Source organism: Rhizobium sp. BK312, assembly GCF_014193605.1.
Lineage (GTDB): Bacteria > Pseudomonadota > Alphaproteobacteria > Rhizobiales > Rhizobiaceae > Rhizobium.
Map to the genome: position 1 here is coordinate 57,672 of NZ_JACHZP010000011.1, position 172,177 is coordinate 229,848.

A 172,177-nucleotide genomic window follows, 5' to 3' on the forward strand; every position below is an offset into this window, starting at 1 on the left:
GTTCCGGCGGGATCTCCTTCGAAAGGATGCCGACGAGGTCTGACAATTTGACGCCGCGCAGTTTCTCCCGCCAGGCCTCATCCGCCTCCCACATGATGCGAGCAACTGCGCAAGGGCTGCTTTCGCAATAATCCTTCGGCCGGCACGGATTGTTGGCCCTGATATTGCTGCAGACGAACGTACGCTGCCGGCCTTCCACAGCTTCAACAATTTCGAGGAAAGTGATATCCGTCGAAGGCTTTGCCAGTCGGTAGCCGCCGGACGGACCAAGAGACGTGTCGACAAGTCCCGCGTGGGACAGGCCCTGCAGGGCCTTGGAAAGGTATTCCTTCGGGAGCCCATGAAATTCGGCAAGCGCTTTGGTCGAGAGATAGCGACCGTCGGGCAGAGCGGCAAGAATAGCACAGCAGTGGAGTGCCCATTCGACTTGGCTTTTCAAAATCATGAATTCACTTCCAAGGCCTCGGCACATGCTATCAAGGATAACAAATATCCTTATCTCGTCCCCGTGTAAACAAAAGGTGAAGCTCTTGACCACCTAATCCCAATGCCGAGCCTCAGCAGGATGAATAGCTCTACTGGTTTCGCTCCGAGGCAACATAGCCTGCGCGATTCTTGCTGGACGACCGATTGCATTGAAAGGAGCAACTCGACGAGAGTCAGAATGACCGCCTTGAAAGGATTGGAACCCTCGACCCTGTTATAATAAACGTGCTAGACTTCAAATTCCTCAATAGTATACAAAGGCTTGGCCTCGATAGAACGACTGGTTTTTGAGGTCGGGCGCTGACGGTCAGCTTCTAGGCTGAAGTCATCCGTAGCAGACGTTTCGTAAGCTGTCTTAGGAGACCACTCGTGCGCCGTGGTTTCGAGTGCGCCTATACGTCATCTTCGCCGGGACAGCGTTTCCCTCGAGAGCTAGATAGAACCCCTACCTCATCCTGCTTGAGTCAGATTAGCTTTAAGAGTTCGGTCCCATGATGCCGCTGAACGCAGCCGACGCAAGGTGAAACGTTTGACAAATCTCAAGCACTTCCTTCGGGAAGAAGTGAAGGGAACTTCCAATACCTATCCTCTTTTCACGGTCAAGCAACTCAAGTGTCGCCGCGGAGCCGTGAACGTAATGCCCGCGAACGAGATCGCCCATTGGGCCACCAACTTTTATGAACTGATCGGACGCCTCTTTTATTAGGTTGGCCCTAGCCACAAGCCACCTAACAACCAGCTCCGTGCCGTCGGTCGCATCCGGCACGCCAACAATCCCCGCGCGGTGCGCCAAGCAGTTTCGCGCGCGATTATAGCCGGTAAGTCGGACGATCCACTCTGGAGCAACGGAAAACTCCTTAGCAAGAACGGTAAGCTGATCTTCAATTCCCCTCCGCTCAAACTGAGCCGGTGTCACGGGAAAAGTTCGTCCAGGAGCGCACTCGACCGCGTTTCGGTAAACCTCCATCAGGAATATCGAGAATTGTTCAATAAGATCGCGCAGAACTGCTGAAGCGGCCCACGCCTGGAACTCCGCGTGGAGAAGTGTGCTGTCCGCCGTTCGAATGTTCTCAAAGTGGAATTCCGAGTTTTCAATCGTAAGTGTGTAATCGGCATTACTTGGCGCTGCCTTCAAGCAAGCTATATAATGAAACGCCGCTAGTTGAATGGCACTGTGCATTTTGTCCAGCGGTTTCGGTTTCGTTGTCAAGCGTGATTTCCAGTATGCCAGTTATATTTTGATGTGAAAGTTCAGTCTGACATAATCCTATGAATGCGCTCAACATTCCAACGTTCTAGCATTTTCAGTCTTTCAGATAAATGCGCGATTATTCATCTTCTGAGTAGCTTCGAGCAACGCTTTGTTGACCGGCCCAAGATTCTTGAGCCGATGTCGTTCCCAGATGATATCTCCACTTCTGGCGGATAAATGTCTCAAATCCTTAAGTCCCTCCCACAGGCCTTGCCCTGCCCCGCACAAATAATGAAGCTGGTCCACGCTCAGCCACCACGTAGACATCCCAAAACTATATACCGCGCGGTCGCGTGCGATATCCGGCTGCGCGTCGCAGATAGTTACTATGCTCTCCGTCAGGATTTTCAGCTGATAATTCATCGTTGAAATGAGTCTCATAGCGCTTGCGTCATTCGTCGACACGGTGCTGTCGAGTAATCTCGTGAACAATGGCATTATCAGACCACGGTCCTGCAAGGCGCCGTGATCAAACAAACTAATGGCTATTTTCTCGACCTGGCGTCCCTTTAGCTCAAGGACGCTACCATCAACGAAAGTTATCCTACCGTCTTTGCGAAGCTTTGCCTCATGTCTCGCAAGCTGCGCCTGCATTTTAAGGAAACTATCTGTCAGATCATTCAGCAAGGGAAGCGAGGCGCCTCCCCTCGCTGAAGCTGTTAGGACCTTCTTTTTGCACTCGAAAAGGAAAATATGCGTCTCGCTCTCAACGACGATATCAATCTCCAGCCGCTGACTCTTATTCTTGCCATGGTAGGCTGCACCCTCGAACGTCACGTTAGCCGCAATGCTCCTCAGCAAGTTGGCGGTCTGCAACTCCAATGCCCTGCCAAGGCGTGTTTCAAGGCGTGATTTCGATCTCTTGATTTCCTCAAGGGTGGCTGCTTTCTTCGCTTCGTTTTCTCTCATGAGGTCGAACAGCCGCTCTACGAAAGCGCGCGCAAATATTCCTCGCGGCTGAACCACAAATTCACCAGACCTCGCGGCAATGAGCGGGAAGCGCGCATCCGCAGTTTTGAGCGAATCCAATGGGCCTTTATAATCACGATTTATCTTTGCCGCCGGCGCTGCCATCAAGTCGGCAAGGTGCAGTTGACCGGAAAGCACACGATTGACAGAAGCGAGTGCCCATCGAGACGTGTATACAAGCTGGTCCTCGCGGGCGAGGGCAAATATGCTTTCAAATAGCGCCTTCCAGAGCGATGGAGGTGCATGGGGAAAATCGCACCCTGCTTCCTCCAGGGCCCCAACTAGCATCCCGGTTAAAACCTTAGCACTTCTTGGCTGCCATTGAGCAAAGCAAAATAACTCGTCGTAAACTGCGGTTTCGCGCAACACCTTTTCAAGAAACCGTGTAGGAAGTGACATGTTTTCGAAGATGCTATGCGGTTCGACATTTAGGGTTGCTACTAGGTGCCGTGCCAACAGTTCCGCTTTTAATAGCTGTTGTCGCCCATCTTTGCGTCCAGTGAGCATTTTCAGATGTTTGAGCGACAGATTATAGAGAAAGTGAAATGGCGTCCCAGCTTCCGAACGCTGATGGGCGTTGGCCGGGGTCCTCGCGGCGACAAGCGATCCGTCAATAACACGGCCGGTGCCCAGCATTCCAGCCAACAGGAGGTTGGCCGCAACTCGACCGCCCGCGAGTGCAATATGCTTGTCGATTTTGGCGCAGATTCGCTTGTAAGCTCTCGCGCTGAGCCTGGCTCCGTGACCGTCGATTTCGAACTCATAGCCGAGTGACCGAAGGAAACGAAGAGACGCTGCGACCACTCCTTGCCTTGAATTCGACGACAATCGATAAGTCCCTCGCTCTATCAACTTCGATGCATGGGCCAAAGCCTCGGCCCACGCACGGCGCTCGGAGAATGGTGCGATGACTCCAATGTTAGAACACGCGTCTCGAACAATCGACAGCAATTGCCACCGTTCCGGCGGCACCTCCTCAAGGTGGACAGCAATCTCGACAATATTCCATAGGTAATGGAGCGCTTCGGGATGCATCCCTTCACCACTCCAAGACAATGCTCGGCGAACTTCATCGTGAACATAGTGAAAGTCCGTGCTGTCAACCGTCGAATTAGGGGCTTCGGCAATGATTGGAACGCCCAGATATTCTTTCAAGGCAGTTTTGGGAATAAGAAAAGCCATCGTCCAGACCTCGGGACATCCGGATTTCAAACAGGGGTTGAGTTGGCATAGTATAGTGTCATTGAAAGATTTATTTGCGAAGAGGAAAGTCGTGGATGGCTATTCTGGTGGGCTGACTGACAAACTACGGAAGCTTGAATGTCGAAGACCCGAAACAATCACTATGTCCCCCAATGGTATCAGGAAGGCTTCTTCGAGCCGGGGCGCGACACACTCGCGCTTCTCGACCTGTCGCCGGATCGAAGGACACTCGACGACGGCCGGGTGATCGTGGAGCGTTCGCAATTCAAGTCGCCGACATCCCGCGCATTCGTGCAAAGGGACCTTTACTCGACGTTTTTCGGAACAAACGTCAACGACGAGATCGAAAGGCGCCTGTTTGGTAACATCGATACCCGCGGCGCGAAGGCTGTCCGCGCTTTCGTTCAGGCCGACCCGACCGAATGGCAACGCCATTTTCGAACCTTTTTCGAATACCTGGATATTCAGAAGATTAGGACGCCGAAGGGTTTGGACTGGCTGAAATCCTGCTATCCTCGCTTAACGCAGAACGAGCTGATGGCTGAAATGCAGGCCATCCGAATGTTTCACTGCACCATTTGGACGGAGTCAGTCCGCGAGATCGTTTCGGCAGAGGAGTCGGACGTCAAGTTCATTGTTACTGATCATCCTGTGACGATCTTCAATCACGCGATGCCGCCCGAGCACCGAGGTTGTGCCCACCCGGCGGAGCCCTCAATTGCCCTTAAGGGCTCTCAAACTGTCTTTCCTCTGAACCGCGACTTCTGTCTGATCCTCACGAATTTGGAATACGCACAAGATCCGTCTGCGAGGGCCACGGAAAAACGCACGTTTGCACGTGCATACCGCAGCTCCATGGTTCGCACCGACGCGTTCCTCAAGCAACGGCGGCTGTCGCGGGACGACGTGATGAAAATCAACCGTATCCTGAAGGCGCGCGCTCGCCGATATGTCGCCGCCGGGCGTCAGGAATGGCTGTATCCCGAGAAGGAAGCGCCGGGCTCCTGGGCGGATTTCCGGCACGTCCTCATGCCGCCGTCGGAACAGCTTTGGAGCTTTGGCGGGGAAATGTTCGTCAAATACGACAGCGGTCAGGTCCGATACCAGGATGCCTTTGGCCGAACAGAGAAACCCCGCGACTTTCTTCAAAAGAAGGTGCCAGCAAATATTCGCGCCCGTGACGCCTGCGGTTGCGGTTCCGGAATGAAGTTCCGAAATTGCTGCCAAGCCCTTCCACCATCATTGCGCCCGGCCTGGAACGAACGTGGCATTCGCGAACGCAACATCATGCTCCTAAATGGAATTGTGAATGTCTTGAAACTCCACGATGGTCGTGACTGGCTTCGGGTCCGCCGCGAGCTGACCGATGAGCAGATCTCAAAAGTGTATAGCCTTTATGAAGGTCTGTGGCCTCTTGAGACCGACATCTTGTCTCTGCTTCCCAAGCCAGACGGTCGCGCGCGGTGCGTGTACACGGGCAATCTGCATCCGAACGCATTCCTGGAACACGGAGTAGGAGTGCCTCTCTATTTCGGCGAGACTCTCATAGAGCATCCCTTTCTGCATCCGGGGACCGTGAAGCAGGACTTCAACCCCGTCGAAAACCCTCATGCGTTTCGGCAGGAATTCTTGAAGTCCGCGTTCCTGTTTCTTAACGTGATGCCACTGGTGTCGATCGGACTGCTCAGTCTCGTTCCAGATCCATGCTGCTTCGATTTCAATCTCCGCGACGAGGTCCATCAATTGGCTGAAAGGCGCGTCAAAGCCCTTCAACTTACGGCCGAAGACTACGCTGCATTGTCTGAGCACGCGCGCCAAGACACGCGGAGGAGTATCATGTCCATGTCCGAAGATGTCATGATAGCGCAGCTCCGGCGTCAAAATCCTGCCCTGACGGACGATGATTTGGCCGTTGAAATGCGCATGTTGCAGCACATGAAAGAGGCTGACCCGTTAGCCGTTCTCCACACCGGTCCCGAGGTCCAGGGAGAGCGAGGTGGGCAGTTCAGCGCGATGAAACTGTCGCCCAACGTCGAGATGGCAATGTATCTTGCTCAGGCAACAGGGGCTTCGATCGTCACCGACAGTCCTCTGAGATGGCGGGAGCTTGCGACGACGATCGTCAAGGAGCTCATGCTCGCCACGTCCGCCCTACCCGAGTTCGCAAGGGCCTGCGAGCGTTCGACGTTCAGATTTCCAACTGATGTCCAGCAGGTTCTGCGTCTCGGCGACAGCGGTGCAATGTCTGGCTACCCTTCTTTGATGGCTGACACGTTCAAGTACCTCCAGAACAAGGAAAACGGACGGCCGAAGTCCAATGTCGAGGCATCGCTGACAGCAAGATTGGGCCGCCTTCAGCCAGCGCGCGAGCTCTCGCAATCGGGCGCAATCTCGCGGCGAGTTTCCGCAATTATTCCGACAGGCGGCCTCCAGGACAACACGATCAATCGCCTACTCCTGAAATCCAGCTCGGAGCGGCATCTAGCGAACGTCCCAATAGCCTTCTTCATCCATGATGAATAAGGAGCCGGAGGCACTGATTTTTGCATGGGCGAGCGCTCCCCATCTCAACGCTCAGACCCATCGGTATTCTAGGTTGATCACACGTAATGTCCGGGCTGCTGACAATGGCAAGATCAACACCGTGATTTATGATGTGATGGTGGGATGTCATGCCAGACATTAGCCTTATCATCGGCAGTGAGAGCATGGTCAATGCCCACTCATATATCCCGGAGCCGGATTTCACCTGGATGCTGCCGTCATTCATAAGTCTTCACAGCCGTGCAATAACCGCCTCGCTTTTGAGGATGATCTCAGCCGCTGGCTTGAGCCAGGTCGCCCCCGACCATTCTGCCAATGTAGCCGCGATATGCAGACAGGTTACCGCGACGGCAACTGCCAGAACTTTGGAAAGATGCTTTGAAGCACCGTCGAGCGTCGCTTGCGAAGTCGAGCTAACGAAATGGAGAAGTCCGCCAAATATCGTAATGCTTAGGCTTTCAATCGTCGTCACCAAGGCTAGCCCAACCCGCCGAAGTTCGGTACCGGGTTCGCGAACGAGGCTCGTTAAGAACCGTAGAGAGCGGGGAACCGCTTCATCAACGTCAGTTTCTTTCTCGATCTGATCTGCAAGTTCGTCGACGCTTGAGGTAACGTTGTTCAGATTTCCCACGGCTACTTCGAGTTCCGCAGCCTGCGCACTGAACTCCTTCCACTCTGGAAATTGTGCGAGATAGTGACGGATACCGGCGGCATGCGCCTGCAAGACGGATGCCAGCACAGAGTTAAGTTCCTCCGTGGCACCCGACGTCGCATTTTCGAAAGAGATGTTCAGAAGACCCAGCTGAATAATATCGCTGTCGATCGGAAGTTTCTCCTGTACAGCTTCAAGGGTCGCTCTCAGGTACGGCTGGGCATTAGACCCTAATAGATCGTTTATGAGCTTTTCGCCTTGCTGCAACAGGACAGTACGCGCGCTGGCAATACTCCCTTCGATTTTCACCCCCGCATCGTGAGGAGCAACGACAAGACGTCCGTCCTGAACTCGAAACTTGAACGGACCAGTCTTCTCCGGTGGGATGATCTCGTGAAGATGCTCGATGTTAGCCTGAGCTTCAAGGCGCTCAATCCAGTCGTCGGCCGCGCGCGAGAGGTAACTTATGAGGTTGCCTACGGCTTCGGATTTTTTTGCCGCTTCGGCCTGGAATGCTTGGCTAGTGCCACCGATAACTTCCTCATATGTAAAATTGACGAGCTCAATATGACCGTAGTTCGGACGCCTTTTGATCCACTCCAGGTGTTCTCTAAACCCACGAATTTGCGCGTCGGTCTCAAGCGGGCGGAAGTCGAAATAGAGTTTTGTTAAAAGCGAGAGAGCATCTTCGGCTGGAGGGATTTTATTCTCCTGCGCAAGTAGGCTCATACGCGCCATATCGATCATCCGGAGGACCATGTCGCGTTCGCTGATGTTGATCATGCCATGGCTCCAATTGACTCGCTGAAGTCTGGTTAGTTGAGCAAAAAATGACGGCTATCGCTCCACATGTCATGTGACATTACACCCGCAGGACACTTGAAACTTGCAGAATCCCCGGCTGCACTCGTCGTACCGACACCCGGTTATGAGAGTACCCTTACTCATGAGCGACAACCCGCTGCCGCCCGGCAAATCCTTGTGTAACCGTAGGTTCATGCAACTTGCAACCAACAGTCCGGCGCACCTAGGTTTCTCCAGTACCGTTTGCTTTCGCTTCGTTGGCAGCGGGAACGCTAACGCCAAACCGCCTAACTCTTCGCGCGTTGATAGGGGACTCCTGGCCAATAATCATGAGCGCCGCGCGCACTCTCTTTGGAATTTCTTTCATCTGATCCGTCGCATTGCTTATTCGGTCAAACTGAAGCGCGTTAGAGAGCATACGCCGCAATTCAGACCCAGAATGGGCTTTGAGGACTTCTGCATATTCTTTCGCATCTGTCGTTGCGAGAAGGGTCAGCGTACCCTCGCTCCACCCGCTCTTGATCGACAAGAGAGCCCCCGCAACGTCTCGGCTCTCGGGGATTTCCGCAACCCGCGCTTCAAACGCGTCCCGGACGTCGTTGTCTGTTATGCTTTCGGCGAACGGATATTCGTCGAGATCGAAGTAGCTGCGTGGCTCCTTACGCTCAGCCATGTAGTGTTCGATCATGTCCTTGGCTTGCTCAGGGCGGCCTAGTTCCTTGAACAATGACACAGTTCCGCTGAGGTTGACTGGGCTAATATAGCGAACGTTCTTCATGAACGACATATAGATGCCGTCCAGAACATCTTTGTCGTCATTCGAAAACGAGTCGTGGTACGCACTCCACGCGGCCTCAAAAGCACCATCCGCCTTCGTGGCAACAATCTTGTCATGCGCGATCTTCGCGGCTCCTTTGAGCGTATCAGCATCGAAGAAGCCGCGCTCGACACCGACGATTAGCGCTTGATCAAGCTCATCCGTCCAGACGTAGCCGTAGGCTGCCAGGAGTGAATTCCACGCCGCTTCGTCGGCCGGAATGTCATTTCGCCTGCCGCCAGACAAATCCACAGTCATCCTTCTGAGAAACGACAATGGCGGTGCAAGACCTGCCTGATCGCGTGACCACCCGAAGAGAACAACCGATCTGGCCGCGGTCTTAAAGACATCAGCATCAAATTCCGCCAGCAATGGCTCAAGCGCCGCAACCAGTCTTCTGATGCGCTTTATGACACGGATATTTGTGATGCCCAGCGACACACAGCAGTCCGTAACAATTCCGTCGGTCTCAGTTTCACCTGAAATTCCCACTTTTACGGAGTCGTTAGTGCTGGGCTCGAAAACGAGAGAGGTATCAGCGACTTTCTCGAGGTTGCGTTCGAAGTCCTTTCGTGCCTCCTCGCTCAGCTGTTCGTCATTGAGCAATAAGACGATTTTACAGTTCCGCTGTTCTCGCAAAAAGGAAATCAGGCCCAACACGTCGCCAACGTCGAGCTTTTGACCACGCCGCTCCAGATCATCAATGCAGATGATTTGGTCGCGGATGGTCATAAACGAGACCAGGCCGCCAATCTCTCCGCCCGCGAAATTCTTGACGATCGGGATCGACTGAGCAAGCTTCGCAAGTTTACGCCACGAGCCTATGCTCGAGACATAGGCGTCCAATGTTTCCAAATCAGCTCTCTTCAACCCCTGGCTGAAGGCAATGACGTTCTCAAAAACAGCGAGCTTAAGCTCATCGAGGGAGTTTATGCCAAAAAGCGAAACATAAGAGTAGCGCGCTAGCTTTACAGTTCCGCTGTCGTGGGCACTTTCGAGGGCTTTCGACCAAGTATATGTTTTGCCAACACCCCACCTACCCCGTATGCAGAGAACTTCAGGATCTTTGCGATTGAGAAACTGAGCGATCGCCTCCTGGACGAGCGGGACTGACAATGAAACCTCCAGATATTTCCGAGCCAAAGGAGAGTCGTCGGAGGTTAGATGCCCCGCATCAGCTCAACAACCGAGCCCCGCGCCAACCACACGCGACATTGTTGTAGTAATTAGAAGCCGATTGCAATGGGAGCGGGAAACTTGGGTGAGAATCTTTTGCAGATCTGGTGCCTTTCGTACGGTCATTTTGTGACAGCACTATGAGGATCGACGGTAGAGCTTTGTTGGGATGGACAACGTTCTCCAGCCTCATCTTAGAGAAAGGCAATAGGTGCACCGGCACCTGCTAGGGGAACCGACGCAGTATCAGACGGATTAGTCCGCCAGCGTGGTCGGAAATGCCAAGATGGTAACCGACCTCGCCAAATCCACGATTACGGGTCGCGTACAATCCATTGACTCTTTGGAGCTTGTTGCAGTTGCCCAGCAACTCAACGCTACCGTCAAATTTGCCTCCTTTCCTCTATTCGAGGATAAGATTTCTCATTTTTCGTTCTATTAACCATATGAATTAACGCTATTCTTTTGCCATAGTGAATCGAAATCGCCTTTTGCTTCCGTTGCTCAGACGATGTTTTTCTGCAGGCCTTGCTATCGATAGGGATCAAGTATCGATAGTGATGGATTTCGAGGCGCAAAATCGCTTTGTCGGCCGTCCTGGATCGGCGGATTCGCCCGCAAATCCGGGCTTTCGGGTCACTTTTCGTCCAGGTTCGGCGGACTCATTTGCTTGATTGAGCGGAACGACGTTGGCTCGATCCGCCGATTTGAACCCCTTCCCTCCCTCTTCCTGGCATCAGCGGTTGTCGAACTTGACAGGGCCGCGATCAGCCCGTCTCAAAACAGCCAGTTTCTCGGCATTTCGGCCATGGAAGGCCACTGACGGGCGTTTCGCAGCCAAGATGGGTCGTTGCCTATCCTTGATCAGAGAACACTCTGGATGGCGCTCCATTTTGGCCATAAAACACGCTTGCAAAGGAACCTTTACTAACGCATGTATTGTTTGTACAAACACCTGTAAAAAGTGAGCCAAAATCTGATGCCGAAGGTTGCAACCAAAAGCTCGCCTCCCCCGCCACAGCGATTGATTGGCTACGCCCGGGTTTCGACCGAGGATCAGCTCAACGATGCCCAGGTCGATGAGCTGCGCGCCGCCGGCTGCCACCGCATTCATCAAGAGCATGGATCCGGTGCGACGCGGACACGGCCAGTGCTCACCAAACTGCTGAAGGATCTCGCCGCCGGCGATGTGCTAGTTGTCGTGCGCCTCGACCGCCTGGCACGATCGGTCAGCCACCTGCTCGATGTCATCGAAGATCTGGAGAAGCGCGGCATCCACTTCCGCTCGTTGCGCGATCCGATCGATACCTCGACACCGCAGGGGATGTTTTCGTTGCAAGTGCTCGGCGCTGTCGCCCAGCTCGAGCGCGCCCTGATCGCCGAACGAACCAGGTCCGGCATGAAGGCAGCCAAGGCGCGCGGCAAGCTTGCCGGCAATCCCGGGCTTCGGGAGCGCCGGCCGGACGCGATCCGTGCTGCCTCCGCGGCGCGGGAGCGCGCTTACCTCGACGAATTGTTGACGTCCGCGCAGTCATGGCTCCCGACGGTGCGGCAACTGCGCCCCCAGCATAGCTGGGACAATGTGGTGCGCATCCTCAACCGCCGTGGTCATGACTGGACCGTCGAGCGGCTACGCCGCGCGGTGCATCGCATGGTGCGTGAGAAGCTGGCCGAGCCGGAACTGCTGGCTCGTTCGCCGCGCCGCGCGCCTGAGGATCATTTGATGAAGCTTGTCGCCGCGATCACGATCGCCGATCCCAGTCTGTCGCTCCGCGAGATCGCCGCGCAACTCGATCAAATGGGGGAGCGGCCAGCGCGAGGTGGCCGGAAATGGCAACCGTCGTCCGTCAGGGCATTGTTGGACGATGCGCATCGCTTCGGACTCATCCGCCGTTGATGGAGCAAATCGTCTGCGGCTTTTACCTGCCGATTTCAATGGAAGCGCCAAGTTGAGATCCTTCACGATCAAGTCCCCTGGGGGAGACAGCCGACGAGGCTCTATGATAAGGGATGCGAACGCCATCTTGGAAATGAGGTGGAACCTTCGCACGAAGGAAAGCCCCGATCCGAGCCGCGGCGTTCAGCCCGTCGTCAGTTCATCGGCTTATCAGCCGCAAATGCGATACGTTGCTGCGGCACGGGCTATGATTAGCTGGAGTTGAGAATTTGAATCTTGCAATTGCGCGCCCCGCGCACTCGGTCCCGATGCGTACTCCGACACAAGGCGCGGGACTTGCCTATCGCCGGGATATCGATGGTCTACGCGCCCTGGCGATCGTTCCTGTCGTCCTCTATCATGCCGGCATTCCTGGTTTCAGCGGCGGCTTCGTCGGTGTCGACGTGTTTTTCGTCATCTCGGGTTTTCTGATGGCGTCGTTGATATCGGGCGAAATCGCTCGGGATGATTTCAGCCTCATCCGCTTTTACGAGCGGCGCGTTCGCCGGATTTTTCCTGCGCTGTTTGCAGTCCTGATCGCTTCCTTCGTCGCCGCCTGGTTTCTGCTGATGCCGGCCGAGTTCGCTTATTTCGCGCGCAGCCTGAAGGCCGCAGCCCTGTTCACCTCGAACATCCAGTTCGAGAAGGAAAGCGGTTATTTCGACATCGGCGCCCAGATGAAACCGTTGTTGCACACCTGGTCGCTCGCCGTCGAAGAGCAGTTCTACATTCTGTTTCCGCTGCTCCTAATGGTCATCAATCGATTGGCGCGCCGACACACGGCCTTCCTGTTGGCAGGCCTTTTGACCGTCTCCTTTGCGGCGAGCACGTGGATACTGTTTCGATCGCAGGTCGAAGCTTTCTATTTGCTGCAGTTTCGCGCCTGGGAGCTCCTGCTCGGCGCGCTGCTCGCCTTCAAGGCGATCCCGGTACCACGGGAGCGGATGGTGCGGGCGGGGCTAGCGGTCGGCGGGCTCCTTTTGATCGGCGCGGCGGTCTTCGGTTTCAGCGATCAAACGCTGTTTCCCGGTCCGGCAGCCCTGCTGCCTTGCCTGGGTGCCGCGCTGATCATCCATGCGCGCGCTGAGACTGGTCCGGCTAGCCGAATTCTGCGCTCGAAAGCAATGGTGGGTGTCGGGCTGATCTCCTATTCCCTTTATCTGTGGCACTGGCCGATTATCGTCTTCAGCCGGGAGCTATCTGGACGCGAGCTGTCCCTGCTTCAAGGCGGCCTGATCGTTTTGGCCTCGCTTGTCATCGCCGTCCTCTCATGGCGTTTCGTCGAGCGGCCGTTTCGAGGGCATTCCGCTCGTGTGGCACGTTGGCCACTATTTGCCGGCGCTGCGGCGCTCATGGTCACGGCAGTTGGAGCAGGCGATTATGTCGCCCACCATGCCGGTCTCCCGGATCGCTTGCCCGCCGATGTGCAAAAGGTCTACGCCGCCACCTACGATGAAAGCCGCTTCGGCGTGCCGCCATGCTTCGCCGAATCCGTCAAGACGGGACCGTCGGTGGCAGACATCCGCGCCGGCAAGCTCTGTCCGCTCGGCGCCGAAAGTTCGGGCAACCCATCTTTTGTCGTATGGGGAGACTCCCATTCCGGCGCCATGGCGCCGGCCATCGATGCTGCGGCGGGGCAGGCTGGCGTGCAGGGGCTTTACGCCGGGCATTCGTCGTGTCCGCCTCTGCCGGACGTTCAGCTGACGCCGCGCGGCGACACCGAACGGTGCGGCGCCTTCAACGGCGCCGTGCGGGATCTGATCACATCGCAACACATTCCCCTGGTCTTCCTGGTCGCCTACTGGCCCAAATACGTCCATGATGCCGAAATGCCGAACGAGGGACCGTATTTCGATGCGTCGGTGCCCCCGCCGCTGGAGGATCGATCCACCTCGATTATCCAGACGCTTGATACTCTGCTGGCGGATTTGACCAAAGAGGGTACCAAGGTCGTGCTTGTTTCGGATGTGCCGGAGATGGGACACTACATGCCGGAGGCTGTCGCCAAGGCAATGATGCGCGGTACGTCGACGGATGTCGCTCCGCCATTTTATTACATCGAAAAGCGGCAGGCGCTCTCGCGTACGATCTTGAGCCGTCTCGCGGCAAAATATGGGGTCACGATCGTCGATCCTCTTCCGTTTATCTGCAGCAATGGCCGCTGTGATGCGGTCCGAAATGGACTACCGCTGTACAAGGACGCAGACCATCTCACAGCAACCTTCGCGACGACGCTCAGCCCGCTCTACCTTCGGGTGCTTTCCGACGTCCGCAACTCACTGGCTGCAAGTACGGCAACTCACTGATCGTTATCGTCATCCGCGGTGGTCCAAACCGTGCGGATCAGCAGGACGATAAAATAGAACGAAACGAAGAGGATGAATGCCGCAATCCCATAATGGACATTCTCCATCAGCTTGCGATGATGCTTTTCCACCACCTCGCCAAGGTTATAGGCAACGACCACCAGTACGGTGAGCCCCGCCGATAGCAGAAAGGGCCAGCTCTTTTTGAAGAGTGTTGCAAAGCTGCGTAGCATCGGAACGTCCCTGGATGATATGAGCCGGATTTTTGAAGCATCTGTCTTCATGGGTTCATCGATCCTGCGCTGTCTTACGGCTGGGCCGTTCGGTGCTCTTCGCGGGCGGCTGTCCACACCTCGCGGGCGGCATCTGCGTTCATTGCAGCGATTGCAAGCCCGACGAGTAGATCGGGCCAGGCGGAATGCCAGAGGAAGGCTGTCACCAGGCCAGCGGCAATGATGGCGATATTGGCAAGAGCATCATTGCGGGCCGACAGGAACGCGGCGCGTGTCAAGCTGCCGCTATGGTGACGATAGCGGGTGAGCATCACAGCGCAGGAGAGATTGATGGCGAGCGCGCCGAGGCCTGTCAGCGTTAATGACACAGGATCGGGGGCAACCGGCGTCATGAACTTCTGCAAGGCAGTCCAAATGGTGGCGAGGCCCGGCACCAGCAATATGCCGGCAAGCGCCATGCCAATGCGTGCACGATTGCGAGCACTCCAGCCGAGTGCGACGGCAATCAGTAGATTGATCGAAGCGTCCTCTAGGAAGTCAACGCTGTCGGCAAACAGCGAGACCGAGCCGATCGACAGCGCCACCGCAAACTCGATCCCAAAATAGCCGAGGTTCAGGAGAGCCACCTGCCTTACAACCCGCTTCAGACCTTCGCCCATCAACACCGTCATCATCACTCCTTGTCGTCCGCTGGCTTGGAGGTGTTGCTCCGGGTTTCCTCATGGGCCTCGAACACCTGCTTGGCGAAGCTGTCGAGTAGAGTCTCGCAGGCTTTTAGCCGCTCTTGCGCTGCGGCTGCGAGAGGGGCGCCGTAGAAGTCGAGCTTGGTGATTTTATCGAGCCAATCCTGCAGCTTCTTCAGGTCGGCGTCATTCTCCTCAAGCTCGGCATAGGAAAACTTGCTGGCCGCCGTTTCCTTGGCGATCTCCTTTTCGAAGTCACTGCAGCGTTCCAGAAACTCGTGATAGTGCTCATCACGATCCGCTTTGAAGCGGCCCGTGACTTTTTCCTGCTGCCCACCATCCGCCGCGACAGTCTCCAGGATGACAGCTTCACCACCCATCTCCACGATATCGTTTTCGAGCATCTTGAAGCGGCGGAGGTGCTCGTCCGTCTTCGGCAACAGGCAGACCCCGTTCTGGATATAGACGGCGCCCATGCCCTTGATCTTGCGCCAAAGGGCCACCCGCTTTGTCGCGGGATCCGACGGAACCTTGTAGGTCAGCAGCAGCCATGATGAGTCACTCATGGTTTTGCCGTAATGTAACGACCGTTGCATGTCAACCGCTACGCCTATAGGAGTGTGATGCATATCGATCCTGAGCGCAGCCCCTTGTATGGCGTTCAGATGACTTGCGACGAACCACCACCGGACGGAAATCATGAGCCGAAAACTTGCCGTTGTCGTCGGAAATGGGCGTCTCGAGCGCGATGTGTCGGCGATCGTGGATAGCGCTGACTTCGTGATGCGCTTCAATGAACCGAACCTTGTAGAGGGACGGAACGGCACGCGCACCGACATCCTGGCCCTCAGCGTCTCAAGCAAGCAATTCCAGAAACGGCTGGCTGAGCCGTCGTTCCTGGAGAATGCCGCCGTCAAGGCGGCAAAGGAGGTCATGCTTGTCTACCATCCGGCGATTATTCGAAAGTACCACCCAAGACCGAATATCCTGCAAAGACTGAAGGGCAGACGGGCGGATTGGACCGATCGAGCCATCGAGATCATGCATAGCGCCGGCAAGGAAGTTCGCGTCATGCCGCCGCAGTTTTACCTCGACGGCTGCGCCGAACTTCGTATTCCTCAGCAAAAGATGCGCGAGATCTTTCCAAGCACCGGGTTCCTAGGGATTGGCTACGCTCTCAATAGATTTTCCGCGCCGGAATGCGACGTGAAGCTGTGCGGCTTTACCTGGGAAGGATGGAAGCGACATCCATGGCATGAGGAGCGCGCGTGGGTCGAGGATAAGGTCGCGAGTGGCCGGCTGACCATGATCGGCTAAGGGCGCAGGTCCACGGAGAAAGCGTGCCGCCCGATCCTCACACATGCGTGGCGGCCATCCTCCGAGGACACCCAAAATCGATCGCTTCTTCTTAGAGTGACCTGTTGACGCTTCTTGTTCGAACTGCAAGCCAGGCGAGGATGAGATTATTCAAGGTGCATCGTTGCTGTCGTGCTCGCTCTTGAGTGCGCGGTTCATAAGGCGACCGAGCTTTCTATCCCGCACCCTCCCCTTCATCGCCAAAATGCCCTTCCAATCGGCGCTTGCCAGGATCTCTTCCGCCAAACGCTGATACTCGACGTCTGGCTTGAGCCTGAGCTTTGAGGCAATGCGCGTTACTCGCTCAGGGGGTGCCTCGGCGTGCTGTGGTAGTGATTTGCGTTTACGATCGGCGAATTCCCGCTCGAGGTAAGCCGGTGGCGCTCCGAACCATTTCCTTGCCTGCACTACATCAAGCAGTTGAGCTGCGGCCACGAATGTCGCGATACGCCATGGTAGCGAGAGGGTGGCTAGCGAGTTGCAGCGTGCCGTGAAAGCAGGAAGGCGCCCAAAGGGAAGCTTTAGGTCAAGCCAGGCGATAAACGGTTTGCCGTCCGCCTGCGAGGATGACCACAAGGTTTCGATCGCAGTTTCCATCTCGCTCAGTGCAACGCTGCCCTTGCTCCCCTCGATTGCGGCCCGTATTGCGGCCGTCACCATGAGAAGGAAATCCGTTTTGGCCGGCCCTTCGATTTTCATCTGCGCGCCCGTTACCGCAGTGAAGCAGTGTCCGCAAATGAGCTTCGCCCCATCTTCGATGTATTCGAAGCGGAACTGGCCCCGTGTGAAACAGTGGCCACACCAATCTTGCAGCATGCAGCGATGTTTCCGGCAAACCGCCGTCTCGACATAAGCCCATTCACGCCGAAGATAGTGATCCCTGCCTGCAGATACATCCTCGTCAAGACAATCGTGGCAAGTCCCCCAATCCCGACAGTCCTTGACATACCAATCGATCGGCCTCGCCGACCGGCTCAGGATCATTGTTTCGACCTCAGCGATGTTTAATCTCGCGGTGCGCGCCCATAATTTGAGGGCCAGCGGCTCCGGGCGAAAATCCTGCAATTCGAAACTGCCGAAAACCGGCCGCTGATCTTCGTGCCCCAGCCAATGCTCGATCTCCGCCGACGTGCACCCGTAGCGGCAGGCCACTCTTGCTTGCCAGGAAGAGATCAGTTCATCCGTGTAAGGCCGCGGCACGATTGGCAGGAGGGGGATTTGCCTCATCGCGCCGATTGCCGTTGGAGCGAACGTTCCGACTGCCGAACCATAGCCACAAGCGGCAGCACAAGGTCGTCGCGGCTGAAGCTGTCCGCGGTGATAGATTCGCTGCCGTCGCGGATGGCGTCGGTCGCAACGGTCTCCATCAGCCGAAATATGCGCACAGTCACGCCATCCGTGAGCTCAAGAACCCGCCGGCGAACCGCAGGAGAGGTCACTGCCGACGGCCTCCGTAGTGGAAAAATAGACGCCAGGCTCGAAAGAAGCTGGGTAAGGCGCTGATCGTTCGACCAACGCTCAAGATGAAACGCCTCAAACCGCTCGGCAAGCTGCGGGTCGGTCAGCAGGGCCTGCCGGGCAAGATCCGTGCCCGCGCAGATCAGCGGCACCTTTAGGTCGTTGGCCAGAAAGCGGATCACATTGAGAAAAATCCGCTGCTGGCGAAACGTACCGGTCAGCATTGCGTGGATCTCGTCGATAACAAGCATTCGCACGCCCATCCTACGCATCAGGCTACGGCAGACCGCTTTGAGACGGAATGCAGCGTCGCCGTTCGCTCCAGGCGCGCCGAGCGCATTCAAGAGTTCGCCATAGACATCCCGCTCCAAAGGCTCTGCGGGCATCTGCATCGTCACGACCGGCATGAAGGTTACGCCCGTTCCCCTGTCGAACGTCGCGGGGTGATCGCGTAAAAACTTACGGATGATTTTTGTCTTTCCCATGCCGGTGTCGCCGTACAGGAGCAGACAGGGCATGCGATCCCGCGGAGGATAGGAAAGCAGATCCTCGAGCCGTAGCAATGCCAAATTTGCCTGAGCTGTTTCGAGCCAACGATCCGCTCGAATCCAGGCGATCCTCTCACCGTCGCTCAACTCGGCATGACTCCGGTAGGCCGGCAGAAGGTGGGCATACTCGCTCATGACCATTCCTCCACTGCCAATGGCTGCACGTCGATGCAAACATCGTCTTCGTCATCCGGTTCCGGCAAATCGGTAGTCCGATCAGAGGCTGCCAAAGCACGTTCTTTCCGCTCGAGATGGCGGCGCATGGTCCGGGTCTGTTGAACGGCAGTTTCCATTAGCCGCCGTTGCTCAGCGATGGTTTCGAAAATCAGATGCTCGTCGACAGCTGCGGCGCCACGCGCCCTCAAGGCGGCACGGGCCAGGCGATGTTCGCCAAGCGTAATCGGCGGCCGGTCTAGGGCCGCAAAACGCACCGGCCAGATCGACCCGTCTTCCTGCTCTAGGTATACGCAGGAGAGATCGCGCGGATCGTACTTGACCCGCGCCGGACGCAACGATCGCCCAGCCAACGGGCTGAGAACGTCATCCCAATAACGAATTCCGAACAGATGCAGGCCGTCCCTGCGAATGCTGCGTTCCTCATAGGGGAGAAAGTCGAGCAGAAACCGTTCCGGATCATGCGGCAGGCGTAAGGGTTGGGGGCGGGCAGCCTTAGCATCTTCCCATGCCGCTCGCGGCGGAAGCAGCAAAGCGCTGTGAACGTCGGCGTGGTAGCGGCCGACGATCTGAAGGGCCAGCCATTTCTCCAATTCGTCGAGCGTCATCGCGGCATGCTTCTGCGGGTCGTAGGAGCCTCGCTTGGCGATGTCGCTCGAAGTGGAACCTGGCAGTAGATGCACCGAGCCCATCACGGTCCCGATCAGCCGTTCGATATGACCGCCGTAGTGCGGGCGTGCAACGGGCCGGTACATCAATTCGATCCCGTGCTCAGATGCTCCCCGAACAAGGGCTTTGCCGTGGAACTCTGAGCCGTTGTCAAGGTGAATGACGTCGGGCAATCCGAAAACCGGCCATTCGACATCGATGCCCTTCGCTTGCAGCCAAGGTTCTTTTGGCATCACCATGTGCTGGATCACCAGGGCTACCGATGTCGACGATGGGCTTTCCAAGCTGAGGTAAAAGCCGGCGACCATCCTGCTGGCAATATCGATGGCCAAGGTGAGCCAGGGACGCTGAAGCGGCTTTCGGCTAATGGCATCCACGATAAACAAATCCACGAGGGTATGATCGATCTGCACCACCTGTTGAGCGTGGTGAGCATTATACTCGTAAATGACCGCATCGAACTTTTGCCTGGCAGTCTTCACCCCTTCCCTCGCTTGAAGGAGTCTTCTTGGATCCGCTCGATCTATTCGAGCTCGCACAGCTTTCCATGATGGTGGGCGAAGGCCACGCTCATAACAGAGTTGCCGCACCCGATCATGAAGGGCGGTCACCGTTGGCTTCTCACGTTTGCTGTATGTATCAAAAATTGCCATATTGATTGTGGATTCAATCTCAGGATGCAGGAGCGCCCTGCCCTTCGGTGGGCCAGGAATATCCGTAAGCAATGAGCTCGTGACAGGCGAGGCACGATACCGGCTCAGCAGTGTGTAGAAACGTGTCCGGCCTATCCTTAGCTCGCGGCACGCTGCGCCAACTTCCAAAGGCGAGAGACGGGTCAACAATGACAATGGTCGAATGACTTGTTCGCGCAACACGGCCTTCAGCCACGCTGCGTCGTCGACCGTAAGCTTGTCTCGTTTACGGCTCATCGGCAATCACCCTTACTACAATTGGCAAATCAGGCTAGAATCCTCTGATCCTGGCCAAGTTCGCTGAATTAGGATGAGCTACTATTGCTACAAAACAAAGACATGCAGTCCTGTGAATGAAGAAGACCGACACGCTTTGTCGGTATTCCTGGATGTCTGGTATTCCGGCCCTTTAGGCAGATTCCGGCGAGCATCGGCAGAAATCTGCTCTTTGAGAGCCACGATTGCAGACGGCTGCTTTTCGCCCTGAGCGGACGCGGCGGTCGGAAATCCTGACATCGAAATCAGAATTGATAATGCTGTTACAGATTGTGTTCGGTAGGGTAGGGCCCCTCCTAACCATGAACATGTGCCGGATGCACGCAGCCGAACCGCTCCAATCCGACGTGGTGAAGGCTCAAGTCTGAGTACGCCTTGCCTTATTAGGTGAACTGAGAGGTTGCCACCGCTTGACCAAAGCGGCGAGCCTCGAGTTCACTTTCATCCACGAATATGAACATTGCGCCATCACCCCAGGTCGGCATGAGCCGCCAGAGATACGTCTCGGCATTGATTGTCAGCACATGCCGCCAACGCTCGCCGGCGGAAAGGACAGTCTTGGCGTAAGCCAGTTCGCTGTCTGCTTTACCGCTGGAGATCAATTCCACTTCGCCATGCATGTTTCCTTGAATCGGTTCCTCCCATCCACCAAGCTGATCACCGCCGCCCTCCTTCATCTCGAAGCGCTCATCCGCAAGGTCGATATAGGCGTGCTGGCTGAGACGCGGGCTGATCGACCAGCCAGAGACTGGAAAGAGCGGTTCGGACTTGACGTCGGCCTCCCAGGGCTCGGACTTCAGGGAGCCATAATCGCTCACCCCCTTCTGCCAAGCCTCGCGCACGACCTGCGGTGTCGCCCGGCGTTCCAGTCCACCCGCGTCACTCCACAAAAGAGAGATGCCCCCGCTGGGCGATTGCGTTCCATACCAGTCGGCGAAGGGATCATTGGACGCCCACAACATACCGCGATCCGGCAGGGAAGGATCGAAGCCGGCTTCGCGCGCCATGACCGAAAGGTTCACCTGCGCGAGAAAGGCCATGGGCGTCTCGTACGCCAGATGCTCGATGACGAATTCTACGCACGACACCACGTCGTCGGCGCCCGCGCCATTTGTGAGGTTCTTACGGAGCCTCTTCGCAGTGCCGTCGGGATCGGCCAGTGCAGGGCGGGTCGGCCATATGATCCCCGGTGGGAGGTCCGGCTCGCCTCCCACCTTACTTGCGCCCGTGAGGAGTGCTGCGTCGGCCACCGGATCAGCGTGGCGGAGCCAGATCGTCGGACGCGCCGTGTTGACAAGCGCACGCGATAGCGCCGCATCGAGGCCCAAAGTATCGCAGGCGCGCTTGATCGAGAGGAGATCAGCGAATGCGGTCATCTTCCATTCCTTCTATGACGTTCCACAAAATCGCAGGACGAAGAGTTTTGTGGCACCGCAATGTCCGCTGCTGGCGCGTTCCGGTCAACCAGGAGGATTTCACTGATACTGGCAGATAAGAAGCTGTATGATTACAAGGAAATCGATTCCGCTTAATCGAGCCGATAGACACCAATTAAGTCGGGGCAAATCACAGCGCCGGAGACGATCTTGCCGAAACCGAAATCCCTCCCCTCCCCCGCTGATCCGGTGCTGGCCCGCGCCGAAGAACTCGATGCGCTCGACGCTATTCTACCCTTTGCCCGGCGCGATCAACTGGCCTCACTGCTGACCGACGAGGATGTCGCCACCCTCAAGCATCTGGCCAAGCAGGGCATGGGTGACAACACGCTGCGGGCTCTCGCTTCCGATCTCGCCTATCTCGAGGCCTGGTGCGAGTTGGCGACAGGGAGCCCCCTCCCCTGGCCGGCGCCGGAGAGCCTGCTCCTGAAATTCGTCGCCCATCATCTCTGGGATCCGGTCGAACGGGCCGAGGATTCTTCCCACGGCATGCCTGATGACGTCGAGATCGGGTTGCGCGCCAAAGGCCTGCTGCGCGCCGAAGGCCCACACGCGCCCGATACCGTGAGGCGTCGCCTCACCTCATGGTCGATCCTCTCCCGCTGGCGTGGCCTAGCGGGATCCTTTACCGCTCCCTCGCTGAAGGCCGCATTGCGACTGGCAGTCCGCGCCGCACCGCGGCAACGCCGCCGCAAGAGCAGACGAGCGGTCACCGCCGACGTTCTGACAAAGCTGCTGGCCACCTGTAACGGCGAGCGCCTGGTCGATCTTCGCGATCGCGCCTTGCTGCTGACCGCCTTTGCCTCCGGCGGCCGCCGGCGCTCCGAAGTTGCCGGTCTGCGGGTCGAGGATCTGGTCGATGAAGACCAGGTCCATGCCGATCCACGAAACCCCGCCTCCCCCCTCCTGCCGTGTCTCACCGTTCATCTCGGCCGCACGAAGACGACGACGACTGAAGACCAGGCGCATGCCGTTCTGATCGGCCGGCCGGTTGTCGCGTTGAAGCGCTGGATTGAAGAATCAAGGATCGAGAGCGGACCGCTCTTCCGGCGGATCGACCAGTGGGGGAACATCGACCGGCGCGCGCTGACGCCGCAATCGGTCAATCTGATCCTGAAAAGCCGGTGCAAGCTGGCGGGGTTGGACGCAGAGATGTTTTCGGCGCATGGGCTGCGGTCCGGCTATCTGACCGAGGCGGCGAACCGCGGAGTGCCGCTGCAAGAAGCCATGCAGCAATCGCTGCACAAGTCAGTGACGCAGGCGGCGAGCTATTATAACAACGCCGAACTGAAGAACGGGCGGGCGGCGCGGTTGCTTGTATAGCGCCGCGTCCCGATTTCTCGGAAAGGCTGCTTGGATTTTCCTTGCAATTCTGGAGTTCTGCTCCATAAATGCGAGGATGATTAACCGTCGAATATCGTCCGAACTGAACGAACTGCTCCGTCGCTGCTGAGTTCACTCCTCTTTGTCGGATCACCGCGAGCCTTTCGCTCTTGTGGACGGCGGAATGTCGGCTCAACTAGATCCTGGGCCATCCGCGCTGACATCCCTCGCCTTCAAACTAGGTCCTGTTCGCTTCACCGAGATCCATCGGACACGTGGGGCCTACCCGAAGGCTGTATTCTTGGCCGATCAAGACTAGCGCAAGAGAGCAACTTTCCCATTCCCACGCCTTGTGGAACATTAGCTGCATGAGTAGTCCTGCTCTTGGCTACTCGGCACCATTGGAGGATGATTGCGATGAAGACGCGGATCGACGCGGTCGTGGAGAGGGCGATCATTGCCGGCAAGATCGTCGGCACTGTCGTAATTGTCGTTAGGGATGGAGAAACCGTCTATAGCCGTGCGGCCGGTTATGCCGATCGGGAAATAGAAAAGCCCATTGAAACCCGAACCATATTCCGGCTGGCGTCGGTGACCAAACCACTCGTAGCAGCGACTGCTCTGGCTCTTATCGATAAAGGTCGGCTAGCCCTTGGCAGCCTCGTGCGAGATTATCTTCCCTATTTCCGGCCCCGACAGCCAGATGGGAAAATAGCCGATATCACCATCAAACACCTGCTCACTCATACAGCAGGCCTCAGTTATGGGGCAGACCCCAAAACCACGCCACCGGAGCGGATGTTCAATAGCGGCCTTTCCGATACAGACCTCGATTTCCAGGAGAACTTCACCCGGCTATCGACCTTCCCGCTGCTGGCAGTGCCGGGCACACTTTGGTCTTACTCGATCGCCATCGATGTTCTTGGAGCGGTCATCGCGCAGATCGAAGGGTGTAGCCTCGATGAAGCGGTGCGTCGTCATGTAACCGGACCGCTCGGGATGAGCGACACGGGTTTCTCAGTCAGTGATCCCCGGCGACTTGCTACACCCTATGCCGATGGCGATCCCAAAGCTGTTAGAATGAGTGACCATCATCTAGTCCCGGACGATGATGGCAACTTGCTGACCTTTGCGCCAACCCGGCTGTTCAACCCAACGGCTTTCCAGTCCGGTGGCGCTGGTATGGTGGGGACGGCACCGGATCTGATCTCCTTTCTTGAAACCATCCGCCAAGGCGGGGCCCCCATCTTGAAGTCTGAGACGGCGAAAGCGGCACTCCTCAACCAGATAGGCGACATTCCACGCCCAGGCGAACCAGGACAGGGATTTTCCTTTTTGGGCGCGGTTATCCAGGACCCGGTTTTGGCAGAGTCTCCGATGTCGAAAGGATCGGTAACATGGGGCGGCGTCTATGGACACAGTTGGTTCATCGATCCTGTGAAAGGTATTTCTGCCGCAATCATGTCCAACACAGCGGTAGAGGGCTGCCTGGGAGCCTATCCGCGAGATATCGCCAACGCGATTTATACTACGTGGCGACAGCCGTGAAAGAGAAAGGTTCGGTATTGCGAGAACACAATAACGCCGTTAGCTGGTGAATTCTCATGTCGCCTGCTGTTCTAAAACGAGCAGCACCTCTTCTATACCTCCATCTGGAGTAGTTCGGCCAGCCTGCTCGTAGTGGCTCTGAGCACGATTGATAAAGGCCCACCTAAGTCAATTTGTCATCCATACAACTAGCCTCAGAATGCACGATTTAGTAAAAACCTTCGTTTTCAATGACTTAGAGTGGTGGTCAGCTGACCACAACAACGACGCCCGTCGCATTCAATCAGCTGCCGTTTGCCCCCGCGGCAAAGCCCTCGAAGTCGGTCAAATTACCCACCGGCCTCGAAAAACGTTTAATTTCAATGGATTATGCTGGTGGTCAGCTGACCACTAGAGGCTCCCTTCAGCATCTAAAGGATGTCACAGTTTCTGCGATTAGGGAATCAGCTGAAGCAAGGTTCGTGATTTCATAACCACGGGACGGAGCAGCACCCTGGGGAAGCGACTCATCCAATAGAGTTGCGTGTGCGTGTGGCAGCGTTTGCAGAAGAAGGTTATCGCCATCATGAAGCGGCCCGGCGTTCTCAGGCGTCGGCCCAACATGGCCATGCTCCAAACGGGACAAGTTGGTGGCAACGCGCCAAATGGATCGACGCAGCAAAGGCAAGAGCGAATTCGCGCTGGATGAGCTGTGCGTGGAATTGGCCGGGCCTGGTGAGCTGTGCCCGTCGCGCATCGGCCGAGCGATTTCTCCACGGGCTCGGCAATAGAAAAGTCTCAAGGCAAGCGAGCCATTGCGGCCTGAGATCACCTCGGCGGCGCGAGCTACGGATCGCGCGATGCCGGCGCTTCTTCAGCAAAGCTCTGACATGGCTGATTTCTATCGATGAAACCTCAGCCAATACCAAGCTGACTAAGCGCACTGAATAATTACTCGAAGGTCAGCGCTATCGCACCCAGTTACGTCAATGGAGAACCCCGATCCAAATTGCAGCCCGCGCTGCCACGACCTAACCGCACCTTGGATCGGAACTCAGCTCGTCTCCACGGTCTCGCGTGGCCATGTCGTCGTCCTCTTTTGCCGAATGCCGAAATTCATTCGACACGCTGCGGTGAGGTCGAATAATGCGATACGCGTTAGCCAGCCAGCGAATTCACATGTCCGTTAGCCTTTAGCAAGGCCATGATCATTGGCCCAAGCGAGAACTCACCTCGTTCGCTACGTCGAGTAAGATCCCTTAGATATCCGCCGGCAGAGTTGATAAAGTTAGCGCGCTCCAGCATGCATGCGACAGCCGCAGCTGCATTTTCTGGCCCCATCACCTCGCAAGCGTCTTGATACGCCGAAGGGCTTACGGCCAGCATAGAGCGAACAACCACTGCGGCCGACATCAGGTCCCGCCAGCTTCGGATTGCGCCGCCAGGCCCATAATCCGATATCGTTGGGCAGGCTTTCATCACGACACTTAGCGGAAAAGCTTTCATCGCCTCGCTCGGCGGTCGCGTGTTTCCACCGAACTTCGCGCCCTGCTCCTTTTCGGAGCTAGGTTCAAATTCATGTGTGGATTCGGTATTTGAATTCTGTTTGTGCCGCTCAATATGAGCATCATTGCTGCTTAAATTTTCGGAAATTGCTTGCATTTCCAACCGGTTGATTACTTCCTCTCGGAGCATCTCCATTTCTTCCAGGACAGCTCTGACATCCGGTAGTGTCGGCGCGCGCGGAATTCTGCCGACAATTGCCACATAAACATTCTCAACAGCTAGCCAGTCGCCCTCAGCACCCTCTTCGATGGCCACAGTGATGAGCTTTCGAACATCGCGCCGGCAAATCGTTAGATTCTCCTTCGCCCTCCTCAAATTTTCTCTATCAGCGAACACCTGTTGAGCAAGAGCCGCCAGTTCTTCTGAGCGTGCAAGGAGAGGGGATAGGTCGAAGCCAAAGGCATTCTCGATCTGCCCGTCTCCGTCCCTGCGGGCATAGCGCTTTCCGTTGGCACTATCCTTACGGATGATCAGCCCTGCTTCCACTAGCAACGCGAGATGCCTGCGCAAGGTGGCGCCCGACATGGCATGAGCCCGAAGCATAAGCTGGGCGTTCGAGGGAAACACAATCAATTGTGCATCCTGACTCAATTCGTTATCTGGATAAAAACTCAAAAGGGCATCAAGAACCGCGAGACTATTGGACTGAATCCCAAGCAGCTCCATCGCGGCCGACGCGTCCCTAAATACCTTCCATTTATCAACAGTCTTGCCGCGCTTTATCTCGGCCGTCGCCATCTGGCGACGCACAAGCGCAAGCGTCATCGGCCGCCGCCCAAATGGCGTCGTCACACTTCCCGTTCGCATCGTCTTTCACCTTTCAGCAGGCAAAAGAAATCAACTCACCAAAACGGTGCCAAAAACTCTTGACGAGGATTCGAGGAAATGCGATTCTGTTCTTGCTACAGAGACAGAAGGGCTTCCGCGACGGCGACGTTGAGGAGGCTCTTTTCTTTTGCGGGTTATTCTCCGTGTTTGCGTTGAATCTTGGTCCGATAATCTTGGTAGAGCGCCGGCAAACGCTCGAGCACAAAAGCAGCAAAGTCGGGCGTAGCTCTCCTATCGATCGTGATTTCCAGTTTCGACTTGCTTTGCGTCACCTGCGCAAGTCTGTCGCCATCAGGGGTCGACATCACATGAGGCAGGCCACGCGCCGGCCGGGCCGGCTTTAAGTGGGTCATCACGGCCTTAAATCGATCCGCAGACGGCAATGCTTGCACTGCCTCTGAGGTCGCGAATATGATTGCCTCCGAAGGATATTGAGCTTTTTCAACCAGCTCCGCTAGCTGCTGCCAGCTTGGGCGTCCAATGCCTGGCGCGGCGCCAATAGCATCGATAAGCTCTGAGGGGAGGGCGTCGACGAGAAGAAGCATTTTGGACAAATTGCTTTTGTCGATCGACATCGCAGCAATCACGATTTCCCGTGCAAACTGTTTGTTGAGCCGATGTGCAAAGCGCGCCTTCTCGATGAAGGTCAGATCTTGTCGCTCGTTGTTTTCTTGGCCTTGAGCTACAACAAGTTGCTCGTCGGTGAGCTCGCGAACGACTGCTTTCACAGGAAGACCGAGATCCGAAACGGCCCGCAGCCTGCGGTGCCCAAAGGCAACCTGATAGCGGCCCGACTGCTCGGGATGCGGTCTCACCAGAATTGGCACCTGCTGGCCCTGGTCGCGGATAGACGCTAAGAGACCGTCAATGTCGCCTTGCATCCGATCCTGAACGAAAGAGGGCTCAATCGACGAGGCTTCCAGCTCGACCACAGCCTGGCCTTCGGCAAGACGTCTCTCGATCTCCTCGGCACGGCTGAGCCGCTCATTTTGCTCGCGTAATGCGTTACCGATATTCGCAGTCAATTTCGTCGCTGGATCGCGCTCTTTCCTGGCAACTCCGAGGAGCGGCATGGAGCGGTTCTTGGCAGTTCTGCTTTCGATTGTCGCTGGGTCGGCAGTGTTCGTTGACACGCCAAGGATATCTTTTCGGCTCATGTGGGCCTACCCCATGCTTTTCTAATCAGCGTTTCAATCTCCCCGTTGACGGCATTCATTGCCTCTAGAGCTCGATCATAGGTCGACCGGGTAAACTGACTGCGCTCAACTTCAAAAAGGGTCTGGTTCGTCAGACCGGCATCGGAAACCGCCGTGGTTTTAAGCATCGGGAAATTCAGAACATTTTCCCCGAAGATGGAACGAAGATAACCGACCATCTGGTTTTGCGGACCATCGCTCGGCTCGAAGCGCGTTATCAGGTAGCGCATCCAATTAAACTTAAATTCGGCTCCGGCGTTCTCGATTTCCCGCAATAAGTTCGACGTCATTGCCAGGAACTGGTTCATCGACATGACATCGAGCATCTGCGGGTGTACGGTGACCAAGATGGATGTTGCCGCCGTAAGCGCCGACAGCGTGAGATAGCCCAACTGGGGAGGGCAATCGATGACGACGACGTCGTAATTCTCAGCTATATCTTCGATGACTTGACTGATTCGCCCGTAGAAGAGGGTGTCGCCTTCCTTCCGCTTCATCAGAGCGCGCGGGGTGTCATGCTCGAATTCCATTAGCTCAAGGTTCCCGGGTATCAGGTGCAGGTCGGGAATATAGGTCCCTCGAACGACTTGCTCGACCGGTACGCGCTCCTCATCGTATCGAATGGCGCCGTAAAGCGTCTCGTTTGGGCCAACGTCGGTCTCAGGCTGACTGCCGAAAAGGGCGGAAAGACTTGCCTGGGGATCGAGATCGATTGCCAGGACTCGGTATCCACGCATTGCCAGGTACTGGGCCAAATGCGCGGCCGTGGTCGTTTTTCCCGAGCCGCCCTTAAAATTCATCACGGAGATGACCTGCAACTGCTCGCCATCGCGACGATGTGGCAGGTAGCGCCGATTGCCGCGGCCGATTTGATCCATGTGCTTTCGCAGCGCATGAATATCTTCGATGGAAAAAGTTCGCCGTCCTCCGGGGCTAATGCTCACATTCAACTCTGGCATCTCCGAAGCGATCTGCCGCAGATAGGATTCGCCTACTCCTAGCAGTTTCGATGCTTCTGATGGCGCAAAAGTCCGAATGCCCTTCTCGGCGGTCGGGGGAAATACCTTAAGATGATGTGCTTGAAGTTGACTGGAGAGCGCATCGGCGTGGCGCTCCATCAACGCGGTCAGCCCTTCAACAACAGGTGCTATTTTTGCGGCGGTCTTCGCCATCTCAAAACCTATTTTTTGCTAGTGGCGGTATTTTTCGCAGAACCACCAAAGTTCCGCCAGTGCCACTAAGCGTCGATTCTGATCGGTGAGCAAGAGCTTTTTGGTTAACGGCACGTTAACCCGCGTTCGCCGAAATCTAGCAACAGCCTATATTGCTGAAGACTTTCCGAGCATTAGCTCGATTCCCGATTGCTTGACCAGCCGCGACCAACTGCAGATTTGCACATGAAATCGCCCTTCGTCCGTCGCTGGCTGCGCTCCAAGAGACTGAACTTCTCCCCGATTCGGTAGAATCAGTGAATGCAAATCTGCACGTAGCCACGCGCAAAACGAGATGATCTTCCTTCGCCTGACGATTTCACGCGGAGATAAGGATGCAGCTTCTTGCAATCTCGCCCGACCGATATGTCGAGCATCAAGTTCTTCTGAAGCAGATGTATAGGCTACGCGCTGACGTATTTGGCGGGCGGCTCGAATGGGATGTTTCCATCATCGACGGTGGCGAGCGAGATCAGTACGACGACCTCAACCCGACCTACATCCTCGCCGTCTTCGGCGGCAATAAGGTGGTGGGATGCGCACGCCTTCTTCCCGCAGTAGGGCCGACCATGCTGGAACGCACATCTCCGCAGCTCCTGGAGGGTGGTTCGCTCAACGCTACGAGTGCGATGATCGAGAGTTCCCGCTTCTGCGTCGACACGACTTTGCCCGCGGGTAGGGGAGGGGGCCAACTCCACCTTGCAACACTGACGATGTTCGCCGGTATCATCGAATGGTCGATGGCGAATGGCTACGACAAGATCGTTACCGCCACCGATCTGCGCTTTGAGCGTATCCTGAACCGAGCGGGATGGCCGATGGCGCGGTTGGGTGAACCCGTGGCAATTGGCAATACCGTCGCCATCGCCGGCACGCTTCCAGCGGATCAGGAGAGCTTCGAACAGGTTCGCCCTCCGAATTATCGGTCTGCTCTCTCTTATGGTGACAATTATGGTGACAATCACTCGGCGAGGAGCGCAGCGTGACCCAGCTTCGCTCCCACCCAAGACTTGTCCGCAAACTGCAGGACGCACTTGGCGACCAACTGTGCGTCGCGCTCGACGATGCGACAGTCGTCGAGATCATGCTCAACCCTGACGGCCGACTGTTCATTGAACGCCTCGGCCACGGTGTCGCCGAAGCCGGCGTCATGACACCAGCGGCTGCGGAAGTTGTGATCGGCAGCGTCGCCCACGCATTACAGTCGGAGGCAGACGACGAGCGCCCGATCATCTCCGGCGAACTGCCGATCGGTGGCCATCGCTTCGAGGGTCTGCTTCCGCCAGTCGTATCCGGACCCGCCTTCACGATCCGACGCCGCGCCTCGCGTCTCATCCCGCTCAGTGATTACGTGTCCTCGAAGGTGGTGACAGAGGCGCAAGCGTCTGCCATCCGTAGCGCAATTGACGCTCGCATGAACATCGTCATTTGCGGGGGCACTGGCTCCGGAAAAACCACGCTCGCCAACGCTATCATCGCCGAGATCGTCTTGAGCGCACCCGACGATCGCATGGTTATCCTCGAGGATACCGCCGAAATCCAGTGCGCGGCCGAAAACGCAGTCTGCCTGCATACCAGCGATACGATCGACATGGCGCGGTTGCTGAAAAGCACCATGCGACTACGACCTGACCGCATCATCGTCGGCGAGGTCCGCGACGGTGCAGCGCTGACCCTCCTGAAAGCTTGGAACACTGGTCATCCCGGCGGGGTCACCACCATCCACTCCAACACCGCGATGTCGGCGCTGCGCCGGCTGGAACAGCTGACGGCAGAAGCGAGCCAGCAGCCAATGCAGGAGGTGATCGGCGAGGCGGTCGATCTCGTCGTCTCGATCGAGCGGACGGGGAAGGGGAGGCGGGTCCGCGAGGTGATCCACATCGAAGGATACCGAAACAACCACTACCAGACCGAACACTATGCCCAGATCGACGAGGACAGTCATGTCGCGTAAGACCTATTCCATTCTCGCAGCGATCATGTTTGCTGCCGTTTCCCTCAGCTCTTCGGGTGCTGCATTGGCTTCCTCGGGCGGTGGCGGCCTTCCGTGGGAATCGCCACTGCAGCAGATCCAGCAGTCGATCACCGGCCCTGTCGCCGGGTTCATAGCGCTTGCCGCCGTCGCGATCGCCGGCGCCATGCTGATCTTCGGTGGGGAACTCAACGATTTTGCCCGCCGCCTTTGCTATGTCGCCCTGGTCGGCGGCGTTCTCCTCGGCGCCACCCAGATCGTCGCGCTGTTCGGCGCAACCGGCGCCTCAATTGGCGAGCACCATGCTGAGGCAGGTGTTTCTTCGGCTGTTTCTGTGCCCGTAACGACGCTGTCTGTGGCAGGGGAGGGGGGTCGTGACTGAAGCCGGTTCCAACCTCATCCGGTCGCGCGTGCATCGGGCGCTGTCGCGTCCCAATCTGTTGATGGGCGCCGATCGCGAACTTGTTCTGCTGACGGCGCTCGCCGCCGTCATCCTGATCTTCGTCGTCCTGACCTGGTATGCGGCGCTGTTCGGCATTGCGATCTGGTTGGCCGCATTAGCTGCACTTCGCATGATGGCCAAGGCCGATCCGCTGATGAGACGGGTCTATGTCCGGCATATCTCCTACAAGACCTTTTACCGCGCGACGTCGTCGCCGTGGCGCAGGTACTGAGGGAGTACGTATGGTTGCCCTCAAATCCTTCCGCCATTCCGGACCGTCCTTTGCCGATCTCGTTCCCTATGCCGGGTTGGTCGATAACGGCGTCATTCTGCTGAAGGACGGCTCGCTGATGGCCGGCTGGTATTTTGCCGGCCCCGACAGTGAAAGTTCGACCGACGCCGAGCACAACGAGGTGTCGCGACAAATCAATGCCATCCTGTCGCGCCTCGGCTCCGGCTGGATGATCCAGGTTGAGGCTGTCAGGGTGCCGACCGGCGACTATCCAACAGAGGAAGCCAGCCATTTCCCCGATCCGGTCACCCGCGCCATCGATGCGGAACGGAGGGCGCATTTCCAGAAGGAGAGGGGGCATTACGAAAGCCGTCATGCCCTCATCCTGACTTGGCGCCCACCTGAGCCGCGGCGGTCCGGACTGACGCGCTATGTCTATTCCGACGTTGGCAGCCGGTCCGCCACTTATGCCGACAAGGCGCTCGAAACCTTTCTGACCTCGATCCGTGAGGTCGAACAGTATCTCGCCAATGTCGTGTCGATCCAGCGGATGATGACACGCGAAACACCGGAGCGCGGTGGTCATCATGTCGCCCGCTACGACGAGCTCTTTCAGTTCATCCGCTTCTGCATCACCGGGGAGAACCATCCGGTGCGTCTGCCCGAGATCCCCATGTACCTCGACTGGCTCGTGACGGCCGAGCTACAGCACGGTTTGACGCCGCTGATCGAGGACAGGTTCCTCGGCGTGGTGGCGATCGATGGCCTGCCCGCCGAAAGCTGGCCGGGGATACTCAACAGTCTTGACCTGATGCCGCTCACCTATCGCTGGTCCTCCCGCTTCGTCTTCCTTGACGCCGAGGAGGCGCGCGCAAGGCTCGAGCGGACCCGCAAGAAGTGGCAGCAGAAGGTCAGGCCATTCTTCGATCAGCTCTTCCAGACGCAGTCGCGGTCACTCGACCAGGATGCCATGCTCATGGTGGCAGAGACCGAGGACGCGATCGCCGAAGCCTCGTCGCAGCTCGTGGCCTATGGCTACTATACGCCGGTCATCGTTCTCTTTGATGAAGACCAGCAAAGCCTGCAGGAGAAGTGTGAGGCAGTCCGGCGCTTGATCCAGGCCGAAGGTTTTGGTGCTCGCATCGAGACAATCAACGCGACCGATGCCTTTCTTGGCAGCCTGCCGGGCGTGTCCTATGCCAATATCCGTGAGCCGCTGATCAACACGCGCAACCTCGCCGATCTCATCCCCCTCAATTCGGTCTGGTCCGGAAGCCCGATGGCTCCTTGCCCGTATTATCCGCCGGCCTCGCCTCCGCTGATGCAGGTCGCCAGCGGATCAACTCCCTTCCGGCTGAACCTGCATGTCGACGATGTCGGCCACACGCTGATCTTCGGACCGACCGGTTCTGGGAAATCAACGCTGCTCTCATTGATCGCGGCCCAGTTCCGACGCTACGCCGGGGCGCAGATCTTCGCGTTCGACAAGGGTAGCTCGATGCTGCCGCTGACGCTGGGGCTCGGCGGCGATCATTATCAGATTGGTGGCGATGCTCAGGAAGCAGGGCAGGGAAGGACACTCTCTTTTTGCCCGCTGGCCGAGCTCTCGACCGATGGCGATCGTGCTTTCGCCTCCGAGTGGATCGAGATGCTGGTGGCACTGCAGGGCGTGACGATCACTCCGGACTACCGCAATGCCATTTCACGGCAGGTCGGCCTGATGGCCGATTCCCGCGGCCGCTCGCTCTCGGACTTTGTCTCGGGTGTACAAATGCGGGAGATCAAGGACGCCCTGCATCACTACACCGTCGATGGTCCGATGGGGCAGCTGCTCGACGCCGAAGAAGACGGGCTGGCGCTCGGCGCCTTCCAATGCTTCGAGATCGAGGAACTGATGAATATGGGCGAGCGCAACCTTGTGCCCGTTCTGACCTATCTTTTCCGACGCATTGAAAAACGCCTGACCGGTGTACCCAGCCTGATCATTCTCGATGAAGCCTGGCTGATGCTCGGCCACCCGGTCTTCCGCGACAAGATCAGGGAATGGCTGAAGGTGCTGCGCAAGGCTAATTGCGCCGTGGTGCTCGCCACGCAGTCGATCTCGGATGCAGATCGGTCCGGCATCATCGACGTGCTGAAGGAATCCTGTCCGACCAAGATCTGCCTACCGAATGGTGCTGCGCGGGAGCCGGGCACGCGCGAGTTCTACGAGCGCATCGGCTTCAACGAACGGCAGATCGAGATCGTCGCAACCGCGATCCCGAAGCGGGACTATTACGTCGTGTCGCCGGAGGGTCGACGTCTGTTCGACATGGCACTCGGGCCCGTCGCGCTCTCCTTTGTCGGAGCATCCGGAAAGGAAGACCTGAAGCGTATCCGCGCCTTGCATTTTGAACATGGGGCCGCCTGGCCTCTCCATTGGCTCCAGCAAAGGGGGATCGCCCATGCCGACACGCTCTTCCCAACCCAATAGGATATTGCATGCCGCTCTTGGTGCGGCCCTTACGCTCTCGGCCGCTCTCACGCTTCCTGCTCGGGCCGGTGGCGTCACGGGACAAGCGACCGAATGGACCCAGCTTGCCAATAATGCCGAACTGGTCTCACTCGTCGGCAAATCGGCCGAGCAGGTGAATAACCAGATCACCCAGATCTCGCAGCTGGCCGAGCAGATCCAGAATCAGCTCAACATCTACAAGAACATGCTGCAGAACACCGCGCAGCTCCCCGACCATGTCTGGGGCCAGGTTGAAAGCGATCTGAAGACCCTCCAGGACGTCGTCAACCAGGGCCAGGGCGTCGCCTTCTCCATGGGCAATGTCGATGATGTCCTGAAAGCGCGCTTTCAGAGCTTTGCCCAGATGAAGAGCAACCTGCCTGACGGCGCGAGCTTCTCCACGACTTATCAGAGCTGGTCCGACACCAATCGCGACACCATCGCCGGCACGCTGAAGGCTGCCAATCTGACGGCCGAACAATTCTCCAGCGAGGAGAGCACGATGTCGCAGCTCAGGTCGATGTCGGAATCCGCCGATGGCCAGATGAAGGCGCTGCAGGTCGGGCACGAGATTGCCGCGCAGCAGGTCGCGCAGATGCAGAAACTGCGGGGTCTGGTCTCGCAGCAGATGACGATGATGGGCACCTGGTACCAGTCCGAACAGGCGAGACGAGATCTGGCGCAGGCGCGGCGCGAACAGTTCTTCAGCGGGACAGAACGTGACATCAGAGGCGGCCAGACTATGGAGCCTCGCTGGTGAGCCCGCGTCTGATCGCCGTTATCGCGCTCGTCGCGGTCGTTTCAGGAGCCGCTGCAAGCGTTATCACCTGGATCGTCATTCAGCCGCCGGCCGCGCCAGTCTCAGCTTCCGGCGCGGCCGGAACTAGTTCTTCTTCCGATCAAGAACAGCGCCAACATCGCGAACAGTTCTTTGGCGGGAATCCCGACCGCGCCATCCGCGGCGGTCAGGAGATGAAACCGCGATGGTAGCCGCTCCCTCTTTCCGCGCTATCGAGCGGACCTTCATCGCGATTGCGGTCGTCCTGGTGGTGACTTCGCCGGCGCTGGCACAACAGGGTCAGGTCCTGACCACACTGGAAAATTCCGTCGTAACCGCCGCCAAGGGGTGGGAGACGACGGTGATGAACGCCGCTCGCTCGTTGTTCTGGATACTCGCCGGCATCGAGATCGGGATCGCGGCCGTATGGCTGGCGATCAATGCCGCCTCGCTCGACAGCTGGTTCGCCGAACTCGTCAAACGCATCATGTTCATCGGCCTGTTCGCTTTCATCCTCGACAGGGGGCCGGAGTTTGCCAAGGCCGTTGTCGACAGTCTCTACCAGATCGGCGCCGGCGGCGGTTCGGCATCACCCGCCAACATCTTCGATGCCGGCATTCGTGTCGCGACGAAGATGTCGGAACAGGTGAAGTTCGGTCTCTTCGAGGATAACGCGCTCGCGATCGCTGCCGTCTTCGCCATGGTCGTGGTCGTCGTGTCGTTCAGCCTGGTCGCCGCGATCTTCGTGGCCGTCATGGTCGAGATGTATGTCGGCCTGCTCGCCGGTATGATCATGCTTGGGCTCGGCGGTTCCTCTTATACCAAGGACTTTGCGATCAAATACCTGGTCTACGCCTTCTCCGTCGGCATGAAGCTGATGGCGTTGGTGATGATCGCCAAGATCGGCTCGGACATCCTTCTCGGTCTAGCAGAGGCGCCGACCGCGACCTCGGAACAGTTCATCACGACGCTGGCGATTGCCGGCATGTCCGTCGTTGTCTTCGTCATCGCCATGTACGTGCCCCCCATTTTGCAAGGCGTGGTTCAGGGCGCATCGGTCGGCGGCGGCATGGAAGCCATTCGTCATGGCGGACAGGCGGCATCTGCGGCACTCGGTGCTGGTTTCCTAACGTTCGGTGCGGCGAACAGAGGATTCGGCGCCGCGAGCGCCGCAAGGGCAGGGGGTGTGTCTCTGGCTAGTGCTGCGCTGCGCGGCATGCAAGCCGGGATTGGCGGAGCGGCTGGTGCCGTCGGCTCGGCAGCGAAGGAAAAGGCGATCGGTTCGCCCGGCGCCTATGCCGGATCGATGCTCGGCCTTGCCAACGCCAAACTCGATCAACCGTCCGGTCGGCCCGGCACACCACATCCACCACCGCCGATCAACGACGTCAAGTGACGGGAGGCTGACAGAATGGCCGGACAGAATATTCCAGATAATCCCTACATCGCCGCGCGCAACGAATGGAACGAACGCTACGGCTCGTACGTCAAAGCGGCCGCCGGCTGGCGCGTCGTCGGCATTACCGGAATGATCATGGCCGTTATCGGTTTTGGTTACGCGCTCTACCAGAGCACCCAGGTCAAGCTCATCCCTTATATCGTCGAAGTCGATAAGCTAGGCACATCAGCCAATGCCGGCTTCCCGCAGCAGATTGACTATGCAGATCCACGCGTGGTGCGCGCGACACTCGGCAGTTTCGTATCGAACTTCCGGTCCGTCACGCCGGATGCTGTCGTGCAGAAGCAGTACATCGACCGAACCTATGGGCTGCTGCGCACCTCCGATCCCGCAACCGAAAAAGTCAACGCCTGGTTTCGCTCGAACTCGCCCTTCGAGAAGGCGAAGACCACAACGGTGGCGATCGAGGTCAACAACATCGTCGCGCTGTCAAACCAGAGTTACCAGATCGACTGGACGGAGTTCGAGCGGGATCGCCGCGGCAAGGAGACCGCCACGCGGCGCTTCCGCGGCATCGCCACCGTGACACTGACGCCACCCCAGGACGAGGGCGTCATCCGCCTCAATCCCATCGGTCTCTATCTCCGCGACTTCGACTGGACCGCGCAGCTTTGAAAGGCATGGCTCCTAATATGAACATGAGACAATTCAGAATACGGGCCACGCTGATTGCGAGCGCAGCCGTGCTGCTGATTTTCCCGATGATGGCTTTCCTCACATCCCACGCAGTTGCCGCCGACGGCGTCACGGCGAACGAGGCGAAGGGCATGGGCATCTCGACACAATGCCGCGGAAGCCACGGTCTCGTCACGAAAGGCGCGGATGGAAAGGTCATCTTCCTTTACGGCGAAGTGCAGCCGTCCGTCGTCTGCTCACCATTGCAGGTTTGTGACATCGAGCTTCAGGGCGGCGAGGTCGTTCGCGATGTACTGGTCGGCGACACTGTGCGTTGGAAGGTCGAGCCTGCGACATCGGGTGCGGCCGGCGGCCAGGCGATCCATCTCATCGTCAAGCCGTCGGAGCCGGGTCTGGTCACCTCGATGGTGGTGACAACGTCGCGTCGGACCTACCACATCCAGCTGAAATCACATGCCACGCAGTATATGGCGCGCGTCGGGTTCGAATACTCCGAGGACGTCTCGGCAAAACTTGCCGACGTCAACGCGCGGCTGGAAGCCAGCACGATACCAGGCGCCGGCGTGCCCGCCGAGCAATTGAGCTTTGCCTACTCGGTGTCGGGGAGTGCCGGCTGGCGACCGACGCGGGTCTATTCGGATGGGCAAAAAACCTACATCCAGTTTCCGCGATCAATTTCTGGTCAGAATGCCCCGGTTCTCTTCGTCGTCTCTGGCGGACAGAACCGCATCGTCAACTATCGCATGAAGAACAACATAATGGTGGTCGATTACAATATCGATCGTGCTGTCCTCGTCTCTGGCGTCGGCTGGAAACAGCAGAAGGTGACGATCAGCAGAGGAGGGCGGTGATGCTGGACCTCTTCCGTCGCAGAGGAAACTGTCTAGGCCCGATCCGCGGCCTGGTTGCCACAAGTGCCCTCGCTATCTTCGTTTCCGGTTGCCAGTCAATGGAAAGTGGGGCTCTCGTCACGAGCGCAGCACAGCCTGAGGTTTCCGGACCAGCGGCGGGCGCGATCGCCGGCGATATGGTCAGCCGCCTTGCCGAACAAATCGGACAGGGAAAGGCGACCGTGACGCTCAAACAGGATGGTTCTCCGTTCGGACAGGCGCTTGAAGCGGCCCTGAAGGGATGGGGCTATGCCATTGTCACCGACCAGAAGACGGATAATAGCGCAGCCGCCATCCCGCTCGCCTATGTCATCGTGCCTTATGACGGTCAGGTGCTAGCACGGCTCTCGACGAGCAGCGTCGAACTCGGTCGGGCATACAAGGTGACGACATCGGGCGCTACGCCTGCCAGTGCCCTGTCGCTGATGCGGCGCGGGTGAGGAAGAACATTATGGTGCAGTCTCTCAAGCTCGGTGGCACACAAAATAGTAAGGCTACATCGGGCATCAAGCGGGTGAACCGCGTGCCGGTCATCGTCGTGATCGTGCTGTTGGTCGCCTTTCTCGGCATCATCTTCTCTGGGCTCGCCTCGCGCGGCCTTTACTTTGGCAAGAATAGCGGCCCGGACACCAGTTCGGGCAATCCGGCCTCGACCTATGCCGACCAGATCAAGCGGGGCGTCACCGACGGCATCATCGGCGAGCCACAGCCGCAGACGACGTTCCAGCCGACCCCGGTCGAGACGACGCAGGCCGAAGAGAAGGCGGCCAATCCGTTCACGCAGCCCGAACAGAGACAAGAGCAACGGAACGGATCGGAACTGGAGCCGGAAGAAGTTTGGCGCGCGCGTCTGGCCAGAGAGCAACAGGAACAGGTTCTGCGCGAGCAACAACGCCAACGGATGGCCCGAATGCAGGCGCGCGACTCTGCGTATGACGCGCCTCTTGCCATCGATCGCGGCAAGCTGGAAGCGCGGTCGGAAAAAGATGAGAGCGCCGGAGCCCGGACGATGACAGCCGCGGCGAGCGCAAACGCCTCCGATCTCTATGCCGCTGCCTTACGGGCCGGTCTTGGTGGACAGAACGTCGATCCTAACGGACAGAGCTCCAAGGAAAACTTCTTCAACGCCGATCTCAAGGATCTCGGCTACTTGCCAAACCGCGTTGTGCCGCAGCTGTCGCCGTTTGAGCTCAAGCGTGGCTCGGTCATTCCGGCGACACTGATTACGGGCGTCAACTCCGACCTGCCGGGGCGTATCACTGCGCAGGTCAGTCAGAATGTCTATGACAGCGCCACAGGTCATCGCCTGCTGATCCCGCAGGGCACGAAACTGTTCGGCCGTTACGACAGCAAGGTTTCGTTCGGCCAAAGCCGGGTTCTTGTCGTCTGGTCCGATATCATCTTCCCGAACGGCTCGACATTGCAGATCGGCGGCATGGCCGGCACGGATGCGGAAGGCTACGGCGGCTTCAATGACAAGGTGAACAACCACTATCTCAAAACCTTCGGCTCTGCGGTCATGATCGCGCTGATCGGCACGGGCATCGACATGGCGGTGCCCCAGAGCTCAACGCTGGCCACTCAGGATACGGCGTCCGATGCGGCAAGGCGCAACTTTGCCGAAACCTTTGGGCGAGTGGCCGACCGCACGATCCAGCGCAACATGGACGTGCAGCCGACGTTGCAGATCCGGCCCGGCTACAAATTCAATGTCTTGGTAGATCAGGACATTGTTTTTCCCGGCCAATATCGTTGAAGAGTGCAACCAAAATCAAGCGAACATAAGCTCAGAGGACAGGTTGTAGGGGGCATGGCCGCTCCCTTAATCTGTTGATTTCGCGGCACTAGAGACTTGCTTTTTTTGGATCGTCGGTTCTGATCCCTTCAAGTCGTGCGAACGCCTTTTCTCTAAGACAGGTTGGTGGGAGCCGGCGCTCCTGGAGAACTGCCTGCTTGTTCATCCGTCATCCCGCCGTGAGAGCTCACGAGCTAGTTCCAGAAACGCCCTTACACCGGCCGATAGATTCCGACGTCCGGGATAATACAGGCAGAGCCCTGGGTAAGGCGGTGTCCAATCCGCCAGAACGCGAATAACGCGTCCCGCTTCGATGTCCGGAAGGATGTCCTGTTCAAAGATATAACCTATGCCCGTGCCTGCGAGAACCGAGGTCCGCGTGAGGCTCGCCTCATCGAGCGTAATCTGCCCCCGAACATCTATCTGAACTTGCTCACCGTCTTTTTCAAACTGCCATCGAAATAGCGAACCGTCAGGCAGGCGAACGCGAATGCACTGATGATTAAGAAGATCCGGTGGAACGGCGGGCTTATCGTGCTTCTCAAAATATCCGGGAGAGCCGACCACGGCATGGCGTTGGGGCCGTCCGAGCGAAACGGCAATCATGTCGCTGGGAACAAGGCCCGCAACTCTGACGCCGAGATCGAACCCGTCTTTGACGATATCGACCATCCTTCCTTCCGTGACTATATCGACATGCATGTCGGGATAGCGGCGCAGGAATTCGAGCACGAGCGGCGAGATGATGGAACGCGCCGCAAACGCCGCCGCATTGATCCGTATGGTTCCGGATGGGGTTTCACGCTGCTCCCGGACCGTCTCAAGCGCTGTGTGGAGATCCTGTAGCGAGGGTGCGACGTGCTGCATGAAGAGCCGCCCAGCATCCGTCAGCGAAACGCTTCGCGTCGTGCGGTTGAACAGCCGCACCCCTAGCGCAGTCTCGAGCCTGCCGATCGTGTGGCTCAACGCTGTTGTTGAGATGCCGAGCTCGATAGAGGCTGCGCGGAATGTCCCGCGCCGGACAATCGCGATTGCAGCTTCAAGTTCCTTAAGGCTCGCTTGATCCATTATCCCGATATCTTCATCACGACATGCAATTTAATCCCACTTATTCGAGCAATAGTCGAGTGCTAGGTACGCCATGAGCAAAGGAGAATGCTTATGATCCCAACCCTACTCAAACCCATCGCCGACTATGTCGAGGCGAATGTAAAGCTTGACGTGGATGGCATGCTGAAGCCTTTCGTCGTCCTGGACAACGGAGGGCATCACGAAGGCCGTGCCGAACTGCGGACCTTATTTGAAGAGGCGGTGATCCCCGTCAAGGTCATCTTCACGCCGGATACCGTTCGTCATGAGAACGGTCCGGTCGTGGTCGAAGGGCTTGCCCATGGCGACCTCAAAGGCAGTCCGATCCGCTTAACCTATCGTTTCACGCTCGAAAATGACGCCATCAAAGCTTTGGAGATTACAGCATGAGCATCAAAGCAGATCCCACAGAGTTCTCGGGAAAGTGCGTACTCGTCAGCGGCGGCACCAAGGGTGCGGGTCGCGCAACCGTCGATCGCTTTCTGGCAGGCGGCGCCCGAGTCATCACCGCCGCTCGAGGAGCACCAGAAGCCATTGATGGAGTCCAGTTCGTTCAGGCGGACCTGACAACGGCCGAGGGCGGGGAAACCCTTGCCAAGGTGGCGCTTCAACGCTTTGGCGGGATCGATATTCTGGCTCATGTTATCGGTGGATCGTCGACACCGGGAGGCGGCTTTGTTGCGCTGACCGATGATCACTGGCTGGCCGAACTGAGCCTGAACCTACTGGCCGCTGTTCGCCTGGATCGTCTGCTGATCCCGCAAATGATCGAACGTGGCAGCGGCGCGGTGGTGCACGTCACCTCCATCCAGTCAGTCCTTCCTCTGCCAGAGGCCACCACTGCCTACGCCGCCGCTAAGGCCGCACTCAAGACCTACAGCAAGTCCATTTCCAAGGAACTTGGTCCCAAGGGCGTGCGGGTCAATGTCGTTTCCCCCGGCTGGATCATGACCGACTCGTCTGTGGATCTGCTGAAACGCCTGCAAGCAGCCAATGGCGGTACGATCGAGGACGCGCGGCAAGTGGTGCTCGACAGCCTGGGCGGCATCCCGATCGGTCGTCCGGCCGACCCCCATGAGGTCGCCGACCTTATCGCCTATCTCGCCTCGGATCGCGCCGCGGCAATCCACGGCGCCGAGTTCGTCATCGATGGCGGCACCGTTCCCACTGTCTGATGTGGTCGCCCCGACGTCCGTACACGAGCAGTCCGCCGCCACGCGAGGCGGGATTGGCGGTCTGCTGCTTGCGGCGCGACGGGGCCATGACCGAGTCTACGTCAGCGCCGTAGGCACGGGGTTCAAGGAGAAGGATGCCGCGTATCTCAAGGAGACGCTGGATCAGTTAAAGACGCGTACACCGGTCGTTCCGCTGAAGGGCAAGAATTACGTCTTCGCGCAGCCGACGCTGATTGCCGAAATCGAATTCCGTGGTTGGACCGACGACGGCAATCTCCTCCGCGCGTCCTACAAGGGATTGCGCGAGATCCAGGATAATGCCGCAGTCTATGCGCTGGACTGAGTGGCGCCTGCGGAGGTTAAAACAGCAACATTTTTTCCGGCCGCGCTCTTGAATCCGAAATTCTCAAAAACCAAATCGATTGCTGCCAGCCGCTGATAACAGGGCTGGCCTTGCTGGAGGCGCTGCCTTTCGGCGCTTCCGTACCCATGTTGCTTCAAGGAGGATATGGCTATGGCACCATCTTACGACTACGCACCCCTCTACCGCTCGAGCATTGGCTTCGACCGGGTCTTCAATCTTCTTGAAAACGCCCAGCGCGCCCGCTCGATCAGCGACTGGCCGCCCTATGACATCGTCAAGACCGGCGACGACAGCTACCGGATTTCGATCGCGGTCGCAGGCTTTGCCCAGGACGATCTCGACATCACGTTTCAATCCAACCTGCTGACCGTCACGGGCAAGAAGCAGGAAACGTCCGCCGAAGGCTACCTGCATCGCGGCATCGCCGGCCGGCCGTTCGAGCACCGCTTCGAGCTTGCCGACCATGTCAGGGTGAACGGCGCCGACCTGCAGAACGGCCTCCTTTCGATTGATCTCGTTCGTGAGATCCCGGAGGCCTTGAAGCCGCGGAGGATCGATATCCAGACCAACCCTGGTTTTGCACAAAAGGCCGCTCCGGCGCAGATCGAAGCTCAGAAGGCCGCCTGATCGAAACCCAGGAGAACGGGCGCCGTCGTGACGGCGCCCGTCGACATCGCGGGTTGGAAAGGAGAACTCATGAAACCCGATATGTTCAGACAACCTGTTACCATCCTTATCGGCCTTGGCTTTCCGGCCGAGGTCCGCACGGTCATGGATGCCTACCGGCATCTTGCCGACTGGCCAGCCTCAAACCGGAACACCGCGCATTCGATCGCGCTCAAGGCATGCAGTGCTGCGTTGCGCGGCGAGATCGAAGCGGAAACCGCTCGCGGCCTGTTTGCCGCCTTTGCCGAGAAACACGATCTCTTGGCGCCGGAAACCAACGTGATCGCCGCGTCACACCTGCGGCGTGATCGGGATCCGCACGTGCCGTGAGGTGGTCCGATGATGCACGATAGTTTGCAGCAAGCCGCGAGCAATGCTATGGCGGTGGGACCAATGGTCCTGCGCAGGGTATACAGAGCTCCGCAGGCCAATGGATGTGGTGAGAGCGCCGTCCTATTTGGCAGCCCGCGACACGCTCTCGCATCCTGAGGAATTGTCTGGGATGATACGGCGAACCTTCGCTTCCAGAGCAGCGGTTAAATAATGCGATGGCCTTTCCGCGTGGGGGAACGTAGGCCGAGATTCTCCGGCCTTCCGGTATTGTAGTAGACGCTAGTGAGGCACTGGTTGCCGGCGAGGTCCAAAACTTGTCCGAGACCATGAAGGAGTACCGTTTCAGCATTCAGTTGGGCATGCTGGCTCGTAGGTGCAGTGCGGCACCCACCTTTTCGGCCGCTACCCGCAGGCGCTTGTCTCTGGTCCATAGAGCCACTCGCTTGTCAAGAAGGTCCGATGCGAGCAAATGGGCATCCGTGTAGCCAATGCCCGTGCTGAAAATGCCATGGCGATCGATCATCGCCATGACTTCGTCGTGCGTGGCCACGACCGCTACGCGTTGAGCCGACAGAAAAGCTATTACGCTGCCGTGATCGCGACGGCTGCCAAGCGCCAACTCACCAATCACGCACGGGTGGCAAAGTGGCGATCGTCCTCAACAATCCTGCGGAGCTCGGCATCGGCATGGCGGAAATGATCGATCCAGATCGAGGTGTCGGCCAGTATCACTTGGCCGCTGCGCTCCGGCGGCGCGGCGCTGCCTCGGCATCAGGCATGGTTCCTCCGAGCGCGATCAGGCGCTTTCCGGACTCCACACGAACAAGTGTCTAACGCTTGACGGACGAGAACTGCGGTTTCTTTAGTGCCGGTTAAGGACCTAGCCCTTTCGATAAGCGTGTCATCGAGGTTGATAGTCGATCGCATTGATCAGCTCCCTTATTGGCTGCGATTATCAGCACCATTTGGTGATAAAATCTACGCCTGGTTTTCGTTCCCATTGTTGGAAGCAGTCCTGTAACGGAAGTAGATAACACATCAGTTTGTTGAAAAACCGCTGGAGCCGCAATTCGTATCCCTTCACATCAACGGATCCGATTTTGTTGACTGTAGTCGTGGTCTTTAAAAGCGGCGTTTGTTAATTTGTGTCGAGATTTCACCCATCTTTGTATTTCATCGCGAGCCTAGAACTTGCAGCGAGCTCATCGATCGTGCGACGGGCACCGCAGTATCGCTCCGATCATATGCTTCCGCGAAAGAAGTGCCGTTCGCCACCGCCTGTAGGAGAGCAATCACAGCATCTGAACCGCCGTGGCCTGATATCCATCGGCTGACGCGGCATGCGGCTTTGGCATATAGGCCGGATGTTTGGGCGGACTCGACCCAGGCTTCACGTGTCGCGGGCATCGGACCCTCAGGCGACGCGAGGCAACGGTCCTCAGCAGAAGCAGGCTTCAAATAGCGGCCGTCATCGGAGACGAAGACTGCAAGCCCTTCATCGAACCATTGCGGCACCATATGCCGGTAGGCCTTGGTGATGCCGATGCGACGATGCAGCTCGATATGGGATAGTTCATGGGCAGCAATGGTTACGGTGTTGCCCCGCGGCGATAGGAACAGAGCAATGTCCAGCAATGCCATACCTCTGGAGCCGCCCCCGCCGATCCGGCGATAACAGTCGTCATCACCGCAAACGAAGATATCCGGCTTGCCGACCACATCTCGGTAGAAATTGCGAACACGATCTCGCGCGAGGCCGATTGTCTCAACCGCCTCCTGCATCCGAACCGCTGGCATGCCTTGCTCTACAAATATTTGGTCTCCAGAATTGTTGAAGCCCATGCAATTTGGACAGACCTCGGCGGCTAGGGGCGGATACGTTAATGACATGCCGCTCAGCGCGACTATCCCAGATATCAGCACGATCGCTATCATCCTCACAAAGCGCATGCGGTGAGGAGGTCGGAAATTTTTCGCTGGAATCTGTTCCTCTTCTCCGCTGACTCGGGAGGCGGTCTGCCCCTTGTTCCTTTCGCTCACGGGCTCGTTCCCGGTCGCCGTCCCAATGAGATAGAGCCGGATCGTCCGATCGGCAGCCACAGTACAAGGGCGGTAATATGCGTGATGAACAGCAAAGGCACATAAACGATGACGATGCCGTAGGCGGATCCGAGCTCGCCTGGAGGCAAGCTCAACTGGAAACCGTGAGCATAGTCGACAGTGATATCAACGATGCCAACCACGTTGAAAGCAATCACCAACATCCAAAATAACGGACGGAAGCTCACTGCAGCCATGGCGAGCATGGCCAATATGCCGGTTGCAAAGTCGCCATATGCGGCAAATTCAGCAAATCCCTGAGGCAGGTTTGGCCCGACAACGCCGGGAATCAGGAAAACCAGCCCGAAAAAGCGGAAGCTGTGCAAGGCGGCAATGGCGCGATGTGCTTCAGCCCGATCTAACGTTCTCAAGCGCGGCCATCCGTAGGCGGCCATAAGCAGCAGCCACGGCACATAACCAAAAATAAGGTGGAGCTGAAAGATGGTGGTGGCGGTCATGCGGCTTCTCCCTCGTCGCGGATACCGACAGCCTTGGCTTCGAATACGGCGCAGAGGATGCCAAGCCGGCCATCAAGTAGATTGCGCCCGAGATTGACGGCAGCTTTTGCAAAGTCCGGCCCCATGAGGAGCCCGAGATTGAGCGCCGGCGGTGTGGCGGTCGGGCGGAGCTGGCTTGCCCATTCCCTGGCTGCCTCCGTGTCGTCGCGCACGACCAATGTTCGGAATCCCGCCTGTTCAATTATCTTCTGTGTCAGCTGGCTCGGCAGTAGAAAGCTCGTCGAGGATGTGGAGGCCCACGGCAGGGGATAATCGGGTTCGCCGTCGAGCAGGACGACGTCATAGGTCGCAAACCTGCCGCCGACCCTCAGCACACGCCGGATCTCGGCATAAAGCCGATCACGGGCTCCGATGTTCATAGCCACATGTTGCAAGAACACCGCGTCAAATCGGGCATCGTCAAATGGCAGATCGAGGGCGCTTCCTACCTCGAAGTCGACCTGGTCCTGCTGGCCGGTACGCTGGGTCAGATAGCGGGCAGCCTGGATAAAGGGTTCACTAAGGTCGATGCCTTTTACGGAGCAACCGTACGTCGCCGCGAGGAAGCGCGCGGGTCCCCCAACACCAGCCCCAACATCAAGCACGGACATCCCAGCGTTAAGTCCGGCGAGAGCAACAAGTTCCACCGTCGCGGCCATGCCTCGCGTATGAAATTGATCGAGAGTGGCAAGCTCATGGGCATGGAGCGTTTTTTCCTCCGACCCGAAGCTGGAGAGTGCGACTTTCAAACGGTCGGTCAGGCCGGTGGCGCGATAGTGGGCGCGCACGTCTTCGAGTTCGTCGGTCATAGGAGTTTCCTTTTTAGAGAAAGACTGCAAATTCCAGAGCACGCTTTCAGTCGCATCTAGAGTTGTTGTAGGAAATCGATCATTGCGGCACTGACGTCGGTGGCGCGCTCCTGTTGGGTCCAGTGGCCGCAACCGGGCAGTATCAACGGGCGGCGCAGCTTCGGAACAAACTTGGCCTGAAGCGGAATAAATTCACGATTGGCGGCGGCGACGAAATCGCGGTCGCCCGCGACGTAGAGAGCAGGAACTGTCACCTTCGCGCCTTGTGTCATCCCTAAAAGCTCCCAACTTCGATCGATGTTGCGGTACCAGTTCAAGGGGCCACGGAAGCCGCTGCAGGTGAATTCTTCGATGTAGACCTCCAACTCGGCAGACGTGATCCAGTTGGGCAAAGGTGGGTTCTCCGGCAGGGCGGCACCGCTTCGTGGGATCATTCCAGGCCCAAGGTCGGCGCTCGCCGGGCCGGCGGCCTGCAACACCTCCCCAGACATCTGGTAGAAGAGGGAGCGCAGCGTCTGCCGCCTATTCTGCTCCATTCCGATTTCGGCTTGAGGAGTAGCTAGATAGAGTTGGTAGTAAACCGCCTTGTCGTTCTGCGGCATGAGCGTCGTCGGCAAAACCGAGGTGCCGAACCCTCGGGGCCTGAAGGGGGCACTGAGGCCAATGACGGCACGGAACTTATCCGGCCGCATCAATGCAGCCTGCCACGCGATGGTCGCTCCGAAATCATGACCGGCGATGACCGCCTGCTCGACACCCAGGGTATCGATCAGGCCCACCATATCGCCGATATAATCAAGGATGGTGTATTTCCCTCCATCCGGCGGACAGTCGCTGCGACCATAGCCCCGGAGATCCGGCGCAATCGCACGAAACCCCGCCTGGGCCAGCATCGTCAGCTGATGCCGCCACGAATACCAGCATTCCGGAAAGCCATGGAGGAGGATCACGAGGGGTCCCGAACCCTGCTCCACAACATGCACTCGTATGCCATTGGCATCGACTACGTGGTGCGTAACTTCCGGCATCTGCGGATCCACCCAGGATGTCGGCTCATCGTCATGCCTGACGAACCCTGCCGCTACGGCCAGAAGCGGTCTAGCAGCCACGGTACTTGCGAACGCGCCTGACCCCAACAGCACCGCGCGTCTCGATAGGCGGGCTTCGTCGTTGTTGGATTTGGGGCCTCCAGCCTCTCGTCCATTGCGGTTCGCCATCCGTGTCACTCCCTTTCGCAAGGAAACAATATGACCCCTTTCCGAGAGCGACTATTCTCGATAATGTTCATGGGCTATGAAGCAGAACTTCACGGTCCGACAAGGCGCCCTGGATGGTGTCGAGGCATTCCTGAGCGTCGCCGAGCATCGCAATTTCCGTCGTGCTGCCGCTGAGCTGGGGGTGACTCCCTCCGCAGTCAGCCAGGCCATCCGGGCTCTCGAAAACCGGATGGGAGCGCCGCTTTTCATTCGCACCACGCGCAGTGTCGGTCTTACCGAGGCAGGAGAGCGCTTCTTTTCGCGGGCCAAACCGGCTTTCGAAGAGCTCGTTGCGGCCAGTCGGGCAGCTTATGACCTGGGACAGCGACCATCGGGGCTACTCAGATTGGCCGTGCCGCGCGCGGTCGTGCCGATCCTCTTGGAACCTCTCCTTGCCTCATTTTCGGAGGCCTATCCTGAGATCGAGGTTGAGATCGCCGTCAGCGAGGAATTGGTCGATCTCGCTGCGCATGGGTTCGATGCCGGTATTCGCATGGGCCAGTTCATCGCCGCCGACATGGTGGCGGTGCGTATGACGCCGCCTTTCCCGATGGTGGTCGTTGGCAGTCCCTCTTATTTCTCAGGTCGCATTCAGCCGAACCAGCCGGAAGATTTGCGGGAACATGCGTGCATAAGATGGCGGCGGTCGAACGGCGCGCTCGCGCTTTGGTCCTTCACGACAAACAGTGGTGTCTTGGAGTTGGCGGTCACCGGCCCGCTGATTGCAAATGACTTTCCTACCCTGCTTGGGGCAGCGATCCAGGGTATGGGCCTCGCGCAGCTTCCGCGCCCGATTGTCGCTTCTGCGCTGGAGGCGGGAACGCTCAAAAGTGTCCTGGAACCTTTCGCTGCCATTACGCCGGGGGTCTTCCTCTACTTTCCTCACCGTCGGCAGATGCTGCCGAAACTCCGCGCGTTCATCGATCATGTGAAGAGTAGCAATGCTGTTCGTGAGACGGTCGTAATGTCCGCCAATAGCCGCACTCAGCCGGTAGGCGGGATAGGGGAAGGTGCGCCAGCCGGCAGGTCACGAAATGACCGCTAGCTTGTTCGAACGCGCTGGCCGCTCATCTGGCTATAGGTTCCGCCATGGTCGCGACGAAACGCAAAATGGAGTGAAATCTCAACACGATGAATAATCGGCCTTGTCCGGCAAACTGTAAGGCCACCCCTACACATGCTCCATAACAGAACCTCATCCCCATGAAAGGCACACGACTCATCAGATTAGATAAACTCCAGAAAGCGGCGTTGGTTCGATTCTCTTCAAGGCGAGGTGGCTGAACGGACACGGTATCGTCCTCATTATTTTGAAACTCTTGAAAGTTTGCATCATTTTGTATATTTTGATAGCAAAGCCATCATTTCTATTGAGGTGATATCAATGCCGGCGGTCACCATTCGAAATCTTTCTGACGAAACACATCGTGCTCTACGCCTGCGAGCGGCTCATCATGGCCGAAGCACCGAGGCCGAGATCCGCGACATTATTGAGGCCGCTGTTCGTCCCCCTGAACGTGTTAAGCTCGGCTCTTTACTAGCGGCTATCGGTCGCGACGCTGAGCTTTCCGACAGCGACGTTGAAGCCCTGCAGAAAAGTCGCGATAAGACGCCTGCTGAACCGATGACGTTCAAATGATCTTGCTGGACACCAACGTTATATCCGAGCCGTGGAAACCGGTTCCTGATGGGGCAGTGGTCGCTTGGTTGGACGCCCAAGCAATCGAAACGCTGTTCATTTCCGCAATAACGATTGCTGAGCTTCGCTTCGGGATCGCAGCTATGCCCTTGGGGAAACGGCAAACTATCCTCCGCGACCGCCTTGAGGGCGAAGTACTGCCTCACTTTTCCGAGCGCATCCTGCCCTTCAATCTTGCGACTTCGCAGTTTTACTCGGAACTGATGGCACGCGCTCAAGTATCTGGAAAAGCGATCGGCACGGCTGATGGGTATATTGCCGCCACAGCAGCAGCAAATCGTCTGGCAATCGCAACCCGCGACACAAGCCCGTTCGAGGCGGCTGGGTTGCAAGTGATTAATCCCTGGTCCCGATAACGGCGGTGTAGATCTCGGTATCCTAGGTTCGATACCCTTCAAGAGCAACGCTATTCATGGCATGAGAGGGTCACTGAATCTCGGCAAGATGAAAGCCTTCTCTATGCTAATAACACCAGTTGGGCGCTGTTCGCCGTCGATCGTGGAATGAGCGCAAGGGCAATCCGATTGGCCGCCGCGACGAAGACTAGCGCTATCGCCAGCATCGACGAACCGAGGTAGTTTAGAATCAAAGTCGTTCGCACGAAAATGCCGGCTTCGAGAACAAGCCTTCCAGCTGCGCCAATTTCGTATCTCCATTTCGGGGAAAGGAATCTACCCCAAACGGCGGCAGTTGCTGCACAAAACGCAAATCCCAAAAGCACTTGTGCCGGGATCGGTACGGCAAGGTGTGCGGCCAACGCGACGAGTGAAGCGAGTATGCAAAGTTCGAGTGCAAATCTGACGCCGAGTGCTATCGCCTTCATCTTTCATCCCCACCCTGCAGCTCTGGTTCACTCAAGACGCCGGTTCTCGCAAGCCAGTGCGGACCGATCGCCAAGTCCCCGGCGTAACAGTGGTTCGACCGCTAGGCCCATCGCAGCGTTGCACATCGTGCAGATGCCAGGCCCTAGTTCTCCTTGAGAACAAGTGCACTGGTCAGGTCGCCCAGCGGCTTTTCCTTATAGGCAGCAACGGCTGCGTCTCGAACGGTGATGCCGTGCAGCGTCGGCAGCTTGAAACGGCGTGTGATGAAACGCAGGATCGAAGTCGTGTCCATCGGTGTATGATCGACATAACCATGCCGTGCGTAGGGCGACACGATGATGGCGGGAATGCGGGAACCAGGTCCCCAACGATCACCCTTCGGTGGTGCGACATGATCCCAAAGGCCGCCGTTTTCGTCATAGGTGACAACAACTAGCATATGCGGCCATTGCGGGCTCTTCTCCAGGTGTGTGATCACATCGGCAATATGGGCGTCGCCGGCTTCAATGCTGGCATAGCCGGAATGCTCATTGAGGTTGCCCTGAGGTTTGTAGAATGAGACTTGGGGCAGCGTGCCGGCATCGATCACCTTGATTAACTCGGCACCCGCTAAACCACCATCCCTCAGATGTTCGGTCCTGGCAGCGGTGCCGGGAGCGAAGTTGGCATAATAGTTGAATGGCTGGTGATGATACTGAAAATTCGGCGCCGGCTGCTTGTTTCCGTTATCGAGTACATCCTGCCACGCGCCTCCGTACCACGCCCAGGTCACATGCTTGAGGCTAAGCAAGTCGCCAATGGTGGGCTCTGTCTGCGGCGGCAATGTCGTTGGCTTGTTCGGATCGGCAAGCGCCTTGTCGCCATCTGTCGCGGGACCATTGCCGCTTGGCTGGTAAGGTGGCTGCATGGTGTTGACCGCATAGAAATCAGGCGTGAGATTGCCATCGCCGACGAATTTCGGAATACCGTCGATTGCAGACTTCGGTGAGCTGGGTGCGGCCTTCAGCGTCACGCCATCCGCCTCGACGACTGCGATGGAAGGTTTGGCGGCACTGGTGTCGGCATTCGGATAATACGGTGCACAAGCGCAGATCAGCCATTGATGGTTGAAGAACGAGCCGCCGAACGCGCCCATGAAGAAGTTGTCGGCAAGCACGTACTTCTGAGCCACCTTCCACATCGGCGTCTTTGAACCATCCCACAAGCCCATCGGCAATGCACCGGAATCGGCAAACGCCACGAATTTATCGTTGCGGCCGCCATCGATCTGCATCTGGTTCTGATAGTAGCGGTGCCAGAGATCGTGCGTAATCGTATCCAGTCCCAGGTTGAACCCCTTGGAATCGTCGACATGGAATGGCCGATTGGGAAGATGCTCGGTCTGTGCCTGCGTGACGGGCGGAGTGACGCCCTTGGCGGTGAGGCCGTCCCAGATCGGCGGCAACTCTTTCAGAGGCTTGCCGTCTCGGTCGCGCTGAATGCGAGCGGCCGCCGACGCCTTCGAAATCCCGTTTGCGCCCGGGAAATTGCCATAGAGATTGTCGAAACTCCGGTTTTCCGCATAGATCACCACAACTGTATCGATGAGTTTCAGGTCATCGCCGGTCTTCCCGCTCGCGCCGGCGTTTGCGCCGGAACTTCCGGCGACGGCCGAGCCAAAGGCGGCCACTGAAAGGCTTAACGCGCAGATGGCGGTAGCAGTGATCGACTTCATTTTGGATTGTCCTCCGGGGGTTCAGTGGATGCGGCTCCACCTCAATAGGGCAACATATTCCCGCGGCTATCCAAGGCAAGCGCTAATTGAAACGGCTCCCAAACCTCGCTAACGATAATGACTATGATATGTGCCATCGCAGTAAGGGGCAGCGCCATGGCGATGCATTTGAGGCCGCCTACAGGACAATGGCTCGGGATCAGCGCTTTCGTCGCAATGCTGTTGGTGATCACGACCGCCACTATGGGCGAAGCGCTGTCGCGCGCGGAGGTGCAACGACAGACTTCAGCTCTGGCAGCACTTGGTAAAGCCCTCTTCTTCGATCCATCACTGTCGGCCTCCGGTAAGATGGCCTGTTCCTCCTGCCACGAGCCCGAACATGGCTTTGGACCGGCAAATGATCGATCGGTCCAACTCGGCGGCGGCGATCTGCATCAGCCAGGCTTGCGGGCGGTTCCCTCGCTCAAATATCTGCAGGCTGTCCCACCCTTCACCGAACATTTCTTCGAATCCGAGGATGAGGCAGACGAAAGTATCGACAACGGACCGACCGGCGGCCTGACCTGGGACGGTCGGGTCGACCGCGGCGGCGAGCAAGCCAAGATCCCACTATTTTCCGACCGCGAAATGGGCAACAGAACCGAGGCTGACGTCGGCCGCCATGTGCTTGAGGCGGGCTACGGCAAGGCGATTGCAGATATCGTCGGACCAAAGGCCGCCACCGACCCAGCCATTGCCTTTCGCATGGTACTGAAGGCGTTGGAAGTTTTCCAGCAGGACTATCGCACCTTCTATCCATACTCGAGCAAATATGATGCGGTGCTGGCCGGTAAGGCTGAGCTCACGCCACAAGAGGCAAAAGGCCTTGAATTGTTCAATGCGCCTGAAAAGGGAAATTGCGCGTCCTGCCATGTGAGCCAGCGTGGGAATGACGGCACTCCGCCGCAATTCACAGATTATGGTCTGATTGCCATCGGGGTGCCCCGTAACCGCGATATTCCCGCCAACAAGGACCCGACTTTCTACGATCTCGGTCTATGTGGTCCTTTGCGGACTGATTTCATCGGACGTGAGGACTATTGTGGGCTCTTCCGCACGCCGACGCTGCGCAATGTCGCGCTGCGCAAGGCCTTCTTTCACAATGGCAGCATTCATTCCTTACAGGATGCCGTACGCTTTTATGTTGAGCGGGAGACACGCCCGGAGCATTGGTACCCCCGCAAGCCCGATGGGAGCGTGGACAAGTATGATGATCTGCCGGGGACAGCCAAGGCAAACATCAATTTGGATCCGCCCTTCGATCGCAAGCAAGGGGAGGCCCCGGCGCTCACTCCAGCCGAAACCGATGATGTGGTCGCGTTCCTGCGTACGCTCACCGACGGGTACGATCCGCCAAGGTAAGAAGGATGCGCCGTGTGTGGCCGCTGCGTCCTTGCCTCCTAGGTGCCGCTTGCCCTCAGGCCAAGGAGATCGAGAACTGCGTCCGAACCTTTGCCAGAGGCGTTGATCTTGCCGTCGTCACTGATCGCGAGCTCGGCACCATTGGCGAAGCTGAGAGACCAGCCATCATCTGAACTGGTTCGGCGTCTGTGCGTCAGCTCGATTCCGGCGGCAGATACCAATGCAATAACCTTTTCGACATCCATGTTTTTGCTCTCCCCGGTAACTTGCTCCATTCCGCCTCGCGGAAGAGCTTGCTTGCCCTGCGACCATGCCACCGCATCGCGTTAGTATCAATCTTGGCAAAGTGAGCGCTCTATCGATCCACCCAGCGGGAGTCTGCGAGACACCGGAACGGAAAGCTTACACAAGTGACTTGAGCGCGCGGCGATCCATTACTTCGTCTATCGAGCTGCAGATGTAGGCAGCGCCTGCTTGCGTGAGGCAAGATGCGAGCGAACTATAAGCGTGCCCGCCGCCAGTGAACCCAAAACGGGTCAAATTCGTGCGATAATCAACGGCGCTTGATCCTGCGAGATAGATGATCGCATCGGCGATCTCGCTGGGTTCCCTTGAGACCCGAAGCGTGGGTTAATGTCGTTGTTTTCCAATGCCCATGCGGCACACCGGCTCGGCTGTGCATCGGCGTCGCGCAATGACTCCGCCAATCTTGGATATATCAACACCTTGTGGCGCCGAGTTGCCCCTAATCATTGTGCTGATTCAAAGCTCGAGGGGTGCTGCTCTCGATGCGTTGGGGGAATACGATTTTGCAGCGAGAACAAAACCTCGTTTCAGCGGTTAACGCGTCTATACACATGGAATGCATTGAATCATTATATTTTGCGAATATGTTATGTATTAAATAATTTTCATCGACAGACAGAATCAATATATTATACATTAATCAGATTTATTGAGCGAAAATTAAATTTTAACCATATTTTACTATAAATCTCCATCTCGCAAGGAATCTCGCGGAGAGGGGATCATGAGAAAAGCCATACTCGCTACATTGGTAATGTCGCTAATCGCCTCTGCCGCGAGCGCGCAGACGATCGGCGTGTCAATGTCGGATCTGGATAAGTTCCGGACTGCGTTATTGAATGGAATTCTGTCGCACGGAAAGACGATTTCGGGGCTGAAGCTCGTCACGCAAAACGCCAAAAGCGACAACGAACTTCAAAAGAAGCAGGTTCAGCAATTCATCGCCGACAAGGTCGATGCGATTATCCTTGCCGTTTCCGATGGCGATCTTGGTCCGCAAATGACCAAGCTTGCCGCTGACGCGCATATCCCCCTCATCTATATCAACAATGTGCCCTCGAATCTATCGGATTTGCCAGAGAACCAGGTCGTCGTCGCCTCGAATGAAGCGGAATCAGGCACTTTGCAAACAAAGGAAGTCTGCTCGCTTTTGAAGGGTAAGGGGCGTGTCGCCGTTCTGATGGGAGAGCCCTTCCACGCCGCTGCGAGAGCCCGCACGCAGGATATCGATAACGTCATCGTTACGCCCGATTGCAAGGGACTTCAGATCGTCGAACGGCAGGCTGCCTATTGGTCTCGCGATTATGCCGATCAGCAGATGCAGGAATGGCTGTCGGCGGGCGTAAAATTTGACGCTGTCATTGCCAATAATGATGAGATGGCGCTCGGGGCAATCCGTGCGATGAAGCGCAACGGCATGTCGATGAAAGATGTCGTTGTGGCGGGGGTGGATGCGACGGACGATGCTCTGGCGGCCATGGAAGCCGGCGATCTGGATGTCACCATTCTTCAGAGTGCCTCGGGACAAGGCGCTACCGCTGTCGACGCAGCCATCAAACTCATTGATGGCCAGAAGGTGCCACGGGAAAACAACGTGCCTTTCGAACTGGTGACGCCGCAAAACATTGCCCAGTACCTGCCGAAGACCCAGTGAGCTAAGGGGAGCACGATGTTACACTTTTGGAATAGACTTGGCATCCGGGCCCAGATCACTGCAGGCTTCCTGCCATTGATCCTGCTTATGAGCTTGCTGTCGATCAATGCGATTTCCGGCATGGGCGGTCTTTCGTCCATCTTCTCCTCTTATCGCAGCACCGCCGGCCAAAGCCTTGCCATCTCAGATTACAGCAATCAGTTGCATCAGATCCAAATGTCCGCGGAAGCTTTCCGTTCGGATCCGACGCAGGACACGGTCAATCGCTTCCACGATGGCGTCAAAGCGTTTGCCACGGAGGACCAGCGCTTTGCGGGCAACGCCGCTCTGCAGTCCGGGATGATAGCGATCCGCCAGGATGTTGCCTCATACGGCAAGGCCTTCGAGCAGATCGTGGCGCTTCAGGCAAAACGTGAGGCCCTGATTTCCAAGGTTACCGAATTCGGGCCATGGACCAGCATCGCGCTCAACGATGTCATGCGAAGCGCATGGCGCCAGAATGATGTCGCGCTGTTGCATGCAACCGGAGCGACGCTCGAGGCCCTGAACCGCAGCCTTTATTTCTCGGAGCGCTTCATCCATTCAGGCGATCTTGCGGCCTATGATGCCGCGCAGACGGCGCTCAATGACGCCATGGCCCTAAACGACATCGCGGCAAAGGCAGCGAAGGATGAGCTGCAGCACAAGCGCGTTCTCGGCGCGGGCCAGTTGATGCAGAACTATACCAGTCGCCTGGGCGATGTGAGGGATGTGATGCTGGCGACCAACAAGATTCGCGACAGCGAACTTGGTGTTCTAGCACCGAAAATCGCCTCGGGTTTCCGAAATCTGCAGGCGACCGTGATGGATGCTCAAAAGACGCTGGATGGCTCGGTCGATTCGACGATTGCCTCTGCGACCAGTTGGACGCTTGCAATCAGCGCACTTCTGATTGTCATCGGTCTGGTGCTTGCCTTCTTCATCGGGCAACTGATTTCGTCGGCGGTGCGCAAGATGGCGCGGACGATGGAGCACATCGCGCGTGGCGATAACGTAGCGAAGATTGACGGCACCGAACATCGCCACGAGCTCGGCGCCATGGCGCGTTCGCTCAAGGTCTTCCAGGAGACGGGGCGCGCCAAGCTCATTGCGGAGGCCAATGCCGAGCGTGCACGGCTTGCTGCAGAAGAAGAGCGCCTGCGTCAGGAAGCCGAGCGCCTTGCCGATGCGCAGGTCATGGAACACGCCTTCCAGCAGATTTCGCTGGGTCTGGATGCGCTTTCAAAGGGTGACCTCACGACGCGGGTGGGCGAGGTCGACGCCCGCTATATCCCGATCCGGGATCACTTCAACAATTCCGTCTCCAGCCTGGAAGAGGCCGTTGATTCCGTTATTCGCGCGGTTACCACCATCCGGTCGGGTCTTGCGGAAATCTCGACGGCCTCGCAGGATCTTGCGCGTCGCACGGAACAGCAGGCCGCCTCACTTGAAGAGACGGTGGCGGCACTGGGTGACGTCACGCGCGGTGTCAACGGTACCGCCGAAGGCGCAGGTCACGCGCAAAATGCCGTGGCAACGGCACGCGCAAACGCCGAGAGCGGCGGAGCCATTGTTGCTCGGGCGATCGCTGCAATGACGGAAATCCAGAATTCGTCCTCCAAGATTGGCAGCATCATCGGTGTCATCGATGAAATCGCATTCCAGACAAATCTGCTGGCCTTGAATGCCGGCGTCGAGGCCGCACGCGCGGGCGAGGCCGGCAAGGGCTTTGCGGTTGTTGCACAGGAGGTTCGTGAGCTGGCTCAAAGATCGGCGAGCGCGGCCAGGGAAATCAAGGGATTGATCTCCACTTCCTCTGCCCAGGTGAAAGCCGGTGTCGAGCTGGTCGGCGAATCCGGAACGTCGCTCGCGCAAATCGTCGAACAAGTGAGCGCAATGAATTCGACGATTGCGGAAATCGCACTTGCCGCACGCGAGCAAGCGGCGAGTTTGAGAGAGGTTTCAGCGGCCGGTGATCAGATGGACAAGGTTACACAGCAGAATGCCGCCATGGTGGAAGAGACTACGGCAGCCGCTCAAAATTTGACCCAGGAGACCGAAAACTTGGCGAAACTGGTACAGCGCTTCAGGACGCGCAGCGCCCCCGCGTCTGGGCATCGGCTGTACGCGGTGGCGTAAGCTTACCAACGGAGCTTGTCGATATTGGGTTGGGCTATTCTGTATGAGGCCTAACCCAGTCGATATAAAGACAGTCAGCGTTCTCGTCTGCTCTCCTGCAGCGTTGGTTCGAGGAATCCTCGCAATTTCAACCGGTAACGCGATCCTCGACGTGTCGGTGGATGGCTGCCCGGCCGAGACGTCAGTGTTTTCAGCGACGGAGAAATTGGCTTGCAAAACATCGTTGTCAGCGCCACGCCAGTCCGTTACGCATATTCTTGACCGGTTTCATCTATCGATGCGGCTGCGGCACGTTGAACAGACCTGGGAGGGCATCAGACATCTGCAAAATCTGGAAGTCTATCTACAAAACGTCGCAATCCATGTGCCCAGACTTCGACACCTCCTATGGAGTGGATATGTCCGAGAGGCAAGCGAGGCCGTAAAGCTTGCCCAATTGGATCAGCATCCCGGATGCCGCAATGCCCTCGGCAAAATCAGGCGCCTCTACGAGCTGATTGGCAATCTGGGCACTTACCTACTCCAGAATGAAACTTCTATCGTCAACTACTGTCGGCGATACTGGTCCGGCCTGCCGATATCCAGTTCACCGGGGGAAAGTGCCGCCAACAGCCTGGTCAATGCTCGGATGAACAAGAAGCGTCAGATGCGCTGGTCGCCAATTGGCGCTCATCGGGTTCTTCAGGTCCGAGCCGCCGTCGCGGATGGTCGTCTTAAGCAGGCAAAGCTCCGCCTTGTAGCCTAACCCCATCTTTATTCCACTCCCTCGAATTATCAAACTAAATGCCCATTCTCAAATTAAGTGAACGGAATAATGGGCTGATATCATTGAGTCGCGATTCTCGAAATTAAATGGAAAGTGACATCCGAAACGGACGGCAAAATTCCGGATTGGACGAAGTTGAAATCCGAGTTGGACGTATGTAAATTCCGACTTGAACCCACCCTGAAGCCCCGAGGACTTTGATCGCAGCCGCGCAGCTTATCAGGGCGATAGCTCCTTGGCTCGTGCGTTGATCTTCTCGCAGGCATCCCGGACCGGATCGCGCACTGGCACTAGCGGGGAAACGCCGAGCAGGATAAGCGCTTTAAAATGCATCCAGCCGCCCCCAAGCACCGGCGCATAGGATGTCATCACGGTGCGTTCTTCGCCGTAGAGACGCGTGTACTCGGCAAAATTGGCGAAGTTCTCGTGATTGCTACCCTTTAGACAAAAAGTCTCGGCAGCAGCACCCTCGGCAAGGATGATTTCATGGGTATCGAGCATCACGGCATAGTACTCAATCGGCATGCCGTCGGCTGGGATTACAGGTGCGATAGTCGTGCCGTTTACAAGTTCCTTCACGCGGATAAAAACGCCGTCCAGAAACAGCGCATGGCCGGGCGACAGGTACAGATCGGAATGTGGTGTGTGGCCATCCAGCGCGTGACGGGAAACTCGGATCGGGATGACGTCCTTGTGCCAGAGGGCGCCGCTCTTCTTGAAGACTTGGCGACCGATCCATTTGATTGGGCGGGCGCTCCCGTCCGGAAGGGTCACGCAATCATTGATGCGTAGATCTTCTACGGGCTTTTCACCGCGATCGGTGAGGATCGCCGTACCACGCAGAAAGCAGTTCGCACCGCCGCCATAGCCTCCACCGGGAGCACTGCCGTGAGAGTCTCCGTGTCCATCAGCGTCGCCCCGCCCCCAAAGACGCCCCATCGCACTTGCAGGAGAGGTAGAAATTGCCATTGCCAAGGCTGCTAGGCCAGCAAGCCCGGCACCGGCCGCTGCGGCGACACCTAGAAAATGCCTGCGTGCAGCATTACGCGGCCGCTTCGGGTTTTTCCTGGAGGACATGCTCGTCTCCTTTTTCAAAAGGAATAGCTGCAAATGATACGACAGGTTGCTTTTTATTCAACTTCACCGAACAGCGCTGGCTCTCCGTCAAAAGGAGTAGGCATATCGCTCTCGAAGACGAAGCCGGCAGTACGTTCTCATATGGGTGCCTAACCTCTCATTTTTGCCGAGCCGCATCCGCACTCAGCGCCACAGCGGGCAACCTTCCGCCTTCTCTCCTCTGTGATCCTTGGAGAGACAGAACGACATGATTGCTTCCAAGGGATCTGAGGCGTTGCCGCCGCGGTCGACCATCTTTTTGTGGTGTTTTCCAGTGCCTACCGCTATGCAAACACGGCAAGATCGTCCTTCGACGCGAATTATGTTTAGGACCGCCACACGTGAGGCCTGCGCCCTTCATCAGGTCCTTCGAGCGCGGCTATAAAGTGTGGATGGTGATCGAAGCAGAACAGGATCCAACCATTGGATCACCGAAGAGTGCTGTGGAGAGGGCGATTATTGCTGAAATGAAAGGCTTAACGGTTAGTGTCGCCCATCCGATGTCTTTGCCAACATCTCGCTCAGCGTTGCCGCCGAGAGCATGGCTTCGGCCAGAAGTTTCTTGAGCTTCTGGTTTTCTTCCATCAGTGCTCTCACTCTCTTGGAATCGAGACCGGCATTTCCCAAATGGAGGGATTGCCACCGATAGAAGGTCGGCTCGCTGATGCCGTGCTTGTGGCAAACATCCGCCACCGTCACCCCTGCCTGGTGCTCCTTCAGAATGCCGGTAATCTGGTCGTCGTCGAATTTTCTCTTGCCCATCAACGCTTCAGTCCTCACGAAATGCTCTGTGGAAACTGTCGATAAGTGGTCTGACGGCGTAGAACGCCACGCTGCTTTTGCCCGTTTCGATCAATGTCTGTACGGGCATGCCCGCGACCAGTTCGACATCGCTCATTTTCCCCAACCGCTCGTCCGTCACTCGGATCGTCGCGGCAAAGTACGGCTGGCCGCTCTGCGCGTCGGTGAGACGGTCCGCCGATACATACTCGACCCGGCCTTTCAGCAATGGAACGCGCCGCTGATTGTATGGGAGGAGGTGAACCTGCGCTTCAAGCCCCGCTCGGACGAGATTGATGTCTTCCGGTCTGACGTGGGCTGATACGATGAGCCGATCGCTGCGCGGCACAAGATCGACGAGCGGCTCGCCCGCGCCGATCACTCCGCCGGCGGTGTGGATGCGCAGGTTCATGATTGTTCCATCTTCTGGGGCACGGATCTCGGTCCTTGAAAGCTGGTCGTCGATCGCCCACAAGCGCTCGCGCAATTGCATGATCTGGTTTTCCGTATCGCGCATGCCCTGCGCGACTTCGCTCAGCCGGTCGCTCTCAAGCTTTGCGAGATCGGCCTGTGCCCCGCTGATCACTTGGTAGGCGCGGGAAATCTGCGCCTCCACCTGACCCTGCTGCCCTGCAAGGTCTGCTTTTTCCCGCTGGAGGTTGAGAACGGTATTCTTTCGTTCCAATCCCTTGGCGTTGAGGGCCGTAACCTGATCCAGTTCCTGCTGCGAGATTGCCGCCCTGTCGGTAAGTGCTGCCTTCTGCGCGCCAAGTCCTACGATTTCCTGCCGTACCTGGGCGATCTTCTCATTGGTGATGCCAACCTCCGCCTGCATGACCTGACGACGCGCTTCGAAGATTTTCCGTTGTCCAGTCAGAATCGCGCCGACCGAGGGATCTCTGTCCATTGCCGACCTGAAGTCCTGCGGAAAAGCGATATGGTCGGCGCCCGTCTGCTCGGCAAGCAGGCGGGCGCGACTTCCTTCGGCGTCCCAAAGCTGTCCCTGAATACTGTCGCGCTCCGAGCGGGACTTCGTGTCGTCGAGTTCTATCAAGACTTGTCCGGCCGTGACCGCGTCGCCGTTTTTCGCGAGTATGCGTCGCACGATTCCGCCTTCCAGGTGCTGAATGGTCTTACGGCTGGACTCCGGTTCGATGACGCCCGATGCAACAGCTGCGCTTTTCAGCGGCGCCAGAACCGACCAGATTCCCAATCCGACGATGAAGATGGCGATCAACAGGTTCCCCGTCCATATAACGCCCCTAAGCCCCGGCATGGGCGAAGGGGGGGCAGGCCCGCGCTGTTTCGTCCCGAGCACCGGCGCGTAGGCTGCCAGTTGCTTGGGCGTCGCAATCGACCCTTCGGCAAAGCGCTGGCTCGCTCTCGAGGAATTTGAAAATCTCGCCAGCGTTGCGTCCAGTCGAACAAGGGTCATGTCCGCGTCCCTCCTACGTTCCCGTTCGCGATGGCGGTTGAAGATAGGTTTCATAAATCCGCTCGCTGTCGCCGAAGGCAGCCACCGTCCCGTTGCGCATGATGGCGATCTTGTTGGTAACTGGCAGGATTCCCATGCGGTGAGTTATGATAACAATGGTCATGCCCCTGGACTTCATGCGTTCGATTGCCTTGTGCAGCATGCGCTCGCCGTCATAGTCCAGGCTGGAGTTCGGATCATCGAGAACGATGAGGGACGGATTTCCATAGGCGGCCCGTGCCAACCCTAGCTGTTGGCGTTGAGCGCGAAGGAGCAGGCTTCCACCTTCGCCGATATCGGTCTCGTAGCCCCTTGGCAGCCGCATGATCGCCTCGTGCAATCCAACCAGCTTCGCGGCATCGATCGCTTTGGTGGGATCTCCTCCATCCAGCCGGCCGATCACATCCTTGATTGCTCCGCCGAAGAGCTCGATATCCTGCGGCAGATATCCGACATGGTGGGTCCCTCCGCAAAGGCGCAGAGCCGAAATATCTACCCCACCAAGAAGAGCGCACCCGCTTGTTGCTTGTACAACGCCCGCTATGACGCGACCTAGCGTCGATTTTCCCGATCCCGAGGGGCCGATGAGGGCGATGCAATCGCCAGGCGCCAGGCGCAGCGTGATACCGCTTAGTATCTGCCTGTTGGCGAATGGTTGAATATAGCCGACGTTATCGAGAACAAGGCCATTGGGTTCTGGTTGCGGCACCGTTCGGACATCGTGTTCCGATGCAATGACGATCAGCATTCCGTTCAGGCGATTGAACGCATTGCGCGCAAACGTAAACGAGCGCCATGCACCTATTGCGCCCTCGATGGGTGCGAGCCCGCGCCCGAGCAGCAAGCTCGCGACGAAGATGATCCCTGGACTGCTGTTGCTCGCAAGCACCAGCCATGTGGCAGATCCCATCATCAGGATCTGCGCGAGGGTGCGGATCGATTTCGAGAAACCGAGAACGATCTCCGTCCGATGCATCGCGATGTCCTGCGCCCTTCTCGCCCTTTCCGCATCGCGATAGACGAGCAGCGCTGCACCATACTGCATGCCCATTGCCCGAATTACCTCGATGTTTCTTAGGGCGCTCGCAAATCGCAGATAGCCCCTCGAAAGGGCAAGATTGGCACGGGCAAGCGGCTCCTGCGTCGCCAGTTCCGTCAGAAAGGCAAACAGCAGAAGTGCAAGTGCGCTCAGAAGGCCGATGGTTCCAAGCAGCGGATGAACCAGGAAGAGCAGGAGCAGGAATAGCGGCGCCCAGGGAACGTCAAAAAACAGGGAACTTGCCGGTGAATCGAGGAACTGCCGTAAGGTAGCGAGGTCCCTGTAGCACTCCGTGGCGGCTCCGGTATCGGCGCGAGCAGCATATTCGAATGATGCGGTGAGCACCATGGGTCGTAGTCTGTGATCCAGCCAACTGCCGATGCGCGAAAGAGCTGCCCGGCGCACGATGTCCAGCGTGGACCCGACTACGACGGCGATGGCGATAATGATCGTCAGCATCAGTAGCGTGTCAGTGCTTCTGCTCGACAGGACCCTGTCGTAGATCTGCAGGAGATAAACGGAAGGGGCTAGAAGAAAGAGATTGTAGCCGCAGCTATAGAGGAAAACCAACCCGAAGGCACCGGCACAGGCCCGAAGCGCAACAACGAGCTGTGTCTGTGGGCGCGATGGCTTTACAGAAAGCGTTGCCATTATCCGATCTCGCTCCACTGACGCTGAAAAGACGAGGCTGCCGGCTATGCAACCTATGAGGGTCGCCAGCCGAAGCCGGCGACCCTCAGGGCCTATGATTCATGAACCAAGATGGCTGAGATCGATATGGCCGAAGTCGTTCGTGAAATGATCGAGAGCATTGTTCACGGTCGTCGTTGAGGGATCCGTGTGAACTAGCGCTGCCGAGATGTCGCCGCCGCGGGCCATGTTGCCGTTACCGCCGTTGCCGCCGACTCCAGCGAGAATGGTGGCATGCTGATCAGCCATAAGCTGAGTATATTGCGTCGCCGTCGTAGCCGCGCTTACCGCCGCCGTATCGCCACCGCTCACGCTTCCCTGGCTCCCGTTGGAGTGAGAATCTCCCCCGGCACCGCCGGCGCCGCTATTCGTGACTGCCGCCAGGAAGCCATTCTGGGCCTGAGTAAAGCCACCAGGTCCACCGCTGCCGGCAGTCCAATCTGCCATCTGTCCGACATGGTCGCCGTTGTGCAGATCGGTAGATGCTCCTTCGACCGATTGCACGTTGGCTACGTACGCAACGGGGTTGTAGTCAATATTGCCATGGCTGATGCCATCGCCGCCGTTGCCGGCGCTTGCGTCGCCTGCAGTCGGGTCACTGAAGTGAATCGTGTCAGATATTTGTGGAATGGGCATAGGTGTCCCTCCTTCAATTTCGTTTCGTTCGTGTTCGTTCTACGGCGTGGATATCCAGCATCTCGCCGCCAGTAAGTACAACCACAGGTAAATATTACTCGCGATTTAACCCGCGAGCTATCTAGATATTCGGTGACGTTCTTTTGGGCGTATGCTTGGAGGCGTCGGATTGTTATTTCGACTTGAGATCTGGTGATTTGGCGCCCGATGGCGTCGTCGAGACTATGTGTGTGCCTGGTCGAAGCGATGCCGCTCTTCCAAGCAACGGCTCCCTAAGCGAATCGGCTAGATTCCGGGCTTCTGATCAGACTCCGCTGGCAGAGGAGATCCTGTTCGGGGGCAAAAGAACCAGCGTGTTGCGCTACCGGAAAGGGGTTTGGCGAAGCCGGACTTCTATTTCAGAGCCAGCTTTGGTGCCCTCAAACTCGCTCGGCCGGGCACTGCGTCCATGACAGCCAAATGGCTACGGTAGTAGCCGAGAGGATGTAGACGAATTGCAGGCTCTGTTTTTCCTGCATTCAGATGCACAATGCCTGAACAATTCAAGTTGCATAGGCTGCACGCTGGGTGAGGCGTGCGGTTGAGCGTGGAATGGAGACGGCAATGCCGGAAATTCGTCCCTTGTTGGAAGACTTGTCCAAAACAGGCACCGATCAGAACCTCACCTCCAATTCGGCTGCGGGGCATCTGGCTCTGGTACCGACCTGGCTTCCATTGGATGTCGCTTCGGGTCCGAACTATAATTCAGCCGGTAGCGGCGGCGACGGGATAAGCGAAGGCGTGATCGACAGCAACGCACTGGCTGCCTTCATGCCGTCCAATGCTGCTATTGCGGGACCTCATTCGAGTGCCGACGCCTTCCAGGGCAACGATGCGCTGGTCAATCAGTACCCCATAGAAATGGCAGGGATCGGCGGGAATGGCGGAAGCGGCAATGTTGCCATCGGCGGCGGAGGTGACGTCTATCATGCCGGCACCGGTGGCAACGGTCTATTTTTCGGGGGGCTCGTGAGCTCGGATGCTGCGGTGTTTGCCCCCGTGAACGCGGCTGTGGCGGTTGGCCCTGGCGCTGAGGCTCACGCCGATCAATCGAACAACGCCATGTTCCTGCAGGGGGCAACCCAGATGGGCGGCATCGGCGGCTCCGGTGGAGACCATAATGCCGCGATCCATGACTCGGCGGTGAGCCCGGGAACTACAGTTACATTTACCGGTGACAATTATGCGGGGCACGGCGGCAACGGAGTTTTCGTCGGTAGCATGGTCGACGTGAATGTGGCCATCTTCTCCCCGATCAACATCGCAGTGGGTGCCGCTGGCGGCTCGGCCGAGGCCCATCAGACAAACAATGCCGTTTTCGATCAGGGTACGATGCAGATCGCCGGCATCGGCGGCAACGGCGGTGGCTTCAATATGTCGTCGGGGACGATTTTTACCGGCAACCATGAAGCTGGCGGCGGTGGGGTTGGATCGTCAACCGGCAGCATGGTAGACGTCAATCTCGCCTATTTCCATCCCATCAATATCGCAGTTCCTGCCGGTGGGACGGCGGACGCCCAGCAGATCGATCATGTTCTCTACGATCAGCATGCGCTTCAATTGGCCGGCCTCGGGGGCCACGGCGGAGGCGGCAACCTTACGGACGCCCATTCGGCCCTCGTGGACGACATTCTGGGCTTCATGCATAGCTGACAGATGGTCTTCCTGCCGGTATTGCGAAAGCTCAACTTCGTGAAGCCGTCTTGCGCCATAAAAGCCATATGCTGGATTGCTTCATCCGTTTGGCCTTTGCCTTTCGGAGAGACATGGCGCGGAATGCCCGGTCACTACGGTACCGAATATTCCACGGTGACCCTATCCACATTGTCTTAGATTTCGACCGCTGCGTTTGGCTGGTATCCGTCGGTGCCTGTTCAGTGCCGCAGCTGCTTTAAGTTGAGAGCCTGGATTTAAAAAAACTGTTTACTGGCATAATTCTAGCAGCCAATTTTATTGGGTGCATTTGTATCAGATCATATGTTTTTTAGCATGTTTGAAATCTTTGTTGACATGATTTCTATGCGTGAATTCTGTGAAATATGTTGAGATCGCATCTTCTCATCAATAAGAGTTCGATGTGTTCCGCAATGGTTGTCTCTTGCTTTGCTCTTTCAGTCCATAAGAGCTATCGTAATAGATAAGACTATTGATATCGATAGTACCTCTTTTTTGTGTCATGACATGAAACGAGAACGGGAATAATCTGGATCACTGTTGGGCTGCAACTATTCTGGGGAGCAGGCAGGTGTCCAACAGTGCAAAATCCAAGCGTCAAATGCGGCGCAATTTACCAACTATTGTCGTTATTCAGCATTCCACATTGGCACGTACGACTGTGGTGAAGCTTCTTGAGCTTGAATTTGCCGGGTGGAATTTTATCGACATGACCTCGACAGAGAGTCTCGATAGGGCTCTCGGGGCCGAGGTGCGTTTGATTGCACTCGATCTGGCCGGCAGAGGTGTCGAGAGTGCAAGTCTACACAACGATCTCGCGGAAATTGCGGCGCGTTTTCCCGAGGCTCCTATCACGTTGCTCTTAGGTACAGATGATGTCGGCATAGTTCGTCAGGCGCTCAAGATGGGCATCCGGGGCTTCTTTTCGACATCACTTCCCATTGATATCGCCCTTGCCGGCCTTCGTCTCGTTCTGGCGGGAGGAACATTCTGCCCGCAGCTGCTGGGCGTTGTTGCAGATGGATCAGACGAACATGCTCCAGCCAGAAACGAGGCGGAGAAAAGCTTGGATGAAAGGACGCAATATTGGCCGATAGCCGATTTCACTCCTCGGGAGGCGGAGGTTCTCGCGGAGTTGCAATGTGGCTGCTCAAACAAGGTTATCGCAGGAAAGCTCAACTTGTCGGGGCATACGGTGAAGATGCATCTGCAGCACATAATGCGCAAGTTGCGGGTCCAGAACCGGACTGAGGTGGTCGCTCGCCTGGTTCGAAGAGCCGAGGACGGGCACGGCGCCTCCCCGAATTAGGTGATTTCGCAAGTGACCACATGGTCGATGCCGAGCTGCGACGGACCAGGATGATATGTCTGTCAACAGCACCGTCTTGGACGAGCATGGCGGCGAGGATGCCTCTGCGGAAGAATCACTGAACGGATCCCCAGGAAGCACTTCAAGCGCTGCCGTCTAGCGGCACTGCGTTACTGCGTTCAAAATTACGCCCGTTCAGGAAAGAGCGATAAGCGTCTGCGATGCCCTCTTTTAGCCCTATCTTAGGCGACCAGCCGAGCGTGCGGAGTTTGTCGGCGCTCATGAGTTTGCGTATCGTGCCATCCGGTTTGGTTAGATCGTGAGTAATTTTACCTTCGAAACCAACAACCATGGAGACGAGATGCGCCAAGTCGAGGACGGTGATATCTTCGCCGGAGCCGACATTCACATGACTTTCAGCCGAATAGGTCTTCATGAGATGGACGCACGCGTCGGCGCAATCGTCGACATGCAGGAATTCGCGTCGCGGATTGCCAGTGCCCCAGATGCATATTTCTTGCCGCTGATGCATCTTGGCTTCATGCGTTTTGCGTATGAGTGCCGGCATGACATGACTCGACTCGAGGTCAAAATTGTCACCCGGACCATAGAGATTGGTCGGCATGGCCGAGATGAAATCTTTGCGGTGCTGTTTGCGATAAGCTTGGCAGAGCTTCAATCCGGCAATTTTGGCGATCGCATACCATTCGTTCGTTGGTTCAAGCGGTCCCGTCAAAAGCGCCTCCTCAACAATCGGCTGGTCGGCGAATTTTGGATAGATGCAGGACGAGCCCAGAAACATCAGCTTTTCGGCCTGAGTTCTATGAGCCGCATGGATGACGTTCGCTTGGAGGATCATATTGTCGTATAGAAAATCGGCCGGATAGGTAGCGTTCGCGAGAATACCGCCGACCCTCGCGGCGGCCAGGAAGACAGCGTCAGGGCGGCGTTTGCCCATCCAGGCTTCGACCTGTTCCTGCCGTCTCAGATCGACCTCGGCGCGCGTGGCCGTCAAAATCTCGCAGTCCTCAGAAGCGAGACGTCGCACGATCGCAGAGCCCACCATGCCGCGGTGGCCCGCGACATAAACCTTTTTTCCAGCAAGGCTGTAGATCACCTCAGGCATAAGCCAAGCCTTTGTTCACACCTATCGACGGAACATTTCGCGCCATTACTTTCAGGTCCTCGCGAACCATTTCCGCAACCAGCTGATCGAGACTGGTCTCATGTTTCCAGCCAAGCTTTTTATACGCTTTCGTTGGATCGCCAATCAGAAGATCAACTTCAGTGGGGCGGAAGTAAGCTGGATCGACCTCCACCACACAATGACCCGATGTCTTGTCGTATCCCTTTTCCTCAACACCCTCGCCACGCCAAGCAATCGGCATGCCCAGTTTGGCAAAAGCCTTCTCGACAAAGGAGCGAACAGAGTGGGTTTCGCCGGTCGCCAGGACGTAGTCTTCAGGTTCGTCCTGTTGCAACATCAGCCACATGCCGCGGACATATTCTCGCGCATGCCCCCAGTCACGCTTGGCATTCAAATTGCCAAGATAGAGTCGTTCCTGGAGGCCAAGATGGATAGCCGCGGCCGCCCGAGTAATTTTGCGCGTCACGAATGTCTCGCCGCGGATGGGGCTTTCGTGATTGAACAAAATGCCATTCGAGGCATGCATGCCATAGGCCTCGCGATAATTGACCACGATCCAATAGGCATAAAGTTTGGCAGCCGCGTAGGGTGAGCGAGGATAGAACGGTGTCGTCTCGCTCTGGGGAACTTCCTGAACTTTGCCGTAAAGTTCGGAGGTGGACGCCTGATAGAAGCGGGTCTTCTTGGTCAGGCCTAAGAGGCGAACCGCTTCAAGCAGCCGGAGAGTGCCTGTTCCATCCGCATTGGACGTATATTCCGGCGTCTCGAAAGAGACTTGGACATGGCTTTGTGCCGCAAGATTGTAGATCTCGTCAGGCTGGGTTTCCTGAACGATCCGGATCAGATTCGTTGAATCCGTCATGTCTCCGAAATGCAGGATAAAGCGAGGATTCTCGACGTGGGGATCCTCGTAGAGATGCTCGATACGAGTGGTGTTGAAGGAGGATGAGCGCCGCTTGATGCCGTGAACGATATAGCCCTTCTCCAGGAGCATTTCGGCCAAATACGCTCCGTCCTGACCTGTTATTCCGGAAATCAGCGCGACTCTGCCGTTATTTCTCACCGCGTCATCCATAATTTTACTCCCAAATGAAACCCGTCGGCATGACGGCTTCGAGAAGCTGACATCAAACGGAATAGGCGAGCTTCGCCTGTCAACCCAGTCCATCGTCCGGCTTGTCGCCCGACCGCCAGAAACCGGATGGGATTGCGGGCCCTTAAGGCGGGTTTGCGACGGAACCGTTCGGACGGATCGGCTCCATCCTTGCTTGTAAAGCCGGCACTTAAGATTTCTGGTCTATTCATTTTCACCTCGCATATAAAATTATTGGTCACGAAAGATAAATTTTCCAACATATTGAAGTCTATGTTTTGAGAATATAGTATTTCATCAATGATTTTGAAAATAGCTCTGAGTCTGTGAAGTTGTATTGCGCATGCTTCTTCGGGTTAACTTTATTGATGGCAATCGGAATTTCGGAATTTCGTGAGTTTTTCAGATGCTGCAAGCCGAGTTCGACAGCGCGGCGGCTCGTTTTGCCCCATTTCACTATGACTAACGTTTGTTCTGCCAACGCTGCCAGGTGTCTCGTGTCAGTCGAGGCAAGTACGGGAGCGCTGTCGAAGATAACGATTTGGCCGCGCGCGCGGGCCATCTCGATGATGTCAGCGACCGCAGTCAAACCGGCGTGGCGAGGCAAACTGAGAGCGCCGGCTGGGATGAAGTCGATGCCACTTGGGTGGTAGTGGATAACCTCCTGGATTCCAGCCTGTCCGCGCAGGAATTCATTCAATCCATGCTTTAGCCCCGATTTGAAAATCGAGTCGAGGTTTCCGCGTTGGAGATCGCCATCGACAAGCAGCACTGGGCTTCCGCTGGCGGCGAGTTCGATTGCCAGCGATCTGGCGACCAGAGACTTACCTTCTCCACTGTGAGCCGACGTTACAAGAATACTGCTCGGTAACTTTCCACCATTGGATTGTTTGAGCGAAATTACGATGGTGCGCATCGCTTCCTCAAACATCCCGCCTTGAACATGTCCTAAGAGTATGGATTGATTTTTCCGGTCTGTCCTTCTCAGGCGTGGTATGAACCCGGCGGGCAAGATACGCGCCATTCCGGTCAACTGGTCGAAGCTGCGGACAGTCTTATCCAACATCTCAACCACGAAAGCGGCCGTCACCGCGATCGAAATCGAACCTAGCAGGGCACCGATCAGATAGAAAAGCCGTCCGCGTCCCTGTGGCGCGAGCGGCACCGCAGCCGGTGACAGAACCTCTACTTCCGCTCCCGGCAGCATGGCTTGTCCCGCCAAGGTCCGGCGCTGCGCCTCGAGCTCATCTAACGCCGTTTGCTCCCTTTCGGCACTGCGCTGTAACCGCGCCAACTCAGTTTGTGCCAGGGCAGAGCGAGAACGTTGCTCGTAAGCGGCAGCTAACGCGGATCGGACTGCGCCTCCTTCACGATCAAGTGCCGTAAGTTTGGCGCGCATTGACTGGAGATATCGATCGACCGCAAGACCGAGATCCGTGCGGGACTTAAGTATCTTTGCACGCAAGTCGACCACTGCTTCGGCGTTATTGCCGTATGTCTCAAGAAGATGATCGAGATCTTGCTGTTGCGCACGAAGGTCGCGTACCATCGCGCCAATGCTGTCGGGGATGGATATATTCTGCAGAGCAAGCGAGGCGTCGTCGGCCGCTTCGAGAGTGGAAATCGTTGCGGTTAGCTCGGCGCGGTTTTGTTCGATTTTTATCTGCCGGTCGCTCAGCTCCATCAACGACTTGATCTGGTCACCCTGCGTGTCGTCGTTTGAGGTTGCGCTCATCGTTTTCTGATAACTGTCGGCAGCATCACGCGCTGCCTTTGCCCGAACCTGCTGTTCGGCGATTCGCTGTTGAATCCATCCCTCCGCTGCGTCCAGACGGCCACGGATACTCACCTTCCGTTCTTCGAGGTAGATGCTGAGAAGCCGGTTCGGAACCGCGGCTGCCAGTTCGGGATCACTTGAATCGAACCCGATCTCGATAACGCCGCCTTGGCCGTCGCGCCATACCCGGAGCGCTCTGTAGTACGCCGGAATTACGGGCTCCAGGTTGTTTCGTATCGGCAAAGACGTTCCTTCATTGTCGAACAGATCGCGTAGTGTTTCTCTGGCCTTGTCGACAAGTGAGGTTTTCCGCAGTGCCGGATTGAATTCAGGCCGCTCCTCGAGCCGCAGGTCGCGGATAACTCTTTCTGCGGCACTTCTGGAAAGAAGCCGCTCGGTCTCAGATGTAAGGTCCAGCGGATCGTTACGGCCGGGATCCTCCGCGCCGAGCGTTGTCGCCAGAGGCCTGTGAATTATCAGGCGGGATTCGGCATGATAGCTCGGTTTCAGTCCCCAAATCACCGGGATGGCAGGTGCCAATAGCAGTGTGGTGAGAGCCACGATCACGGGGGTCTTTCGGCGGATGAGGCGCAAGCATGACATCAGGTCGAAATCGTCCGATTTGGCCCCTGCCTGGAACTGTGGCTCATAGCGCATCGACGAGAACGAGCCGCTGCGGGCCGGAGGAGGAGTTGAGATTGTCATGGTGCTCCAACCCTTTTTTTGCGTGGCGCGGAGACAGCTTCGTAGAGATTTTCCAGCGATCGCATGTATGCGTTCATACTGAAGTGCTTGAGATAGTGGGCACGGCCTTTGGAGGAGAGGTGGCTCCTGATGTCAGGATCACTGACCAGTTTTGCCAATGCTGCAGCCAAAGCATCCTTGTCTCCGACAGGCACGAAGATGCCAGTTTCGCCATCGGAAATAGCTTCGTCATGGGCCCCAACACGGGTAGTGACGACGGCGAGGCCGTGGGCAAGACCCTCAATCACCGCCATCGCCATGCCCTCGGCATGCGAGGGCAAGACCAGAATATCTGCCCGTGCGCACAAGGCCCGCGCCGCGTTGGCGTCAAGCCAGCCTGGCATTTCCACCAAATCTGAAAGCGCCATGTCTGCGGCCTGGCGTCTGTAGTCTTCTACAGGTCCGTCGCCAGCCAGCACGGCTCGCCACCGGAGCTCCTTCATGATCGGGTCGCTTAGCGCAAGCAGAAGCTCCTTAACACCCTTACGCTCGCTCAATCGACCGAGGAATACGATCAATGGTATCTCGCCGACCCGAACATTGCGCATTCCGGGATCGGAAACGCAATTATGTGCGACGACTATACGGCATTCGTCTACGCCCAGCAGTGTCGTTAATGTCATATGATCACGCTGGCCGAGCACCACGACGTAATCAGCATTTTGAAACATCCGGCGGATGAGCAATTGTTGCCGAGGCGAGCGGGCAGCAAAGTCGCTCGCATAATCGTAGTCGTGCAGGTGCAAGACATGAAAGCACCCAAGAAAACGGGCAGCCTGCGTTAAGATCAGTTTTCGCGAAGTGCTGCCGCGCCCCGCGACATGGATATGGTGAATGCGTGCCGGAGCAACGATCCTATCTTTCACCATCATCAAGACGGCACCCAATAGGTGCAGCGGCGACGTCGCCACGGACCATCGAGCTCCTCTGGTATCGGTAACTAGATGTTTTCCGCCTAACTCCCTTGCCGTACCGGATATATAGCCAACCAGCCTGCCGATACCGCCGCCGTTCTCGCAGCCACCCGGCACATAGTGGCGTACGGTTGCCGCATTCCGCAATGTTGTCATATTTCCGCTCGTGAACGCCTTCGTCAACATGCCCCGACCACCTCCCGATAAACGGCTATGGCCTTAGCTCCGACCTGTTTGGGCGAATTCGGGCCGGTCGCCCATTCGAGTGCATTAGTCCCAAAGCGGCTTCTGAGCTCGCCGTTTTCTGCCAGTACCCTGATGGCTCTCGCAAGCTGTTCGGCATCCCGTGGGGGAACCACCAATCCCAATCTATTGGGCTGAACAGTGGCCCGCAATTCGCCGACGTCTGTGACGATAACGGGTTTGCCGAACGTCGCTGCGATATTGAGGACACCACTTTGGGAGGCTTCCGTGTAGGGAAGAACAACGATATCGGCTTCCAGGAAAAGCTGGGCAACCTCCGCATCTTCAATAAAGCGGTTGTGAATATCATAGCGGATAGCTTCTCCCATGAGTGACTGGAAGGCCCACGCATCGTCGCCACGGCCGGCCACGGTGATGCGTAGATTGGGGAGCGAGTCCTTGAGCATCGCCTCGGCACGGATCAAATGCTCCAAGCCCTTGTAAGCAAAAATCCGGCCAAAGAGCAGGACGCGCACGGTTCCGTCTGCGCGGCGTCGCACCAATTTCTGCTGCCGAGCGAGGTCGGCATAACGAGGAATGGCCGGATGGGACAGAACATGGACGCAATTGGCGGCTTTTTTGTATCGGTCAAGCATCATCTGCTTCAGCCCCTCGCCATGTACGATGACATGTTTTGATTGCCTCACCATACATCCGGATGCCCAGGCGGGTAGCGTTCGGGTATCGGAGTCGCCGGGATGCACATCCACGTCATGCACGGTCGTGACAAGCGGGATGGGTCGCCAGAACGGAGCGGCGAAGTTCAACCAAAGGGTAGAATTGCTTAAGACGTGGATGAGGTCGGGCCGTTCGCGCCGGATAAGACGTGTGAGCTGGTGAAGGAACCATGGATTGGAGAGCGAGCGGTGCCTTGGCCAGTCCATAAGGTGCAGATCGACAGCCGGATCAACCCAGGAGGCAAGGCGCGCATAGCGCCTGCGCGGAACCGCCAGGACGACTTGCGCATGTCCCGCAACGCCGTTGGCGAAGGAGATGGTGTAGTCTTCCAGTTCGGAAACCAGCAACAGCGCTTTCATTTCGCGGGCTCCGACGCGCCGGCGTCTCGATCGAGCCGAGGGAGGTTGTAAGTTGTGCGCAACGCATCGCGCATCCGCCTAAGCAGATTTGGTTCTCCTGCAAAGAAAAGTCCTTCGACAGCAATTTTGAACCGAGTGCGCCAATCAACGCCGCCCAGCTTCGCTGACGCGATCCGGTAAGGATAATGATCAGCCAGATGAAGCCTTTCTGCTACCCCCCGGCTTGCAAGAAAGATGTTTGTCGCCTCAACGACCGCAAGCCAGTGAGCCATTCGCTTCCGCAACATGGCGGCATCATCGATCGGCCGATACCATGTATTGTTGTGAATACGGTAGAACCCAAGAGGACTGGGCAACGCAGCAACGTCCCCTAGGAACGGATAGATGCCCACAAGCCAAGCGTCGGCAGATATGCGGAACTGTTTGGGAATATCCCCTGCAGCATCCCATGCGCTGCGTCGCACAGCGATTGCAGACGTCATCGGGAAGGGCCACCAGCCAGCCGACTGAGTGAGCCGTGGCGACAAATCTCCCGAACACAAGGTTCGAGGGATTGGCTTGAGGACCGGCGAGCCATCGGTGAGCGCTGGCTGAAGTCGGTGATAGACGAGTGATGCCTGAGGATTCGCGTGGAAAGCCGCCGACGTCGCGGACAGCTTGTCCGGCGACCACCAGTCGTCTGCATCCAAAAAACTGAGAATGTCGCCACTGCTTAGTTGTACCGCGGCATTGATCGCGGCGGCCTGCCCCTGATTTTCCTGAAAGAGCACTTTAATGCGGTCGCCGTAGGCGGCCAGAATGGCGCACGATTCGTCGCTTGACCCGTCGTCTACGACGATTATCTCGATGTCCGACGCTTGTTGTGCCAAGACGCTGTCAATCGCACGGCCGACGAAGCGAGCGTAATTATAATTATTGATAAGCACGCTGATGGCCGGTCGCTTCATGGCACCTCTCACGCGGGTCGCTGCGCAACGCGTTGGTGCGGCAGAGTTGCGAACCTTCGCGCGTTTGGCAGCGCGAGATATTGCGGAGAGAATAGATGCGGCCCGGCGTCATTCCCTGCAACCACGCGTTCGGCCGGAGCTGGCGAGATCAGCGCCGCTAATGCTGCAACGAGTGACGTTCTTGTCGTATAACGCAAAGAACGAGGACCAGCACCGTCACGCAAAACCATAAGACTCCCAACCATTCTATACCTCAACTGCGGATTGTCAGTCGCGCCAGAACTATTGCCTTGCTTGACCGGAAGCTGCGGCTCAGCGCCACGCTTTCGTGGTTAGCGCCCATCATCAAGCTACTGATGAATGATCACGGGTAACATCTGCTCTTATTGGCAAGCCGGTCGACCCGGCCATTCACCCTTTGGGGAATAGGTCGACTGAGAGCTCAAACGCACCACCGTCTTTTGATGGAGGGTATAAGCGTTAGAATTACCCCCACCTTCATTTGCGTTAGTTGACTGCGGAGGTGGTCGGATGATTGTTCTTTGGTGATTAGCGCAGCTATGAGACGGAACCCATGTATTTCCAAATTGCCGCGATCAACACTAACCTGGTTGTCCAAGCCAGCTGGGACCGACGATGAGGCCGAATGCGCCCGAAGTTGCGAGTGGGCTGGCCCTCGGTTGGCGAGCCGTAGAATGTTGGGGCGCCGCCATGTCTCTTTTTCTTCAGACCGGTGCGCTTTTTCCGCTTATGTTGGCCGATGGCGCCGGCGACCTCAACGATTCGGCCAAATCCATATTGCGTCTCCTCTGCCTACCCGTATATGCATATACCCTATTGATGCTGATGCGGAACTTTCCGCAATTTCGGATAGCACTAAGGCGAAATCTTTTTGTCCCTCTGATGGTTGCCTTGCCGTTTGTGTCTGTCTTCTGGTCCGTAGGCCCGTCGACGACCTTGCGGCGTGCCATCGCACTCCTGTTTACAATGCTTCTGGCCTATGTGCTGGCGATACGTTTCACTCCGAGGCAGTTGCTTCTACTCGCATTCGCAACGTTTGGAACGTGCATCGTCCTTAGCCTGGCCATCCTTGCAGCGTCACCGCACCTGGCACGCATGCCCGATGGTGCGATACGGGGTATCTTCATTCACAAGAATAATCTCGGTTGGTACGCCAGTATAACGATACTTGCGGCGATCGCCGTACTGATGGACGGTGCTCTAAGCTTGCGGCGAACCGCTTTGGCTCTGTTGATCGCAGGCGTGGTGTGTCTCGTAGGCTCAGGGTCTGTGACCGCGATAATTGTGACGGCATCGTCATGCTGCTTGATCGGCTTCTACTCCATCTTACCACGAATCCGTGGCGTCAGCCGTATCGTCTTTGTTCTTATTTCTGTTCAGATAGCAGCCGGTCTCCTGATTTCGTTGCATGAATTCCTTGTGCCGTTCCTGGAAGCTCTTGGCAAGGATTCTACTTTGACGGGCCGCCTGCCGCTATGGGAGCTGGTTGATGGTCAGATAGGTGATCATCTACTGCTCGGTTTCGGCTATCAGGCATTTTGGACTGAATCGAATCCCGAAGCATGGGTTATCTGGGGAAAGCTCCAATGGATGGCTCCCCACGCTCATAATGGATTCCGCGATACCATGTTGAACTTCGGAATAACCGGAATGGCTTTGTTCGTCCTGATGCTTTTCCACGCGGTGCATCAAGGCGCGGCTCTTCATTGTCACGATCGGAAATATGGTTGGCTGTGGTTAAACGCCTTCACGGTCGCGATTTTGGTGATGAATCTGACCGAGAGCACGTTCTTTCTTCAGAACGACGCCATTTTCGTTCTATTTGCCACGGCGATCATCATGTTCTCGCTATATGCGCCCGTCGTCTCGAGCAATCCGGCTTCAGTGCGTCAGCCATCCGCGGGCTGTATAATAATGGAGTAGCAAATCTTATGAGGTTGCGCTTCGCTCCGATCCTGAGCATTTTGCTTGCGACGCCGCTTCCACCGTCAGATGCGCTGGCATGGTCGAGTGCGGACGCTGACGCACCCGACCGGCTGCAAACGACAATCAGCGAAGCGACTTGTGCGGAAGCTACGCCAGCGACCTTATCGGCCAAGCTGCAGGGGACTTCCCTGAGCGATTTATTGACCAGCGCACCCGCGGCCCGGACCATATTCTACGTTTCTCCAGATGGCAAAGACACTTGGAGCGGCCTCCTTCCCAAAGCAAATTCTCAACGCTCCAATGGTCCTTTTGCGACAATTGAGAGGGCGCGCGATGCCGCGCGCGCGAAGGGGGGCCAAAGCACGATCGCGATGGGCAATGGAGATTACTATCTCACTCAATCGATCGTCTTTGACTCTCGTGATTCCGGCCTGATCATTACTTCGAGATGCAACCAGACGCCGGTCCTGCACGGCGGCCCGCTTGTGGGGCATTGGGTGTTGCAGGCCGACGGTCGTTGGACGGCATCCCTGCAATTATCTCCAGATAAGGCGGTGGGCGACCTTTTCGTAGATGGGGTCCTCCAGACGCAAGCCCGTTTTCCCAATGCTCCCCTTGATGGAGATCCGCGGAAAGGGTGGCTGTTTGCGGCCAAGTGTGGAACAGATAGCAACGGCTGGCAAGGCAATACGCGTTTTTGCTTTCACAGCGGCGACTTACCGGCGTTAGGCGATGCAAAAGGGCTTGTCGCGAACATCGTGGGTGGCTTTCGCCCCGGAAGCCAGTGGGGTAGCGACACGCTCCCAGTGGTCTCAATCGACACCGCAACCCAGACCATTCATACCAAGGGCACCGCTTATTTCTTCACTGAGGAAGGTAGTCGCTATTTTTTAACCGGCGCGGCGGCCTTCCTCGATGCCCCGGGCGAATGGTGGTACGATAGCCATGGCGGAAAGCTTGACTACATTCCTACGGACCGATTTTTACCCAGTTCCAAGGTCGTCGCCGGCCTTCTGCCTACATTCTTCAGGCTGAATGGAGCCGATGGAATGGCTGTGTCAGGCCTTCACTTTCGTGATGGAGCCCCGCAGGGTAGCGGCAAGTTCGAGACCGACACCAGAGGGTTTGGCGCCATACGGCTCGAACATGCCGATCGCGTCAAGCTGCTCGGCAACGTGATCGAAAACGTCGGCGTTGGAATCCACGTGGCCGAAAGCAAGGATGTTCTGATCGCGGGCAATGCGATCGGAAATGTGGCCGGTAACGGGATTTACCTTGGCACGGCCTATGGTACCTTCGGCAAATCCGATCGTGCCAGGATCCTGTCGAACCATATCCATGATATCGGAAGGGTTTATTTTGAAACTGCGGGGATATGGTTCCAGGCGGCAGACGATATCAGGATAGCTCACAACTTGATCGAACACGCCGCGCAGTTCGGTATAGCTGGTGGTTCCCTATGGGGGCCCCAGGACGCTGTGCATGACGCGATCATCGAATATAACGTGATCCGCAACGCCAATCAGCAAACGGCGGATGGTGGGGCCATCAAGATGATGGGCGAGCAGTCCGATCCCCTGAACAGCAGTATCCGCTACAATTTGGTCACCGGCACAGACCAGCTTATGAACAGGGCCGATGGTACATTCTGGCCACCCCGATATGAAAATATCGATGAATGGCCGTCTCCTATCAGTTGGGCCATCTACACCGACGGGAAGGCCAGTGGGGTACGCATCGAGGGCAATACTCTCTCCGACAACGTATCGGCGATTGGCATCAATGGCGGCTGGAGCAACTTGGTGATAGGAAACATCATTCGAGGTGGATCCGGCGCAGCCTTTCGCGTTGACGACGGCACCGGGATAGGATGGCATCCCCCTTGGGCAGATCCAAATCGGATCGAGGACAATATCGTATCCGTCGAAAGTGGCAACGGGCTTGCCGCTTATGTTTATGCGCCCGACCACAAGCCGGGCTCGGTACGATTCGCACGCAATCGCTACAGCGGTAATCTAAACGACAAAAGCTTCCGAATACATCCCAGGATCCTGCCATCCGGGGAGTTTGGCAACCTAGGCGATCTTCAGAAAGCTGGCGTGGACTCCGGCAGCGTCCTGTCGGGTTCGCAATAAAGGCGTTTCCCGGCACGAGCGGCTTTCCGCCGGAGACAGGGGTTCCAGCTGTGTCGATTTAGAAAACTCTACTGCCATTTCATGCGCGTTGCCGGTGAGTGAATCTATTGGCGCGGCTCGACGCGCGATTGTTCAACGACGCCAAGCGACTTTGGTTGTCGACCATCCTCGCGAATGTGGCGACCGAGTCTCTAGCCTTCCCTCAATCCGCATCCGCAACGGGGAGAGAAAGTTCAGTGGCTACACATTCGCGCACAAGTACCTCGTCGCATACGACTTCAAAGCCTATTGGGCCCAAAACTCATCAAGCACTGCTTCGACAAGTTCAATACTTCCGTCGCGTCGCGACCCGTCACCACATATGCCATCAACTTCCAAGGGCCCATCCATCTATCCGCCGTCTTCGTCTGGATTTGATGAATGGTCGATGCAGCTTAGAACTGCTCAGAATTATTTGCGCGAAAGCAACTATCTTGTGCAGCGCCGCGAGCGTCACACCGTTCTTTTGGTGTTGAGGTCATCCAAAAGAGCAAGGCGGTCGACCAAGATGTATGTGCCTTACTTCAAATATCGTAGTTCATGTCAGCGCCGAGTTACAAATAGGCAGTCTTTTTACGTCCAATAGCTGCGATGGTAACTATGGAGACAATCGGTCTGGCGTCATATCCTTGCGTCAGTTCAGGTCGTGAAGGCATAAGCCATGAGAGTGCAAACGTCGGACAGCAGGCAAACTTCAGCTCCCAATTCAATGGGCTCATTTGAATGGACCAATGTCCTCGGTGTTCGCATTTCGGCGGTCAATCTTAAAAGCGCGACCGGACTTATTCAAAAGGCGGTTGCGGAGGGAAAGAAAGAATATGTGTGCGTTCGCGACGCACACGGCCTCGTCCGCTGTCAAAAGGACCCCGAGCTTCGGTCCGTTCATAACCGGGCGTTCCTAGTGACAGCTGACGGCATGCCGTTGGTATGGGCATTGAAGCATGCTGGCCATTCGGAAAGCGGCAGGGTTTACGGACCTGATCTGATGCTATCTGTTTTTGAGGCCGGCAGAGCCAACGGCCTACGCCACTTCTTTTATGGTGCAACTACGAAGACGCTTGAGCAGCTACAGGCGCGACTCCTCCTAAGATTTCCGGATGCGCTGATAGTCGGCTCCTATGCGCCGCCTTTTCGCGAACTGTCTAAGCAAGAGGAAGGCGATATCGTTGACCGGATCAATCGATCGGGCGCCGATATCATCTGGGTGGGGCTCGGCAGCCCCAAGCAGGAACTCTGGATGGCGCGCATGCGCGAGCGCCTGGATGCTTCGATGCTCATCGGCGTCGGAGCTGCCTTCGATTTCCACGCAGGTCTCAAGCGGCAAGCTCCGAGGATAATCCAAAGAAGCGGTTTTGAATGGGCATTCCGCCTTCTATGCGAGCCGCGGCGGCTGTGGCTGCGTTATGCGGTCGTCGTGCCTACCTTCATCTCACTGACTATAGTCCAGAGACTGGGGCTTCGGACGTTTCCGATCGCTGATGAGGTTGGTGGATCGAGCGCGTCGAGACAACGAATGTAGGGGAGTAAAACCATCATGTCCTCATTTGCGTCGCCGGCGTCTGTCCGACCGGTAACAAACCCTGCAAAGGTGGCCGAGTCCCGCAAGCAGAGCCGGCTTGCTACCTCGTCACTTTTGGTCGCTGGCGATGTCGCGAGCTATCTCATAGCTTATTTTCTTCTTCTGCCGTTTTTTCCGAACGGTTCCGAGAATACGGTTCTGGAGCGTGTTTTCGCTTTCGCAGCCTTGGCGGCGATCATTCTCTATGCATCGGACGCTCTCTATCCTGGATATCGGCTTCATGATCACGAGCATCTGCGCCGCCGCACGATAGCTTCCGTGAAGGTGGCTGTCTTTGCGGCGCTCGGGGCGATCCTCCTACCAGAAGGATCGCGATTGCTGATTGGCGCCCTTGGCTTTGTTGGCCTCGGACTGATTGTTCAACCTGTCATGCATTGGGTCGTACGAGGCTTGTGCCGGAGGCTTGGAATCTGGGGAGAACGGGCGGTGATCATCGGGAACAGCAATCGTATACCCGCTCTCATGGCGCATTTCACCGACCATTGGCAGTATGGCATCAGGCCGGAATTCTATTCACCCGACGCTTCGGAAATATCACTCGAGGACGGGCCATCCATTGCCCTGATTGCGGGGGACACGGGCTCCCTTGCTGCCGAGTTGGCGACGATGCGTCGAAAGTTCGCCGAAGTTATTTTGCTGTCCGACACGCCGAGGCTCAAGGTAAGCGGTTTGCGACCTGCGGATATCGGCGGAGAGATCGGCGTTTGCCTCATCACCGGGGGGAATTGGGTCAACTCGGATCTGGTTCGCCGGATCCTCGATCTCGCAATTGCCATCCCGGCAATGATAGTGGCCGCGCCATTCGTAGCGTTTGCAGCGGTCGCAATCTATGCCATCGATCCAGGTCCCGTCTTCTTTCGACATACCAGGGAAGGGCGGTCCGGTATGCCGCTGCGCGTCCTGAAATTGAGGACAATGTACCAAGATGCGGAGCAGCGTCTTGAAGCCTTATTCCGGGACAACCCTGCCATGCGAGCCGAGTGGTCGAGCCACTTCAAGCTCCAGGATGACCCGCGCATCCTTCCGGTTATAGGTCATTTGCTGCGCTCTTGGAGCATCGATGAGCTCCCGCAGTTGGTGAACATCGTTGCGGGTCAGATGGCCATCGTCGGACCCCGCCCGTTTCCGGACTACCACCTTCGGGCCATGGACGGCGACTTTCGAGACAAGCGGCGCTCCGTCATGCCGGGGCTCACAGGCCTTTGGCAAATATCCGAACGAAGCAACGCGGACATCGAGCTGCAGCAGCAACTCGACGAATACTACATCGACAACCAGTCCCCATGGTTGGACTGCCAAATTCTTCTCAGCACAATCCCTGCGGTCTTTAAAGGCAGGGGAGCCTACTGACCATCCTCGCCATCTGCGAGGCAACCATCAACAATGGAGCACACAATGCATGGACAAAGGCGAATTATGGTAACCGGTGGCACCGGCTTCCTGGGGTCATTCTTGTGCGAAAGGCTTCTGCGAGAAGGCAATGACGTCCTTTGCGTGGACAATTACTACACCGGATCACGTGAAAATGTTCTGCATCTTCTTGACGATCCCCGCTTTGAGATTCTTCGCCACGACATCACCTTCCCGCTTTATGTGGAGGTCGACGAGATCTACAATCTCGCCTGCCCAGCATCACCGGTCCACTACCAGTTCGATCCCGTGCAGACCGTGAAGACCAATGTTCACGGGGCCATCAACATGCTCGGCTTGGCCAAGCGCACCAAGGCGAAGATCTTCCAGGCATCCACGAGCGAAGTTTATGGCGATCCGACAGTCCACCCTCAGACTGAGGATTATCGAGGCAGCGTCAATCCCATTGGCCCGCGAGCTTGCTATGATGAAGGTAAGCGGTGCGCCGAAACTCTGTTTTTCGACTATCATCGTCAATATGGCGTGGAAATCCGCGTGGCACGGATCTTCAACACATACGGGCCACGAATGCAGACCAATGACGGCCGAGTCGTCTCCAATTTCATCGTTCAGGCGCTTCGAGGCGAGCCGATCACCATCTTCGGAAACGGCACGCAGACACGGTCGTTCTGTTATGTGGATGATCTGATCGACGGCTTCATCCGTCTAATGGGTGCGCCCACCGGGGTGACGGGTCCAATTAATCTCGGCAACCCTGTAGAATTCCAGGTGCGTGAATTGGCCGAAATGGTGATCGAAATGACGGGATCGAAATCAGGCATCGCCTTCAAGCCTCTGCCAGCGGACGACCCGACACAGCGGAAGCCGGATATCAGCCGCGCAACGAAGGAACTTCGCTGGCAGCCGACGGTGAGCCTGCGTGAAGGGCTCGAGAGAACGATCGCCTATTTCGAGTGGAAGCTTTCGGGAGGGGTGGGGAACATGCTCAGCGCCAATTCCTTGCACCAGGCTTATCCGCATCTGCTGCTTCCGAACGCCGGCCTTCCCGTTTCAGAAGCCATCAGATAAGGACATGGATAGCAACGCAGATCATCAAAAACCAAGGCTCGTTTTCTTTCAGTGGGATCATCATCCCAATGTCAATGGCGCCGGTTACCTGCTGCTGCATATGCAGCAGCAGGTCAAATGCCTTGAGACGCACTTCGATGTCGTCGTCATAAACCACGACGGCGATTACGCAAAGATCTGCGACAGGTACGAACCGGATCTGACGCTGTTTGAAAGCGGCTATCGGTCACATGGTTCGCGGCGGATAAAAATCACCAACACCCGTTCTCATATCGACGTCCCGAAGCTTGGCCTTCATAATGCCGATCCATGGTGCGATCGGCGCACCGGTTTCCTTTCCGATATGGAGCAGTGGGGTATCGATACATATTTCTCGATCGGAACGATGACACCAGAATATATGCCGGAGTTGAGGGAGAACCTATTCGTCTGGCCTAATTTCATCGATCCCGAGATTTACCACGACTATCGCCAGCACAAGATCATACCGGTTACCCTGACGGGCCAGGTCAGTGGCCTGTACCCTTGGCGAGAGAAGGTCTTCCCGTTAATCCGCGACCGTTACCCCTGCCTAGTATCACCGCAACACACATATGAGAGCAAGCTTGCCTCCCAGCAGCTATCGGGAGAGGCCTATGCGCGCGTCCTCAACGCAAGCCTCGTCGCCCCTACATGCGGAACTGTTGCTGGCGAGGTTGTGCGGAAGCACTTTGAGATTCCAGGGGCGAACGCCTGTTTAGTGACGGAACGCACGGCAGCAGTAGAGGCGGCTGGCTTTACCGATATGGAGAACTGTGTCTTCGCCGACCACCGCAACGTTGTGGACCGACTAGACTATCTCCTTGCTCATCCCGACGAAGTACAACGAATTGCTGCAGCCGGTTATAATTTGATCCACTCGCGTCATACGCTGAATGATAGGCCGCAAATATATCAATGGTTCATATTGAACAAAGGCCTGCAATCTGGAGAAAAAATCATTCAGCCCGGACCATTCAGCGATGTTATCAAGGTGGAGCGTACCTCACAGCGAGAGAGCATCCGCATTATCGGGGAAGCGAGTGACCGCGCTCTACTGAAGCAAGGCGATTTTCTTCTTGAACAGGACAGAGTGGAGGAGGCCAAGCAGTGCTATATCCGCTGCCTGGACTACGTTTCTTATCTGCCTGAAGCCAAATTCCTTCTCGCCATATGCGCATTGCGGCAGGGCGAAGCTGATCGCGCCTACGCCCTTCTGGTCAACATGCTCAAGGTAACGATGATTGACTATGGGGCGGCCGACCCGGACCCGGTCGAATGGGCGTATTTCCTCCTTGCCATGATCTGTAGAGGTCACCTTGATCAGGCGCGCAGGCTGCAAGACTTTTATCCGCGCTCATCCCACGACGAACTCAGGCGCGCTCGCATTGTCCTTGATCAACTCGACCGCAAGGATGAAGGTGTTACCTCCAGCCAGCATCGCAGCGATCGAAAAAGCATTCACCAAATCCCTAAACGGAGCGATCCCGAGTGGCTTGCGTGGTTCTCCGATATTCTCGATCGCTGTCAGCAGCCAGATCTTGCAAAGGCTCTTCGTCATGTTGCCTTTGAAGGCAGCGGAGCGGCCGAGACCGTAGCGTCTCTACACTCCAAACGCGACGTTGATTGCCATCTGCGGTTCTACTCAGCCGTGGATGGCCTGTTGATTAAACTGCACCTGAGCGACTTCAGACCGAATGTACCACCCCTCCCGGAGTTTCAGTATCTTCGACAACTTGCTCGCGGCTTGGTCCCTCATTCGCAGAGAAGCGCATTGCGGAGGATCCGAATGGCGTTTTCCAGGCTTTCCCTATGACCGTCGGAAATTACTATGGGTAATATTAAGTAAGAAGCACCTTACAATCACGCGCGTGCATGAGGTCGCCGCAGGCGAGACCTGCGGGGCTGCCCATCCGAGAGACCTCGGCACTCGATCTCGGTCTTGGTCAGTGCGTTTATTTTGCACCACCGAATATGGTTCAAAGCGAGCAATCGCTTATGATGTGAAGGAAGTCTGAGTGGCTGAGGACATCAGAGCTGCGCTCTATTCGCCTCCGACCCTGTAGGCTTGTCCAAGAGATGGTTAAGCTTGAATACGACTTCGGTTCGGTTCGTTGCTTTGAGCTTTTTCATGATGTTGCGAACATGCACTTTAACGGTGCTTTCGCGCAGTTTGAGCTCATAGGCAATGATCTTGTTCGCTTTTCCACGCCGGAGCGCTTCCACGACTTCGGCCTGGCGATCCGTGAATATGTCGGCCAATGGGCGCGTGGTTGAGTTGCTCGACTCCAGTAGGTGATGCATGGCGAATAGGGCGCTTGCAGGCACAAAAAGTCCGCCGGCCACGGACAAAGCGATCAGTTCCATGCACACGCGAATGCTGACCAACGTAGGTATATAACCCTTGGCCCCCAATTCGAATGCCTTCACGATTTGGGTGAAACCGTCACTATCCGCCAATATGATGACCGGTGTCGGATCGAATTCCGACGAAAGACTTTTGATATGCTCCGAAACTGCCGGCTCGTCGATCTTCTTGCCACCGATGTTTAAGAGGATTGCTGCAAGCGGGGGATACTCGTCGCGTTTTTGCTTCCACTCCTCAATCGACCCAAATGCCAGGATAAGCAAATCCGCCTTATGGACGGCCATGCATTGCGCAAGGCATTGCCTATCCAATTCACGGTTGTCGAGTATCACGAGCGAGCGCATTGGCTCTGGCGGCAGGGTAAGTGCCGTCGAACCGTTCTCTATCTTAATGCGAGGAGCTGCGTTTTCCTGCCGAAGGTTCAAATTTTGTATAAGCGCTGAATTCACCGCCTTATCCTCCCTTACCTACTTTTTCTCCGCCACTAAGGCGAAACATTTAGCCCCTCTTTGATCCGTGGGCTCTTTAAATACATTAAATTAGGAATTGAGTAACATAATTTTTAAAGAATTACACTAAGAAATATACAACAACAAAATAGAACTTTCGCGAGAAATAATAAACTAGTTCTATCCATAAATGAAACTTGTTAGACAATACACTTATTACATATGTATTTAATCGTTGATTTGAATTTTAAATTCAATCAGTAAGGTTGTCGCGACAACGCGGACGAAAACTGTGCTCATTGTATCGCGATTGAGCGAGATATATTACAAATGCTATTTGCATCATACATTTTGTGGTTCTCCTTCATAAAAAGATACGTCGTTAGGTGAACCAGCTCAAACGTATTGTTTCTTTACTCGGCTGATAAAAACATTTCTCTTGGAAGGAAGAAATATCGGCCCTGTTGCAAAGAAAGCTTGAGCGCAAATCACGCGATTGCAGGTTTCAGCTGAAAATCAGGGCCTGTTTAGGGGGACAGGATGATCGCATCAAACGTCAACCTGGAAGACGGCGTCGTTATCCATCATCCGGACCTTGTGAACCTTTATGGCTGCACAATCGGCTCAGGAACGCGCATCGGTACCTTCGTTGAGATTCAGAAAAACGTTGTGATCGGAAAAAACTGCAAGATCTCCAGCCATTCCTTCCTCTGCGAGGGGGTGACCCTGGAAGATGGCGTTTTCATAGGCCACGGGGTCATGTTTACAAACGACATTTACCCGCGTGCCGTCAATCCGGATAGCAGCCTCCAGACGGAGGCCGACTGGATGGTCATCCCTACGCTGGTTAAGCGCCACGCGTCGATCGGCAGCAACGCCACCATTCTGCCTGGTGTGATGATCGGAGAAGCTTCGCTGGTCGGGGCCGGAGCGGTTGTGACAAAGGATGTGCCCGCCGGCGGCATCGTCGCTGGCGTCCCGGCCAGAATAATCGGTCGCGTGAATGGCGGGCCAGACGATGATATGCATGCGTTGGAGGGAATGCGATGATCGGCATCGCTGTTGTCGGGTATGGATATTGGGGCCCTAATCTGGTTCGCAACATCTCGGAGGCGGCTGGAGCACGCCTCGTTTCTGTCTGTGATCTCAATAGCGAGCGACTGGCTGCTGTTCGGAGCCGGTATCCGGCAATAAAGACCACCGATAATTTCGAGGAAGTCTTACGCGATTCGACTGTGGATGCCATCGCAATCGCGACGCCTGTTTCAAGCCATTTCAGGCTTGCCATGCAGGCTTTGATGGCAGGAAAGCACGTTTTTGTCGAAAAGCCGATGGCCGCGACGGGGGAGGAAGCCGCGCGGATGGTCGACGAAGCAGCGCGCCGCCGCGTCGTCTTGGCCGTGGACCATACCTTCGTCCACACGGGCGCCGTTCGTAAGATGTGCGAACTCGTCGAAAGCGGCCTGGGAGACATGTATTACTACGACTCTGTTCGGGTCAATCTGGGGCTCTTCCAGCACGATGTCAGCGTCATTTGGGACCTCGCGGTGCATGATCTGTCTATCTTGGACTATGTCCTGAAGGAGAAGCCTGTGGCGGTTTCGGCCACGGGAATGAGCCATGTGCTGGGCGAACCGGAAAACATCGCCTATTTGACGCTTTTCTTCGAAAGTAAGCTCATCGCGCACATCCACGTGAATTGGCTGGCGCCGGTCAAAGTACGCCGCACGCTGATCGGCGGCAGCAATAAGATGATCGTCTATGACGATCTGGAACCAAGTGAAAAGATCAAGGTCTACGACAGGGGCATCACGCTGAACCCCAATTCTCTCGCATACGGCGAGAACGTCCATCAGATGTTGGTGGGCTATCGCAGTGGCGACATGTGGGCGCCCAAGCTTGATATGACCGAGGCATTGAAGCGCGAACTGGAACTGTTCGTCGATTGCATCGAGCAAAGTGCGCGGCCCATCACAGACGGCCTTGCCGGGTTGCGTGTCGTTCGCATCCTGGAAGCCGCGACCCGATCGCTCGCCCAGCGCGGCCGTATCGTTGAGCTCGAAGAGGTGAGGCGCATCGCATGATCCCCTTCCTGAACATCAAAGCACAATATACGTCGATCAAGGACGAGATCGACGCGGCCGTGCTCAGCGTCCTGGCATCGGGCCAGTACGCATTGGGCGAGGAGGTCGCGCGTTTCGAGCAGGAATTCGCGGACTATTGCAACGTCAAGCACGCGATTGCGGTCAACACCGGAACGAGTGCCTTGCATCTTGCCCTTCTTGCTGCGGGCATCGGCCCTGGCGACGAGGTCATTACCGTGCCGTTCACGTTTGTCGCAACCGCATCGGCAATCTGCTACACAGGCGCGCGACCCGTGTTCGTCGATGTTGAGCCGGTGACGCTCACAATGGATCCGGCCAGGATCGAGGCAAAGATTACGCCTCGGACGAAGGCCATTGTTCCTGTCCACCTTTACGGACAGATGGCGGATATGGACGCAATCACGGCGGTTGCTGGCCACTACCGGATACCGATCATCGAAGATGCCTGCCAAGCCCATGGCGCGCGTTACAAAGGCGGCCGTGCCGGCAGCATCGGTGTATCCGGCTGCTTCAGCTTCTATCCCGGCAAAAATCTCGGCGCCTGCGGCGAGGGGGGGATGGTCGTTACCAGCAGCGACGAGCAGGCCAAGACGATACGCATGCTGCGGGACTGGGGTCAGGAACAGCGCTATCACCATCTGCTGAAAGGCTTTAACTACCGCATGGACGCCATTCAAGGCGCAATCCTGCGTGTCAAGCTTCGGTATCTCGAAGCCTGGACCGAAGCGCGTCGTGCTCATGCCCGCCGCTACTCATCGCTGCTTGCCGGATCAGTGGATTTGATAACCCCTGTGGAAGCAACCGACCGGCGTCACGTCTATCATGTCTATGCGATAAGAAGTCGCGATCGCGACGGGCTCCAACGCGCGCTTAGCGCGGAAGGCATCCAATCCGGACTGCACTATCCCATCCCTGTTCACCTGCAGAAGGCCCATGCCGACCTTGGTTACAAAACCAATGATTTCCCAATCTCGGAGGACGCCGCACGGGAGGTTCTCTCGCTGCCGATCTATCCCGAGATGCCCGCGTGGCATCTTGACCAGGTGGTCGCCGCGCTGGAGCATGCCTATGTCAGTTAACCGAGCAGGGAAGACTCGACTCGTACAAGCGGTCCACGGCCGCCATGAAAAGCGGGCAGATCCGGCCTACCAGGCCGGGTTGGTCGAAGAACTCAGGCAATCCTACGGACGTGCCGGCCTGATTGAACTCTACGGTCGCTTCGCGACAGGCGAAGGGGTTGTCGACACCTTGATGCGGAAAGCTATCTGGCAAAGCATCACGCGACGCTGCGGTGAAGCTTTGCACGTCTCAAGCGGCGCCGGTTTCAAACACCCCGAAACTTTCGAAATCGGCAACGGAGTGTTCATTGGAGCTCAGGCCTATATCCAGGGACGCTACGATGGCACATGCGTGATCGGGGACAACGTCTGGATCGGGCCGATGGCCTATTTCGACGCGCGTGATTTGGTGATCGAGGATTGCGTGGGGTGGGGGCCTGGCGCCAAGGTGCTTGGCTCGACCCACACGGCACTGCCTGTGGACGTGCCAATCATTCGCACGGACCTGGAAATCAAACCGGTGCGCATTGGCGCATGGGCCGACATCGGAACGAATGCGACAATTCTTCCCGGCGTATGCATAGGGAAAGGCGCGATCGTTGGAGCGGGAGCAGTCGTTGTCTGTGACGTCGAGCCGTTTTCAGTCGTAGCCGGTGTGCCGGCGAGGTTCATACGTTGGCGCACCGACGCCGATCCGGTGATGGATATTTCGCGTGGGAAAGATCATGAGAGATAAACGGGTGCTCATTACCGGCGGAGCCGGTCTTATCGGTTCGCATATTGCCGATCTCGTTGCATTGGAAAAGCCGCGTGAGATTATCATCCTCGACAATTTCGTGCGCGGTCGCCGCGACAATCTCAGCACGGCAATAAGCCGCGGGCCGCTTAACATTATCGACGGAGATATCCGAGACAGATCGCTGTTGGCGAAAGTCTTCGAAGGCGTGGACATCGTCTTCCATCAGGCGGCCATCCGAATTACGCAATGTGCCGAAGAGCCGCGGCTTGCCTTCGAGGTTCTGGCGGAAGGCACATTCAATGTTCTCGAAGCTGCCGTTAAGGCAGGCGTCTCGAAGGTGGTTGCAGCCTCTTCCGCTTCGGTGCTGGGCCTTGCCGAGAGCTTTCCGACAACTGAAGAGCATCACCCTTACAACAATCGGACGATCTACGGCGCGGCGAAAACCTTCAACGAGGGGCTCCTTCGCAGTTTCGCGGAGATGTATGGGCTGCGCTATGTCGCGCTGCGCTATTTCAACGTCTATGGCCCACGAATGGACGTTTACGGGGCCTATACGGAAGTATTGATCCGCTGGATGGAGCGACTGGCGGCCGGAATGCCGCCCATCATCTACGGCGACGGCAACCAAACCATGGACTTCGTGCATGTCCGCGACATTGCGCGAGCTAACCTGTTGGCCGCGACAAGTGATGTCACGGACGAGGTGTTCAATGTCGCCAGCGGCAAAGAGACAAGCCTCCGGGAACTCGCGAAAATTCTGAGCGACGTCATGGGGGCCGCGCTCGAACCGCAGCACCTCGAGGCGCGGACGGTCAACGGCGTGACCCGTCGTCTTGCCGACACGGGCAAAGCCGAACGTCTTCTGGGGTTCAAGGCAGAGACGCAGATCGAGGAGGGACTTCATGACCTCGTCGCGTGGTGGCGGCTGAATACCGCACTGACAGGAGGTCAAGCTGCATGACACTATCGCTCTCTGCAATTCCAGTCGCCAAGCCCGTTCTCGGAGAAGAAGAGGCTGAGGCTGTTCGCCGCGTTATTCTGTCGGGATGGGTGACGCAGGGACCCGAAGTCGCAGCTTTCGAGCGTGAATTTGCGGCCTTTGTCGGCGCCACATACGCCTGCGCCGTTTCCAACTGCACGACTGCGCTTCATCTGGCCTTGAAGACGGTGGGCGTAGGCGCCGGTGATCAAGTCATTACGGTCAGCCATTCGTTCATCGCAACGGCGAACGCCATTCGATATTGCGATGGCGTGCCTGTTTTCATCGACATCGAGGCGGATGGTTACAACATCGACCCCAGTCAGATCGAAGCAGCAATCACATCCCGTACCAAGGCAATCCTGTGTGTGCATCAGCTCGGCATGCCTTGTGATCTCCGCGCCGTCGTGGAAATCGGGAGGCGCCACTCCATACCGATTATTGAAGATGCTGCCTGCGCGACGGGAAGCGAAATCTTCTGGGATGAGCGTTGGGAGAAGATCGGCAAGCCGCATGGCGATATTGCCTGCTTCTCTTTCCATCCCCGGAAGGTGATCACGACAGGTGATGGCGGCATGTTGACCACTGCCAATCCCGAATATGACCGAAAATTCCGGCTATGGCGCCAGCATGGCATGAGCGTCACCGATGCAGTCCGCCACGGTTCGAAACAGGTGATCTTCGAGAACTACGATGAATTGGGTTACAACTATCGTATGACCGATCTTCAGGCGGCGGTCGGACGGGTGCAGTTGCGGCGGCTGCCGGAACTAATTGCGCAGCGAAGGCGGCTTGCCGAACAGTATTGCGAGCGGCTTTCAACGATCACCAGGCTAACGCTGCCGATCGAGCCTGGCTGGGCTCGCAGTAACTGGCAGAGCTTTTGTGTGAGATTGCCTGATACGGTCGACCAACGGACAGTCATGCAGGCGCTACTCGACAAGGGGATCTCGACCCGGCGCGGTGTGATGAACATTCATCTGGAGGGAGCCTATTCCAGCGCAGGCTTCCATCGTGCCGACAAAAGCTTGGTTCGAAGCGTGTCGGCACAGCGGCAAACGATAATTCTGCCGCTTTTTGTTCAGATGACGGACCTCGACATCATCAGGGTTGTCGAGGAACTGCGCGGATCCTTTGCTGGAGGCGCCACCATAGACGCGATTTACCGCGATCGGAACATCGCTCTTGCGTGATGTAGCATTTGCATGCTGCAGGGCTCGATGCCCATCGTTTGTCACGCGGAATTCGTGATCCACCCCTTGATAAACCCGGGGACTGACTCGAGCGGGAGCAGTTCGACCAACATGCGCAGCGAGTACAGCCCGCTGAGAGCCACGGCGATGAAGCCAATCACCATCGCCGACCACGGCGGCAAGACCAAGAAGGCCGAAAATACCAATCCTGCTGCGGGCAGGAAAAGCAGCGAGTGCCTGCGATTGGCTATGGACCAGCGGAAACCGGTAAGCCGCCGCACGATCACGTAAATCAGGATACCGTGCCAGACATAGAGGCCGAAAAATGCCATGCCGGCTCCTGGCGCGCCGAGCTTTGATACGAAGAGCCAGGCCAGCCCCACATGCACCAGCGTCGCCGCTACCTCCGTCCAGAAAAAAATAGTCTGCGCACCCTTCGCCACGACGATGAAACCCATCGGCCAGGCCACGATCCTGAGCATCATTCCCAGGCATATCCAGCGAAGAAGTTCCACCGCTCCATGAAACTCCGCGGAATAGAACAAACTCATCATGAGCGGCGCCAGTGTCAATGTGGCAAGCAGACCGGGGCCGGCCAACAGTATGCTGATTTCTGTCTGCTCATTGACCAGCCGGTTGCATTCGGCATGGTTGTCTGCGGTCGCAGTCAAGCGCGGATAGAAGTCAGTTCCCATCGCCTGCAAAATGAAGCCTGCGTAGAGACCGCCAAGCCCCCAGGCCGCCTGATATAATCCCGCGGCCACGGCACCCCCTTCCTTGAGCATAATGAGGCGGATGGCATAGGCTGCGCCGAAGGTCAGCAGTCCGCTTGCCATGAAGACGATCCCGAGCCTGAACAACACCTTACTTTCCCGGCTAAACTGGCTCATCGACATCGGAGGCGGGCTTGCGCCTATCTGTCTGCTATACCACCAGGTGGAAAGGGTTGTGACTGCCGCTACGGCCACGACGGAAGGCGCAATGGCGTAAGCACCGAAAAGGTAGATCAGCGGGACACTGATCACGGTGCCGAGAAAACCTGCGAGCACGTTGATACGCGCAAGATTTGCAATGCCCCGCAATCCTTGTATCAACGCAGTCTGCCCAGAAGATACCACGCGGAAGAATACGGCCAGGGAGAGCAGCGCAATGCCGCCGGCGTGCTGATAGTCGCCGAACGTAAAATTCGAGACCGGAAATGCCAGCGCAGCGAGGAAGAGTGCGCCAAACAAGCCGAGCACCATCGATATGCGTCTGAGCACTTTAGCCGACTGTGCGATCCTCGCTGCATCGTCGGTGCCGGCAACCTCGGCGATCTGGCGTACCCCGCTGCCTCCCAATCCCAGGCCCGCTGCCGTTTGCGCAATATCGACGATGGACCCATAGAGGCCGATTAGCCCCACACCCTCCGGTCCGAGTAGAACAGCCAGAGCTTTGTTGCGGATGATGCTAAGGGCAACATTCACGAGCGAGGAGCCGCCCATCAGCATCGTCGACTTGAGGATCTGGGTATAAGTCTGACCGCTGGGTGGGATTGTGCGCAAAGTCGTCAGATATCCCTGGCCATTTGTCTTGTGGGAATGGATCTCCGGCGTCCAATAGAACTCGGCCTTGCCGACTTGTCCTGATAGCTTGAGGTTTTGCCCTTGACCCAGCCCAAGTGGACGACCGCTTCCGCGTTGATCTTGCCTGTGGAGCGCAAGAAGCCAGCCGACAAAGGGCTTGATTGGAACACTTGCTTTTCGCTGATCATTGATTTGACCTATTGGCGAGCGTCTCAGGATCAGAAGAGAAATCAGAGGCGGTCTCAGATGAGGGCTCTGAAATGTGGTGCTGAACAATTCTCACGACATCGCCCGGTATCAACGCGGTTGTCTCCGAGGCTTCGAATTGCTTGATCTGTCCTTCACTCCGCCGGCTTACAGTAAAAGTGAGCGGAAGCTCTTCGCCCCGATTTTTTGCCCCGCCGCGGGTCGCGAGGTCATCGACGAGTAGCCTCTGCGTCATCTCACGCTTCATTTTGAGCTGATCCAGGTTTGCCCGTTCCGACTGCGCTTCGGAAGCGACTTCGCTCCGTCGCGTGTCAGACAATCCCTCAAGGTTCCGCGTTGTCTCGCTGATTGCCTGGCGGCCCCGCATGACGGCGGTGACGAGGTCAAGCTTATCGGAGCGGTAGGTCGTGAGCAATCTCTCCAGGTCCAGTTGACGCGAGGAGAGCGCAAGGCCCTTCTCGACAAGGCCCTTAACGCTGCTCAGTTGGTCCTCGACCGATTTGATGTTGGCATCTGCACCCGCCAGCTTTTCAGTCAGTGTTGCGATCTCGGTGTTCAAAAGATCGCGCAATTCCGTGAGCGCCTTTGACTGCCTGTCCAGCGCATTTGCGCGAGCTTGAAAGATAACCCTTTCCTCGTTGTCGATCCCGGCGACATATTGCTGGTCGACACTTGGCGCCTTGTCGAACGTTATCTCCTTCGCCCCCTCCATCTCTGCTTCTAGTCGCGATAACTTTGCCGCGCTGCGCAGGATAGAGTGATCGATTTCTCGCAATTCGCCTGCGAACCTAATCGACTGCGTTTGCGGTTGACTTTTTTCACGGAACGGGCCGCCGCTCATTGCAAGGGATTGCAGGACGGTAAGTCCTGGACGGAATTTATACTCGCCAGGTGCGGTTACGTCCCCCACGACATAAATTGGGGGGTAGTCGAGAATTTCGATGGTGACTGCGGGTGGCTGAACCAAGCCGATTTTTTCCTGCAGACGCCTCGCAATCTCGCCTGTAACGCTGGCGCTGTCGCGGTTTACGACGGGAAGGGATCCTAGAAAGGGTAAAAGGACGGCACCTTCATCCGAGACTGTATATTCGCCCCCAAGCGCATCCCATCGTTCATATTGGCCTTTCGATTGAATCCATTGGACAACTGTCAGACGCATTCTAGTCTGCGAAACAAAGGGACCGCCATCGGCGTGTGCTGGCGACATTGCTCCGAAGAGAAAGGCGACTACACCGATGACAGATGCAGCTCGAAAGAACAAGTGTGGAGAGTGGTGCGATAGCTTCATGTACATGTCCCGCCTGCGACGCTTCCCAAACGGACGCTGTTCCATACGAGGGGAGCTGCGAACGCCGGACGTTAAGTCCAAGGCCGCAACGCCAGTATGCAGTCTGGGGAAGCCTCGAGGAAGGTGGAGGTCGTTCGCTTTGCCTCATCATTATTGATGAGGTGGGGGAAGGTGCTTAGCCGCTTTCAACCAGGCATAGCGTTCCTGGTGGCGATCAAAACTCTTCCCAGCTGTCGTTGTCCACGGACAATGCGGCAGAGCCCTGCGTCTGGGCCTACGGCCGCATACGTCGGCCAGTCGCGACAGCGAGCGGTGACGCATTATCAGCGAGCTCAAGAGCATCGGCGAACACCTGAACGCCTCACGGACGACAAGGAAACACGCCTAAGGGTCGAAACTTTCGACGGCCGGGAGTTCCGACTGCGGTCCGAGCGGCTCTTCAGCGATTCAAAGGTTATCGGCGAGATCGCCGAGCAATTGCAGCACCAAGCGACGAAGCCAGCCGGCAGCCACGGCTTCCTCAATGACCGACAAAAACGACGGTTCCAAAGTCCGTTGGCTTTCGAGATCGTCGTCGCGTGGATTGTCATTCGGCGGCTGTATCAGCGGCACGTAAATGTCCACCCGCATCCGATAAATGGCGCGTCAGTGCTTCGGTTGCTTGCCGAAGTCCTTGCGCAATTCGTCCTTGGCGCGATTGAGTTTCGCCAGACGAGACTTGGACAACTGCTTGCCGGCGCGATTGATGTAGAAGTTGAGCATCGACATCGCAGACCTCCTTTACGAAGCGGCGCCATCGGTGATGACGCCGTACTCAGATCAATGATGGACGTGATGCTCATTGCGCTTGCGAGTGGCAGCGGCCTTTTTGGCCGAAGCGGAACGCTCTTCTTTGGTTCGCGATGCCGCCGCGGCACCGCCCTTGCGCCCGCCCTTTTCGGAGGAGGCATGGTTTTCGGCATGGCCGCGGCCGGAGCCGGATTTCTTGCCGCCACCGCTTTCCCTGTTGACGGTGGCCCAGGCGCGGCGCTCGGCTTCCTTCTCGGAAACGCCACGGTCTTCGTAGCCTTCCTCGATGTGCTCAGCCTTGCGCTTCTGCTTGTCGGTATAGGTAGATTTGTCACCCTGCGGCATGGAACATCTCCTTAGCTGATGTGAAGCAAGGAAAACTGCGGTTTCGCGGCAAAGTTCCGGGGGTTGTCCACAGGGTGGGCGCAGCCGGTGTCACCGGCCTTGCGTTTTGGCCAGTCCTTGTTTGCGAGCGGAACCAACGCGGCCAGGCGAGGGTTTGCTGGCACATATCCTGACCATGACATCGAAAGGCAATTTCCATGGCACAGACAGTTGGTGGTTTCATCGTTTCTCGCCTTCACTCTTGGGGCGTCAGTCGCATGTTCGGATAAGCTCCCAGTTACCGTCTCCGAACACCACCGAATAAAGTTGCCTTCGCAATCCTGCCGCGCGGTCGCCATCCGGTCGGTGCGTAGATAATCGACGAAGATCGGGCCGTTCCGCTGGTTGTCACCAAGCGGCTGCGCAGGATCCTTTATTTGATCCTAAGGCGTTGTCATAGCGATGTGCTGGTATCTGTCATTTTGTTTCTTGTACGCTGCGGTACTGGTATGGATTCCGACAATCCTGGCCGACGCAATTTATATCCCTGCACTGGCCTCACTGCCGTTTAGTGTGCGGCAATGCTGCAATTCGCCCATGGAACCAAACAATCTGAGAAGCGTTCTAGCAGCTGCGTCGCAGCCTCTTGCGAGCCTTGATAGGAATATATGCCGCATGCGGTTTAAATTTCGAGTGCCGAAAAGTAGCTTTCCCTCCCTCTTTCAGGGGCTGACGTCCCCTGTGCGCCTAGCTGGATTGCATTTCTACCCACGATGGAACGGCTAGACATGAAGGCAACTGCCAACAAGCTGCGCATCTTTGTGGTCGAGGATGAAGCACTCCTGGCAACGTGGATGGAAGACATCCTCGTCGATCTGGGCCATGAGGTGCCTGTCATGGCGACGCGACTGCCCGAAGGGTGCGAGATCGCTCGAACCGCGGAATTCGATTTGGCAATTCTCGACGTCAACCTTAACGGGGAGCCAAGCTATCCGATTGCCGAGCTATTACGCGAGCGCGGCATACCCTTCGTCTTTTCAACGGGCTATGGCGGAAACGAACTAGACCCCGCTTTTAAGAACGTCCCGACCTTGGCCAAGCCCTATGTCATCGACGACGTGGAACGCGTGGTAAGTAGCGTCATGCTTTCCTCGATCGTCGATGTGCCGGAGAAACATTCTAAATAGAAAACCCGGGGAGAAGGAACAGAATCCTGCATCATTAGACAGTTGTTGATCGCCTTGATCTCGTCTTTTGAGAGAGCTTGTGTCCGCGCCGGAGGTGCGCTTGTTTCCTATTTAAGCTGCGCGTGGGACCTCGGTCCAACAGATGATTTCAGAGGCTTAGGACGGCTAGCCGCCGCTGGAACTCGGTAGCCAGGTAGCGGCAGCGTTGGAACGAAGCCGCTTATTTTCACATTGCCATTGGAGGGGATTTATGCAGCAGGCCTTAACGGCGTTATTCCGTCAGACGTCACCGTTTGGCCGGAGCCCGAGCGTTCAAAGGAGCGGGCATGAGCAACTCTAACTCCGAGTTCAGACCTAACGCGATCAGCGCATCCGACTGGCGCCAGATCGTCCAAAGCGCGACCGACACGGCGATCATCACCACCAATCAGGCAGGTTTGGTGACGAGCTGGAACGAGGGCGCCCATCGACTGCTCGGCTGGACCGAGGAAGAAATGCTCGGCCAGACGCTCGATCGCCTGTTCGAAGATGCGAGCCAAATCGGACGCGAATTCGAGGAAGCCCGTACCCACGGCCGCGGTGGCGGCGCAGAGGGGTGGCGGATCAGGAAGGGCGGCGACCGGCTGTGGGCGGTCGGCGAAATGACCCCGATTCGCAATGCGGGCGGAGAGATCACAGGCTTCGTGAAGATCCTGCGCGATCGCACTCGAGCCAAGGTAGCGGAGGAAGAAGCCGCCGAGGAACGCCGCGCGCTCGAGATCCTCAATCGAGCAGGCTCGGCCCTGGCGGCGGAAACCGACCTACACAAGCTGGTACAGGTCGTTACCGATGCCGGGGTCGATCTGTCCGGCGCCGAGTTCGGAGCATTCTTTTACAACGTGCTCAACGAGCAGGGTGAGAGCTATACGCTCTATACCTTGTCCGGAGCGCCAATCGAAGCGTTCTCGAAATTCCCGATGCCGCGCAACACGGAGGTGTTCGGCCCGACCTTCCGCGGGGAGGGCATTGTTCGCTCCGACGACATCACCAAAGACCCGCGCTACGGCAAGAACGCGCCTCGCAAAGGGATGCCCGAGGGCCACCTTCCCGTGCGTAGTTATCTGGCCGTTCCTGTCGTTTCAAGAAACGGGGAAGTTTTGGGTGGGCTGTTTTTCGGCCATGCCACGACGGGGATGTTCGATGAGCGGTCCGAAAGGGGGCTGGCGGGTCTGGCCGCGGAAGCCGCGGTGGCGATCGACAACGTCAGGCTTTCCCAGGCGGCGCAGCGCGAAATCGCTGAGCGCCGTCGCGCCGAAGAAGCTTTGCGGGATTTAAACGCTACTCTGGAACAGCAGATCGCGGAACGGACGGCTCAGCTCAAATTGAACGAAGAAGTGCTGCGGCAATCGCAAAAAATGGAGGCAATCGGCCAGCTCACCGGCGGTATAGCCCATGACTTCAACAACCTGCTGCAGGTGATTATCGGCAATCTGGACACTATCCTGCGCCATGTTGCGGACGATACGCCGCGGCTGAAGCGGGCGGCAAGTCAAGCGCTCACCGGCGCGCGACGCGCTGCGGCCCTCACCCAACGCCTGCTGGCATTCTCGCGGCGCCAGCCCCTCGATCCGAAGCCACTGAACGTGAACGGATTGGTGACTGGTCTCTCCGAAATGGTGCACCGGACACTTGGTGAGACGGTGTCGGTCGAGACTGTACTGGGTGCCGGTCTGTGGCAGGTTGAAGCGGACGCCAACGAACTCGAGGCAACGATCCTCAATCTGGCGGTGAACGCCCGGGACGCCATGCCGGAGGGCGGGCGCCTCACCATCGAGACTGCCAATACTCACATCGACGAGGCGTACGCAGCCAACTATGCCGAGGTGGCCGCTGGCCAGTATGTATGCATCTCCATTTCGGATACTGGCACAGGGATGGACGAAGAGACTCTGGGCCGAGCGTTCGAGCCGTTTTTCACCACCAAGCCAGTAGGCAAGGGCACGGGCCTCGGCCTCAGTCAGGTCTACGGCTTCGTCAAGCAGTCGGCCGGTCATGTGAAAATCTATTCCGAGGTCGAACAGGGGACGACTGTGAAGATCTACCTTCCGCGACTCGTCGCCATCGGCACCACAGACGCCGAGAGCGAGAGCGATCCCGCGATCCTGGATGGCGATGGAGAGGAGACCATCCTCGTCCTTGAAGACGACGACGATGTTAGAACCTATTCCGTCGAAATCCTGCGCGAGCAGGGCTATCGCGTGGTCGAAGCCCATGACGGGCCGTCCGCACTTCGCCTTTTGGAACGGCAGGGACGCGTGGACCTCTTATTTACCGACGTCGTGCTGCCCGGCGGCATGACCGGCGCCCAGGTAGCCGATCAGGCGCGCAAATTAAAGCCTGGTCTGAAGGTCTTGTTCACGACGGGCTACGCCCGCAACGCGATCATCCACCAAGGCCGACTGGACAAAGGCGTGAAGCTGATCACCAAGCCCTTCAGCTCCACCGATCTGGCGGCGAGAATTCGAGACGTACTCGATGATCCGCTTTAAAATTGGTCGGGTTAATTCGCGCTAAAGGTGGTCATGAAAGCGGGTAAGCCCATGTCAGATGCGCTAGAGAGCATGCTGGAGTAGGCGATGAGCGCCGCGATGGCTGGAGATCAGGCGCTCCGCGAAGCGCTCGACGAGCTCGCCGCTGCCATCTACGTCACCGACGCCGACGGAGTGATCACCTACTTCAACCGGGCGTGCATCGACTTCACCGGTCGTCGGCCCGAGGTCGCAAAGGACCGCTGGTGCGTTACCTGGCGCCTTTACACCAATGCCGGCGACTTCCTGCCTCATGACGAATGCCCAATGGCGGTGGCGATCAATACCCAGCGGCCGATCCGCGGCGTGACGGCAGTGGCGGAAAGGCCGGACGGAACGCGTGTGAACTTTCGACCTTATCCGACCCCGATTTTTGACAGAGATGGCAGGTTTGCAGGGGCGGTCAACCTGCTGGAAGATGTCACAAACGAAGTACACGCCAACGATTTCCAGGCTCAGGCGCGACGCTGCCGGCGCCTGGCCAATGGGGTGGCGGATGATTTCGCGGCGGATAGCCTGAACCGCATGGCCGATGAATATGAAGCCAAAGCAGCGGAGCTACTCAGACATAGGCCCTTCGCACCCAGCGGTGATGCCGGCGGACTGCCGCAGGAGGACGCCACAGAACCGGTTGGCGACAGCTGTCGTCGTGGGCGCGGGTAGCGCCCTCGCAGGGCTGATCTAGGCGTATCCGGGCCGCTTTATGGGAGATCGAACTTCCGTTCGATCGCTTTGAAGCCCCGCTGGAAGATAGACATTCACCACTTTGTGCGCCCCGCTGGAACCGAAGCGAGCTCGGGAGGTTTCCCTTTGAAGGAGACCGCCATGACCGAGAAAAAGAAAATCGTTAAGGTGAACGTGATGACAGACAACGGCGAGGAAGTGCCGATGGGCATCATGAACGCCACCCAAGCGACCAAGCTTTCAGATGATCTCGATGTTGTCGTTTCCCACCATGATGGCGAGGCAGATACTGCGGACCGTGAAGAATTGAAACCCGTGGCGAGTCACGACGCGGGAGAGCATGTATTTCCGTCACCGACAACCCACATGGAGGGGGACCGCGCCAAGGAGGCGCAGACTGTCGTCCGCGACGAACTGGACAGCCTCATCGCATCGGCTAATGAAGCCGGCTGGGGCACGCATGAAATTGTTGCGGCGATCCGAGAGGCAGCAAGGCTTCTCGTGATAGCGAATGCCGCCGATCCTGATCCTGCCGAAGATCCGGTTACCAGCGATCTTGCTCGCCATCAGATCGGTCATGGCGAACAGTACGATTAGACGATCGGCACTATTTATCATCGCGATTATCGTGTCCTGACGGGTCGCTTTTCGAGCTGACGGGCGTATCGGCCTCTCGCTCGGTCTCTTCATGCTGATACCCGCTCGTTGCCAATAGCCGGGATGGCGCTTGAGAGCCTGCCTTCCTCCTCCCAGATCCTGTAGGCACGGCTCGCGGCGCTTCTCGTCATTCTTTTCTTCGTTGCCGGCCATTGAAGTTCCTCCTTTCTCCTGAAAATGGTTTGGTTGCTCTCGAGCAGGCCGGTCGTAAGGGCATCTCTTGCGTCAGGTCGTCGAAGGAAAGTATTTTGCTCTTTGCCGCCATGAGCAAATCGAGCTCGGTCGAAGAAGGCCCGAACCGACAAACAGATCCTCGGCCGTCGTGTCATCGAGTCCGCATTTCTTTTGGAAATCCACCAAACAAAAGCGCACGCCTCTTGTCGGCCGGCACCGTTCGAAAGAACGTTCTGTCTCCGTCTTTGAATGACCCTCCTAATTCCGATGCAAGCAACTCGATCGATGAGCTGAACGTTCCTTTGAGAACGAAATATTGTGCACGCGCAAAGATTAGTGCGGCTTGAGAGCTACGGCAGCGGCACCTCTGACTGTGGAGACAATTTGCTAGCGGCTTTATTGATCTACTTGTTCTATGGCCACGTTGCTTAATCGTTCGCGCGTGGTGGAACCGACCAGACTACCCTTGGAATTCGTCGCCACCTTTCGTCCCGGGCGAGGCCGGTCATCATAACGTGCGGAACAAATTGAGCTTTCTCTTGTTCGACTAGTGTAACAGGAGGAAACTTCCCATGAAGAGATCCATCTTCGCCGCCACACTTCTTCTTTCTGCGACGGCAGCCTTGGCCCAGAGCCAGACGCCATCGACGTCCCAGACAACTCCGGCAGTCAATACGGGTCAGAACCCAGGAGCGCCGGTTGCTGGCAAGAACAGCTTTACAGAAGACCAGGCCAAATCCCGCATCGAAGCCGCAGGCTACACCGACGTCACGGCTCTCAAACTGGATGACCAGGGCGTTTGGCGAGCGACTGCCAAAAAGGACGGCAAGGATACAGGCGTATCTCTGGACTTCCAGGGCAACGTCACGATGGCCAAGTAACGAATTGAGAACAAGGAGACGCGATATGCGCACCATTACCGGACTCTATGACAGTTATGACGACGCCAAGGCTGCGGTGAAATCTCTCGAGGATGCAGGCGTGCCATCCGACGACATCAGCATCGTGACAAACAAGGCAAATGGCGTCGACGTCGAAGGGCAGGGCACTTACGCAGCCGAGGGGGCAGGAACAGGTGCCGGCGTCGGCGCTGTTGCCGGTGGGGCCGGCGGTCTTTTGGCCGGCCTTGGCATGATGGCCATCCCCGGCGTCGGCCCCGTTGTCGCGGCGGGCTGGCTCGCGGCCACTGCCGCGGGAGCGGTAGCCGGAGCTGTCGCCGGCGGTGCCGTCGGCGGTATCGTCGGGGCGATGATCAGCGAAGGCGTCCCGGAAGACGAGGCGCATGTCTACGCGGAAGGCATCCGTCGCGGAGGTTCGGTTGTGACCGCAAGGGTCGACGAGGCAAAGCTGCCGCAGGCCCAGGCAATCCTCACCCAGTCGCGGCCCGTCGATATAGCATCCCGTCGGGCGCTCTATGCGGACGAGGGCTGGACACGCTTCGACGAGACGGCCGAACCCTATACGGCTGAGCAGATCGAAGCCGAGCGTCAGCGATATCGCATGAACCGGCTCTGAAAAGCACGGCAGTTCGAAGGCAAAAGGGCGTCCGCGGCAGCGGGCGCCTTTGCACGAATTTCCTGCGCGATAATCATCCATGATCGAAACTGCGACGCCTTGCGCAGGAGCGGTAGGAACTTCTGGTGGGGGAAATGCGCCATGGCGTGAAGAATCTGTTCGCGCTGGCGAGTGCGATCGCATCGATAAGCGCAAGAGCGCCCGGAAGTGTTGATGATATGTACCGGCTATTCAATCTCGACCGACATCGCTGGCGCGTGCCCATGAACTGGCCATGACGGTCAAGCCAGAAGATCATACCGGCGTATCGGAGACGAGACTGGCAGCAATCAGGCTTGTCGGTGCTGCTTGGCATACCGCTTGCGAAGTTGAGATCATAATTGTTGTGCATCTCACTTACGTGACGTGCAAGGTTCGGCTCCGCTTCGTTTTCGTTTCTTCGTTCCCGCCTCAGCCAAATTATAGCCACCCTCCATGCTCGCGAAAAAGTGGCGTCTTCCACGCACCGAAGTAAGAAAGCCAGAGGGTCTGCCTTCTCTTCGAAATAGCAATTTGCGTTTGACCAAGCTTCGGAAGGCAGGCGGTCTGCCCGCATGGTTATTGCACAGCTCAGGAACTCTATATCGTGATCGGGCGTTGTACGTCGTCAATTTACGCGTACGCGAGAGGTGAACGTGGTCGAGAGCAAGAAGGTGACTGTAGTGAGTTCCGGGATTTCCGGGCTGGACGAAATACTCCGCGGAGGTCTGCCCGCATCAAATCTCTATATCGTTCAGGGTGCGCCGGGGTCAGGCAAGACGACCGCAGCGTTGCAATTCCTCCGTGCCGGTGCGGCGAACGGAGAGCGCTGCATTTATGTCAGCCTGTCTCAGACAAGGGCAGAGCTGGAGGCGATCGCCCTGTCCCACGGCTGGACGCTTGAGGGCATCCGGGTGGAAGAGCTCGCGGCTTCAGATTCGATCCAGGGAGCGAGCGACCAGTCGATTTTTCAGACGGCGGAACTCCGTCTGGATGAGACACGGAAGATGATCGAAACCGCGATTGAGGAGCATAAACCCAGCCGATTGGTCTATGACTCACTGCTGGAAATACGGTTGATCACCGGCGATTCACCCCGCTTTCGTCGTGAGCTGATCGCTTTCAAGGCGTTTCTTGCCAAACGCGACATTGTGGCTCTGCTGCTTGACACCCAAACACCAGAGACCGATCGAACAGGCGAAGAGGTCGATGGCATTGCTCACGGCGTCATTCGTCTCGACAAATCGCTTGAGGAATATGGCTCGGTCCGCCGCCGCGTCGAGGTCAGTAAGATGCGCGGTGTGCCTGTCGCCGACGGCTATCACGACATGGCGATCCGCGAAGGCGAGGGCGTAGTCGTGTTCCCGCGGATCATACCGGGCGCCGTGGCGAGAACGGTCGAGCCGCAGTTAATCAAGTCCGGCGTGGATACGCTCGATGAAATGTTCGGTGGCGGGCAGGAATCGGGAACCACCACCCTCGTCATAGGTCAGGCGGGCACCGGTAAATCAACCATGGCCTCGCTCTATGCGACCGCAGCTCTCAAACGAGGTGAAAGTGTGGGCCTGTTTCTGTTCGAGGAACGAATAGAGACTTTCTTCCGGCGCTCGGAAGGATTGGGCATGGATCTGCGCCAATTTCACAAGGATGGTCAGCTGATCATCCGGGATTTCAACCCTAATGAGATCTCGCCGGGTGAGTTCGGCCAGATCGTCCAGCAAGCGGTGAGCAGTGAAAGAGTGAAGGTCGTCGTCATCGATAGCTTCACGGGATATCTGAATTCATTGCCGCATCGTGAGAAGGCGGTCCTCGACATCCAATCGCTCCTGAAATTTCTCGCGCGCGCAGGTGTGCTTACCATGCTCATCGTCGCTCAACACGGTCTGCTCGGACAAGGGATTGGTATTGATGTCGATGTAAGTTTTCTGGGCGACACGGTGCTGCTGCTGCGAATTACCGAGCATGAGGGTAGGCTGCGGCGCAGCATCACTGTCGTGAAGAAACGGCACGGTCCGCATGATCTCGACGTCCGGGAATTGTTCATTCAAAGCTCCGGCGTCACGGTGGTCTCATATAACCCGATTCCGGAGGCCTGATCGCTCGTGGCCGTGAATGACAGCCATCTCGACTGGGTTTTGGTCATCGCGCCCTATCGGCGCGACGCCGAACATTTGGAGACGCTCCTGGCTCAGAACGGTGTAGCGGTGCGGCGGGCGGAGGGCTTGGAACAGTTGATGGCGCTGTTAGCACAAACACCTGGCGTCCTTGTTACCACCCAGGAGGCGCTTGATCCGGAGGTGCAGGAGGCGATTGGTCGCCACCTCGTCGAGCAGCCAGAATGGTCGGAGATGCCTATTCTCATCCTATTGGATCGGATGGTTCCTCCGACCCGCGTCCGGGCTAAGCTGTCAGCCGTTTGGCCCCGCTCACGGCAACTCTACTACCAACGTCCGGTGACAATGCTCGAATTGCTGAGTGGCGTTCAATCGAGCCTGCTTGCGCGCCTGCGCCAGCGCGATGTGCGGGACCACATTGAGCGCGAGAGCGAACTTCGGCGTGAGCTCAATCATCGCGTGAAGAACATTCTCTCCAGCATTTCTTCAATCTTCCAGATGACCCGTCGGCGTGCAGTTTCGCTGGATGAGTTCGCCGATGATTTCGCCGGTCGGCTTGCCGCTCTTGCCAACGTACATTCCGCAGTGTTTCAGGCCAACGGCGATGCAGCCCAGTTCTCCCATATTGTCGAATTAACCTTCAGCCCATATCGGGCGAAAGGCGCGGATCGCATTAGTTTCAAGGGGCCGGAAATCTTGCTGAGTGCCGAAGCCGCAACGACGCTGGCCTTGTGCTTCCATGAGCTTGCGACAAATGCGCTTAAATATGGCGCCCTCTTAAAACCAGAGGGCCGGATCAGTCTGACGTGGTCCGTCTCACAAGATGGTAACCTGGATCTTGAATGGCTTGAGAGAGGAGGTCCGCCAGTGTCGGAACCTAAAAGGAGCGGATATGGAACACGCTACATCCGCTCGGCGTTATACAACCTCTTTGGCACGCCGCCCACCATCCTGTTCCATCCGCAGGGGCTAAGCTGTACTCAGATCGGTCCGCTTGCGCGCGTGTCACCCAAGGACCTTCAGCTCTAGGAGGCTTGTTAGCCATGGCATCTTCGGCGCCTCCGTTGCGCATATTCTGTGTTGAAGACAATCCACTGATCATTTTTCAAATGGAGGCCATGATAGAGGATTTGGGCCATATCTTTGCGGGCTCGGCCATAAGCTTCGCCGATCTTGTTAAAAGACAGGACCTCGGCCGACTCGACGGCGTGCTGGTGGATATCGATCTTGCTGATGGACGCACTGGCCCTGATGCGGCGATCTGGCTTTCCCGGCAGGGGATTCCAAGCATCTTCGTCACAGGTCAGGAGGCGCTCGCAGCGGCGTATTCGCAAGTGGTGCTTGCAATTATGGGCAAGCCGGTGTCCGAGATTGAACTCGCAGAAAAGCTGGAGCTATTCAGGGACACCAACCCCTGTAGCCGAGGACGCTGACAAATCACGTGCGACATAAAGCGTTGCTGGTTTGCCATGGTCTCTGTCGGTCTGAGGCCGAGGCTCATAGCCTTTGCGGCATCCTTGCCGATCACAAAGCTTGTCGGCAGCGCGATCGCCCCGCCGCCGGAGAAAAGTGGTCACTTACGTTCAGGAGCAGCCCCTATCCTCCACCGAGGCCGTCGTGCAAGACCAAATCGTCGTCGGTCGCGCCCTTCCGGAAACAATTGTCGTCACGCCGGTCCCCGACAACCCAACCTACGCCTATGCTGTGGTAAACCACAAACGTGTCATCTTCCAATCGAAGACGCGTAAGGTCGTTCGCATCCCAGAATAGTGCCCACAGGGGCCTCCGAAAGAGCTGTGTCCCTGCGTCAGAGGTTCCGCTCTTGCGATGCCGTCGGAGGCGTATGACAACGTCTCGTTCCCGGACTTCGTCGGACGCGACTACATGCGAAAGGTACGAGGACGTCGGCATTGCCACGGCTTTCAAGGTAGACCTGGAAGGAATGGGAAGGACTGACCCGCTTGGCAACGTGACGGCCATGCAGTGCCGACTGCAGTGGTCGTCCCGGGCGATGGTGCGAACGGCGCTAGTCGGAGCTTGTGTGCTGATCGCGGAACGCCTCGATCTGTTCCGGTTCCTTTTCGTCTAGCTGGGTGATGTCGTTGCGGGCGTCGCCGTGAACGTGGAGAAGTTCGTCAAGCTTGGCGTGGATGGCTTGCGTGTCTCGATGTTCGGCGCGCTGGATAAACAATGTCATGATCCAGGTGATGAGCGTAGCGAGGCCGTGCCATTCCAGCGTCTCGGGACTGAAGAGCAGCCAGGACACGCCGTAAATGGCGACGATCACAAACGCATATGGGCTCGCCGTCCAGGTGCCCAGATCTGTCAACAATGAACGAAATCGCATTAAGCATCTCCGATCTTCGTGAAGATGGAACCCTTGGGACGTGCTTGTGTTCCGATTTTGGAAATCCTGCGAAGTGCAATCGATTTGCTCGGCTAGGAGACGCAAGGTTGCGTGAGAGCTCTTGATCCGCGGAAGGTCGGTCGGCATCACAAATCGGCTATCGCTTGCGAATGAGCGCGATCTGGAGGAGCCGGCGGATGCTCGAGCGAACAACTGCTGTGAAACGGCCCAACATCGAACTGTTAGGCGATCTGGACCTTACTCGATCTCGTTTGTTTCATAGACACTGGGCTCTTAACGAGGGGCGCACTCTTCCGTGTAAATGGGCCGGAGGACCCTAAAGGCGTTGGTATCCCGGAATGAATGATAAGGCTCAGCCTCCCGCGGTGATCCTTACCGCACCGGATTCCAATTCGGCTAGGTGGCTCTTCACCTGCTCGATGTGAAACATGAGCTTGGCGCGCTGGTCTTCCCCCCAAATCTCTATCTTTGCTCTCGCGCCACCGCCGGACCTTGCACTCATAGTACCAATCAAACAACCAATCACGTGCTGTTGCCGCCGGCGCTCGCGCCGGAAAGCCCTTTTATTTTTCCTGGGTGTGGTGGTGTGCTGGCGGAGCTGGGCACCAGATGAAGGCAATTGCGGGGAGCTTGAGCGGACAAGGCCGAACCTAACCGCCGGCGCCGGGCGGCGCGTCGTTCTCTAAGTTCTCGGGGTACTGGACAACCTCACTTTCGTCCATATCGATCGCAACACCACTGGGTTTGCGCAGTAAGACGCCGGGGCCGGACGCAACGTCGCCAGCCTCTAGGAACGTCACCCCGGCCGTTTCGAGGACGGTGCGGACTGCGGCCACATCATTCTGCATACCGGCAGCCTGGCCTTCGCATGCTTCCATGCGTTTCAGCGTCGGAACTGAGATATTCGCAGCGAGAGCGAGTGCTGCTTGCGACATGCCGATGAGCGCTCGAGCCGCCGAAATCTGCCTGCCAGATAGCATTTTATGGTCCTTGAGTCTCAGAAATATCCAAAGGTGTTAAGCAGCGCATCTGGATGCGACTCCAGCGATGGCTATGGCATGCAAAGGGTGTACTCACAACCAGAGAGGCTTACTGGTTGGCGTACCGCTCCTTGAAGCAGGGTGAGATAAACGAGTTCGCACGATGTGCCGCGACGCGAATGGCGCACGGAGCGTGCCACCAATCCCTATCACCACCATCGAGAATCATTTGACGACGCATCGCGCCCGAGAACGTAGCCAATCGCGAAGGCGAGAGCGCCAATCGTAAGGACAATTCCCGTTGCTGTGTGCGGATGCTCAGCAGCGCCCGCAACCACTGCGGTGCTCTCACGGATAATAGCGTCCTTCGCATCCTTTGCGACCATCCGGGCGCCCGTCGGTTGTTCTGCGGGTGTCCCTGTGAAGCCGGCACTGAGTTCGTCGGTCATGATGTTTCTCCTTCTTCTGTGGGAAGGAGAACCCGCGCGCCCCAGGGAAGTTCCCGTGACGTGGCTGGGTGGGACAGGTGTTTTAGCGGCATCTGTAAAAATCGCTCGAAGCGACGACATCCTAGTGGCATGGCTAAGCCACTGCGCTGAAGTTCCTTCAGAACATGCGCGAATTCGATGTGCGCCCGCTAGGGGCTTGGAAACCGTATCGGAAATTCGGAGCGCTACCACCTATTATACCAAGATCAAGAGCGCCAAAGGTTCCAAATCTTAAAATTAACGCCTTGCGGGGGTAGCCCCGCTTGCTTCGAGAAATGCGTGCGTTCGCTTGGGGCTTGGCCGAAGTTGTCTGCATGGCAGTCGGGGGCAAACCAGAATCTGCCGACGCTGGGATCAAAGGTAACGCGTAGCATTACATGGCCTTGGCAGTCCGCCCAAAGGCGGGAAAGCGGAGAAAGCCGGCGGGCAGGGGATTAACGACATTCAGGGCCGCTGGGGGATGGTTTACCAAATCTTCTGTCAGTTTGGCAGCCTTGTCGGCTTGTTTCACAAGTTCTACAGTTCGGTCCCCAAGCATATTAGCGATGTTAGGCGAAAGCTACGGCAAAGGCAGTTTCAGGAAATTTCCCCAATTTGGAATATTGTCTCACACGTAATCAGCGGCGGCGATCGCAATATAGACCACACTGGAAAACGGATAACTCGAAACATTCCCAGCGACCTCCGGCTGAACATAAAAGTTATCTGGTGGATTACACGCGTCAGAAAAGGTGGCGACGGTCCCAGCGGACCCGCACGAAGACGGTTTTCGCGCCCCGATCGGCATAGATGCTGGCCGCTATCATGGAGTCTTGCGACGCGCTACGAACCCGTTGCGCTGACCACGACGCCGCCCCACGGCAACTAGCGGAAAAACTCGGGCCCTAGCGCTCCAACTTTAGGACAGCGATCTGATATGCGCCTTCCTACCGTTATGGCTGCAATTCAGTGGGTAGAGACTTTCTCGTTGGCAAGAAGAATAACGTAGTCTTCTGAAGCGTCGGCCAAAGCTAGAGCAATTTCTTCCACCAAAAATCCTTCCCGCTGTAAATTATCGATCAACTCGGTCATAGCGATTTCGACACGAGCGCGCGTGGCGCGCCGCGGAACTGCGGATGTGACATTATTATTGCTATCTAAACTCATTTTCAGATCCCTATTGAAAGACATGAGCGTCAGGAACATTACGCATATGCTGCAAATTATGCAAGTATAGACCGAATAATTGAAAAATCTATGACAACTACCTGTTGTAATATTTAGCGCTTTAATTTTCCAGTACGAAACTATACTTAGGTATCAATGCGAAACCGGCGCAGGGGGCGGTTCAGGGGCGGCGGCACGATAGCGTTTATTGTACGTTATGGCGCTCGCGGGTTGAAGGAGTCGTATTCGATCCGGCCAAACCGGTGCAGAATAGTCGTTCAGGCAGGAAACTCATGCAGGCCTACTTTCGTCAACGCGGATAACGGTGAAATTCGTTAGCTCGTGACGCGGGGCCGATCTCGGCGATCATGGTCGCATTTCTGCTTCGTGGCCTGGGCTGACTGCCATCTGGAGCCCCATATCGGCACGGCATGAATCGGTCCGGTCAAGCATCAGCTTGTTAAGAGGAAGATTGGAAAGATGGGCCATCAACAAATAGCCGGCGCCGAAATCGGGGGATCAAGGCCCTGCAGATTGAGCCGGAACCCACACGCGAGCCGGCGCTTGATGAGCTGATGACAGCGCGAGGGTGGCGACAATTGCGACCATTGCAATCAGGATGGCGACGATGGGAAGGGCCGTCCCAGGTGGCTTGTTTTCATGGAGGGTCATTGATTGCTCCGGGGGGCCGGCGGTGCGTATGGCACCGCCGGATAACGCTGGTTTAGGCGTCGATGATAAAGACAATTGTTAAAGCCTCCGGATCGACGATGACGATTCGGCCGTCTGCAAGGATGAAGAAGCGATAACCTTCATATTGCGGAACGATCTTCACGATGCGTGGCGGCAGTGTCTCGAGCCGGACCTTCTTCGGGATTTTCACTCCGACGGAGACAGTGAAATCGACGTCCTTCACCGGCGCAACATGGACCTCCTTCACCGCCGTCCGAATTTCGGTCTGCTGTTCGACAGAAATGTTGACGTTAGTCTTGGCGGTCGTCTGGTTGTTGGTGGCCGTATTGTTGACGTTGGTTTCGGACGAGCTCTTGTTTGTCGTCGTCGCGTTCTGATCGGTGGATTGCTTGGTTGCATCGCCGCTCTGCACGTTGGCGCCGCCGCTTGTGCCTTCTGCAGGCTTGGCGTTTTGTATACCGCTCTTCGTGCCTGTGGCGTCCGTCCCGCTGTTGTCCGTCATACCGGATTTGGCGGCGGGCTTCTGTTTATTGGTGGTGTCGGCACCGGCGTCTCGCGCGCCCGGCTTGGTTTCCGTCGATGACTTGCCGGGTTCAGTTCCGCTGGTCGAGCTATTGGTCGATGGCTGTTCGACGTTCTTTTGAGTGTCGGAACCTTTACCGGCCTTTTGCTGCGATGACTGACCCTTGCCCTGTGAGCAGGATCCCGAAGCGTCGGAGGTGCAGTCTACGCCGGTTTTGCCCGAGTTGGTCTGGGAACCGGTGTCCATGCTTTGGGAGTCAGATTGGGCCTGGCCGCCACTTTTCGTATCCTGCTGGGCCATGGCTGACAGTGTTGCCACGGGCGATATGCTGAGCGACAGTGTTGCAAGAAGTATAGTGAGATGGCTGCTCTTCATGATCGATCTCAAAGGTTTCGGCACAGCATGCGGCCCGCATTTCTCATGCGCCGCATGCGTGTCCTTATGGTGGGAAGGAGGGCGGCTGCTGCCGCCGGTCGGTTACTGGATGACCTGGATGACCTTCCGCGAGGAAGGTTCGACGATGACACGCTCGTCGTTGACGATTGCATAGGCATACTTCGGATCGTCGGGAATCGGGGTTACGACGACGGTCTCCGGGAGAGGCTGTCCGACAACCACCTTTTCCTTCACCACGACTCGTTTAGTCGGGGCGGGCGCCTGCTGGACATAAGTTACCACCTTCTGCGGCGGCGGATCGATTGCGGTGCCGATCGCTGCGCCGGCGACGCCACCGACAGCTGCGCCAGCCGGGCCGCCGACAATCGCTCCGGTGACTGCGCCACCGGCCGCACCGTTGACCGTCGAGGATTGGGCAAAGGCAGATGTCGATGCCAGCAGGATACCCGTGGCAATGCCTACAACTTTGATATTCATGTTTTTTCCTCCTTTTCCGCGGTTGGAACCGCTGGAGAATTAACCCTCGGATGGAGCCAGAGTTCCCCGCTAAGACTTCGTGCCCCCGAACAGTCAGACCTTAGTCCTGGTGCGCTTGGTCCCTCCCGTTGATCAAGCCCTTTCGTGTCGTGATGCCTACCTTCGAAGCGCTGATCAGCACTCAGCCGCCCCCTTAAAAGCGGCTTGGCGCTGAGATCGCCCGCTCGTTCACGATGGAGAACGGCACGAAGCTCACGCCGAAGCTCGGACTGACCGGCGGCTATTCTGCCATGGATGGGAGCGGCGTCTTCGCCGCCGTTACCGCCGGGGTCTTGCTGCAGACCCAGGACTTCTGGATGCTCGACACAAGCCTGCTCTTCAACATCGAAGGCGACGAACAGAAGTCCATGGGCGCAAAGTCGCGGCATCCAAGAAGTTTTGAGGAGAACTGTGACTGACGTGGGAGACCGGATGTCGGTCATCAGACCCTCTTGAACGACGTTTTCAATGAGGCGGTAAGTGCCGCGGCGATTCCAGAGAATGCTCCATAAATCATCGTTATGCTTTGAGTGCGATTTATCAGTCACTTAGCTTATCGAGCCATGGATCGTCGGTTCTAATCCGTTCAAGAGCTTACCCAACGGGTAGAGCGATTTTTCCGCCATTCCTCTTCGTATGTGGCAGCCATGCGCTATCTCCGTGACCGCGCGAGCGAGTTCGAGTAGCCGGTCTCCTTTGAGGCGCGGGCCATCAAATGCTGATCTCGGGGGCAGACAACCTGCGCAGGTACGTCGACGGCATCCGGAAACTCCTGCGCAAGCACGAGACGAACTAAAGAGCCCGGATACTGCGGGTGGCTACTGACAAGATCAAGCCTCCATGGTTACTGCGAGGGCGGCGGAGCGACGGTCTTCGCTGCCCGCTTTTTGATGACGCCATAACTTCAGGTTTGGCGTGTCGACAATTTTTTCGCCCTGCTCAGTGCGGGGCAGAATGCTAACTATAGCGCGGCAATCAGGATGAGACGCGGGCGACAATCTGGATGAGATTCTTAGGTCGCGGTCAGGGTCAAGTTATCACGTTGATTGTTGCTGACAAGGTCTTCGTCGTTCTCTGATTGCCGCTCCGCGACAGCTAGCGCTGAGGTTCTGATTGTCGCGAAGGACGCGGGGCGGCCTCGCTGGCGTTTTTCCTCAAGCGCAGTTCTGCGGCGATAGCTTTCGACGTTCATCTCGAAGATCGTGGCATGGTGTACAAGCCGGTCGACTGCTGCGAGTGTCATGGCAGGATCGGGAAAGACCCGGTTCCACTCCCCAAACGGCTGGTTGGCGGTGATCAGGATCGATCGATGCTCGTATCGTGCCGATATCAGTTCGAAGAGCACGCTTGTTTCCGCCTGGTCCTTGGTCACGTAGGCGAGATCATCGAGGATGAGCAGGTCGTACTTGTTGAGTTTGTCGATAGCGGATTCGAGCTGCAGTTCCCGGCGGGCGACCTGGAGCTTCTGCACGAGATCGGTCGTCCGGGTGAACAGGACCCGCCATCCGTTCTCGATCAGGGCCAGGCCGATAGCGGCGGCGAGATGGCTCTTTCCTCCGCCGGGCGGACCGAACATGAGGATGTTAGCTCCCTTGGCAAGCCAACTGTCGCCGGCGGTGATTGCCATGACCTGCGCCTTCGAGATCATGGGAACAGCGTCAAAGGCGAAGCTGTCCAAGGTCTTTCCGGGCGGCAGGTGCGCTTCGGCAAGATGCCGTTTAATCCTGCGATTGGCACGCTCTGCCAGTTCGTGCTCGGCAATGGTCGACAGGAAGCGAGCTGCTGGCCATCCTTCCCGGTCCGCCTGCTCGGCAAATTGCGGCCATAGCGTTTTGATTGTCGGCAGCCGAAGTTCATTGAGCATGATGCCGAGCCGTGCTTCATCGATCACGTGGGTGTTCTTCATGCGGCTTCCCCCGTCCCGATCAAGGCCTCATAACCGTTGAGCGATGCGAGCTGCACATGAACGGTCGGCAGCTTGGCTGGGTCCGGACCGAAGAGCGTTCGCATGGCAGCCAGATTGGGTAAGTCACCAGCATCGAGTGTCCTGGCCAATTCTTCGGCAAGTTCGCGTTCGCAGCCGCGGTCATGCGCCAGTGCCAGAAGCTCAACGGCGATCTTGCAAGCCTGCTTATCGGGAAGATGCTCGCTCAGGGCTTCGAAGGCCTTGCGATATTCCTGACGCGGAAAGAGCTTGTCGCGATAAACGAGGCCGCGGAGCGCCATCGGCTTTTTGCGCAGGGAATGGATGACGTGGTGATAGTTGACGACCTGGTCGTGTCGCCCGTCAGCGTGGCCACGTCCCCGGCGCAACGTCATCAGATGCGTACCACCAACGAAGACATCCAGCCGATCGTCGAACAGGCGGACTCGTAACCTGTGGCTGATCAGGCGGGATGGCACGGTGTAGAAGACCTTGCGCAAGGTGAAGCCGCCCGTCCGGGACACCGTAACGACAATCTCCTCGAAGTCCGTGGTCCGGCGCTCTGGCAGCGCCTGCAGATGGGATCGCTCTGCATCAATGCGCCTGCCATGAGCAGCGTTGCGACGGCTGACGATCTCGTCGACAAAGGCGCGGTAAGAACCGAGGTCGTCGAATTCCTTGGTCCCCCGCATCAGCAGGGCATCATGAACAGCGTTCTTGAGATGGCCATGGGAGCTTTCGATCGAGCCGTTCTCATGCGCGACGCCCTTGTTATTGCGCGTCGGGGTCATCCGATAATGAGAGCAAAGCTGGTCGTGACGGCGTGTGAGATCGACCTTGGCGTCGGCGTCGAGGTTGCGGAATGCCGCCGACAGGCTGTCGCTGCGATGATAAAGCGGCGTACCACCCACGGACCACAGGGCATTTTGAAGCCCCTCGGCCAGCGCGACAAAGCTTTCCCCGCCGAGTATGACATGGGCATGTTCGAAGCCCGACCAGACAAGCCGGAAGTGATAGAACAGGTGATCAAGCGGCTGGCCGGCGATCGTCACATCAAGACCGCTGGCGTCGGTAAAATCCGATAGGCCTAGCCGGCCTGGCTCGTGCGTCTGGCGGAAGATGACCTCCTGCGCTTCACCATGGACCGCACGCCACGAACGGATGCGTCGCTCGAGCGTGCGGCGGATACCTTCAGAAAGCTCTGGATGTCGGCGCAGCATCTCGTTGTAGACGGCGACAGCACGGATGCCGGGTGCCGCCTTCAGCAGCGGGATGACCTCAGTCTCGAATATCGGCTCCAAGGGATCAGGGCGGCGGCGTCCACGCGGCGCTTTACTCTGAGATGGTAGTTGTACCTCCTTATCGAGACGGTACGCCGTGGCTCGGCTGATCGACGCTTTCGCCGCGGCGACCTCGACGGAATGCGTTTGTCGGTACTTCATGAAGAGTCTCATCTGATGATCGGTTACATGGCGACCCGGCACAAACTGGTTCTGCAATCCAGAAAACCGCAAATGTACCGAACCGACCGCGATCTTGAGACGCCGAAAATCTGCGCCACGCCGGGGTATGACTACGATCGGGCTACGCCCTCACTCCGTCACACCCCGGCGCGAGTCTCATCCTGATTGACGCTGAATCTCACCTAGATTGCCGCTACGCGGCTAACATTCCTCGAAGGAATATCGGGAACGCGGCCGGAAACGGAACTCCGACGGCCAACTCACACGAAGCAGTTTAAGCGAACAACCAGCCCGCAAAGCGGCGCGCGGGCTGCAGTTAAAGAGGGATCAGATGATATGGACGGTGCCATCCTTTACATCGGAGGCGAAGATCGACCTCGTGCCGGATCGAGCGAGGGGCAGCCCGCGATGACGACCGCGTCGGATAACGCGCTCATTCGCCTCAAGTCCCTGAGCAAGCACTACGGGACCCACAGTGTTCTTGACGGCATCGACCTCAGGTGCGTTCGGGGGAGGTGCTCGCCATCATCGGGCCAAGCGGTTCGGGCAAGAGCACGCTCCTGCGCTGCATCAACTATCTCGAGCGGCCGGACGGCGGGACGATCTCGATCGGGTCGACGACGATCGATGCGGCGCGCGCCGTTGCGCGTGCCGAACTTTCCGGCCTGCGCCGGCGGGTTGGCATGGTGTTCCAGTCGTTCAATCTCTTCCCGCATATGTCAGTGCTGCGCAATGTCAGCCTTGCCCAGGAGCGTGTCCTCGGCCGCAGCCGCAAGGAGGCTGACGAGCGTTCCATGCAGCTCCTCAAACGTGTCGGGCTGGATGACAAGGCCGGGCAATATCCGGTGCGGTGTTCGGGCGGCCAGCGGCAGCGCATCGCCATTGCCCGCTCGCTGGCGCTTGATCCGGATATCATGCTGTTCGACGAGCCGACCTCGGCGCTCGATCCGGAGCTCGGTCTCGAGGTCCTCGCCGTCATGCGCGAGCTTGCCGCAAGCGGCATGACCATGATCGTCGTTACCCATGAAATGGGCTTTGCCGAGAACGTCTCCGATACGGTCATGATCATGGCCGATGGCCATATCGTCGAGAAGGGGCCGTCCAAGGACGTGATGCGCAATCCGCAGCAGGAGCGGACGAAACGCTTCCTCCGCGCGGTGCACGATCGATAAGCCTGACGGACCTGTTGCCTCTCCTGCGCGGCCTCACCTGGACGGTCGCGCTCACGGCCGGCGCGTTCCTCATTGGCGCCGTGCTCGGCGTACCGCTGCTTGCAGCCCGCCAGAGCCGGCTGCCGCCGTTGCGCCTCCTCGCCATGGTCGTCATCCAGATTGTGCGCGCGATCCCACCGATCCTCTGGCTCCTCATCATCTTCTTCGGCCTCGGCATGGGCGTGATGCCCCATCAGCCCGTTCAACGCCGCACTGGTCGGCCTCGGGCTGATCGCTGCTGCGAACATGGCGGAGATCTACCGTGGCGCGGTCGCATCGATCCATCACGGCCAGTTCGAGGCCTCCGCCGCGCTCGATCTCGGCCGCTGGTCGACCTTGCGCAACATCGTCGCGCCGCAGGCCTTCCGCGTCGCGCTGCCTTCGGCGGCAACCTATCTCATCGGCCTCATGAAGGAGACGGCAGTCGCCTCGACCATCGGCGTGGCGGAGCTTGCCTATCAGGGCAATCAGCTGTCGCAGCTGACCTATCGCGGCCTTGAGGTTTTTGCGCTGGTGGGGCTGTTCTACGTGCTCCTCAGCCTCCCGATCGCATGGCTCTCGCGCGTCGCGGACGCTTATCTCCAGACGAAGGTGGCGCGCTGATGTTTCCGAATAGTAATGTCGTTTTTCGCAGCCACCGGCGCATCAGGAATTCCTAATGCGGATTGAGCTTGGAGTAGCGCCAGCCACCTCCGAGCTTCGGTGACGGGCTCCCGGACTGACGATAGGCCGACATCAGCTTTACGGCGAAGGAAATCGAACGCCAAAAAATGCCCACCTGCCGCATGTCGTGACTTGTCAACAACGCTGGCAATGCGCTCTCGCAGATTAAGTGAATTAACCGCGATGAGCCCAAACGCTGCGTGCCGTCCGATATGCAAGCGGTCTTCACTTGCTTCAGCTTTCATTGTACTCCCGGATTATCGCATGGAGCCCGAGGGGCAAAATTGGCTGCACTGCGGCGAAGGGAGCTGAGTTTGCACGACCAGTCCCTCGCCAAATCAGTTACGTACGGTGAGATGCTGCAAGAGCAAGCACGATTGTTTGCTTCAACGCTTCGGCAGAAAATGGCTTGTTCAACACGGCATATTCGGAAAATTCGGAAGGGAATCCATCGGCTCCATATCCGGTACTAAACAAAAATGGCAGGTTGCGCTCACGCAGAATCCGCGCGATCGGAAAGCTACGCTCCCCGCCTAGATTAACGTCAAGTACAGCAAGATCAATCTGCACCGTCGCCGCGACCCTGCGGGCTTCATTGAGCTCAGCCACCGATGCAACAACTTGGCAACCAAGTTCCAGAAGCATGTCTTCAATCATCATTGCGATCAAGCCCTCGTCCTCTACGACAAGAACCTTGATGCCGCTGAACTCACTCATCCGTGCCCACTCCGATGGTAATTGCCATGCGACAGATCACCCCATCGGGGTGGAAGACCAGGTCGAATTCACCTCGGTGATCCCGCTCAATGGAGCGCTCCATTAACCGGCTGCCAGTTCCGCGGCGTAGAGGAGGCGCGACAGGCGGCCCTCCGCTCTCTCGCCATTCAAGGATCAGCCTCGGCTTCTGGTCGGTTCCTTCTTGCAGCCGCCACGTGATCGAAAGCCTGCCGGCATCCGATGACAGTGCACCGAATTTTATGGCATTGGTGGCGAGTTCATTGAGCGCCATGGTAAGATTGAGCGCCACGCGAGGATCGAGATCGACAGCCGGTCCGCTCGCCTCGATCTGCTGGGCTGCTTTGCCGGCTACCGCGCTCAACACTTCGCCCACGAGCTCATCCAGAAAGGTCCCCTCCCAGCGACGTCTCGTCAGCAAATCGTGAGCGCGCGATAGAGCAAGGAGTCGGGCCTCAAACCGGTGGGAGAAATCCGCCACCCCATCAGCATGCCGCGCCGTCTGGGCCGCCAGTGACTGCAATGTTGCGAGCGTGTTCTTCACACGATGGTTGAGTTCGTCGATCAAGACCTTCTGTCTGTTCTCCGCTTGCTTGCGCTCGGTGATATCCACCAGCATGTTGATCGCACCTATCAGCTTGCCCTCCGCGTCATGAAGAGGTGTAGGGTAGGGGATGAAAGGAATGCGTCTGCCGTCCGGCCGTTCGGCGATTGCCTCAGCGCCGCGAACGGCACGATTTTCCTTCAACGCCACCGCCATAGGGCATTGGTTGTGGGGAAGCAGCGTGCCGTCGGTATTATAAAGACGCCAGGTCACGCACCACATGTCGCCGATCTGGGGCGTACGGCCGGACATCTCCACGGCAGCGTTGTTGAAGAAGGTGATACGACCCGTCGCATCCGTTGTGTAAACCGCCGCCGGCAGCGCCTCCAGCAGATCGCGCAGGTGTTGTTCGCTCTCGCGTATCCGGTCCTCCATCTGCTTGGTGGCAGTAACATCCTGGAGTACCCGCACCCCGTAGCGGAAGCCCCCGCCTGCATCCAGAACGGACGAGCTGTAAACATCCAGGTAGACCGTAGTGCCATCGGGCCTCATTGCCCGTTTGCGTAGGACATAGTTATCGATTTCGCCGGCAGTCTGGCGCGCATACTGTGCGCCATCTTCGTTTCGGTCCTCTTCTTGTGTATAGTCGAAGAAGGTCATGTTGAGCAGCTCCTCGCGGGAGCGTCCCAACATCCGGCAGAGAGTATCGTTGACGCGCAGCAGACGGCCGTCTTTGTCAGCTTCTGCAATCCCGATCGTGGCGGCGTCATAGGTTGCGGCCAGCCGCTCGTCGATTTCGCGGCGGGCAGTCTCGGCCTCACGAAGACCGGTCACGTCCGTGGTAAAACAGCGCGTGCTGATGAACTTCCCGTCCTCAAACCGGCTGTTGGAGGTGATCAGCACCTGCTTGATGGACCCGTCCTTGGCACGCAGACGGGAGGGATACCGGTCGAGCTTTTCACCGCAGGACAGTTTGTGGAGGATGTCGCCGATGACGGATGCGTCCACGTGGAACTCGGCGATATGGCGTCCCACATATTCCTCAGCCGTATAGCCGAGAAGCGCTAGCTCGGCTCTGTTGGCGCGCTGGATGATGCCGTCGCCGCCGACGATATGCAGGCCGATCGCGCTGTTCTCGAAGAAATCCTCAAGATCGGCGGTCTTCTGCTGGATCGCTTCTTCGAGCGCTTTATGGTCGGAGATATCCTGGAAGCAGTTGATCGCGCCCTGAATCCTGCCTTCATGATCCTTCAGGGCTCGGATATTGACGAGCGCCGTGAACCGAGAGCCATCCGGCCGCTCCATAACGACCTCGGCATTGCGGGTCGATGTACCGGCAAAGACGGCGGTTGCCATGGGACAGACGTCATGCGCAAGCGGAGTGCCATCTGGGAGGAAGAGGGCGTGAGATCCGCAGAAGCGGGCACGCTTGTCGCCCACGGTGGGAGTTTGTCCCCACAGCTCCGCTGCCTCGGAGTTATAACGGACGAGCCAGCCGTTCTGGTCGCAGAGATAGACCGCGCCAGGGATCGCATCGAGGACAGTTGGGGCAGCTGCGGTGAGCGCTTCGAACTCGGTCAGCCGTGGCGCGGCGGCAGGAAACTCTTCGATATTGGACATGCAATCTTATCCCCTCGGACCGTGGGCGCGCAAACAGAAGGCTAGCTGCAGCTACATCCAATTCCGCACCATGCGCTTTAAACTCCACAGGGAGCGTAACCACAATAAATGCAACAACCTAAAAATAGTTCCACGCGCCCTGAACAGACGACACGTGCTTAAAGCTATCATTATACCTTGGAGATTGCCGACGGACTACCGCCCTTCCGCCAAGGGGACAAGGTACTCGACGGCTGCCGATAATGTTTTATGTTCTATCGCGTGTGTTGGCAGGAAAGCCGACGAGCAGCGGCTGGCGCTTGCACCGAAGTTGGAGGGATCATGTCGGTTATCGCAAGGAACAATGTCACCGTGCGGGGTGAGGGACGGCGTGCCATGGTCTTTGCTCACGGATTCGGCTGCGACCAGAACATGTGGCGGCATGTCACGCCGGCCTTCGAGCAGGACTACAAGGTCGTCCTCTTCGATCATGTCGGGTGCGGCAAGTCCGACCTCCGCGCGTATGACCATGCCAAGTATTCCAGCCTTGCGGGTTATGCGGCTGATGTCGTCGAGATAGGTCAGGCTCTGGATATCACAGGTGGCGTATTTGTCGCACATTCCGTCAGCGCCATGATCGGCATTCTGGCCACAATCGAAGCACCAGACCTCTTCAGCGAGCTTGTCCTGATCGGTCCATCACCCCGCTATATCAACGACGAAGGATATGATGGAGGCTTCACGCTGGAACAGATCGAGGAATTGCTGGAATTCCTGGACGATAATCACATGGGATGGTCCGCCGCCATGGGTCCGCTTATCATGGGCAACCCTGATCGCCCCGAGCTCAGCGAGGAGCTCGTGAACAGTTTTTGCCGTACTGATCCCGATATTGCCAAGGCGTTCGCGCGCGTCACCTTCTTGTCGGACAATCGGGTGGATCTTCTACGTTGCCAGGCACGTGCGCTTGTGATCCAATGCAAGCAGGATGTCATCGCCCAGCAGTGGGTCGGGGAATATGTCCGGGATCATCTGCCGAAGGGGGAGATGGTCGTAATCGATGCAACAGGGCATTGCCCGAACCTGAGCGCGCCTGCCCAGGTCATCTCCGCGATCAAAGCCTTTGTGTAAGGCGGAGGCTCAAACAGGAGTGGAGGGCATCATGGAGGACCTGGACGACCTCTATGAGAACGCACCCTGTGGCTACCTGTCGCTCGCAGCCGATGGCGCGATTGTCAAAGCCAACCGCACGCTTGCCGCATGGCTCGGCATGCAGGGCTTCGACCTCCTTGGTAAGCGGTTTTACGATCTGCTCAACGTTCCGGGGAAGATTTTCTACGAAACACACTTTGCTCCGCTGTTGCGAATGCAGGGATACTTCAACGAAGTCGCTCTGGATCTGGTCGGCCCGGACGGACGAAAGCTCCCCGTTTTGGCGAATGCAGCCGAACGCCGTTCAAGCGACGGAGGCGTCCAGTTTACGCGAATAACCCTGTTCCAGGCGGCGGATCGGCGCCGATATGAGCGCGAACTGGTGGATGCGAAGAATGCCGCCGATCGAACCCGCCGAGAGCTTGAGGAACTGAACAGAACTCTGGAAGAGCGTGTCGATGCAGGTATTGCCGAGCGGCTCCAGCTTGAGCAAGGGCTGCTTGCGGAAAAGGAGGTGGCGCGCTTACGGGAGCAGTTTGTCGCGATCCTGGGCCATGACCTGCGCAATCCGCTTGCGTCGATTTCAGGCGGGCTCAACATTCTGTCGCGGGAACCTCAGACCGACAAGGCTCGGCGCGTTCTGACGATGATGAGCCAAAGTACCGAGCGCATGTCCAGCCTGATCCAGGACATGCTCGACCTTGCGCGCTGTCGCGCTGGCCAAGGCATTGCTATCGACCCGAAGCCAACCAACTTGCGCATCGTTCTCGAGCAGGTTGTCCAGGAATTACAGACCGCGCATCCCGGGCGAGACATCCAGAGCGCGCTTGATATCGCGGAGGAGGTGCGTTGCGACGGTGGCCGCGTCGCTCAGTTAATATCCAACCTCCTCGGTAACGCGTTGGCGCATGGCGCGCCTGACCGGCCGGTGAAAGTCGTCGCCGCACCGGGCGTGAACGAAGTCGTGATAACGGTTGCGAATGAGGGCAAGCCGATCCCCAAGCACGTAAAGGATCACCTGTTCGAGCCCTTCTTCCGCGCCACAAGCTCTGCGGGGAAGCAGGGGCTTGGCCTTGGTCTGTTCATCTCCTTCGAAATTGCTCGAAGCCATGGCGGCAGCCTCGAGGTCCAGTCCGGCGAAAATCAGACCGCCTTCCTGTTCCGGATGCCGGTTTAACCGCGACAGCAGCGCCGATGGCTGGAATTTGCGCGACAAGGGCGGGAACGTCTCGAGGGTGGCACAGAAAGACGCGGCGTCGGCCATCGCGCGTATAGGTGACGGGCACGGACTGGTGCGCCGCCCGGTCACATCGCGCTGGCTTTCGTGTGTGAATGGTCTATGCTCCATTAGAACCGACTTCGGCCGGTGCGCGTCCCATTTCTCCTCCCGGAAAGGATGACCGTCGGCCATGCACGCTTCCTGTAATGATCGGCAGCACCACAACGATAGCAATGATCATCCTCAGCAATTAGAGAGACTGCGGTGAAGGCGGCGCTAGCTGACTATGACGCCGCGGCGTTTCTGGCAGCAATCGTTGAATCATCTGAGGATGCGATCGTCAGCAAGAGCCTGGCCGGGATCATCACCACCTGGAACAAGGGTGCGGTGCAGCTATTCGGATACACCGCGGAAGAAGCCATTGGTCAACCGATTACCATTCTCATTCCGGAGGACCGCCTTGGTGAGGAGCCCGCAATCCTCGCGCGGATCCAGGCAGGCGAGCGGGTCGATCATTTCGAAACCGTCCGGCGGCGAAAAGACGGCACGCTCGTCGATATTTCCCTAGCGATTTCTCCGATCAGGGATAGCGAAGGCCGTGTCATCGGTGCGTCGAAGATCGCCCGCGATATATCGGAGCGTAAACGAGCGGCAGAACATCAGGAACTGCTGCTGCGGGAAATGCATCACCGGGTGAAGAACCTGTTTGCGATCACTTCCAGCATCATCACGCTGCAGGCGCGTACCGCCAAGACGGTGATGGAGCTGGCCAGCTGCCTGAAAGACAGGTTGCTCGCGCTGTCGCGCGCCCATGAGATGACCTTGCCGACCTTTACCGGCGCCGATGCGTTTATCGAACGACCAGCGACGCTGTTTCAGCTATTGTCCAGTATTCTTGCGCCCTATGGGGGCGACGGCGGCTGCCGGTGGACACTCAACGGCGATGACGTAAAGGTCAGCGCCGAAAAGGTCACAAACCTGGCACTGTTGTTTCATGAGTTTAGTACCAACGCCGCCAAATACGGCTGTCTTTCCATCCCCACAGGAAAACTGGTCATTACAGTGTCGTTGCAGGACGACCTGCTTACCGTGGCCTGGGCGGAAGTAGACGCACCGCAACCGGTCCAAAAAGGTGCTCAACTGCAGCCGGGCTTTGGGAGTAAACTGGAGCAGATCATCGCTCAGGGGCTTCAGGCAACGATTTCGCGCGAATGGCAGCCGTACGGCCTTTGCATTCGGGTTACCGTGCCCCGCAATGCGCTTGGGCCGGCAAAATAGCTGGCTTTGTTCGCCAAGCCGCGGGCACAGCTTACACATCAATTCTCGGCCACCCACTCCGTATGTGCGGCTTGGAGCTTGTTGAAGGGCGCGGCGTCTCCGCGCCCCTCAGTCTGACGATCACGCAAATGGTGGGGTCGCCTTGCCGAGTTTCACCGAAGGCTCGCGACCCCAGACGCGAAGCTTGCCAAGTTCCGCAACGAAAGCGGAAAGGCCTTCCTCGCCCGGCAGGGCAAGGACACCCTCATCGAGCGCATTGGGGACGCCGGCCTTTTCCAGCAGAGGCATTGCCGACTGGTCGTAGCCGATGAATTTGCAATGCTGGAAGGCGTCGGCGACAAAGTCGCGCGCTGTTGCTTCGCTGAGGAGATCGTCTATCGCAGCCGCGGAGGTCAACAAGGCAACGGCGTCAAACAGAACTGAAGGGCCGCCGTCAATCATGTGATGCGCTTCGATCCACGAACCGTCAGATGCGGTGACACCTCCGACTTTCGCTGCGACCAGTTCGAAGACCGCCTTCTCCTTCGTGATGGCGCCCGTCAGGCCTTTCAAAAAGTTGGCGTCGACACCGTCGGTGATCAAAACACCGAGCTTGCGGCCTTCGAACCGCTTCGGTCCGCGCTCGATGATGCTGAGGGCCGGCGACGGCTCCAGATCCTGACGGGTCGGCATCGCCGCATCGGCCGGTTTCGGCATCTTTTGAAAACCGAGCTTCTGTGCGACGGTTGTTGCCAACGTCTCGTCGATGTTGAGGAGATGAGCCACCATGCGTTCACGGATGACCGGCAGTTCAACCTTGCTGAGCTCGAACGTCAAAGCCATTGCAATGTGCCGCTGTTCCGGCGGCGTCTGACTGATGTAGAACTGTCGTGCCTGGCTGTAATGGTCGGCGAAGCTTTCAGGACGGAGCCGCACCTTTGGACCCTGTTCCTCCGAAGGGAAGTGGCGATAGCCCTGCATGGGCGACTCCCGCGGCCCCTCATTGCGGGAGTTCGGTTGGTAATTGGTTCGGCCGACCGGATTGCGCATCGCCATATGGCCGTCCTGCTGGAAGTTGTGGAACGGACACTTCGGGGCGTTAATCGGCAGATGGGTGAAGTTCGGACCACCGAGGCGCTTCAGTTGCGTGTCGAGATATGAGAAATTGCGGCCCTGCAACAAGGGATCGTTGCTGAAATCGATCCCCGGCGGCACGTTCTGGGTCATGAACGCCACCTGCTCGGTCTCTGCAAAGAAATTATCGGGCATCCGATCGAGCACCAGACGGCCGATCGGCTGGACCGGCAAAATTTCCTCCGGAATGATCTTGGTCGGATCGAGCACGTCGAAATCGAAGGTGTCGGCCAACTCCTGGTCGAAGAGTTGGACGCACAGCTCCCATTCCGGAAAGTTGCTGGATTGGATCGACTGCCAGAGATCGCGACGATGGAAATCCGGATCAGCGCCATTGATCTTGACGGCCTCGTTCCAGGCCACCGACTGAAGGCCCAGCTTCGGCTTCCAATGGAACTTGACGAAGGTTGACTCGTCCTTGGCATTCACGAACCGGAAGGTATGCACGCCGAAGCCTTCCATGAAGCGGAAGGAGCGAGGGATCGTGCGATCCGACATGATCCACATGACCATGTGCATGCTTTCCGGTGTCAGGCTGATAAAGTCCCAGAAATTGTCATGAGCGGTCTGCGCTTGGGGAAAGCCCGGTCCGGCTCCTGCTTGGCGGCATGAATTATGTCAGGAAACTTGATGGCATCCTGGATGAAGAAGACCGGGATATTGTTGCCAACAAGATCCCAGTTTCCTTCCTGCGTATAGAGCTTGACGGCAAAGCCCTGGACGTCGCGCGCAAGGTCGGCGGAGCCTTTGTTACCGGCTACGGTAGAAAACCGCACGAAGGCAGGCGTCCTCTCCCCGGGCCGCTGAAACAGATCCGCTCTGGTGTAGGCTGCCAGAGATTCATAGGTCTCGAAAAACCCATGCGCGCCATAACCACGCGCATGGACGACCCGCTCGGGAATCCTTTCGTGATCGAAGTGGAAGATCTTTTCGCGAAAATGAAAATCGTCGATGAGGGCCGGGCCGCGAGCTCCGATACGCAACGTATTCTGATCGTGGGCGACGGGTCCACCCTGGGCGGTCGTCAGGACAGGTTGCCCGTCCTCGGCGAATTGATGGAGTTCGCCACCTTGACATCGATGGAGTTTCTGGTCGTGGATTGTGGCGGTCGCGAGTTTAGGGCTGTCTTTGGAAGCGATCGTCTTCTTGGCCATATGGAATCCTCCTCCGGGTTTTTATTGAGAAAACAAGAACAAACGAAAAGGCCGCCTCGGAGGGCGGCCTGATCGGTTCGATGAGAGCTTAGCTGGCCTTTTTCTGCGAGCCTTTCGGATTGGCCGAAGCTTCCCCGAGTGCCGTCAGTTTCTGGTCAGTGGCGATCTCTTCCTGGAGATTGGCGTCCAAGAGCGGGATTGCGTCGTTGAGGCCCAACTGCTTGGCCCAGGACTTCAGGGTCCCGTAGCGCGCGATCTCGTAATGCTCGACGGCCTGTGCCGAGGAGATGAGACCGGCGTCGAGCGCTGCGGTTCCCTTGTATTCTTCCATGATCTCTTCGCCTTCAGCGATAATCCCCTGGATAGCTTCGCAGGTCTTGCCACGGGCCGGCTTGCCGAGAAGCTCAAACACCTGTTCGAGGCGTTGGATCTGGCCTTGAGTTTCATCACGGTGCTGTAGGAAACCGGCCTTGCCTTCTTCCGATTGCGCAGCGCGCGCCATCTTCGGTAGAGCTCTCAGGATTTGCTTTTCGGCAAAGTAGATGTCTTTGAGAGTGTCGAGGAAGAGGTCGTCGAGTGTTTTTTCCATAGCCATGGGGGATCCAATTACATTTTTGAGAGTGGGGACCAGATCAACGCTTCAAGTTGATCGAAGTTCCTGCCCACCATTGCCGGTCGACCTCATTGATCATCACATTGACAACGACGATCTGGTCGTGCTCGACGGCAACGCCATCGTTCCAAGTCCTCCGCGAACATCCGCTAGGCATCAACGTGACGTGTTGCTCCAAAATCGGTCCGGAAGCTTCGACCGTACTGCGGCTCGGGAGGTCGTATGTGGTCTGCAATCGGCAGCAAGATTTCGATGAGATACGAGATGTCGCTCCCTGTTGAGGTGGATGAGGCTAACACGACTGGTTCGGTTCAGTTCCCAGAACCAGATGACATCTCGCATGTTTTCCTGGATGCACTCACTATGGTGTGGGCTTGCACCCTCGTCTTCCACTCAGGGAGTGCTAGTCGAGTTCATTCCCTTTCGAAGGCAATACTTCGTTTGGAGTTTGCGACAGCGAAGTGCGGGGAGGACCAAGAACGAGCATGAGAGAGCTTGGCGACTGGCGACACATCTGTGTCGATGCCCAGCGCAACTTCTCGAAGCTTCTGAACGTGCGGGAGTGCGTCCAATTGATCGACGGGCTGACCGACGACCAGTTCTATCCGCTGTTCGACCTTTCTCACCAAAGAACCACTAGCGGAAACTGCTCTTTCGCCGATGTGATCTTTCAGGAGTTGCTCTCATGTGAGCGCCACGGTCGAGGCGGGAGGGCGAACGACTTCACTGCAACATAGCTATTCCTGCTTCCTTCGCCGCCTTGATCAAAGCCTCTCGTGCGGCTTCCGGCGGAGAGGCGCCCAGCATTGCCTCAAGGCATATATGCACAGCAGCCACGTAGTCTTCGCCGTCGTCGATCGGCCAATGCTCCAGAAGCAACTCAGCCACACCGTGTACCGAACTGACACGGCAATATCCGTCCGCGCCTTCCAGAACCAACGTCACAGCTTGGAACGGTTTTAAAGTGTTTCCTTTCGGCACGTCGTACTCCATATAGACCAAGACATTGGGAACCTTGCAACAACCGTACCAGGGAAGGCTACATGATCATGCTCAGCATCTTTAAGTTTTCCTTGAAACTCCGTGGTCTAAAAAAGGAACTGCGCCGATGACCTTTGCGTGGCCGGAATCTCTTTATCCGCTGCGCGACTATCTGCGCGGTCTTGGCGCCGATGTAACCGCATTCAAAACCAATCGCATAGCGGCGTTCATGGCCCAGCAGTTGCTCGACACACGCGTCAAGTTCCCCCAAAGGGAGCGGACATGACGTCGACCCTGTTTCTCATTCAGAAGGCGGCCGCCGAGAAGGGTATATTCACCACGAAGATCCCTTTAACCATCAGAGCCGGAACGGCCAACTGCAAAAAGCTGCCAGCCGCCCCGGCTCGGTCCGCCGCAAAGCGCTCGAAGCGTGGCGTACATATCGCTCCCACTGAAAAGGTCAACCAGGCGCCGGATACCTCTTCCGGCGTACATCTCTTTTGCGGCGGCGCTTGCGAGCCGAATCCAGGGAGTGGGGGAGGGGCATCGCCGATTGCAAGGATGAGGATCCTCGACAAGCCGGAAAAGCCTTGCAGGGAGCCAAGCTGGGCAATTTGTGGCGTTACCGTATCGGTGATTATCGGATTATCTGCGAATTGCAGGATCAACGCCTCGTGGTGCTTGTAGTCAAAATAGGCTACCGGAAGCAGGTGTAACGCTAGGAAACGTGGGTATAAAATCGCCATCTAAGTCTGTAAGACAATAACGATATCAACTGGTTAGTTCCATAACGCGCACTATGCTGGATCGGATACCAAAGTCATTGATAATGTGGGATGCGACACGAAAACAGCGGTTCTAATCCCTTCACATCAGAGAAGATCTACGGCTATGCAATGATCGTGACAGCTTGACTCTAGAGTATGTCGCGCGGCCTCAGGCGAAACACCCCGGTTATTGATCGCCGAAGCTGTATCCGTTGTGGACCTCTCAGCGTCGCTCGTGTGCGAGGAACTGTCGAAAGCGCTCGGATTTTGGATGCTTGAACAATTCCACAGGTTCGCCCGCCTCTTCGATGATCCCCTTGTGGAGAAACACGATTTTGTTGGAAACGTCTCGTGCAAACCCCATCTCGTGCGTCACGACCAGCATGGTTCGACCTTCTTCGGCAAGCGACCGCATGACTTTAAGCACTTCGCCAACAAGTTCGGGATCAAGCGCAGAGGTGGGCTCATCAAAAAGCATGACCTTCGGTCGCTGCGCAAGTGCGCGAGCAATCGCCGCGCGTTGTTGCTGACCTCCAGATAGATGCGCTGGATAGAAATTTCGCTTGTCGGCGATTCCAACTCGTTCGAGCAGCGCTTCCGCTTCCGCGACGCATTCGGCTCGGTTGCGTTTCTGCACGTGTACCGGCGCTTCGATTACGTTCTCCAATATGGTCATGTGTGACCAAAGATTGAAGCTCTGGAACACCATGCCGATGTGTTCGCGTAGCCGATCGACCTGTTTGCGGTCGGCGGGTTCGGTCCTGTGGCGCCCCTTTTTTAGCGAGAACATCTCGCCGCCGACGCGTATCTCGCCACTGTCTGGCACTTCAAGCATATTGATGCAGCGGAGCATCGTCGATTTTCCGGAGCCGGAAGAGCCCAGGATCGATATGACGTCGCCTTCGTGAGCTTCTAGCGAAACGCCTTTGAGAACCTCCAGCGGGCCGAAGCACTTTCTGAGATCCTTGACCGAAACGGCAGCGCTCTTTTGTATGTTATCGCTGACCAAGATTGTTCCCCTGACGGACATGCGCACTCCAGTTAAGTGGTAGGATTGGGTGGCATGCGCATATGTGGCGAAAGCCAAAATTCGACCACCATGAGCATACGCGTGACGACGAAATTGATCGCAAGGTAAATCGCCCCTGCAACGATGAAGATTTCGAAAGCCCGAAAGCTGTCCGCGATCAGTTTTCCCGCGAGACCGGTGACTTCCATGATGGTGATGACAGAAGCAAGCGCCGTTGCCTTGACCATCAAGATGATCTCATTGCCATAGGCAGGCAATGCGTGCCTTATGGCGACCGGAAGAATGATCCGTCTAAACAACAGGATGCCTGACATGCCGCAGGCGCGCGCGGCCTCGACCTGTTGCATGGAAACGGCCTGCAGGGCGCCTCGAAAGATTTCGCTGCAGTAGGCGGCTGTGTTCAGCGTCAACGCCAGTACGGCGCACCAATAAGGCTCACGGAAGAACCACCAGACGCCAAGATCCTGCAGTCCATGCCGGAACTGACCGAGGCCATAGTAGATCAGGAACATTTGGACAAGGAGAGGTGACCCCCTGAACACGAAGACATAAGCGCGAGTTAAGGTCCGGCCGATGGTGCCGCCCATCACCGCAAAGAGCGCGATCACAAGCGCCAGGACGCTCCCCGCCAGAATGGATGTGACTGCGAGTTCGATGGTTAGTGGCAAACCGGTCAGAAGAGTGAGGAGAGTTTCCCTCATGAAGCCAATATCCATCACAAGGCCCTCCTTATCCCTTGGGTTGTTCGGACTTCCATTTTCCTGAACAGGATTGAGGAGACCCAGGTGATAACGAGATAAAGGATGACCGCTGTCAGGTAGAATTCAAACGGGCGGCGTGTGGACCCGGCGGCGATTTGCGATTGCCGGAGGAGTTCGACAAGGCCGGTCACGGAGATCAATGCCGATTCCTTCAGGACAAGTTGCCAGGTGTTTCCAAGCCCCGGAATGGCGTATCGAAGCACCAGAGGCGCGATGATGCGCCTGAACTTGGGCCACGGCCGCATGCCAACGGCGCTGGCCGCTTCGATTTCGCCGCGCGCAACCGATTTGAAGGCGCCACGAAAGACTTCGGCCTGATAGGCGGCCGAGACGACGCCAAGTGCCAGGGTCCCGGTTAGGAAAGCGGGCATTCCGATGAATCCATGATAGCCGAACAGCCCACCGACAGATCCGAGCAGCGAGCTTCCGCCGAAATAGAAAAGATAGATGATCAGAAGATCCGGCACACCGCGGAGAATTGTGGTGTAGCAGTCGGCAAGCCAGCGAACGGCCATGTGCGGCGACAACTGCATAAAGGTAACAACGGAGCCGATGACCGTTCCAGCCAGAAAACCACACACGGAAACGCCAATTGTCATCGCGGCGGCACTCAAAAGGAGTGGACCCCAGCCTGTCTGTCCGGCGCCGACGAGTGCCAGAGAACTATAGATAAGCTCCATATGTGACCCTCTTTGTGAAAGCTTGGCTTGGCTCAGTCGACAGTTCGCCGATGCGCCCAAATGCGCTGGAGCTTCGACATGTTCTTGAGAGAGCTTTGCACATGCGCGCGCGCCGCGTTTGCAGCCGCCTCGCGGTCGCGTGCGCAGATAGCGTCCGCAATTGCCCGATGCTCATCGAGATCGGTGTGCTCGAGATCGACCCAAAGAACTTCCAGCCACAGGGCCAACCGAAGCTGCTGGTAGACCTGGTCGGTTACCCTTACGAGAGCCTCGTTCCGAGTCGATTCCGCAATGACCCGATGGATGTACAGTCCAAGGTCGAGGTTGCGGGCGGCGTCGGACGGCGCCTCGTTGGTCGTCTCCTTGAGCTCAATCATCTGGGCGATTACGCTTCGAAGCCTATCAAGGTCTTCTTCGGTCGCCATTTCGCAGGCAAGCTGTGCTGCGCAAACATCGAGCGCCTCGCGAACAACCAGCAAATTGCAGAATTTGGTGACGTCCAGATCGGTGACCGTGTATCCGATGTTTCTTTGTCCGACGATCAACCCTTCCTCTTCAAGCTTCATCAACGCTTCGCGCAACGGCGTCCGGCTGACGCCAAAGCGTTTCGCAAGCGTGTTTTCCGACAGGCGCTCGGAGGGGCGTAGTTGGCCGCTGAGGATAAGGTCCTTCAGCTGCGAGTACGTGCTCTCACGCAGAGAGCCTCGCTGTTCCGTTTTGGTCGATGCCAATCAATTCCCTTTCCATGTTTTCGCCCGTTCAGCGGGTCCTGTCGGTGCCACCATAACTTTTTCCCTCTTGCTTGATCAAGGAGAATACGATTATGTATACAATGTTGGCTACAACAAGCAATGGCCTTTCGTCTGCATTTTGGAGGCGGCTTGTGGGTACAGGACAAATGGAGGCCCGATGCCGGAGATTCTAAGTCTGGAAGAACTGCGGGAACGCTTTTCGAGCGCTTCGGGCGGCGAGATGTTCGATCCGGAGTTTCGAAAGGTTGCCGAGCTGGTCTTCGGGGATGGAGACAGCCGTCAGGCTCCCTATTGCGGTATGCCAACGCTTTTGAAGGCTCCTTATCGTCCAGACGCGTCACCCGATTTTACCGGCATCGACATCGCGCTTTTCGGGATACCGATGGATCTTGGCGTGACGAACCGATCGGGTGCGCGGTTCGGGCCGCGTGCCGTTCGAAATGTCGATCGGGTCGGTCCTTATGAACATGTGTTGCGCGCCGTACCGACTGCCCATGCACGGATCGCCGATGTCGGCGATGTTCCGTTCAGGAGCCGCTTTGATCTCGCTGCATCCCATGAGGATATCGAGCGATTTGCCCTTGGGGTGGTCAAGGCGGGCGTTATGCCTTTGGCGGTCGGCGGCGACCACTCGGTCGGTCTTCCCATTCTCCGGGCCGTCGGCAAGGATCGATCGGTGGGGATGATCCATATCGATGCCCATTGCGATACCAGCGGCTCCTTTGAGGGGTGCAAATTCCATCATGGCGGCCCCTTCCGTCAGGCGGTTCTCGACGGCGTGCTGGATCCGCGGCGGACGGTTCAGATCGGCATTCGAGGAAATTCGGAATATCTATGGGAGTTTTCGTATGCGTCCGGCATGACCGTCATTCATGCCGAAGAGGTTGGCGATATCGGCATAGGGGCAGTCATCGCAAGGGCGAGAGAAATCGTCGGCTCGGGTCCGACCTATATCAGTTTCGACATCGATTCTCTCGATCCGGCATTTGCGCCCGGTACGGGAACGCCTGAAGTCGGTGGGCTGACTTCCGCCCAGGCGCTGGGCATCCTGCGAGGTCTTGCGGGATTAAACATCGTCGGCGGCGACGTCGTCGAAGTCGCTCCGCAGTACGATCCGACAACGAACACGGCGCAAATCGCGGCGCAGGTTTTATTCGAACTCCTTTGCCTGACGGTGGAGGCAATCAAGATTCGCGCGTCCTAGCGACTGAGGTTGGGCGTTGTGAATGCTGCAATCGCCCTGTCCACAAAAGGACAGGGGTAACAAAAAGGGGAATGCAACATGCAATTATCAAAACTCTTGCTGACGTCCGTTTTGCTGGGTGTCGCCTTTGCTGGCGCTGCCACCGCCGAGACAAAGCCAACCGAAATTACCATTGCGACTGAAGGCGCGTACGAACCGTGGAACTTCACCGGGCCTGATGGCAAGCTTGCCGGGTTCGAGATCGATCTTGCCAACGACCTTTGCGCCCGCATGAAGATCAAGTGCACGATCGTCGCCCAGGATTGGGACGGTCTCATTCCGTCGCTCAATGCGAAAAAATTCGATGCCATCATGGCCTCGATGATCGTTACCGAAAAGCGTCTTGCCGTCATTTCCTTCAGCGAGCCCTATGCCCCGACTGCAGCGGCCTTCATGGTCGACAAGACCGGTCCGCTTGCAAATCTGCCAGGTACCGGGACCACGGTCGATCTTGCCGGAGACAAAGCGAAGGTCGAGCAGGAATTGCAGCCGCTTCGAGACGCCCTCAAGGGCAAGGCGGTCGGCGCCCAGGTATCGACGGCGAACGCAGTGTTCCTCGACACCTACTTCAAGGGCGTCGTCGATCCAAGAGAATATAAAACCGTCGAGCAGCATGATCTGGATCTCCAGGCCGGCCGCATCGACGCAGTCGTCGCGCAGAAGACATCGCTGACCGCAACGCTTCGAAAGGATGATTTCAAAGACTACACGATAGCCGGTCCGACCTTCAAAGGCGGCGTCTTCGGGCAGGGTATCGCTGCGGGACTTCGCAAGGACGATACGATCCTGAAGTCCATGTTCGATGCGGCGATCAAATCAGCCAAGGCGGACGGTACAATCAACAAGCTTGCGCAGAAATGGATCAAGACAAATCTTGATTGATTGAGCGCTGAAATTCTGACCCCGACAAAAATGGCAGCCGGTGTACCAAAAGGTTTCATCGGCTGACCGGCGAAGCTTTGCCAAGCGTCGCTATCGAAAGCACCTCATTTGGAGAGCCGTTGTGACTATCCTTCTCAATTCCCTTGAAGCCCGGGACACTGCCTTTGTTCTTCACCCCTATACCAACGCCTCGCAACATTTGAAGGACGGTCCGCTGGTGATTGCAAGGGGTGAGGGGATCCATGTCATCGACAGCGAGGGCAATAAGTACATCGAAGGTCTTGGGGGGCTGTTTTGCGCGTCGCTCGGCTTCAGCGAACAGCGGCTGGTCGATGCCGCAATCCGGCAAATGAAGGAATTGCCGTTCTATCACAGCTTCGGCGGTAAATCGCATGAGACGGCCATCGAACTGGCCGACAGACTCATTCAGCTTTCGCCTGTCCCGATGTCGAAGGTGTTCTTCGCCAATTCGGGTTCCGAGGCCAATGACACCGCTATGAAACTTGTCTGGTATTATCACAATGCGATCGGCATGCCGGAAAAGAAAAAGATCATCTCGCGTATGCGTGCCTATCATGGCGTGACCATAGCCTCGGCAAGCCTGACGGGCCTCCCTAATAATCACCGTGATTTCGACTTGCCGATCGCCCGCGTCCTGCATACGGACTGCCCGGAATTCTATCGTTACGGTCAACCAGGTGAGACGGAAGAGGAATTTGCCACACGTTGCGCGGATTCGCTCGAGAGGCTGATCCTTGCGGAAGGCCCGGAAACAATCGGTGCGTTCTTCGCCGAGCCACTTATGGCATCGGGCGGCTGCATCGTCCCGCCGCCAACCTACTACGAGAAAATTCAGGCGATCCTGAGGAAATATGATGTGCTGCTAATTGCAGACGAGGTGATCTGCGGCTTCGGCAGGCTTGGCACGATGTTCGGTTCCGAAAGCTTCGGGCTGCAACCCGATATGATCGTGATGGCAAAGCAGCTTTCGGCAGCTTACCAGCCGATCTCGGCACTGATGATCAATGAAAAGATCCACTCTGCGGTCGTTTTGGAAAGCGAGAAGATCGGAACCTTCGGGCATGGCTTCACCTATGGCGGCCACCCAGTCGCCACGGCCGTCGCGCTGGAAACCCTCAGGATATACGAGGAGCGCGACATAGTCGGCCATGTCCAGGACGTGGCGCCGCTGTTTCAGCGCCGACTGAATGATCTGAGCGCGCATCCGCTCGTTGGCAACGCCCGTGGTCGCGGTCTGATCGGAACGCTTGAACTCGTTCGCAACAAGGAGGCGAAGGAAGCGTTCAATCCAGCCCATGGCATTGCTATCCACGCCGGACGAAGAGCACAGGCCCACGGTGTCATCACCCGTGCGCTGGGCGACAATTACACGTTGTGCCCGCCGCTGATCATAACCGAGGCGCAGATCAACGAGTTGTTCGATCGTTCGGCCCGCGCCCTGGACGACACCTATACCTGGGCCAAGACGAACGGGTTGTACTGAGGACAGGGGGATAAGATGCGCAACTTCGAAACGCCGGGAAGATCGATCGCAGTCGGCCGCAGCGGGATGGCGGCGACCTCACATCCGATGGCGACCATGACTGCGATCGAGATACTGAAGAGCGGTGGCAGGGCCATCGATGCCGCCGTCGGTGCCTGCGCCGTCCAGTGCGTGGTTGAGGCTGGGTCCACCGGCGTGGGTGGTGACTGCTTCGCGCTGCTGACGGCAAACGGCGGCGACCAGGTCGTGGCCTACAACGGATCTGGACGGACGCCCGCCGCGGCGAAATACGAATGGTACAAGGATAACGGCATTACCGCCATTGACCGGTCATCGCCCCATGCCGTGACAATTCCAGGCGCGGTGGATGCATGGACACGCCTGGTCGCCGACCACGGCAGGATGCCGATTACGGAGATACTTGCCCCCGCAATCTCGCTGGCCCGAGACGGTTATGGGATCACACCGAGGGTGGCGGCCGACATTTCAAACCAGCGAGACTTGCTGCTACGTGATCCGTCCACCCGTCGCATCTTTTTGGCCGACGACCAGGTTCCCGCGGTCGGATCGGTCCATCGTCAGCCTGAACTCGCGCAAACGCTGGAAGCGATCGGGATCTCGGGTCGTGACGGGTTCTATCGCGGCCCAGTCGCCGAGGATATGCTGGCCAAGCTGCAGTCTTTGGGCGGTTTGCATACGGCGGAGGACTTTGCCTCTGCTGCCGGTGAATATGTGAAACCAATCAGTGCGACCTACCGAGGATGGACTGTGCATGAATGCCCGCCCAACGGTCAAGGTATCATCGCGCTCATGATCCTCAGGATTCTGGAGCGATTTGAGCGCAAAGGCGATCCACTGAGCGCCGATAATCTGCACATCGAGGTGGAGGCAACGAGGCTTGCCTATGCGGCACGCGATCGATGGTTGGCCGAGCCGGAAACGTCGCTTGTCCCGGTTGAACACCTTTTGTCCGATCAGTTCGTTGATAATCTTGCTGCCAAAATAAATCTGCAAAAAGCGGTCGATGCCGGAGCGATTATCGACGGTGTCGAGCATTCGGATACGGTTTACATTTCGGTGGTCGATAAGGACCGAAATGTCGCGAGCTTCATCAATTCGATCTTCCATCCTTACGGAAGCGGCCTGATGGCTCCGAAGTCGGGCGTCTTGTTTCACAATCGCGGCCAGAGTTTCGTCGTGAAAGAGGGGCATCCGAACGCGATAGGTCCGCTCAAAAGGCCAATGCACACAATCATTCCGGGACTGGTGACGCGCGCTGGAAAATCCGTGCTCTCATTCGGCGTCATGGGAGGGCATTACCAGGCAATGGGTCACGCCCAATTCCTTTCCAAGCTTTTTGACTACGACCTCGATATTCAAAGCGCAGTCGATCTTCCGCGTCTGTTCCCGCTTCCGGGCACGGCCACGGTTGAGACGGAGGCGCTGCTTCGAGACGCGATTGGCAACGATCTGGAAGCTCGCGGTTTTAAGGTTGTCGCTCCAAAATGGGCGATCGGCGGTGCGCAGGCGATCTGGATCGATGATCAAAATAGCACCTTGTTGGGCGCTTCCGATCATAGAAAAGACGGTTGTGCCCTCGGTTACTGAGAAAAAGGATGGAACTGAAATGTCTGAGTATCCGAACACGAGGCTCTATATAAACGGCGTCTGGCGCGATGGCTCGAATGAGCGACTGCCCGTCGTAAATCCGGCGTCAGGCGAGGTCATCGGCAACGTCTCGAATGCCAGCAACAATGATCTCGACGAAGCACTTGACGCGGCGTCGGCCGGATTCCAGCAATGGCGTCAGGTCAGCGCGTTCGAGCGGGCGAAACTCCTTCGCAAGGCGGCTGAAATTCTGCGTGGGCGCTCAGCGGCGATTGCCAGGACAATGACGCTGGAACAGGGTAAGCCGGTGGCCGAGTCCCTGGCGGAAACCTTGAGTGCGGCCGACATCATCGACTGGTTCGCCGAGGAAGCTCGACGCGCCTACGGTCGTTTGATTCCCCCAAGGGCGATGAATGTCAGACAGATGGTCGTAAAGGAGCCCGTTGGCCCGGTGGCGGCCTTCAGTCCGTGGAATTTTCCATTGAACCAGGCTGTGCGCAAGGTGTCGGCAGCTCTTGCTGCCGGCTGTTCGATCATCTTGAAGGGACCCGAAGAGACGCCGGCGAGCTGTGCTGAACTTATTCGTGCATTCGCTGATGCAGGTTTGCCGGCCGGCGTTCTCAATCTTGTCTTCGGGATACCGGCCGACATCTCGAGCTACCTCATTCCGCACCCGGTGATCCGCAAAATCTCCTTCACGGGATCGACGGCGGTTGGAAAACAGCTCGCCTCGCTCGCGGGTGCCCATATGAAGCGCGTGACGATGGAACTGGGCGGACACGCGCCGGCCATTGTTTTCGATGATGCGGACGTCGATCTGGCAGTTCGAATATTGAGCGGCGCAAAGTTTCGAAATGCCGGGCAGGTCTGCGTGGCGCCAACGCGCTTTCTCGTTCAGCAGAGCGTGTATGAGAGATTTCTGGAAGGCTGTGTGAAGGCAGCCGAAGCGATAAAAGTGGGCGACGGTTTGATGGACGGCGTGAACATGGGGCCGCTCGCCAATGCTCGTCGCGTCGAGGCCATGGAAGCATTGACGGCGGACGCCGTCGCTCGTGGAGCAGGCATTGCGACCGGCGGCAAGAGGCTAGGAAATCGAGGAAATTTCTTCCAGCCCACTATTCTCACCGATGTTCCGCAAGACGCGCGCATTGCGAACGAGGAGCCTTTCGGCCCCATCGCGTTGGTCAGTGCTTTTGCGGATTACGACTCGGCCATCTTGGAGACGAACCGGCTGCCCTACGGACTTGCCGCCTATGCCTATACCAAATCCGCGAAGACAAGCGCCGCGCTCGCCCGCGATATAGAAAGTGGGATGCTGTCTATCAATCACCACGGGCTGGCGCTGCCAGAGTTGCCTTTCGGCGGCGTGAAAGACTCCGGTTACGGCTCAGAAGGCGGCACCGAGGCGATGGAAAGCTATTTCAATACAAAGCTCGTGACCGAAGCGACATAGTTCGATTTTGCCCGCAGAAGGCTTGGGAAATTGCAAGAGAGGTACCCGAAAAGGGTGGACGGTACAATGTCGGCCATACAAAAAAACTCCAAAATCGGTGTGCTCGGCGCCGAACTGGAAACTGCTTCCGTCCCCGTGTCCTCGGAACAGGCTCAGCAAATTGCGTGCGACCATTATGGCCTTTCTGGGCGCGCAACATGGCTGTGGGGCGAGAAGGACAGTAATTTTCGCGTGACGCTCGAGGACGGCACGCCCTATCTTCTAAAAATCCTCAATCCCGCAGAGGATCCTCTCGTTACCTCGATGCACAGTTTGGCACTCTTGCATGTGGAGGAGGTGGATCCGGGGATTCCGACCCAGCGTGTCATTCTCACCCGTGAGGGCGCTGCGGATTTTCGCTTCGTGGCGGACGATGGCACCGAACGCGGCGTCCGCATGGTCACGTTCGCGCCGGGCGTTGCGCAAAGGACCGCGCCGCAGTCTCCTTTGCAGCGCCGGCGGGTTGGCGCAATGCTCGGACGTTTGCAAAAAGCCTTGAAAGGCTTCTCACATGAGGCCGCATCACATCGCATCACCTGGGATTTGAAACATGCAGCAGGGATGCGTGAAGTCCTACCGACTTTCGCTGACGTACATCAGCGAACACGCCTCGAAAACGCGATCGACGAGTTCGAGGAGGCAGTCATGCCGATCATGAATACGTTGGATGCCCAAGTCATTCACAACGACTTCAACATGGAAAACATCCTTGTCGATACGACAGCGCCGGATACAATCACCGGCATCATCGATTTTGGCGATATGGTGCACGCGCCCACGCTCTTCGACGTGGGTGTCGCTGCTGCCTATCAGATCGGGGATGAACCTGACGCGATAAAGGCGATGTGCGATCTTATCGCAGGGTATCGCAGCGAATGTTCCCTGTCCGATGCCGAAATCCCCTTGATCTACAAGGCGGCTGTCATGCGGTTAGTGATGCGGCTTTGTATTCCGAGATGGCGGGCACAGCTGTTCCCCGAGCACGCTCAACGCTTAACCATGCCAAGTGCAGGCGTTTGGGCGCAGTTGGCGCGCCTTGATGCAATCCCAGGAAATGTCGCTATCGAAAGACTGCGCGAAGCCAATCGGTGATCAAAAGCATGAAAGAAAACGCTTCCTCCAAACCGAGCGCACCAATGGTCAACGGGTTCGACCCGGCGCGGCTCGCTAGCCTGCCGGAACGAGAGCGAAAGATGATCGAGCGCCGACAGATGCTACTCGGACCGTCGTATCGGCTCTTCTATGAAAATCCGGTTCATGTCACAAAGGCCAAAGGCGTATGGTTGTACGGACCGAATGGAGAAGCCTATCTCGACGCCTATAACAACGTGCCGTCGGTCGGTCATTGCCACCCGCACATTGTGGAGGCAATAAGTTACCAGGCGTCGCAACTCAATACGCATACACGTTATTTGAACGAGCAAATCCTCTCCTACTCTGAAAGGCTTTTGGCGACATTTCCGGGCGAACTCGACCGTGTGATGTACACCTGCACCGGAAGCGAGGCGGTTGATCTGGCCCTCCGATTGGCACGCCATTATACAAGTGGCACCGGTATCATCATTACGGAGAACGCCTATCATGGCGTCACGGCCTCGGCGGCGGAAATCTCGCCATTGCTTGGGGATAGTGTACCCCTCGGCCAGCATGTGCTGACAGTGCCGGCGCCCGACACCTATCGCGCCAATGGTCGCGATGTGGGTGCGGCATTGGCGCAGGACCTCGACAAAGCGATTGGCCACATGCGCCGCCGCGGTATCACGCCAGCTGCCTTTATCGCCGATAGCATCTTTTCCTCGGATGGCGTTTTTGCCGATCCGCCCGGCTTCCTCAAACCCGTTGTCGATGTTTTGAAAAAAGCTGGCGTGCTTTATATCGCTGACGAGGTGCAGCCCGGCTTCGGGCGAATAGGCACAAACATGTGGGGTTTCGCGCGTCACGAAGTCGTCCCCGACATTGTAGTGACCGGCAAGCCGATGGGTAACGGAATGCCAATCGCAGCGGCCATTATGAAGTCGGACATCCAAGAGTGTTTCGGCCGGGATATACGCTACTTCAACACATTCGGGGCCAACAACGTTTCTTTGGCTGCTGCCTCGGCCGTACTTGACGTTATTGAGAACGAAAACCTTCTGGAAAACGCTCGCAAGACAGGAGAGTACCTGCACGCGGGAATGAGGAGCTTGAAAGAGACGCACGCTTCGATTGGAGATGTCAGAGGCAGCGGTTTGTTTCTTGGAATGGAATTTGTTCGCAATCAGGACAGTCGCGAGCCGGATAGCGCCCTCGCGCTGAATGTTGTCAGCGAGCTTCGCGACCGGCGTGTATTGATAAGCGCCTCAGGACGAGATGGTAATGTTCTCAAAATTCGGCCGCCGCTCCCTTTTTCTCGCGAAAATGCTGATACGCTACTCAATGCACTGCAGGATGTTCTTGTGAAAGTAGGACACAAGCGCTTAGAGCGAGAGTTTTGATAAACGATTTCCAGTGCCGTCATTTTCGGCGAAGTAGAATGTGAACTCATTAATCGGCTTGTCAGATGGCTCTGTCGCAAACCGCGCGGTAACGTTGGGTGGAGCATGAAGGCTCTTCCATTTCAGAGGGCTCGTCGATGTTTAATAGCCGTCACTTCGACCAATCAGTAATTCTTGCTGTGTGTACGTTGGTATTTGGCTTACGCTGCGTGTTGACGCAGTGTCGAAGGCCGCAACGGCTTATGCGGTAAAGGTTTTGGCGTGGTTAAATGGGAGTAGATCGTCGATATTGGCGCCTTCAGGACGCTGCGGCAATTCGGTGAAGACTCGTCGCAACCAGGCGAATGGCGCTCGACGCCACAGGCGCGGCAGGTCAGCATAAGGTTGTAGATTACGGCAGTTGCCTTTGCGCCATCGACGGTATTGCAAAATAGCCAGCTCTTCCTTCCGGTAGCAAAAACTCTGTTATCGCGTTCGAGTAAATTGTTGTCGCGATGACATTTTTGGTACGTGCAAGCTGGAGGCCCCTCAGCTATCCACGTCCCGGATATATCGGGGTGAATTATGAGTGCTTTTCGCGTTCTCGGCAGGATATCGTCCATCAACGTTCGCAAGGTATTATGGACATGCGGTGAGATTGGCATCGAATATGCGCGCGAGGATTGGGGGCTCGGATTTTCTTCCACCAAACAGCCGGAGTTCCTGGCGCTCAATCCCAACGGGTTGGTTCCGGTCGTCGAAAGCGAGGACGGAGTATTGTGGGAATCCAACACGATCTGCCGCTATCTCGCCTCCAAGCATGACCGGGGTGATCTTCTACCCGTTAGTCCGTGGCGGCGCGCTTTGGTGGAGAGATGGATGGACTGGCAGGCAACGGATCTGAACAGTGCCTGGCGTGGCGCATTCCTCGGCCTCGTACGCAAGGATGCGGCTTACGTTGAACCCGCGATGATTGCCGCCAGCACCCGCGAGTGGAATAGCAAAATGGAGATTCTGGAAAGGCAGCTTTCGATGGGTGTTGCTTTCGTTGCAGGCGAAGAATTCACCGTCGCTGATGTCGTAATCGGCCTCTCGGTCAACCGCTGGCTCAACACGCCGATTGAACGGCCCGACTTACCGGCGGTTGCCGCCTACTTCGGGCGTCTTAAGGAGCGTACGGCATTTCGCCGCGGCAACTTCGACACACTGCCCTGAGGAATAAAGTTCGAAGGGCGCCGAGGATCACAAAGGTGGGCCGGCCCGGCGCACATGGTAGGCATGGGAGCAAGAATGCGAGTTGAACACATTGCAGCATTTTCTACTTCGGGCATAGGCGGCAATCCAGCTGGCGTAGCGCTCTGCGAGATTTTGCCAGAGGTCGATGAAATGCAGCGAATAGCACGCGAGATCGGCTATTCCGAAACGGTGTTTGCCGCCCCCATGGGGAAGGCTTGGCGCGTTCGTTATTTCTCCCCAGCAATGGAAGTACCGTTCTGTCGTCACGCGACCATTGCGTTGGGGGCGATCTTAGCCCGAAGCAGAGGCGAGGGAATATTCTCGCTGCAGCTCAACGACACCGCAATCACCGTGGAGGGGCACGCAGGGACGACGCTCGGCGCCGCTCTTCAGTCGCCGCCGACGCGAAGTGAACCATGTCCCGAGGATCTTCTCACCACGGCGTTGCACCTTTTCGCGCTCGAGCCGGGCAATCTCGACAATCATCTACCACCGGCAATCATCGAGGCCGGTGCGCGGCACCTCGTACTGGCTCTCTCCGGCCGTGATCATCTTGCCGCGATGACCTACGATCTAGCAACAGGAGCCGATCTGATGCGCGCTCACGGCCTTGCAACTATCGCGCTTGTCTATGCCGCAACGACTAGCCGTTTCCATGCTCGTAACGCATTCGCTGCGGGTGGCGTATTCGAGGACGCCGCCACCGGAGCGGCGGCGGCAGCCCTCGGCGGTTATCTGCGGGATCTCGGCTGGCCCCACGACAGCAACATTGAGATTATGCAGGGTGAGCATATGGGGCAGCCTTGCCGCCCTATTGTCACTATTCCAGATCGACCTGGCGCCAGCGTTCGGGTTTCGGGCGCTGCACGTCTCCTGTGATCGACATCAGGACCTACAAAAGCCTTTAGCCATTGTGAGATGCCGCTTTGGCTGATCTTGCCGCTCGCGAGTAGCGCCCTCAAGAAGGCCGACAGATTGGCGCACATCTGCTCTTACCGGACGCTCGTCGCCGTCGGCATTGCGCCCAATCTCATTGCCGACGCTCAGTGCGTTCAAATCGGCCGCGCCTTCGATCCCGTTCTGTGTGCCGCTATCGGAGTGCAGCCGTGTCAGCCATCGGTCGAACATTTCCCGGTCTGTTGCCCGAAATACACTTCGCTCCCATAGATAATGTTCCGGAAAGCGCTGTCGATTGCCCTTTATGTAGCGCTCGTCCCACTTCGGTGCCGTTTCACACCATTGGTATAGGTTTCTATTTGGTGAGAGGGCATGGCGACAGCAAAATTGCGCAAGTTCTGCGCTGTCTGGAATGCAGAGGCGTGCTAGGCACGCATCCATGAAAAATAGCACGGAACTCGATTATCGCCGGCGCGTTGCAAGGGTCCTAGCGGAGATTGCTATGACTCCCGCGGCCGATCGTACCGTCGAGAGCCTGGCAGCGGTCGCAAATTTTTCACCGTTCCATTTTCACCGCATTTATCGCGCGATCGCGGGAGAAAGCATCGCGACGACGGTCCGTCGAATGCGACTTTCTGAAGCGTCTCACAAACTTGCCGGAAGGTCGTCCTCTGTCATCCTTGCCGCTTTGGACGCTGGCTATGATAGCCCGCAAAGCTTTGCCAGAGCCTTTCGAGAATTTACCGGCTTGTCGCCGACCGGATCTCAGACGCAGCAGGCAATCGTCGGGAACTCGCGATCGGTGACCCTCGTGACGATGCCGCCGATAGTCATGCACGGCTTATGGCATGAGGGACCAATCGCGACGATCCCACATTCATTTCGACGTCTGCGCAAGTGGGCAAGCGAGCAAGGCTATCCTTGGCCGGATTGCGCGCGCTTGGCCGCTTCATACGGCGATCCAGAAGAACTGGAGGGTTTCAGCTATTTCGCGGGCGTGGTGATGTCTGGGGGCCAACGGATACACGATGACCTTGAGCGGTGCGAGGTTTCGGGCGGCTTCTATGCAGCCTATCGTCTTGTCGGACCCTACACACTCATTTCCTCCACCGTGCAGACCCTCTTCGGCGGTTGGCTGCCGCAGAGCGGCATGGAGCCGGACCACCGGCCGGTTCTTGAAATCTATCGCAATCACCCCGGCACGGTTCCGGATCAAAACCTGATCACCGACCTTTTAATTCCTGTCATCGAACCATTCTCTTGAGACATCACACCCCGGAGGCGTGAATGCACGTAAGCACTTTCCTTGTTGCGGCTTGGCTAAGTATGGTCGTTTCTTGTGCTCATGCGGCGGGCTTGGCAAAAATTGTCGTTCCCGCCGATGAGCATGGCCCTGAGCTGCAGGCATTTGTCTGGGCACCCTGCGACATCAAGGCATCCCCGATTTCGCTCGGGCCAATCTCCGTGCTCGGCGTGAAAGGCTGTCCAGTCGTAGGAGACCGGCTCCCGCTGATCATCATCTCGCACGGCCATGGCGGTAGCGCTTTAGGTCACCATGATACGGCCGAAACTCTTGCCGACGCTGGTTTTGTGGTCGCGGCTATCAACCACCCGGGTGACAATTACGCAGACCCGAGCCGTGCTGGCGATATATCCGTGATGGTCGAAAGACCCACAGACATCAAGCGCCTGATCGATTTCATGCTTTCCCAATCGGCCTATGCAGAGAAAATCGATGCTCAAAAGATCGGCTTCTTCGGCTTTTCGAGGGGAGGCTATACCGGTCTCGTGTTGGCAGGAGCCAAGCCGGACTTTCACGACCCGAGCGTACCCTGTCCGGAGCCGGCGCCGATTTGTGGCGAAATACGGCGAAACGAATTGCCTATGCAGCCTCTGTCTCTGGATAATCGTATCAAAGCATTCGTGCTGGCGGACCCGCTTAGCTTTTTCGCGACCAAACAAAGCTTGATCGTCGTTCAGCAGCCCATTCAACTGTGGGCCTCGCAACATGGCGGGGATGGCGCCTTGCCACAGAATGTCGGTGCCTTGGCCGAGAACCTACCGAAGCGGCCGGAATATCACAGCGTTGCCGGGGCTGCCCACTTTGCGTTTCTGGCACCGTGCTCACCTGCTCTGGCGTCGAGCGTACCGGCTATTTGCGTGGACGGAGGAGGCTTCGACCGTTTGGCATTTCACCATGTCTTCAACGACCAGATCAAAGCTTTCTTCAGCCACGTCCTGCGCGACTAGCTACGTACCACGGTGTCCTTACAAGCAGACTCGGCCTCTATTCGAGCGGCGACATCCTGGGATGGGGAGCACCTAATTGGAGATCCGCATATGGCCAGCGTGTTCAGTTTCATAACGCTTTGACCGGCCACGAGCCAATAGCCGGTCTGTCCATCGACTCGATCGCGCGAGCGTGATAGGCAAACTCGGAGGCCGTCATCGCCTGTCCTCGTTTGCCGTTACGTTTACGACGCTGACCTGCTGCTGTCTTTTCTGAAAAGTAAGCCCGCCGACATGTGAGTTCTAGGTTCTCCCGTTGCCTCGATCCGCCTATGCAAAACACGCCGAATTCCAGCACGACATCGATAAGATCGTCCGCGTTTCAAACATCGCGCTTCGATTGAAGCGCACGCAATAATCTGAGAAGCTGCATGGCATGAAGCCAAAAAAGGGACGCGGTAAGCCTGCATCGGCTAAATCAAAGTGTGAAACAGCACCAAAACGGGACCCGTGGGCTTCTGTGATATACCATTGAAAATGGAAGACAATCGCAAATCGCCGGGATCCCAGTCGTCGCCGGTCAGAACCCCGATCAAAACAAAAATATCTCTTATATCATTCGGTTATCTGAAGCTATCGGCGGGGTCGCGTTTCAGTGTGGGTTCACAAGAACTGCGCGCAACGGCGATGAACCTGTTGGCCAAAATCGCGCAAGCTTAACCGATCGAGTCGATGGAGGGACTCGCTCTAGCTCGTGGCCGTTAAGTTTACGGTGCCCGCCCCATACCTTTTGACATTGACCCGCCGCAACCCTATATTCTGACCATATAGTCATTTCTTGAGGTCGCCATGAAGAGTGTCCCCGTCGTTGAGGTAAAGGCCCATTTTTCCGCCTTGCTGGCCGAGGTCGAGGCAGGCGAGGAAATCGCCGTTACTCGGCATGGCAAGGTAGTCGCGCGCTTGGTTCCGGATTACTCCCGTAAAGCAGCCGACGCCTTTCGTGATCTGTGGACTGATAGCGCGGAAATCGATCTGGCCGCGCCTGAAGACCAGCCGGCTGAGGCCGTTTCCTCGTTGGACAGCTAAATCGTGTCTGCCCTTTTCCTCTTGGACACGAACATTCTGATCGCAGCTCTGAAGGGGCGACCTGAGATCCGCCAGCGGCTGGAGACGGCGGAGTTGAACACTCTACGGCTTTCAGTGATTGTGCTGGGCGAGTTGGAGTTTGGCGCGGAGAAAAGCGCCTATGGCGAACGCAATCGCGCGCGTCTGGCCACCCTGGCGCAGCGGCTGCCGCTGGTCGATATCGATTACGACACGACACTGCACTATGGACGGATACGAGCGTTCCTGGAGGGCGAGGGAACGCCGATCGGAGAAAATGATACCTGGATCGCAGCCCAGACACTGGCAATCGGCGCGACGATCGTAACGGACAATGTCCGCGAGTTCTCCCATGTACCCGGTCTAAGCGTCGAAAACTGGCTGCAGCCCTGAGATTCCAGATGAAGGAAGCGATGAAGAAGATGAACCGCGACAGGCTGTTCTTGATACGCCCAGGTTTTGAAGACCCGGCCTATCCAGGCCAGCGGTTCTATTGCTGGCATTGTGCGCTGATGGAAGGGGTATTGGCATCGTTCCCCACGCTGGCGCAGCACATCGATGTCGAACGGATCGAATGGCCTCGACCGAGACTTCCCGTCATTGAGCTTGTGGGGCAGGAAAACCAATCCCTTCCCTTGCTGGTGCTGGCGGATGGAGCAACATCGCCTCATCAAACGGGCACTTATCAGGGCTTTTCGTTCATCTCAGAAAAGGACAAGATTCTTGCGGCTCTGTCAGAGCGGCATGGTTTTCCGGTTCCGCATCCGTAAGTTTCCAAACTATCGCGAAAGCAGAATGCAAAGCTCGCATGTGAAACAGCACCAAAACGGAACTCTCCATGCGCTCTGTAGGGAACAAGTTCTCGCAACGCGACGGAAACGAGCCGACGCCGACAAGAAGGTTGCTGACGCCCCACCACAGCGGCCACCTCTCGAAGCGACCAGTCGCATAGGCTGCAAGCTGGAGAATGCGCAGCACGAAACAGCTGACGGCAACAATGAAATAGATTGTCCTGAGATCCAGCAGCATGATGCTTTCCTGAAGTTCCGACCGTGGAACTTATAGAAAGCGTTTTGCGGTTTGATTGGAGGCTTCGTTAAAAATTTAATGATCGCGGGGTTTTCCTGCTCCCCGATCATGTAGGTTTCAGGACACGACAGCGCTCGATTTGTCCGACATTTGAGAACATGACCCAAGCAGTATTGGACCAAGTTTTACAGCACGAATCTAATTTAGCGCTTGGATGGAGAAATTAAAGGCAGGACCGAGGTTTTCGGCATCTTTCCCGATGGCTATGCCATCGTCTGGCTCGTAGGCGCTCTGCTGTTAGAACAGAACCTAGAATGGGCGGTCCAGAGGTCGCGCTACATGACCCTTGAAACCATCGCAACAATGAGCGTGATCCACTCATCAACTTGCCCGCTGCGGCAAGCTGATTCGTTCCCGGCTCTGCCCCGGAGGCTCGGCGCCCTCTGAAGCTAAACCGCTCCATGGGACATCATCGTCATAGCGGCCCATTTCCACTTTATCCTTAGTCTAGTTATAGGTGATTTTGTCAGCCGTTCGCGGACGGCTGAAGCAATAGCGATCAAAGCTATAGCCATTTGTTCCCGTGAAATAGGAAAGCACAACGGACAATGGGGTCGTGAAGGTGTACCGCACCCGTGTCAGGACAATCTGCACGCCCTGTTCCTGTATTTCCGACGGAATCGAGATCGGAGGGGCGGAGCCGGCCGGAAGTGCACTGGTGTTGAGCGCGGCCGACCAATTTGTCGTCGCTGCTCCGCTGCTGTTGACATCCTCGGCGGCAACGATGATCGTCAATCCTGCTGTATCATAGGGCTGCAGAATAAAGCTCATGCCCGAAAGAAGGCCGGCGACATCGGATTTGGACCATGTGCTTTGCTGCGAGATCACGTTGCCTGCGGTCGTGGCAATCTGATCGATCTTGCGGCTGACCGTCAGCGCATTGCCAAGGTCCACGGTGGCAGCCAGCAGCAGGATCAGGATTGGCAAAACCAGCGCGAACTCAACCGCAGAGGCACCGGAACGGTCCGTCGCAAAACCTCGACAAAAGCGGTATGCGGAGCGGGATGTCCTTATCATGTCAGAACGGCTCGTTGCGAAACAAGGTGGTCGCACCCAAAAGATAGCGCCCGTCTGCGAGCTTTGCATTGGAAAGTGTGAAGTAATTGACGACGGAGCTCCATGGGAGAAACGCCTGCACAAGCATGTAGTCGCTGGCTTTTCCCGTCGCGTAAGTCTCTGTAATGGCGAGGTTTCCCGAGCTGTCGATAGCGTTTGTGCTAGTCACAGCCGAAAGATTCGATATGACATCGACCTTGACGAGCAGATTATCGGAACAGCTGAATAGTAAGGTCATGTCAGCGCAGATCTTGGCCTTGAAGTCCGTCAGCGTCATGCTGTTGGCTAGGGCCTCACCGGTGCGGATCATCCGCGATATTTTTTTGACCGAGGCGTCGAGGCTAGAGGCAACAAAGAACATCAGCGAGACTTCGATGATTGCGAAAATCAGCATAGCCAGCGGAAATATCAGGATGGCGAATTCGACTGCCGCCGCGCCTTTGCGTTCCAGGAAAAGGCGTCCCAACAACTTGATCATTCGTGTCTTCATTGAGTGAGCCGTACTGATGCCAGATATTGGGTGAAGAGCGCGGACAGACCGTTCACGATGTCGGTTGACGAGGAGGCGGATATAAAGAAGCTTTTTGACGATGCGCAATCGGCAAGCGCGTAGGGAATGTAGTCGCGCCGCGTGATGCTGCTGGACACGCCGCTGTCCATATTGCCACCCCATGTCGCTTTCCAGCTGGCGCTCGCCATCGTCGAGCCCACAGTGGCATTATAACCCCAGTCCGTGGTGATCGGCAGATATTCGGTATAGAGCACCGCCATGGTGTTCGATTGACCTTTCAGGCCGGAACACCAGTCCGGATTGAGCGGCGCGACCTTGTTCCAGGATGGTCCGACCGTCTTGGCCTGTCCTCCAGACACCTTAACGCCGTCCGTCACCCATTCGCGCTTCGACTGCACGCCATCCGTCAACAGGAGAACCAGCTTGAGCGGTTTGGCCGATGAACTGCCGTCACCCCCCTTACCGATCTTCTGTTTCAGCACAGGCAGGGCGACATCGAAGAACGTATTGTTCGTCGACGTTGCGCTGGTGAGCCCATAACTATCCGTGGAAAGACGATTTCGTGCATCGGAAGTCACGAATGTCGGAGCGAGAACTTCCGTGGTGGTATCGCCGATACTATATAGTCCCACCCGGATGCGTTCATGGTTGCTATCGGCCTCATCGATTAGATCTATGACCTCTTTTACAGCATCCACCGCGACATCTGCTCTGAGCTTGATGCCTTTGGCCGAGGAATAGGCATAGTTGTTGGCATAGTTCGTACCGGAAACGGTATGCGCATCGCCAGTATGGCAAGCAAACTGACAGCCGACGCCGTTGTACATCGTGCGTTGCCCGGCAGTGGTTGCTGCCAGCAGCATCGAAGGAGATTTGTCGATTGCGATATAAACGTTCAGGTAGGACGTCGACGGGCCTTTGACGGAACTGGCAATCGTGACCGGAACATCGTTAATATCGGCTATCTTCATGAGCGTTGTTGGAATGCTTCCGCTCGCCGTCGCCGTTATCTTATGATTCGTCGTATCGATGACGATGTTGCTGACCGAATAGCTGCTGCCAGGCTGAGCGCTAAACCAATCCGCAACCTTCTGTTTCAGACTATCCGTATCAGAGGTATCGATCTGCTTGACGGCAGCGATAAGCGCCTCGTCAAGATCGCTTTGCATACGCTGTCTGACATTGTATGCTCGGATGCAGTCGAGACTTGCTCCGACCGAAAGTATCATTGGCACCAATGAAAGAGCTACGACGATCGCGACGTTTCCGCTTCTATTTTCTAGATAACGTTTAACAAGTTTAAAGATACTATCCACCGAGATTACGTATTTTAGATTCAAAGTAAGCACCGAATTTCAATATCAATGTACCAAGTTCTCACTCTGGGTACTTAACAGCGCCTTTAATCTGCATGGAAATCAGCCAGTGAAGCCGGACGACAAGTAGTTTTCTGCGCTATTTGGATAAGATGCGCATTATGGATATTTCTTTCCGCAAAGGTTTCGACGGGGTTGTCGCAGACTGTTGAGGGTGCCGAGCTACCCAGTTGTTGACAGCCTTTACGGTTTGTTAACGTTTGAACGCGCACCATTGTGTCACCGACCCGGCTGAAGCCACCTCTCGGATCCGTTTCGCCGGATTGCTACTTCCGGCATCAATCCAAAGTGCGCGCCGACGATTCGAGATTTCGCAAACCGGCTTGAGTCGTCGACCGCCGAGTGATAGGTAATCGCAACCGACGCGCAACGCCCCGGTGTTAATAAGCACTAAAACTGACTAGTGGGCTTCTGTGATATACCATTGCAGATAGAAGATAATTGCGAAATTATCGGAGTCCCAATCGGCGTCCGTCGGAATGCCCGATCCAAGCAAAGATTTCTCTTTTATATCAATTATACATATGATCCCATGGTTGGGGGTTATATTTCGGTGCGGTTTCACAAGGATGGATCGTTCGCGACGCTGGCCTTCCTGACACCTAAAGGCCACGCTCATTCATGAAAGGCAGCGGCGCATGAGGCTTGGCTACTATCAATAATTTTATGACCGATGATCACCAAAGCTGTGGGCTGTCTTCGCTTGATAGCGGCCGAGGGTTAGCGGTGGAGCTCCTGTTCCGGTCCCATGATGCCTCGAATTCCACGGCAGAAACGGGCCTTCCGAAATAGTACCCCTGGACGCCATCGCAGTTGTTCTCGCGCAGGAATTCAAGCTGCTCCAGGGTTTCGACACCTTCGGCGACCATATCCAGCTTCAGCTTTTGTCCCAACGAAATAATGGCGGTCGTAACGGCGCGGTCACTCTCATTGCTCGGGAGATCGGCAAGGAAGGATCTATCGATCTTCAGCCGCGAAACCGGCAAGTCTTTTAGGGCACTGAGATTGGAATATCCCGTGCCAAAATCATCTATCGCTAGGCTTACTCCCAACGACCGCAAACGTTTCATTGTTCGGATTGCTCGCGGGAGGTCACGCATGATCAGGCCTTCGGTTAACTCCAGCTCCAGATATTTCGATTCCAATCCACTTGCTTCTAATGCATTAACGACGCATGCAACGAGATCATTCTCATGAAACTGCCGCGCCGAGACGTTGACGCAAATGACGATCTTCGGATGGCCCGCATCTTGCCAGGCTTTGTTCTGCCGGCAGGCTTCCCGCAATACCCAATCACCGATCGGTCCGATGAGCCCGCTCTCTTCCGCCAAAGGTATAAAGCGTGCGGCAGGGACAGATCCAAGTTGCGGATGGCGCCATCGGATCAGAGCTTCGGCAGCGAAAACAGTATTTGTCGACAGCTTCACCTGCGGCTGATATTCCAAAGAGAATTCAGATCGGGCAACTGCAATTTTCAAGGTTTCAAGAAGCAAGAAGCGCTCTTGCATCTCGATACTGAAATCGGGTGTGTAGAGCCTGAAGCCGTCGCGACCACTTTCCTTGGCTTGGTACATCGCAGCGTCCGCATTTGCGACCAGAATATCGGCATTGGTACCGTCATTTGGATAACTCGCAATGCCAATGCTGCACGCGATTCTGTAGTCGTGCCCGCTTATTTCAATGGTTTCAGCCAACGCGTTGCGAATGGCCTGTACCTTTGCCACGATCGCATACGTGTCCGGTGGTTGCTGTGTGAAGACAATGACGAATTCATCCCCGCCAAGACGGGCGACCATATCCGTTGGAGCAACAAGTTTCCGCATCCTGTCGGCGGCAGCCTTCAGCAGATCGTCGCCGGCACTGTGGCCGAGGCTGTCGTTGACGATCTTGAAATTATCGAAGTCGATAAATACGACCGTTACCCAATGGCCCAACCGCTCCGCGTCAAGGAGTGCACGGGGCAAGCGCTCCTGCAGCAAGGTGCGATTGGGCAGTCCCGTTAGGCCATCATGGTGTGCCATGAAGCTAATACGCTCTTCGGCCAGCTTGCGCTCTATTGCAATGCCGGCAAGCCGGCCAAATGTCTTCACAAGATCCAACTCACTCATGATGGGTTCGCGAGGAGCTTTAGAATAGATCGCAAACGTTCCCAACACATTGTTTTGATGAGACAGGATCGGCATGGACCAGCAGGAGCGAAGTCCGTGCGCCAAGGGCGCATCGCGACAATCGTCCCATAGGGGGTCGTGTGCAATATCCGTGACGATGACGGATTCGCGGCGATAGACGGCAGTTCCACATGAGCCCGCCTTCTCGCCAACGGGAATGCAGTCGAGAAGCTTCGTGAAGGCGGCCGGCAAATTTGGTGCGGCGACGCATCGCAGGTGGCTCTTCGTATCGTCAACCAGCATGATGGAAGAGAATACCCCTTCCGACAGACTCTCCACCAGCTGAACTATTTCATCAAGCACGCGCTCCAATGGAGCGCCGCTTACGATCATTTCCAATACATGCGCTTGTCCGTCGCGCAGAAGGTCTGCCTGCTTGCGATCGGTAATGTCCCTGGAGATACCGACAAGCCCGAAGATCTCATTCCTGTCGTTGCGCAATGGCACCTTCGTGGTCAGTAGCCACTTGCGTGCGCCAGAATTGTCGATACGCAACTCTTCCAGATCGAACAGCGGCTCTCCGGAACGCATAATCTCAAGTTCCTGTGCTCGGAAGATGCTGGCCATGTCCGCCGGATGCAGATCGAAATCCGTTCGACCAAGGAGATCCGAGGTGCTTTGTACGCCAAAACGCTCGGAAAATGCACGATTGACGACCACGAACCGACTTTCAGTGTCTTTAGCCCAGAAATAGTCCGGCACCCAATCGATCATTGTTTGCAGCGAAATTTCCTGACTGCCGATCACCCGTGTTGTCTTCAGCTCGGTGATATCTTCGTGGGTGGCAACCCAGCCACCGTCGGGTAAGCGTTGATGACAGATTTGAACGCTGCGGCCGTCAGTGAGTTGAACTATTCGTACGGAAGGTCTGGCGGCCGAATTGGCGGTTTCGTTGATCACCAGATAATGTTCGGCGTCGATATGGGCCGTTCCGGCGTCAATGCGCAGCGCAACGATTTTGCTTAACGCTGTCCCGGGCAGAATTTGCTCCAGATCAAGGCGGTAGATCTCGGCATAACGTCGATTACAGAAGGCAAGCTTTTTCTCCGCATCGAAAACGCAGATTCCTTGCGGCATATTATCAATCGCAATGTCACGGGCGGCCGTCGCCCTCAAAAAGTCGAACGACATTGCCAGGTTTTCGGAATGTTGACCGGATAGCGCGAACATTCGCTGGAGAGCGTCGTGATAGACGTCTGTCCGATCGTCTCCTCCAAGATGCGCGGCTGCACCTGTCCCTGACATTGTTGACTTTTCATATCCCGTGACAACCCCAACCATCATGGGTGTTCGTTCGTACAGATGCATGCCGCGTCTTAATTTGTCGTGAATCCCAGCCCGGGCAGCAGGCGTGATAGCGAGCGTCACATTCTTGCAACAGTAGCTTGCATAAATTCGCAAAGATCGAATTGTTCTGAAACAATCAGCAATATTTTGGTGCGTACAGTAATTTTCTGAAATACTGATCGTCAGGTTTCTGCTTTTCTGCCCAGATTCGATTCTTCGAGAAAGATATTGTTTACCAAAGGCTTAACGTTGGAGTACGGCGTGGGAATCCGAGCAGGCTGCGATGTGTCTGGTAATAGCAAGCAATATCGTGGGAATCGAACCCGTTTAGCCGATGGCACCGTTCTGGTGCTGCCCCTTTATCCCCAGCGAAGCTTCACGTTCAAAGACCAATTGCGTGAAAACTCACGCCTTGGTTGTCGCGCCGACGCCTCCGCAAGCATTTCAAAAAATCTCGATACGGATAATCGCTCGACGATCTCATCCGGCCGCCCGTCGTTGGGCATCTGCACCTCAATGCAATGAATTCATTGGCATATAAGGAATATCTATGTCGTCGATTGTGATCGAGTTCGTTCAGCACACTAAGACCCGTAGTCGCCGTTTTGGGAGCAGGCTGAGACGCCGTTCCTACGCGCTGCTGGCCAGCGTCAGCGTGGGAGCGATGGTCATGTGCGGCTGGCCGGCCTCGGTCAGCGCGCAAGTCTGGAAGGGCACGACGAGTACCGATTGGACGGTCGGCAGCAACTGGTCGACAGGCACGGCCCCGAGCGGCACCGCAACGGTGACGATTAACACGAATTCGCCCAATCCCGCGGTGCTGGGCGTGTCCGGCGCGGCGAGTTCGACGATCGGCAACCTGCAGATGGGCATGACGGGAGGCACGAGCGCGCTCACGATTCAGAACGGGAGCACGCTGTCGTCCAGCGTTGCGACGGGCAGCAATTTCGTTGGGGGTGCTACGGGAACCAATGCCACCATCACCGTCACGGGCCCGGGATCATCCTGGTCTACGGCGGCAGCCGTCACCGTCGCCGGGGCCACTGGCAGTACGGGTACGCTGAACATTGCCAATGGGGCCACCGTTACCGCAGGGGGGAACCTGAATCTTGGCCAAAGTGGTGTCTCGGGTTCGGGGGTGATAAACCTTACGGGTGGCAGCACGCTCACCTCTGGACTCGCAGCTCTATATGCAATTGGCGGCGCAAATAGCACCGCCAATATTTCCGGCGGCGGATCCAAGTGGAATGTGAATGGAGCCCTGACGGTCGGCAGAGGTCAGGGCGGCAGCGGCGGCGGCAGTGGCACGCTGAATGTGACAAACGGTGCTGTGGTGACAGCGACCGGCACGATTTCGATTGGGGGAGCCACCCTCAGCAGCAACGGAACCGGTGTAGCAACCATCGCCGGTGCAGGCTCACAGCTGAACACCGGCTCGGCACTGAACATCGGCGCCTGGGGTAGCGGCACGCTGACGGTTTCCAACGGTGCCACGGCGACCGCCAATGCGGTGACGATGACCGTCGGTGTGGCCTCAACGGCCACGCTCAGTGTATCCGGCGGTAGCACCCTTTCCACCGGAGCACTGACAGCCGGCCCAGGAACGGCGCAGGCCAACTTTGACGGCGGCACGCTGCGCGCCACCGCGAGCAACGCAGCCTTTAGTAGCGGTTTTGCCGGCACCGGGCTGAACATTGCCGCAGGTGGGCTCACACTCGATACAGGCGCCTTCAATGTCACCGCTGCGTCGCCATTCAGCGGCACGGGTGCGTTCACCAAGATCGGCACCGGCACGGCGGTGTTCTCCGGCAACAATGTGTACACCGGCGGCACGACGATCTCGGCGGGCACGCTGCAGCTGGGTAACGGTGGTACGTCTGGTGCGATCACCGGCGATGTCACGAACAACGGCACGCTCGCATTCGACCGGTCAGACGCCAACACCTTCGCGGGATTGATCTCGGGCAGCGGTTCGGTCAATCAGATCGGCTCCGGCACCACCATCCTGACCGCGAATAATGGCTATACCGGTGGCACGACGATCACCGCGGGTACCCTGCAGCTCGGCAATGGCGGCACCTCCGGCTCGATCGCGGGAGATGTCACGAACAACGGCACGCTCGCATTCGACCGGTCGGACACCTACACCTTTGCCGGACTGATCTCGGGCAGCGGTTTGCTCGATCAGATCGGCTCCGGCACGACGATACTTACCGCGGCAAGCAATTCTGTCGGTGCGACGCGAATCGATGCCGGAACTTTGATGGTCAACAACAACAGCCTGACGAGCACCGGCGGAATCACGATCAACGCTGGCACGCTGCAGAACAGCGGAGGAAGCTCCGCTATAAGCACGCCCACGATCACCATGAACTCCGGCTCGAAGCTCAACATCGCCGGTGGAACGGTCCAGGCAGGCGGTGGCGCCCAGACATTGTTCACCGGCGGGACCGGCGGCGCCACGATCAACATCACTGGCGGCACGCTGCTCGGCAACGGTACGCTGGGCGGAGGCGGCAATGTTGTCAATCTTACCGCCGGTTCGCTCAACACCGGCGCAGCCGTGTTGAACCTCGGCAGCGGCAATGACACTTTCCTGTTGAGCGGTCTAGCGACGATTGCCGGAGCGGGGGTGGACGGAGGCGCCGGCACCGATGCGCTCCAGGTGAACACCAGCTTCAACCGCACGCTCGACGGCGCCTTCGTCACCAATTTCGAGACGCTCTCGAAGAGCGGCGCCGGCACATTGATCCTGACAGGATCGCACGGCTATAGCGGTGGAACGACCATCTCCGCGGGGACACTGCAGATCGGCAATGGCGTGACAGACGGCACGCTGGCAACGCCGAGCGTGGCGAACAGCGGCGCGCTTGTCTTCGCCTTGAGCAGCGACTACACGTTTGGCGGGACGATCTCTGGCACTGGGCGTGTGAACAAGACCAGCACTGGGACGACCACCCTCACCGGCAACAACAGCTATGCTGGACCCACAAGCATCATCGGCGGCGCCTTGCTCATCAATGGCGATCAATCAGGCGCTACCGGACAGACTTCCGTTGGTAACGGCGCCACGCTCGGCGGTACGGGCGTCATCGGCGGCAATGTCGCCGTGGCCAATGGCGGCACGCTCGCCCCCGGGGGCGCCGGCAATGCCCCCGGGACGCTCACCATCAAAGGCGGGCTGACTCTCAATAACACCTCGAACCTCAACGTCGACTTCGGCCAGGCCAACGTGCCGGGCGGCCCGCTCAACGACCTCATCAATGTTGGTGGCAACCTGACGCTCGACGGCACGCTCAACGTGACGCAGACCCCTGGCGGCACCTTCGGCCCTGGCGTCTACCGCATCATCAACTACAATGGCTCGCTGACTGACAACGGCCTTGCTGTCACGGATCCGAACTATTTCGTGCAGACAGCGGTCGCCAATCAGGTCAACCTTGTCAATTCGACCGGTCTGGCGCTGAGCTATTGGGACGGTGATACCGGTCCGCATTCCAACAGCGTCATCGATGGCGGCAGCGGTACTTGGCGGGCTTCCGGCGATCAGAACTGGACCGACGCCAGCGGTCTTTTTGCAGCGCCCTTCGCCAATGCGAGCTTCGCCATATTCCAAGGGGCCGCAGGCACGGTGACGGTAGACAACACCAACGGCCAGGTGCAGGCAACCGGCATGCAGTTCGCGACCGACGGCTACCTCGTTCAGGGCGCGGATCTCGCACTGGTCGGACCGCAGTCGATCATTCGCGTCGGCGACGGCTCGGTGGCGGGCGCCTCTTATGTTGCCACAATTTCGTCCAATCTGACAGGCGGCAGCGAGCTTGTGAAGAGCGACCTCGGCACGCTGGTGCTGTCGGGAAGCAACGGCTACACCGGCGGCACGGCAATCAACGGCGGCAGCCTGCAGATCTCCGCTGACACCAATCTCGGCGCTTCTAGCGGTGCTCTTAGCCTCGACAGTGGCATATTGCGCAACACGGCCGCCATTGTGTCGAACCGCACCGTCACGCTCAGCGCCGGCGGCGGCACCTTCGATACGCTAGACACCCTCGCACTCAACGGCTCGATCGGTGGCGGCGGTGCGCTCACCAAGACGGATGCCGGCACGCTGGTGCTTGGCGGCACCAACACCTACCAGGGCGGCACCAATATCAATGGGGGTGTCATCGAGGTTGCTGCCGACACCAACCTCGGAGATGCGGCCGGCGCGCTTGCCTTCGATAGTGGCACCCTTCACACGACGGCGTCCTTTGCCTCGAGCCGCTCGACAACGCTCAACGCCGGCGGCGGCATCTTCGCCACCGACAATCTGACAACGCTGACGCTGAGCAGCGCTGTCGGCGGGGCGGGGGCGCTTACCAAGGACGGTGCCGGCACGCTCGTACTCGCCGCAGACAACAGCTATGCCGGCGGCACGACGATCGCAGCCGGCACTTTGCAGCTCGGCAATGGCGGCGCGAGCGGCTCAATTACCGGCAATGTTGCCGATAACGGCACGCTCGCCTTCAACCGCAACAACACCTACAGCTTTGCCGGGCTCATCTCCGGCACCGGCGGCCTCGACCAGAGCGGCAGCGGTGTCACGATCCTGACGGCAAACAACAGTTATGCCGGCGCGACCAACGTGCGTTCGGGCACGCTGATCGTCAACGGCGATCAATCAGCGGCGACAGGGACGACCACGGTGGAGGCCGGTGGCACGCTCGGCGGCACAGGCACAATTGGCGGCAATGTCAGTGTACTGGATAATGGTGCGCTGAACCCGGGCAATGTCGGTTCGACGCCGGGAACGCTCATCGTCAATGGCAATCTGACCCTCGCCGCCAATGCCACGCTCAACTACAATTTAGGGCAGGCGGGCGTGGTTGGCGGGCCCTATAACGACCTGACGGTCGTGCACGGCAATCTCACCCTTGGCGGTTTCTTGAATGTGTCGGAGACGCCGGGAGGCAATTTCGGGCCGGGCATCTATCGCATCATCAGCTATGACGGGACGTTGACCGATCTCGGTCTGGCCGACAACTCACCGAACTATATCGTGCAGACCTCGGTCGCAAATCAGGTCAATCTGGTCAACATCGCTGGCCTGACGCTCAATTACTGGGACGGCGATGCTGGCCCCAAGTCCAACGCGCTTGTCGACGGCGGCAACGGCACGTGGCGGGCCGCGGGCGACGACAACTGGACAGATGCCACAGGCCAAGTCAACGCGCGGTTCTCCAATGGCAGTTTTGCCGTATTTGGCGGCGCGGCGGGTACGGTCCAGGTCGACAATACCAATGGCCAGGTGCAGGCCGCGGGCATGCAGTTCGCAAGCAACGGATACACCGTTGAGGGCGACAACATCACCCTGGTCGGGCCACAGTCGATTATCCGCGTCGGCGACGGTACAACGGCGGGAGCGGGCTTTACCGCGACCATCGCATCGGTGCTCCAGGGCAGCTCGCAGCTCGTCAAGACCGATCTCGGCACACTCGTGCTCACTGGCAACAACACCTACACGGGCGGCACTCGCATCAACCAGGGAACGCTGCAGTTCACGACGGACGCCAATCTTGGCGATGCGTCCGGTAACCTGACACTCGACGGCGGCACACTTCGCAATACGAATGCCATTGCTCTTGCTCGAGGCGTCACGTTGGGGGGCGGCAACGGCACTTTCGAGACGCTTAGCGACCTGACCATCAATGGTGTGGTCGATGGCGTCGGCGGCTTCACAAAAACAGGAGCCGCGGGCCTGACGCTGACCGGCGCCAACAGCTATTCCGGGTCGACCATCGTATCGGCCGGCGGTCTCTATGTCGACGGCAACCAGAGCGGGGCGGCAGGCCTAACCTCGGTGCTCAACGGCGCCACCCTTGGTGGTCGCGGCACGATCGGTGGCAATGTCACGATCGCGAACGGGGGGATGCTATCGCCCGGTTCCGCAAACGGTGCGCCAGGTACGCTGACGATCGCCGGCAATCTGACGCTTTCCAGCGGTTCAGTGCTGAACTACAGCTTAGGGCAGGCGAATGTGCCAGGCGGCACGCTTAATGATCTGACAACGGTCGGCGGCAACCTGACGCTGGATGGCACACTCAATGTGACTGTCCCGCCGAGCGGCACATTCAGCCCCGGTATCTACCGCCTGTTCAACTATGCTGGCTCGCTGACCAACAACGGTCTGACGGTCGGCACCGTCCCATCTCCGGATTACTTCGTGCAAACCGCCATCGCCAACCAGGTGAATCTCGTCAATACGAACGGATTGACGCTGAATTATTGGGACGGCGGCTCCGGTGGGAGATTTGACGGCGTTATCAACGGCGGCGACGGGATCTGGCAGAGTTCGGCTGGAAACAGCGATTGGTCTGACGGCAATGGTCTGATCAATGCTCCCTACGACAACGCCGGCTTTGCCGTCTTTACCGGTGCGGCCGGCACGGTGACGGTTGACAACAGCCATGGACAAGTGACCGCTTCGGGCATGCAGTTCATCACCGACGGCTACGTCATTCAGGGCGGCGCCATTGACCTGATCGGATCGACAGCGACGATCCGCGTCGGCGACGGCACCAGTGCCTCATCTGGTATCACAGCCACCATCGCATCCGAACTTGCCGGTACCAGCCAGCTTGTCAAGACAGACGCAGGCACGCTCGTTCTCACCGGCGCCAACAGTTACACCGGCGGCACGGCGATCGAGGCGGGTACCCTGCAACTCGGAAACCGCGGCACCACCGGTTCACTTGTCGGCGATGTCACCGACAACGGTACACTCGCTTTTGACCGCACCGACAAATATATATTCAACGGCGTGATATCCGGCTCTGGCACCATCCGCCAGATCGGCACCGGCCTGACCCGGCTTACGGGCGACAGCTCGGCCTTCAGCGGTACGACCTCGATCGAGGCCGGAACGCTCTCGGTCAATGGCAGCCTGTGCGGCGACGTTAACGTGCTTTCCGGCGGTCGCCTGCAGGGCATAGGCACTGTCTGCGACACCAACAACTTCGCCGGCGGCACGGTGGCGCCAGGCAATTCTATCGGCACGCTGACCGTCGCAGGCAACTATATGGGCGACGGCGGCACGCTGGAGATCGAGTCGCAGCTCGGCGGCGACAATTCGCCGACCGACCGGCTTGTCGTTACCGGCAATACCTCTGGCACCACCACCGTCAAGGTCATCAACGTCGGCGGCCCTGGCGCGCAGACGGTGGAAGGCATCAAGATCCTTGAAGTCGGGGGCGCTTCGAACGGTGTATTCAACTTGGCTGGCGATTACCTGTTCCAGGGCCAGCAGGCCGTGATCGGCGGCGCCTATGCCTATCGTCTCTACAAGGGAGGCGTCTCGACGCCATCCGACGGCGACTGGTATCTGCGCTCCACCTATACCCTTCCGACCAGTCCTGCCGATCCCCGGCCGCTTTATGCACCGGGCGTGCCGCTATACGAGGCCTATGCCGGTGTCCTGCAGAGCTTCAACGAGCTTGGCACGCTGCAGCAACGCATCGGTAATCGAACATGGGGCAATGGCGAGGCCATGCCGCAAGGTGCCGATGTGCTCGACCAGACGCCGGCGGGCGGCAAGGCCATATGGGCTCGCATCGAGGCCGCTCATGGCAAATTCGAGCCTGAGACTTCGACCGCGGCAGCCGATTACAACGCTACCACGTGGAAGTTCGAGGCCGGCCTGGATGGCTTGTTTTACGACAGCGAGGCCGGCGCGCTGATTGGTGGGGCCTCCGTTCACTACGGTACCATCTCGTCGAACGTCTCGTCGATCTTCGGCACAGGCTCGATCGATGCCAGCGGCTATGGCCTCGGCGCCTCGCTCACCTGGTACGGCAATAGCGGCTTCTATGCCGATGCCCAGGCGCAGGCCACGTGGTACGATACCGACCTCACATCGGCAACTCTCGGAAGAAAGCTCACCGAGGGTAACAGCGGCTTTGGCTACGCTCTAAGCATCGAGACCGGTCAGAAGATCCAGCTTCGGGACAACTGGTCGCTCACGCCCCAGGCTCAGCTCAGCTATTCCTCGGTGCGGTTCAACGACTTCACCGACCCGTACGGCGCCCGCGTGTCGCTTGACGATGGTCAATCGCTGACCGGCAGGATCGGCCTTTCGGCCGACTACGAGAATGAATGGAAGAATGCCGCCGGCCAGGTCAGCCGCTCGCATGTCTATGGGATCGCCAACCTCTATTATGATTTCCTCGACAGCTCGCAGGTCGACGTGTCCGGAACAAGCCTGGTCAGCAAGAACCAGCCGCTGTGGGGCGGCGTCGGACTTGGCGGGTCGTTAAGCGTCGGCGATAGGACGACGGTTTACGGCGAGGCATTTGCCCGAACCAGCCTGGCCGACTTCGGCGACAGCAATTCCGCTGGCGCCAAGGTCGGCTTCAAGGTGAGCTGGTAGGGCAACATCTTCGGTCCTCCAAATCTGAATGCAACATCGAAAGGTTTTGACAGTGGCAGGTCTCTTTTACTCCACACTCTCTTCGGCAGCGGTAGCGCTCCTTGCCCTGGCAGGTTCCGCATCTGCGCAGGACGGTGCCTACAAGCTGCCGAACGGCGCTTCATCCCTGCAGGAGACATACCAGGATTGGAGTCTCGCTTGCCAGGGCGTGCCGCAGATCGTTTGCACCGTTTCCCAGCAGCAGACGCAGCAGAACAGGCAGCGGGTAATGGCCATTGAACTACGCAGAAACGGTGATGGAACGCTCGCCGGAAATCTTGTCCTTCCGTTCGGGCTCGCCCTTGAGGCGGGCGTCGTTCTTCAGATCGACGACGCCGCACCGCAGAAACCGCTACGGTTTTCGACCTGCCTGCCTGGCGGCTGCCTCGTTCCTCTCAACTTCGACGCAAAAGCGGTCATCGCCCTGAAAACCAGTGCCGCGCTCAAGGTAAAAGCGCAAGGCATGGACACAAAGGAGCTCGCCTTGCCGATCTCTCTCAAAGGTCTTGCGGCTGCGCTCGACCGCCTCGCGGTACTCGGAAATTCGTAAGCGACGATCCACAATGGCGAGGGTGTTAAGAAGGGGTGGCGGTGTCGCCCCCATGCCAGAACAATGTGACCTGGGGGCCAATAGCGGGCGACAATAGCTTCAAAACCGAAATTGCAGCTGTCCAGTCGAAAAACTAACGCCTGTATCCATCCATGCCGTTTTTTGACGACTTTCCGCGCGACAGCGCTTTTTTGCGTGCTTCACTGCATGTGAAGGACTTCCTCCAAGACTTCCAACAGCGCCCGCACGGATGCCGACTGACAGGAATAATAAACCCTCTGGTGCGCCTTGCGAGTTGTCACCAAACCTTGCGCTCGCAATTTTGCCAAGTGCTGAGAGGTTGATGAACAGCTCATCCCGACATGCGATGCAATCGCGCTAACAGGAGACTCTTGGCTGGCCAAAAACATAAGAATTGAAAGCCGAGTAGGATTAGCCATCGCAGACAGCGCTCCCGCGGCACGCTCCGCCGTTTCCTCGTTCAATTGAACTGCCTCCCAGAAACGCCAATAACGGCCTTACGGTTCGGATATATTCCTGGCTCCCCTGAGCACAATCGCTGCAAATAGTGCACATCAAGTAAACTCAACGACCGGCACATCGCCTGATGTGCCGCCAAGACGTTGGTGTGGGCGAGCTGCGAAACTATTCCATTCCGCCAACCAAGACGTGCTTCAACCGTATGCGATGGATGCTCAATACAGGATATGGCCTTAATATGCTCGCGCTCGGAGCCTTGACTAAAAGGCTCGATCACTTCGGATGTCATTTTCCAGTCGTGTGACACAGCCCTCGATCTTGGCCAGCAAAATCTCGAAATCAATCGGCTTGGTCAAATAGTCCGCCGCGCCGGCGCGTAAGCCGGTTATAAGATTTTGCTTGTCGGTCATTGCCGTCAAAAAGATGAAGGGAATGTTGGCAAGCTCGGGATAGTTGATCTGGATCTCCGCCAGCAGTTGATGACCGTCCATCTCTGGCATTGTAATGTCGCAAATGACGATATCAGGCCACTGGGATATGAGGTGTTCCAGGCCTTCTCGTCCGTTGGAAGCCTCGAGCGTCACGAAACCCGCTTCTTGAAGTTCTTCGACAATCAACTCCCTGATTTCCGCTTCGTCGTCTATGCATAGTATGGTGGTCATCGCGTTACCCCCTGATGCTCATGCAACATTCGTAAGCCCAGCCGATTGCAAAGGCGTCTTCTGCCGAATTGGAAGCGTCACGATGAGCGACGTACCGTTGCCTTTTTGGCTTTCAATTTCGATAAGCCCGTGGTGTAGGTCGACTATCTGTTTCACCAAATGCAAGCCGATACCTGTACCAGGGATGCCCGTCGATGTTCGCGCGCGAAAATATCGCTGAAATATCCTGGGCACATCGTCTGCGTCGATGCCGACGCCGTTGTCCTTCACGACAATCCTTATCATATCGCCTTCCAGCGACCCGGAAACGTGAATATCGGGGTAACCGGGGGAGTATTTGACGGCATTTGACAGGAGATTGGAAAAGAGCTGCTCGAGGGCAAGTTTGTCGCCATCGATGTATTCGGGCAACGGATCAATGTTCAACAGGATGCGATGGGATTTGCTGATTGTCGACTGGCGGTAGCAACAGGTCTCGATCAAAGCTTTTAAAGAACATGGCTCGGAGCGAATTTGAATGCTTCCACTTTCCATCCGACTGGAGGCAAGTATGCTCTCCATCAGGTCGACGATCCTCAAGACGGACGATCGTATCTGTTCGGCCTTTTCGCGGACAAATTGAGATGGAATCTCGCCTTTGGCACGTAGCAAGCGCTGCGCGGCCCCATCAATGATCGCCAGCGGGGTTCTGAATTCGTGCGAAGCAAGAGCGACGAACTGGCGCTGCAATTCATTGATGTTTCGCTCTTGCTGCAAAAGTCGTTCAAGCTCGTGCGCTTGTTCTTCGACTTCTCTCGTTCTCAGCGCCACCGTCGCTTCGAGCGTCTGCTTGTGGGCGAGCAGGGCGTCTGCGTTTCGAATGCTTTCAGTAATATCTTCGTGGGTCGCGACGTAGCCGCCATCCTTCATGGCACTGTGCGTAATCCGGACAACGCGACCGTCTTGAAGTACCACGTTCTGATTAGCCCTTCCGCCCTTTTGCGCCGCCTCGCCGACGACATCAAAGTACGTGGCGGAGTGAAGCGGTGCGATGCCAAGGCGGCTTCGATGGGCCAAGATGGATTCCAGTGGCGTCCCAACCGCTGTGAGGCCCGCGGGAAGGTTGTACATTTGCGCGTAGGAAAGATTGCACAAGATGAGCTTCTTGGCGGCAGAGAACATGCACAAGCCGTGCGGCATATTATCGAGGGCGATGTCGAGGAGGCCATTCTGCCGCTCGTTCGTCGAATTCCGTTCATTCGCCATAATTTAAAACCTCGCCATCGATAGCGCATGAGAATAAAAGCGGAATGCTAAGGATATATTGACTTGCGCGAGTAATTTTCCTCAGAATATGTCAAAAGAGACAATCTTGAATTGCGACTTGCAATGTTGGCTTTTTGACCGCACACGATCCGCCTTGAAAGTTCTGTGGGCTACGATTGAAGCGACATCAGAAGGCGATGTGTCGTGGCACTGAAATATGTGATCTCTAGTCGAACTTAAGGGTATTGAGCCGGTGTTGACTCAGGAAAACTCGGAGGAAGTTTCCCTAGGTTGCGGGCGGTGCAGTTGCGGTGATCTGCCAGCTATAAGTGCAGGCCGGAGTTCCATCGTTTCCGGCTGCTCCCGGCCCAGATACATTGCATAATCCGCGATCGGTCGAGGGCGTCCAACCAGATAGCCCTGCACCTGATCGCAGCATTCTTGCGTCAGAAAGGCGAGCTGATGCTCGGATTCGACGCCTTCAGCGATAACCGGCAAATTCAGCCCCCGGCCCAAGCCGATCACTGCGCGAATGATTGCGGCGGATTGTGACTGGCCGACCTTGCGAATGAACGACTGATCAATCTTGATTTTGTCGAAAGGAAATGACTGGAGATAGGACAACGAGGAATATCCTGTTCCGAAATCATCCATGGCAATGCGAACTCCAAGTGCCTTAAGTTGCCTCAACGTCGTCATTGCCCGCTCGAAATCATCTATCAACACCCCTTCGGTAACTTCCAGTTCGAGCCTATCAGGCGACAGGCCGGTCTCGGCAAGCACAGACCGCACGAGTTCTGAAAGATCACGGCGCTTGAACTGGACGGGAGACAGGTTAACAGCGATCCGCAACTTCCTTGGCCATGAGGCTGCCTCCCTGCAAGCTGTGCGCAGTACCCATTCCCCGAGTTCCATGATGAGGCTGCTCTCCTCGGCAATCGGGATAAACACGGAAGGCGGAATATTGCCGCGTGTCGGATGATACCATCGCAACAGAGCCTCGAAGCCAACAATATCTCCGCCAATGTCTGCTTGCGGTTGGTAGAAAACCACAAGTTGCTGTTGGGAGACTGCAGAATGGAGGTCACGCTGCAAGGCTCGCTTCTCGCGCAGCCATTGATCCATTTGCGGTTCGAAAAAGCGGGCTATTCCACGCCCTTCGGCCTTGGCACGATAGAGAGCGGCGTCGGCGTTGTTCATCAAACCCGCCGCTGCGTTTCCATCTGCCGGAAACATGGCCACCCCGATGCTCACACCCATGCTGATCCGGGTTTCGTCGACATCGGCATCTTCACCCAACGAAGCGATAATCCGATCGGCCAGCGCGGAAGCAGCGTTGGCATCGAGTTCCGCCAGCACCATGAATTCGTCGCCGCCGAGGCGAGCAACGAATGCTTCATCCGCCACAGCACGTAGACGGCTGGCGGTTGTGCACAGCAGCAGGTCACCGGCATTGTGGCCGAACAAATCATTGACCTCCTTGAATCGATCGAGGTCGAGGCACAGCACAGCGAACGGCGAGCCTTCGGCGCCGTGCTTATCGAGCAACATATCAAGCTTGCGCTTAAGGGCCGCACGATTTGGCAAATCGGTCAACGGATCGTGCAATGCCAAATGGGCGATCTGGCGCTCGGCATCACTGTGCTCCGTCACATCTTCGTGGGTCGAAACCCATCCACCATCGGGCGTGCGCTCATGATGCACCCGGATGACCTTGCCGGACGCAAGCTCTGCCGACCAGTTTTGTGGTGAGGGATTGGAATTGATTGCATCGCACCAATCCAGATAGCCTTGATGCGAAACAATAGGGCCGGTTCCAGCCGCATAACGCAGTTCTGCGATTTCGCTCAAGGTCATGCCGGGCCTAATCGCGTCGGGCGCGATGCCATAAATCTCCGCGTATCGGTGATTGGAGAGGATCAGGCGCTGATCGGCATCGAAGAAGCAAACTCCCTGCCCGATTTTATCAAGCGTCGTGGCAAATTGGATGTTGGTGCGTTCGAGCTGCTTTTGTGTCGCCCCTAGTTGGAGATGCGTTCGCAGCCGCGCAAGCAATTCCTCGGTTGCCACAGGGGTAGTGATGCAATCTGTCGCTCCTGCGTGCAGCGCGCTCGTGCGGCTGTTGATATCCGGCGACACGATTTGGATGGCCGGCAAAGTGCGAATGTAGTCATTCCGCCAAAAGCGATCGAAAAACGCGTCGGCGACCGCGGCGTCGACGACAACAATAGACGGCTTGAGAAAGGGTCCATGCTCTTCCATCGTATGGAAGTTCAAAAAACAAACGCATGACAGGCCGGCTTCTCTCATGCTGTTTGTCATGGCCAAGGTATGGGAATTCCCGTCGGTGACGACGAGGACCAGGACGTCGGGAAAAAACCTGAAGTCAGAAGCCCCCATAGTGACTAGTCTCCCGTTCGGTTGTCGTCCTCATCGAAATCGACCCGCCAACTAACAGCTGGAAGATCGACTACAAGGCGAAAGCTTTCCATCATCGAAGAACAAGCTGTAGGTTGCAACCATATACACCTCCAGCTTGTTTATTTCGAGAGATTTTCTTAGCATCGGTTAATATACAAAGGGAGCGTCCATCGAAAGTGGGAACAAATGCTCCTGGTTCGACCGCGTTGGTCAAGTTGCCTGCGGGCGTCCAGGCGCGACCAGCATAGCGAATGCTTTGGCATCAACGAAAGCGTGAAATGCGCGAAAAGGTGATTGCTGACGCGGCTGAGGATCAGCTCAGGAAATGCCATGGTAAATGCTTGGGGGATGCCAGGACATATCTTTGTTCATCGAGCGCCGAGTTCATGGAACGTCCGCCGGGAAAAAAATTCGTCCCATGAGGCGACAACGAGTACCATTTCATGGGGCTGACTATTAAGTCGCGTTAGAGGCCGCCCAACGATCGTCAACCTTCGTTCTGTTCGAAATTGCGTTGCGATAAGTATTTCGATAACGTATCTCAGCCTATGGGTTAACGAATATGAGCAGTCTTCAACTTTAGGCCTCCAATGGTGTGTTTGCATGCGAAGTCCATCCGCCGTTAATGGATCGACAGAGGCAACCGCAATACAGGTCTCTACAAGAGACGCGCCGGAAATCAGCCAATTGCTCTTTCGAGTTTCATGGAAAATATTTCTGAAACAGCAATTATACATAATACATTATTCAAATAACGCGGATGTAGTGCTAAAATAACAAAATGGAAATCATGAGGTACTGCCTTAGGAAAAATTATTGGAATAGCTATTGGTCGGTGATTGACCTGCGCACAGTGCGGGCCACCGTCGTCGACGGATTTGCCGCCGATTGCCTGACCGATGAGGAGGCGAACTACATGGTTGATCTGATGAATCTGCAGGAGCTGCTGCATGGAAACGCTCTCAAACCACGCCGAAGGCATGCAGGAATCGTTTTTATCAACAAACATCATGAAGGCTGGAACGCGTAGCATTGTTGTCCTCGGACGGACGATCATCGCTGCGATCAGATATTCATGTTGACGACACGCGGACGGTGGTTGGTGTCGCCATCGAGGACTTGGCTGAGATGCATGGCCCATCACTCGTAGGTCTTTCGAGATGAATTCACCGCCGTTATCGACACCAATCAAAATCGATCCACCGCAAATGGTCCATTCGTATCGAAAGCCGTTGGCAATCCTGGCTGACACGATGATGGCCGGGAAGACCGGTGGCGGGAAGTGCCGCAGACCTTCTCTTGTCACACACAGTGACGTATACGAGTGTATTAATACATCCGTATATGCGCCGATATGTGGATCTCATTTTATCTTGCGCATGGAATCTTAGGTGCGGATAACGGGTCGCCAGCTCACCGGCCCCGATCGCGGCCGACATGTGAGATCATTCGAGGAGACAATCGTGGAAACCCAGTATGCATTCGAAACCGAAGCTGAGCTTCTGGGCGCGCTGGCCAGCCCGATCCGGCTTCAGGTGCTGGTATTGTTGCTGGAGCACGAGTGGAGTGTCATGGACCTTGCCGATAAGATCGGGGTCAGGCAGTCAGCGCTATCACGGCATCTACAGCAGCTACGCGACCTAAAAATCGTTAATACGCGTCGGGACGCCAATTTCATCTTCTACTCGTGCGACCATTCCTTGGTGCGCGCCGTCCTCCGTGTGCTCAATTTGGTCGCCGAATGATATGAGGCAGGTCTCTGCGCCGAACTCGGCACCACGCGCAAGACGCTTTATCGGTTTGTCAATCCTAAAGGCGAACCTCGAGCGGAAGTCGCCCGTCAGGTTGAAAGGTTCGGGGACATATGGAAGTCGATTATAGCGCGGTGATCTCGCGAGGAACTCCATGTTAGTCGCGTGAGACACTTGGATAACGCGGGGCTCACTTTTTAGCTTGAGCGTGATTTTGCTGAAACGTTGACAGATCAGCCACTTTACTGGAGACCCGGTTCTTGGCGAACTCGATCAGGTTTGAGGAAAACATCGGCTTGGCCAGTCCAAAGCCCTGAAGAATATCGCATCCAAGGTCTCGAAGTATGGTTGCGTGTCCAGCCGTTTCTACGCCCTCGGCTGTCGCCTTAACGCCGAGAGAATGCCCCATACCAATGATGGAGCCGACAAGTTCCCTTTGCTCCGATGAAGTATCTATAGAGCGGATAAGCCGCCTGTCGATTTTTAGGGTGTGAGGCCGGAGGTGTAAAAGGCTCATGATCGAGGCATGCGCAGTGCCGAAGTCATCTACTTCAATCGATATGCCAAGCTTGCGAATGTAGGCAAGGTTTTCCTCCATTTGCGCATCCAACTCGTCGAGGACTATTGATTCCAGAAGCTCGAACGAGAAGCGGCTAGCCGTTTCCGGATCTATACCGAGCAGGGTCTTGAGTTTGGGATCTTGCAAGCGTCGGGCGGAAACGTTGACGGAGCATTTTGGAATAGACACCCCGTCCTTTGCCCAAATCTCCGAGTCCGCCATGGCCTTTCGAAAGATCAAGTCGTCGATGTCGCCGACGATGTTCATTTCGTCGGCAATTTGGAGAAATTCACTAGGTGCAAGAAGACCACGCGTTGGATGCCGCCAACGGACGAGCGCTTCGACGCCCACAATATCGAGCGTTATCGCGTCGAATTGCGGCTGATACATCGGAATGAATTCGTCTCGTTCCAACCCAACTAGGATCTCGTCCGAAATCTGTTTTAAGGTCACCACACGACTGCGAGATTTAGTTGAATAGAAGTCAAAGCGGTTCCGCCCATGCTCTTTGGCCTGATAGAGAGCGATGTCCGCATTGATCAGGAGGCTACGCACGTCGACGTCGCGACCGATTTCACAAGCAATACCGATGCTTGTACTGGAGCGACAGTCGATTCCATTTATGTTTACGGGCTTGCGCAATGCATCGACGATATTCTTGGATACCGCCTCAAGCGGCCCCACCGAACCGTCAAATCTGACGATCGCGATGAACTCATCGCCGCCAAGGCGGGCAACGAATTCATCGCTTCGAACGCTCGCCTTCAGTATCTTTGCTGTATGCTGCAGTAAAACATCGCCGACATAGTGCCCATAGGTATCGTTGATCTGCTTGAAGCGGTCCAAGTCAAAATGGAGCACAGCAGCGCCGCCACCGGTGGCCTTGCAATCGGCTTCAATGCTGATGATCTTTTCTTCCAGATACCTGCGGTTGGGTAGACCCGTCAGAGGATCATGCAGCGCAATGTATTCAATATGCTTTTTGGCGGATTCGAGTTCGGCGTTCCTCGCTTCTGCAAGTTTCTTGGCGTGCGCAAGATCCCGCTGGAGGGCGAGATCGGCGGTAACATCCCAATTCGCCCCGATCATCTTGCGATGGCCGTCGTTGTCGATGAACGGCAGTGTTCGGGACCGAATGAAATGTTCCGAGCCGTCCCGAAAAATTACCCTATACTCATCCGAGAAGGGGATAAGATTAGCGACGTGGTGATCTACTTTCTTGAAGACCCGCTCCATATCATCGGGATGCAGCATAGACTCCCACAAGCCGCCAATCTTCACCTCAGATTGGTGCTCGACATCATATAAGCGGAACATGCCCGCGTCCCATTCGGCACTACCCAAGTCAAAGTCAGCCTCGAAAACACCGATCTTCGAGACTTCGAGTGCCAGTTTGAGACGACGCGATATCCGCTCAAGCGTCTCTTCCGAATTTTTTCTGGTCGTTATGTCGGTATCCGTACCCACGACACGGAGGGGGCGGTTGTCACTATCCCATTTGACGCAGCCACCGCGACATTCAATCCAGATCCAATGGCCCTGCCGATGCCTGTAACG

The 172,177-nt window shown here is 57.1% G+C and carries 142 protein-coding genes and 13 pseudogenes (1 of these 155 running past the window's edge); 82 read left to right on the forward strand and 73 right to left on the reverse strand.

From position 1 onward, the window contains the following. From FHT85_RS26095 to FHT85_RS26105, 3 genes are all read right to left on the reverse strand, one after another. Positions 1-445, reverse strand: the 5' portion of a protein-coding gene (locus FHT85_RS26095; RefSeq protein ID WP_112413160.1) for an RrF2 family transcriptional regulator. It extends 44 nt beyond the left edge of the window; 445 of the gene's 489 nt are visible here — the first part of the coding sequence; its start codon is at positions 443-445; the stop codon falls past the left edge of the window. Positions 446-961: 516 nt separating this feature from the next. After that, positions 962-1,696: a hypothetical protein gene (locus tag FHT85_RS26100; RefSeq protein WP_112413159.1), complete on the reverse strand. Its 735-nt coding sequence runs from the start codon at positions 1,694-1,696 to the stop codon at positions 962-964. A 102-nt stretch (positions 1,697-1,798) separates the two neighbouring features. After that, a complete protein-coding gene (locus FHT85_RS26105; RefSeq protein WP_112413158.1) occupies positions 1,799-3,889 on the reverse strand; it encodes a hypothetical protein in 2,091 nt (696 codons plus the stop codon). Between the two features lie 138 nt (positions 3,890-4,027). Between FHT85_RS26105 and FHT85_RS26110 the strand changes: the two genes are divergently transcribed. Further along, positions 4,028-6,433, forward strand: a complete 2,406-nt coding sequence (locus FHT85_RS26110) for a DUF4238 domain-containing protein (RefSeq protein WP_112413157.1) — start codon at positions 4,028-4,030, stop codon at positions 6,431-6,433. A 253-nt stretch (positions 6,434-6,686) separates the two neighbouring features. Here the strand turns inward: FHT85_RS26110 and FHT85_RS26115 are convergent, their stop codons facing one another. Both FHT85_RS26115 and FHT85_RS26120 read right to left on the reverse strand, forming a co-directional pair. Beyond that, positions 6,687-7,889 carry a hypothetical protein gene (locus tag FHT85_RS26115; RefSeq protein WP_112413155.1) on the reverse strand — a complete coding sequence of 401 codons (1,203 nt, stop codon included), beginning with the start codon at positions 7,887-7,889 and terminating at the stop codon, positions 6,687-6,689. 244 nt (positions 7,890-8,133) lie between these two features. After that, positions 8,134-9,843 (reverse strand): P-loop NTPase fold protein, encoded by a 1,710-nt coding sequence (locus FHT85_RS26120; RefSeq protein ID WP_162709834.1) that lies wholly within the window; start codon positions 9,841-9,843, stop codon positions 8,134-8,136. A 1,039-nt stretch (positions 9,844-10,882) separates the two neighbouring features. On the opposite strand from FHT85_RS26120, the gene FHT85_RS26125 reads away from it, so the two are divergent. After that, positions 10,883-11,800: a recombinase family protein gene (locus FHT85_RS26125; protein ID WP_183774424.1), complete on the forward strand. Its 918-nt coding sequence runs from the start codon at positions 10,883-10,885 to the stop codon at positions 11,798-11,800. 308 nt (positions 11,801-12,108) lie between these two features. Continuing rightward, complete coding sequence (locus FHT85_RS26130) at positions 12,109-14,145, forward strand: acyltransferase family protein (protein WP_183774427.1); 2,037 nt, start codon at positions 12,109-12,111, stop codon at positions 14,143-14,145. Here the strand turns inward: FHT85_RS26130 and FHT85_RS26135 are convergent. The 3 genes from FHT85_RS26135 to FHT85_RS26145 form a co-directional block, all read right to left on the reverse strand. Next, positions 14,139-14,378, reverse strand: coding sequence for a hypothetical protein (locus FHT85_RS26135; RefSeq protein WP_183774429.1), 240 nt, complete (start codon positions 14,376-14,378; stop codon positions 14,139-14,141). The two genes, FHT85_RS26130 and FHT85_RS26135, sit on opposite strands and share 7 nt — an antisense overlap. Before the next feature lie 74 nt (positions 14,379-14,452). Further along, entirely contained in the window at positions 14,453-15,052 is a 600-nt protein-coding gene (locus tag FHT85_RS26140; RefSeq protein WP_183774432.1) for a cation transporter, read from the reverse strand. Further along, entirely contained in the window at positions 15,052-15,627 is a 576-nt protein-coding gene (locus FHT85_RS26145) for a Chromate resistance protein ChrB (protein WP_183774435.1), read from the reverse strand. Before FHT85_RS26145 ends, FHT85_RS26140 begins: the two co-directional genes overlap by 1 nt. Before the next feature lie 133 nt (positions 15,628-15,760). On the opposite strand from FHT85_RS26145, the gene FHT85_RS26150 reads away from it, so the two are divergent. Beyond that, a complete protein-coding gene (locus FHT85_RS26150) occupies positions 15,761-16,378 on the forward strand; it encodes a glycosyltransferase family 29 protein (protein WP_183774438.1) in 618 nt (205 codons plus the stop codon). Between the two features lie 150 nt (positions 16,379-16,528). Here the strand turns inward: FHT85_RS26150 and FHT85_RS26155 are convergent, their stop codons facing one another. The 4 genes from FHT85_RS26155 to FHT85_RS26170 form a co-directional block, all read right to left on the reverse strand. After that, positions 16,529-17,644, reverse strand: coding sequence for a TniQ family protein (locus FHT85_RS26155; protein ID WP_246780100.1), 1,116 nt, complete (start codon positions 17,642-17,644; stop codon positions 16,529-16,531). After that, positions 17,641-18,558 (reverse strand): TniB family NTP-binding protein, encoded by a 918-nt coding sequence (locus FHT85_RS26160; protein WP_210293885.1) that lies wholly within the window; start codon positions 18,556-18,558, stop codon positions 17,641-17,643. Before FHT85_RS26160 ends, FHT85_RS26155 begins: the two co-directional genes overlap by 4 nt. Then, entirely contained in the window at positions 18,555-20,195 is a 1,641-nt protein-coding gene (locus tag FHT85_RS26165; protein ID WP_183774447.1) for a Mu transposase C-terminal domain-containing protein, read from the reverse strand. The genes FHT85_RS26160 and FHT85_RS26165 overlap by 4 nt, the downstream gene beginning before the upstream one ends. A 422-nt stretch (positions 20,196-20,617) precedes the next feature. Further along, positions 20,618-21,610 carry a DUF1963 domain-containing protein gene (locus FHT85_RS26170; RefSeq protein ID WP_183774450.1) on the reverse strand — a complete coding sequence of 331 codons (993 nt, stop codon included), beginning with the start codon at positions 21,608-21,610 and terminating at the stop codon, positions 20,618-20,620. Between the two features lie 210 nt (positions 21,611-21,820). Between FHT85_RS26170 and FHT85_RS26175 the strand changes: the two genes are divergently transcribed. Then, a complete protein-coding gene (locus tag FHT85_RS26175) occupies positions 21,821-22,993 on the forward strand; it encodes a site-specific integrase (RefSeq protein WP_183774453.1) in 1,173 nt (390 codons plus the stop codon). Positions 22,994-23,410: 417 nt separating this feature from the next. Next, positions 23,411-24,541, forward strand: a complete 1,131-nt coding sequence (locus FHT85_RS26180; RefSeq protein WP_183774456.1) for a serine hydrolase domain-containing protein — start codon at positions 23,411-23,413, stop codon at positions 24,539-24,541. A gap of 1,137 nt (positions 24,542-25,678) precedes the next feature. On the opposite strand, the gene repC is transcribed toward FHT85_RS26180, so the two are convergent. From repC to repA, 3 genes are all read right to left on the reverse strand, one after another. Further along, a complete protein-coding gene (repC, locus tag FHT85_RS26185; RefSeq protein WP_183774458.1) occupies positions 25,679-26,893 on the reverse strand; it encodes a plasmid replication protein RepC in 1,215 nt (404 codons plus the stop codon). A gap of 155 nt (positions 26,894-27,048) precedes the next feature. Further along, on the reverse strand, positions 27,049-28,071 hold the full coding sequence (repB, locus tag FHT85_RS26190; RefSeq protein ID WP_183774461.1) for a plasmid partitioning protein RepB: 1,023 nt from the start codon (positions 28,069-28,071) through the stop codon (positions 27,049-27,051). Next, the gene (gene repA, locus FHT85_RS26195) at positions 28,068-29,282 is read right to left on the reverse strand and encodes a plasmid partitioning protein RepA (protein ID WP_112339644.1); all 1,215 of its coding nucleotides are present in this window, start codon (positions 29,280-29,282) and stop codon (positions 28,068-28,070) included. Before repA ends, repB begins: the two co-directional genes overlap by 4 nt. Positions 29,283-29,656: 374 nt before the next feature. Here repA and FHT85_RS26200 point away from each other — a divergent pair, with 374 nt between their 5' ends. From FHT85_RS26200 to trbI, 12 genes are read left to right on the forward strand one after another with little or no spacing between them, the layout of a single operon-like run. After that, positions 29,657-30,307 (forward strand): acyl-homoserine-lactone synthase, encoded by a 651-nt coding sequence (locus FHT85_RS26200; RefSeq protein ID WP_183774463.1) that lies wholly within the window; start codon positions 29,657-29,659, stop codon positions 30,305-30,307. Continuing rightward, positions 30,304-31,275, forward strand: a complete 972-nt coding sequence (gene trbB, locus FHT85_RS26205) for a P-type conjugative transfer ATPase TrbB (RefSeq protein ID WP_183774466.1) — start codon at positions 30,304-30,306, stop codon at positions 31,273-31,275. The genes FHT85_RS26200 and trbB overlap by 4 nt, the downstream gene beginning before the upstream one ends. Continuing rightward, positions 31,265-31,675: a conjugal transfer pilin TrbC gene (gene trbC, locus FHT85_RS26210; RefSeq protein WP_183774469.1), complete on the forward strand. Its 411-nt coding sequence runs from the start codon at positions 31,265-31,267 to the stop codon at positions 31,673-31,675. The genes trbB and trbC overlap by 11 nt, the downstream gene beginning before the upstream one ends. Continuing rightward, on the forward strand, positions 31,668-31,967 hold the full coding sequence (locus FHT85_RS26215) for a conjugal transfer protein TrbD (protein WP_183774472.1): 300 nt from the start codon (positions 31,668-31,670) through the stop codon (positions 31,965-31,967). The genes trbC and FHT85_RS26215 overlap by 8 nt, the downstream gene beginning before the upstream one ends. A 10-nt stretch (positions 31,968-31,977) precedes the next feature. Beyond that, positions 31,978-34,440, forward strand: a complete 2,463-nt coding sequence (locus tag FHT85_RS26220; RefSeq protein ID WP_183774475.1) for a conjugal transfer protein TrbE — start codon at positions 31,978-31,980, stop codon at positions 34,438-34,440. Next, entirely contained in the window at positions 34,412-35,221 is an 810-nt protein-coding gene (gene trbJ, locus FHT85_RS26225) for a P-type conjugative transfer protein TrbJ (protein ID WP_183774478.1), read from the forward strand. The genes FHT85_RS26220 and trbJ overlap by 29 nt, the downstream gene beginning before the upstream one ends. Continuing rightward, on the forward strand, positions 35,218-35,451 hold the full coding sequence (gene trbK, locus FHT85_RS26230) for an entry exclusion protein TrbK (protein WP_183774481.1): 234 nt from the start codon (positions 35,218-35,220) through the stop codon (positions 35,449-35,451). Before trbJ ends, trbK begins: the two co-directional genes overlap by 4 nt. Beyond that, the gene (gene trbL / locus FHT85_RS26235; protein WP_183774484.1) at positions 35,445-36,635 is read left to right on the forward strand and encodes a P-type conjugative transfer protein TrbL; all 1,191 of its coding nucleotides are present in this window, start codon (positions 35,445-35,447) and stop codon (positions 36,633-36,635) included. The genes trbK and trbL overlap by 7 nt, the downstream gene beginning before the upstream one ends. A gap of 15 nt (positions 36,636-36,650) precedes the next feature. Next, positions 36,651-37,313, forward strand: coding sequence for a conjugal transfer protein TrbF (locus tag FHT85_RS26240; RefSeq protein ID WP_112339635.1), 663 nt, complete (start codon positions 36,651-36,653; stop codon positions 37,311-37,313). Positions 37,314-37,330: 17 nt separating this feature from the next. Further along, the gene (gene trbG / locus FHT85_RS26245) at positions 37,331-38,185 is read left to right on the forward strand and encodes a P-type conjugative transfer protein TrbG (RefSeq protein ID WP_183774487.1); all 855 of its coding nucleotides are present in this window, start codon (positions 37,331-37,333) and stop codon (positions 38,183-38,185) included. Then, a complete protein-coding gene (gene trbH, locus FHT85_RS26250) occupies positions 38,185-38,664 on the forward strand; it encodes a conjugal transfer protein TrbH (RefSeq protein WP_183774490.1) in 480 nt (159 codons plus the stop codon). The genes trbG and trbH overlap by 1 nt, the downstream gene beginning before the upstream one ends. Before the next feature lie 11 nt (positions 38,665-38,675). After that, the gene (gene trbI / locus FHT85_RS26255; RefSeq protein ID WP_183774493.1) at positions 38,676-39,980 is read left to right on the forward strand and encodes an IncP-type conjugal transfer protein TrbI; all 1,305 of its coding nucleotides are present in this window, start codon (positions 38,676-38,678) and stop codon (positions 39,978-39,980) included. Between the two features lie 201 nt (positions 39,981-40,181). Here trbI and FHT85_RS26260 read toward each other — a convergent pair whose 3' ends face one another. Then, a complete protein-coding gene (locus tag FHT85_RS26260) occupies positions 40,182-41,087 on the reverse strand; it encodes a LysR family transcriptional regulator (RefSeq protein WP_183774496.1) in 906 nt (301 codons plus the stop codon). Between the two features lie 93 nt (positions 41,088-41,180). Here FHT85_RS26260 and FHT85_RS26265 point away from each other — a divergent pair, with 93 nt between their 5' ends. The 5 genes and pseudogenes from FHT85_RS26265 to FHT85_RS26285 all read left to right on the forward strand — a co-directional run bounded on the left by FHT85_RS26265 (position 41,181) and on the right by FHT85_RS26285 (position 43,643). Next, entirely contained in the window at positions 41,181-41,498 is a 318-nt protein-coding gene (locus FHT85_RS26265; protein ID WP_183774499.1) for a nuclear transport factor 2 family protein, read from the forward strand. Further along, complete coding sequence (locus FHT85_RS26270; protein WP_183774502.1) at positions 41,495-42,283, forward strand: SDR family oxidoreductase; 789 nt, start codon at positions 41,495-41,497, stop codon at positions 42,281-42,283. Before FHT85_RS26265 ends, FHT85_RS26270 begins: the two co-directional genes overlap by 4 nt. A 22-nt stretch (positions 42,284-42,305) precedes the next feature. Then, positions 42,306-42,626: pseudogene (locus FHT85_RS26275) on the forward strand (ATP-dependent DNA ligase); the annotation flags it as partial. A 171-nt stretch (positions 42,627-42,797) separates the two neighbouring features. Then, positions 42,798-43,274 (forward strand): Hsp20 family protein, encoded by a 477-nt coding sequence (locus FHT85_RS26280; RefSeq protein ID WP_183774505.1) that lies wholly within the window; start codon positions 42,798-42,800, stop codon positions 43,272-43,274. Positions 43,275-43,343: 69 nt separating this feature from the next. After that, complete coding sequence (locus FHT85_RS26285) at positions 43,344-43,643, forward strand: DUF982 domain-containing protein (protein ID WP_183774586.1); 300 nt, start codon at positions 43,344-43,346, stop codon at positions 43,641-43,643. A 352-nt stretch (positions 43,644-43,995) separates the two neighbouring features. Here FHT85_RS26285 and FHT85_RS30645 read toward each other — a convergent pair. From FHT85_RS30645 to FHT85_RS26315, 6 genes and pseudogenes are all read right to left on the reverse strand, one after another. Further along, a pseudogene (locus FHT85_RS30645) lies at positions 43,996-44,378 on the reverse strand (type II toxin-antitoxin system VapC family toxin). Further along, positions 44,375-44,573, reverse strand: a pseudogene (locus tag FHT85_RS26295) (type II toxin-antitoxin system VapB family antitoxin). Before FHT85_RS26295 ends, FHT85_RS30645 begins: the two co-directional pseudogenes overlap by 4 nt. A gap of 246 nt (positions 44,574-44,819) precedes the next feature. After that, entirely contained in the window at positions 44,820-45,686 is an 867-nt protein-coding gene (locus tag FHT85_RS26300; protein ID WP_183774511.1) for a hypothetical protein, read from the reverse strand. After that, on the reverse strand, positions 45,683-46,204 hold the full coding sequence (locus FHT85_RS26305; RefSeq protein ID WP_112415517.1) for a hypothetical protein: 522 nt from the start codon (positions 46,202-46,204) through the stop codon (positions 45,683-45,685). Before FHT85_RS26305 ends, FHT85_RS26300 begins: the two co-directional genes overlap by 4 nt. Next, entirely contained in the window at positions 46,201-47,052 is an 852-nt protein-coding gene (locus FHT85_RS26310) for a class I SAM-dependent methyltransferase (RefSeq protein ID WP_112415516.1), read from the reverse strand. Before FHT85_RS26310 ends, FHT85_RS26305 begins: the two co-directional genes overlap by 4 nt. A gap of 56 nt (positions 47,053-47,108) precedes the next feature. Next, positions 47,109-48,080: an alpha/beta fold hydrolase gene (locus FHT85_RS26315; RefSeq protein WP_112415529.1), complete on the reverse strand. Its 972-nt coding sequence runs from the start codon at positions 48,078-48,080 to the stop codon at positions 47,109-47,111. Positions 48,081-48,345: 265 nt separating this feature from the next. On the opposite strand from FHT85_RS26315, the gene FHT85_RS26320 reads away from it, so the two are divergent. The 3 genes from FHT85_RS26320 (at position 48,346) to FHT85_RS26330 (ending at position 50,363) form a co-directional block, all read left to right on the forward strand. Further along, positions 48,346-49,353, forward strand: coding sequence for a LysR family transcriptional regulator (locus FHT85_RS26320; protein ID WP_112412162.1), 1,008 nt, complete (start codon positions 48,346-48,348; stop codon positions 49,351-49,353). A gap of 339 nt (positions 49,354-49,692) precedes the next feature. Then, entirely contained in the window at positions 49,693-49,947 is a 255-nt protein-coding gene (locus FHT85_RS26325) for a FitA-like ribbon-helix-helix domain-containing protein (protein ID WP_112412163.1), read from the forward strand. Next, on the forward strand, positions 49,944-50,363 hold the full coding sequence (locus tag FHT85_RS26330; protein WP_112412164.1) for a type II toxin-antitoxin system VapC family toxin: 420 nt from the start codon (positions 49,944-49,946) through the stop codon (positions 50,361-50,363). Before FHT85_RS26325 ends, FHT85_RS26330 begins: the two co-directional genes overlap by 4 nt. 101 nt (positions 50,364-50,464) lie before the next feature. Here FHT85_RS26330 and FHT85_RS26335 read toward each other — a convergent pair whose 3' ends face one another. Continuing rightward, positions 50,465-50,830, reverse strand: coding sequence for a YrdB family protein (locus FHT85_RS26335; RefSeq protein WP_112412165.1), 366 nt, complete (start codon positions 50,828-50,830; stop codon positions 50,465-50,467). A gap of 143 nt (positions 50,831-50,973) precedes the next feature. Further along, the gene (locus FHT85_RS26340; RefSeq protein WP_112399419.1) at positions 50,974-52,545 is read right to left on the reverse strand and encodes an acid phosphatase; all 1,572 of its coding nucleotides are present in this window, start codon (positions 52,543-52,545) and stop codon (positions 50,974-50,976) included. Between the two features lie 156 nt (positions 52,546-52,701). Here FHT85_RS26340 and FHT85_RS26345 point away from each other — a divergent pair, with 156 nt between their 5' ends. Next, on the forward strand, positions 52,702-53,946 hold the full coding sequence (locus tag FHT85_RS26345) for a cytochrome-c peroxidase (RefSeq protein ID WP_112412167.1): 1,245 nt from the start codon (positions 52,702-52,704) through the stop codon (positions 53,944-53,946). Positions 53,947-53,984: 38 nt separating this feature from the next. Here the strand turns inward: FHT85_RS26345 and FHT85_RS26350 are convergent, their stop codons facing one another. Continuing rightward, positions 53,985-54,191 carry a hypothetical protein gene (locus FHT85_RS26350; RefSeq protein ID WP_112412168.1) on the reverse strand — a complete coding sequence of 69 codons (207 nt, stop codon included), beginning with the start codon at positions 54,189-54,191 and terminating at the stop codon, positions 53,985-53,987. A gap of 785 nt (positions 54,192-54,976) precedes the next feature. Between FHT85_RS26350 and FHT85_RS26355 the strand changes: the two genes are divergently transcribed. From FHT85_RS26355 to FHT85_RS26365, 3 genes and pseudogenes are all read left to right on the forward strand, one after another. After that, a complete protein-coding gene (locus FHT85_RS26355) occupies positions 54,977-55,906 on the forward strand; it encodes a substrate-binding domain-containing protein (RefSeq protein WP_112399416.1) in 930 nt (309 codons plus the stop codon). A 15-nt stretch (positions 55,907-55,921) separates the two neighbouring features. Continuing rightward, positions 55,922-58,063: a methyl-accepting chemotaxis protein gene (locus FHT85_RS26360; protein WP_112412169.1), complete on the forward strand. Its 2,142-nt coding sequence runs from the start codon at positions 55,922-55,924 to the stop codon at positions 58,061-58,063. Positions 58,064-58,213: 150 nt separating this feature from the next. Next, positions 58,214-58,808, forward strand: a pseudogene (locus FHT85_RS26365) (ISKra4 family transposase); the annotation flags it as partial. Between the two features lie 240 nt (positions 58,809-59,048). Here the strand turns inward: FHT85_RS26365 and FHT85_RS26370 are convergent. The 6 genes and pseudogenes from FHT85_RS26370 to FHT85_RS26390 all read right to left on the reverse strand — a co-directional run bounded on the left by FHT85_RS26370 (position 59,049) and on the right by FHT85_RS26390 (position 64,564). After that, positions 59,049-59,906 carry a Hint domain-containing protein gene (locus FHT85_RS26370; protein WP_112412170.1) on the reverse strand — a complete coding sequence of 286 codons (858 nt, stop codon included), beginning with the start codon at positions 59,904-59,906 and terminating at the stop codon, positions 59,049-59,051. Between the two features lie 160 nt (positions 59,907-60,066). After that, positions 60,067-60,315 (reverse strand): annotated as a pseudogene (locus FHT85_RS30650) (TetR/AcrR family transcriptional regulator); the annotation flags it as partial. A 113-nt stretch (positions 60,316-60,428) separates the two neighbouring features. Next, a complete protein-coding gene (locus tag FHT85_RS26375; protein ID WP_112412171.1) occupies positions 60,429-60,707 on the reverse strand; it encodes a transposase in 279 nt (92 codons plus the stop codon). 7 nt (positions 60,708-60,714) lie between these two features. After that, a complete protein-coding gene (locus tag FHT85_RS26380) occupies positions 60,715-62,160 on the reverse strand; it encodes an HlyD family type I secretion periplasmic adaptor subunit (RefSeq protein WP_112412172.1) in 1,446 nt (481 codons plus the stop codon). Between the two features lie 13 nt (positions 62,161-62,173). Beyond that, complete coding sequence (locus FHT85_RS26385; RefSeq protein ID WP_112399411.1) at positions 62,174-63,889, reverse strand: type I secretion system permease/ATPase; 1,716 nt, start codon at positions 63,887-63,889, stop codon at positions 62,174-62,176. A 99-nt stretch (positions 63,890-63,988) separates the two neighbouring features. Next, positions 63,989-64,564: a PE-PGRS family protein gene (locus FHT85_RS26390; RefSeq protein WP_112399410.1), complete on the reverse strand. Its 576-nt coding sequence runs from the start codon at positions 64,562-64,564 to the stop codon at positions 63,989-63,991. 603 nt (positions 64,565-65,167) lie between these two features. Here FHT85_RS26390 and FHT85_RS26395 point away from each other — a divergent pair. Continuing rightward, the gene (locus FHT85_RS26395; protein WP_112412173.1) at positions 65,168-66,256 is read left to right on the forward strand and encodes a hypothetical protein; all 1,089 of its coding nucleotides are present in this window, start codon (positions 65,168-65,170) and stop codon (positions 66,254-66,256) included. 622 nt (positions 66,257-66,878) lie between these two features. Next, positions 66,879-67,586: a response regulator transcription factor gene (locus tag FHT85_RS26400; protein WP_112415507.1), complete on the forward strand. Its 708-nt coding sequence runs from the start codon at positions 66,879-66,881 to the stop codon at positions 67,584-67,586. 142 nt (positions 67,587-67,728) lie between these two features. On the opposite strand, the gene FHT85_RS26405 is transcribed toward FHT85_RS26400, so the two are convergent. The 6 genes from FHT85_RS26405 to FHT85_RS26430 all read right to left on the reverse strand — a co-directional run bounded on the left by FHT85_RS26405 (position 67,729) and on the right by FHT85_RS26430 (position 75,488). Then, positions 67,729-68,712: a GDP-L-fucose synthase family protein gene (locus FHT85_RS26405; RefSeq protein WP_183774514.1), complete on the reverse strand. Its 984-nt coding sequence runs from the start codon at positions 68,710-68,712 to the stop codon at positions 67,729-67,731. Then, complete coding sequence (gene gmd, locus FHT85_RS26410; RefSeq protein ID WP_112399406.1) at positions 68,705-69,808, reverse strand: GDP-mannose 4,6-dehydratase; 1,104 nt, start codon at positions 69,806-69,808, stop codon at positions 68,705-68,707. The genes FHT85_RS26405 and gmd overlap by 8 nt, the downstream gene beginning before the upstream one ends. A 289-nt stretch (positions 69,809-70,097) precedes the next feature. Beyond that, positions 70,098-72,308, reverse strand: coding sequence for a GumC family protein (locus FHT85_RS26415; RefSeq protein ID WP_112412174.1), 2,211 nt, complete (start codon positions 72,306-72,308; stop codon positions 70,098-70,100). Next, entirely contained in the window at positions 72,305-73,447 is a 1,143-nt protein-coding gene (locus FHT85_RS26420; protein ID WP_112412175.1) for a glycosyltransferase family 4 protein, read from the reverse strand. The genes FHT85_RS26415 and FHT85_RS26420 overlap by 4 nt, the downstream gene beginning before the upstream one ends. Beyond that, positions 73,441-74,541, reverse strand: a complete 1,101-nt coding sequence (locus FHT85_RS26425; protein ID WP_183774517.1) for a glycosyltransferase family 4 protein — start codon at positions 74,539-74,541, stop codon at positions 73,441-73,443. Before FHT85_RS26425 ends, FHT85_RS26420 begins: the two co-directional genes overlap by 7 nt. Beyond that, the gene (locus tag FHT85_RS26430; RefSeq protein ID WP_183774520.1) at positions 74,538-75,488 is read right to left on the reverse strand and encodes a glycosyltransferase family 2 protein; all 951 of its coding nucleotides are present in this window, start codon (positions 75,486-75,488) and stop codon (positions 74,538-74,540) included. Before FHT85_RS26430 ends, FHT85_RS26425 begins: the two co-directional genes overlap by 4 nt. Positions 75,489-76,124: 636 nt before the next feature. Between FHT85_RS26430 and FHT85_RS26435 the strand changes: the two genes are divergently transcribed. The 6 genes and pseudogenes from FHT85_RS26435 to FHT85_RS26460 all read left to right on the forward strand — a co-directional run bounded on the left by FHT85_RS26435 (position 76,125) and on the right by FHT85_RS26460 (position 85,484). Continuing rightward, on the forward strand, positions 76,125-77,432 hold the full coding sequence (locus FHT85_RS26435) for an O-antigen ligase family protein (protein WP_112412178.1): 1,308 nt from the start codon (positions 76,125-76,127) through the stop codon (positions 77,430-77,432). An 8-nt stretch (positions 77,433-77,440) separates the two neighbouring features. Further along, on the forward strand, positions 77,441-79,570 hold the full coding sequence (locus FHT85_RS26440) for a right-handed parallel beta-helix repeat-containing protein (RefSeq protein ID WP_112412179.1): 2,130 nt from the start codon (positions 77,441-77,443) through the stop codon (positions 79,568-79,570). A gap of 700 nt (positions 79,571-80,270) precedes the next feature. Then, positions 80,271-81,128: a WecB/TagA/CpsF family glycosyltransferase gene (locus FHT85_RS26445; RefSeq protein ID WP_112412180.1), complete on the forward strand. Its 858-nt coding sequence runs from the start codon at positions 80,271-80,273 to the stop codon at positions 81,126-81,128. A gap of 15 nt (positions 81,129-81,143) precedes the next feature. Continuing rightward, on the forward strand, positions 81,144-82,538 hold the full coding sequence (locus FHT85_RS26450; RefSeq protein ID WP_112412181.1) for a sugar transferase: 1,395 nt from the start codon (positions 81,144-81,146) through the stop codon (positions 82,536-82,538). Positions 82,539-82,583: 45 nt separating this feature from the next. Further along, the gene (locus FHT85_RS26455; RefSeq protein ID WP_112412182.1) at positions 82,584-83,627 is read left to right on the forward strand and encodes a UDP-glucuronic acid decarboxylase family protein; all 1,044 of its coding nucleotides are present in this window, start codon (positions 82,584-82,586) and stop codon (positions 83,625-83,627) included. Positions 83,628-83,631: 4 nt separating this feature from the next. Further along, positions 83,632-85,484: pseudogene (locus FHT85_RS26460) on the forward strand (glycosyltransferase). A gap of 192 nt (positions 85,485-85,676) precedes the next feature. Here FHT85_RS26460 and FHT85_RS26465 read toward each other — a convergent pair. Continuing rightward, on the reverse strand, positions 85,677-86,462 hold the full coding sequence (locus FHT85_RS26465) for a response regulator transcription factor (RefSeq protein ID WP_112399394.1): 786 nt from the start codon (positions 86,460-86,462) through the stop codon (positions 85,677-85,679). Positions 86,463-87,002: 540 nt separating this feature from the next. Between FHT85_RS26465 and FHT85_RS26470 the strand changes: the two genes are divergently transcribed. The 6 genes from FHT85_RS26470 to FHT85_RS26495 are packed head-to-tail and all read left to right on the forward strand — an operon-like array spanning position 87,003 to position 92,536. Then, the gene (locus FHT85_RS26470) at positions 87,003-87,512 is read left to right on the forward strand and encodes an acyltransferase (RefSeq protein WP_183774524.1); all 510 of its coding nucleotides are present in this window, start codon (positions 87,003-87,005) and stop codon (positions 87,510-87,512) included. Next, on the forward strand, positions 87,509-88,546 hold the full coding sequence (locus FHT85_RS26475) for a Gfo/Idh/MocA family protein (protein WP_112412184.1): 1,038 nt from the start codon (positions 87,509-87,511) through the stop codon (positions 88,544-88,546). The genes FHT85_RS26470 and FHT85_RS26475 overlap by 4 nt, the downstream gene beginning before the upstream one ends. Then, positions 88,543-89,646: a DegT/DnrJ/EryC1/StrS family aminotransferase gene (locus FHT85_RS26480; RefSeq protein ID WP_112412185.1), complete on the forward strand. Its 1,104-nt coding sequence runs from the start codon at positions 88,543-88,545 to the stop codon at positions 89,644-89,646. The genes FHT85_RS26475 and FHT85_RS26480 overlap by 4 nt, the downstream gene beginning before the upstream one ends. Further along, complete coding sequence (locus tag FHT85_RS26485) at positions 89,636-90,361, forward strand: acyltransferase (RefSeq protein ID WP_112399390.1); 726 nt, start codon at positions 89,636-89,638, stop codon at positions 90,359-90,361. Before FHT85_RS26480 ends, FHT85_RS26485 begins: the two co-directional genes overlap by 11 nt. Beyond that, positions 90,351-91,325 carry an NAD-dependent epimerase/dehydratase family protein gene (locus FHT85_RS26490; protein WP_112412186.1) on the forward strand — a complete coding sequence of 325 codons (975 nt, stop codon included), beginning with the start codon at positions 90,351-90,353 and terminating at the stop codon, positions 91,323-91,325. The genes FHT85_RS26485 and FHT85_RS26490 overlap by 11 nt, the downstream gene beginning before the upstream one ends. After that, positions 91,322-92,536 (forward strand): DegT/DnrJ/EryC1/StrS family aminotransferase, encoded by a 1,215-nt coding sequence (locus FHT85_RS26495; protein ID WP_112412187.1) that lies wholly within the window; start codon positions 91,322-91,324, stop codon positions 92,534-92,536. Before FHT85_RS26490 ends, FHT85_RS26495 begins: the two co-directional genes overlap by 4 nt. A gap of 41 nt (positions 92,537-92,577) precedes the next feature. On the opposite strand, the gene FHT85_RS26500 is transcribed toward FHT85_RS26495, so the two are convergent. From FHT85_RS26500 to FHT85_RS26520, 5 genes and pseudogenes are all read right to left on the reverse strand, one after another. Next, on the reverse strand, positions 92,578-94,026 hold the full coding sequence (locus FHT85_RS26500) for an O-antigen translocase (RefSeq protein ID WP_112412228.1): 1,449 nt from the start codon (positions 94,024-94,026) through the stop codon (positions 92,578-92,580). A gap of 259 nt (positions 94,027-94,285) precedes the next feature. Beyond that, entirely contained in the window at positions 94,286-95,596 is a 1,311-nt protein-coding gene (locus FHT85_RS26505) for an exopolysaccharide biosynthesis protein (RefSeq protein WP_183774527.1), read from the reverse strand. Between the two features lie 447 nt (positions 95,597-96,043). Continuing rightward, on the reverse strand, positions 96,044-96,208 hold the full coding sequence (locus FHT85_RS26510; RefSeq protein ID WP_162709746.1) for a hypothetical protein: 165 nt from the start codon (positions 96,206-96,208) through the stop codon (positions 96,044-96,046). A 33-nt stretch (positions 96,209-96,241) separates the two neighbouring features. Beyond that, a pseudogene (locus tag FHT85_RS26515) lies at positions 96,242-96,373 on the reverse strand (DUF3175 domain-containing protein); the annotation flags it as partial. 42 nt (positions 96,374-96,415) lie between these two features. Further along, a complete protein-coding gene (locus tag FHT85_RS26520; protein WP_112339579.1) occupies positions 96,416-96,730 on the reverse strand; it encodes a plasmid stabilization protein in 315 nt (104 codons plus the stop codon). A gap of 767 nt (positions 96,731-97,497) precedes the next feature. On the opposite strand from FHT85_RS26520, the gene FHT85_RS26525 reads away from it, so the two are divergent. The 10 genes from FHT85_RS26525 to FHT85_RS26575 all read left to right on the forward strand — a co-directional run bounded on the left by FHT85_RS26525 (position 97,498) and on the right by FHT85_RS26575 (position 107,395). Further along, positions 97,498-97,896 carry a response regulator gene (locus FHT85_RS26525; RefSeq protein ID WP_112412191.1) on the forward strand — a complete coding sequence of 133 codons (399 nt, stop codon included), beginning with the start codon at positions 97,498-97,500 and terminating at the stop codon, positions 97,894-97,896. 326 nt (positions 97,897-98,222) lie between these two features. After that, entirely contained in the window at positions 98,223-100,424 is a 2,202-nt protein-coding gene (locus tag FHT85_RS26530) for an ATP-binding protein (protein ID WP_112412192.1), read from the forward strand. A gap of 87 nt (positions 100,425-100,511) precedes the next feature. Then, positions 100,512-101,126 carry a PAS domain S-box protein gene (locus FHT85_RS26535; RefSeq protein ID WP_112412193.1) on the forward strand — a complete coding sequence of 205 codons (615 nt, stop codon included), beginning with the start codon at positions 100,512-100,514 and terminating at the stop codon, positions 101,124-101,126. A gap of 162 nt (positions 101,127-101,288) precedes the next feature. Next, positions 101,289-101,744: a hypothetical protein gene (locus FHT85_RS31040; RefSeq protein WP_409527355.1), complete on the forward strand. Its 456-nt coding sequence runs from the start codon at positions 101,289-101,291 to the stop codon at positions 101,742-101,744. An 806-nt stretch (positions 101,745-102,550) separates the two neighbouring features. Next, complete coding sequence (locus FHT85_RS26545; protein ID WP_112339583.1) at positions 102,551-102,859, forward strand: PepSY domain-containing protein; 309 nt, start codon at positions 102,551-102,553, stop codon at positions 102,857-102,859. 25 nt (positions 102,860-102,884) lie between these two features. Next, positions 102,885-103,493, forward strand: coding sequence for a general stress protein (locus FHT85_RS26550; protein WP_112412194.1), 609 nt, complete (start codon positions 102,885-102,887; stop codon positions 103,491-103,493). A gap of 674 nt (positions 103,494-104,167) precedes the next feature. Next, positions 104,168-105,607 carry an ATPase domain-containing protein gene (locus FHT85_RS26560; RefSeq protein ID WP_183774530.1) on the forward strand — a complete coding sequence of 480 codons (1,440 nt, stop codon included), beginning with the start codon at positions 104,168-104,170 and terminating at the stop codon, positions 105,605-105,607. Positions 105,608-105,613: 6 nt separating this feature from the next. Next, on the forward strand, positions 105,614-106,654 hold the full coding sequence (locus FHT85_RS26565; protein ID WP_183774533.1) for a sensor histidine kinase: 1,041 nt from the start codon (positions 105,614-105,616) through the stop codon (positions 106,652-106,654). 14 nt (positions 106,655-106,668) lie between these two features. Continuing rightward, the gene (locus tag FHT85_RS26570; RefSeq protein WP_183774536.1) at positions 106,669-107,058 is read left to right on the forward strand and encodes a response regulator; all 390 of its coding nucleotides are present in this window, start codon (positions 106,669-106,671) and stop codon (positions 107,056-107,058) included. A gap of 136 nt (positions 107,059-107,194) precedes the next feature. After that, a complete protein-coding gene (locus FHT85_RS26575) occupies positions 107,195-107,395 on the forward strand; it encodes a DUF1236 domain-containing protein (RefSeq protein WP_312861363.1) in 201 nt (66 codons plus the stop codon). Between the two features lie 256 nt (positions 107,396-107,651). Here the strand turns inward: FHT85_RS26575 and FHT85_RS26580 are convergent, their stop codons facing one another. From FHT85_RS26580 to FHT85_RS26605, 6 genes are all read right to left on the reverse strand, one after another. Then, a complete protein-coding gene (locus tag FHT85_RS26580; protein ID WP_183774538.1) occupies positions 107,652-107,972 on the reverse strand; it encodes a low affinity iron permease family protein in 321 nt (106 codons plus the stop codon). A gap of 671 nt (positions 107,973-108,643) precedes the next feature. Beyond that, entirely contained in the window at positions 108,644-108,973 is a 330-nt protein-coding gene (locus tag FHT85_RS26585; protein ID WP_183774541.1) for a helix-turn-helix transcriptional regulator, read from the reverse strand. 209 nt (positions 108,974-109,182) lie between these two features. Beyond that, on the reverse strand, positions 109,183-109,422 hold the full coding sequence (locus tag FHT85_RS26590) for a hypothetical protein (protein WP_183774544.1): 240 nt from the start codon (positions 109,420-109,422) through the stop codon (positions 109,183-109,185). A 984-nt stretch (positions 109,423-110,406) separates the two neighbouring features. Beyond that, on the reverse strand, positions 110,407-110,646 hold the full coding sequence (locus FHT85_RS26595; RefSeq protein WP_183774547.1) for a hypothetical protein: 240 nt from the start codon (positions 110,644-110,646) through the stop codon (positions 110,407-110,409). Between the two features lie 685 nt (positions 110,647-111,331). Next, positions 111,332-112,198 (reverse strand): DUF1236 domain-containing protein, encoded by an 867-nt coding sequence (locus FHT85_RS26600; RefSeq protein ID WP_183774549.1) that lies wholly within the window; start codon positions 112,196-112,198, stop codon positions 111,332-111,334. A 102-nt stretch (positions 112,199-112,300) separates the two neighbouring features. After that, positions 112,301-112,696, reverse strand: a complete 396-nt coding sequence (locus FHT85_RS26605) for a DUF1236 domain-containing protein (protein ID WP_112412202.1) — start codon at positions 112,694-112,696, stop codon at positions 112,301-112,303. Positions 112,697-112,929: 233 nt separating this feature from the next. Between FHT85_RS26605 and FHT85_RS26610 the strand changes: the two genes are divergently transcribed. Next, a complete protein-coding gene (locus FHT85_RS26610; RefSeq protein WP_183774551.1) occupies positions 112,930-113,154 on the forward strand; it encodes a hypothetical protein in 225 nt (74 codons plus the stop codon). Between the two features lie 593 nt (positions 113,155-113,747). Here FHT85_RS26610 and istB read toward each other — a convergent pair. Both istB and istA read right to left on the reverse strand, forming a co-directional pair. Next, positions 113,748-114,641, reverse strand: a complete 894-nt coding sequence (istB, locus tag FHT85_RS26615; RefSeq protein ID WP_112412204.1) for an IS21-like element ISRel5 family helper ATPase IstB — start codon at positions 114,639-114,641, stop codon at positions 113,748-113,750. Then, positions 114,638-116,113: an IS21 family transposase gene (gene istA, locus FHT85_RS26620; RefSeq protein WP_183774554.1), complete on the reverse strand. Its 1,476-nt coding sequence runs from the start codon at positions 116,111-116,113 to the stop codon at positions 114,638-114,640. The genes istB and istA overlap by 4 nt, the downstream gene beginning before the upstream one ends. Positions 116,114-116,530: 417 nt before the next feature. On the opposite strand from istA, the pseudogene FHT85_RS26625 reads away from it, so the two are divergent. From FHT85_RS26625 to FHT85_RS30660, 3 genes and pseudogenes are all read left to right on the forward strand, one after another. Continuing rightward, positions 116,531-117,294, forward strand: a pseudogene (locus FHT85_RS26625) (amino acid ABC transporter ATP-binding protein). 14 nt (positions 117,295-117,308) lie between these two features. Then, a pseudogene (locus FHT85_RS30655) lies at positions 117,309-117,452 on the forward strand (amino acid ABC transporter permease); the annotation flags it as partial. A gap of 127 nt (positions 117,453-117,579) precedes the next feature. Continuing rightward, positions 117,580-117,936: an ABC transporter permease subunit gene (locus FHT85_RS30660; RefSeq protein ID WP_246780102.1), complete on the forward strand. Its 357-nt coding sequence runs from the start codon at positions 117,580-117,582 to the stop codon at positions 117,934-117,936. On the opposite strand, the gene FHT85_RS26635 is transcribed toward FHT85_RS30660, so the two are convergent. The 3 genes from FHT85_RS26635 to FHT85_RS26645 form a co-directional block, all read right to left on the reverse strand. Then, a complete protein-coding gene (locus FHT85_RS26635) occupies positions 117,909-118,241 on the reverse strand; it encodes a hypothetical protein (protein WP_162709756.1) in 333 nt (110 codons plus the stop codon). The two genes, FHT85_RS30660 and FHT85_RS26635, sit on opposite strands and share 28 nt — an antisense overlap. Before the next feature lie 97 nt (positions 118,242-118,338). After that, on the reverse strand, positions 118,339-118,713 hold the full coding sequence (locus FHT85_RS26640; RefSeq protein ID WP_112412206.1) for a response regulator: 375 nt from the start codon (positions 118,711-118,713) through the stop codon (positions 118,339-118,341). Beyond that, the gene (locus FHT85_RS26645; RefSeq protein ID WP_183774558.1) at positions 118,706-120,895 is read right to left on the reverse strand and encodes a PAS domain S-box protein; all 2,190 of its coding nucleotides are present in this window, start codon (positions 120,893-120,895) and stop codon (positions 118,706-118,708) included. Before FHT85_RS26645 ends, FHT85_RS26640 begins: the two co-directional genes overlap by 8 nt. Positions 120,896-121,216: 321 nt before the next feature. Here FHT85_RS26645 and FHT85_RS26650 point away from each other — a divergent pair, with 321 nt between their 5' ends. The 3 genes from FHT85_RS26650 (at position 121,217) to FHT85_RS26660 (ending at position 124,523) form a co-directional block, all read left to right on the forward strand. After that, complete coding sequence (locus FHT85_RS26650) at positions 121,217-122,005, forward strand: alpha/beta fold hydrolase (protein ID WP_112412208.1); 789 nt, start codon at positions 121,217-121,219, stop codon at positions 122,003-122,005. Positions 122,006-122,036: 31 nt separating this feature from the next. Continuing rightward, positions 122,037-123,203, forward strand: coding sequence for a PAS domain-containing sensor histidine kinase (locus FHT85_RS26655; protein WP_183774561.1), 1,167 nt, complete (start codon positions 122,037-122,039; stop codon positions 123,201-123,203). A 306-nt stretch (positions 123,204-123,509) separates the two neighbouring features. Beyond that, on the forward strand, positions 123,510-124,523 hold the full coding sequence (locus FHT85_RS26660; RefSeq protein ID WP_312861364.1) for a PAS domain S-box protein: 1,014 nt from the start codon (positions 123,510-123,512) through the stop codon (positions 124,521-124,523). Between the two features lie 120 nt (positions 124,524-124,643). On the opposite strand, the pseudogene catE reads toward FHT85_RS26660, so the two are convergent. The 3 genes and pseudogenes from catE to FHT85_RS26675 all read right to left on the reverse strand — a co-directional run bounded on the left by catE (position 124,644) and on the right by FHT85_RS26675 (position 128,384). After that, positions 124,644-126,790, reverse strand: a pseudogene (gene catE / locus FHT85_RS26665) (catalase C). Between the two features lie 88 nt (positions 126,791-126,878). Then, a complete protein-coding gene (locus tag FHT85_RS26670; RefSeq protein ID WP_112400408.1) occupies positions 126,879-127,385 on the reverse strand; it encodes a ferritin-like domain-containing protein in 507 nt (168 codons plus the stop codon). Positions 127,386-128,126: 741 nt separating this feature from the next. Then, positions 128,127-128,384: a DUF982 domain-containing protein gene (locus tag FHT85_RS26675; RefSeq protein WP_312861365.1), complete on the reverse strand. Its 258-nt coding sequence runs from the start codon at positions 128,382-128,384 to the stop codon at positions 128,127-128,129. 127 nt (positions 128,385-128,511) lie between these two features. Between FHT85_RS26675 and FHT85_RS26680 the strand changes: the two genes are divergently transcribed. Both FHT85_RS26680 and FHT85_RS26685 read left to right on the forward strand, forming a co-directional pair. Further along, positions 128,512-128,670, forward strand: coding sequence for a hypothetical protein (locus FHT85_RS26680; protein WP_162701025.1), 159 nt, complete (start codon positions 128,512-128,514; stop codon positions 128,668-128,670). Positions 128,671-128,896: 226 nt separating this feature from the next. Further along, positions 128,897-129,100, forward strand: coding sequence for a type II toxin-antitoxin system RelE family toxin (locus FHT85_RS26685; RefSeq protein WP_409527356.1), 204 nt, complete (start codon positions 128,897-128,899; stop codon positions 129,098-129,100). A gap of 274 nt (positions 129,101-129,374) precedes the next feature. On the opposite strand, the gene FHT85_RS26690 is transcribed toward FHT85_RS26685, so the two are convergent. The 4 genes from FHT85_RS26690 to FHT85_RS26705 are packed head-to-tail and all read right to left on the reverse strand — an operon-like array spanning position 129,375 to position 132,353. Beyond that, positions 129,375-130,181: an ABC transporter ATP-binding protein gene (locus FHT85_RS26690; RefSeq protein ID WP_112412211.1), complete on the reverse strand. Its 807-nt coding sequence runs from the start codon at positions 130,179-130,181 to the stop codon at positions 129,375-129,377. An 11-nt stretch (positions 130,182-130,192) separates the two neighbouring features. Then, on the reverse strand, positions 130,193-130,897 hold the full coding sequence (locus FHT85_RS26695; RefSeq protein ID WP_112412212.1) for an ABC transporter permease: 705 nt from the start codon (positions 130,895-130,897) through the stop codon (positions 130,193-130,195). Next, positions 130,897-131,622 (reverse strand): ABC transporter permease, encoded by a 726-nt coding sequence (locus FHT85_RS26700; protein WP_112412213.1) that lies wholly within the window; start codon positions 131,620-131,622, stop codon positions 130,897-130,899. Before FHT85_RS26700 ends, FHT85_RS26695 begins: the two co-directional genes overlap by 1 nt. A 32-nt stretch (positions 131,623-131,654) precedes the next feature. Beyond that, on the reverse strand, positions 131,655-132,353 hold the full coding sequence (locus tag FHT85_RS26705) for a GntR family transcriptional regulator (RefSeq protein ID WP_112412214.1): 699 nt from the start codon (positions 132,351-132,353) through the stop codon (positions 131,655-131,657). A gap of 178 nt (positions 132,354-132,531) precedes the next feature. Between FHT85_RS26705 and speB the strand changes: the two genes are divergently transcribed. From speB to FHT85_RS26740, 7 genes are all read left to right on the forward strand, one after another. After that, positions 132,532-133,578 (forward strand): agmatinase, encoded by a 1,047-nt coding sequence (speB, locus tag FHT85_RS26710; protein WP_112412215.1) that lies wholly within the window; start codon positions 132,532-132,534, stop codon positions 133,576-133,578. A 78-nt stretch (positions 133,579-133,656) separates the two neighbouring features. Further along, the gene (locus FHT85_RS26715; RefSeq protein WP_112412216.1) at positions 133,657-134,499 is read left to right on the forward strand and encodes a transporter substrate-binding domain-containing protein; all 843 of its coding nucleotides are present in this window, start codon (positions 133,657-133,659) and stop codon (positions 134,497-134,499) included. A 121-nt stretch (positions 134,500-134,620) separates the two neighbouring features. After that, positions 134,621-136,003, forward strand: coding sequence for an aspartate aminotransferase family protein (locus FHT85_RS26720; protein ID WP_112400397.1), 1,383 nt, complete (start codon positions 134,621-134,623; stop codon positions 136,001-136,003). A gap of 15 nt (positions 136,004-136,018) precedes the next feature. Next, the gene (ggt, locus tag FHT85_RS26725) at positions 136,019-137,611 is read left to right on the forward strand and encodes a gamma-glutamyltransferase (protein WP_112412217.1); all 1,593 of its coding nucleotides are present in this window, start codon (positions 136,019-136,021) and stop codon (positions 137,609-137,611) included. A gap of 19 nt (positions 137,612-137,630) precedes the next feature. After that, on the forward strand, positions 137,631-139,064 hold the full coding sequence (locus tag FHT85_RS26730) for an NAD-dependent succinate-semialdehyde dehydrogenase (RefSeq protein WP_112400395.1): 1,434 nt from the start codon (positions 137,631-137,633) through the stop codon (positions 139,062-139,064). A 66-nt stretch (positions 139,065-139,130) separates the two neighbouring features. After that, positions 139,131-140,195 (forward strand): phosphotransferase, encoded by a 1,065-nt coding sequence (locus tag FHT85_RS26735; RefSeq protein WP_112400394.1) that lies wholly within the window; start codon positions 139,131-139,133, stop codon positions 140,193-140,195. An 8-nt stretch (positions 140,196-140,203) separates the two neighbouring features. Next, positions 140,204-141,577 carry an aspartate aminotransferase family protein gene (locus tag FHT85_RS26740; protein WP_409527357.1) on the forward strand — a complete coding sequence of 458 codons (1,374 nt, stop codon included), beginning with the start codon at positions 140,204-140,206 and terminating at the stop codon, positions 141,575-141,577. A gap of 240 nt (positions 141,578-141,817) precedes the next feature. On the opposite strand, the pseudogene FHT85_RS26745 reads toward FHT85_RS26740, so the two are convergent. Then, positions 141,818-142,068: pseudogene (locus FHT85_RS26745) on the reverse strand (transposase domain-containing protein); the annotation flags it as partial. 73 nt (positions 142,069-142,141) lie between these two features. Between FHT85_RS26745 and FHT85_RS26750 the strand changes: the two are divergent. The 7 genes from FHT85_RS26750 (at position 142,142) to FHT85_RS26780 (ending at position 147,792) form a co-directional block, all read left to right on the forward strand. Continuing rightward, complete coding sequence (locus tag FHT85_RS26750) at positions 142,142-142,771, forward strand: glutathione S-transferase family protein (protein ID WP_112400393.1); 630 nt, start codon at positions 142,142-142,144, stop codon at positions 142,769-142,771. 75 nt (positions 142,772-142,846) lie between these two features. Next, the gene (locus FHT85_RS26755) at positions 142,847-143,671 is read left to right on the forward strand and encodes a PhzF family phenazine biosynthesis protein (protein WP_112400392.1); all 825 of its coding nucleotides are present in this window, start codon (positions 142,847-142,849) and stop codon (positions 143,669-143,671) included. A gap of 520 nt (positions 143,672-144,191) precedes the next feature. Further along, the gene (locus tag FHT85_RS26760; protein WP_246780103.1) at positions 144,192-144,953 is read left to right on the forward strand and encodes a GyrI-like domain-containing protein; all 762 of its coding nucleotides are present in this window, start codon (positions 144,192-144,194) and stop codon (positions 144,951-144,953) included. Positions 144,954-144,976: 23 nt separating this feature from the next. Further along, complete coding sequence (locus FHT85_RS26765) at positions 144,977-145,939, forward strand: alpha/beta fold hydrolase (protein WP_183774566.1); 963 nt, start codon at positions 144,977-144,979, stop codon at positions 145,937-145,939. Positions 145,940-146,767: 828 nt separating this feature from the next. Then, a complete protein-coding gene (locus tag FHT85_RS26770; RefSeq protein WP_112400388.1) occupies positions 146,768-147,004 on the forward strand; it encodes a type II toxin-antitoxin system Phd/YefM family antitoxin in 237 nt (78 codons plus the stop codon). 3 nt (positions 147,005-147,007) lie between these two features. Continuing rightward, on the forward strand, positions 147,008-147,415 hold the full coding sequence (locus FHT85_RS26775; protein ID WP_183774569.1) for a PIN domain-containing protein: 408 nt from the start codon (positions 147,008-147,010) through the stop codon (positions 147,413-147,415). Between the two features lie 29 nt (positions 147,416-147,444). Beyond that, entirely contained in the window at positions 147,445-147,792 is a 348-nt protein-coding gene (locus FHT85_RS26780) for a DUF3088 domain-containing protein (protein WP_112412231.1), read from the forward strand. Between the two features lie 76 nt (positions 147,793-147,868). Here FHT85_RS26780 and FHT85_RS26785 read toward each other — a convergent pair. Further along, positions 147,869-148,051: pseudogene (locus FHT85_RS26785) on the reverse strand (GGDEF domain-containing protein); the annotation flags it as partial. Between the two features lie 180 nt (positions 148,052-148,231). On the opposite strand from FHT85_RS26785, the pseudogene FHT85_RS30665 reads away from it, so the two are divergent. Beyond that, positions 148,232-148,458 (forward strand): annotated as a pseudogene (locus FHT85_RS30665) (transposase); the annotation flags it as partial. 100 nt (positions 148,459-148,558) lie between these two features. Here the strand turns inward: FHT85_RS30665 and FHT85_RS26790 are convergent. The 4 genes from FHT85_RS26790 to FHT85_RS26805 all read right to left on the reverse strand — a co-directional run bounded on the left by FHT85_RS26790 (position 148,559) and on the right by FHT85_RS26805 (position 154,506). Then, on the reverse strand, positions 148,559-149,128 hold the full coding sequence (locus FHT85_RS26790) for a TadE/TadG family type IV pilus assembly protein (protein WP_183774572.1): 570 nt from the start codon (positions 149,126-149,128) through the stop codon (positions 148,559-148,561). Between the two features lies 1 nt (position 149,129). Continuing rightward, positions 149,130-149,645, reverse strand: coding sequence for a TadE/TadG family type IV pilus assembly protein (locus tag FHT85_RS26795; RefSeq protein ID WP_246780104.1), 516 nt, complete (start codon positions 149,643-149,645; stop codon positions 149,130-149,132). A gap of 8 nt (positions 149,646-149,653) precedes the next feature. Beyond that, positions 149,654-151,000 carry a pilus assembly protein TadG-related protein gene (locus tag FHT85_RS26800; protein ID WP_312861367.1) on the reverse strand — a complete coding sequence of 449 codons (1,347 nt, stop codon included), beginning with the start codon at positions 150,998-151,000 and terminating at the stop codon, positions 149,654-149,656. A gap of 731 nt (positions 151,001-151,731) precedes the next feature. Continuing rightward, on the reverse strand, positions 151,732-154,506 hold the full coding sequence (locus tag FHT85_RS26805; protein ID WP_162709758.1) for an EAL domain-containing protein: 2,775 nt from the start codon (positions 154,504-154,506) through the stop codon (positions 151,732-151,734). Between the two features lie 231 nt (positions 154,507-154,737). On the opposite strand from FHT85_RS26805, the gene FHT85_RS26810 reads away from it, so the two are divergent. The 3 genes from FHT85_RS26810 to FHT85_RS26820 are packed head-to-tail and all read left to right on the forward strand — an operon-like array spanning position 154,738 to position 163,502. Further along, positions 154,738-155,034 (forward strand): hypothetical protein, encoded by a 297-nt coding sequence (locus FHT85_RS26810; protein WP_162709760.1) that lies wholly within the window; start codon positions 154,738-154,740, stop codon positions 155,032-155,034. Positions 155,035-155,059: 25 nt separating this feature from the next. After that, positions 155,060-162,913 carry an autotransporter outer membrane beta-barrel domain-containing protein gene (locus tag FHT85_RS26815; RefSeq protein WP_112412224.1) on the forward strand — a complete coding sequence of 2,618 codons (7,854 nt, stop codon included), beginning with the start codon at positions 155,060-155,062 and terminating at the stop codon, positions 162,911-162,913. 52 nt (positions 162,914-162,965) lie between these two features. After that, positions 162,966-163,502 (forward strand): invasion associated locus B family protein, encoded by a 537-nt coding sequence (locus FHT85_RS26820; RefSeq protein ID WP_312861366.1) that lies wholly within the window; start codon positions 162,966-162,968, stop codon positions 163,500-163,502. Positions 163,503-163,702: 200 nt separating this feature from the next. On the opposite strand, the gene FHT85_RS26825 is transcribed toward FHT85_RS26820, so the two are convergent. From FHT85_RS26825 to FHT85_RS26845, 5 genes are all read right to left on the reverse strand, one after another. Beyond that, positions 163,703-163,987 carry a metalloregulator ArsR/SmtB family transcription factor gene (locus FHT85_RS26825; RefSeq protein WP_281412982.1) on the reverse strand — a complete coding sequence of 95 codons (285 nt, stop codon included), beginning with the start codon at positions 163,985-163,987 and terminating at the stop codon, positions 163,703-163,705. Positions 163,988-164,242: 255 nt separating this feature from the next. Continuing rightward, positions 164,243-164,644, reverse strand: a complete 402-nt coding sequence (locus FHT85_RS26830; RefSeq protein ID WP_112400379.1) for a PleD family two-component system response regulator — start codon at positions 164,642-164,644, stop codon at positions 164,243-164,245. Between the two features lie 18 nt (positions 164,645-164,662). Further along, positions 164,663-165,889 carry an ATP-binding protein gene (locus FHT85_RS26835; RefSeq protein ID WP_112412226.1) on the reverse strand — a complete coding sequence of 409 codons (1,227 nt, stop codon included), beginning with the start codon at positions 165,887-165,889 and terminating at the stop codon, positions 164,663-164,665. 261 nt (positions 165,890-166,150) lie between these two features. Further along, positions 166,151-168,289, reverse strand: coding sequence for a putative bifunctional diguanylate cyclase/phosphodiesterase (locus tag FHT85_RS26840; RefSeq protein WP_246780105.1), 2,139 nt, complete (start codon positions 168,287-168,289; stop codon positions 166,151-166,153). 700 nt (positions 168,290-168,989) lie between these two features. Further along, positions 168,990-169,616, reverse strand: a complete 627-nt coding sequence (locus FHT85_RS26845; protein WP_183774578.1) for a hypothetical protein — start codon at positions 169,614-169,616, stop codon at positions 168,990-168,992. A gap of 157 nt (positions 169,617-169,773) precedes the next feature. Here FHT85_RS26845 and FHT85_RS26850 point away from each other — a divergent pair, with 157 nt between their 5' ends. After that, positions 169,774-170,055: an ArsR/SmtB family transcription factor gene (locus FHT85_RS26850; RefSeq protein ID WP_112400376.1), complete on the forward strand. Its 282-nt coding sequence runs from the start codon at positions 169,774-169,776 to the stop codon at positions 170,053-170,055. Between the two features lie 196 nt (positions 170,056-170,251). Here FHT85_RS26850 and FHT85_RS26855 read toward each other — a convergent pair. Beyond that, a partial coding sequence (locus FHT85_RS26855) for an EAL domain-containing protein (RefSeq protein WP_183774581.1) occupies positions 170,252-172,177 on the reverse strand: 1,926 nt, incomplete at its 5' end.

Excerpts from the sequence above, each read along its gene's own strand:
- istA (WP_183774554.1), bottom strand. The coding sequence starts at position 116,113 with ATGAGACTCTTCATGAAGTACCGACAAACGCATTCCGTCGAGGTCGCC.
- FHT85_RS26260 (WP_183774496.1), bottom strand. The coding sequence starts at position 41,087 with ATGGATCAAGCGAGCCTTAAGGAACTTGAAGCTGCAATCGCGATTGTC.
- FHT85_RS26330 (WP_112412164.1), top strand. The coding sequence starts at position 49,944 with ATGATCTTGCTGGACACCAACGTTATATCCGAGCCGTGGAAACCGGTT.
- speB (WP_112412215.1), top strand. The coding sequence starts at position 132,532 with ATGCCGGAGATTCTAAGTCTGGAAGAACTGCGGGAACGCTTTTCGAGC.
- FHT85_RS26370 (WP_112412170.1), bottom strand. The coding sequence starts at position 59,906 with ATGTCCTCCAGGAAAAACCCGAAGCGGCCGCGTAATGCTGCACGCAGG.
- FHT85_RS26200 (WP_183774463.1), top strand. The coding sequence starts at position 29,657 with ATGCAGCTTCTTGCAATCTCGCCCGACCGATATGTCGAGCATCAAGTT.
- FHT85_RS26525 (WP_112412191.1), top strand. The coding sequence starts at position 97,498 with ATGAAGGCAACTGCCAACAAGCTGCGCATCTTTGTGGTCGAGGATGAA.
- FHT85_RS30660 (WP_246780102.1), top strand. The coding sequence starts at position 117,580 with ATGGCGGAGATCTACCGTGGCGCGGTCGCATCGATCCATCACGGCCAG.
- FHT85_RS26760 (WP_246780103.1), top strand. The coding sequence starts at position 144,192 with ATGACTCCCGCGGCCGATCGTACCGTCGAGAGCCTGGCAGCGGTCGCA.
- FHT85_RS26470 (WP_183774524.1), top strand. The coding sequence starts at position 87,003 with ATGATCGCATCAAACGTCAACCTGGAAGACGGCGTCGTTATCCATCAT.
- FHT85_RS26415 (WP_112412174.1), bottom strand. The coding sequence starts at position 72,308 with ATGACAATCTCAACTCCTCCTCCGGCCCGCAGCGGCTCGTTCTCGTCG.
- FHT85_RS26240 (WP_112339635.1), top strand. The coding sequence starts at position 36,651 with ATGGCCGGACAGAATATTCCAGATAATCCCTACATCGCCGCGCGCAAC.
- FHT85_RS26400 (WP_112415507.1), top strand. The coding sequence starts at position 66,879 with ATGCGGCGCAATTTACCAACTATTGTCGTTATTCAGCATTCCACATTG.
- istB (WP_112412204.1), bottom strand. The coding sequence starts at position 114,641 with ATGAAGAACACCCACGTGATCGATGAAGCACGGCTCGGCATCATGCTC.
- FHT85_RS26610 (WP_183774551.1), top strand. The coding sequence starts at position 112,930 with ATGGAGAACGGCACGAAGCTCACGCCGAAGCTCGGACTGACCGGCGGC.
- FHT85_RS26635 (WP_162709756.1), bottom strand. The coding sequence starts at position 118,241 with ATGAAAGCTGAAGCAAGTGAAGACCGCTTGCATATCGGACGGCACGCA.
- FHT85_RS26715 (WP_112412216.1), top strand. The coding sequence starts at position 133,657 with ATGCAATTATCAAAACTCTTGCTGACGTCCGTTTTGCTGGGTGTCGCC.
- FHT85_RS26130 (WP_183774427.1), top strand. The coding sequence starts at position 12,109 with ATGCGTACTCCGACACAAGGCGCGGGACTTGCCTATCGCCGGGATATC.
- FHT85_RS26835 (WP_112412226.1), bottom strand. The coding sequence starts at position 165,889 with ATGGCGAATGAACGGAATTCGACGAACGAGCGGCAGAATGGCCTCCTC.
- FHT85_RS26430 (WP_183774520.1), bottom strand. The coding sequence starts at position 75,488 with ATGAAGCGACCGGCCATCAGCGTGCTTATCAATAATTATAATTACGCT.
- FHT85_RS26310 (WP_112415516.1), bottom strand. The coding sequence starts at position 47,052 with ATGACCGACGAACTCGAAGACGTGCGCGCCCACTATCGCGCCACCGGC.
- FHT85_RS26115 (WP_112413155.1), bottom strand. The coding sequence starts at position 7,889 with ATGATCAACATCAGCGAACGCGACATGGTCCTCCGGATGATCGATATG.
- FHT85_RS26270 (WP_183774502.1), top strand. The coding sequence starts at position 41,495 with ATGAGCATCAAAGCAGATCCCACAGAGTTCTCGGGAAAGTGCGTACTC.
- FHT85_RS26700 (WP_112412213.1), bottom strand. The coding sequence starts at position 131,622 with ATGGAGCTTATCTATAGTTCTCTGGCACTCGTCGGCGCCGGACAGACA.
- repC (WP_183774458.1), bottom strand. The coding sequence starts at position 26,893 with ATGCGAACGGGAAGTGTGACGACGCCATTTGGGCGGCGGCCGATGACG.
- FHT85_RS26605 (WP_112412202.1), bottom strand. The coding sequence starts at position 112,696 with ATGAATATCAAAGTTGTAGGCATTGCCACGGGTATCCTGCTGGCATCG.
- FHT85_RS26125 (WP_183774424.1), top strand. The coding sequence starts at position 10,883 with ATGCCGAAGGTTGCAACCAAAAGCTCGCCTCCCCCGCCACAGCGATTG.
- FHT85_RS26500 (WP_112412228.1), bottom strand. The coding sequence starts at position 94,026 with ATGCTGATGGGCGGCTCCTCGCTCGTGAATGTTGCCCTTAGCATCATC.
- FHT85_RS26655 (WP_183774561.1), top strand. The coding sequence starts at position 122,037 with ATGGAGGACCTGGACGACCTCTATGAGAACGCACCCTGTGGCTACCTG.
- FHT85_RS26345 (WP_112412167.1), top strand. The coding sequence starts at position 52,702 with ATGGCGATGCATTTGAGGCCGCCTACAGGACAATGGCTCGGGATCAGC.
- FHT85_RS26780 (WP_112412231.1), top strand. The coding sequence starts at position 147,445 with ATGAACCGCGACAGGCTGTTCTTGATACGCCCAGGTTTTGAAGACCCG.
- FHT85_RS26740 (WP_409527357.1), top strand. The coding sequence starts at position 140,204 with ATGAAAGAAAACGCTTCCTCCAAACCGAGCGCACCAATGGTCAACGGG.
- FHT85_RS26495 (WP_112412187.1), top strand. The coding sequence starts at position 91,322 with ATGACACTATCGCTCTCTGCAATTCCAGTCGCCAAGCCCGTTCTCGGA.
- FHT85_RS26325 (WP_112412163.1), top strand. The coding sequence starts at position 49,693 with ATGCCGGCGGTCACCATTCGAAATCTTTCTGACGAAACACATCGTGCT.
- FHT85_RS26755 (WP_112400392.1), top strand. The coding sequence starts at position 142,847 with ATGCGAGTTGAACACATTGCAGCATTTTCTACTTCGGGCATAGGCGGC.
- FHT85_RS26590 (WP_183774544.1), bottom strand. The coding sequence starts at position 109,422 with ATGACCGACGAACTCAGTGCCGGCTTCACAGGGACACCCGCAGAACAA.
- trbJ (WP_183774478.1), top strand. The coding sequence starts at position 34,412 with ATGCCGACACGCTCTTCCCAACCCAATAGGATATTGCATGCCGCTCTT.
- FHT85_RS26805 (WP_162709758.1), bottom strand. The coding sequence starts at position 154,506 with ATGATGGTTGGGGTTGTCACGGGATATGAAAAGTCAACAATGTCAGGG.
- FHT85_RS26435 (WP_112412178.1), top strand. The coding sequence starts at position 76,125 with ATGAGGCCGAATGCGCCCGAAGTTGCGAGTGGGCTGGCCCTCGGTTGG.
- FHT85_RS26650 (WP_112412208.1), top strand. The coding sequence starts at position 121,217 with ATGTCGGTTATCGCAAGGAACAATGTCACCGTGCGGGGTGAGGGACGG.
- FHT85_RS26385 (WP_112399411.1), bottom strand. The coding sequence starts at position 63,889 with ATGGCAACGCTTTCTGTAAAGCCATCGCGCCCACAGACACAGCTCGTT.
- trbI (WP_183774493.1), top strand. The coding sequence starts at position 38,676 with ATGGTGCAGTCTCTCAAGCTCGGTGGCACACAAAATAGTAAGGCTACA.
- FHT85_RS26595 (WP_183774547.1), bottom strand. The coding sequence starts at position 110,646 with ATGTTCCTGACGCTCATGTCTTTCAATAGGGATCTGAAAATGAGTTTA.
- FHT85_RS26765 (WP_183774566.1), top strand. The coding sequence starts at position 144,977 with ATGCACGTAAGCACTTTCCTTGTTGCGGCTTGGCTAAGTATGGTCGTT.
- repA (WP_112339644.1), bottom strand. The coding sequence starts at position 29,282 with ATGGCGAAGACCGCCGCAAAAATAGCACCTGTTGTTGAAGGGCTGACC.
- FHT85_RS26535 (WP_112412193.1), top strand. The coding sequence starts at position 100,512 with ATGAGCGCCGCGATGGCTGGAGATCAGGCGCTCCGCGAAGCGCTCGAC.
- FHT85_RS26670 (WP_112400408.1), bottom strand. The coding sequence starts at position 127,385 with ATGGCTATGGAAAAAACACTCGACGACCTCTTCCTCGACACTCTCAAA.
- FHT85_RS26690 (WP_112412211.1), bottom strand. The coding sequence starts at position 130,181 with ATGTCCGTCAGGGGAACAATCTTGGTCAGCGATAACATACAAAAGAGC.
- FHT85_RS26840 (WP_246780105.1), bottom strand. The coding sequence starts at position 168,289 with ATGGGGGCTTCTGACTTCAGGTTTTTTCCCGACGTCCTGGTCCTCGTC.
- FHT85_RS26420 (WP_112412175.1), bottom strand. The coding sequence starts at position 73,447 with ATGTTGACGAAGGCGTTCACGAGCGGAAATATGACAACATTGCGGAAT.
- FHT85_RS26155 (WP_246780100.1), bottom strand. The coding sequence starts at position 17,644 with ATGAGGCAAATCCCCCTCCTGCCAATCGTGCCGCGGCCTTACACGGAT.
- ggt (WP_112412217.1), top strand. The coding sequence starts at position 136,019 with ATGCGCAACTTCGAAACGCCGGGAAGATCGATCGCAGTCGGCCGCAGC.
- FHT85_RS26750 (WP_112400393.1), top strand. The coding sequence starts at position 142,142 with ATGAGTGCTTTTCGCGTTCTCGGCAGGATATCGTCCATCAACGTTCGC.
- FHT85_RS26165 (WP_183774447.1), bottom strand. The coding sequence starts at position 20,195 with ATGAGCCGTAAACGAGACAAGCTTACGGTCGACGACGCAGCGTGGCTG.
- FHT85_RS26355 (WP_112399416.1), top strand. The coding sequence starts at position 54,977 with ATGAGAAAAGCCATACTCGCTACATTGGTAATGTCGCTAATCGCCTCT.
- FHT85_RS26600 (WP_183774549.1), bottom strand. The coding sequence starts at position 112,198 with ATGAAGAGCAGCCATCTCACTATACTTCTTGCAACACTGTCGCTCAGC.
- FHT85_RS26490 (WP_112412186.1), top strand. The coding sequence starts at position 90,351 with ATGAGAGATAAACGGGTGCTCATTACCGGCGGAGCCGGTCTTATCGGT.
- FHT85_RS26770 (WP_112400388.1), top strand. The coding sequence starts at position 146,768 with ATGAAGAGTGTCCCCGTCGTTGAGGTAAAGGCCCATTTTTCCGCCTTG.
- FHT85_RS26405 (WP_183774514.1), bottom strand. The coding sequence starts at position 68,712 with ATGCCTGAGGTGATCTACAGCCTTGCTGGAAAAAAGGTTTATGTCGCG.
- FHT85_RS26350 (WP_112412168.1), bottom strand. The coding sequence starts at position 54,191 with ATGGATGTCGAAAAGGTTATTGCATTGGTATCTGCCGCCGGAATCGAG.
- FHT85_RS26110 (WP_112413157.1), top strand. The coding sequence starts at position 4,028 with ATGTCGAAGACCCGAAACAATCACTATGTCCCCCAATGGTATCAGGAA.
- FHT85_RS26285 (WP_183774586.1), top strand. The coding sequence starts at position 43,344 with ATGAAACCCGATATGTTCAGACAACCTGTTACCATCCTTATCGGCCTT.
- FHT85_RS26180 (WP_183774456.1), top strand. The coding sequence starts at position 23,411 with ATGAAGACGCGGATCGACGCGGTCGTGGAGAGGGCGATCATTGCCGGC.
- FHT85_RS31040 (WP_409527355.1), top strand. The coding sequence starts at position 101,289 with ATGACCGAGAAAAAGAAAATCGTTAAGGTGAACGTGATGACAGACAAC.
- FHT85_RS26830 (WP_112400379.1), bottom strand. The coding sequence starts at position 164,644 with ATGACCACCATACTATGCATAGACGACGAAGCGGAAATCAGGGAGTTG.
- FHT85_RS26150 (WP_183774438.1), top strand. The coding sequence starts at position 15,761 with ATGAGCCGAAAACTTGCCGTTGTCGTCGGAAATGGGCGTCTCGAGCGC.
- FHT85_RS26160 (WP_210293885.1), bottom strand. The coding sequence starts at position 18,558 with ATGAGCGAGTATGCCCACCTTCTGCCGGCCTACCGGAGTCATGCCGAG.
- FHT85_RS26730 (WP_112400395.1), top strand. The coding sequence starts at position 137,631 with ATGTCTGAGTATCCGAACACGAGGCTCTATATAAACGGCGTCTGGCGC.
- trbL (WP_183774484.1), top strand. The coding sequence starts at position 35,445 with ATGGTAGCCGCTCCCTCTTTCCGCGCTATCGAGCGGACCTTCATCGCG.
- gmd (WP_112399406.1), bottom strand. The coding sequence starts at position 69,808 with ATGGATGACGCGGTGAGAAATAACGGCAGAGTCGCGCTGATTTCCGGA.
- FHT85_RS26695 (WP_112412212.1), bottom strand. The coding sequence starts at position 130,897 with ATGGATATTGGCTTCATGAGGGAAACTCTCCTCACTCTTCTGACCGGT.
- FHT85_RS26580 (WP_183774538.1), bottom strand. The coding sequence starts at position 107,972 with ATGCGATTTCGTTCATTGTTGACAGATCTGGGCACCTGGACGGCGAGC.
- FHT85_RS26220 (WP_183774475.1), top strand. The coding sequence starts at position 31,978 with ATGGTTGCCCTCAAATCCTTCCGCCATTCCGGACCGTCCTTTGCCGAT.
- FHT85_RS26520 (WP_112339579.1), bottom strand. The coding sequence starts at position 96,730 with ATGCCGCAGGGTGACAAATCTACCTATACCGACAAGCAGAAGCGCAAG.
- FHT85_RS26530 (WP_112412192.1), top strand. The coding sequence starts at position 98,223 with ATGAGCAACTCTAACTCCGAGTTCAGACCTAACGCGATCAGCGCATCC.
- trbC (WP_183774469.1), top strand. The coding sequence starts at position 31,265 with ATGTCGCGTAAGACCTATTCCATTCTCGCAGCGATCATGTTTGCTGCC.
- FHT85_RS26280 (WP_183774505.1), top strand. The coding sequence starts at position 42,798 with ATGGCACCATCTTACGACTACGCACCCCTCTACCGCTCGAGCATTGGC.
- trbG (WP_183774487.1), top strand. The coding sequence starts at position 37,331 with ATGAACATGAGACAATTCAGAATACGGGCCACGCTGATTGCGAGCGCA.
- FHT85_RS26550 (WP_112412194.1), top strand. The coding sequence starts at position 102,885 with ATGCGCACCATTACCGGACTCTATGACAGTTATGACGACGCCAAGGCT.
- FHT85_RS26375 (WP_112412171.1), bottom strand. The coding sequence starts at position 60,707 with ATGGGCAAGAGAAAATTCGACGACGACCAGATTACCGGCATTCTGAAG.
- repB (WP_183774461.1), bottom strand. The coding sequence starts at position 28,071 with ATGAGCCGAAAAGATATCCTTGGCGTGTCAACGAACACTGCCGACCCA.
- FHT85_RS26170 (WP_183774450.1), bottom strand. The coding sequence starts at position 21,610 with ATGACCGCATTCGCTGATCTCCTCTCGATCAAGCGCGCCTGCGATACT.
- FHT85_RS26815 (WP_112412224.1), top strand. The coding sequence starts at position 155,060 with ATGTCGTCGATTGTGATCGAGTTCGTTCAGCACACTAAGACCCGTAGT.
- FHT85_RS26735 (WP_112400394.1), top strand. The coding sequence starts at position 139,131 with ATGTCGGCCATACAAAAAAACTCCAAAATCGGTGTGCTCGGCGCCGAA.
- FHT85_RS26505 (WP_183774527.1), bottom strand. The coding sequence starts at position 95,596 with ATGAAGCTATCGCACCACTCTCCACACTTGTTCTTTCGAGCTGCATCT.
- FHT85_RS26105 (WP_112413158.1), bottom strand. The coding sequence starts at position 3,889 with ATGGCTTTTCTTATTCCCAAAACTGCCTTGAAAGAATATCTGGGCGTT.
- FHT85_RS26425 (WP_183774517.1), bottom strand. The coding sequence starts at position 74,541 with ATGAAAGCGCTGTTGCTGGTTTCCGAACTGGAAGACTACACCATCTCC.
- FHT85_RS26790 (WP_183774572.1), bottom strand. The coding sequence starts at position 149,128 with ATGATAAGGACATCCCGCTCCGCATACCGCTTTTGTCGAGGTTTTGCG.
- FHT85_RS26480 (WP_112412185.1), top strand. The coding sequence starts at position 88,543 with ATGATCCCCTTCCTGAACATCAAAGCACAATATACGTCGATCAAGGAC.
- FHT85_RS26320 (WP_112412162.1), top strand. The coding sequence starts at position 48,346 with ATGAAGCAGAACTTCACGGTCCGACAAGGCGCCCTGGATGGTGTCGAG.
- FHT85_RS26140 (WP_183774432.1), bottom strand. The coding sequence starts at position 15,052 with ATGATGACGGTGTTGATGGGCGAAGGTCTGAAGCGGGTTGTAAGGCAG.
- FHT85_RS26440 (WP_112412179.1), top strand. The coding sequence starts at position 77,441 with ATGAGGTTGCGCTTCGCTCCGATCCTGAGCATTTTGCTTGCGACGCCG.
- FHT85_RS26640 (WP_112412206.1), bottom strand. The coding sequence starts at position 118,713 with ATGAGTGAGTTCAGCGGCATCAAGGTTCTTGTCGTAGAGGACGAGGGC.
- FHT85_RS26485 (WP_112399390.1), top strand. The coding sequence starts at position 89,636 with ATGTCAGTTAACCGAGCAGGGAAGACTCGACTCGTACAAGCGGTCCAC.
- FHT85_RS26455 (WP_112412182.1), top strand. The coding sequence starts at position 82,584 with ATGCATGGACAAAGGCGAATTATGGTAACCGGTGGCACCGGCTTCCTG.
- FHT85_RS26145 (WP_183774435.1), bottom strand. The coding sequence starts at position 15,627 with ATGAGTGACTCATCATGGCTGCTGCTGACCTACAAGGTTCCGTCGGAT.
- FHT85_RS26395 (WP_112412173.1), top strand. The coding sequence starts at position 65,168 with ATGCCGGAAATTCGTCCCTTGTTGGAAGACTTGTCCAAAACAGGCACC.
- FHT85_RS26475 (WP_112412184.1), top strand. The coding sequence starts at position 87,509 with ATGATCGGCATCGCTGTTGTCGGGTATGGATATTGGGGCCCTAATCTG.
- FHT85_RS26360 (WP_112412169.1), top strand. The coding sequence starts at position 55,922 with ATGTTACACTTTTGGAATAGACTTGGCATCCGGGCCCAGATCACTGCA.
- FHT85_RS26450 (WP_112412181.1), top strand. The coding sequence starts at position 81,144 with ATGTCCTCATTTGCGTCGCCGGCGTCTGTCCGACCGGTAACAAACCCT.
- FHT85_RS26645 (WP_183774558.1), bottom strand. The coding sequence starts at position 120,895 with ATGTCCAATATCGAAGAGTTTCCTGCCGCCGCGCCACGGCTGACCGAG.
- trbH (WP_183774490.1), top strand. The coding sequence starts at position 38,185 with ATGCTGGACCTCTTCCGTCGCAGAGGAAACTGTCTAGGCCCGATCCGC.
- FHT85_RS26390 (WP_112399410.1), bottom strand. The coding sequence starts at position 64,564 with ATGCCCATTCCACAAATATCTGACACGATTCACTTCAGTGACCCGACT.
- FHT85_RS26680 (WP_162701025.1), top strand. The coding sequence starts at position 128,512 with ATGACCTTTGCGTGGCCGGAATCTCTTTATCCGCTGCGCGACTATCTG.
- FHT85_RS26340 (WP_112399419.1), bottom strand. The coding sequence starts at position 52,545 with ATGAAGTCGATCACTGCTACCGCCATCTGCGCGTTAAGCCTTTCAGTG.
- FHT85_RS26585 (WP_183774541.1), bottom strand. The coding sequence starts at position 108,973 with ATGCTATCTGGCAGGCAGATTTCGGCGGCTCGAGCGCTCATCGGCATG.
- FHT85_RS26380 (WP_112412172.1), bottom strand. The coding sequence starts at position 62,160 with ATGACCCTTGTTCGACTGGACGCAACGCTGGCGAGATTTTCAAATTCC.
- FHT85_RS26795 (WP_246780104.1), bottom strand. The coding sequence starts at position 149,645 with ATGATCAAGTTGTTGGGACGCCTTTTCCTGGAACGCAAAGGCGCGGCG.
- FHT85_RS26135 (WP_183774429.1), bottom strand. The coding sequence starts at position 14,378 with ATGCTACGCAGCTTTGCAACACTCTTCAAAAAGAGCTGGCCCTTTCTG.
- FHT85_RS26305 (WP_112415517.1), bottom strand. The coding sequence starts at position 46,204 with ATGACCGCCACCACCATCTTTCAGCTCCACCTTATTTTTGGTTATGTG.
- FHT85_RS26445 (WP_112412180.1), top strand. The coding sequence starts at position 80,271 with ATGAGAGTGCAAACGTCGGACAGCAGGCAAACTTCAGCTCCCAATTCA.
- FHT85_RS26545 (WP_112339583.1), top strand. The coding sequence starts at position 102,551 with ATGAAGAGATCCATCTTCGCCGCCACACTTCTTCTTTCTGCGACGGCA.
- FHT85_RS26265 (WP_183774499.1), top strand. The coding sequence starts at position 41,181 with ATGATCCCAACCCTACTCAAACCCATCGCCGACTATGTCGAGGCGAAT.
- FHT85_RS26335 (WP_112412165.1), bottom strand. The coding sequence starts at position 50,830 with ATGAAGGCGATAGCACTCGGCGTCAGATTTGCACTCGAACTTTGCATA.
- FHT85_RS26315 (WP_112415529.1), bottom strand. The coding sequence starts at position 48,080 with ATGCCGGAAGTTACGCACCACGTAGTCGATGCCAATGGCATACGAGTG.
- FHT85_RS26570 (WP_183774536.1), top strand. The coding sequence starts at position 106,669 with ATGGCATCTTCGGCGCCTCCGTTGCGCATATTCTGTGTTGAAGACAAT.